Origin of the sequence: Arthrobacter alpinus (assembly GCF_001445575.1) — a bacterium.
Classification (GTDB): Bacteria; Actinomycetota; Actinomycetes; order Actinomycetales; family Micrococcaceae; genus Specibacter; species Specibacter alpinus_C.
This window is the reverse complement of the sequence record NZ_CP013200.1, coordinates 1,268,118-1,498,803: the sequence shown is the minus strand read 5'-3', so window position 1 is coordinate 1,498,803 and position 230,686 is coordinate 1,268,118. Positions and strand designations below refer to the sequence as shown.

Annotated in this window: 214 protein-coding genes, 1 tRNA gene, 3 pseudogenes and 2 riboswitches (2 of these 220 only partly in view); of the genes and pseudogenes, 86 read left to right on the top strand and 132 right to left on the bottom strand. The window is 60.6% G+C overall.

What is annotated here, in order from left to right; all coding sequences use genetic code 11:
- The 3 genes in view from AS189_RS06675 to AS189_RS06665 are tightly spaced (each overlapping or abutting the next) and all read right to left on the bottom strand, a layout consistent with a single transcriptional unit that may run on beyond the window.
- On the bottom strand, window positions 1–2,926 hold the 5' portion of the coding sequence (locus AS189_RS06675; RefSeq protein WP_062286857.1) for an ATP-dependent helicase. The gene continues 560 nt to the left of window position 1, outside the view; 2,926 of the gene's 3,486 nt are visible here — the first part of the coding sequence; the start codon lies at window positions 2,924–2,926; its stop codon lies off the left edge, out of view.
- The gene (locus AS189_RS06670) at window positions 2,923–6,414 is read right to left on the bottom strand and encodes an ATP-dependent helicase (protein ID WP_082634121.1); all 3,492 of its coding nucleotides are present in this window, start codon (window positions 6,412–6,414) and stop codon (window positions 2,923–2,925) included. Before AS189_RS06670 ends, AS189_RS06675 begins: the two co-directional genes overlap by 4 nt.
- Window positions 6,411–6,899: an MGMT family protein gene (locus tag AS189_RS06665; RefSeq protein ID WP_082634120.1), complete on the bottom strand. Its 489-nt coding sequence runs from the start codon at window positions 6,897–6,899 to the stop codon at window positions 6,411–6,413. Before AS189_RS06665 ends, AS189_RS06670 begins: the two co-directional genes overlap by 4 nt.
- An 87-nt stretch (window positions 6,900–6,986) precedes the next feature.
- Between AS189_RS06665 and AS189_RS06660 the strand changes: the two genes are divergently transcribed.
- From AS189_RS06660 to AS189_RS06645, 4 genes are all read left to right on the top strand, one after another.
- Window positions 6,987–7,673 carry a 3'-5' exonuclease gene (locus AS189_RS06660; protein ID WP_062286856.1) on the top strand — a complete coding sequence of 229 codons (687 nt, stop codon included), beginning with the start codon at window positions 6,987–6,989 and terminating at the stop codon, window positions 7,671–7,673.
- 336 nt (window positions 7,674–8,009) lie between these two features.
- Window positions 8,010–8,945 carry a substrate-binding periplasmic protein gene (locus AS189_RS20465; protein WP_062286855.1) on the top strand — a complete coding sequence of 312 codons (936 nt, stop codon included), beginning with the start codon at window positions 8,010–8,012 and terminating at the stop codon, window positions 8,943–8,945.
- A 3-nt stretch (window positions 8,946–8,948) separates the two neighbouring features.
- Window positions 8,949–9,707, top strand: coding sequence for an amino acid ABC transporter permease (locus tag AS189_RS20460; RefSeq protein ID WP_062286854.1), 759 nt, complete (start codon window positions 8,949–8,951; stop codon window positions 9,705–9,707).
- A 2-nt stretch (window positions 9,708–9,709) separates the two neighbouring features.
- The gene (locus tag AS189_RS06645; RefSeq protein WP_062286853.1) at window positions 9,710–10,447 is read left to right on the top strand and encodes an amino acid ABC transporter ATP-binding protein; all 738 of its coding nucleotides are present in this window, start codon (window positions 9,710–9,712) and stop codon (window positions 10,445–10,447) included.
- Window positions 10,448–10,530: 83 nt separating this feature from the next.
- On the opposite strand, the gene AS189_RS06640 is transcribed toward AS189_RS06645, so the two are convergent.
- The 9 genes from AS189_RS06640 to hemE form a co-directional block, all read right to left on the bottom strand.
- On the bottom strand, window positions 10,531–11,079 hold the full coding sequence (locus tag AS189_RS06640; RefSeq protein ID WP_062286852.1) for an MOSC domain-containing protein: 549 nt from the start codon (window positions 11,077–11,079) through the stop codon (window positions 10,531–10,533).
- A 109-nt stretch (window positions 11,080–11,188) separates the two neighbouring features.
- On the bottom strand, window positions 11,189–12,508 hold the full coding sequence (gene hemL, locus AS189_RS06635) for a glutamate-1-semialdehyde 2,1-aminomutase (protein ID WP_062286851.1): 1,320 nt from the start codon (window positions 12,506–12,508) through the stop codon (window positions 11,189–11,191).
- Between the two features lie 41 nt (window positions 12,509–12,549).
- On the bottom strand, window positions 12,550–13,530 hold the full coding sequence (gene hemB, locus AS189_RS06630; protein ID WP_062286850.1) for a porphobilinogen synthase: 981 nt from the start codon (window positions 13,528–13,530) through the stop codon (window positions 12,550–12,552).
- Between the two features lie 14 nt (window positions 13,531–13,544).
- Window positions 13,545–14,648: a uroporphyrinogen-III synthase gene (locus tag AS189_RS06625; protein WP_062286849.1), complete on the bottom strand. Its 1,104-nt coding sequence runs from the start codon at window positions 14,646–14,648 to the stop codon at window positions 13,545–13,547.
- Entirely contained in the window at window positions 14,645–15,628 is a 984-nt protein-coding gene (gene hemC, locus AS189_RS06620; protein ID WP_062293123.1) for a hydroxymethylbilane synthase, read from the bottom strand. Before hemC ends, AS189_RS06625 begins: the two co-directional genes overlap by 4 nt.
- Window positions 15,629–15,645: 17 nt before the next feature.
- Window positions 15,646–16,809 (bottom strand): ferrochelatase, encoded by a 1,164-nt coding sequence (locus AS189_RS06615; RefSeq protein ID WP_062286848.1) that lies wholly within the window; start codon window positions 16,807–16,809, stop codon window positions 15,646–15,648.
- Complete coding sequence (hemQ, locus tag AS189_RS06610; RefSeq protein WP_062286847.1) at window positions 16,806–17,501, bottom strand: hydrogen peroxide-dependent heme synthase; 696 nt, start codon at window positions 17,499–17,501, stop codon at window positions 16,806–16,808. Before hemQ ends, AS189_RS06615 begins: the two co-directional genes overlap by 4 nt.
- Before the next feature lie 73 nt (window positions 17,502–17,574).
- Window positions 17,575–19,107, bottom strand: coding sequence for a protoporphyrinogen oxidase (hemG, locus tag AS189_RS06605; protein WP_062286846.1), 1,533 nt, complete (start codon window positions 19,105–19,107; stop codon window positions 17,575–17,577).
- Window positions 19,108–19,163: 56 nt separating this feature from the next.
- Window positions 19,164–20,219, bottom strand: a complete 1,056-nt coding sequence (hemE, locus tag AS189_RS06600) for a uroporphyrinogen decarboxylase (protein WP_062286845.1) — start codon at window positions 20,217–20,219, stop codon at window positions 19,164–19,166.
- Between the two features lie 163 nt (window positions 20,220–20,382).
- On the opposite strand from hemE, the gene AS189_RS06595 reads away from it, so the two are divergent.
- The gene (locus AS189_RS06595; protein WP_062286844.1) at window positions 20,383–21,861 is read left to right on the top strand and encodes a glutamyl-tRNA reductase; all 1,479 of its coding nucleotides are present in this window, start codon (window positions 20,383–20,385) and stop codon (window positions 21,859–21,861) included.
- Window positions 21,862–21,908: 47 nt separating this feature from the next.
- On the opposite strand, the gene AS189_RS06590 is transcribed toward AS189_RS06595, so the two are convergent.
- On the bottom strand, window positions 21,909–22,895 hold the full coding sequence (locus AS189_RS06590; protein WP_062286843.1) for an SDR family NAD(P)-dependent oxidoreductase: 987 nt from the start codon (window positions 22,893–22,895) through the stop codon (window positions 21,909–21,911).
- A 76-nt stretch (window positions 22,896–22,971) separates the two neighbouring features.
- A complete protein-coding gene (gene moeB / locus AS189_RS06585) occupies window positions 22,972–24,165 on the bottom strand; it encodes a molybdopterin-synthase adenylyltransferase MoeB (RefSeq protein ID WP_062286842.1) in 1,194 nt (397 codons plus the stop codon).
- 107 nt (window positions 24,166–24,272) lie between these two features.
- On the opposite strand from moeB, the gene AS189_RS06580 reads away from it, so the two are divergent.
- The 3 genes from AS189_RS06580 (at window position 24,273) to AS189_RS06570 (ending at window position 25,555) form a co-directional block, all read left to right on the top strand.
- Window positions 24,273–24,911 (top strand): TetR/AcrR family transcriptional regulator, encoded by a 639-nt coding sequence (locus AS189_RS06580; protein WP_062286841.1) that lies wholly within the window; start codon window positions 24,273–24,275, stop codon window positions 24,909–24,911.
- Between the two features lie 64 nt (window positions 24,912–24,975).
- On the top strand, window positions 24,976–25,200 hold the full coding sequence (locus tag AS189_RS06575) for a DUF3107 domain-containing protein (RefSeq protein ID WP_062286840.1): 225 nt from the start codon (window positions 24,976–24,978) through the stop codon (window positions 25,198–25,200).
- Between the two features lie 49 nt (window positions 25,201–25,249).
- Window positions 25,250–25,555, top strand: coding sequence for a hypothetical protein (locus AS189_RS06570; RefSeq protein WP_062286839.1), 306 nt, complete (start codon window positions 25,250–25,252; stop codon window positions 25,553–25,555).
- A 77-nt stretch (window positions 25,556–25,632) separates the two neighbouring features.
- Here the strand turns inward: AS189_RS06570 and AS189_RS06565 are convergent, their stop codons facing one another.
- From AS189_RS06565 to thiO, 4 genes are read right to left on the bottom strand one after another with little or no spacing between them, the layout of a single operon-like run.
- Window positions 25,633–25,968 (bottom strand): 4a-hydroxytetrahydrobiopterin dehydratase, encoded by a 336-nt coding sequence (locus AS189_RS06565; protein WP_062286838.1) that lies wholly within the window; start codon window positions 25,966–25,968, stop codon window positions 25,633–25,635.
- A 50-nt stretch (window positions 25,969–26,018) separates the two neighbouring features.
- Window positions 26,019–26,825: a thiazole synthase gene (locus AS189_RS06560; protein WP_062286837.1), complete on the bottom strand. Its 807-nt coding sequence runs from the start codon at window positions 26,823–26,825 to the stop codon at window positions 26,019–26,021.
- A gap of 49 nt (window positions 26,826–26,874) precedes the next feature.
- A complete protein-coding gene (gene thiS, locus AS189_RS06555) occupies window positions 26,875–27,114 on the bottom strand; it encodes a sulfur carrier protein ThiS (protein ID WP_062286836.1) in 240 nt (79 codons plus the stop codon).
- Window positions 27,115–27,123: 9 nt separating this feature from the next.
- The gene (gene thiO / locus AS189_RS06550; RefSeq protein WP_129587175.1) at window positions 27,124–28,368 is read right to left on the bottom strand and encodes a glycine oxidase ThiO; all 1,245 of its coding nucleotides are present in this window, start codon (window positions 28,366–28,368) and stop codon (window positions 27,124–27,126) included.
- Window positions 28,369–28,502: 134 nt separating this feature from the next.
- On the opposite strand from thiO, the gene thiE reads away from it, so the two are divergent.
- On the top strand, window positions 28,503–29,183 hold the full coding sequence (thiE, locus tag AS189_RS06545; protein WP_193393514.1) for a thiamine phosphate synthase: 681 nt from the start codon (window positions 28,503–28,505) through the stop codon (window positions 29,181–29,183).
- A 69-nt stretch (window positions 29,184–29,252) separates the two neighbouring features.
- Here the strand turns inward: thiE and AS189_RS06540 are convergent, their stop codons facing one another.
- Window positions 29,253–29,753 carry a MarR family winged helix-turn-helix transcriptional regulator gene (locus tag AS189_RS06540; RefSeq protein WP_062286835.1) on the bottom strand — a complete coding sequence of 167 codons (501 nt, stop codon included), beginning with the start codon at window positions 29,751–29,753 and terminating at the stop codon, window positions 29,253–29,255.
- Between the two features lie 73 nt (window positions 29,754–29,826).
- On the opposite strand from AS189_RS06540, the gene AS189_RS06535 reads away from it, so the two are divergent.
- On the top strand, window positions 29,827–31,299 hold the full coding sequence (locus AS189_RS06535) for an FUSC family protein (protein WP_062286834.1): 1,473 nt from the start codon (window positions 29,827–29,829) through the stop codon (window positions 31,297–31,299).
- 61 nt (window positions 31,300–31,360) lie between these two features.
- Here the strand turns inward: AS189_RS06535 and AS189_RS06530 are convergent, their stop codons facing one another.
- The 11 genes from AS189_RS06530 to AS189_RS06485 form a co-directional block, all read right to left on the bottom strand.
- Window positions 31,361–31,723: a VOC family protein gene (locus AS189_RS06530; RefSeq protein WP_062286833.1), complete on the bottom strand. Its 363-nt coding sequence runs from the start codon at window positions 31,721–31,723 to the stop codon at window positions 31,361–31,363.
- Window positions 31,724–31,732: 9 nt separating this feature from the next.
- A complete protein-coding gene (locus AS189_RS06525; protein ID WP_062286832.1) occupies window positions 31,733–32,722 on the bottom strand; it encodes an LLM class flavin-dependent oxidoreductase in 990 nt (329 codons plus the stop codon).
- 129 nt (window positions 32,723–32,851) lie between these two features.
- Complete coding sequence (locus AS189_RS06520; RefSeq protein WP_062286831.1) at window positions 32,852–33,961, bottom strand: FAD-dependent oxidoreductase; 1,110 nt, start codon at window positions 33,959–33,961, stop codon at window positions 32,852–32,854.
- Window positions 33,962–34,000: 39 nt separating this feature from the next.
- On the bottom strand, window positions 34,001–34,441 hold the full coding sequence (locus tag AS189_RS06515) for a DUF2809 domain-containing protein (protein ID WP_062286830.1): 441 nt from the start codon (window positions 34,439–34,441) through the stop codon (window positions 34,001–34,003).
- Window positions 34,442–34,496: 55 nt separating this feature from the next.
- A complete protein-coding gene (locus AS189_RS06510) occupies window positions 34,497–35,774 on the bottom strand; it encodes a Y-family DNA polymerase (protein WP_062286829.1) in 1,278 nt (425 codons plus the stop codon).
- Window positions 35,771–36,241: an NUDIX hydrolase gene (locus AS189_RS06505; protein ID WP_062286828.1), complete on the bottom strand. Its 471-nt coding sequence runs from the start codon at window positions 36,239–36,241 to the stop codon at window positions 35,771–35,773. Before AS189_RS06505 ends, AS189_RS06510 begins: the two co-directional genes overlap by 4 nt.
- A 61-nt stretch (window positions 36,242–36,302) precedes the next feature.
- Window positions 36,303–36,893, bottom strand: a complete 591-nt coding sequence (locus tag AS189_RS20975; protein ID WP_272946737.1) for an aldo/keto reductase — start codon at window positions 36,891–36,893, stop codon at window positions 36,303–36,305.
- A gap of 303 nt (window positions 36,894–37,196) precedes the next feature.
- A complete protein-coding gene (locus AS189_RS06500) occupies window positions 37,197–38,483 on the bottom strand; it encodes a hypothetical protein (protein WP_062286827.1) in 1,287 nt (428 codons plus the stop codon).
- 77 nt (window positions 38,484–38,560) lie between these two features.
- Window positions 38,561–38,920 (bottom strand): PadR family transcriptional regulator, encoded by a 360-nt coding sequence (locus tag AS189_RS06495; protein ID WP_062286826.1) that lies wholly within the window; start codon window positions 38,918–38,920, stop codon window positions 38,561–38,563.
- A gap of 165 nt (window positions 38,921–39,085) precedes the next feature.
- Window positions 39,086–39,784: a DUF4166 domain-containing protein gene (locus AS189_RS06490; protein ID WP_062286825.1), complete on the bottom strand. Its 699-nt coding sequence runs from the start codon at window positions 39,782–39,784 to the stop codon at window positions 39,086–39,088.
- 207 nt (window positions 39,785–39,991) lie between these two features.
- The gene (locus AS189_RS06485; protein ID WP_062286824.1) at window positions 39,992–40,585 is read right to left on the bottom strand and encodes a hypothetical protein; all 594 of its coding nucleotides are present in this window, start codon (window positions 40,583–40,585) and stop codon (window positions 39,992–39,994) included.
- A 192-nt stretch (window positions 40,586–40,777) separates the two neighbouring features.
- Between AS189_RS06485 and AS189_RS06480 the strand changes: the two genes are divergently transcribed.
- A complete protein-coding gene (locus tag AS189_RS06480; RefSeq protein WP_062286823.1) occupies window positions 40,778–41,563 on the top strand; it encodes a sulfite exporter TauE/SafE family protein in 786 nt (261 codons plus the stop codon).
- 87 nt (window positions 41,564–41,650) lie between these two features.
- Complete coding sequence (locus AS189_RS06475; RefSeq protein WP_062286822.1) at window positions 41,651–42,004, top strand: SdpI family protein; 354 nt, start codon at window positions 41,651–41,653, stop codon at window positions 42,002–42,004.
- 90 nt (window positions 42,005–42,094) lie between these two features.
- Here the strand turns inward: AS189_RS06475 and AS189_RS06470 are convergent, their stop codons facing one another.
- On the bottom strand, window positions 42,095–42,544 hold the full coding sequence (locus AS189_RS06470; RefSeq protein ID WP_082634117.1) for a LexA family protein: 450 nt from the start codon (window positions 42,542–42,544) through the stop codon (window positions 42,095–42,097).
- A gap of 13 nt (window positions 42,545–42,557) precedes the next feature.
- On the bottom strand, window positions 42,558–42,842 hold the full coding sequence (locus AS189_RS21205) for a hypothetical protein (protein ID WP_424581541.1): 285 nt from the start codon (window positions 42,840–42,842) through the stop codon (window positions 42,558–42,560).
- Window positions 42,843–42,941: 99 nt separating this feature from the next.
- Here AS189_RS21205 and AS189_RS06465 point away from each other — a divergent pair, with 99 nt between their 5' ends.
- Together AS189_RS06465 and AS189_RS06460 are read left to right on the top strand one after the other, a co-directional pair.
- Window positions 42,942–43,664, top strand: coding sequence for a FadR/GntR family transcriptional regulator (locus AS189_RS06465; protein WP_062293110.1), 723 nt, complete (start codon window positions 42,942–42,944; stop codon window positions 43,662–43,664).
- A gap of 264 nt (window positions 43,665–43,928) precedes the next feature.
- Complete coding sequence (locus AS189_RS06460) at window positions 43,929–45,674, top strand: L-lactate permease (RefSeq protein ID WP_062286821.1); 1,746 nt, start codon at window positions 43,929–43,931, stop codon at window positions 45,672–45,674.
- A 132-nt stretch (window positions 45,675–45,806) separates the two neighbouring features.
- Here AS189_RS06460 and lipA read toward each other — a convergent pair whose 3' ends face one another.
- The 6 genes from lipA to gcvP form a co-directional block, all read right to left on the bottom strand.
- Entirely contained in the window at window positions 45,807–46,823 is a 1,017-nt protein-coding gene (gene lipA / locus AS189_RS06455; protein ID WP_062286820.1) for a lipoyl synthase, read from the bottom strand.
- Between the two features lie 55 nt (window positions 46,824–46,878).
- Window positions 46,879–48,276 carry an L-serine ammonia-lyase gene (locus AS189_RS06450; RefSeq protein WP_062286819.1) on the bottom strand — a complete coding sequence of 466 codons (1,398 nt, stop codon included), beginning with the start codon at window positions 48,274–48,276 and terminating at the stop codon, window positions 46,879–46,881.
- Between the two features lie 139 nt (window positions 48,277–48,415).
- Entirely contained in the window at window positions 48,416–49,738 is a 1,323-nt protein-coding gene (gene glyA / locus AS189_RS06445) for a serine hydroxymethyltransferase (RefSeq protein ID WP_062286818.1), read from the bottom strand.
- Window positions 49,735–50,118, bottom strand: coding sequence for a glycine cleavage system protein GcvH (gene gcvH, locus AS189_RS06440; protein WP_062286817.1), 384 nt, complete (start codon window positions 50,116–50,118; stop codon window positions 49,735–49,737). The genes glyA and gcvH overlap by 4 nt, the downstream gene beginning before the upstream one ends.
- A gap of 318 nt (window positions 50,119–50,436) precedes the next feature.
- Window positions 50,437–51,558 carry a glycine cleavage system aminomethyltransferase GcvT gene (gene gcvT / locus AS189_RS06435; protein ID WP_062286816.1) on the bottom strand — a complete coding sequence of 374 codons (1,122 nt, stop codon included), beginning with the start codon at window positions 51,556–51,558 and terminating at the stop codon, window positions 50,437–50,439.
- 32 nt (window positions 51,559–51,590) lie between these two features.
- Window positions 51,591–54,386, bottom strand: a complete 2,796-nt coding sequence (gene gcvP, locus AS189_RS06430) for an aminomethyl-transferring glycine dehydrogenase (protein WP_424581539.1) — start codon at window positions 54,384–54,386, stop codon at window positions 51,591–51,593.
- Window positions 54,387–54,609: 223 nt separating this feature from the next.
- Window positions 54,610–54,706: riboswitch (glycine riboswitch) on the bottom strand.
- Window positions 54,707–54,937: 231 nt separating this feature from the next.
- Window positions 54,938–55,035: riboswitch (glycine riboswitch) on the top strand.
- A 149-nt stretch (window positions 55,036–55,184) separates the two neighbouring features.
- Here gcvP and cycA point away from each other — a divergent pair.
- A complete protein-coding gene (gene cycA / locus AS189_RS06425) occupies window positions 55,185–56,684 on the top strand; it encodes a D-serine/D-alanine/glycine transporter (RefSeq protein ID WP_062286815.1) in 1,500 nt (499 codons plus the stop codon).
- Window positions 56,681–57,586, top strand: coding sequence for a formyltetrahydrofolate deformylase (gene purU / locus AS189_RS06420; RefSeq protein ID WP_062286814.1), 906 nt, complete (start codon window positions 56,681–56,683; stop codon window positions 57,584–57,586). Before cycA ends, purU begins: the two co-directional genes overlap by 4 nt.
- 78 nt (window positions 57,587–57,664) lie before the next feature.
- Here purU and AS189_RS06415 read toward each other — a convergent pair whose 3' ends face one another.
- Entirely contained in the window at window positions 57,665–58,606 is a 942-nt protein-coding gene (locus AS189_RS06415; protein ID WP_062286813.1) for a LysR family transcriptional regulator, read from the bottom strand.
- Window positions 58,607–58,711: 105 nt separating this feature from the next.
- Between AS189_RS06415 and AS189_RS06410 the strand changes: the two genes are divergently transcribed.
- Window positions 58,712–60,112 carry an MFS transporter gene (locus tag AS189_RS06410; protein WP_237759987.1) on the top strand — a complete coding sequence of 467 codons (1,401 nt, stop codon included), beginning with the start codon at window positions 58,712–58,714 and terminating at the stop codon, window positions 60,110–60,112.
- Here AS189_RS06410 and AS189_RS06405 read toward each other — a convergent pair.
- A complete protein-coding gene (locus AS189_RS06405) occupies window positions 60,105–61,511 on the bottom strand; it encodes an MFS transporter (protein ID WP_062286812.1) in 1,407 nt (468 codons plus the stop codon). The two genes, AS189_RS06410 and AS189_RS06405, sit on opposite strands and share 8 nt — an antisense overlap.
- A 141-nt stretch (window positions 61,512–61,652) precedes the next feature.
- Window positions 61,653–62,357, bottom strand: coding sequence for a ferritin-like fold-containing protein (locus AS189_RS06400; RefSeq protein ID WP_062286811.1), 705 nt, complete (start codon window positions 62,355–62,357; stop codon window positions 61,653–61,655).
- A gap of 65 nt (window positions 62,358–62,422) precedes the next feature.
- Here AS189_RS06400 and AS189_RS06395 point away from each other — a divergent pair, with 65 nt between their 5' ends.
- Both AS189_RS06395 and AS189_RS06390 read left to right on the top strand, forming a co-directional pair.
- The gene (locus AS189_RS06395) at window positions 62,423–63,886 is read left to right on the top strand and encodes an RNB domain-containing ribonuclease (RefSeq protein WP_062286810.1); all 1,464 of its coding nucleotides are present in this window, start codon (window positions 62,423–62,425) and stop codon (window positions 63,884–63,886) included.
- A 445-nt stretch (window positions 63,887–64,331) separates the two neighbouring features.
- Window positions 64,332–65,969 (top strand): DEAD/DEAH box helicase, encoded by a 1,638-nt coding sequence (locus AS189_RS06390; protein WP_424581537.1) that lies wholly within the window; start codon window positions 64,332–64,334, stop codon window positions 65,967–65,969.
- 72 nt (window positions 65,970–66,041) lie between these two features.
- Here the strand turns inward: AS189_RS06390 and AS189_RS20615 are convergent, their stop codons facing one another.
- The 3 genes from AS189_RS20615 to AS189_RS06380 form a co-directional block, all read right to left on the bottom strand.
- Window positions 66,042–66,173 (bottom strand): putative transporter small subunit, encoded by a 132-nt coding sequence (locus AS189_RS20615; RefSeq protein ID WP_237759986.1) that lies wholly within the window; start codon window positions 66,171–66,173, stop codon window positions 66,042–66,044.
- Window positions 66,174–66,182: 9 nt separating this feature from the next.
- Window positions 66,183–67,874, bottom strand: coding sequence for a sodium:solute symporter family protein (locus tag AS189_RS06385; RefSeq protein ID WP_062286808.1), 1,692 nt, complete (start codon window positions 67,872–67,874; stop codon window positions 66,183–66,185).
- 421 nt (window positions 67,875–68,295) lie between these two features.
- Window positions 68,296–69,144 carry a PHP domain-containing protein gene (locus AS189_RS06380; RefSeq protein WP_062286807.1) on the bottom strand — a complete coding sequence of 283 codons (849 nt, stop codon included), beginning with the start codon at window positions 69,142–69,144 and terminating at the stop codon, window positions 68,296–68,298.
- An 83-nt stretch (window positions 69,145–69,227) separates the two neighbouring features.
- Here AS189_RS06380 and AS189_RS06375 point away from each other — a divergent pair, with 83 nt between their 5' ends.
- Window positions 69,228–70,802 (top strand): aminopeptidase P family protein, encoded by a 1,575-nt coding sequence (locus AS189_RS06375; protein WP_237759985.1) that lies wholly within the window; start codon window positions 69,228–69,230, stop codon window positions 70,800–70,802.
- 90 nt (window positions 70,803–70,892) lie between these two features.
- On the opposite strand, the gene AS189_RS06370 is transcribed toward AS189_RS06375, so the two are convergent.
- The 3 genes from AS189_RS06370 to AS189_RS06360 form a co-directional block, all read right to left on the bottom strand.
- Entirely contained in the window at window positions 70,893–71,192 is a 300-nt protein-coding gene (locus tag AS189_RS06370; protein WP_062286806.1) for a transcriptional regulator, read from the bottom strand.
- Entirely contained in the window at window positions 71,189–71,653 is a 465-nt protein-coding gene (locus tag AS189_RS06365; RefSeq protein WP_062286805.1) for a hypothetical protein, read from the bottom strand. The genes AS189_RS06370 and AS189_RS06365 overlap by 4 nt, the downstream gene beginning before the upstream one ends.
- A gap of 144 nt (window positions 71,654–71,797) precedes the next feature.
- Window positions 71,798–72,661 (bottom strand): general stress protein, encoded by an 864-nt coding sequence (locus AS189_RS06360; RefSeq protein ID WP_062286804.1) that lies wholly within the window; start codon window positions 72,659–72,661, stop codon window positions 71,798–71,800.
- A 190-nt stretch (window positions 72,662–72,851) separates the two neighbouring features.
- Here AS189_RS06360 and AS189_RS06355 point away from each other — a divergent pair, with 190 nt between their 5' ends.
- The 6 genes from AS189_RS06355 to AS189_RS06330 all read left to right on the top strand — a co-directional run bounded on the left by AS189_RS06355 (window position 72,852) and on the right by AS189_RS06330 (window position 78,531).
- The gene (locus tag AS189_RS06355; RefSeq protein WP_062286803.1) at window positions 72,852–74,135 is read left to right on the top strand and encodes a magnesium transporter MgtE N-terminal domain-containing protein; all 1,284 of its coding nucleotides are present in this window, start codon (window positions 72,852–72,854) and stop codon (window positions 74,133–74,135) included.
- 37 nt (window positions 74,136–74,172) lie between these two features.
- Entirely contained in the window at window positions 74,173–74,772 is a 600-nt protein-coding gene (locus AS189_RS06350) for a DUF1003 domain-containing protein (protein ID WP_082634496.1), read from the top strand.
- Window positions 74,773–74,785: 13 nt separating this feature from the next.
- Window positions 74,786–75,913 (top strand): Mrp/NBP35 family ATP-binding protein, encoded by a 1,128-nt coding sequence (locus AS189_RS06345; RefSeq protein ID WP_062286802.1) that lies wholly within the window; start codon window positions 74,786–74,788, stop codon window positions 75,911–75,913.
- A gap of 801 nt (window positions 75,914–76,714) precedes the next feature.
- Window positions 76,715–76,987: a DUF559 domain-containing protein gene (locus tag AS189_RS21090; RefSeq protein WP_337589215.1), complete on the top strand. Its 273-nt coding sequence runs from the start codon at window positions 76,715–76,717 to the stop codon at window positions 76,985–76,987.
- 111 nt (window positions 76,988–77,098) lie between these two features.
- Window positions 77,099–77,503 carry a hypothetical protein gene (locus tag AS189_RS06335; protein WP_062285378.1) on the top strand — a complete coding sequence of 135 codons (405 nt, stop codon included), beginning with the start codon at window positions 77,099–77,101 and terminating at the stop codon, window positions 77,501–77,503.
- Between the two features lie 119 nt (window positions 77,504–77,622).
- On the top strand, window positions 77,623–78,531 hold the full coding sequence (locus AS189_RS06330) for a DDE-type integrase/transposase/recombinase (protein WP_129587104.1): 909 nt from the start codon (window positions 77,623–77,625) through the stop codon (window positions 78,529–78,531).
- A 110-nt stretch (window positions 78,532–78,641) separates the two neighbouring features.
- Here AS189_RS06330 and AS189_RS06325 read toward each other — a convergent pair whose 3' ends face one another.
- On the bottom strand, window positions 78,642–78,989 hold the full coding sequence (locus tag AS189_RS06325) for a Sec-independent protein translocase TatB (RefSeq protein WP_337589214.1): 348 nt from the start codon (window positions 78,987–78,989) through the stop codon (window positions 78,642–78,644).
- Between the two features lie 196 nt (window positions 78,990–79,185).
- Window positions 79,186–79,833 (bottom strand): RNA polymerase sigma factor SigE, encoded by a 648-nt coding sequence (sigE, locus tag AS189_RS06320; RefSeq protein WP_062286800.1) that lies wholly within the window; start codon window positions 79,831–79,833, stop codon window positions 79,186–79,188.
- A 190-nt stretch (window positions 79,834–80,023) separates the two neighbouring features.
- Between sigE and AS189_RS06315 the strand changes: the two genes are divergently transcribed.
- Window positions 80,024–80,656: an O-methyltransferase gene (locus AS189_RS06315; RefSeq protein WP_062286799.1), complete on the top strand. Its 633-nt coding sequence runs from the start codon at window positions 80,024–80,026 to the stop codon at window positions 80,654–80,656.
- Window positions 80,657–80,797: 141 nt separating this feature from the next.
- Here AS189_RS06315 and AS189_RS19315 read toward each other — a convergent pair whose 3' ends face one another.
- The 5 genes from AS189_RS19315 to AS189_RS06295 all read right to left on the bottom strand — a co-directional run bounded on the left by AS189_RS19315 (window position 80,798) and on the right by AS189_RS06295 (window position 84,325).
- Complete coding sequence (locus tag AS189_RS19315) at window positions 80,798–80,965, bottom strand: DUF3117 domain-containing protein (protein WP_082634113.1); 168 nt, start codon at window positions 80,963–80,965, stop codon at window positions 80,798–80,800.
- Between the two features lie 151 nt (window positions 80,966–81,116).
- Entirely contained in the window at window positions 81,117–82,340 is a 1,224-nt protein-coding gene (locus AS189_RS06310; protein ID WP_237759984.1) for a hypothetical protein, read from the bottom strand.
- Between the two features lie 13 nt (window positions 82,341–82,353).
- Window positions 82,354–83,007, bottom strand: a complete 654-nt coding sequence (locus AS189_RS06305; protein WP_062286798.1) for a DNA-3-methyladenine glycosylase I — start codon at window positions 83,005–83,007, stop codon at window positions 82,354–82,356.
- A gap of 31 nt (window positions 83,008–83,038) precedes the next feature.
- On the bottom strand, window positions 83,039–83,494 hold the full coding sequence (locus AS189_RS19310; protein WP_337589213.1) for a DivIVA domain-containing protein: 456 nt from the start codon (window positions 83,492–83,494) through the stop codon (window positions 83,039–83,041).
- A 57-nt stretch (window positions 83,495–83,551) separates the two neighbouring features.
- A complete protein-coding gene (locus AS189_RS06295) occupies window positions 83,552–84,325 on the bottom strand; it encodes a TIGR00730 family Rossman fold protein (RefSeq protein WP_062286797.1) in 774 nt (257 codons plus the stop codon).
- A gap of 121 nt (window positions 84,326–84,446) precedes the next feature.
- Here AS189_RS06295 and AS189_RS06290 point away from each other — a divergent pair, with 121 nt between their 5' ends.
- From AS189_RS06290 to AS189_RS06275, 4 genes are all read left to right on the top strand, one after another.
- Window positions 84,447–85,205: an amino acid ABC transporter ATP-binding protein gene (locus tag AS189_RS06290; RefSeq protein ID WP_062286796.1), complete on the top strand. Its 759-nt coding sequence runs from the start codon at window positions 84,447–84,449 to the stop codon at window positions 85,203–85,205.
- Window positions 85,206–85,348: 143 nt separating this feature from the next.
- Window positions 85,349–86,200, top strand: coding sequence for a glutamate ABC transporter substrate-binding protein (locus AS189_RS06285; protein ID WP_082634494.1), 852 nt, complete (start codon window positions 85,349–85,351; stop codon window positions 86,198–86,200).
- A gap of 86 nt (window positions 86,201–86,286) precedes the next feature.
- Window positions 86,287–86,937, top strand: coding sequence for an amino acid ABC transporter permease (locus tag AS189_RS06280; protein WP_062286794.1), 651 nt, complete (start codon window positions 86,287–86,289; stop codon window positions 86,935–86,937).
- On the top strand, window positions 86,934–87,776 hold the full coding sequence (locus AS189_RS06275; protein WP_062286793.1) for an amino acid ABC transporter permease: 843 nt from the start codon (window positions 86,934–86,936) through the stop codon (window positions 87,774–87,776). The genes AS189_RS06280 and AS189_RS06275 overlap by 4 nt, the downstream gene beginning before the upstream one ends.
- A gap of 307 nt (window positions 87,777–88,083) precedes the next feature.
- Here the strand turns inward: AS189_RS06275 and dapE are convergent, their stop codons facing one another.
- Window positions 88,084–89,244, bottom strand: a complete 1,161-nt coding sequence (gene dapE, locus AS189_RS06270; protein ID WP_082634112.1) for a succinyl-diaminopimelate desuccinylase — start codon at window positions 89,242–89,244, stop codon at window positions 88,084–88,086.
- A gap of 190 nt (window positions 89,245–89,434) precedes the next feature.
- On the opposite strand from dapE, the gene AS189_RS06265 reads away from it, so the two are divergent.
- The 6 genes from AS189_RS06265 to AS189_RS06240 all read left to right on the top strand — a co-directional run bounded on the left by AS189_RS06265 (window position 89,435) and on the right by AS189_RS06240 (window position 95,234).
- Window positions 89,435–90,121 carry a fasciclin domain-containing protein gene (locus AS189_RS06265; protein WP_082634111.1) on the top strand — a complete coding sequence of 229 codons (687 nt, stop codon included), beginning with the start codon at window positions 89,435–89,437 and terminating at the stop codon, window positions 90,119–90,121.
- Window positions 90,122–90,200: 79 nt separating this feature from the next.
- On the top strand, window positions 90,201–90,782 hold the full coding sequence (gene sigK, locus AS189_RS06260) for an ECF RNA polymerase sigma factor SigK (protein WP_062293087.1): 582 nt from the start codon (window positions 90,201–90,203) through the stop codon (window positions 90,780–90,782).
- Window positions 90,782–91,564: an anti-sigma factor gene (locus tag AS189_RS06255; RefSeq protein ID WP_062286792.1), complete on the top strand. Its 783-nt coding sequence runs from the start codon at window positions 90,782–90,784 to the stop codon at window positions 91,562–91,564. The genes sigK and AS189_RS06255 overlap by 1 nt, the downstream gene beginning before the upstream one ends.
- Before the next feature lie 107 nt (window positions 91,565–91,671).
- On the top strand, window positions 91,672–93,249 hold the full coding sequence (locus tag AS189_RS06250; protein ID WP_062286791.1) for a molybdopterin-dependent oxidoreductase: 1,578 nt from the start codon (window positions 91,672–91,674) through the stop codon (window positions 93,247–93,249).
- A gap of 74 nt (window positions 93,250–93,323) precedes the next feature.
- Entirely contained in the window at window positions 93,324–94,313 is a 990-nt protein-coding gene (gene dapD, locus AS189_RS06245) for a 2,3,4,5-tetrahydropyridine-2,6-dicarboxylate N-succinyltransferase (RefSeq protein ID WP_062286790.1), read from the top strand.
- 39 nt (window positions 94,314–94,352) lie between these two features.
- Window positions 94,353–95,234: a hypothetical protein gene (locus AS189_RS06240; protein ID WP_062286789.1), complete on the top strand. Its 882-nt coding sequence runs from the start codon at window positions 94,353–94,355 to the stop codon at window positions 95,232–95,234.
- 34 nt (window positions 95,235–95,268) lie between these two features.
- Here the strand turns inward: AS189_RS06240 and AS189_RS06235 are convergent, their stop codons facing one another.
- The 6 genes from AS189_RS06235 to fdxA form a co-directional block, all read right to left on the bottom strand.
- Window positions 95,269–95,880: a hypothetical protein gene (locus AS189_RS06235; RefSeq protein ID WP_062286788.1), complete on the bottom strand. Its 612-nt coding sequence runs from the start codon at window positions 95,878–95,880 to the stop codon at window positions 95,269–95,271.
- A gap of 156 nt (window positions 95,881–96,036) precedes the next feature.
- Window positions 96,037–96,660 carry a TetR/AcrR family transcriptional regulator gene (locus AS189_RS06230; RefSeq protein WP_062286787.1) on the bottom strand — a complete coding sequence of 208 codons (624 nt, stop codon included), beginning with the start codon at window positions 96,658–96,660 and terminating at the stop codon, window positions 96,037–96,039.
- A gap of 129 nt (window positions 96,661–96,789) precedes the next feature.
- A complete protein-coding gene (locus tag AS189_RS06225; RefSeq protein WP_062286786.1) occupies window positions 96,790–96,975 on the bottom strand; it encodes a hypothetical protein in 186 nt (61 codons plus the stop codon).
- 104 nt (window positions 96,976–97,079) lie between these two features.
- Window positions 97,080–98,363, bottom strand: a complete 1,284-nt coding sequence (locus tag AS189_RS06220) for a citrate synthase (RefSeq protein ID WP_062286785.1) — start codon at window positions 98,361–98,363, stop codon at window positions 97,080–97,082.
- A 213-nt stretch (window positions 98,364–98,576) separates the two neighbouring features.
- Window positions 98,577–99,725, bottom strand: a complete 1,149-nt coding sequence (gene dapC, locus AS189_RS06215) for a succinyldiaminopimelate transaminase (protein WP_062286784.1) — start codon at window positions 99,723–99,725, stop codon at window positions 98,577–98,579.
- A 10-nt stretch (window positions 99,726–99,735) separates the two neighbouring features.
- The gene (fdxA, locus tag AS189_RS06210) at window positions 99,736–100,059 is read right to left on the bottom strand and encodes a ferredoxin (RefSeq protein ID WP_062286783.1); all 324 of its coding nucleotides are present in this window, start codon (window positions 100,057–100,059) and stop codon (window positions 99,736–99,738) included.
- A gap of 109 nt (window positions 100,060–100,168) precedes the next feature.
- Between fdxA and AS189_RS06205 the strand changes: the two genes are divergently transcribed.
- The gene (locus AS189_RS06205) at window positions 100,169–100,402 is read left to right on the top strand and encodes a hypothetical protein (RefSeq protein WP_062286782.1); all 234 of its coding nucleotides are present in this window, start codon (window positions 100,169–100,171) and stop codon (window positions 100,400–100,402) included.
- A gap of 204 nt (window positions 100,403–100,606) precedes the next feature.
- Here the strand turns inward: AS189_RS06205 and AS189_RS06200 are convergent, their stop codons facing one another.
- The 9 genes from AS189_RS06200 to AS189_RS06160 form a co-directional block, all read right to left on the bottom strand.
- Entirely contained in the window at window positions 100,607–101,083 is a 477-nt protein-coding gene (locus tag AS189_RS06200) for a hypothetical protein (protein WP_062286781.1), read from the bottom strand.
- Entirely contained in the window at window positions 101,083–102,012 is a 930-nt protein-coding gene (locus AS189_RS06195) for a PIG-L family deacetylase (RefSeq protein ID WP_082634110.1), read from the bottom strand. Before AS189_RS06195 ends, AS189_RS06200 begins: the two co-directional genes overlap by 1 nt.
- Before the next feature lie 141 nt (window positions 102,013–102,153).
- Window positions 102,154–103,959 (bottom strand): dipeptide ABC transporter ATP-binding protein, encoded by a 1,806-nt coding sequence (locus AS189_RS06190; protein ID WP_062286779.1) that lies wholly within the window; start codon window positions 103,957–103,959, stop codon window positions 102,154–102,156.
- A gap of 6 nt (window positions 103,960–103,965) precedes the next feature.
- Complete coding sequence (locus AS189_RS06185; RefSeq protein WP_082634109.1) at window positions 103,966–104,973, bottom strand: ABC transporter permease; 1,008 nt, start codon at window positions 104,971–104,973, stop codon at window positions 103,966–103,968.
- Entirely contained in the window at window positions 104,966–105,892 is a 927-nt protein-coding gene (locus tag AS189_RS06180) for an ABC transporter permease (protein ID WP_062286778.1), read from the bottom strand. The genes AS189_RS06185 and AS189_RS06180 overlap by 8 nt, the downstream gene beginning before the upstream one ends.
- Before the next feature lie 220 nt (window positions 105,893–106,112).
- Window positions 106,113–107,747, bottom strand: coding sequence for a peptide ABC transporter substrate-binding protein (locus tag AS189_RS06175; RefSeq protein WP_062286777.1), 1,635 nt, complete (start codon window positions 107,745–107,747; stop codon window positions 106,113–106,115).
- Between the two features lie 241 nt (window positions 107,748–107,988).
- Window positions 107,989–109,905, bottom strand: a complete 1,917-nt coding sequence (gene typA, locus AS189_RS06170) for a translational GTPase TypA (protein ID WP_062286776.1) — start codon at window positions 109,903–109,905, stop codon at window positions 107,989–107,991.
- Window positions 109,906–110,298: 393 nt separating this feature from the next.
- The gene (locus AS189_RS06165) at window positions 110,299–112,104 is read right to left on the bottom strand and encodes an ABC transporter family substrate-binding protein (RefSeq protein ID WP_062286775.1); all 1,806 of its coding nucleotides are present in this window, start codon (window positions 112,102–112,104) and stop codon (window positions 110,299–110,301) included.
- Window positions 112,105–112,288: 184 nt separating this feature from the next.
- The gene (locus tag AS189_RS06160; protein WP_237759983.1) at window positions 112,289–112,834 is read right to left on the bottom strand and encodes a DinB family protein; all 546 of its coding nucleotides are present in this window, start codon (window positions 112,832–112,834) and stop codon (window positions 112,289–112,291) included.
- Between the two features lie 53 nt (window positions 112,835–112,887).
- Between AS189_RS06160 and AS189_RS06155 the strand changes: the two genes are divergently transcribed.
- The 5 genes from AS189_RS06155 (at window position 112,888) to AS189_RS06135 (ending at window position 118,111) form a co-directional block, all read left to right on the top strand.
- Window positions 112,888–113,277 (top strand): VOC family protein, encoded by a 390-nt coding sequence (locus AS189_RS06155; RefSeq protein WP_062286774.1) that lies wholly within the window; start codon window positions 112,888–112,890, stop codon window positions 113,275–113,277.
- A gap of 120 nt (window positions 113,278–113,397) precedes the next feature.
- Window positions 113,398–114,009 (top strand): NAD(P)-dependent oxidoreductase, encoded by a 612-nt coding sequence (locus AS189_RS06150; protein WP_062286773.1) that lies wholly within the window; start codon window positions 113,398–113,400, stop codon window positions 114,007–114,009.
- A 112-nt stretch (window positions 114,010–114,121) separates the two neighbouring features.
- Window positions 114,122–116,233 carry an FAD-dependent oxidoreductase gene (locus AS189_RS06145; RefSeq protein WP_062286772.1) on the top strand — a complete coding sequence of 704 codons (2,112 nt, stop codon included), beginning with the start codon at window positions 114,122–114,124 and terminating at the stop codon, window positions 116,231–116,233.
- Window positions 116,234–116,357: 124 nt separating this feature from the next.
- Entirely contained in the window at window positions 116,358–116,942 is a 585-nt protein-coding gene (locus AS189_RS06140; RefSeq protein WP_062286771.1) for a DapH/DapD/GlmU-related protein, read from the top strand.
- 131 nt (window positions 116,943–117,073) lie between these two features.
- Entirely contained in the window at window positions 117,074–118,111 is a 1,038-nt protein-coding gene (locus tag AS189_RS06135; protein ID WP_062286770.1) for an LLM class flavin-dependent oxidoreductase, read from the top strand.
- A 22-nt stretch (window positions 118,112–118,133) separates the two neighbouring features.
- On the opposite strand, the gene AS189_RS06130 is transcribed toward AS189_RS06135, so the two are convergent.
- Window positions 118,134–119,069 carry an alpha/beta hydrolase fold domain-containing protein gene (locus AS189_RS06130; RefSeq protein WP_082634107.1) on the bottom strand — a complete coding sequence of 312 codons (936 nt, stop codon included), beginning with the start codon at window positions 119,067–119,069 and terminating at the stop codon, window positions 118,134–118,136.
- A 627-nt stretch (window positions 119,070–119,696) separates the two neighbouring features.
- On the opposite strand from AS189_RS06130, the gene AS189_RS06125 reads away from it, so the two are divergent.
- The 4 genes from AS189_RS06125 (at window position 119,697) to AS189_RS06110 (ending at window position 122,412) form a co-directional block, all read left to right on the top strand.
- Window positions 119,697–120,086 (top strand): barstar family protein, encoded by a 390-nt coding sequence (locus AS189_RS06125; RefSeq protein WP_062286769.1) that lies wholly within the window; start codon window positions 119,697–119,699, stop codon window positions 120,084–120,086.
- Window positions 120,087–120,361: 275 nt separating this feature from the next.
- The gene (locus tag AS189_RS06120) at window positions 120,362–121,054 is read left to right on the top strand and encodes a histidine phosphatase family protein (protein WP_062286768.1); all 693 of its coding nucleotides are present in this window, start codon (window positions 120,362–120,364) and stop codon (window positions 121,052–121,054) included.
- A gap of 24 nt (window positions 121,055–121,078) precedes the next feature.
- Complete coding sequence (locus AS189_RS06115; protein ID WP_062286767.1) at window positions 121,079–121,645, top strand: DUF3090 domain-containing protein; 567 nt, start codon at window positions 121,079–121,081, stop codon at window positions 121,643–121,645.
- Window positions 121,645–122,412, top strand: a complete 768-nt coding sequence (locus AS189_RS06110) for an SCO1664 family protein (RefSeq protein ID WP_062286766.1) — start codon at window positions 121,645–121,647, stop codon at window positions 122,410–122,412. The genes AS189_RS06115 and AS189_RS06110 overlap by 1 nt, the downstream gene beginning before the upstream one ends.
- 176 nt (window positions 122,413–122,588) lie before the next feature.
- Here AS189_RS06110 and AS189_RS06105 read toward each other — a convergent pair whose 3' ends face one another.
- The 5 genes from AS189_RS06105 to ychF form a co-directional block, all read right to left on the bottom strand.
- On the bottom strand, window positions 122,589–123,092 hold the full coding sequence (locus tag AS189_RS06105) for a GNAT family N-acetyltransferase (RefSeq protein ID WP_062286765.1): 504 nt from the start codon (window positions 123,090–123,092) through the stop codon (window positions 122,589–122,591).
- Window positions 123,089–123,409 (bottom strand): HigA family addiction module antitoxin, encoded by a 321-nt coding sequence (locus tag AS189_RS06100; RefSeq protein ID WP_062293074.1) that lies wholly within the window; start codon window positions 123,407–123,409, stop codon window positions 123,089–123,091. The genes AS189_RS06105 and AS189_RS06100 overlap by 4 nt, the downstream gene beginning before the upstream one ends.
- On the bottom strand, window positions 123,384–123,665 hold the full coding sequence (locus tag AS189_RS19305; RefSeq protein WP_082634106.1) for a type II toxin-antitoxin system RelE/ParE family toxin: 282 nt from the start codon (window positions 123,663–123,665) through the stop codon (window positions 123,384–123,386). The genes AS189_RS06100 and AS189_RS19305 overlap by 26 nt, the downstream gene beginning before the upstream one ends.
- A gap of 85 nt (window positions 123,666–123,750) precedes the next feature.
- Entirely contained in the window at window positions 123,751–124,179 is a 429-nt protein-coding gene (locus AS189_RS06090) for a hypothetical protein (RefSeq protein ID WP_062286763.1), read from the bottom strand.
- 176 nt (window positions 124,180–124,355) lie between these two features.
- Window positions 124,356–125,441: a redox-regulated ATPase YchF gene (gene ychF, locus AS189_RS06085; RefSeq protein WP_062286762.1), complete on the bottom strand. Its 1,086-nt coding sequence runs from the start codon at window positions 125,439–125,441 to the stop codon at window positions 124,356–124,358.
- 150 nt (window positions 125,442–125,591) lie between these two features.
- Between ychF and AS189_RS06080 the strand changes: the two genes are divergently transcribed.
- Window positions 125,592–126,800 (top strand): DNA recombination protein RmuC, encoded by a 1,209-nt coding sequence (locus AS189_RS06080; protein ID WP_062293072.1) that lies wholly within the window; start codon window positions 125,592–125,594, stop codon window positions 126,798–126,800.
- An 84-nt stretch (window positions 126,801–126,884) separates the two neighbouring features.
- On the opposite strand, the gene AS189_RS06075 is transcribed toward AS189_RS06080, so the two are convergent.
- The gene (locus AS189_RS06075) at window positions 126,885–127,964 is read right to left on the bottom strand and encodes a 4-hydroxy-3-methylbut-2-enyl diphosphate reductase (RefSeq protein WP_062293069.1); all 1,080 of its coding nucleotides are present in this window, start codon (window positions 127,962–127,964) and stop codon (window positions 126,885–126,887) included.
- Between the two features lie 10 nt (window positions 127,965–127,974).
- Complete coding sequence (locus AS189_RS06070) at window positions 127,975–128,808, bottom strand: hypothetical protein (protein WP_062286761.1); 834 nt, start codon at window positions 128,806–128,808, stop codon at window positions 127,975–127,977.
- A 186-nt stretch (window positions 128,809–128,994) separates the two neighbouring features.
- Here AS189_RS06070 and xseA point away from each other — a divergent pair, with 186 nt between their 5' ends.
- Entirely contained in the window at window positions 128,995–130,305 is a 1,311-nt protein-coding gene (xseA, locus tag AS189_RS06065) for an exodeoxyribonuclease VII large subunit (RefSeq protein ID WP_062286760.1), read from the top strand.
- Entirely contained in the window at window positions 130,302–130,541 is a 240-nt protein-coding gene (locus AS189_RS06060; protein ID WP_062286759.1) for an exodeoxyribonuclease VII small subunit, read from the top strand. Before xseA ends, AS189_RS06060 begins: the two co-directional genes overlap by 4 nt.
- A 61-nt stretch (window positions 130,542–130,602) precedes the next feature.
- Here AS189_RS06060 and AS189_RS06055 read toward each other — a convergent pair whose 3' ends face one another.
- The 4 genes from AS189_RS06055 to AS189_RS06040 all read right to left on the bottom strand — a co-directional run bounded on the left by AS189_RS06055 (window position 130,603) and on the right by AS189_RS06040 (window position 135,747).
- On the bottom strand, window positions 130,603–131,457 hold the full coding sequence (locus tag AS189_RS06055) for a polyphosphate kinase 2 family protein (RefSeq protein WP_062286758.1): 855 nt from the start codon (window positions 131,455–131,457) through the stop codon (window positions 130,603–130,605).
- Window positions 131,458–131,469: 12 nt separating this feature from the next.
- A complete protein-coding gene (locus tag AS189_RS06050; RefSeq protein WP_062286757.1) occupies window positions 131,470–132,687 on the bottom strand; it encodes a pyridoxal phosphate-dependent aminotransferase in 1,218 nt (405 codons plus the stop codon).
- Between the two features lie 87 nt (window positions 132,688–132,774).
- Window positions 132,775–133,734 carry a glycine betaine ABC transporter substrate-binding protein gene (locus tag AS189_RS06045; protein ID WP_062286756.1) on the bottom strand — a complete coding sequence of 320 codons (960 nt, stop codon included), beginning with the start codon at window positions 133,732–133,734 and terminating at the stop codon, window positions 132,775–132,777.
- A 66-nt stretch (window positions 133,735–133,800) separates the two neighbouring features.
- The gene (locus AS189_RS06040) at window positions 133,801–135,747 is read right to left on the bottom strand and encodes a glycoside hydrolase family 35 protein (RefSeq protein WP_237759982.1); all 1,947 of its coding nucleotides are present in this window, start codon (window positions 135,745–135,747) and stop codon (window positions 133,801–133,803) included.
- 203 nt (window positions 135,748–135,950) lie between these two features.
- Here AS189_RS06040 and AS189_RS06035 point away from each other — a divergent pair, with 203 nt between their 5' ends.
- Window positions 135,951–136,970, top strand: coding sequence for a LacI family DNA-binding transcriptional regulator (locus tag AS189_RS06035; RefSeq protein WP_062286755.1), 1,020 nt, complete (start codon window positions 135,951–135,953; stop codon window positions 136,968–136,970).
- Between the two features lie 26 nt (window positions 136,971–136,996).
- On the opposite strand, the gene AS189_RS06030 is transcribed toward AS189_RS06035, so the two are convergent.
- Complete coding sequence (locus tag AS189_RS06030; RefSeq protein WP_062286754.1) at window positions 136,997–137,911, bottom strand: N-acetylglucosamine kinase; 915 nt, start codon at window positions 137,909–137,911, stop codon at window positions 136,997–136,999.
- A gap of 17 nt (window positions 137,912–137,928) precedes the next feature.
- Between AS189_RS06030 and AS189_RS06025 the strand changes: the two genes are divergently transcribed.
- The 3 genes and pseudogenes from AS189_RS06025 (at window position 137,929) to corA (ending at window position 140,669) form a co-directional block, all read left to right on the top strand.
- Window positions 137,929–138,963 (top strand): nitronate monooxygenase, encoded by a 1,035-nt coding sequence (locus AS189_RS06025; protein WP_062286753.1) that lies wholly within the window; start codon window positions 137,929–137,931, stop codon window positions 138,961–138,963.
- 153 nt (window positions 138,964–139,116) lie between these two features.
- On the top strand, window positions 139,117–139,632 hold the full coding sequence (locus AS189_RS06020; RefSeq protein ID WP_062286752.1) for an Lrp/AsnC family transcriptional regulator: 516 nt from the start codon (window positions 139,117–139,119) through the stop codon (window positions 139,630–139,632).
- A 42-nt stretch (window positions 139,633–139,674) separates the two neighbouring features.
- Window positions 139,675–140,669 (top strand): annotated as a pseudogene (gene corA / locus AS189_RS06015) (magnesium/cobalt transporter CorA).
- 12 nt (window positions 140,670–140,681) lie between these two features.
- On the opposite strand, the gene AS189_RS06010 reads toward corA, so the two are convergent.
- Window positions 140,682–142,001 (bottom strand): ATP-binding protein, encoded by a 1,320-nt coding sequence (locus AS189_RS06010; protein WP_062286751.1) that lies wholly within the window; start codon window positions 141,999–142,001, stop codon window positions 140,682–140,684.
- Window positions 142,002–142,142: 141 nt separating this feature from the next.
- On the opposite strand from AS189_RS06010, the gene AS189_RS06005 reads away from it, so the two are divergent.
- Both AS189_RS06005 and AS189_RS19805 read left to right on the top strand, forming a co-directional pair.
- Window positions 142,143–142,775: a malonic semialdehyde reductase gene (locus AS189_RS06005; protein ID WP_062286750.1), complete on the top strand. Its 633-nt coding sequence runs from the start codon at window positions 142,143–142,145 to the stop codon at window positions 142,773–142,775.
- A 329-nt stretch (window positions 142,776–143,104) separates the two neighbouring features.
- Window positions 143,105–147,586, top strand: a complete 4,482-nt coding sequence (locus AS189_RS19805) for a family 20 glycosylhydrolase (protein WP_129587172.1) — start codon at window positions 143,105–143,107, stop codon at window positions 147,584–147,586.
- A 147-nt stretch (window positions 147,587–147,733) separates the two neighbouring features.
- On the opposite strand, the gene AS189_RS19800 is transcribed toward AS189_RS19805, so the two are convergent.
- The gene (locus AS189_RS19800; RefSeq protein WP_129587171.1) at window positions 147,734–148,183 is read right to left on the bottom strand and encodes a hypothetical protein; all 450 of its coding nucleotides are present in this window, start codon (window positions 148,181–148,183) and stop codon (window positions 147,734–147,736) included.
- 70 nt (window positions 148,184–148,253) lie between these two features.
- Between AS189_RS19800 and AS189_RS05990 the strand changes: the two genes are divergently transcribed.
- A complete protein-coding gene (locus AS189_RS05990; protein WP_062286748.1) occupies window positions 148,254–149,249 on the top strand; it encodes a malate dehydrogenase in 996 nt (331 codons plus the stop codon).
- A 17-nt stretch (window positions 149,250–149,266) separates the two neighbouring features.
- Here AS189_RS05990 and AS189_RS05985 read toward each other — a convergent pair whose 3' ends face one another.
- Entirely contained in the window at window positions 149,267–149,479 is a 213-nt protein-coding gene (locus tag AS189_RS05985; RefSeq protein WP_062286747.1) for a PLDc N-terminal domain-containing protein, read from the bottom strand.
- A 76-nt stretch (window positions 149,480–149,555) separates the two neighbouring features.
- The gene (locus tag AS189_RS05980; RefSeq protein WP_062286746.1) at window positions 149,556–150,266 is read right to left on the bottom strand and encodes an NUDIX domain-containing protein; all 711 of its coding nucleotides are present in this window, start codon (window positions 150,264–150,266) and stop codon (window positions 149,556–149,558) included.
- Between the two features lie 70 nt (window positions 150,267–150,336).
- Here AS189_RS05980 and AS189_RS05975 point away from each other — a divergent pair, with 70 nt between their 5' ends.
- From AS189_RS05975 to AS189_RS05965, 3 genes are read left to right on the top strand one after another with little or no spacing between them, the layout of a single operon-like run.
- Window positions 150,337–151,011, top strand: coding sequence for a TetR/AcrR family transcriptional regulator (locus tag AS189_RS05975; protein WP_082634104.1), 675 nt, complete (start codon window positions 150,337–150,339; stop codon window positions 151,009–151,011).
- Window positions 151,012–151,022: 11 nt separating this feature from the next.
- Window positions 151,023–151,985: an ABC transporter ATP-binding protein gene (locus AS189_RS05970; protein WP_062286744.1), complete on the top strand. Its 963-nt coding sequence runs from the start codon at window positions 151,023–151,025 to the stop codon at window positions 151,983–151,985.
- A complete protein-coding gene (locus AS189_RS05965; RefSeq protein WP_062286743.1) occupies window positions 151,982–153,619 on the top strand; it encodes an ABC transporter permease in 1,638 nt (545 codons plus the stop codon). Before AS189_RS05970 ends, AS189_RS05965 begins: the two co-directional genes overlap by 4 nt.
- Before the next feature lie 33 nt (window positions 153,620–153,652).
- On the opposite strand, the gene AS189_RS05960 is transcribed toward AS189_RS05965, so the two are convergent.
- From AS189_RS05960 to AS189_RS05945, 4 genes are all read right to left on the bottom strand, one after another.
- The gene (locus AS189_RS05960; RefSeq protein ID WP_062286742.1) at window positions 153,653–153,934 is read right to left on the bottom strand and encodes a DivIVA domain-containing protein; all 282 of its coding nucleotides are present in this window, start codon (window positions 153,932–153,934) and stop codon (window positions 153,653–153,655) included.
- 51 nt (window positions 153,935–153,985) lie between these two features.
- On the bottom strand, window positions 153,986–155,794 hold the full coding sequence (locus AS189_RS05955; protein ID WP_160320795.1) for a penicillin-binding transpeptidase domain-containing protein: 1,809 nt from the start codon (window positions 155,792–155,794) through the stop codon (window positions 153,986–153,988).
- 384 nt (window positions 155,795–156,178) lie between these two features.
- Window positions 156,179–158,680 carry an HNH endonuclease signature motif containing protein gene (locus tag AS189_RS05950; RefSeq protein ID WP_129587170.1) on the bottom strand — a complete coding sequence of 834 codons (2,502 nt, stop codon included), beginning with the start codon at window positions 158,678–158,680 and terminating at the stop codon, window positions 156,179–156,181.
- Between the two features lie 263 nt (window positions 158,681–158,943).
- Window positions 158,944–160,533 carry an ABC-F family ATP-binding cassette domain-containing protein gene (locus AS189_RS05945; RefSeq protein WP_062286739.1) on the bottom strand — a complete coding sequence of 530 codons (1,590 nt, stop codon included), beginning with the start codon at window positions 160,531–160,533 and terminating at the stop codon, window positions 158,944–158,946.
- A gap of 213 nt (window positions 160,534–160,746) precedes the next feature.
- On the opposite strand from AS189_RS05945, the gene AS189_RS05940 reads away from it, so the two are divergent.
- On the top strand, window positions 160,747–161,493 hold the full coding sequence (locus tag AS189_RS05940; RefSeq protein ID WP_082634103.1) for a dienelactone hydrolase family protein: 747 nt from the start codon (window positions 160,747–160,749) through the stop codon (window positions 161,491–161,493).
- Between the two features lie 106 nt (window positions 161,494–161,599).
- On the top strand, window positions 161,600–162,586 hold the full coding sequence (locus tag AS189_RS05935; protein WP_062286737.1) for a diaminopimelate dehydrogenase: 987 nt from the start codon (window positions 161,600–161,602) through the stop codon (window positions 162,584–162,586).
- Window positions 162,587–162,703: 117 nt separating this feature from the next.
- Here the strand turns inward: AS189_RS05935 and AS189_RS05930 are convergent, their stop codons facing one another.
- Window positions 162,704–163,078, bottom strand: coding sequence for a hypothetical protein (locus AS189_RS05930; RefSeq protein ID WP_062286736.1), 375 nt, complete (start codon window positions 163,076–163,078; stop codon window positions 162,704–162,706).
- 249 nt (window positions 163,079–163,327) lie between these two features.
- Between AS189_RS05930 and AS189_RS05925 the strand changes: the two genes are divergently transcribed.
- Entirely contained in the window at window positions 163,328–163,996 is a 669-nt protein-coding gene (locus AS189_RS05925; protein WP_062286735.1) for a GAP family protein, read from the top strand.
- 114 nt (window positions 163,997–164,110) lie between these two features.
- On the opposite strand, the pseudogene AS189_RS05920 reads toward AS189_RS05925, so the two are convergent.
- Both AS189_RS05920 and AS189_RS05915 read right to left on the bottom strand, forming a co-directional pair.
- Window positions 164,111–166,020 (bottom strand): annotated as a pseudogene (locus tag AS189_RS05920) (glycoside hydrolase family 2 protein).
- A 177-nt stretch (window positions 166,021–166,197) separates the two neighbouring features.
- Window positions 166,198–167,295: a LacI family DNA-binding transcriptional regulator gene (locus AS189_RS05915; protein ID WP_062286734.1), complete on the bottom strand. Its 1,098-nt coding sequence runs from the start codon at window positions 167,293–167,295 to the stop codon at window positions 166,198–166,200.
- 167 nt (window positions 167,296–167,462) lie between these two features.
- Here AS189_RS05915 and AS189_RS20610 point away from each other — a divergent pair, with 167 nt between their 5' ends.
- From AS189_RS20610 to AS189_RS05895, 4 genes are read left to right on the top strand one after another with little or no spacing between them, the layout of a single operon-like run.
- The gene (locus AS189_RS20610) at window positions 167,463–168,854 is read left to right on the top strand and encodes an extracellular solute-binding protein (RefSeq protein ID WP_237759981.1); all 1,392 of its coding nucleotides are present in this window, start codon (window positions 167,463–167,465) and stop codon (window positions 168,852–168,854) included.
- Between the two features lie 8 nt (window positions 168,855–168,862).
- Complete coding sequence (locus AS189_RS05905; RefSeq protein WP_237759980.1) at window positions 168,863–169,789, top strand: carbohydrate ABC transporter permease; 927 nt, start codon at window positions 168,863–168,865, stop codon at window positions 169,787–169,789.
- A 2-nt stretch (window positions 169,790–169,791) separates the two neighbouring features.
- The gene (locus tag AS189_RS05900; protein WP_062286733.1) at window positions 169,792–170,700 is read left to right on the top strand and encodes a carbohydrate ABC transporter permease; all 909 of its coding nucleotides are present in this window, start codon (window positions 169,792–169,794) and stop codon (window positions 170,698–170,700) included.
- Between the two features lie 4 nt (window positions 170,701–170,704).
- Entirely contained in the window at window positions 170,705–171,628 is a 924-nt protein-coding gene (locus tag AS189_RS05895; RefSeq protein WP_062286732.1) for an aldose 1-epimerase family protein, read from the top strand.
- 197 nt (window positions 171,629–171,825) lie between these two features.
- Here AS189_RS05895 and AS189_RS05890 read toward each other — a convergent pair whose 3' ends face one another.
- The 6 genes and pseudogenes from AS189_RS05890 to dgoD all read right to left on the bottom strand — a co-directional run bounded on the left by AS189_RS05890 (window position 171,826) and on the right by dgoD (window position 178,861).
- Entirely contained in the window at window positions 171,826–173,421 is a 1,596-nt protein-coding gene (locus AS189_RS05890; RefSeq protein WP_062286731.1) for a glycoside hydrolase family 16 protein, read from the bottom strand.
- A 584-nt stretch (window positions 173,422–174,005) separates the two neighbouring features.
- Window positions 174,006–175,202 (bottom strand): ROK family transcriptional regulator, encoded by a 1,197-nt coding sequence (locus tag AS189_RS05885; protein WP_062286730.1) that lies wholly within the window; start codon window positions 175,200–175,202, stop codon window positions 174,006–174,008.
- Window positions 175,192–175,818 carry a bifunctional 4-hydroxy-2-oxoglutarate aldolase/2-dehydro-3-deoxy-phosphogluconate aldolase gene (locus tag AS189_RS05880; protein ID WP_237759979.1) on the bottom strand — a complete coding sequence of 209 codons (627 nt, stop codon included), beginning with the start codon at window positions 175,816–175,818 and terminating at the stop codon, window positions 175,192–175,194. Before AS189_RS05880 ends, AS189_RS05885 begins: the two co-directional genes overlap by 11 nt.
- Before the next feature lie 13 nt (window positions 175,819–175,831).
- On the bottom strand, window positions 175,832–176,797 hold the full coding sequence (locus tag AS189_RS05875; RefSeq protein WP_237759978.1) for a sugar kinase: 966 nt from the start codon (window positions 176,795–176,797) through the stop codon (window positions 175,832–175,834).
- A pseudogene (locus AS189_RS19285) lies at window positions 176,794–177,722 on the bottom strand (SMP-30/gluconolactonase/LRE family protein). Before AS189_RS19285 ends, AS189_RS05875 begins: the two are co-directional and overlap by 4 nt.
- Window positions 177,716–178,861 carry a galactonate dehydratase gene (gene dgoD, locus AS189_RS05865; RefSeq protein WP_062286728.1) on the bottom strand — a complete coding sequence of 382 codons (1,146 nt, stop codon included), beginning with the start codon at window positions 178,859–178,861 and terminating at the stop codon, window positions 177,716–177,718. Before dgoD ends, AS189_RS19285 begins: the two are co-directional and overlap by 7 nt.
- 309 nt (window positions 178,862–179,170) lie before the next feature.
- Between dgoD and AS189_RS05860 the strand changes: the two genes are divergently transcribed.
- Genes AS189_RS05860 through AS189_RS05845 form a run of 4 tightly spaced genes read left to right on the top strand, consistent with a single transcriptional unit; the run spans window position 179,171 to window position 183,179 of the window.
- Complete coding sequence (locus AS189_RS05860; protein ID WP_062286727.1) at window positions 179,171–180,481, top strand: ABC transporter substrate-binding protein; 1,311 nt, start codon at window positions 179,171–179,173, stop codon at window positions 180,479–180,481.
- A 2-nt stretch (window positions 180,482–180,483) separates the two neighbouring features.
- Complete coding sequence (locus AS189_RS05855) at window positions 180,484–181,431, top strand: carbohydrate ABC transporter permease (RefSeq protein ID WP_062286726.1); 948 nt, start codon at window positions 180,484–180,486, stop codon at window positions 181,429–181,431.
- An 18-nt stretch (window positions 181,432–181,449) separates the two neighbouring features.
- Complete coding sequence (locus AS189_RS05850; RefSeq protein WP_129587169.1) at window positions 181,450–182,397, top strand: carbohydrate ABC transporter permease; 948 nt, start codon at window positions 181,450–181,452, stop codon at window positions 182,395–182,397.
- A 20-nt stretch (window positions 182,398–182,417) separates the two neighbouring features.
- Window positions 182,418–183,179, top strand: a complete 762-nt coding sequence (locus AS189_RS05845) for an NAD-dependent epimerase/dehydratase family protein (RefSeq protein WP_062286724.1) — start codon at window positions 182,418–182,420, stop codon at window positions 183,177–183,179.
- A 79-nt stretch (window positions 183,180–183,258) separates the two neighbouring features.
- Here AS189_RS05845 and araA read toward each other — a convergent pair whose 3' ends face one another.
- The 3 genes from araA to araB are packed head-to-tail and all read right to left on the bottom strand — an operon-like array spanning window position 183,259 to window position 187,260.
- The gene (gene araA, locus AS189_RS05840; RefSeq protein ID WP_062286723.1) at window positions 183,259–184,779 is read right to left on the bottom strand and encodes an L-arabinose isomerase; all 1,521 of its coding nucleotides are present in this window, start codon (window positions 184,777–184,779) and stop codon (window positions 183,259–183,261) included.
- Window positions 184,780–184,813: 34 nt separating this feature from the next.
- Window positions 184,814–185,581 carry an L-ribulose-5-phosphate 4-epimerase gene (locus AS189_RS05835; protein ID WP_237759977.1) on the bottom strand — a complete coding sequence of 256 codons (768 nt, stop codon included), beginning with the start codon at window positions 185,579–185,581 and terminating at the stop codon, window positions 184,814–184,816.
- Complete coding sequence (araB, locus tag AS189_RS05830) at window positions 185,578–187,260, bottom strand: ribulokinase (RefSeq protein ID WP_062286722.1); 1,683 nt, start codon at window positions 187,258–187,260, stop codon at window positions 185,578–185,580. The genes AS189_RS05835 and araB overlap by 4 nt, the downstream gene beginning before the upstream one ends.
- A 363-nt stretch (window positions 187,261–187,623) precedes the next feature.
- Between araB and AS189_RS05825 the strand changes: the two genes are divergently transcribed.
- The 4 genes from AS189_RS05825 to yjfF all read left to right on the top strand — a co-directional run bounded on the left by AS189_RS05825 (window position 187,624) and on the right by yjfF (window position 192,277).
- Complete coding sequence (locus tag AS189_RS05825; protein WP_062286721.1) at window positions 187,624–188,595, top strand: ABC transporter substrate-binding protein; 972 nt, start codon at window positions 187,624–187,626, stop codon at window positions 188,593–188,595.
- Between the two features lie 123 nt (window positions 188,596–188,718).
- Window positions 188,719–190,245, top strand: coding sequence for a sugar ABC transporter ATP-binding protein (locus AS189_RS05820; RefSeq protein WP_129587168.1), 1,527 nt, complete (start codon window positions 188,719–188,721; stop codon window positions 190,243–190,245).
- Window positions 190,242–191,273 carry an ABC transporter permease gene (locus tag AS189_RS05815; RefSeq protein ID WP_062286720.1) on the top strand — a complete coding sequence of 344 codons (1,032 nt, stop codon included), beginning with the start codon at window positions 190,242–190,244 and terminating at the stop codon, window positions 191,271–191,273. Before AS189_RS05820 ends, AS189_RS05815 begins: the two co-directional genes overlap by 4 nt.
- The gene (gene yjfF, locus AS189_RS05810) at window positions 191,273–192,277 is read left to right on the top strand and encodes a galactofuranose ABC transporter, permease protein YjfF (RefSeq protein WP_062286719.1); all 1,005 of its coding nucleotides are present in this window, start codon (window positions 191,273–191,275) and stop codon (window positions 192,275–192,277) included. Before AS189_RS05815 ends, yjfF begins: the two co-directional genes overlap by 1 nt.
- 71 nt (window positions 192,278–192,348) lie before the next feature.
- Here the strand turns inward: yjfF and AS189_RS21080 are convergent, their stop codons facing one another.
- Entirely contained in the window at window positions 192,349–192,765 is a 417-nt protein-coding gene (locus AS189_RS21080; RefSeq protein ID WP_337589210.1) for a substrate-binding domain-containing protein, read from the bottom strand.
- Window positions 192,669–193,385, bottom strand: a complete 717-nt coding sequence (locus AS189_RS05805) for a LacI family DNA-binding transcriptional regulator (protein WP_337589209.1) — start codon at window positions 193,383–193,385, stop codon at window positions 192,669–192,671. The genes AS189_RS21080 and AS189_RS05805 overlap by 97 nt, the downstream gene beginning before the upstream one ends.
- A gap of 138 nt (window positions 193,386–193,523) precedes the next feature.
- On the opposite strand from AS189_RS05805, the gene AS189_RS05800 reads away from it, so the two are divergent.
- On the top strand, window positions 193,524–194,471 hold the full coding sequence (locus tag AS189_RS05800; RefSeq protein ID WP_062286718.1) for an aldose 1-epimerase family protein: 948 nt from the start codon (window positions 193,524–193,526) through the stop codon (window positions 194,469–194,471).
- Window positions 194,472–194,500: 29 nt separating this feature from the next.
- On the opposite strand, the gene AS189_RS05795 is transcribed toward AS189_RS05800, so the two are convergent.
- The 3 genes from AS189_RS05795 to AS189_RS05785 form a co-directional block, all read right to left on the bottom strand.
- Window positions 194,501–194,893, bottom strand: a complete 393-nt coding sequence (locus AS189_RS05795; RefSeq protein WP_062293047.1) for a VOC family protein — start codon at window positions 194,891–194,893, stop codon at window positions 194,501–194,503.
- Window positions 194,894–195,019: 126 nt separating this feature from the next.
- On the bottom strand, window positions 195,020–195,292 hold the full coding sequence (locus tag AS189_RS05790; RefSeq protein ID WP_062286717.1) for a hypothetical protein: 273 nt from the start codon (window positions 195,290–195,292) through the stop codon (window positions 195,020–195,022).
- Window positions 195,293–195,412: 120 nt separating this feature from the next.
- Entirely contained in the window at window positions 195,413–195,868 is a 456-nt protein-coding gene (locus AS189_RS05785; protein ID WP_062286716.1) for a Fur family transcriptional regulator, read from the bottom strand.
- A 103-nt stretch (window positions 195,869–195,971) separates the two neighbouring features.
- On the opposite strand from AS189_RS05785, the gene AS189_RS05780 reads away from it, so the two are divergent.
- The 3 genes from AS189_RS05780 to AS189_RS05770 all read left to right on the top strand — a co-directional run bounded on the left by AS189_RS05780 (window position 195,972) and on the right by AS189_RS05770 (window position 198,223).
- A complete protein-coding gene (locus AS189_RS05780; RefSeq protein ID WP_062286715.1) occupies window positions 195,972–196,730 on the top strand; it encodes a hypothetical protein in 759 nt (252 codons plus the stop codon).
- A 340-nt stretch (window positions 196,731–197,070) separates the two neighbouring features.
- A complete protein-coding gene (locus AS189_RS05775; protein WP_062286714.1) occupies window positions 197,071–197,325 on the top strand; it encodes a hypothetical protein in 255 nt (84 codons plus the stop codon).
- A 10-nt stretch (window positions 197,326–197,335) separates the two neighbouring features.
- Window positions 197,336–198,223: a hypothetical protein gene (locus AS189_RS05770; protein WP_082634098.1), complete on the top strand. Its 888-nt coding sequence runs from the start codon at window positions 197,336–197,338 to the stop codon at window positions 198,221–198,223.
- 204 nt (window positions 198,224–198,427) lie between these two features.
- Here the strand turns inward: AS189_RS05770 and AS189_RS05765 are convergent, their stop codons facing one another.
- From AS189_RS05765 to galU, 8 genes are all read right to left on the bottom strand, one after another.
- Window positions 198,428–200,056, bottom strand: coding sequence for an MFS transporter (locus AS189_RS05765; protein WP_062286713.1), 1,629 nt, complete (start codon window positions 200,054–200,056; stop codon window positions 198,428–198,430).
- A 105-nt stretch (window positions 200,057–200,161) separates the two neighbouring features.
- On the bottom strand, window positions 200,162–201,868 hold the full coding sequence (locus AS189_RS05760) for an ABC1 kinase family protein (protein WP_062286712.1): 1,707 nt from the start codon (window positions 201,866–201,868) through the stop codon (window positions 200,162–200,164).
- 4 nt (window positions 201,869–201,872) lie between these two features.
- A complete protein-coding gene (locus AS189_RS05755; RefSeq protein WP_062286711.1) occupies window positions 201,873–202,415 on the bottom strand; it encodes a PadR family transcriptional regulator in 543 nt (180 codons plus the stop codon).
- Window positions 202,416–202,561: 146 nt separating this feature from the next.
- Window positions 202,562–202,637, bottom strand: a tRNA-Ala gene (locus tag AS189_RS05750).
- 104 nt (window positions 202,638–202,741) lie between these two features.
- Window positions 202,742–203,563 carry an SDR family oxidoreductase gene (locus tag AS189_RS05745; protein WP_062286710.1) on the bottom strand — a complete coding sequence of 274 codons (822 nt, stop codon included), beginning with the start codon at window positions 203,561–203,563 and terminating at the stop codon, window positions 202,742–202,744.
- Window positions 203,564–203,639: 76 nt separating this feature from the next.
- Complete coding sequence (locus tag AS189_RS05740) at window positions 203,640–204,446, bottom strand: hypothetical protein (protein WP_062286709.1); 807 nt, start codon at window positions 204,444–204,446, stop codon at window positions 203,640–203,642.
- A gap of 219 nt (window positions 204,447–204,665) precedes the next feature.
- Window positions 204,666–205,277, bottom strand: coding sequence for a GNAT family N-acetyltransferase (locus tag AS189_RS05735; RefSeq protein ID WP_062286708.1), 612 nt, complete (start codon window positions 205,275–205,277; stop codon window positions 204,666–204,668).
- A gap of 4 nt (window positions 205,278–205,281) precedes the next feature.
- Window positions 205,282–206,184, bottom strand: a complete 903-nt coding sequence (galU, locus tag AS189_RS05730) for a UTP--glucose-1-phosphate uridylyltransferase GalU (protein ID WP_062286707.1) — start codon at window positions 206,182–206,184, stop codon at window positions 205,282–205,284.
- Window positions 206,185–206,267: 83 nt separating this feature from the next.
- On the opposite strand from galU, the gene AS189_RS05725 reads away from it, so the two are divergent.
- The 3 genes from AS189_RS05725 (at window position 206,268) to AS189_RS05715 (ending at window position 208,522) form a co-directional block, all read left to right on the top strand.
- On the top strand, window positions 206,268–206,966 hold the full coding sequence (locus AS189_RS05725) for a 5-formyltetrahydrofolate cyclo-ligase (protein WP_062286706.1): 699 nt from the start codon (window positions 206,268–206,270) through the stop codon (window positions 206,964–206,966).
- Window positions 206,967–207,179: 213 nt separating this feature from the next.
- Window positions 207,180–207,509: an FmdB family zinc ribbon protein gene (locus tag AS189_RS05720; RefSeq protein WP_062286705.1), complete on the top strand. Its 330-nt coding sequence runs from the start codon at window positions 207,180–207,182 to the stop codon at window positions 207,507–207,509.
- Between the two features lie 110 nt (window positions 207,510–207,619).
- Window positions 207,620–208,522 (top strand): RcpC/CpaB family pilus assembly protein, encoded by a 903-nt coding sequence (locus tag AS189_RS05715; RefSeq protein WP_129587166.1) that lies wholly within the window; start codon window positions 207,620–207,622, stop codon window positions 208,520–208,522.
- Between the two features lie 18 nt (window positions 208,523–208,540).
- On the opposite strand, the gene AS189_RS05710 is transcribed toward AS189_RS05715, so the two are convergent.
- The 10 genes from AS189_RS05710 to AS189_RS05675 all read right to left on the bottom strand — a co-directional run bounded on the left by AS189_RS05710 (window position 208,541) and on the right by AS189_RS05675 (window position 219,742).
- Window positions 208,541–209,053, bottom strand: a complete 513-nt coding sequence (locus AS189_RS05710) for a hypothetical protein (RefSeq protein WP_129587165.1) — start codon at window positions 209,051–209,053, stop codon at window positions 208,541–208,543.
- 17 nt (window positions 209,054–209,070) lie between these two features.
- Entirely contained in the window at window positions 209,071–210,888 is a 1,818-nt protein-coding gene (locus tag AS189_RS21075; RefSeq protein WP_337589208.1) for a hypothetical protein, read from the bottom strand.
- Entirely contained in the window at window positions 210,840–211,586 is a 747-nt protein-coding gene (locus tag AS189_RS21070) for a hypothetical protein (RefSeq protein ID WP_337589207.1), read from the bottom strand. The genes AS189_RS21075 and AS189_RS21070 overlap by 49 nt, the downstream gene beginning before the upstream one ends.
- Entirely contained in the window at window positions 211,583–213,250 is a 1,668-nt protein-coding gene (locus AS189_RS21065) for a DUF4011 domain-containing protein (RefSeq protein ID WP_337589206.1), read from the bottom strand. Before AS189_RS21065 ends, AS189_RS21070 begins: the two co-directional genes overlap by 4 nt.
- Before the next feature lie 112 nt (window positions 213,251–213,362).
- Entirely contained in the window at window positions 213,363–214,952 is a 1,590-nt protein-coding gene (guaA, locus tag AS189_RS05700; protein ID WP_062286702.1) for a glutamine-hydrolyzing GMP synthase, read from the bottom strand.
- A gap of 168 nt (window positions 214,953–215,120) precedes the next feature.
- Window positions 215,121–215,636, bottom strand: a complete 516-nt coding sequence (locus AS189_RS05695; protein ID WP_062293042.1) for a DUF3817 domain-containing protein — start codon at window positions 215,634–215,636, stop codon at window positions 215,121–215,123.
- Between the two features lie 100 nt (window positions 215,637–215,736).
- Window positions 215,737–216,600, bottom strand: coding sequence for an SURF1 family protein (locus AS189_RS05690; protein WP_062286701.1), 864 nt, complete (start codon window positions 216,598–216,600; stop codon window positions 215,737–215,739).
- Window positions 216,601–216,788: 188 nt separating this feature from the next.
- On the bottom strand, window positions 216,789–217,280 hold the full coding sequence (locus AS189_RS05685; RefSeq protein WP_062286700.1) for a PTS sugar transporter subunit IIA: 492 nt from the start codon (window positions 217,278–217,280) through the stop codon (window positions 216,789–216,791).
- A 200-nt stretch (window positions 217,281–217,480) separates the two neighbouring features.
- Entirely contained in the window at window positions 217,481–218,608 is a 1,128-nt protein-coding gene (locus tag AS189_RS05680; RefSeq protein ID WP_062286699.1) for a GuaB3 family IMP dehydrogenase-related protein, read from the bottom strand.
- A 33-nt stretch (window positions 218,609–218,641) separates the two neighbouring features.
- Window positions 218,642–219,742, bottom strand: coding sequence for a DUF4872 domain-containing protein (locus AS189_RS05675; protein WP_062286698.1), 1,101 nt, complete (start codon window positions 219,740–219,742; stop codon window positions 218,642–218,644).
- Between the two features lie 113 nt (window positions 219,743–219,855).
- Between AS189_RS05675 and AS189_RS05670 the strand changes: the two genes are divergently transcribed.
- Both AS189_RS05670 and AS189_RS05665 read left to right on the top strand, forming a co-directional pair.
- A complete protein-coding gene (locus AS189_RS05670) occupies window positions 219,856–220,506 on the top strand; it encodes a hypothetical protein (protein WP_062286697.1) in 651 nt (216 codons plus the stop codon).
- Between the two features lie 46 nt (window positions 220,507–220,552).
- A complete protein-coding gene (locus tag AS189_RS05665) occupies window positions 220,553–221,170 on the top strand; it encodes a hypothetical protein (RefSeq protein WP_062286696.1) in 618 nt (205 codons plus the stop codon).
- 407 nt (window positions 221,171–221,577) lie between these two features.
- Here the strand turns inward: AS189_RS05665 and guaB are convergent, their stop codons facing one another.
- The 4 genes from guaB to groES all read right to left on the bottom strand — a co-directional run bounded on the left by guaB (window position 221,578) and on the right by groES (window position 227,356).
- Entirely contained in the window at window positions 221,578–223,089 is a 1,512-nt protein-coding gene (gene guaB, locus AS189_RS05660) for an IMP dehydrogenase (RefSeq protein ID WP_062286695.1), read from the bottom strand.
- 147 nt (window positions 223,090–223,236) lie between these two features.
- Window positions 223,237–225,162 carry a heavy metal translocating P-type ATPase gene (locus AS189_RS05655; RefSeq protein WP_237759976.1) on the bottom strand — a complete coding sequence of 642 codons (1,926 nt, stop codon included), beginning with the start codon at window positions 225,160–225,162 and terminating at the stop codon, window positions 223,237–223,239.
- A 206-nt stretch (window positions 225,163–225,368) separates the two neighbouring features.
- Complete coding sequence (groL, locus tag AS189_RS05650; RefSeq protein ID WP_062286694.1) at window positions 225,369–226,973, bottom strand: chaperonin GroEL; 1,605 nt, start codon at window positions 226,971–226,973, stop codon at window positions 225,369–225,371.
- Between the two features lie 86 nt (window positions 226,974–227,059).
- Complete coding sequence (groES, locus tag AS189_RS05645; protein WP_038464523.1) at window positions 227,060–227,356, bottom strand: co-chaperone GroES; 297 nt, start codon at window positions 227,354–227,356, stop codon at window positions 227,060–227,062.
- Window positions 227,357–227,684: 328 nt separating this feature from the next.
- Here groES and AS189_RS05640 point away from each other — a divergent pair, with 328 nt between their 5' ends.
- Both AS189_RS05640 and AS189_RS05635 read left to right on the top strand, forming a co-directional pair.
- Window positions 227,685–228,554 (top strand): ABC transporter ATP-binding protein, encoded by an 870-nt coding sequence (locus AS189_RS05640; RefSeq protein ID WP_062286693.1) that lies wholly within the window; start codon window positions 227,685–227,687, stop codon window positions 228,552–228,554.
- Window positions 228,551–229,363 (top strand): ABC transporter permease, encoded by an 813-nt coding sequence (locus AS189_RS05635; RefSeq protein ID WP_062286692.1) that lies wholly within the window; start codon window positions 228,551–228,553, stop codon window positions 229,361–229,363. Before AS189_RS05640 ends, AS189_RS05635 begins: the two co-directional genes overlap by 4 nt.
- Here the strand turns inward: AS189_RS05635 and AS189_RS05630 are convergent.
- Entirely contained in the window at window positions 229,360–230,115 is a 756-nt protein-coding gene (locus AS189_RS05630) for an ABC transporter ATP-binding protein (RefSeq protein ID WP_062286691.1), read from the bottom strand. The two genes, AS189_RS05635 and AS189_RS05630, sit on opposite strands and share 4 nt — an antisense overlap.
- Window positions 230,112–230,686 carry the 3' portion of an iron chelate uptake ABC transporter family permease subunit gene (locus AS189_RS05625; protein WP_062286690.1) on the bottom strand. 484 nt of this gene lie beyond the right edge of the window, so the window shows 575 of its 1,059 coding nt (coding positions 485–1,059); the start codon falls outside the window, past its right edge; the stop codon is at window positions 230,112–230,114. The genes AS189_RS05630 and AS189_RS05625 overlap by 4 nt, the downstream gene beginning before the upstream one ends.

Below are 230,686 nucleotides of genomic sequence, written 5' to 3'. Positions count from 1 at the left end.
CTACCAGCCGGGAGGCTGAAATGTGCGGTGGCAGTTCCACCCTGAGTTGGTCCGACTCCACTTGTTCTTGTGCCAACAGCACACTGGTTTCAAGCCCCCAGCGCGGATGCCTGGCCAAGAAATCGCTGCCACCGACAAGGGCGGAAAGCTGTTCCGGGGAGTACCCACTGGCGTCAATGGCCGCCTGCGCAACCTCGACGGCAGCAGCCGAGCGATTCACGTGCTCACGCCGGCCCGTGCGCTTCACGGCCCCAAGACGGCCTTGAATTTCAGGTCCGTTGAGTGGGTCATAGGGCCACTGCGCGCTTTCGGCACCTGCGCTGGTGGGGTTCTGGGCATCCTCTTCCGGGTCCGGGGACCATAGCGAGATCCGGGCACTCTGCCGCGCCCCTTCGGCCAGAATCAGCAGCTCAGAGATGAAAGGGGACGGTTGCAACGGTTTCTTACCGCTGCCCCACACCGTGCTGGAGCACATGAGGTAATCGCGGGCACGGGTGAAGGCGACATAGGCCAGCCGCCGCTCTTCCTCCTCGCCATGCAGGCTGACATCGGCGGCAAACAGCTTCTCATTGTCCATCAGGGTCTTCAGGTCCGGAACGTTCAAGTCCCATTCCGGCAGATCCTCGCGGTCACCACGCAGGGGCCAGGGCAGGGATTTCGCTCCCGTGCTCCAACGATCGGCCCGTGTGCTGGGAAATGCCCCCATATTCATTCCGGGAACAAACACCACGTCCCATTCCAGACCCTTGGAGGCATGGACGGTTAGCAGCGCCACCGCATCCGGATTACTCTCCAACGGCGTCATTTCCAGACCGCCTTCTTCGGATTCTGCCGTTTCGAGCCACCCGAGAAAAGCATCCAAATCAACCCGCTGTGCCGCCTGCATGAAGGTTGCGGCAGCATCGGCAAAGGCATCGAGGTTGCGCCGGGCATGGTGGATGCTGGCGCCGGGTTTGGCTGCCAGTTCAATGTCCAGCAGCATGGTCCGTTCCACCACACCGAGCAGATTACTCAGGTCTTCGCCCACAAAGGTGCGCAGCATGCGCAGCTCATCCCGCAGCGTCAGCAACCTGACCCGCGCCGTCTCTGACAGTGGGCGTAGCTGCTCCGGCCAATAGTCTGCACTGAGATAGTCCAGGGCTTCGATCAGGGATGAGGCATCAACGAGATCTGCCGTCACCACAATTTCCTGCGCACTGTCTCCGTCGTGCCCACTGTCATCAGGGGCGGCGTGGCTGGCAGCTAACTCCAGCTCACCGCGCAAGGCTGCTGCGTTGAAGCCCACCCTGTTTTTAGCAGCCCACTCTCGACGGCGGGCCAGATGCCGTGCCCAATCCGAAAATGCCATGAGGTCCAGTGGCCCAATCCGCCACCGTGCACCTGTCAGCAGCCGCATCAAAGCATCAGAACGCCCGGGATCGGCAACCACCCGCAAGGTGGCGACGAGGTCCACAATCTCCGGGGTACTCAACAACCCACTCAGTCCCACGGTTTCGTAAGGGATGCCGCGAGCCTCAAAGACGCTCTGTAGCCCCGAAAATTGCGCACGACGGCGGCACAGCACTGCCACTGTCATGGCACCTTGGGTGCCACTACGGTGCGTGAAATCCCCCTTCCGGGCCAGGATCTCATCGGCGATGGCTTCAGCCTCCGCAATTTCCGTCTCAAAACGGGCCAACACCACTTCCCCATCGGGAGCCTGAGGTTTCTCGCGCAGGGGTGAGACCACTACCCGGGGGCCGGCGGCGGCCCGTTCCGCCTCGGTCAGACCGGCCGCAAGTTTGGCGTTGGCCTTACGCGTTTGCGCTTGGGCAAGCTCTGCTGACATGACATTGGCGGTGTCAAGAATGTGAGCTGAGTTCCGCCACGCGATGGTGAGTTCGGCAGTTGGTGCGTACCCGCCGTCGGACTTGAGGAAAATCTCAGGGAAGCGGAACAGCTGCCCGGCGGACGCCCCGCGGAAACCATAAATGGACTGGTGGGGATCGCCCACAGCCGTGACGGGGTGGCCGGATCCGAAAAGTTCAGCGAAGAGCTGCAGCTGAGCGTGCGAGGTGTCTTGGAATTCGTCCAGCAATACCACCTTGTACCGCTGGCGCTCGACCTCGCCAGCGTGCGGGACTTCTTGGGCGATCTTGGCCGCCAATGCCACCAAATCGCCGTAGTCCAAGACGTTGCGCCGCCGCTTGGCCTCGGCATATTTTTGTACCAGCTCCACTACAGAGCCGCGGGTCCGCAAGACGTCCAGCTGCTTGTTGACCACGGCGGTGCGCGGCTTGGCGGTCTCGGCGATGTACGGCAGGGTGTCGAAACGGGCCAGATACGACGCAATGGTCTCTTGAACCTGCTCGGGCTCTTGCAGGTGCTCAGCGCATTCCCCGGCCAGATCCATGACGGACTGGATCAAGGTCGATTTGGCCGCCGTGAAATGCTCATGAGCGCCATTGTGGGCTTCCACCACCTCACTGGCCAATTGCCAGGCCTCAGCCGCTCCCAGAACCACGGCATCACGCTCGATCCCCAGGCGCAGTCCATAGTCGGTGACAATGCCGCTGGCGTAGGAATGGTAGGTGGAAACCTTGGCTTCCAGCGCATCCTTAGCTGCTGCGGCCGGCGCCAACTCCACCTCCCCGGAGCGGGCCAACGTCCCCAACTTGGCCAGCTGTCCGCGGATACGGGAGGCCAGCTCTCCTGCTGCCTTGCGCGTGAACGTGACGCCGAGAATCTCTTCCGGCAGCACCAAGCCGTTGGCCACTAGCCACACCACGCGGTCCGCCATGGTGGTAGTCTTTCCCGAGCCTGCTCCGGCAATGACGAGCAGCGGTTCCAAGGGTGAACAAATGATGGCTGCTTGTTCCGGCGTAGGCGGGAACTGGCCCAGCAGTTCGGCCAATTCATAAGGGCTCACGGGCTGTAAAAGTGTCATTCGGTGATTTGTTTCCCTTCCGGGCACAGCGGACAAATAGTTGGCAGGGGGCATCCGCTACGTTCGGACCAGTCGGTGCCGTGGCGGGCAGGAAATGCTGCTTGGGCCATCAGGAGCGCAGCTTCCATGACCTTGGATGTGGGATCGTTCTCGCTGCCGGGCACCATGGCCGGCTGATCTTGAGTCTTGACACCTTTGGTGCCATCACCGAGCGGCAACAGAGCTGCTCCCCCGGAGACGGATCCGGAGAAGCCAGCAGCTTCTGCCAGCTCGGCAAAGCCACCGGCTGTCACGGCCACTTGATAAGCACCCAACTGCGGATGGACCAGAACTTGATCCTTGGTGGGTTTGGTGCGGCCCGTTTTTATATCGACCACCACCAGGTTGCCGTTGGCGTCGGCCTCGAGCCGGTCTACCTGTCCGCGCAACCGCACCACGTGCCCGGGCGTGCCTGCGTGCTCATCCCCGAGAACTGTTGCAGCTTCGCTGTCTGCGGGTGCGGCTACCGTGGCAGGGATCTCTCCTAGTTCAACACTGAAGTCCTCTTCCACACCGATCAGCGTGCGGCCCTGCTGGCGCGCCTCCACCACGTACTGCGCCAACTTCCCCAGCATCTCTTGGGCGCGCTTGTAGTCCACCTGGGTTTCCCAAGAATCGGGCAGCCCCAGGGTGGGCCAGCGCTTGTCCAGTTCAGCAACGTACTCATGCCCTGCCCCATTCGGGATGTCTTGGGCGATGGCGTGAATGAGTGTTCCCAAGCTCCTGGCGAAATCGGTGGTCGCTTCCCCACCGGCGGCCCGGATGAACCAGTTCAACGGTGATTTGAGCACTTCTTCCACCTTGGACGGCGAGACGTTGACGGGTTCACCGGCAGGCACAATGGGCGCATCGCTACTGAGCGGCAACAAACCCCACCATTGCCCGGGATGGGCCCCGGGAACGTTTTCGTGGGCAAGCACGGCCAGCATTCTGGCGGCTTCCGGATCGGCATACATCTCCGATTCCTGACGCAGCTCAGAGACCAGTGAGCGCAATGTCATGGGCCGTGGGACCTGCTCCACCGGACGCACCGGATACTGCGACTCGCCACCTGAATCAGTGACAGGTTTGTACGGGGCGGCGAGGTCAATGAACTGCGAAGGCTGCAGATCGTGACCGGCTGCAGCCGTCAGGATTAGCTTTTGCCCGGCCCGTGAAATGGCTGCAGAAAAACTGCGCAACTCGTCATATCGAATATCTCGAATGCGCGCGGCCGGCTCTATCTGCCGGGCCGTCTCGGCTCCATTTTCCAGTACATCCACCAGCAACTGGCTGCCCAGCAGCTCCCCGCGCAGCCTGGTATTGGGCCATACCCCTTCCTGCAAGCCCGAGACAATAACCACCTGCCATTGCCGCCCGGCAGCACTAGCCGGGGTGAGGATCTCCACGGCGTCGGTCCGCTGAGCACGCGCCGCCAAGGTGTCCATGGGTAGTTCCTGGCTCAGCAAATAATCAAGGAACTGCTGCGGGCTCGATCCGGGCAGCTGATCCACATACCGTTCGGCCGTCTGGAACAACGCCATGACGGCGTCCAAGTCCCTGTCGGCGCGGATACCCGTGGGCCCGCCCCGCAACGCTTGGGTTTCCCACGTTCCGGAGCTGTCGCAGGCCTCCCACAACGCCCACAGGACCGTCTCCGCATTGGCGCCGGGCTGGGCTACCGCGTCATTCCCGGCAGCCAACATTGCAGCAATACGCGTGGCATTGCCTGCCTCCCAGCCCAACGGTGCCAACTTTTCCGGGTTCAATAACGCCTCAACGAGCAGTTCGTCGCTGGCCCGGCCTCCCCCGCCCTGCAGTTCCTGTTGCCGCAGCGCCTGACGCAGGCGGCGCAATTGCAGTGCCGTTGACCGGCCCAAACGGGACGTTAACAGCGCCACGCAAGCCTCGGCGTCGAGCTTCCCAGGATCAAGAGCCACCCCGAAGGCCTCCAACAAGGGACGGACGGCGGGCTCGTCGCGGACAGGGTTCTCCGCCACAGGCACCTTCACGGCGATGCCTAGCCCGCTCAAATACCTTTGCAGTGCAGCCAGTGCCGAACCCGTCCGGACAATCACGGCGATCTGATCCAGGCTGTGCTTCTCAATGTGCTGCAGGTGCAGGATCCGCTCCGCCACCAAGCGCAATTCATGGACCTCTGAGGCCACCACATGGGCCCTGACGTACGACGCCGGGTCCCCGGCTGCTGCTTCCACCCCACCTTGGCTAGCCGGTTCCGGCCACACAAGTTCGCGAGCCTTCTGCCCGCCACGGATCTGGAAAATCCTCTCGGCCACCCCCGACCACGCCCCCGCAACGGCGGGACTCATCCGGTGCGAGGTGGAGAGCACAAACTGTTGCAAGGGAAATTCCTCAGTACCCAGCGACTGAGCCAAGGACGCCACCATGTCTGGGCGGGCGCCACGGAAACCTTGAACTACGACGTCCGGGGCGGCAGCCACCAGAATGTCCTTACCCCGGCCCACCAACTGCAGCAGTTCATGGACAGATCTGTTGGCTTCTTGAATATCGTCAACCACAATCAGTTCCAGCCGGCTGCGTTCGGCGGCCAGGAATTCCGCGTCGAGTTGCAGGAGCGTGGTGGCTGCAGTGATGATCCCTGCCGGGTCAAAGGAGCCTGACTTGCCCCAATCCACCACATCCCGGTATTCGGAGTACAGCGATGCTGCGGCCACCCAATCGGGGCGGCGGTTGGCAATACCCAGCTGGGCCAATTCCTCGGGGAGGAGTCCGTATTCAATGACGCGGTCAAAGAGTTGACGGATTTCCTGACGGAAGCCGCGGGTTTCCAAGGCCTCGGACAACTCGTCGGGCCACTGCGGGTCCGTGCCCAAGCCCATCTTGTGACCGGCCAGCAGGTCCTTGATAATCAAGTCCTGTTCGGGACCGCTCATGAGCCGTGGTGGGCCGTCTAGGTGCGGCATCCGGCCCGCCACGGTGGCCCGTCGCAACAGGTCAAAGGCATAGGAGGACCAGGTCCTGGCCGGGGAGGTGCTGATGCTTCTCGTGAGCCGAGCGCTGAAGCCGTCACGAAGCTTGGCGGCAGCCAGCCGGGAAGGGGCCAGCAGGAGGGCGCCGCCTGGATCAACGCCGTGGTGCTCCATCCGTTCGACAGCCGCCTCGATCAGCACGGTGGATTTGCCGGTGCCCGGGGCACCCCACAGCAGAACGGGCCCGGTGCCGGGCGTCAGATCCACCACGGCCTGCTGATCGGCACTGAGCACCAGCTCAGTCTTGACGCTTTGCGAGGGCTGGACCAACACCAGCCGGGGCAGGGGCTGGAAGGACTTGTTCGCTGGCGTACTCTGCGCCTTCTTTGCGTTGTCTGGCTGTGTGTTGTCAGGCTGTGCGTCAGCTGGCAGCTGACGCACTGCCTGCTCGGGCTGCTTTGCCTGCTCTGCTTGCTCGGCTTGCTCTGCTTTCTGTGCCTGCTCTGCTTGCGTGCTCATAGTCTCAGTTCATCACGAGGCTCTGACATTCTGACACCCGAGTCAACAGTGTCTTCGGAGTCACCAGAGCCTACGGAGCCAACAGTGTCGTCCGGGTCTGAATCAGAGGCGGCATGTAAGGTGCCCGCAACGGCGTCAATGAGCTTAAACTCGGCCTCCTGCGGATTCCAGCGGGCACTTTTCATGTCCACGCGCCACGGCGGGTTCTTGCCCGGCACTGGCGCGGCCGCGGTATCGCCACGCAACGCCGTCGACTCTTGTCGATAATGCTCCAGCGCCTGCCACTCGTGGCCTTGTGGAGCATCCCCACTGGCACGGATCACCCGCCACCACGCCACGGCGTTTCCATGGGCGGACATGACGGCACCCACCTGACGCGGCCCGCCACTGTCCAACAGGGCAGCAATGTCCCCATACGACAAAACCTTGGACTCGGGGATCAACTCGGCCACCGCCAGAACTGCCTCGACATACTCTTCTTGCATGGCTCCAGCGTAGTTTGTGCCACAGCGCAGCAGTGGCACAGGCCTCGGCGGCCTCAAATGTGGATCCCAACAGGTACCGTAAGTGACATGACTAGCTGGAATATGCACCCCCGTGCCGCCTTTGACTTGGAAACCACTGGCAAGGATCCCCGCACGGCCCGGATCGTCACGGCCTCGATCGTTGTGGTGGATGAGGGAGGCACCGTGGTGGATACGCACGAATGGTTGGCGGATCCCGGCATAGAAATTCCGGAGGAGGCCGCTGCCATTCACGGCATCAGCACCGAGCATGCCCGCGAGAATGGCCGCCCCTCAGATATGGTCACGGCCGAGGTGGGCGCAGTTCTTGCTACTCTCTTTGCCAACAACATTCCCGTGATCGCCTTCAATGCCAGTTACGACTTCACCGTCCTGGCCCATGAAGCCCGCCGCCACAGCCTGAACCAAATTATCGCGGCCCCGGTCATTGACCCCTTCATCTGCAATAAGAACGTGGACCGGTTCCGCAAGGGCAGCCGCACATTGGTGGCCCTGTGTGAGGAATACGGGATCAATCTCAAGGACGCCCACACCTCGGCTGCTGACGCCGAAGCCACGCTGCGGCTGGCCGATGCGCTGGCGGCCAAGTACAGCGCGCTGCGTATTGATGTGATGGATCTGCACAACGCCCAGGTGGGGTGGGCTCGGGACCAGGCCGCCGATTTCCAGGCATATTTGCGCCGTGTCAAGGACCCTGCTGCGGTCATAGAGGGCGATTGGCCCGTCCTGCCCTGACTTTAGACACCAAAAGTCACCATTTATGAGCTAAATCACAAAGAAAATCTTCGGGCTGGGGAACTTCCTGCACGTCAGTCGTGCGCCTGCGCTAGCTAGAGCGTGATCGCTGCCGTGGTGAAAGCCCCGATACTCGCCGATTCTTTCTTTGAACGCACTTTTTGCTTCGCATAAGTTCGCATCTGCCATAATTTCAGGTGGGGTGACATAATTTAGTTTCGTTGGTTGAGTTCTGCTAAGAAGCTCCTGTGAGTATCTGCCCCGACTCCCACGCCACGCTTATCCCTGCCCGATCAGTCCTTCGAGCTGGGCACCTGCAATGAAAGTGAATGTTTGATGAAGAAATCTGCCCTGAAGTGGATCACGACCGTTCCGGTCGCCCTTGCTCTGGCCTTCTCCCTCGCAGCATGCGGCGGCGGCACGGATGCAAGCAGCAGCGCTGGCCCCACAGACGCCCTCGCCGGTAGCGACCAGGTCTCACTGGACAAGTACACCACCGCGGATGTCACTCCGTTGGATAAGATTGATGCTGCTGCCCTGGGTCTCATCACCCCCGGCACCATCACGGTTGGCACCCTCTCCGATGCCCCGCCGAACATTTTCATCAAGGACGGCAAGTTCACCGGTTACGATAATGAGCTGCTGCGCGCAATGGGTGAAAAATTGGGCTTGAAGGTCGAGTTCAAGTCAACATCCTTCGCTTCACTGTTGGGCCAGGTTGAGAACAAGCAGTTCGACGTCGGATCCTCCTCGATCTCCACCACGGACGCCCGCCGAAAGAACGTTGGCTTCACCAACGGTTACGACTTTGGCTACATGGCCGTTGTTGCCATGGACAAGACTCCCATCAAGGGCTTCAAGGACCTGACCGCTAAGACCCGCATTGGCGTGGTTCAAGGCACCGTCCAGGATGACTACGTCACCAACACCCTGAAGCTGGAGCCGGTCCGCTTCAAGGACTACAACATTGCCTACGCAAACCTGAAGAACGGCCAGATTGACGCTTGGGTTGCTCCTTCACAGCAGGCCGAAGGCCAGGTCAAGCCCGGAGACGGCGCCACGATCGTTGAGAGCGTTGTCAACACCCAGAACTTCACGGCCTACGCCGTAAACTCCTCAAACAAGCCCTTGACCGATGCGCTGAACTCAGCTCTGGATTCAGTTATTGCCGATGGCACCTGGTCCAAGCTGACCAAAGAGTGGTACCCCACCCGCGAAATGCCCACAGACTGGACCCCCGGGTCCAAGGCTGTAACGGTTCCGAAAGGATAGTTGATGGAAGTTCTCGATCAGCTGGCCAAGACGTTTCTCGACTGGGAGGCAATGGGGCAAGTAATCCCCGAGATGTTTGCGGTCGGATTGGCGAATACTCTAATTCTTGCCATTTGCTCCGGAGTTCTCGGCTGTATCCTCGGCATGATCTTGGCCGTCATGGGCATCTCCAGGAACCCGATTCCCCGCTGGATCGCCCGCGTCTACACGGATGTTTTCCGTGGCCTGCCCGCCATCCTGGTCATCCTGCTCATCGGCCTCGGTTTTGGCCCCATCGTGCGAATCCTGACCGGCAGCACCAATCCCTACCCGTTGGGCATCGCAGCACTGACTCTGATGGCTGCGGCTTACATTGGCGAGATCTTCCGGTCAGGCATTCAAAGCGTAGAAAAAGGTCAGCTCGAGGCTTCCAGGGCATTGGGATTCAGCTACAACTCATCCATGATCCTCGTCGTCATCCCGCAAGGCATCCGGCGCGTACTGCCGGCCCTGGTGAACCAGCTGATCGGCCTGATCAAGGAATCGTCCCTGATCTTTACACTTGGTCTACTGGCCAGCCAGCGGGAAATCTTTCAGATCGGCCAGGACCAGGCTGCCAATACCGGTAACCTGTCGCCTCTGGTGGCTGCGGGACTGTTTTACCTGTGCTTGACCATCCCGCTCACTCATCTGGTGAACTTTATGGACAAGCGCATGCGTGATGGCAAGCCGGTCAAAATTGAACCCGACGAGGCTGCTGCTGTTGTTGGAAAGGGCGCCTAAATATGAGCGACTTTAATTCAGGTTCTCTGGAAGCTACAAATATCCACCTTGCCTTCGGCACCAACAAGGTACTGCGTGGCATTGACCTGCACGTACCGCAGGGCACTACGGCCTCGGTCATTGGTCCCTCAGGTTCAGGCAAGTCAACGCTGTTGCGCGTCATGAACCGGTTGATTGAACCCGATCAGGGTGACATTCTCCTCGACGGCAAATCCGTCCTGCAGGACAACCCGGACGAGCTCCGCCGTCGTATTGGCATGGTGTTCCAGCAGTTCAACTTGTTCCCGCACAAGACTGTGGTGGCGAACGTTTCTCTGGCGCTGAGCAAGATTCGCAAGATGCCCAAGGATCAGGCACATGCCAAGGCCATGGAACAACTTGATCTGGTGGGCCTGAAGCACAAGGCTGATGCCCGCCCCGGGAACCTCTCCGGAGGCCAGCAGCAGCGTGTGGCGATTGCCCGCGCGTTGGCCATGGAGCCCGAGGTCATGTTCTTCGATGAGGCTACCTCCGCACTGGACCCGGAGCTGGTCAAGGGCGTTCTGGCGCTCATGACCGATCTGTCCAAGGGCGGCATGACCATGGTTGTGGTGACCCACGAGATGGGCTTCTCGCGCAACGTCTCCGACACCGTCACCTTCATGGATGGCGGCGTGGTGGTTGAGACCGGTTCGCCGGATCAGCTGTTCACCGAGCCGAAGACGGACCGTTTGAAGGGCTTCCTCTCGGACGTCTTGTAACACCCAAGGGCGAAAATGCCGCCGCTCCTGCGTATTGCCGCCGTTCTAATGGCGGCAATACGCAGGAGCGGCGGCATTTAAGGCTAAACGCGCTCCAACGCCTCGTGCGGTCCCTCCGGAAGTACGACGACGATCGGCTCATCTGGGCGGATGGCGCCGCCGGTGCGGACCACTCCCATGACGCCGGCCCGGCGAACCACAGTGCCGCCATCGTCGTGGCCAACGAGTTCTTTGAGCAAGCCAGGGCGGAAGTCTTCGATCTGAGAGCAGGGATTACGTAAGCCTGTCAGCTCGACCACCGCGTGCTCACCAAGGTGCAGCAGGGTACCGCGCGGAAGTTTCAACAGGTCAACGCCTCGGGTGGTGATGTTCTCCCCTAGTTCCCCGGGAGCAACACTGAACCCTCTGGGTTCCAACCATTCGAAGAGTTCCTGCTGGATCAAGTGCACTTGGCGCAGATTCGGAGCGGTGGGATCTGCCCTGACGCGTGAGAGGTGCTGGACAGTGACGCCGCGGTGGGCATCGCCGGCCACACCCAGCCCCGCCTCGAGCTCAATCTCCTCCACGGATTCTTTGCTGAAGCGATGAGAGGTGTCGAGATGGACGGCTGAAACCTGCGCATTGGTGTTCATCCGGTCAGTCTAGACGCCCCACAGAAATGAAAAATGCCGCCGCTCCCGCATATTGCCGCAGGGTCTACTGGCGGCAATAGGCGGGAGCGGCGGCATTTCTGCACAAAAACTAGGCGGTAGCGGCTGCAGCTGCCTTCGCCGCGGCCGGCAGCGCCGCGAAGATGCGATTCATGGCAGCGTCATCGTGTGCGGCGGACAGGAACCAAGCCTCGAAGACGCTCGGCGGCAGGTACACACCTGAGTCGAGCATGGAGTGGAAGAACGGCGCGTAGCGGAACACATCCTGAGCCTGCGCGTCGTCGTAGTTGTGAACGCCGGATGCCGAGGTGCCGAACGCTACCGAGAACAGGCTGCCGGCACGCTGGATCGAGTGGTCAACACCTTCGGCGGACAATGCCGAGGACAGTGCTGCTGAGAGTTCCAGGGAGCGGGCATCCACGGTGGCGTAGACGGCAGAAGTGGCAGCGGTCAGCGTGGCCACACCGGCAGCCATGGCCACAGGGTTTCCGGACAACGTGCCTGCCTGGTAAACCGGGCCCAGCGGAGCCAGATAGTCCATGATCTCAGCGCGGCCACCCAGTGCTGCAGTGGGCAACCCGCCGCCAATGACCTTGCCGAAGGTGAACAGATCCGGGGTCCAGCGCTCGGCGGAATCAGCAGAGCCGCCGGTTAAGCCCCAATAGCCTGCCGCACCAACACGGAATCCGGTGAGAACCTCATCCAGGATCAACAGCGCACCATGAGCAGTGGTGATGCGCGAAAGGCCGGCGTTGAAGCCCTCCCCCGGTGTCACAACCCCCATGTTGGCCGGAGCAGCTTCCGTGATGACGGCAGCAATCCGGTCACCATGCGCGGCAAAAGCAGCCTCGACGGCGTCCAGATCGTTGTACGGCAGCACCAATGTTTCGGCAGCTGTAGCAGCAGTGACACCGGCTGAACCGGGCAGCGCCAAGGTGGCCAGCCCCGACCCTGCTGCAGCCAGCAACGAGTCAAGGTGGCCGTGGTAGCAACCGGCAAACTTGATGATCAGGTCCCGGCCGGTGAAGCCGCGGGCCAGGCGCACGGCCGTCATGGTTGCCTCAGTGCCAGTGGACACCATGCGCAGACGCTCGACGCCGGAGACTCGCCCCTGGACCAAGGCGGCCAGTTCGCTTTCGGCCGGGGTGGAGGCGCCGAAGCTCAGTCCGTGGTCCACAGCGGCATGAACTGCTGCCAGCACATCCGGGTGCGAGTGGCCCAACAGTGCCGGACCCCAAGAGCACACCAGATCCACGTATTCGCGGCCGTCTGCGTCGGTGAGGTAGGCGCCCTTGGCATTGACCATGAAGCGCGGCGTACCGCCCACGGAGCCAAATGCACGCACGGGCGAGTTCACCCCACCGGGCATGAGGGTCTTGGCGCGGTCAAAAAGTTCCTGCGAGGAGGTCATGAAAAATCCTTGGCTCAGGGGGTCTGGAAAGGAGGGAAGAGTTAGTTTTCGCGCAGCCAGCCGGCCAGTTCGGCCGCCCAGTAGGTGAGGATCATGGTGGCACCGGCCCGCTTGATACTCAGCACCGATTCCTCGATGGCGCCCCGGCGGTTGATCCAGCCGTTTGCTGCCGCTGCCTCGATCATGGCGTACTCGCCGGAGATTTGGTAAGCAGCCACGGGCACGGGGCTCATCGCTGCCACGTCGGCCAGAATGTCCAGGTAACTCATGGCCGGCTTGACCATGATGATATCGGCACCCTCGGCCAGATCCAGCTCTACTTCGTGGAGGGCTTCGGTGCGGTTACCTGGATCCATTTGGTAGGTGCGGCGGTCACCGTCAAGCTGGGAATCAACGGCTTCGCGGAACGGGCCGTAGAACGCTGAGGCGTACTTGGCGGCGTAGGCCAGCACTGACACGTTGGTGAAAGCCGCTGCATCCAGCGCTTCGCGAATAACAGCAACCTGACCGTCCATCATGCCCGACGGCGCCACCACGTGTGCTCCAGCCGCGGCCTGAGCAACAGCCATCTGGGCGTAAATCTCCAAGGTGGCATCGTTGTCCACCTGTCCGGCAGCGTCCAGCACGCCGCAGTGTCCGTGATCTGTAAATTCGTCTAGGCAGAGATCGCTCATGATCACGAGGTCATCGCCCACGGCGGCGCGTACATCCCTGATGGCCTTGTTCAGCACACCGAAGGGATCGGTGCCGGCCGTTCCCGTGGCATCGCGTTCGGCCGGAATGCCGAACAGCATGATGCCGCCAAGCCCCAGCGTCACGGCCTCACGCGCGGCCGCAACGAGCGACGCCGTCGTATGCTGCACTACCCCCGGCATTGAGCTGATGGGTTTAGGTTCGGTGAGGTCCTCGCGGATGAACACCGGCAGGATCAGATCCGCCGGCGCCACGGAGTATTCGCTGACCAGCCGTCGCATGGCGGGGGTGGTGCGCATGCGGCGGGGGCGTTGCTGGGGGAAACTCATGATGACTCCGTAACTTACTGGGTTAGAAAATTAGTGTGGGCTAGGGCCAGTGCGGCCAGGATGCCCTCAGGCGTGGGGTGCTCTGCGGTCGCGGCAACCACCATGCCCAAGCGCTGGGCCTCGGCCCGAGTGGGCTGGCCGATCGCGATGACCAGGCAGTTCGCCGGCAGTGGCGCCATGGTGGCGGCCACTCTGCGCGCAGCACTTCCTGAGGCAAGTACGACGGCGTTGATCGCCCCTGCGGCAATCTCCCCCGCCGCTTCTGCCGGAGTGAGCAACGGGTAGGCGCGGGAGCCAATGGCTCCTCGCGGGCAGTAAGATTTCTTCGGTCGCTGGGCGACCTCTGAAATCCATCCCCGCTCCGAAGCCATTGGCTCCCGCGACGGAAGGGAATCGAGTCTGCCCCGCTCCGGGGAGCGGCCCGCCAGCGTCGCCGTCAGCCGACTAGCCGGATCGGCTGGGTAGTCGACGGTCCGGTATGCCGTGACGACTTCCGGCGTCCATCCCCGAGCAGCAATGCCTTCCACCAGGGTGGGTTCGGCGAGGTTGGATTGCGGCAAGAGGACTCGAGGGGATCCGCCGTCGGACGAATCAAAGTCGGGCCACAGCGCAACAAGGCCCGCGGCCGATTGCTGATCAACAGGTGCCAGCTCCGCATGAATGCCCTCTGCCGCCAAAACGGCAACGGAGGTAGGTCCGATGGTTGCGACGGAGGTTGCCGCCGGAATCAAAGCCTCCAGTGACGTTCCAGCCGCCTCGCACCATTGCTTCAGCGCCCGCACCGTGGTGATGGAGCTGATGACCAGCCAGCGGTACTCCCCTGCGGCCAGCCGCTGGAGCGATTTGCCGAGTACCTTTTGCTCGCCCACCTCAAAATCGATGACGGGAACTAAAACCGGCTCAGCGCCAGCCGCGGCAAGCGCATCGGCCATGGCCCCGGCGCGGTCAGCACTGCGGGTCACGGCCACGCGCAGGCCTGAAAGCAACCCGACAGCCGGCGTAGCCGGTGTTTTCGTAGGCGACGTAAAGGAGGCGCTAAGGCCGTCCGCGGCCGTGGGCCGGATAGTCGCCGAGAAAATTCCGGCCTCGCTGCTCCTGCCGCCGCCGCTTTCGGTCATTTCGCGGAGCCGGCCAAATCCGCTAAGTCGCCAGCGCCGCCGGCGAGCAGTTCTTCGGCCAGTTCAATGCCGAGAATGGTGGCACCGACGGTGGTGAGACCGTCGGTGGCCTTCTTCAAGCGCATTGAGCGGGTGCCGTCGAGGGAGCAAACCACAGTTTCGAGGTAGAGCATGGAGCCCTTGCGGTGAGCAAGGGCTCCAACGGGTGCGCTGCAGCCAGCTTCAAGGCGGGCCAGGAGAGCGCGTTCGGCGGTAACGGCCAGACGCGTGTCATGATCGTCCACCGCGTTGAGCGACTGTCCCAAGACACCCGTCAGATCGGCGTCGGCGGTGCGGCATTCCAGCGCGAGCGCGCCTTGTCCGGGAGCCGGCAACATGACGTCGGATTCGAGGAATTCGGTGACGGTGTCGAGCCGGCCGATCCGCCCCAGACCCGAAGCTGCAAGCACCACAGCGTCCAAGTCACCCACCTTGCCATCTACCCATTCGACGTCGGGGTTGCCGGGCAAGCCGGGGACCCGGGCCAGGCGGGTATCCACGTTGCCGCGGATGTCCACGATGACCAGATCCGGACGGGCCGCCAGAAGCTGAGCGGCTCGGCGCGGGGAACCCGTGCCAACCGTTGCACCAACAGGCAGCTCGGCAAGCTTGAGTCCATCGCGAGAGCAAAGGGCGTCCCGGGCGTCGGCACGCACAGGAATGGCACCGAGCGTCAGTCCCGGCACTGCCGCCGTGGGCAAATCCTTAAGCGAGTGCACGGCCACGTCGACCCCACCGTTAAGGAGCGTGTCTCGCAGAGCGGCGGCGAAGACACCGGTGCCACCCATTTGCGACAACGGGCCGGTAAGGACGTCTCCGTCGGTCTTAACAGGGATGATCTCGGCAACAAACCCGCCGATGGCACTGAGCTGACCGGTGACTTGCTGAGTCTGACTCAGAGCCAATTTGCTTCCGCGGGTTCCAATTTTCACACTGGCCATTGTTTCAGCCATGGCTATCAGGAGCCAGCTGGCGCGGATACCAGCCCTATGGTGCTGCCCACTTCTGAGATAGCAGGCTTCGCACCACGGAAGTTGGCGCAGCAGCCCGGGTTGCAGACGTCGAACCACGGCCCCAACTTTGTCATGGCCGGGCGTTCTTCAATGTGGTTCTCAATAGTGCGTTCACAGATCAGGTCCACGAGGCCACTGACAAACTTCTGGTGCGTGCCGGGGGTGGGTGAGCGGTCAAAGGTCAGGCCCAACTCGGCGCACGTTTCTGCGGCTTCGGTATCGAGATCCCAGCGGACCTCCATGTGGTCGCTGACAAAGCCCAAGGGGACAACAACAACGCCCTTGGTGCCAGCCGCGGCCTTCTCGGTCAGAGCATCGTTGATGTCCGGTTCCAACCACGGCACATGCGGAGCACCCGAACGGGACTGGTAAACCAGTGACCATTCCTGAGCGGGGTCAACCGCAGCCATGATGGCTTCAGCTGCCGCGAGGTGCTGCGCCACGTAGGCAGAGTTCTCGGCGAATTCGCGGAGTTCCAGCTCGGAGTTACCCGAGGCTTCCGCATCCCTGGTGGGAATCGAGTGCGTGGCAAACATGACGTGCACCGGCGCCTCCGGAGTGCCGGCTGCGGCCAACTCGGCGCGCACCTTCGTCAAGGACGCTGCGGTTCCTTCAATGAAGGGCTCAACAAAACCGGGGTGGTCAAAGTACTGGCGTACCTTGTCCACGGCCAACTTGCCATCCAGACCGGTCTCGGTCAGGGCCATGCCGATATCTTCACGGTACTGGCGGCAGCCGGAGTATGAGGAGTAGGCGCTGGTGGTGACCATCAAGAGTCGGCGGTGACCGGCGTCGTACGCATCCTGCAAAACGGCGGGGATGTAGGGATCCCAGTTGCGGTTGCCCCACAGCACGGGCAAGGCGATGTTGCGGGCTGCCAGCTCGGCTTCCAGAGCCGCCTTCAGCGCACGGTTCTGTGCGTTGATGGGGCTGATGCCGCCGTTTTTGCGGTAGTGGTGGCTGACCTCTTCGAGGCGCTCGTCGGGGATGCCTCGGCCGCGCGTGACGTTGCGCAGGAACGGGATGACATCATCTTGGCCCTCGGGACCGCCAAAGGAGGCCAGCAAAATGGCGTCGTATTCGGCGGGGGCTACCTTGCGGTTGCTCATCGGAGAACCTCGGCAATTTCGGCGCTGTTCACGCGGCGGCCGGTGTAGAACGGCACTTCTTCGCGCACATGCAGGCGGGCATCGGAGTAGCGCAGGCTGCGCATCATGTCGACCAGGTCAACCAGGTTGTCGGCTTCCAGACCCAGCAGCCATTCCCAGTCTCCCAAGGCGAAGGCGGAGACGGTGTTGGCCTGAACCTGCGGGTACTCGCGGCCCAACATGCCGTGTTCGCGCAGCATGCGTGAGCGTTCTTCGGTGGGCAGGATGTACCAGTCGTAGGAGCGCACAAATGGGTAAACGCAGACCCAGCCCTTGGGCTCGTGGGCGCCCATGTACGCAGGAGCATGGGACTTGGTGAACTCTGCTTCGCGGTGCACGCCCATGGCCGACCAGGCGATGTCAGTGGCCGCGAACAGCTCGGTGCGCCGGATGCTGCGGATAGCCCGCTGCAGGCCCTCGGCTTCGGCACCGACGAGCCACACCATGATGTCGGCGTCGTTGCGCATCGCGGAGACATCGTAGGCCCCGCGCAGAGTGATACTCTCGGCGGCCAGCGAGGCAACGAGCGCAACAAATTCGCTCACCGCAGCTTCCCCGCCCGTGAAGGACCCGGTTCGCTTGAACACGGTCCATAAAGTGAACGGCGTCTCAGCCGGAGTTTTAGTGACAGTTTGTGCAGAAGTGTGGCTCATGGTTTCAAGTCTGCACCCATTGGCCCGAAAGCTTAAATCAGAGTTCTCTACATTGCGTAGAAAGTGGTTAAGCTCACATGCGTCCGGCGGCGTCCACCACGGCGCGAACCTGGCGCCGAGTCCCACCGACCACCGCGGCAAGGCCGTTGCCGCTCATCCAAGCACCCGTCAAGACCAGCCCAGGGACGTCATTGGCGAGGGCGTGAACCTTGGCAATTTTTCCCTGATGGCCGACGGCGGCAAACGGTAGTGCGCCCTGCCAGCGGACAATGTCCGACCCTAGGAGATCGGATTCCGTGACGGGAATCCCCAAGAGTGTTGAGGCGTCACGCAGCGCCGTGTTCACCAGGTCCTCATCGCTGGGCGTGCGGGCGGTGAGCCGGACGGCGTCGGCCGGTTTTGTGCCGGCACGGCCGTAGGACAGGCGCAGGATGTGCGTTCCGGGGCCGGTGGCATCAGCCAGCCATTCCCATTTCGCAGTGGCGTGCGTGAGGGCCTTAGCCGTGACACCGTCCACGCCGGGCGCAACCAAGATGCCCGTGCCCCGCGGAGCCGAATCGAGTTCGGGCACATCCACCGCAAGGGTGACGAGCCGAATGTCAGGACCCGGCGCCGGGGCAAAAGCGCTCAGATTGGGGACTTCCTGACTGAGGAGCTTGACCGCCGTGGGACCATCGGTGGCCACGACCAACAGGTTGGCGGCCTCGAATCCGCGTTCTGTACCGTGTTCCCAGTCAACGGTCCAGCGCAACGGCCCAGCGCCGTCGTACGCGGCTTCCTGCTGCGCCGGCTCCTCGGTGTCGCCACGGTAAATCGCCTTGATGCGGTGCCCGGAATGCATGGCGACGCCAGCCTTTTCCAGCGCCGCAACGAGTGCGCTGATCAGCGTGTGCATGCCACCTTCCAGCCCGCCCACGGCAGAACCGGGCTTAGTTCCGCCGGCACGCTGGGCGGCGACGGCAGCGGCGAGGGATCCGTGTTCGCGGATGCCTGCACGCAGGCCCGGAGCCACCATGTCCACGTCCAGCAGTTCCGGATCGGCCGAATGCACGCCAGCAACAACCGGTGCCACGAGGCGTTCGAGCACCCGCTTGCCCATCCTGTGCCTCACCAGATCGGCCACACTGCTCACGGCCTCGGTGGTGCCGATGTTGACAGGCATTTTGGCGTCCAGGGCGGCCCGCAGCACGCCCGCGGCACCCAATGCGGCCTTGACCTCGGGGGCGGTCAGGTCCGAGGGGATGCCAAGGATTCCCGTGCGTGGCAACGGCACCGGTCCCTCTGGCAGCCACACCCAGGCGCCAGCGGGATCCGGGGTCACAATCTTTGAGCCCAGACCCAGCTCGGCCGCCAGGTCCGCCACGGCCGTGTTCCGCGTGGCGAACGATTCCGCACCGCTATCGAGCTTGACTCCGGCCAGTTCATGAACGCCAACGCAGCCACCCCACGCGGAACCAGCCTCGTAAATGCTGACTTGAAAACCGGCTAACTGCAGGTCCAGTGCCGCCACCAGCCCGGAAATTCCGCCACCCACCACCACTGCCTGGTTGGGAGCCGGATGGCTCTGTGGCTTCTGGGCCTTAGCTGCGAGTCTGCGGTTTTCCATGGTCTCCCCTATTTGCGACTGGAACGGGTTACTGGTGTGGGCCGATGGCCCGGGTGCTAGATGGAGTGGATCAATTCAACGAGGCGAGTCAGGACGGCCGGATCCGTTTCCGGCGGCACTCCATGCCCCAAGTTCACCACATGCGAGGGAGCGTCGGAGCCAGCCGCCAGTACTTCGCGAACATGTTTTTCCAGGACCTCCCACGGAGCGGTGAGCAGCGCCGGATCGATGTTGCCCTGCAGCGGCACGGTACCACCCAGACGCCTGTTCGCCTCGTCCAACGGCAGCCGGTAATCCACACCCATGACGTCGCCGCCAGCCGTGTGCATGGCACCTAGAAGTTCACTGGTGCCGGTGCCAAAGTGGACCAGCGGAACGCCAAGATCGCGAACGTGGTCAAAGGTGCGGGACGATGCCGGGGCCACATGTGCTGTGTAATCGGCCAGTCCCAGCGAACCCGCCCAGGAGTCGAAGAGCTGGCCCGCGCTGGCGCCAGCTTCGATTTGGGCGCGCAGGAACTTCCCGGAGGCGTCGGCTGCCCAGTTCATCAGTTCCGCCCAGAGTTCGGGCTGCGCGTGCATCATGGTGCGCGGGCCCAGGTGGTCGCGGGACGGCTTGCCTTCCACCATGTAGGCGGCCACCGTGAAGGGTGCCCCGGCGAAGCCGATCAGCGGAGTGTTTCCCAATTCGGCAACCGTCAGCGCAACGGCCTCACGGATCGGGTCAAGGGATTCATCCGTCAGCTCGGGCAATGCAGCAATGTCCGCTGCAGAGCGGATGGGCTTATCCAGCACCGGGCCCACGCCGGGGACAATGTCTACGCCCACGCCAGCCAGCTTGAGCGGAATGACAATGTCGGAAAAGAAGATTGCGGCATCGACGCCGTGGCGGCGCACGGGCTGGAGCGTGATTTCAGCGGCCATGGCCGGCTTGAGGCACGATTCCAGCATGGTGGTGCCAACCCGCAGTTCGCGGTATTCAGGAAGTGAGCGTCCTGCCTGGCGCATGAACCAAACAGGGTTGCGGCTGGGCTTTTCGCCCCTGTAGGCGGTGATCAATGGGGAATGTGCGGTGCGGCCATCCATCAGGGGGTGGCTGGGGCTCAGAGTCATGGCACCACCCTACAGAGCCAATCTGGGCATTGTTTGTGCACAAACTGTCACCGTAATAGAGTGTGGCACCGCACTCACAGGTAAGTAGCATCACAATCTTTAGTGACGATCTGAGAGTTCCTGTGCATAAACGCCCAGCTTGGGGGACTACCATTGTGAAATTGTGGTCCTCTTTTCGCTCGTAGCCTCTCACTCCTCCATTGATCTGGAAACCGTTGCCCGCCTCAGCGCCGGGGCCGCGGCAGCCAGTGCTGAACTCTGCGCCGACAGCAACGCTGTGGCAGGGCTGGTCACCTTGACCACCTGCAACCGCTACGAGCTCTATGTCCAGGCAAGTAGCGGCGAGGATCTCGAATCCGCCCGCAGCACGGCCATTGAAGCCCTGAGCCGGCACTCCGGACTGGCCGAATCCCAAGTTTCACAGGCTCTGGCCACGCTGCAGGGCGACGCCGTAGTCCGCCACCTTTTTGCGGTGAGCACCGGCTTGGAATCCGCCGTGGTGGGCGAACGAGAAATTGCCGGCCAGGTGCGCCGCGCCTTGGCATCTGCTCAGGATCAAGGTGCCACCACACCATCATTGGTCAGACTCTTCCAATCCGCCGCCAAGACCGCCAAAGACGTCGGCGCGCAGACAGCATTGGGCCGCCGCGGCATGTCGATCGTCTCTGTCGCCCTTGACCTCGCCGCCGAGTTGCAAAACGCCCCTTCACTTCCTGTCGGAGTGTCCCCCAACGCTCCCCGGCCGCTCCCCCTGCTCGCAAGCTCGCCGCGGGACCCTCGCGGCCGTGGGCCCACCTCACCATTTGCAGCAGCCAGCCCACTCGCTGGCAAGTCTGCGGTTTTGTTCGGCACGGGCGCCTATGCCGGGGCAGCCATGGCCCAGCTGATGCAGCGCGGCTGCACCGACATTTCGGTCTATTCCTCCTCCGGCCGAGCCGAAACGTTCACGGCCTCGCGCGGCGGCACGGCCCTCAATGAGCAATCACTGCCTGCTGCTCTGGCAAGCGCCTCGCTGCTGGTAGGTTGCAGCGGCTCAGGTCACCAGATCACACGCACTGATTTGGCACAGTTGCGCCACACTGATTCCCCGCTGTTGACGGTGATCGATCTTGCCCTGACTCACGATTTCGCTCCCGATGTGGCAGAGCTTCCAGGCGTGGATTTGTTGACGCTGGAAACCGTACGGCAGGCGGCCCCCGCGGAGCAGGAATCAACATTGGCCCAAGCCGCAGCCATGGTCGATGAAGCCACCACCAACTTTGAACAAGCCAGAAACGCCAGGTCGCTGGATCACGCCATCGTGGCACTGCGCCGGCACACCATGGGTGTTCTGGATGATGAACTTGCCAAGGTTCGCAAGCAGCATGGTTGCAACGCCGCTACGGCCGAGGTGGAGTTTGCCATGCGCCGGATGGTCAAGCAGCTGCTGCATGTGCCCACGGTCAGGGCCAAGGAATTGGCCGCCGCTGGTGACTCCGAAAGCTACCTTGCCGCCCTTGATGTCCTGTACGGCCTCAAGCTCACCCCCGAGGTGATTGGCTCTGCCGTGAACTCCCAAGTAACGGACTCCGGTGTAGAGCACGACGGCGTCCCCCTCACCTCGCTCACCCAGACCGACCCGGCGAGAAAAGCAACCGCCTGAGCAAGCGGCCCTGAGCCACTAACCACAGCCACAGCCACAGCCACAACTCAGCCGAAGGCGTTGACGCCCGTCAGTTCTGCCGATAACTCCCAAAGTCGCCGGGCACTCTCGGGGTCAATGGCGTGGGCGTCCACACCGGCAAACCGGGCCAGCTCCGAGGCAGGATCGGTGGGTGCGGCAATGTCGCAGTCTTCGCAGTAGACCCCGCCGTGGCCATCCAGGAGTGGCGAGGTCGCGGCCCAGACAGAGGTGGCGGCACCCTGCTGCGTGTTTTTGAACCCTTCGCGCAACGTACCCGCGGAATCCATCCAGCCGGCGGCCACCATTTCCTCCTGTGTCAGGTGACGTTGCAGCCCCGTCATGATGCCGCCGGGGTTGACGGCAAAGGCTCGCACGCCGCTCTGCGCCCCGAGCGCGTCCAGTTCCACGGCAAAAAGACTGTTGGCAGTTTTTGCCTGCCCATACGCCTCCCATTTGTCGTACCCGTTCGTGAACTGAGGGTCATCAAAATGAATGCCCGAGCGTTTATGTCCCGTTGATGACAGTGCCACCACCCGCGCACCATCCGTGGAAAGGACCGGCCACAGCTCGTTGACCAGAGTGAAATGACCTAGGTGGTTGATGGCAAATTGGGCTTCCCAGCCTGGCCCCACGCGCGTCTCCGGACACGCCATGATCGCGGCGTTATTGATCAGGATGTCCAGCCGCCTGCCCGAGTCAAGATACTGTGCGGCGAACCTTTTCACACTGTCCTGCGAGCCCAGATCCATCTCAAATACCGCCACATTGCCCAGTTCCGCATCCGCGAGTACCCCGCGGGCGTGATCGGCTCGGCGGGCCGGAACGCTGACCTCCACCCCTGCACTCACCAGCGCTCGCACAGTTTCCAAGCCCAGCCCCGAGTAGCCGCCTGTCACAATAGCCGAGCACCCCGATAAGTCCATGTCCTCCAGCACCGAAGCCGCCGTGCTGTCGTGACCAAACCCAGAATTCAAGGGCATTTGCGGGGTTTCTTGCAGGTCACTGCGGTTCATGATGTGCCTCTTCGTTGAGTACTTAGCTCCTCCATGCGTGAGGAAGCTCTTAGCCCGCAATGTACTCCGTTGCGTCCTATTTGTCGTTAGCAGCCCAGGCGTCAATCCCGCCGTCAAGATGTACGACGTCGGCAAAACCGGCCGCGCGCAGGCTCGCCAATGCTTGGGCTGAGCGGGTGCCCGCCTTGCAATGCAGGATGAGTGGAACGCCTTGCGGCAGCGCTCCCAGCGCGGAGCCATCACGGATGCCGGCCAGGGGAATGAGGACGGATCCGGGGATCCGGGCAATCTCAAATTCCACTGGCTCGCGCACGTCAACGAGCACAAAATTTTCCTCACCGCGCTCTCGTCGGGCCAAGCGTGAGGCGAGCTCGGTCGCGGAGATGAGGTCGCCGTCGTTCTTCTCGGCAGGGAAAAGCCCACAGAAAATCTCGTAGTCGATGAGCTCGGTGATGGGTGGCGCGGCGGGGTCCTTGGAGATCCGGATTTCACGCCAGCGGGCGCTGAGGGCGTCGAAAATGAGGAGCCGCCCCAGGAGGGTTTGGCCGATCCCGGTGATGAGTTTGACGGCTTCGGTGACCATCATGGCCCCGATCGAGGCGCACAGCATGCCAAAAACGCCGCCCTCTGCGCAGGACGGGACGGTGCCGGGTGCCGGCGGTTCAGGGTACAGATCTCGGTAGTTGGGGCCGAACTTATCCCAAAAGACGCTGACTTGCCCGTCGAAGCGCAGGATTGAACCCCACACATAGGGCTTGCCGAGGAGCGCTGCGGCGTCATTGACCAGGTAGCGGGTGGCGAAGTTGTCGGCGCCGTCCAAAATGACGTCATAATCGGTGAAAAGGTCCAGGGCGTTGGAGGAATCGAGCCGGAGCTGATGCAGCACCACGTTGATGCCGGGATTCAGTTCCAGAATGGAATCGCGAGCGGATTCGAGCTTGGTGCGGCCAATGTCCGACACGCCGTGGATGACTTGACGCTGCAAATTGCTCAACTCAACACTGTCATCGTCCACGATGCCCAGTGTGCCCACTCCGGCCGCCGCCAAGTACAGCAGCGCCGGGGATCCCAACCCACCTGCACCTATCACCAACACACGCGCATTACGCAGGCGGCGCTGGCCCTCTAGGCCAATTTCGGGGATCAGCGCGTGGCGCGAATACCGCTCCAATTCCGCTGCTGCCAGCGGCGGACCGGGCTCCACGAGGGGAGGCAAAGCCAGCTGCGATGAGAGCTTGGTTGAGGTGTGGGGCGGGATCAAGGAAACCATACCTATTAATCTAGCCCCGCTTGTACCGTGTGGCTCATTACCGGCCGGTAGAATGACACAAACCGCCCCATGCACCAGCCCGGGCGCCGTAGGGAAAGGCAGCCGTCATGACTGTAGATCCAGCAGCGAAGGAACGTCCCGCCCCGCGGACGCAACCGAGCCGCATGCCGCGTGACGAACGCCGCGCCCAGCTGCTCGCCTCCGCCCTTGAAGTGTTCGTCACTCACGGCTATCACGGTGCGGCCATGGATGAGATTGCTGAGACTGCAAAGGTCAGCAAGCCCGTGCTCTACCAACACTTCCCCAGCAAGCGGGAATTGTATTTGGCCCTGCTGGACAGCCATCTGGAGGGGTTGACCACCATGCTGTTGGCGGCTCTGAGCTCCACAACGGATAACAATCTGCGGGTTCAGGCCACCATGAAGGCCTACTTCCAGTTCATGGCTAAAGACGATCAAGCCCACCGGCTGGTGTTTGAATCCGATCTTGTCAACGACGTCGAGGTGGCTGCCCGCCTGGAGAAGTTCAACGCCAACTACGCCGATGCCATTGGCGCTGTCATTGCCGAGGACACCAAGCTGCCACCCATTGAGGCAACGTTGCTGGGCCGGGCTCTGGCCGGGATGGCCCAGGTGAGCGCCCGCTACTGGTTGGAAGAAAGCGGCGATTTGGACCTCGATGTGGCCAGCGATCTGATCTACCGTTTAGCTTGGCGCGGAATTAGCCGCTTCCCCAAGGAATCCTGAGGCGACTGCCCCTAGAGTGGTTGCTATATCCATCTATTAGTACGTGTGCGCCAAGGAGATAACTGTGGAAATTAAGATCGGCATCCAGAACGTCAACCGCGAGATCGTCCTTGAATCCGATGAGAGCTCAGAAGAGGTCGCCAACCAGGTCTCCGAGGCGCTGGCCAAGGGCACCGAACTGCGTCTCAAAGACGAAAAGGGCCGCATGATCATTGTTCCCGGTAATGCTCTGGGGTACGTTGAACTCGGTGGCGAGAAGGCCCGCAGCGTAGGATTCGGCGCGCTCTAACACCACTTTCGCAGTCCCTTCGATCCAGACTCATAGAGACGGAATTTCCATGGTTGCCCTGGTCATTATTGCCCTCATCGCCGGCGCTTTCGGCGCGATCGCTTGGGCCGTGGACAAACACCGTGCCACGTTTGGGGCTGTTCTGCCCGCAGGTGCTGCCGTGGCCGCCTCGCTGCTGGTGTGGATTCTAACCATGGCTGTGGGCTTGGATGCGGACAGCGCCACCGCGTGGATCCCGTGGATTCTCCCCATTGTTGTGGGCGGCGCTGCTGCCTGGGCCACCGCAGGGCTGGTGGGCCGTTCCCGCCACGCCCGGCAGGTGGAACGGAGCAACGCGATCCTGCAGATGCACTAACGGTTTTCGCTACACTTTGACGGTTTCGCTGTTGTTTGAACCCTAGCGAAAACGTCAAAGTGTAGCGAAAACTGCCATCAGGCTCTGCGGATCAGTTCCGGTCTGGCCACGGCCCCTGCACCCTGCGCCGCGTTCGAGATGGCGCGGGCCAAGGCGATGTCGCGGGCGGTGATCTGCCCGCCTGCGTCATGCGAGCTGGTGGCAATGAACAAGGTGTCGTACCGCCAGTCCACATCCGGGTGGTGGTTGGCCTTTTGGGCGAGTTCCCCAATGGCGGCGAAAAGTGCCAAGGCTCCGGCCGACGTCGGACATTTCAGTACCGTACGCAGGTCACCAATGTCACGCCACTGGGGCAGCGATTGAAGTTCCATATCGATGCGGGTCCGGGTCAGCACATCATCGGGGGCAGCCATGAGAGTTTCCTTTCAGCGATTCCACACGCCTTGGTCCCCACGCCCAGGTCCTATAAGTCGGGGCGGCCAGCCATTGCCGACGAGGCCAATGCATGCGCCCGCTTGGGAATGCGGCCACCCTGTGAGGCCAGTCTGCCACCGATGACCGCGTGTTTAAAGGCTTCAGCCATGAGTAATGGATTCTGCGCCCGGGTGACGGCGGTGGCCAGCAGCACTGCGTCGCACCCCAGCTCCATCGCCAAGGCAGCGTCCGAGGCGGTGCCGATCCCAGCGTCGAGCACCACGGGTACGGAGGCACGGGAAACAATGAGCTCAATGTTGTGCGGATTCAGGATGCCCAGGCCGGTGCCGATGGGGGCTCCCAACGGCATGACGGCCACCGCACCGAGCTGTTCCAGGCGTAGCGCCAGCACGGGATCGTCGTTGGTGTAAGCGAAAACCTTGAAGCCTCGGTTGACCAACTGCTCGGTGGCCTCGGCCAATTCCAGTGCATCGGGCAGCAGGGTGCGCTCATCGGCAACCACCTCCAGCTTCACCCAGTCCGTCTCCAGTGCTTCCCGGGCCAGCTCGGCCGTCATGAGCGCTTCACGCGCCGTGAAGCAGCCGGCGGTGTTGGGCAGGACACGGATGTTGTTTTCCAGCAGCAGCTTGAACAAGTTGGTGCCCCCGCCGGCTGCCTCATCCACGGAGTACCGGCGCATGGCCACGGTGGTCAGCTCGGTGCCGGAGGCGATGAGCGCAGCGCCCAGACCGCTCAGGCTGGGCGCGCCGCCGGTGCCCATGATGAGGCGGGAGTTCAGCGCAACCCCATCGATCACCAAGGCGTCATTGCGGGTCGGTGTTTTTGTTTCTGTCATGACGTTCACTTTCAGTCGTTGGTGCGGGAGGGGAATCCAGAAAGGCGGCTTATCCACCTTGTACCGCGGCGACAATTTCCAAGGCGTCCTGATGTTCCACGGCGGTGGCGGCCCACTGGCTGCGTGGCACAATCTCCTGGTTGCGGGCAACAGCAACACCGAGCCGCCCGCCGTCGGCCGCTTGACCGGTGGGCAACAGCTCCCTCCCTGTCACGGCAGCAACGAGGTGGGCCACGGTGGTTCCATCTGGATGAGACTCGGTGGCACCGTTGAGGTTGATCGTTTTCATGGCTTGCTCCTAAGCGGTGGGGCCGGCGCTGGGGTCGGCGGTGTGCGCCGGGCGAAGTGTGGGTGAAAAGCGGTCCGGTCGGAACGCTTCCCACGCCAGGTCCGTGATGTTGCCTAGCAATTGGCGCACAATGGTCGCGGCGATGGGGGTCAGTAGAACGCCGTGCCGGAAGAAACCCGTGGCAATGATGAGTCCGGGAATGTCCCGCCCGTCGGCACCGGAAACCCTGCCCAGCAGTGGAGCGTTGTCGGGAGTGCCGGGTCGGGCCCGGGCCGTGCATTCAAGGAGCTCCAGTTCAGCCACGGCGGGCAACAGCACCTGGGCGTCACGCAGTAGTTGGTACACTCCCCCGGCACTGACGCCAGCATTGTGATCCTCACGGCTGGTAGCGCCGATCACCACGGTGCCGTCCTCGCGCGGCACAATATAAACCGGCAGTCCACGCACCAGCCCGCGAATGGTGGCCGTGGTGAGCGGGCGCAGATTCTCCGGAACACGGAGGCGAAGGATGTCGCCGTACACAGGGCGGATGGGCAGGTTCAGCCCGTCCGGCAGCCCCGCCAAGGTGGGCGAACCCAGCGCGTTGGCCACAATCACTTCCCGTGCGTGGACCTCCCGGCCATCGGCCAGCAGCACGCCGGTCACCGGTGAATGAGTGCTGTTGGGGTCCCGATGCACCAGGGACGTGGCGGCTTGCTCAATGAAACTCGGCACCGATGAACCGCTGACACGTGCGCTCGCCAGCAACGCCGCCCGCAGTGACTCCGCAATGGCGCGAGGATCAACTTGGTGGTCCTGTTCCACTTTGTAGGCACAGGAGATCTGGGGGCCAATCATCGGTTCCAGCGCACGGGCTTCACGGATGCTCAGTTGCGAAACGTTCAGACCGTGGCGCAGTTGGACGTCGCGCAGATCAGACAAAGCCTGTCGGTCGCCCGGATCCCCGCCCAGCACCAGGGTTGGGGATGTGTTGAACCCTGTTGGCAGACCGGCCGGAAGCGAGGCCACGAACGCTGGCCAGCGCCCCGCGGAGGCCAGCGTCAGCTCCAGCAGAGCATCTTCCTGGTAGTGCAGCTCACTTACCGGGGCCAGCATTCCGGCCGCCGCAAAGGTGGCACCCGTGGCGGGAGCAGGGTCAATGACGGTAACAGCATGGCCGGCTCGTTGGGCTTCCCACGCGATACCGAGGCCAATGATTCCGCCACCAATGACGATTACCTCGGTGGTCAAAATTTGGGGCACAACAAGGCTCAAATGTTTCTCCTTCCCTACGCCGGCATGATCCGGATCAGGTTACACGCCCACCTGGGGCGTCATTCGGTCGGCGCAGTCGGCGCCCTCTCAGCCAGCTTCACTGGCTCCCGCGGTACTGCATTAGTCTATGAGACATGAGCCAAACTTCTGCCATCCCTGCAACCACCGCCACCTTGTCCACGCCAACGTTACAAAGTGCCCGGCTGTATTTGTGCACGGATGCGCGCAGCAAACAAGGCGATTTTGCCGATTTCCTGCGGGCCGCCTATGCAGGTGGCGTGGACATCATCCAGCTTCGTGACAAGTCCATTGAGGCGGCACAGGAACTGGAATTGCTGGCGGTTTTGAAGTCCGTGGCACAGGAATTCGGCAAACTCTGGGCCGTCAATGACCGTGCTGATATTGCCTCGCTGAGTGGCGCGCCCGTGTTCCATATTGGCCAGAAGGATCTGCCGCTGCCCGCAGCGCGTTCCCTGGTGGGCCCTTCGGTCTCCATGGGTCTCTCCAGCCACGATCTCGCTCAAGTCTCTGCCGCTGCCGCCGATCCCAACGCCGACTACTTCTGCGTTGGTCCGCTCTGGGCCACCCCCACCAAGCCGGGCCGGGCCGCCGTGGGCCTTTCCCTGCTGGAGCATGCCGCCGCACTGGAAACCACCAAGCCGTGGTTCGCCATTGGCGGGGTGGATTTGTCCAACGTCGATCAAGTGGTGGCTGCCGGCGCCTCCCGGATTGTGGTGGTGCGGGCCATTACCCACGCTGAAGATCCGACGTCGGCCGCTGCGGCGTTGCTCTCCCGCTTGCCTGCGCTGGGGTAACTCTCGTGACGGTCGGCGCGGGCGCACGATGGCTGCCGCAGCAACGATCCAATGGTGGCGAACCCGGAGCTAGGCGATTGATTCCACAGCCAGGGCCACCTTGCGCAGCAGCGTGGCCAATTGTGTCTGCTCCTTGACGGTCAGCCCGGCCAGCATCGCCGCATCGGTCTCCAGGAAGCGCGGGAACTCACGGTCAATGAGCGCCTCACCTTTAGTCGTCAATTGCATCAGAACTACGCGCCCATCACGTTCCCACGGCAGCCGCTCAATGAGTCCGCGCTGGACCAGACGTTCGGCATTTTTAGTGGTGGAGGCACTGCTGAGCATGGTGGCTGCGGTAACTTCACTGGCGCGCAGGGGGCCATCACCGCGGGCCAGGGTGCACATGACATCGAATTCTGCCCGGGTTATCTCCGCAGACTGCAAGGCGCGGCCAGCGTGGTGGGCTGCCAGCGCCCCAATTCTCCCGATGCGGCCCATGACTTCGATACTGGAAACGTCAAGGTCCGGATGCGAGGATTCCCACCCTTGCCGTGCCCGATCAACAAAATCCATCGCATCTACTTTCATGGAACCAGTCTAGAGACAACACTCACACATTTCAGATCTATTTTACTAGTAAAATAGATTGTAGACTTGAAGAATGATTTCTAACCCCCGATTCCGCCACACGGGCACCGCATTGGCCCACCCACTCTCGCGCTCCGCCTGGCGAGATGCTTTTGCCATGCGCCCGGCCGATGCCATCTTCACCACGGCCATCAAAGTCGGAATCGCGGCCACCCTTGTGCTCATCGCAGGCGGTTTACTGGGTCAGCCACAACTTGCCGGAATGGCCGCTCTCGGGGCCCTGACCAGCGCTTTTGGCCGTTATCAGCCGTATCGCCGGCTAGGACGAATGATGGCAATTGTGGGCGCTGGCATGGTCATCGCCATGGTCATTGGTACCCTCCTCGGTGCTGCGAACGTGCCCATGATGAGCCAAATCCTGGTCCTGTCCGTACTCGCAGGCCTTGCCGCTCACATCTTCTTGGCCTTCCGCATCTCCGGCCCCGGTGCCGTCATTCTGGTGTTCGCGGCCGGCGCCGGTTCGGGGTACACGCACAGCTATGCTGCCATGCTCGGACCCATCGTCGCCATCATCATCGGCGTGGTGGTTGGTTGGCTCGCGGCCATGGCGCCAGTGCTCTGGGTCCCCTTGGCCCCCTCACGGCTGGCTGTTGCGCGAGCCATCGCCAACGTTGTTGGCCTAGAAGCGGACGACGCCGGTCCCCTCCGTGCCGCTGCCAAGGCCAGCTTGCGCTCGGCTCGGGAGTCGGTGACGGTGACCGCCGGGACCTTCCGCGCGACTCACTCGCGTTCGGTGAGCCTGCGCCAAAACGCGGACCAACTGCACCTCTTGCTGGATGAAGCCGAGGCTGCGCTAACACTGTTTGAATCCTCTAGCGATGGCGCCTACTCGGAAGCCTTTATCCACTTGGTCCAGCACGAATCGCAGCTGCGCAAGATCCACGGCATCCCCACAGTTTCGGCGCCAATAACTCCCGACGTTCCCGCCATAGCTTCCACTCGAAACCTCGTGCACAAGGGCTTCTGGGAAGGCGCCAAGGCCGAGCTGACGGCCAGAACCAGCATTCATCAAGCCCTCCGCATGGCCGCAGCCGCCGCACTCTCCGGTTGGGCCGCCGTCGGACTTGGTCTGGAGCATCCCCTCTGGGCCACCATGGGTGCCATCGCGGCTCTTCAGGGTTTGAGCTATGCCACCACTGTGCAGCGCAGTATCCAGCGTTTGGTAGGTAATGTGATTGGCGCCATCGTGGCCGTCGGGATTCTGTCATTGGCCTTGGGCTTCTGGCCCTCGGTGGTTCTTGTCATCATTTTCCAGGTGATGGCGGAACTGCTAGTCCTCAAGAACTACACGTTAACCACCATCGCGGTAACACCCATGGCGCTCATCATGACCGGGCTGGGGACAAATCTGGGCACGGAGGCCGCCTTGAGCCGGGTAGTCGACACTCTGGTGGGCGTGGTGATTGGCACCATCGTCGCAGCCGTCAGCATCTCGCTGTCAGACCGCCAGCACATCCCCACCAGCACGGACGGTTCCAAGCGCTAAGGTTCCACGCTGTCTCGAGACCCTCCATATTAGGAGGATCCAGGCTCCGGAGCAGCCAGATTTAGGCGGAACAGAGGCAGAATGGGTGGCCGGCCGGGTCCAAGAAAACCCTAAAGGTGCTCCCAGGCTGCAGCTGCGCTTTGGTGGCACCCAAGCGCAAAACTTCGACCTCACCGGCGTCCAAGTCGGCAACCACAAAATCCAAATGCATCTGTTGTGGGTGCTCTTGACCCGGCCAGACAGGTGGCTGATAGCCCTCATTAATCTGTTGAAAACAAATGGTGCTGCTGCCATCTGCCGGCCGAATCTCGATCCAACCATCTTGGCCTTTGGTGTCCCAACCGAGCAGTTCAGCATAGAACTTCGCCAAGCTGGACGCGTCGGGACAGTCAATGACCACGCTGGGGTGCTGTGCAATTGCCATGGTTGGAGGCTACACCGAAGGCGTCAGCCCCATAACCCCTGCGAGCAATTCATAGCTGCGGATCCAGGCCGCACGGTCGGTGACCTGCGTGGCCACGATGAGCTCGTCGGCGTCAGCCACGGTTGCGAACTCCGCCAAGTATTCACGGGCAACGGACGGCGTACCAATGGCCGCGTACCGGAACATGGTGGTGACCTGCTGGCCCGCTGGTGAGTCCAGCAAGAGATCCATTTCGGGTTCCGTGAACTTCTGGCCGCGGCCTACCAAGGAAACCACGCGGCGGCGCCGTGCATCTAGGGCCAGCTTGTCTGCTTCCTCTTGGGTGTCGGCCACAATGGCGTTGACGCCGGCAATGACATACGGCTCTGCCAATACCTCGGATGGCTTGAATTCGCGGCGGTAAATCCGCACAGCGTCTTCGAGTGCCTGTGGGGCAAAGTGCGATGCGAACGAGTACGGCAGCCCCAAAGCTGCGGCCAGTCGGGCCCCAAACAGAGACGAGCCCAGGATGTACAACGGCACATTGGTGTCCTTGCCCGGGTAGGCGTTGACGCCGGAAATACGAGTCTGGCCGGCAAAGTAGGCCTGTAGCTCCTGCACATCGGAGGGGAAGGTGTCCGCAGCCATGGGGTCACGGCGCAGGGCGCGCATGGTGTTTTGGTCGCTGCCGGGAGCGCGCCCCAACCCCAAGTCAATGCGTCCCGGATGCAAGGTCTCCAGCGTGCCGAACTGTTCAGCGATCTGCAACGGCGAGTGGTTAGGGAGCATGATGCCACCTGCCCCGAGCCGGATGGACTTTGTGTGGGCAGCCACATGGGCGATCAAAACGCTGGTTGCCGAGGACGCGATGGAGGGCATGTTGTGGTGCTCGGCGAACCAGATCCGCTTGTAGCCCCACTCCTCCGCCTTCTGCGCCAGTTCAACGGATGCCCGGAAGCTTTCGGCAATGCCGTCATCGCCTACGTGGGCCAGATCAAGGATGGAAAGGGGAAGTGTCATGGGTATTGCCTTTCAAAGGGGTCTTACTTGCGCCAACTGCCAAGTGCGTCGGGATATTTCCACCAGCCGCTTGAGCCGCATTACATGCATGGATATGGCGGCGGGAGAGCATGCTCGCCGGCCGCCACGCTAAACGGGAACGCTCAATCGATCGAGGGCGGCCAAGGCCGCGGCCCTCCCGGCTCGGTTGGCCCCGAGCGTGGATGCCGAAGCTCCGTAGCCCACCATGAGCAGGCGTGGCTCCCGCGCCACTTTCACGCCGTCCATGATGATCCCACCGCCGGATTCACGCAGTTTCAACGGTGCCAGATGATCGAGGGCGGCCCGGAATCCGGTGGCCCATAGAACAACATCCGCCGCAAAAGTGGTGCCGTCCTCAAAAACGGCACCTGACAGCGTGAGGCTACGCAGCGGCCCACGGGACACCAGGATGCCGGCGGCAATCCCGTCGTGATACTGCTGTGTTAGCGGAAGACCTGTCGCTCCCACAACACTCAACGGTGGCAGCCCCGCAGCAGTGCGCTCATTAACTTTGCGCTCAACGTCACGGCCCCAATCAGGGTCAAATTCCCTGCTGGTGAACTCCGGCGCGTGCCTGGTAGTCCAGGCTGTTTCTACACCCGCTTCAGCGAGTTGCAAGAGGAACTGGACAGCCGAGGTTCCTCCCCCAACCACCAATACACGTTGCCCGGAGAACTCGGCCACTGAACGGAAATCGTGGGTATGCAGCTGCCGACCAGCAAAGACATCTTTGCCCGGATAGTGCGGCCAATAAGGCTTATCCCAGGTCCCGGTGGCGTTGATGACCAGGCGGGTTTCGTAGGATCCGCGGTCCGTTTCCACCACCAGAGGCGGGCCGGCAATGTCGGCGGGCAAGCCGCCGTCGTCCTCGGGAAAGAGCATGGCGGAGTCTGCAACCAAGGAGCGCACCCCCAGCACCTTCACGGGCCGGTGAACAGGAACGTCAAAGGTCTGCTCGTAGCTGCCGTAATAGCGCGAGACCACGGCGGAAGCAGGTTCGTGAGGGTCTGAGGGAGGGCGCTTCATGCCGGGCAGGTCGTGGATGCCATGGGCGCCGCCAAGAGTGAGCGAGGGCCAACGGTGCAGCCACGCGCCACCGGCGGCCGGATTAGCATCGAGGACCACAAAGTCCGTTTCGGGAACAAGCCCTTGCCGAGCCAGGTAATACGCAGCCGAAAGACCGGCCTGACCCGCACCAATAACCACCACATCGAGCATTTTTGCCTCCTACGATCTCCAACTGGTGGTGATGGAGGGCTATTCCGGCTGTGTTGGACGCCACTGGGTGCCGCGCGCGGACAGGCGCGCGGACAGGCGCGCGGACAGAATGGTGTCCGCATAGAACACCGCCAGAGCACCCGCGGCGTAAGCCACCAGGTCCAGCGCGGAGAAGGTGGTGCCAAAGATCAAGCGCGACGGCGGGAAGCTCACCGCGAGTTGTGCGGGCACCCCCGTCAACTGGGACAGCTCAATGACGGCGCTGAGGCTGAAGGCTGCGAGCGCCAGCCAAACTCGCTTGGCGCGGGGCAGGATCACGGCCAGCACCAGGTAGACCATCACGGTGTAGAGGGCGTCGGCGATCAGACTGGCAAAGTCACCCGGAACAAAGAAGTGAATCACCAGGCCCAGAATGATGACATCGGTGGCGGCGAAGGACAGCGCCAAGCGCCGGGACTTGGTGGTTTTCACGAGTGTCATGGGCTCGAGTCTAATGGGGGCCTGCGCAAGGGCCCGCGTAGGCGTCCTGGCCGGCCTAGGCCCGCACCACCGGCAGGTCCTTCCACTCGGTGGTGTAGCGGGGTGAGGCAAGCTCACGCTTCATGGTCCATTGCGGCGCAACAGCCAGTCCGCCGATTCCGATCCCGATGGCTGCGTTGCCGAACTTGCTGCGCACCTCTCCCATGACGCCGCCCACCTCCGGCTGCGCCTGCCCTGCACCAAAGATATCCAGCATCCCGGCGCCGGACGCTGGTTCCAGTCCACTGAACATGACCCCGGCACGCAAGTACGAAGCCCCGGCAACGGCGCTCTGCCTGATGGCGGCCACGGCAGCACGGACCAGCACAATGGGGTCCTGGGTGGGCGTGGCAAACCGGATGGTGGAGGCGGGGAAGCTGCCCTCCGCCGCGGCGAAGCGGCTGGTTCCGGCCGTGACGGTCATGATAGCGGCGCGCAACCCTTCCTCATTGAGCCGGGCGGCGCCGCGCTGGGCGTAGACCCCCATGACCTCTTCCATGCCTGCCACGGTGGTGACTGGCTCGGAGAAGCTGCGTGAGAACATGATCTGCTGCTTGTCCACGCGCTCCTCCACGTGCGGAATGCACTCGGTCCCATTGAGCTCCATGACGGTGCGCTGCAGGACCACGGAAAATTTCTTGCGGATCAGGGCCGGATCCGCGGCCTTCAGATCGGCGATGGTTTCAATGCCCATCATCTTCAACCGGTCCGAGATTTTCCCGCCAACGCCCCAGAGCCCCGAGGCCGGAACCCTCTGCTGGATCACCTCCACGTGCCCCTCCGGCATCGCCTCAAGCGCACACACCCCGCCCAGTCCCGGATTCTGCTTGGCGATCCGATTCGCAAACTTGGCCAACGTCTTTGTCGACGCGACACCAACGCATACCGGCACACCCACATGGCGCATGACGGCGGCCCGAATATCGCGTCCGGCAGCTTGTAGTTGTGCCGGGTCCCCCACCAGCCCCACGAACGATTCATCGATCGAGTAAACCTCCTGCCAGGTGCCAAAGCGGCCTACGACTTCCATGACCCGTGCGCTCAGATCCCCGTACAGTTCATAGTTACTCGAACGCGCCACCAACCCCCAAGCCTTGGCCTGTCCTTGAATCTGGAACCACGGCGCACCCGTTTTGATCCCTAGTTCCTTCGCTTCTGCAGAACGTGCCACCACACAGCCGTCGTTGTTGGACAGCACCACGACGGGCCTGCCTTCCAGCTTCGGGTCAAAGACCCGCTCGCAGGAGACATAAAAGTTGTTCACGTCCACCAGGGCGATCCGGTTGTTGCTCACGGGGCTACCCGTTGTTCAAACCCGAAGCTGACGATCGGAGGAAGTCCTGCCGTCAGACGCTCAAGAACGACGCGCTCATGCGGAACCACCTGGGCTGGCAGCTCATCGAGTGCGAACCATCGGAGGTCTGCCGCTTTGTCCGGTTCCATAATGCGCGGCTCGCCAACCCACTTTTCACAGCTAAAGAAGAAATCCACCCGTTGCGCCAAGGCGGGACCGTTCACTTGGGCACGGTGCATCGCCGTCAGAGGAACCAGGTTTTCGGCCGCGATCCGCACCCCAAGCTCTTCATGAGCCTCGCGCACTGCAGCAGCCTCCGCTGATTCGCCGGCGTCCACGTGGCCCGCGGCAGCGGCGGCCCAATGGCCGTCCATGTATCCAGTTCCTTGACGCAGCTGGAGCAGCACCTGGGTACCGCTGCGGAAAATGACATAACTGGCGGGAATCAAGGCGAATCGTTCACTCATGCGCGGTTCCTCGCTGGATACGGTGGCTGTTCATTATCTTTCGAATCTATGTTCCCAAACTTTAGGGGTTGGCGGCAAGCGCAGTCAGGGCTCGTCGAGAGGACGTTGAGTCGGAAGTCGCGCTAATCGTCGTGACAACTCCTCCGCCAACTCCTTCGGATGATGAGTTGGCGGAAGCCCCAAGGGCGCAGGAAGTCCCTACAGGGGCGCACACCAGCCGTTCCACCTTCAACGCCTTGTGAGGCTCTTGCGAGCCCTGATTAATGTGATCTATTGGGGCGCATGGGACCGCCGGGCGTTGGCGGTCCCATGCGCCTGGGTCACTTGCCGCTGAAGACGGGGAAGGCGCTGTGCTTTCCGTAAGTCCCGGGCGCGCAGCTGGCGAAGCGTGGTCCTGCCGTTGGAAGTCGGAGACTCCGATGGCACGGAGTTTGCCCGTGTTATAGGCGTCCTCTAGGGCACGCCAGGCTTCCCTATTACCCTCGGCGTAATCACCGCCGCGAAAGTCACCCCAAGGTTGCGGGCCGTGAATGAGCATCAGGTCGATGTAGTCCAGACCCATCGTGGCCAGAGATCCGTCAATCGCGGCGAGCCACGCTTGTGTGGCGCGACCACGCCGAACGGGCCCAGTCGCCAGCGACAACGTACACACCGGCGAGCCGATCGCGCATGGTCAAGGAATTGAGGCAGGTCAGATTCGCACTGCCGAGCTGTTGACTTCATTCACGGTATCCCTCTGATGGCGTTGGCGGGAGTCCCTCCGAGTACCACCATGGGCCTGGGACTCCCGCAATCGCGAAGTACGCCGTGACATGGGTACGGGGCCCGGCTCTCGCCCCTTAGAGGAAAACTCCGGCTGCAATGAGGCGCCACTCGGACAGGCCATGAAATACCATTCGGTCCCACGAAAGGGCGATCACCCACTCATGCAAAACAGCCGTCAACGACGCCGTCATTAGAAACTGGCCAAACGCGGTTCTGCATCCCGCCGCCCAGCGGCTGCTCGTCTCCATGACCACGCGACCAGCGCGCCGGCAGCAAGCGGCGCAATGAACGCAGCCGCAGTCACAACCATGATCCCAGGCATGGCCCCCGCCAAACCGAGGGCCGTGGCCACAGCAATGCGCGCCGGGGCCCTGGAGGATACAAAGCGAGCGATCGGAACCGCAATGGAAAAACCGGCCAGCACCGCAGCAACAAGTGTCAACGGCCACTGCAGCGAATGGCCGGCTCCGGCGATCTGGGCAGCAAATTCCATGGCCAGGCCCGCACAAAGCAGCAGGGCCGAGCAGCGCATGATCGTGCCAAAACGTGGCGTGAGTACCATCCCCAACGCGATGACAACGGGCATGGCTGCGATCGCGCCAGCGGCCAAGCCAAGATTCATGGCATGGGTGGAGTCACCGACTCCGGGTGCCCAGAGGCTCCCCATGAGCGCGAATGCGGCGCACCCTATGCCCACCACAAACGACACCAGTGCCGCTCTGCAAATCTTGGCGTAACTGCTACGGGTCAGCGCCGCAGGGCTGTCCGGGCGGACGGCTTGCTTGATTGCCTGCTCAGCACTTGGCCGCACCGACGGCAATGCAGGCCGACCGGCCAAGAGCGCCATCAAGAGCACCGCGGCAGCTCCCAGACCGCCCAGCATTTGCCCCGTCACCGTCAAAATTCCGGTGACAATGGCCAGCAATGCCGCCAGCACCCCGATCAGCGGCAGTCGAATCAACCACGGGATTTTCCTTTTCACCACCGAAGCAACAGGCGCGAGGAGGGAAACGCTGCCGAAGAACCACCCCATCAGGGCAAACAAGAGTGTTGCCGAGCCAAACCAGGTGCGGGTCCCTCCCGCATCAGCCTCGTCGAAGCCAATCGACCAACTCGCTGCTGCCAGCGCTGTCATGACCAAGGCAGGCCCCGCACCCGCCACCACACACAGCGAAGCCGGTGCGGACAGCTGGCCTCTCCGGTGAAGAAGGATCACCGCAGCAACAGCAAGGGCCAGCGGTCCTACAAAGACCGCCAACGCGGTTCGCAATGTGCCAGCACCGGGGAACATCATCACGTCGCTCAACAGGATTGCGGTCGCAACAGTGAACGCCACCAGCGACAAGGCCGCGGCAATCACTGCCCAACGGTTCGTGGCCCGTTCACCCAGTCCGTGAGACCTAATGGACCAAGCCTCGGCAACGGACGGCCTCGCTAGGCCACGATCGACTGCGTGCTCCTCGAGAGTGTCCAGCATCAGACGGCCATGCTCGTTCCGCCAGACTTTCGGATACCACTGTAAAAGCCGCGCATACTTTCTTCGAGTTGCACCGTTCATCCGACAAACCCCCACGCCATGGTTGCCGGCGCCGGGCGAATGGGTGCCGGACGAGCTGCTGCCAGCCGCTTTTGCGCAGCCCCCAGCCTGACCGAAAGTCGCTCAGTCTCCAGGGTCAGGGCCTGGGTGCCATCGTCCGTCAGCTCGTAATAGCGGCGGGCGCGGCCATCAACTATTTCCTCGCCGGCCCTGCGAACCAGTCCGTCCCGTTCCAGACGCTCGAGCGAGGCGTAGAGCGTCGTTACCCGCAATGACACCTTGGAGGCAGTCAGCGATTCGACATCTCGCAGGACGGCATAGCCGTGCTGCCGGCCACCTGCGAGCGCCGTGAGAATCCAAAACGTATTTTCATTCATGACCACAAATATACCCACAGTGGGAATATAGGGCCATAGGGAGTGTCACCTGCTAATCCCACGAAATCACGGCTTCACACACAGCACCACGGCGGGCGGCGCGGCCTTCCACGCGAAAGGCACCTTCCGCCGTCGTACGCCCAGGCGAGCACCGCAAACGGCCCGTTATTCGCGGATCTCTTCGTGCACCGGCTTGAGATGGACCGGAACAGCATCTCCAACAATGGCGGGAAACTCACACGTGAACTCGCCCTTGTAGCCGAAGAGGAAGCCAAAGTAGGGATTCCGCACCTGCATCTGGATGGTGTAGACACCGCGGGCGTCGTCGTAGCGTTCATAGAGGTCAGCAGTGCCCGTGCCAATAGCTGGAAAGTTGAAGGCAACCGCCCCCTCATAGAACCGCTGGCCGGTGGTTTGTAAGTGAAGGGAACCGTCGTCGAGGACGTCCAGGACCAGATCTGTGGCCAAGTGCTGGTGGGTTCCAAGGTAGTCAACAATGGCGCCACGGTCCTTGCTGTGCACCATGGTGGCGTCAAATCGTCGCTTCTTCGCGCGTCCACCCTTGACACTTGGCACGTCCAGAGTCCGCACAAAGGTGACGGTGGGCCGAGCAAAGCCGTCTACATAGGGGTAATTCTCCACCGTGAAGGGAATGGTGTCTCCCTGATCTGGGAACAGGATGTTGCGGAACGCGCCGAAGCGCAAGAACAGCACCGTCCACCAGGCACCGCGGCGAACTTCGGAGAAAACACCTGTCCCAACACAGGCATAGCCGGCCTCAACATCCACGCCAAAGCGCTTCTGCATCATGGGATGCAGCCGCTGGAAGTCTTCACCGAGGGCTATTTCAAAGATTGAGGCCACGTCTATTCCTCTCTATTGGTGGGTGGTTGTTGCCCGGCCGGTCAGGTTCCCGCAACCGGCTGAGTGCAGCAGGGGCCCGGGCTGCACGCTCATCTGGCGCACGACGCAGGCACCTTCCCGCGCGCGGCACCGACCAGTGGGCCGGTGTTGCCACGGTTGCCAGTGCAGCAACCGCACCCAGGGCTACAGCGCCCAGACTGCGTTGCGCTACCGCCCGGCGGAGCAGTCCCCAGCAAGCAGCAGACCGCCTGCTCGGGCGCCGGCGTCCAGGAACCAACGGCTGCGTGAGTCCCGCGGGTCCTGCTCCGATTCCGCCCACAGGCGCAAGCTGTCAAAGCTGATGGCCGTTGCCCAGCCCAGCGCCGGCCGGATGATCTGCGCGTCCAGGGCCTTGCCTAGAATTCCCATCCCCGGCTGATAGTTGTACCCGGTGATGAAGCGCAGGCCGTCATCGGTGGGGATATAGCGCCAGTACCCGGAGCCAGGGCCAATCGGTGAAAGCCAGTCGGCGGTGTCGAACTTCAGCACCGACGTCGCTTGGCCATCCGCCCGGTGCCGGTGGCCCAGCGAGGTCCCAGTCCCCCTGATGATGTGCAACGGCAGCAGAAACTCGTAGCGGAACCGCAGCTGCCCGTGCTCGTCCTGATCAACGGGGATGATGCGTGAGAAGCGTAGGTCCCAGCGGGGGTGCAACTGCGGATTCTGACTCAGCTCCCATACCCGCTCCATGGCAGCCCTCATGCGAATCTCAACGTAGATCGGCTTGCGGACGGCTTCCTTTCGCCCCACATTTTTCCCCATTCCCCAATCCTAAAGCCGCCCCATAGCGTTTCCCTCCAGCCCACCAGTTCTAAAGTACGACGGCGACGCCTCCTCCCGTGCCACACGCGCCACCGTTGAGGAGCGGCCCGGCAGGCCCTTCGGTTTATGGGAATATGGGGGCTGTGCGGTCAAGCGCTGACGGGCGGCGGCACTTCATTACAGGAGGAAAGCATGTTGGAAATGGGCGGCATTCTGCTCGCTGGCATGTGGGCTGGAATGATCAACGTGGTGGTCGGTTCCGGAACCCTAGTGACTTTTCCGGTGCTCCTGCTCTTTGGCTATCCCCCACTGACGGCAAATATTTCCAACAACATTGGGCTGGTGGCCGGTGGACTGTCTGGCACATGGGGCTATCGCGAGGAATTGGCGCCGAACCGAGCCCTGATTCTACGGCTGCTCCCGGCGTCGGCCATTGGCGGCTTGACCGGTGCGTTACTGCTCCTGGTGCTGCCGGCGTCGGCTTTCCAGACGATAGTCCCCCTTCTCATTGTTGTTGGGCTGCTGATGGTGGCGCTGGGCCCGGCTTTGCAACGCTTAGCCGCACGACGCCGGGCCCTCGCCTCGGTGGCGACTCTCACCACTCCCGGCCCGTCGGCGGGCACGGTTGGCCTGTTGGCTGGCATCTTTGTGCTGGGCATCTATGGCGGCTACTTTGGCGCGGCCCAAGGCATTTTGCTGGTTGGCTTTATGAGCATCGTGACCACGATTGCGCTGCAGCAAATCAATGCCGTCAAGAATGTCCTCACAACAGCAGTCAACGCCATTGCCGCTGTCACATTCATCGCCGTGGCCGGGGAACATATTGATTGGAAAGTGACCGCGTTGATCGCCTGCGGTTCACTTGTGGGCGGCTTCTTCGGAGCCAGGTTTGGCCGCAAGCTGCCTCCTACCGCTCTGCGGGCCACCATTATTGTGGTGGGCACGGCGGCACTCGTGAAGATGGTTTTCTTCCCCTAGCCACCGGCGCCTATTGGCTTCGCCAGTACTAACAGCAACGGCTGCCAGGCACTCCTACTCAAGCCGCCGTGTCCCTAGACTGGGAGCATGATCTTCAGCGCACTATTGCTCGTTGCTTGCTATGCCCTCCTTATTTTCGTCGTCGTGCGTTGCGCCGATGGGCGCATTGGCATCAACGGGATGGCGGGGATCAGGACGCGACTCATCATGACCAACCAACAAACCTGGCTTGCCGGACACAAAGCAGCCAAAAACGCGAGTCTGGCAGGCACTTACGGAGCCGTGGCCCTGACGGTAATCGCCTTATTCTTACCGGGTGAGCCGTTACAGGCCACAACGCTGCTTCTCGGCTGCGGCGCGCTACTGGGAGGCGTCCTTTATGGAGCCGCTCAAGGCAATAAAGCTGCGCAACAGGTCTTGGCCGTGCAGCACCCAAACTAGTACCTCATGCGCTCTGGCGCCGCTAACTGGCGCATCGAAGCAAGCAATGCGCCGTATTGCCCGGAGCGCAAACTTTGGTGGGTCACGGCTTTAGACATGGTGCAGGCACCGGGTAACAACGCCCCACACCGAAACTTCACCGCTCAACGCAACCACCTCGGCGGTCGCCGGGGACGTGCCTTGGGCGGGCTGGGTAGTTAGGGAGGTGACGCCGTCGTGCTTCATGAGGCGGCGGATCAAGAGCTCTCCCTCGACGACGGCAACCACCACGGAACCGTCGCGCGGGGTCAGCGCGCGGTCCACGATGATCTCGTCACCGCCGGCAATCCCGGCGCCGGCCATGGAATCGCCGGAGACACGCATGACGAAGGTGCTGGTGCGGTCGCGGATCAGGTGGCGGTTGAGGTCAATTCCGCCATCAAAATAGTCGCGGGCGGGGGAGGCAAAACCGGTGGGATCCGCACTGGGCGGCTTGCGGGCCGCCGGATCTACTCCAAACACGCCACCACCGCCTAGTACAAAGATTCGAAACTTCAGCATAGCACTGTGGCCCCTAGCACCGCCCGGCACTGCAGAGCCAAGCGCTCCCAGTCAAGCGCTGCCGGCGCAGGACAATGGGGTGCCGAACAGGGGTCGTGTCCGCTGATCCAGGTTTGCGGGCGGGTTGCTTCGAGCCGTGCGATGGCTTCGGGCAGCACCTCCACAACGTCGGAAGCTCGTAGGGCGCATCCGTGTCAAAAGCCTGAACATGATTAGCCACCACCGCATGAGCTTCCTTGAAATACCCCGAATTCACATGCAGTTGCCCACAACACGCCCGCCCGGAAGGAAACGCCACCTCATGCCCCAACCGCCCACTCACAACCCACACCTTCGGGACTGGAGCCACCTTGGGCGTGATGCCGGGAAGGACGTGGGCCCGTGGCAGGATGGAACGGTGACTGATAAAAAGGAAAAGGCGGCAGGAACGCGCGCCTACGAGGCGGTCTTGGCGAGCATCGAGGCCGAACTGCGTTCCGGGCGGCTGAATATCGGCGACCGCCTCCCAGGAGAGCGCGTCCTCTCCGAGCAGCACGGGATCTCACGAGCCTCGGTGCGAGACGCGATCCGTATCCTGGACGTCATGGGACTCGTGCGCACAGCCACCGGATCGGGGCCGAACTCCGGGGCAGTTCTAATCTCCAACCCGGCGGCAGGACTGTCCTCGACCTTGCGCCTGCACGTGGCGAGCCGGCACCTGCCGGTCGCCGACATTGTGGAGGCCCGCATCCTCATGGAGACCTGGGCCGCGTCGAAGGCCGCGAGCGAGCTGCCGATCAACGAACCGTCCCTGGCCCGGGCCAGGGAGCTGCTGTCCTTGATGGATGATCCTGCCCTTGACCGCGAGGCCTTCCACGACCTTGACTCGCAGTTTCATGTCCTACTAAGCACCATGGCCGGCAACGCCGTAGTGTCCGCGATGATGGAATCCCTGCGCCTCTCCATCATGGACTACGTCCGCAATTCCGTCACCACGGATGAGCAGTGGTATCCCGTCGCTAAAACGCTGCGGGCCCAGCACCACGCCATTCTTGACGCCATCACTGCCCGCGACGGCAAGCTGGCGGGACGGCTATTGCGAGAGCACATCGAATGGTTCTTCATCGAGAATGGCAGCTAACCACACCACCAAGCGCGAATCCCCTGCCTGCCCGGCCGCCGGACCCACCGTTATCCGCGCAGCCAGGAAAGCGATACGCACGGCAGCCCTCAGATGCGCTGTATTGCGGTCGAGCCCAGTAAGTGGGGCTCCCGCACCACAAGAAGTCATCACCACAAGGTGAAAAGAGTCACATTTCCCGGAAGATCTACGTTAGACTATGGTGGTCCGACCATAGAGGTCTGACCACAAACTTTAGTCACCCCCTCGACGCGGAGGAACCCCTTGGACCTATTCACCCCCACCACAGACCCTGTGCTCAACAGCGTTGCCTGGTCGGCCATCGTCGCCCTCCTGCCACTGCTGACCTTTTTCATACTGCTCGCCGTTGTCAAAACCCGGGCACACGTTGCTGGCTGGTTTGCGCTCCTCGTGGCACTTATCGTCGGCATCGTTGCCTTCAAAATGCCCACCGGCTTGGCACTCCTGTCCGCAAGCCAAGGGGCGGTCTTTGGCGCCTTCCCGGTGCTGTGGATCGTCATCATGGCAGTCTGGCTCTACCAGGTCACAGTGCTCAGCGGGCGGTTCGAGGACCTCCGTCGTGTCTTTGACGTGATCGGCAAGGGCGACGTGCGCCTGCAGGCAGTCCTCGTCGCGTTCTGTTTCGGCGGATTGTTGGAAGCCCTTGCAGGGTTCGGGGCACCAGTGGCGATCACCGCCACCATGCTCCTCGCGCTCGGTCTGCCCCCGTTGCGGGCAGCGGCAGCCGTGCTGGTCGCCAATACTGCCCCTGTTGCCTTCGGTGCCATGGCGATCCCGATCACCACCGCTGCTAACCTTACCGGGCTGCATGCAACGGACATTGCCTCAATCGTTGGGCGCCAAGCTCCGCTGCTGGCAACCTTCGTGCCGCTGATTCTGCTATTCATTCTCGACGGCCGCAAGGGCCTCAAGGACTGCTGGCCGGCCGCGCTCGTTGTCGGTTTCTCTTTCGCGATAACGCAGTTCCTCTGCTCTAACTACTTCTCCTACGAACTCACCGACATCGTGGCCTCACTCGTGGGACTCGGCGCAGCCGTAATCTTCTTCCGGTTCTGGACGCCCAAGGGCAGTGAAGCCGCACGCGAACGTCTCAGCGTGGCCTCCGCCGAGGCAGACGCAGAGGCGTCCGCTTCAAGCACCTCAGGCGGCGGTTCAAAGACAAAGACCGCTGTAGTCAGCGCCGATACTGCTGCGGACCGTTTGACCCCGGCGCGCACTTGGTTCGCTCTGTTCCCCTATTTCCTTGTGATCGTCGTTTTCGGTATCGCGAAGCTGTGGAAAGTGGTCGTGGATGTGCCCGCGTTCCTGGCCACCACTGATATTAAGATTCCCTGGCCCATCCTGCACGATGCCCTGGTGGATTCAGCAGGAGAACCGCTATCGGCTACCGTCTACTCCTTCCAGTGGCTCTCCACTCCCGGCACCTTGCTGTTGATCACCGGTTTGATTGTCGCCTTCGTGTACTCGAAGAACGATGAGGGTGGCCGCTACCGAATCACCGTTGGCAACGCAGTGGCGGAAATCGGGCGCACCGTCTACCGGATGCGTTGGGCTGGCACCACCATCATTACCGTCCTCGCACTGGCGTATGTCATGAACTTTTCCGGGCAGACAATCTCTATCGGCACATGGTTGGCGGGCACGGGGACGTTCTTTGCGTTCCTTTCACCTGTCCTCGGGTGGATCGGCACTGCCGTCACCGGTTCCGATACCTCCGCCAATGCACTGTTCGGCAAGCTGCAGCAGACCGCCGGCATCCAGGCCGGGATCGACCCGAACCTTCTCGTGGCAGCGAACACTTCCGGTGGCGTCGTTGGGAAGCTCATTAGCCCGCAGAACCTGGCCATCGCCGCCACGGCCGTTGGTTTGGAAGGCCAGGAATCGGTTATCCTGCGTAAGGTCGTTGGTTGGAGCGTAGGCCTGCTGCTGGTCCTCTGCACGCTTACCTACCTGCAGTCCACCCCCATCTTGGGCTGGATGCTGCCGTAGTTTCAGGTTTTCCTACTGGGGATTAACCTAATGGGGAGTGTGCGGGCCCACCGGCCCGCACACTCCCCATATTATTTGTCCCATTCTGGGGACGACTCCCAGACGTGCCCCTGCGCGTATGAGCGCCCCGCCTTAGTGTGCGGCGAGTAGGGATGCGGCTTCTTGGCGGGTGTGGCCGGAATCTTCGATGCCTTCAGCGATGTGGGCGAGGTGTTCGGGGATGTCCAAACCCTTCTTACGCATGGCCGTGGCCCAGAGGCGTCCGGCACGGTAGGAAGAACGCACCAAGGGTCCGCTCATGACACCCAGGAAACCGATCTCTTCTGCTTCGGTGGAGAGTTCCAGGAACTCCTGGGGTTTGACCCACCGATCCACGGGAAGGTGGCGTTCGGAGGGACGCAGGTACTGGGTGATGGTGATCAAGTCCGTCCCAGCATCGTGAAGATCCTGCAGTGCCTGGGAGATTTCTTCACGAGTCTCACCCATACCCAGAATCAGGTTGGACTTGGTGACCATGCCCTGATCCCGGCCCTGCGTCAACACATCCAAGGACCGCTCGTAACGGAACGCCGGGCGGATGCGCTTGAAGATCCTCGGCACGGTCTCTACATTGTGCGCGAAGACCTCGGGCTTGGATTCACAGATCGCAGTGATGTGTTCGGGCTTGCCAGAGAAGTCAGGGATCAACAATTCCACACCCGTGTTCGGGTTCAATTCATGGATCTTACGGACCGTTTCGGCGTACAACCACACACCCTCATCGGCCAGATCATCACGGGCCACACCCGTGACCGTGGCGTAGCGCAAATTCATCTTCACTACCGAGCGGGCCACCTTCGTGGGCTCAAACCTGTCGATCGGGGACGGCTTGCCCGTATCGATCTGACAGAAATCACACCGGCGCGTGCATTCGGAACCACCAATGAGGAACGTGGCTTCACGGTCTTCCCAGCACTCAAAAATGTTCGGGCAACCAGCCTCTTCACACACCGTGTGCAGGCCCTGACCCTTGACCAGATTCTTCATCGCGATGAACTCCGGGCCCATCTCGACCTTCGTCTTCATCCACTCAGGCTTACGCTCAACCGGAACAGCAGAATTACGCTGCTCAATCCGCAACAACTTACGTCCCTCAGGTACCAACGTCATGAAAGTCCTCCTTCTAGCCGCGCATGCTTTTTAGCCACACAAACTGCTGCTTGATCTAGCATTCCACCACGTTTACGGCGAGTCCGCCCATGGCTGTTTCCTTGTACTTGGAGGACATATCGCGTCCAGTTTCACGCATGGTGACGATGACCTCGTCGAGGGAGACACGGTGTTGACCATCGCCCCACAGCGCCATTTTTGCCGCATTGATGGCCTTGGCCGCGGCAATGGCGTTGCGTTCGATGCACGGAATCTGCACGAGCCCGCCAATGGGATCGCAGGTCAGTCCGAGGTTGTGTTCCATAGCAATTTCGGCGGCGTTCTCCACCTGTTCCGGGGTGCCGCCCATGACCTCAGCCAGTCCCGCAGCCGCCATCGACGACGCCGAGCCCACCTCGCCCTGGCAGCCCACCTCTGCCCCGGATATGGAGGCCTGTTCCTTGTATAGGACACCTACAGCCCCGGCTGCCAGCAAGAATTTAACGACGACGGCGTCAATCGCCTCTTGCGATGCGTTGTGCATCCCGTCAATGTAGTGAGTTGCATAGAACATGACAGCCGGAATGATGCCGGCAGCACCATTGGTTGGCGCCGTCACCACACGGCCGCCGGAAGCGTTTTCCTCATTGACGGCCAAGGCCACCAAGTTGACCCACTCCTGCCAGAACTTCGGATCCCGGTCGGGATCCTCCGCACGGAGGCGTTCATGCCAGGCTGGAGCTCGTCGTCGAACATTCAAGCCACCGGGCAGCAGACCTTCGCGGGCAAGCGATGCATCCTTGCACTGGTCCATGACATCGCGAATGTGCAACAGCCCGCCACGGACCTGCTCCTCGCTGCGTTCCATGAGCTCGTTGGCCAGCATAACGTCACTGAAGTTGCCGCCAGCGGTGGCACAATGCTTGAGCAGTTCTGCCGCCGTGCGGAAAGGGTAGGGCAAAAGAGCCTTAGATGATTCCAGCTCGGCGACGGCTTCATCCACCGCGCCTTCGCGAATGATGAACCCACCTCCGACGGAGAAGTAAGTGGCCTCATGGAGCACGGCACCGGAGGCGTCAGTGACATTGAGCTTCATGCCGTTGGTGTGGCGGGGCAAAATGGTCAGTGGGTGCAAGATAATGTCATCTGCACCGTAGACCAGCTGCACGGTTCCGCCAAGCAGCAATGGCTCACCTGCGGCAAAAGCGGCCAGACGAGCATCGACTTCCTCGGGGAGAATCAGCTCCGGTTCGCGGCCTTCTAGTCCCAGCAACACGGCCGTCATGGTGCCGTGGCCTCGGCCAGTGGCGGCCAAGGATCCGTAAAGGTCCACGCGGACGGCGGCTATGCGCTCCAGCAGGTGCTGATCGCTCAGCTCCTGGGCAAAGGCCGCAGCGGCCCGCATGGGACCTACTGTGTGGGAACTGGACGGACCGATCCCCACTGAAAACAAGTCAAAAACGCCAACAGACATGTGAGTACCTCACTCAAGTGCTCATACTACTCCGAAGGCAATCCCGCCGGAGGTCTGGGCGCACCATGACGGTGAAAGCCCAGCCAGTCCCTGGGGTGGCCGTCGTCCAAGACGGCCACCCCAGGGAGCGAGTGTCCCGCTAGGACAGATTTGCCACTGATGGGTACAACGGATGCGCTGCGGCCAGAACCTCAACGCGGGCACGCAAAGCTGACAGGTCAGCTGATGCGTCGGCAATGAGCGCCTCAGCAATGATGTCGGCGACCTCTACAAAGGCCGCCTCGCCGAATCCGCGAGTAGCCAGTGCCGGGGTACCAATACGCAGACCCGAGGTGACCATGGGCGGACGCGGATCGAACGGCACGGCGTTGCGGTTGACAGTGATGTCGATCGCGGCCAAACGGTCCTCGCCTTCCTGGCCGTTGAGCTCGGCGTTGCGCAAATCAACCAGCACCAGGTGAACATCGGTACCACCGGAAATCACGGAGATTCCCTTGGCGGCAACGTCGGCTTCCATGAGGCGCTTAGCCAGAATGGCCGATCCGGCCAGGACACGTTCCTGACGTTCCTTGAACTCAGGTGTTGCGGCAATCTTGAACGCCACTGCCTTACCGGCGATGACGTGCTCCAAAGGGCCGCCCTGCTGTCCGGGGAACACTGCCGAGTTAATCTTCTTGGCGATGTCGGCGTCGTTGCTCAAGATGATGCCGCCGCGCGGGCCAGCCAACGTCTTGTGGGTGGTGGAAGTGACCACGTGTGCGTGCGGCACCGGTGAGGGATGCAGACCTGCAGCCACCAGACCAGCAAAGTGCGCCATATCCACCATGAGGTAGGCCCCCACCAGATCCGCGATGCGGCGGAATTCGGCGAAGTCCAGCTGGCGGGCGTATGCGGACCAGCCAGCAACAATGAGGGCCGGCTTGTGCTCGAGGGCCAGGCGCTCAACCTCGGCCATGTCCACCTGATGGGTGTCTTCACGAACCTGGTACGGCACCACGTTGTAGAGGCGGCCGGAGAAGTTGATCTTCATGCCGTGTGTGAGGTGGCCACCGTGGGCCAAGTTCAGGCCCATAATGGTGTCGCCGGGCTTGATCAGTGCATGCATGACCGAGGCGTTGGCTTGGGCACCTGAGTGCGGCTGAACGTTTGCATATTCTGCACCGAACAAAGCCTTGACGCGGTCAATTGCCAATTGCTCAATGACATCCACGTGCTCGCAACCGCCGTAGTACCGGCGTCCCGGGTAGCCTTCTGCGTACTTGTTGGTCAGGACTGAGCCCTGAGCCGCCATTACGGCCGCCGCGGTGTGGTTTTCCGAGGCGATCATTTCCAGCCCGCTGCGCTGGCGTGCCAGCTCGGCATCAATCTGTACCGCAACTTCCGGATCAAGCTCTGCCAGCGTCGCGTCCAAACTCGGTGACACTACCTGGACGAAGTCCACTGCGGACCCTACGCCGCTCACAGTTCGCCGCCATTGGCTGCTGCGTACTCTTCTGCACTGAGCAGCGGGCCATCGGACTCAACGTCCACCTTGAACAACCAGCCGGCTCCGTAAGGATCGGAGTTGATGATGGCCGGATCCTCAATGGCACCGGAGTTAGTCTCGGTCACCACACCGGTCACGGGTGAGTACAAATCGGAGACGGACTTCGTTGACTCAATTTCGCCACACACTTCACCGGCGGTGACAGTGGCGCCTACCTCAGGCAGGTCAACGTAGACAATGTCGCCGAGGGCGTCAGCGGCCACGGCTGAGACACCAATAGTGGAGGGACCCGCACCGTCGCGGGCAATCCACTCGTGCTCAACGGAGTACTTAAGTTCTGCTGCTACCTTGCTCATGGTGAAAACCTTTCAGGGGAAGTGAGGGTGACGCTCGGGATAAGGCGACAGAGCCGGTGTTTTCGTAGGCGACGTAAAGGAGGCCCCAAAGGCCGCCCGCGGCCGACGGGCCGGATAGGCCCCAAAGGCCGCCCGCGGCCGACGGGCCGGATAGGCCCCAAAGGCCGCCCGCGGCCGACGGGCCGGATAGGCCCCAGACGCTCCCACGGCTCGCAAGCTCGCCGCGGGACCCTCGCGTCTGTGGGCCCAGCCGAGGAAATACCGGCTCTGTCGCCGGGGTCTCGACAAGCGTGACCCCGGCGACAGTACGTGCAGAAACTACTTTTGGCGCTTGTAGAACGGCAGTGCTACAACTTCAAAGGGCTCAGCCTTGCCGCGCAGATCCACATCGAGCGCGGTGCCAATTTCGGCATGTGCCACATCGACGTAGGCCAGGGCTACCGGGTAGCCAAGGGTGGGGCTGGGCTGACCGGAAGTGACTTCACCAATGACGGCGCCGTCCTTCAAGACAGGGTAGTGGCCACGGGCAGCACGCCGCCCAAGGCCCTTCAGGCCCACGAGCTTACGGCCAGTGGTGACGCCGTCGCCCGATTCCTTGATGGCGGCCAAGGCGGCCTTGCCCACGAAATCGCTTTCCTTGGCCAGCGAGACCACGGGGCCCAGACCAGCCGAGTAAGCGTGACCTGTCACGGAAAGCTCGTTGCCGTAGAGGGGCATGCCGGCTTCCAGACGCAGGGAGTCCCGGCATGCGAGTCCGGCAGGTACAAGACCCTGATCGCTTCCGTTCTCCAGCAACACCTGCCACAGCGTGGCTGCATCGGCGTTGGGCACGTAGATTTCGAAGCCATCTTCACCCGTGTAGCCGGTGCGTGCCAGCAGCAGCTCCTGGCCGTTGATGGTGACGTAAACCGCGGCGTAGTACTTCAGCTCGGTCACGAGGGAGTGCTGCTCTGCCGGGACCAGCGTCAGCAAGATGGCTGCCGCGTTTGGTCCCTGCACGGCAACCAGAGACGTTTCACTGGTGACGTCTTCGACGACTACATCGAAGCCAGCGGCACGCTCGGCCAACAGACCTGCAACGGTTGCTGCGTTGCCTGCGTTGGGTACCACTAGGTATTTCTCATCGCCCAGGCGGTAAGAAATCAGGTCGTCCACAATGCCGCCGTCGACATTGCAGATCAGCGAATACTTGGCCTTGCCAACGGCCACGGCAGAAAGCTTGCCAGCCAAGGCGTAGTCCAAGAACGCAGCCGCATCGGGACCGGTCACCCAGACTTCACCCATGTGGGAGAGGTCAAAGAGGCCCGCAGTCTTGCGTACGGCGTGGTGTTCTGCGAGTTCGGAGGAGTACTTCAACGGCATCTGCCAGCCACCAAAGTCGGTAAAGGATGCGCCGGCTTTCTGGTGCTCGCCGTAAAGGGCTGTGTGGTTCTCAGTCATGGGAATTCCTTTGCGGTGGTGGTTAGAACGCTTTAGTCTTCGAAGTCTTCAATGGGAGGGCACGAGCAGACCAAGTTGCGGTCACCGGCTGCACCATCAATGCGACCCACGGGCGGGAAGTACTTGTCCTGGCGCAGTGCGTCCACCGGGAATACAGCCTTTTCGCGGGAGTAGCCGCGGTCCCAGTCGGAATTCACCACGGCGGCAGCCGTGTGAGGCGCGTTGCGCAGCGGGCTGTCTTCCAAGGTGAAGGTACCCTCGGCAACCTGATCAATTTCGGCACGGATGCTGATCATGGCAGTGATGAAGCGGTTGATCTCGCCCAAGTCCTCAGACTCGGTGGGCTCAACCATCAAGGTGCCGGATACCGGGAAGGACAGCGTGGGAGCGTGGAATCCGTAGTCGATGAGGCGCTTGGCCACATCTTCTGCGGTCACACCGGTCTTAGCAGTCAGATCGCGCAGATCCAGGATGCACTCGTGAGCAACCAGGTCACCGGCGCCGGTGTACAGAACCGGGTAGTGCTCGTTGAGCTGCGAGGCAATGTAGTTCGCTGCAAGCAGCGCAGACTTGGTAGCTTCGGTCAGTCCCTTGCCACCCATGAGCTTGACGTAAGCGTAGGAGATGGGCAGCACGCCGGCAGAACCGAATCGAGTGGCCGAGATCGGCACGCCGGTGCCCTCGATGGTGCCGGAGGCGTTGGCATCGCCGGGCATGAACGGAGCCAGGTGAGCCTTGGCTGCAACCGGGCCAACGCCGGGGCCGCCACCGCCGTGCGGGATGCAGAAGGTCTTGTGCAGGTTCAGGTGGCTGACATCGCCGCCGAACTTACCGGGCTGAGCCAGGCCAACCAGAGCGTTGAGGTTAGCACCGTCAACGTACACCTGACCGCCAGCTGCGTGGACGGCGTCGCACACATCCGTCACGTCAGCGTCGTACACGCCGTGCGTGGACGGGTAGGTGATCATGATGGCCGAGAGCTGATCCTTGTGGGTCTCAATCTTGGCGGTCAGATCAGCGTGGTCAATGGTGCCATCGGGAGCGGTTGCGACAACAACAACCTTCATGCCGGCCAGCACAGCCGAGGCTGCGTTGGTGCCGTGAGCCGACTGCGGGATGAGGCAGATGGTGCGCTGCGCATCGCCACGGGAGAGGTGGTAGCCGCGGATCGCCAGCAGGCCAGCGAGCTCGCCCTGCGAACCGGCGTTGGGCTGGATGGAGACCTGATCGTAGCCGGTGATTTCGGCCAGATCGGCCTCCAGTCCACCGATCAGTTCACGCCAGCCAACAGTCTGTGAGTCTGGAGCGAACGGGTGGATGGAGGCGAATCCGGGCCAGGACATGGCTTCCATTTCAGCCGTTGCGTTGAGCTTCATGGTGCAAGAGCCCAAGGGGATCATGGTGCGGTCAAGCGCCAGATCGCGGTCGCTGAGGCGGCGGATGTAGCGCAGCATCTGAGTTTCGGAGCGGTGGGTGTTGAAGACGGGGTGGGTCAGGAAGTCCGAGACGCGCACTGTGCCAGCGGGCAGCGCGAAGTCTGAGCTGCTCCCCTGGTCAGTGCCGTCGCCTGCCGGTGCGGCACCAAACACGGCGGCAACGCGGGCCACAATGTCCGCCGTCGTGGTTTCATCGACGGAGATACCAACGTGATCGGCATCGATGGGACGCAAGTTGATACCGTCGCGCTCGGCGATGGCGACCAGTGCGTTGGCGCGGCCCGGAGCACGCACCGTGAGGGTGTCGAAGAAGGAGTCATTGACAAGCTCGACGCCGGATCCCTGCAGTGCTGCTGCCAAGGTGCGGGCGTGTCCGTGAACGGTTTCGGCAATGGCCTTCAGGCCGGAGGGGCCGTGGTAGACGGCATACATGGAGGCGACGATGGCCAGCAATGCCTGCGCGGTACAAATGTTGGAGGTGGCCTTCTCGCGGCGAATGTGCTGCTCGCGCGTCTGGAGGGCCAAGCGGTAGGCCGGCAGTCCGGTGTTGTCCTTGGAGACACCAACGATGCGTCCAGGCAACGAGCGCTCCATGCCATTGCGAACAGCCATGTAAGCGGCGTGCGGTCCACCGAAGAACAGCGGAACGCCGAAGCGCTGGGCGGTTCCAACGGCGATGTCGGCACCCTGCTCACCGGGAGGGGTGATCAGCGTCAGCGCCAGCAGATCGGCGGCAACGGTGACGAGGGCACCCTGCTCCTTGGCTGCGGCGATGACCGGTGCGTGGTTGAAGACGCGGCCGGAGACACCGGGCTGCTGCAGAACGATGCCGTTGATGGCACCTTCGGGCAGACCCAGGGAAAGATCGGCCACCTCGACCTCAAAGCCCAAGGCTTCGGCGCGGCCCTTGACGATGGCGATAGTCTGCGGCAGTAGATCCGAGTCCAAGACGGTCTTGGCGTCGCCGGCACCCTTGGTCTTGTTGGAGCGGCGCATGAGCAAGACGGCTTCTGCCACGGCGGTTGCTTCGTCGAGCAAGGATGCGTTGGCAACGGGCAACCCGGTCAAATCGCTGACCATGGTCTGGAAGTTCAGGAGTGCCTCGAGGCGGCCCTGGGAGATTTCCGGCTGGTACGGCGTGTAGGCCGTGTACCAAGCGGGAGCTTCAAGGATGTTGCGCATGATCACCGGCGGCGTCACGGTGTCGTAGTAGCCCTGACCGATCATTTGCACGGCCATCTTGTTCTTGGCTGCGAGCGCTCGCAGTTCGCTCAGAACTTCAACTTCGCTGCGTGCCGACGTGAGTGCCAGCGGCGTGCTCTGGCGAATCGAATCGGGAACGGCCGTATCAACGAGGGAATCGACGCTGTCATAGCCGATGGCCTTGAGCATGGTTTCGATGTGGGACTGTTCACGGGCACCAATGTGGCGGTCGGCAAACACGCTAGGAAGAGATTGAATCGTCAAGGGGAACTCCAAGGTACGGCCGGGCGGAAGCTTCGGCATGAGTGGGGTTCCTCCCCGCTCTGTCTTGGACCTGAGAGATTCCGCGGATTTGTGATCCGCTTTGCACCGTCGGTGAGTCAGAATTAATCTGACTGCTTTCCAGAGTTGCCTCGCCATGACGGTACGGGGGCCTGAGAGATTCCTGGGGAGGATTTGCTCCTACGGCGCCTCACACATTGCTGGGAGGACTCTCCCGCCACGGTTCAAAAGGCATATTAAGATGTAGGTGATTCGTACCACACAATACACGAGGTTTCCCATTTGGCACAACTCCTCGCATATTCACCGCTCACGGGAGAACCTCAGTGGTGACTCCATGGCCCGTTCTGATGCTTTTTCATGACTTCGTCTTGCGCACAGCTCCATGTCACGCTAATCTGTGATTCGCGTCACCAATGTTTTTATCTTTGTTGTATCTGTATTTTTTGCAGCGCCAATGACCCGCGGCGGGAGAGTCCTCCCAGCGAAATCGGTAGGCGCCGAAGGAGCAAACCCTCCCCGGGAATCTCTCAGGCCCCTGTACCGCCGCAGCGAGGCAACTCTGGAAAGTAGTCCGGTAACCGGGCTCACCGACGGTGCAAGCGTTTACTTGATTTTGAGTAGCGCGGAAACTCTCAGGTCCCAGACAGAGTGGGGAGGAAAAATCTTCCTGGTGCTCCATGCCACCTGAACGAAGGACTTCCTTTGACTACTCGCCACACTGCACCAACCCCGGAGCCCGCAGCGGACGCTCCACCCCAACTCGAACGCCAGCTCAGCAACCGCCACATTCAGCTCATCGCCATTGGCGGAGCCATCGGAACCGGTTTGTTTATGGGCTCGGGCAAGACCATCTCCGCGGCCGGACCGTCCGTGATCTTCGTGTACATGATCATCGGATTCATGCTCTTCTTCGTCATGCGCGCCATGGGAGAGCTCCTCCTGAGCAACCTCCATTACAAGTCATTCAGTGACTTCGCCGCGGACCTGTTGGGCCCCTGGGCCGGCTTCTTCACTGGCTGGACATACTGGTTCTGTTGGGTCATCACCGGCATCGCTGACGTCATCGCGATCGCCGCCTACTCCGAAATACTCTTGCCCGGGATTGACCTATGGGTTCCCGGGGTTGTCACCATCGGAATCCTGCTAGTGCTGAACTTGACCACTGTGCGAGCCTTTGGCGAAACGGAGTTCTGGTTCTCCCTCATCAAGATCATCGCCATTGTCGCCTTGATCGTGGTTGGCCTGTACATGATCTTTAGCCGTTTCGAATCTGACACCGGAACAGCAAGCTTCACCAACCTGTGGACGCACGGCGGAATGTTCCCCAATGAATTCATGGGATTTGTAGCCGGTTTCCAGATCGCTGTCTTTGCTTTCGTAGGTATTGAGCTGGTCGGCACCACTGCGGCTGAAGCCAAGGATCCCGAAAAGAACCTGCCCAAGGCCATCAACTCGATCCCGATCCGCATCCTGCTGTTCTATGTAGGTGCCTTGGTGATCTTGATGTCGGTTATCCCGTGGACTCAGTTCGCTGCCGGGCAAAGCCCGTTTATTGCCATGTTCTCCATGGCCGGGCTCGGAGCAGCCGCCACCATCATCAACCTCGTGGTGCTGACGTCCGCGATGTCCTCAGCCAACTCGGGCATCTACTCAACCTCCCGCATGGTTTATGGCCTCGCCCAGGAGGGCGATGCGCCTGCAAGGTTTGGCAAGTTGTCCAAGCGCAAGGTCCCCAACAACGCGCTGTTCCTCTCCTGCATTCTCCTGCTGTCAAGCATCGTCTTGCTGTACGTAGGCGATGACATCAGCAAGGCTTTTGAAATGGTCACCACAGTGGCCGCTGTCTGCTTCGTCTTTGTCTGGTCCATCATTCTGGCCAGCTACCTTGCGTTCCGTCGGCGCCGCCCGGAATTGCATGATTCCTCCAAGTTCAAGATGCCCGGTGGCATCCCCATGGTTTACGTTGTCTTCGCCTTCTTCGCCTTTGTCCTCTGGGCCCTGACGACTCAGCCGGATACGTTGATTGCCCTCCTGGTGACTCCCATCTGGTTTATTGCGCTTGCCGTGGTCTGGTACTTGGTTGGTAAGACTCCCAGCCATCTTGCCCGTTACCGGAAATTCAAGGAGGACCTCGCAACGGAGGCAGAGGTGGAGGCCGCCGCTGCCCGTCACCTGGCGAACGAAGTAGAGTCCGGACGATGACCGCCGCGCCGTTGACGCCGTCGGGCATTCCCAGTGAGACTGCTGCGGTAGGCGAGGGGTTCATCCTCACGTTGGACTGTGCCGAGAACCCCGGGATTGTGCACGCGGTTGCGCAATACCTGCTGGACCACGGCTGCTACATCGTGGATATCAAGCAGTTCGGTGACCAGCTGGTGCGGCACTTCTTCATGCGGGTGCATTTTCTGGCCTCCGTTGACGGGCCAACTGCCGAGGAGCTTCGGAGCGAGTTCGAGCCCGTGGCGCAACAGTGGGGCATGAGGTGGCGGTTGGAGCCGCAGGCCCGCAAGGAACGCATTCTGGTGATGGTTTCCAAGTTTGGCCACTGCCTCAACGATCTGCTTTTTCGCGCCCGGACAGGTGAACTGCCAGTGGAAATTGTGGCCGTGGTATCCAACCATGAGACCCATAGGGATCTGGTGGACTGGCATGGAATCCCGTTCCATCACATCCCCGTGACCGCTGAAACTAAGCCGGCCGCCGAGGCGCAATTACTAAAGGTGGTAGATCAATACAGTGCTGAATTGGTGGTTCTGGCCCGGTATATGCAGGTCCTCAGTGACGATCTGACCTCGGTCCTCTCCGGACGTGCGATCAATATTCATCACTCATTCCTGCCCAGCTTCAAGGGTGCCAAGCCTTACCACCAGGCTTATGATCGCGGCGTCAAAACGGTCGGAGCCACGGCCCATTACGTCAACGCCGAGCTGGATGAAGGGCCCATCATTGCCCAACAAGTCATTGACGTGGACCACACGTACAGCCCTGCGGATCTTGTGGCCGTTGGCAAAGACGCCGAATGCAAGGCTCTCACTAATGCCGTGAGATGGCATGCCGAAGGCCGCATCATCCTCTCCGGAAACCGGACAGTAGTTCTGCGATAACTGCTTTGTCCCAACCCAACACTATTGGGTGGGGTTGGGACAAAGCCCTTACGTCTTCGCATCTACTCGCTTATTCGTCTACCTCGCGCCAAGGAGATCCCGCCCCTGCGCTAGCACCATGTCCCGAAAACGCGTGGCCTGCGCCGTGGCGTCCGGCCGGTTACGCCAAACCAGGCCAATGTCACGCCGCGCGGCGGGCCACGCGATATTTACTTCGCACCGACTCAACCCGCCGCGCTGGGCCTGCTGGGCATTGCCCCGTTCCGGAGGCGCCACCGCTAAGCCAAGTCCGGCTGAGACGAGTCCTCGCACGGTATGCAGGTCCTGACCTTGAAAAGCGACGTGCGGGCGGAACCCCGCTTGGTGACAGAGTGACTCAACAATGGATCGCATCCCATAGCCAGGCTCGAGCATGACGAAGGGTTCATCACGAACCTCGTCGAGCCTGACTCCGCTGCTTCCGGCCAGACGATGATCGGCAGGAACCACCAATTTCAGGGGTTCCGAATACAACACCTCGGCACCCAGAGTGCGGCTCGATGGAGGCGTCGGAGCCACGAGCGCCAAATCTGCCGATCCCGCGGCCAGCAGATCCAGGCAAAAGGCCCGGCTCCCCTGCTGCAGATCAAAGCTGACGCCGGGATTTTCCCGGGTAAAGGCCCTGATGAACAAGGGCAGCACCTCCTCTCCAAAGGTGTGCTGAAACGCCACTTGAATCCTGCCAAACTGCTGTCCGGACTCTTCCCGCGCGAGTGCCAATCCGGTACGAACCAACTCAAGCGCTTCACCGGCTTTGGGTATCAGCGCCAGGGCTGCAGGCGTCAGCTCCACCCCACGCCCCTTGCGCAGCACGAGCGGGGTGCCCACCACCTCGGCGGCTCTAGCCAAGGCCCTGCTCACGGTTGATTGTGGAATACCGAGTGTTTCAGCAGTTGCCGTTATGTGGCGGTTGGCGCCCAATTCCACGAGGATGGGAAGCACCGGCAGCAACGTGGCCAGCTCACGGTTGTCGTTATCCATGGTTTATAGAACCACGGAACACCCAATGAAATCATCCATTAATGGATAAATTCGGTTTTATTCATGCATTAGACGGATGGATGCGGCGGTTCTACGGTTGAACATGTGATGGAGCAGAATAGCCAAGCAGAGCAGCAAAACCAACAGCAGAGCCCACAACAGAAGCAACAACAAGGATCCGGACGCACGGTTGCTGCCACTAGCCACCCGAAGAATCCTGCTGTGGACACGGCACCTTCGTGGGACGGTCACCGCCGGGGCAGCTCCGGGTATCGCCGGATTCTGGCAGCTCTGGCCTGTGCCGGAGTGGCGACCTTTGCTCAGTTGTATTCCTTGCAAGGTCTGCTTCCTTTGGTCTCCCGCGATCTCAACGTCACTGCCGCGCAGGCTTCTTTGACCATCTCCGCTGCAACCGTGGGGCTTGCTGTCGCCGTCTTGCCATGGTCATTCGTCGCTGACCGTTGGGGACGAGTCCGCACCATGGGACTGGCTGTTATCCTGGCGACAATCTTTGGCCTGCTGGTACCGTTGGCGCCCAACTTTGAAGTCCTGCTGACCCTTCGAGTTCTGGAAGGCGCTGCGCTGGGCGGAATTCCCGCACTAGCCATCTCCTACCTAACGGAGGAAGTCAGCCCCTCCACAGCTGCATCAGCCGCCGGCGCCTACGTTGCCGGAACTACGCTGGGTGGGCTATTCGGCCGCCTTCTGGCCGGTCCCGTGGCCGACATTGCCGGCTGGCGGATGGGCACCTTGGCCGTGTCGTTGTGTGCCGCTGCTGCGGCCGCAGGTTTCCTATTGCTGGCCCCGCGCCCGCGCGGCTTCATCCCGGTGCGCTCGCTAGTTTCCGTCGCACAAGAATCCGTTACCCCAAATTCCAGTGCCCAAGGATTTGCTGCCGTACTGGGCAAGCTGACACCCCAGTTGCGTAACGGCTCATTGCTGGCTCTTTACGCACAGGCCTTCTTGTTAATGGGCGCGTTCGTGAGCGTGTACAACTACTTGGGGTTCCGTTTGGAAGCGCCGCCCTATCTGTTCCCGGCGTCGGCGGTGGCCCTACTTTTTCTGGCCTACCTGGCCGGGACCGTGTCCTCACGCCTCGTTGCCGGTTTGGCCGCCCGCTGGGGCCGGCGCACCGTGTTACTGGCGTCCACGGGCATCATGGTCGCCGGCCTCGCCCTGACCCTGGCTAGTCCGGTTCTCATGATTCTGGCAGGACTAGTGGTGTTCACAGGAGGCTTCTTCGGCGCCCACAGCATCGCCTCAGGGTGGACCGGGGCGCTGGCGACCACTGGCCGGGCGCAAGCGTCATCGCTCTACAACCTCAGCTATTACGCCGGTTCTAGCCTCATCGGCTGGAGCGCAGGCTTAGTGTTTCAACAGCTTGGGTGGGGCGCCATGGCAGCCGGTTTGGCCGCTCTCGCAGCCGGTGCCGCCGTGATTGCAGCCATGCTTCTTCCTGGCCGCTACGCCTCGGATCCCAGCAGGGCTGGCTCCGCCCTTATCTGACCAGGTCTCCCGCAGTCCGGTGCATGCGCAAGGCCTCAATTACCGGGTACAGCATCAGGACCCCGAGCACGGCGAACGTCCACTGGTAGCTGGCCACGGGGGCTGCGTCAGGTGTTCCCTCCAGCAAGGCTTGGGCTGCACGCAAGATCAAGGCGCCCACGGCAATACCCAGACCGGTGGCGATCTGGGCAATGGTGGAGGACAACGTGTTGGCCCCAGCCATCCGCGCCTTAGGAACGTCCACAAACTGCAGCGTGTTGTAAGCGCTGAATCCAATGGAGCGCAGCACACCGCTAACAAAAAGCACGGCTGCGATGATGATCAAGGGCGTGTCTGGGTTCAGGAACGCGCAGGCCACCAGTACCAGCGCCCCGCCGGCATTGCTCAACAGCAGAACCCGACGGAAACCAAAACGCCTGATCAGGGGCGAGGTGGCCGGCTTGATGAGCACGTTGCCAGCAAACACGGCCATGGTCATCAGGCCTGCCTCGAACGCGCTCCACCCAAAGCCAATCATGAACATCAGAGGCAGTAAGAACGGCACGGCATTGATAATCAGCCGGTACAGCGCACCCCCGGCGTTGCCGACCAGAAAAGTGTGAATCCGGAGTGCGCGCAAGTCCAACAGTGGGTGGCGGGAGCGCTTGAACCACACCAGGGCTGCCACTGTCCCGAGGGCTGCCAACACCAGCCACAGCACCACTGCAAGCCACGGCGTGGGTGCCGAACCTATCAGTTCCATGCCAATCACCAGAGCGGCCAAGGCAACACCGCAGAGCACGAAGCCAAACCAGTCTGGCGGTGGCACCTTCCGGGCGCGAATGTCCGGGACCACCCTTGTTGCCACGATGAACGCGATGATGCCCAGCGGGACGTTGATCAAGAAGATCCAGTGCCAACTCGCGTACGTGACCAGGAGTCCACCCAGTACCGGGGCCAGCACCGGGGCTATGAGCGCCGGCCAGGTCAGGTAGGCGATGGCCTCAAGGAATTCTTTCCTGTCGGCATCGCGCAGCACCACCAGCCGTCCCACGGGGACCATCATGGCACCACCCAGGCCTTGGAGCATGCGGGCTATGCACAAGAAAGTCAGATTGGGGCTGAGTGCACACAATAATGACGCAATGGTGAAAATGGCAATGGCCGCGGTGAACACCCGGCGAGCGCCAAAGCGTTCAGCAAGCCAGCCACTGATTGGAATGCCCACAGCCAGCGTGATCAGGTATGAGGTCATTGCCAAATTGATGTCGACGGGCCGGACCTGCAGATCGGCAGCAATGCCTGGCGCCGCCGTGGCAATGATGGTCCCGTCCAGGATCTCCATAAAATAGGTTCCGGCGACCAACAGCGCCAAGGAGCGGCTAAATGAACTGGTGCCAGCCGACGTCGTGCTTCTCATAATCACCGCCTAAGCCTAACGGCCGAGGGGCCCCGTGCGGGGGCCCACGCCCGCGAGGGCCCCAAAGCGAGCCTGCGAGCAATGGGAGCGGGTGGGGAGAAGCGAGTTGTGCCGGAGGTCCGGCCTACGCAGGAAGAAACCTTAGGCTGTCAGTCCCAGCTGGCTCATGCGCTTGGAATGGTTGCGGGTCAGGGTGCTGAGTATTTTCGAAACCTCAGCTGCGGCGGCCTCTTGGGTACCGTCGGGGCGCAATCCCACCAGGAAGCTGTGCTTGGCGCCGATGCGCTGCACTTGGGTCAGGGCCTCCCCTACGAGTCGACGGCCCCACAACGCCAAGCGGGATGAGAGCCGCGGGTCCTGCGCCAGCATGTTCTTCAAGAGCTTGGTCAGTAGATCGTTCTGCTCATCGCTGGTGCGAACGGCGGCGATGACGGCGCGGGTGGGCTCATCCAGATGCTCGGCAATAGCGGCGTAAAACTCTTCCGTAATGGCTTCCACCACATAGGCCTTCATCAACGATTCGTGCCAATCGGCGGGCCGGGTGCGCTCGTGGAAGGCATCAACCATGCGCTTGTACGGGGACATGGCCAGTTCCGGGTCCATGCCCATCTCCTGCAGCCGGGCACACATGGCCTCATAGTGACCAAACTCGGAGACGGCCATTTTGCCTAGCACGGCCCTATCGGACAACGACGGTGAATGACTGGCATCAGTGGCCAGCCGCTCAAAAGCGGAGAGCTCGCCGTACGCAATACTGCCCAGCAGGTCCACCACGAAGTTGTCGTATCGGGCGGTCAGTTCGCCTGCAGAAACGGACTCGTCGGGCTCGGATGCTGAAATACTCATAAGCACCAGCGTAGTGTGTGCCGCGCCGCCCTTGCTCCCGCAAAAGATTCGTTTACGCTGAACCCGTGCCCTACTCTCACATTGGCGTCGGAAGCAGCGCCGCAGAAAAGTCCCTTGTCCAGGCCCTCGCGGCCCTCAGCGAAGAGTTCAAGCTCCCTGGAGAATTCTCCCCGGAAGTCCTGGCGGAAGTTGATCAGGTTATCGCGGCCCACCAGCTGCCCTCCCCGGATCTGACCGCGCTGCCGTTCATCACGATCGATCCGCCCACCTCTCAGGATCTGGATCAGGCCATGCATCTGGAGCGCAGCGCTGACGGCTATGTTGTCCACTACGCCATCGCCGACGTCCCCTCCTTTGTGCCCGCCGGCGGCCCGCTCGATGCCGAAACCCGCCGCCGGGGCCAGACCATCTACACCCCCGGTCAGCGCATTCCCCTGCATCCGGCGCCCATGAGCGAGGGTGCCGCAAGCCTCTTCGCCAACGATCCGCGCTCCGCCTATGTGTGGGAGATCCAACTGGCCGCGGACGGTACCCAGACCACGGCCACCGTCCGCCGGGCTACCGTGCAAAGCGTCGCCAAGCTTGGCTATGAGGAAGCCCAAAAGATGTACGACGCCGGGACCGCACCTGCGGCCATCGCCGGCACCTTGGCGCTGTTGGCTGAGATTGGGATCAAGCGCATCGGGCTGGAGCGCGCCAGAGGTGGCGCCAGCTTGAACGTTCCCTCCCAAGAGGTGGAATTTGTTGACGGCCGCTACGTACTGAGCTTCCGTCCCAACCTGCCCATTGAGGACTGGAACGCGCAGATCTCACTCCTGACCGGCATGGCCGCTGCCACGATCATGATTGAGGGGAAGGTGGGCATCCTGCGCACCATGCCCGCCCCCGATGAACAATCGATTGCCACCTACCGGCTGCAGACCGTGGCTCTGGGAACCCCTTGGACCAAGGACATCGCCTATGGGGAATATCTACTCAGCCTGAACACCGACGATCCCAAACACCTCGCGCTGATGCACGCCGCCACCACCTTATTCAGGGGCGCCGGTTACACCCCGTTCAACGGTGAGGTGCCCGAGGAGGTCATTCAGGCCGCCGTCGCTGCTCCCTACGCCCACACCACGGCCCCACTGCGCAGACTTGTGGACCGGTTTGTGCTGGCCATTTGCGCCGCACTGAGCGCCAAGGAAGAGGTCCCGGCATGGGCTGTCGAGGCCCTCGTGGAACTCCCAGACATCATGGCCGCCTCAAATCAACTGGCCAACAAGGTGGACCGGGCTGCCATTGACACTGTGGAAGCGGCGCTGTTGAGCCACCGGGTTGGAAACGAATTTGACGCTGTGGTGCTTGCCGGGCCGAAGAAAAACGGGCACGGTTCCAAAATCGCCGCAGCCCGCAGCTCTATCCAGATCCAGGATCCTGCCGTCACCGCGTACTGCGACGGTGACCTGGAACCTGGCACTTTGGTGCGGGTAACGCTGGCCTCCGTGGACATTGCCAAGAGGAGCGTAAAGTTCGTCCCCGCCTAGACCTCACGGCCCCGGACCCACCCGCTTCGCTCCTGTCCCGCCGTCGAACATAGCTCAGTTGACTAGCTCCGCAGCCAGTGTTTGTAAGCAACATTGTCATCTGCGCTATGTTCGCCGCGGTATTTGGAGCTGTGCCGCTAGACTAAACATGTAGACATGGATGCCCGGTCGTTGATTATTAGTTTTTGATTCAACAAGCCCGCCCCTACGCGCGTCTTATCAGCTCTTCCCGCACCTGCCGTTTGTGGCGTCGGAATGGCACGAAATTGCAAGCCCGCGATCGGCTTCCCTAAGATAGTGCCGCTATTCGCCTGTTCCGTGAGGCCTCTTGTGCCAGCGTTGAGCCCGGTTAGCAGCACCTTGTATAGACGAATTGAATGGTAAGCATTTGAGCATTGAAACTGATTCCCTTCTGCAGGCAGAAGACAGCAACGAAAACGTTGAGATTGACGGCACACTGAGCAGCAATGAACCGCCGCGTCAGGAAGAGAAGGAAACGTTCGCCAGCTTTGGCGTGCACCACGAGATTGTTTCCTCGCTGACTGAAGCCGGGATCAACCACCCCTTCCCCATCCAGGCCATGACGCTGCCCATCGCACTGACCGGCCACGACATCATTGGCCAGGCTAAGACCGGAACCGGCAAGACCCTGGGCTTCGGCATCCCCGCGTTGAACCGCATCGTTGCCCCGAAGGATGAGGGCTTTGCGAAGCTCGCTGCCCCGGGCGCACCCCAGGCCATGATCATCGTGCCCACCCGCGAGCTCGCAGTCCAGGTCGCCGGCGACCTCACCACTGCTTCCAAGCACCGTGGCATCCGCATCGCCACCATCTATGGTGGCCGCGCTTACGAGCCGCAGGTTGAGGCTCTGCAAAAGGGTGTTGAGCTGATTGTGGGCACCCCAGGCCGTCTGATCGACTTGCTCAAGCAACGCCACCTGAACGTCAAGCACGTCCGCATGGTCATCCTCGACGAGGCCGACGAAATGCTGGATCTGGGCTTCCTGCCCGATGTTGAGACCTTGATTGCAGGCACCCCGCCGGTGCGCCAGACCATGCTGTTCTCGGCCACCATGCCCGGCCCGGTGGTTGCCATGGCGCGCCGCTACATGACGCAGCCCACGCACATCCGTGCGGCCGATCCCGACGACGAAGGCCTGACCAAGCGCGATATCCGCCAGTTGATCTACCGGGCCCACAACCTGGACAAGATCGAGGTTCTGGCCCGCATCCTGCAGGCCAACGGCCGCGGCCGTTCCATCATCTTCACCAAGACCAAGCGCACTGCTGCCAAGGTGGCCGAGGAATTAGTTGACCGCGGTTTCGCCGCAGCCGCCATCCACGGCGACCTCGGTCAGGGTGCCCGCGAGCAGGCACTGCGCGCCTTCCGCAACAACAAGGTTGATGTCTTGGTGGCCACCGACGTTGCCGCCCGCGGCATTGACGTTGATGACGTGACGCACGTGGTCAATTACCAGTGTGTTGAAGACGAGAAGATTTATCTGCACCGTGTGGGCCGTACGGGCCGCGCCGGCAACAAGGGCACGGCCGTCACGTTCGTGGACTGGGACGACATGCCGCGCTGGGCACTGGTCAACAAGGCCCTGGGCCTGAGCGTTCCCGAGCCCATCGAGACGTACTCCTCCTCCCCGCACCTCTACTCTGATCTGGACATCCCGGTTGGCACCAAGGGCCGCCTGCCGCGCGATAAGCGCACGCACGCAGGCATCAACGCCGAGGTCCTGGAAGACCTGGGTGAGACTGGCAAGCGCAACTCACCCAAGCAGGATTCGGGCCGCGGCCCCCGTGACGGTGGAGCCCGCGAAGGTGAGCGTGGCGGTAACCGTGGAGGGAGCCGCTCAGGTGCCCGCCAGGGTGAGCGCCGCCGTGATGATGCCCCTGCAGGCGAGAAGAACGACGCCGGCCGCAACCGCCGTCGAACGTCTTCTGCAGGTGCCGCAACGGCTGAGTCCACTCCCACTGCTGCAGCTTCCGCTCCCGCCGAGACTGGCGCACCGCGTGCACGCCGCACCCGCACCCGCCGCCGCAACGGCGAAGTCATGGACAAGCCTGCTGATTCCTAAACAGTCTTAAGCAAAACCGACCTCCCATCAGAGCCATCAAGGTCTGAAGGGAGGTCGGTTTTGTTTATAGGGCTAAATCAGCGGGCGGCCTTCGCGTTTGGCTTCGCGGATCTCTTGCCAGAGTGCTTTTCCGAGCACATAGATCACACCAACAACGATCACGGGCCACACAAGGACATACAGGGTCAGAAAGAATACGCTCATGGCCGGTTCCTACGCTTTCTCTTCAAGAAGTGAGCCGGTACCCTCAGGGTTGGCTTCCTCCCGGTTGTCGAAGTCGCCAATGCGCTCCTTAATGCTGTCAAAATCAAAGGTTTCCTTGTTCCGGAAGCACATGAAATAGCACACCAAGGTGCTGACGGCGTAGGCCACTAGCGAGCCTGAGAGCACGGCGTAATCATGCAAGAATCCGATGGCGAAGGGGGCGGCTGCCAGAATGGCAACGGCTGCCACTATCTTGGCGATCTTCAGTCCGAAGAAGCCAAACGCCATCAGGCCCAGGACCACACCGATCCCGATCACGGCGAGCACGTCGACGACGATGCCAGCGGCTCCACCCAGGGCGATCCAGCCAAAGCGGACGGGCAGGAAGCAGGCAAGTGCTACCAAGACGGAAACCGTGAAGGCCTTGTTCGTAACTTTTTCCCAGTAGAAGCTGGCAATAACAGGGAAAACCAAGGCGCCCCAGAGCGCTCCAACAAAGACCAAGAGGTCAAGGATGTTCAACTTCCCGCTAGCAAAGTACAGCCCCGCTCCAGTGGCAACAATCATGGTGATGCGGCCAATGAACAGCATGGTCTTGGGTTTCGCTTCACCCTTCTTGGCAATGTTCTGGCCATAGACGTCGGCCATCACGATCGATGACATGGCGGAGAGGTCCGAGTCCGCGGTGGAGGACAGGGCGCTGACAATCATGATCAGGAATACGCCCAGCAGAACCGGGCCCAAATAAGTTGCAGCCATCTGCGGGATCAGGTTGTTCGAGTCCCCATCCAGCGGCGCGATCCCGGCATACAGGGCAATGACGCCGAGCATGCCAACACCAATGATGGTTGCGCCGTAGCCCACTGTTGCCGTGACGAACGTCTTCTTGATCAGATCTTCACGCACAGCAAACAGGCGCTGGGCAATGGTCTGATTACCAATGGCATAGGCCAGAACTGCGGCAATGTACGGGGCACCCTGGTTCAGGAATGCCTCAGAAGAGAAGAAGTTGGACTGCTGCGGGGTCAGCTTGCTAGCACCCGTGACAAACATGTCGGGGCCGCCAGCGGCAAAGAACACCACAGGAATGATGATGGCCACGGCACCGAGGAGTGCGAACACCTGCACGGCGTCTGTCAGCACCGATGCCCTAAAGCCAGACCACAGCGAGTACAGCAAAATACCGCCACCCATGAACAAGATGCCCTGGGTGAAGCTGAACGGGGACAACAAGGAAATGAGAGCGCCGCCGGCAATGAAGTTGGAGGTGATGCTGATGAGGGAGCCAACAATGTTGGAGCCGGCCAGCATCAGCTGGCTGGACTTGCCGTGGCGGGCGTGCATGACTTCTGCCAGCGTGTGAGCCTTGGGAGCAACAGCCCTGATTCGTTTGCCGAACGGGTAGATGAACAAGATCATCAACGCGCCCCACAAACCGTAGTGGATAGGCCCGGAAATGCCGTAGGTGTAGCCCGAGGTGGCTGAAGCGTACATCGACGACGCCCAGATCCACGTCGCCGTCATACTGCCTGCTGAAATACCGAAGCCAACTTTGTTGCCAGCGGTCATGTATCCGTCGGCGTTTTCATTCTTACGACCAATAAAGAAGGTCATCAACAGCGTGCCGCCGTAAAACAGCACTAAAAGGCCAATTACTGTCCAACTCCCCAATTGGTGGAGTCCTGCGCCATCCGGCACCATACTTGTCCTCTCGCTAGGACGGAATTCACCGGCATTCCGCCAAAATCAGCGTGCGCCGCCCAAACGAGATGCTCAAAGTAATCCGGTGAAGGACTTCGCGGGCGCACTTTCCCGCCCGGGACCAGCCGCCAAGGCAAGCAGATAATTCTGCGCAGGCGGCCCAAAGTGAATCGCATCCAAAGCGAAAGTTCACTACCGGAAATTCAACGGCTGACGTTCAGCCGGCAACGGGACTACAACAGGTTCACGGGCAGGGTTTAGTTGCCCAATCGAACCAATCAACTCTGTCCACTGTAGCAGTGCCCTACTGAGCGAACATGGTGGTTAGGTGCAGCAACGAATAACAATGACGCAACCATCGGCGTTAGTGCAGCCCTTGGCCAGGCGTTGGCTAGGTGCTAGTGCAGCCGTTGGCCAGGCGTTACGGCAGGAACGGTGCGGTTCCCGTCCCGTGCGCCAACAGCCGTTCCAGGTTCTCCGGTGAGGTGAGGTTTTCGCCCAGCAGGTTCGGTTTTCCGGCTCCGTGATAATCGGAGGAGCCGGTGGTGATCAGTCCCCGCTCCTGGGCAAGCTGCCGCAACCACGCGCGTCCTTCGGGAGAATTGTCCCGGTGGTCAACCTCCAAACCCAGGAGTCCGGCGTCGATCATGTCATGGAAGGTTTCCGGGGCCACCACCCTCCCCCGGCTCGATGCCACGGGGTGGGCAAAGACGGGCACTCCCCCGGCGGCGCGAACCAGCTCAACAGCCAGCGTCGGCTCCACCGCGTAGTGGCTGACAAAGTAGCGCGAATGGGAGGTCAGGATGCTGGCGAATGCCTCGTTGCGGTCGGCAACAATTCCGGCGGCAACCAAGGCGTCGGCAATGTGGGGGCGGCCCACGGTGGCTCCGGGCGCCACATGGGCGCTGACGTCATCCCAGTTCAGCGGATAATCCTCGGCCAGCCGCTCCACCATGTGCTCGGCCCGGGTCAGGCGCGCCACCTTGGCCTTGGTGATCTCATCCAGCAGAGCCGCGTTGGTGGGGTCGTGCAGATAGCAGAGCAGGTGAACGCTGATGCCCTGCGCCGTCTTGCAGGAAATTTCCATGCCGGGCACCAGGCCCACACCGTGCTGGCGCGCGGCGGCGAACGCGGCAGGCCAGCCATCGGTGGAATCATGGTCGGTCAGTGCCATGACATCAAGGCGCGCGGCGGCAGCGGCGGCCACCAGCACGTCAGGGGTCTGGGTGCCGTCAGAAACATTTGAGTGTGCGTGCAAATCGATCCTCACGCTCCTAGACTACGTCTCTTCCCTCCCGGCGGCTCGCCGCACGTGCCTTTGTCCCAAGGCGCAAGCGGTGGGAGACTTAAGGGGTGAACCAGACTGAGCAATCCTCCGTGCACCCCGACCCTTCGAGCGAGCAGCCCCTTGAGGAGCGCGTGAACAACCGTTCGCACCGCCCCGACTCGGATGCTTTCCGTACTTTTATGGCTTCCAACTGGGCGCCCTCATCAGCGCAGCTGCCGGCCCGTGACGAGGTGGCAGACCATGCCGCGCGCCGCCGTCGTGCCATTTCTGTGCAGTTCCCGGGCGAGCGCCTGGTGATTCCTGCCGGCCCCCTGAAGGTTCGCTCCAATGACTGCGACTACCGTTTCCGCCCGCACTCCGCCTTCGCGCACCTGACAGGTTTGGGCGTGGACCACGAGCCCGACGCCGTGTTGGTGCTGGACCCGGTTGCCGATGGGGAAGGGGACGACGGCGGCAATCACCTCGCCACCCTGTTCTTCCGTCCCATGGCGGGCCGGGACACGAAGGCGTTCTACGCCGATTCCCGCAGCGGCGAGTTCTGGATTGGCCGCCGCCCAACCCTGCCCGAGTTCCAGGCTCAGTTGGGTCTGCCCACCGCCGATGTCACCGATCTTGAAGTTGCCATCACTAAAAATGTTGGCGAGACCTCCGTTGGCGGGACATCCATCCGTCTGGTCCGCAAGGTTGACGAGAACATTGACGCTCTCGTGGACACCGCCCGGTACAACACGGCAGCGAACCCCGACGCTTTGGACTTTGGCGCTCTGGATGAATTGGACGCCAAGCTGGCCGAGGCCCTCTCCGAGCTGCGCCTGATCAAGGACGCTTGGGAAATCGAGCAGATGAAGATTGCTGTCGCAGCAACTATCAACGGCTTCGAGGACATTGTCCGTGCCTTGCCTCGCGCAGTTGCCCACCAGCGTGGCGAGCGCGTTGTCGAAGGCGCCTTCTTTGCCCGTGCCCGCGAGGAAGGCAACGAGCTGGGCTACGACACCATCGCCGCCGCCGGCAACAACGCCACCGTGCTGCACTGGAACCGCAACACCGGAACCGTCAATGAGGGCCAGCTGCTGCTCGTGGACGCCGGCGTCGAGGCCGATTCCCTCTACACCGCGGACATCACCCGCACGCTGCCCATCAACGGCACGTACTCCGAGGTTCAGCGCAAGATCTACCAGGCAGTCCTGGATGCAGCCGACGCCGCGTTCGCCGTGGCTGTTCCGGGTCGCAAGTTCCGCGATGTCCACACGGCTGCCATGGAAGTTCTGGCAGACCGCCTCGCAGCATGGGGCCTGCTGCCTGTAACGCCGGAGGTTGCCCTGTCCGTTGATGGCCAGCAGCACCGCCGCTGGATGCCGCACGGCACCAGCCACCACTTGGGCATGGACGTGCACGATTGCGCTCAGGCCCGCGCCGAGCTGTACCTCGATGGCATCATCACCGAGGGCATGGTCTTCACCATCGAGCCCGGCCTGTACTTCAAGGACGAGGATCTGGCCATTCCGGCCGAGTTCCGCGGCAACGGCGTGCGCATCGAGGACGACATCCTCATCACCGCCAACGGCCCCGTCAACTTGAGCGCTGCCCTCCCCCGCGAGCCCGACGCCGTTGAGGCCTGGATGGCGGGCCTGTCCGGCTGATCCGTCCGTAGCCGGCTTTCGGCTATGAAGCACGACGGCGGGAGGTCACCTTTTGTGTAGAGGTGACCTCCCGTCGTCGTCGTCTTAACCTCAAGCTCCGGCGCCAGCCCCAGCGATCAACTCTTTCAGCGCCGCCACGTGCTCTGCGTAGGCCCGTTTTCCTTCCGGCGTCAAGGCGGCCCACGTCTTGACCCGGCCCTTGCCGGTTGGTTTGCTCAGCACCACGTATCCGGCTGCTTCAAGAACTTTTAGCTGCTTGCTCGTCACGGAGTCGGCCACGCCCAGCATGTCCCTGATGGAGCCAAACTCTGCCTGTGTGACACCGCTCAGAAACGCGCAGATCTGCAGCCGGTTGCTGGCATGAATGATCTCGTTGAGCCCTGTGCTCATGGCTTTTGCCGCAGCTGACTGCGCAGCGCCACGTCAAAAAGTCGGCCAAAAATGTTCACGGCCACAAAAACGATGATCCCAGCCACCCATGCTGGCCAATCGAGCCCACGTTCTGCGTGCAAATAATAAGCACCGCCCATGCTGGCGATCATGATCACGACCAGGGGAAGTGTCCACCAGCTGGCCTTGCCTGCCTGGAGTCCGTTGATCCACATGCCCGTCTTCTTCCTGTACGTCCCCATGAGGATGCCCAGGCCCGCGAAGTACACAACAGAGACAGTGAGCATCACCCAGACCCCGCCAATTGTGTAACTAACCACGAACACGGCCGCCAGCAAGCCCAGGATCGGGTGGTACCACCACGGGCTGGTGAGCCGGTCGGCCGCACTGGCTTTGGCCCCTGCAATAGCGTTCAATGCAGCTTGGGCCTCGTGTGCGTTCCGCACTGAATCACTTTCCATAACAGAAAGCTAATCACTTTCCATAGAAGAAAGTCAATGGGGAGCGCGGGATAATCCCAAAAATGCCGCCGCTCCTGCTTATTGCCACCGGTAGATCGGCGGCAATAAGCAGGAGCGGCGGCATGGTGCGTCACCTTCGGAGTATTACTGCTCCGGGGTCTCCTGCGCGTTAGTATCTTTGGGCACCGGAGGGGAATCCACACGAATGCCGTACTGAGGCCGACCGTCCGGCAGGTCAGGGAACTGGCCACGACGCGGGCCATCCAACGGGGCCTGGCCTGGGCGGTCGGTTTCGGAATGGTCAGTACTGGCAGGGTCGGCGTTAGGCTGATCCCCGGTAAGCGCATTGCCTGCGGAACCCGCCGGAGCAGCAGGATCGGCCGGCGCGTAAGGATCGTGCCAGCCTTCAGGGCGAGTCGGAGCAGGTCCGGAGACGGGCGGCTGAACCGGCGGACGGTATCCCTGCGAACCCTGGACCTGGTTGTTTTGGGGGCGCGCGGCGTTCGAGTTCATGGGCAGCTGCGCCAAGATGCGGCGTGCATCCATGGCAACATCGGGGGTGACAATGACGTCGTAGCTGGAAGCCAACACCTGGTTCGTGGAGGTGAAGTCACGCTTGCCACGCTGCGCGGCATAGCCAATGATCGCAAACAGCATCCAGAGGGCAGCGCCCAAGAAGACTGCGGTGATGACGTTGATGTACGGTGCGCCGGCATTGGAGGCGGAGTCAAAGAAGCTGAGCATCACGCCAATGAACAGGCCGAACCAGGCACCCGTCATGGCACCGGTCAGGGCAACTCGAGGGTAGCTAAGCTTGCCGGTGACACGCTCCACCATCTTCAGGTCGTTGCCCACAATGGAGACGTGCCGGACAGGGAACTTCTCATCTGCCAGGTAATCAACAGCCTTCTGCGCGTCCAAGTAGGAAGTATAAGAGCCGATTGTTTCCCCAGTGGGGACAATGCGGGCCTCATCCAAGGGTCGGGAGCGTCCAAAGAGGTTTGCCATACCCCCATTCTGTCCCATGTTCCTGCACGTTGGCTGGAGTATCGCTGGTAGTGAAACGAACAGTGCCCCGAAGCCGCCGCTCAACTCACCTGCGCCCACAGCTGCAGGCGAACCACAGCTGCCCTAGGACACCCGCACCACCAGTGCAATACGTTGGGTCAATGCCGGGCAAGGCAAGTAGCCTAGGTATGTGAACACTCAACCTACGCGCATCTTTGTCGCCCGTCTCCTGGGCCTGGACGTCTTTGACCCCCTCGGCGACAGGCTCGGCAAACTTCGCGATGTGGTGGTACTGGGCCGTGGCTCCCAAACAGCACCGCACGCAGTGGGCATTGTTGTGGAAGTCCCGGGCAAGAAGCGCGTCTTCGTGCCCATGACCCGGCTGACGTCCATGGACCAGTCGCAGATCATCTGTACCGGGCTGGTGAATCTACGCCGCTTTGAACAGCGCGGCGCCGAGCAGCTGGTCCTTGGTGGGATTTTTGACCGCAAGGTCACCCTGGTTGATGGCAGCGGCTTTGCCGTCATTGAAGACATCGCCATGGACAAGCAACGCAATGGTGATTGGCTCGTGACAAAACTGTTCGTGCGCCGCGGCTCCTCCACGTCCCGCCTGCGCGGGCTGCGCCGTGGCCACACCATACTCATCGACTGGTCCGAGGCCCGCGCTGACGATGCGGAAGCACCGCAAAGCGCCACCTTCTTTGTGGCCACCCACGAGGACCTCAAGCCCGCTGACTTTGCCGACGCCCTCCAAGAGATGAGCGATAAGCGCCGCGTCGAGGTGGCTAGCGAACTGCAAGATGAGCGCCTCGCCGACATCATGTCCGAGCTCCCAGAAGATGATCAGGTCACCCTGTTGTCTGCCTTGGATAATGAGCGTGCGGCCGATGTGCTCGAAGAGATGGACCCCGACGACGCCGCCGACCTCCTGGCCGATCTCCCCCAAGCCAAGGCCGAGGAGCTGTTGCTGCTCATGGAGCCGGATGAGGCCAAGGACGTCCGGCGTCTGCTCCAGTATGACGAGGGAACTGCCGGCGCCTTAATGACCCCGGTTCCTGTCATCCTCCCTCCGGAGGCAACGGTTGCCGAAGCCCTGGCTCATGTACGCAGCGAAGACCTCTCCCCCGCATTAGCCTCCTCCATTTTTATCTGCCGCCCTCCGTTGGAGACGCCCACAGGCCGTTTCCTTGGCGTGGTGCACATTCAACAATTGCTACGCAGCGCCCCGCCCGAACAGCTGGGCACCATTGTGGATAAGAACATGGTGCCCGTCTCCGACCACGATGACATTTCAGTTGTCAGTCACATCATGGCCTCCTATAACCTGAATTCACTTCCCGTGGTCAACAAGGAAGGGCGTCTGGTGGGCGCTGTGACAGTTGATGACTTGCTGGACCATCTTTTGCCCGAGGATTGGCGCACCCATGAGGATGGCGCCCCCATCAAGAAAATAGGAGGACGCATTGGCTGAGCGGCACCACGCTAGGGACGGCGGTCTCGACACTCCCATGGAGCTGAGGTCGCGGCTCCTGCCCAACTTGGCCGGGGATCCTGACCTATTCGGCCGCTTCGCCGAACGGTTCGCCCGCTACATGGGTACCGCCAACTTCCTCCTCTACATGACAGTGTTCGTGATCGTCTGGATCGCTATCAACGTCATTGGTCTGTTTGGGCTCAAGTGGGATCCCTACCCGTTCATCCTGTTGAACCTGTTTTTCTCTACCCAGGCGTCCTACGCTGCCCCGCTGATCCTTCTGGCCCAGAACCGGCAGGATGACAGGGACAGGGTCCAGATTGAGCAGGACCGTTCCCGCAATGAACGCAACCTGGCCGATACCGAGTACCTGACCCGCGAAGTGGCGGCCCTGCGCATTTCGCTGCGTGAAGTGGCCACCCGCGATTTTGTGCGTTCGGAATTGCGCAGTCTGCTCGAGGAACTCATCGCCATTCAGGACGAAGAGCTTTCCGACGGCGATCGCCCAGACGGTGCCGATGGCCTGAAGGAGCCGAGCGCCGCAAAACGGCGGCCCGCCACCAGCGCTATGAAAACCGTCTCCGCTAAAAAATCTTCCAAGGGCGCCTCCTCGAAGCGCTCCACTGACTCTTAAGGCCTTGCATTCCATGACCGCCCCGTCGCATTCCGCCCTCCTCGCCGCGCTGGCTACCGTGATAGATCCTGAGCTGCGCCGCCCCATTACCGATTTGGGGATGGTGGCCTCCGTTGAGGCGTTGGACGGGGGACGGGTCCAGGCCGTCATCCGGCTCACCATTGCAGGCTGCCCCCTGCGCGAAACTATCACCCGGGACGTCACCGCGGCCCTTTCCAAGCTCGACGGCGTCGCTGACGTCGATGTCGAGCTCATCGTCATGACTGCCGAGCAGCGGGCCGAGCTGAAGGAAAAGCTCAAAGGCAGTGCCGCCGAGCGTGGCATCCCCTTCAATGCCGAAGACTCGCTGACCCGCGTCTACGCCGTGGCCAGCGGCAAGGGCGGAGTGGGAAAATCCACCGTCACCGTGAACCTGGCCTGCGCACTGGCGGCGAAGGGTCTCCGGGTTGGCATCGTGGATGCCGATATCTACGGCTTTTCCGTGCCGGGACTGATGGGTATCACGCAGTCTCCCACACGGGTGGACGAGATGATCCTGCCTCCCGTCGCCCATAACGTGAAGGTCATTTCCATTGGCATGTTTGTGGCCGGTAACCAGCCCGTTGCCTGGCGCGGCCCCATGCTGCACCGGGCCCTTGAACAGTTTCTGGGCGATGTGTACTTCGGTGATTTGGACATTCTGCTCCTTGACCTTCCTCCGGGCACCGGGGATGTGGCCATTTCGGTAGCGCAATTGCTGCCCAAGGCAGAGATTCTTGTTGTGACAACCCCTCAGGCCGCAGCCGCCGATGTGGCCGAACGTGCTGGCGCCATTGCGGTACAGACGGGCCAGAAGGTTGCCGGCGTCATTGAGAACATGTCATTTTTGACGCTTCCCGACGGCAGCACCATGGAACTGTTCGGTTCCGGCGGCGGGGACATTCTCGCCAAGCGCCTGAGCCAGACCGTGAACTCACCCGTAGAGCTGCTGGGCCAAATTCCGCTCGATGTGGCACTACGTGAAGGCGGAGACGCCGGGTTGCCTATTGTGCTCTCAGATCCGCAGTCACCGGCCGCGCAGACCCTGCTGAGCATCGCGGCGAAGCTGGCGGTGCGCCCGCGCGGCTTATCGGGCCTGAAGCTAGGCGTCACCCCCCGCTAAAACTGGAGACGCTCCCTCACCGATTGGGGTGTTTCCCCGGACCCTCCCTCACCGATTGGGGCGTCGCCTCCGACCCTGTGGATAACTACAAAACAAGATTTCGTTTCTCAGTCACAATTAGTAAATGGAGCCCAACGACGATCTCCCCAACACCTTCGCACCCTTCTCTGCGGCTGAAGCAAGGCAACTTGGCCTGTCTCAGGAGCAGTTGCGCGGCAAAGCCTTTGCCAAAGTCAGCCAAGGGATCCACCGGCCCGTTGACTGGGATTTCGATTTGCGGGATGCTGCCAGGGCGCTCAGCGCGCAGAGTCCCGGCGCCTGGATTTCGCATGTTACGGCTGCACGAATCCATGGGCTGATATTGCCGCCGTGGCTGTCGGACTCGAACGAACTTCACCTCAGCAAACCCAAGGCACTCCCCGAGGTGCGACGGACGGGCATCACGGGACACACAGTCTTGGCTTGTCCGGACGAGGTGGAGCTAAACGGGGACCTGTGGGTCAGCACCCGTTCACGCACCTGGCTGGACCTGGCCCGCATCTTGCCGCTGAACGACCTCATCTGTCTAGGCGACCAGCTCATTCGAATCCCCCGCCCTGAATTCGAAGACCGCAATTCGCCCTTCGCTACATTGGATTCGCTCTGGAAAATGGTGCGACGGCACTCCAACTTGCAGGGAATTGTCCGGGCCCGCGAGGCCCTCGATCTCATGCGCGTGGGCTCGGATTCTGCACCCGAAACTTTCATGCGGCTGGCCATGCTCGACGCCGGCCTGCCGGAGCCCGAGCTGCAGATCAGCCTTTGGAACCGCCCAGGATCCCCTCGGCCGATGCCGGATACCGGTCGCGGCGCATCGCCCTGCAATACGACGGAGCCCTCCACCTCGACGAGTTGCAGCGGCACAGCGACCGGCGCCGAAACAAGGCCTTTGAAGCCGCCGGCTGGACCGTGCTGGTATTCACCCGGGAAGACTACGCCGCAGGCTTTGGCCAAGCAGTCATCAAAATCAAAGCCGCCCTTCGGCAGCCCATCTTGGACCACACCATTGCCTCGGGCTTCGCCTCCGATGGCTGAACAAGAACGCAGCAGCACTTAACACAGAACACTCCCCCAAAAGATGAGGGAGCCCCTCTGCGTCAGGCTGGTTGTGAGTCACTCATTAACCGTTGATTGAAGGAGCCGGCCGTGGCCGTTGATAACAAGGGATTTACCCGTGAAGAGATCCGTGAGTTCGTGCATGAGTACTATTTGCAGCCGCGGGGGTCGCGGAAGGAGTGGCTTGCCTCGAAGTCCATCTCCGATTGGATCTTCCGCAGGTGGCGCACGATGGTGGTCGAAGGCGATATCGACCGGGGCCTGATTCCGCGAGAACATGGAGGTATGGTCCCGACAAATAGTGAGCTCTCCGCGTTTGAAAAAGCACGCGCGAAAGAGATAGCCGCCCATCGTGTTGAAGTCGAAAAATTCCAGAAGCGCATTGCTGAGCTTGAAGGAGTAAATTCGGCTCTGGGAAAAGCTATAGGGCTCTTGCACGAGTTGAACGTGCCAGAGTCCGATACAACCCCGACGAGCGATCAGAAGCGTTCATAGCAGCTGAGACCACCCTCGTCCTGGAGCTGAAAGAGCTCACCAGATCCCAGCGGACGGCTCTGAAGCTGACCGGGGTTTCGCGTGGGACCTGGCACTACAGGTTCAATCCCCGCCCAGGCGTGGAGAACCCCACCCATCAAGCCGACCGGGCCTATGAAAGCCGGATCAGTACCATCCATCAGGAGTGGATTCTTGAGTTCATTCTGGCCGGCTGGGAGAAGAACAACTCCGTGGATCATTCTTTCGCCACGGCCTGGGACAACGGCGTGATGATCGCCTCCCGCCGCACGTGGTGGCGGGTCGCGGCAGAGTACGAGGACCAGAATGCGCGCCCCACAGTCCCGACCAAACGCGGCGGTAAACGCGGCACCGCGCAGAAGCCGGTTCTCAAGGCCACCGGTCCCTGCCAGGTCTGGTCTTGGGACATCAGTGACGTCTATTCCAAGTGGCAGGGAAGGGTTTACAAGGTGTATTCCATCATGGATATCTACTCCCGGGAGATCGTCGGCTGGCGGATCGAGGAACGCGAGGCTGACTACCTCGCCGTCGAGATGTTCGAGGCCGCCATCGCCCGCTACGGCGCCCCGCGCGTGGTTCACGCGGACTCGGGCCCATCCATGAGGTCACACCTGCTCCGTGACTCTCTCAATTCCCACGGCGTGGAACTCACTTTTAACCGTCCCTACGTCTCCAACGACAATCCCTTCAGTGAGTCAGGTTTTCGCACGATGAAATATCGGCCCGGTTACCCTCGAATCTTCGAAAGCCTCGAGGCCGCCAGGGACTACCTCACCGACTACGTGCGCTGGTACAGCAACGATCACAAACACTCCGGCATCGCCTTGTTCTCACCAGCACAAGTCCACGACGGGTCCTGGAAAGAGCTCTGGGATAAACGCGAAAAAACCCACCAGGAATACTACGAACAAAACCCAGGAAGGTTCCGCCAACGACCCACCACACCAGCCCCAGCCCAACACGTAGGGATCAACCTCCCCAAACCCGAAGAACACCAAAAAATAGCCTAGTGACTCCACACAGCTTGACAATTTTCGAGCGTTCGGGAAAACAACCCAAAAGATGAGGGAGCGTTCGGGAAAACAACCCAAAAGATGAGGGAGCGTTTAGGAGTGGGGTTCTAAGTTGCTTCTACGTCGAACGGGGCCTGCTGGCCCGCTTCGAGCCGTTCGATGGCAGGGGCAGCCGGAACAGCGGCGACTGACTCGGCGGTGGTTCCGTCTTTGGAATCCTTGCCCATCATGCTGGCAATGGCAGCGCCGGGCGCCATCTTGAGGGACTTGAGACTGTCGAGTTCGTCGTCGTCAATCAGCGCTTCGCGGATGATGCGGCGGGGATCGTACTGGCGGGGATCGAGCTTCTTCCAGTCGATATCGTCAATATCAACCCCGGCTTCTTCCTTAATGGTTTCACGCGCACCAGAGGCCATCTTGCGTACCTCACGGATGAGGTTCTTCAGCTTTTCCACGTACCCGGGAAGCCGGGTAGGTCCTATCACTAATACTGCCAACACAAGTATTAGGAGGAGCTCGGGGTATTGATACCAAACACGTTAGGAAGATTACCCTCTCAGTACTCAAAGCAACGATTCCTAGCGTTAACGCTTGAAAGTTTACGTACTTCTTGTGTGCATTAGCGATAGCACTTCGCCATCGGAGACGATTCTAGCGTGCGCCGGCAATCCTTGGCAGCGAAAGAAGTGGCTTACGCGCTGGGCGGAGGTCGCTGGGGCGCCGCGGCGCTCTATCGGCGAGCGATTCGCGCAACATGGCCCGGCCTCGATGGATGCGCGAGCGCACTGTTCCCAGTTTGATGTTCAACGCGTGGGCCACCTCGTCATAAGAGAGGCCCTCCATGTCACACAGGACGACGGCGGCGCGGAAGTCCGGCGGCAGGGCCTCCAACGCTGCTGCAATGTCCAGGTCCAGGTTGTTGAATTCAAAGGTGCGCTCAGGTCCCGGATCAGTCCCGGCCAGGCGTGCGGTGGCATCCTCAGAGAGGGCGTCGAAGCGGATGCGCTGCTTCCTGCGGGCCTGGTCCAGAAACAAATTGGTGGTGATGCGGTGCAGCCACCCATCGAGGGTGCCCGGCTTGAAGTTGGCAAGAGATTTGAACACGCGGACAAAGACCTCTTGGGTGAGGTCCTCGGCGTCGAACTTGTTGCCTGTCAGACGGTAGGCGAGCCGGAAAACCTTGGCAGAGTGATTATTGACCACTTCATCCCACGACGGCGTGACCCAGTTGGCGGTGGCGGCAAGCTGGTCTGTGGCTACTTCTGCAGGACGGGCTGCCGGGGTGGTGGCTGAACTCATCGCTGCACCTCGCTTCAATGGCTGTTACGCCGCCCGTTCGTCGGGAACGGCGCAAAGGAAGGTTTCCTTCTTAGTCACAACAGTCTTCCAAACAAAGCTGACATTTTGCTGGATGATGCCGTTGATTACCCCGTGTGTGCAGGCAGTAGGCTATATACCAGTCAACGCAACAGTTTAGGAAACACCACCCATGAGTGCCGATAAATCCACCAGCTGGTCCTACGCAGAGGGCCTCCCCGTGGAAGATGTTGTCCTGCGACGTGCCCGCGAACGCTCGCATGAGCTTGGCCTGTTCCCCGTGAGCCCCGGCGTAGCTGCTGCACTGACCGTCTTGGCGGCAACGTCCAAGGCCCAGACGGCCGTGGAAATTGGCACAGGCGCTGGAGTTTCCGGGGTGTCACTGCTGCGAGGCCTGGGACCCAAAGCCGTGCTGACCACCATCGATCCCGATGTGGATCACCTCAAGGCGGCACGTGAAGCGTTCACGGAATCGGGCTCTCCTGCCAACCGCACCCGCACCATTTCTGGCCGCGGCCAAGATGTCCTGCCCCGTCTGACCGATGCTGCTTATGATTTGGTCTTCATTGACGCGGACAAGCCCAGCTTCCCCGAATATGTCCAACAGGCCATCAGGCTCCTCAAGTCCGGTGGGCTGCTCATCATCAACGATGCCCTGGATAAGGACCGTGTTTCTGACCCGGCCATCCGCGAAACTAGCACGGTGGTGCTGCGTCAGGTGGGCAAGCTGATCCGCGAGCACGATTCGTTGATCTCCGCCATGCTGCCCACTGGCGATGGCCTGCTGCTGGCCGTCAAGCGCTAAGATCCTGGTTTTCGCTACCGTTTGACGTTTTCGCTAGGGTTCAAACTATGGCGGAAACGTCAAAGTGGCGCGGATTAATAAGAAAAGGCGGGGCAGCTTTCGCCGCCCCGCCTGATAATTCTTAGTGATACTGCGGTGGACCTATTCGGTCACGCCCGCCAAGCATTCCTTGAGGCTAACTGCCTCGTCAGCGTTCATCTCCACTACGAGACGTCCGCCGCCTTCCAATGGCAGGCGCAGAATTAAGCTCCGACCTTCTTTAGTCACTTCCATTGGACCGTCTCCGGTACGAGGTTTCATGGCCGCCATTTGGAGTTCCCCTTTTCGTAGTACAAACCTGCATCTGCAGGGATTCCCCTGCCATGCGCTGATGTTGTATCGCTCACAAGCTATTATTCCGTATGCGAGCGCCCGGGTGCTAATCGCCACACGCACCCATTGACAAATGCGGCGGAGTTCTTTAGGGCGGCCAAGCCTGTCCGGTGCTGATCGCCGCGAACTGCCATAACCACACAACCCAGACAATCTGTAGAACGCTGAACATCACCAGCACAGTAATTCGGTACGCCCGCGATGTGGAAATGAATGCCGCAGCGAGTGCCAACGGGAACAGCGGCAGCAGCATCCGGAACGTGCTCGATTGCGGGTGCAGCACGGCCAGCAGGTACAGCAGGTACATGCCGCACCACAGTTGCAGGTCACTTCCGATCCGGCGCACGGCCTGTGAATTCAAGGACAAGAAGGCCAGAACGACCAACAGCAGGGGCAGCAGCGGCCCCCACAATGGCCCAATCAGGTCCACACCGGCGTCGAACCAAGGCTTGAACAGCACCAGATCCGACCCCCGCCAAGCAGTCTCGGTATCCGTGTAGGCACTGCGCTCCCCCGTCACCCACCAGGCGATGAACATCCAGCCAAACGCCATAACGCCACTGACCACCAGCAGCACTGTGCCCAGAACCATCTCCCGCAACGGAAACGGCTCTTCCTTGCGCTTGTTCCAGCGCAGCAACAGATGCAGACCAACGACGGCGGCAAACGGCGCCCCTGCCGGCCGCGAGAGGCACAGCAGCATCACCAGAGGGACGGCCGCGGCATAGTTGCGCTTGATGAGCAGGTGCAGAGCTGCGGCGAGAAAGAACATGCCCACAGATTCTGCGTACGGCACCTGTAGTACGGCAGAAATTGGGAAGGTGGCGAAGAAGGCAACGCCCCACAGGGCGGTGCCGGGTGCGGAAAAGTTCCTGAACAAGACGTAGATCATGAGTGCGGCGGCCAGCCCGGCGACCGTGGCAATAGTGGCCCCTGCGGCAGCCCACTCCAACCCGGTGACAGCGCTCAGACCGCGAGCCAGCAAGGGAAATATGGGGTAGAAAGCCCATTGATTCGGCTGCGCCGTGCCGTCCGTGTTGCGCGGAATGGTGGCGGGGTATCCGCCGTCGAAAATCCGTTCATACCAGCCGGCATCCCAGCGGTTGATGAACGTCAGGTAGTCCGGCTGGCGCCCACCCCACGGCGATTCCTCGGCGTGCCAGGCAGCACCGAGGAAGATGGCATAGGAAAGAAACCGGGCCGCACCATAGATCAGGGCGACCTTCAGCCACCACGGCGCCCGCCAGAGCGGTGCCAGAACGCGTCGCAGCAGTGCAAAGAGTTCGTCGTTGATGGTGGTCTTGCGGCTCACACTGGACGAACCACTATGCATCGGCGGCATCTGCTCCCGCGACATCTGTCGCCGCACCAGCGGCTGGATCGGCGGCAAGCCAGCAGCCTGGCTGGTGATCGTTGACCACGCCCACGGCCTGCATCATGGCGTAAGCCGTGGTTGGGCCAACAAAGGAAAAACCGAGCTTCTTCAACGCCTTGGCCAAACGCGCAGATTCTGGCGTTTGAGCCGCAATCGGTTCATCTGGCATCCGGCTGGTCTGCGGTGCATGACTGGCTAGCAGTGACGCCAGTGTGGTGTCCTCGGGCAGCGCCAGGAGGGCCTTCGCATTACCCATGGTGGCCCTGATCTTGAGCCGGTTGCGCACAATGCCGACATTGTTCATGAGGCGCTCGAAATCGTCCTCGCCAAAATTCGCCACAGCAACCGGGTCAAAGTTCTTGAACGCGGCCCGGAAGGCGTCGCGTTTGCGCAGGATGGTGAGCCAGCTCAGGCCTGATTGGAATGCTTCCAGGCTCAGCCGTTCGAAGAGTTCACGCTCCATGGTGGCTGGCTCACCGGATATGGGCCGGCCCCATTCAGTGTCATGATAGCGCTGGTACTGTTCATCACCGTCCATGCCGCCCCACGCGCAGCGGGCCTTGCCATCACTGCCAACCATCAGGTTCAGCTGTGGGGAGTCCATCTCAGGCGAATCTATCTCAAGTGACTCCATCTCAGGCGACGGCTAAGGGATTTGCCGCGGCGGTGCCGTTTCCCGGCTCGGCGTCAGCGGGCGCCGCCGGAACAGCGCCAGGTGCGCCACCGGCGTCGTCCGCTTCTGGTTCATCAGAGGTCCTGCCCACATCAGTCTTGTCGGCAGAGGGCAAGCCAGCGGCGGACTCCAGCTCGGCGATACGCAGGTCCTTCGCGGCCAGTGCGTCGCGCAGACGGTCCAGAACCTCATCCACCTGATCCATGCGGTACCCACGTAACCCCAAGGAGAAACGCAATTTGTCCACGTCTGCGGGCGCGGGCTCGCCCGGCAACAGCACCGGGGGCAGATTGGCCACCGGGGCGGCCAGGAGGTCGTTATAGACGTCGGCGCCAGTCTGGGGCTTGTTCAAACCCACCAGATACAGCGCGGCCAGCGCAGCGACCATCACGGCAAGAAAGATCAGGAAGTAAGTCACAAGACCATGGTGCCAGATGCGCGGCTGGAAAGGGGTTTCATGTCCTAGAGCCAGCTCCTAGCTTCGGGCAGCCACTCGGGAGCCTGCTTTGCCCTCCATGACAAGTTTCACTGCTTCTTCGGCGGTGTCCACCAGCTGAACGATGTCCAGGTCCCCGGCTGAGACCAGTCCTTGCTCAACCATGACATCGCGGATCCAGTCCATGAGCGGGGCCCAAAATGTCCTGTCCACGAGGACTATGGGGAATTGGCTGACCTTGCTGGTCTGGACCAGGACCATGGCTTCGAAGAGTTCATCGAGTGTGCCGAGTCCGCCAGGGAGCACCACAAAGCCCTGCGCGTACTTCACGAACATGGTCTTGCGGGCAAAGAAGTAGCGGAAGTCAACGCCCAGACCCACCCACTCGTTCATGCCCTGCTCGAAGGGGAGCTCGATCCCCAAGCCGATGGACAGTCCGCCAGCCTCGGCGGCGCCACGGTTCGCGGCCTCCATGGAACCTGGTCCGCCACCGGTAATAACAGCCACGCCGGCTTCCACCAGACGCCTGCCCACCTCCATGCCTGTGGCGTAATAGGGCGATTCCGGTTTGGTCCGGGCCGAACCAAAGACGCTGATGGCCGGGCCAATCTCAGCCAGGGCATCAAAACCTTGGACAAACTCGCTCTGGATGCGCATGACACGCCACGGGTCGGTGTGCGTGAAAGCAGTGCCGGGCGGTGTTTCCAACAGCCGTGCGTCGGCAGTATCCATTCCGGAGCCATTTTTTCGCCAATTTCCGAACCGTCGGAGTTCGGGGCGGTTAGGGCGGCTGGATCCTGTGGGTGCACTCATGCCACCTAGGCTACGTGAAAACGGGCAGTGGCCGGCCTCACAATATCTCGTTACAGTTACGATCGGGACCGATGTGCGTCAATTCCTGCCCGAGTGCCCCGAAAGTGGATAGGTTAAATGCATGACAAATCCCGCACATGCTCCTGCGCTCGTGGAACTCAAGGCCGTTAACAAGCATTACGGCTCTCTCCATGTGCTTCAGGAAATTAACTTAGAGGTTGCCAAGGGCGAAGTCTTGGTTGTCATTGGTCCTTCCGGGTCCGGTAAATCAACACTGTGCCGCACCATCAACCGCTTGGAAACCATCGACACCGGTTCCATCACCATTGATGGCAAGGAACTCCCCAAGGAAGGCAAGCAGCTTGCAAATCTGCGTGCTGACGTTGGCATGGTTTTCCAGTCCTTCAACTTGTTTGCCCACAAAACCATCTTGGAAAACGTCACGCTGGGCCCCATCAAGGTCAAGGGCATGTCCAAGCCCGACGCCGACAAGCTCGCCTTGAGTTTGTTGGAACGCGTTGGCGTTGGACACCAGGCAACAAAGTTGCCCGCCCAGCTTTCCGGCGGACAGCAGCAGCGCGTCGCTATTGCGCGAGCTTTGGCAATGAAGCCAAAGGTCATGCTTTTCGATGAGCCCACCAGCGCATTGGACCCCGAAATGATCAATGAGGTCTTGGACGTCATGGTCGAGCTGGCCAAGGAAGGCATGACCATGGTGGTGGTCACCCACGAGATGGGCTTTGCTCGCAAGGCTGCCGACCGCGTCATCTTCATGGCCGACGGCCAGATTGTGGAAGAAGCAACACCGGAAGAATTCTTCACGAACCCACAGACTGACCGGGCCAAAGACTTCCTCTCCAAAATCCTGACCAACGGATAGATAAAACCCATAGATTTCCGGCTGTTTCAGCCAATCATTACACCGGCCGCATGCGGCCGATTATGAAAGGAACCCCCTTGAAAAAGTTCTTTAGCAAAAAAACCCTCGGATTCACAGCCGTCCTTACAGCAGCAGCCCTCGCCATGACAGGTTGTGGCGGCGGTGGCACTACCGGCGGGGATACTGCAGGCGCTGGCGGCGGCGACGCTGCCGGGCTGACCTTTGAGGTCGCCAAAGACGTAGCCCTGACCGGCAGCCCCACCTTTGACAAGATCAAGTCCGCCGGCAAAATCCGCATCGGTGTCAAGGAAGACCAGCCCGGTCTGGGGTTCCTCGACGCAGCCACGGGTGAGCGCAGCGGCTTCGACATTGAAATTGCCCGCTGGATGGCAGCCTCCTTGGGCGTCGCCGCGGACAAGATTGATTTCAAGGCCATCCCTTCAGCCAACCGCGAGTCCGCATTGGCCAATGGCGACGTTGACCTCTACGTCGGTACTTACTCCATCAACGACAAGCGCAAGAAGCTCGTAGACTTCGCCGGACCGTACTTCGTCACGGGCCAGGGCCTGCTGGTGGCTAAGGACAACACCACCATCAAGAGTGAGAAGGACTTGGACGGCAAGAAGGTGTGCTCTGCCACGGGTTCAACACCGTTCCAGAACATCAAGGACAACTTCCCGAAGGCAGATCCGGTCGCCTTCGACATTTACTCCAAGTGTGTTGAAGCACTGACCAGCGGATCCGTTGATGCGGTGACCACCGACCAGGCCATCCTGCTGGGCTTTGCTTCACAGGACCCGGACAAGCTCAAGGTGGTTGGTGAGCCGTTTACTGTGGAGAACTACGGTATCGGTCTGCCGCTGGGCGATACCGCCCTGCGCACCTTCCTGAACACCACGCTGACCGACGGCAACGCCACATGGACCAAGATCTTCGACGCCACACTGGGCAAGTCGGGTACCAAGGTTGAACAGCCCAAGGTTGACCAGTACTAATCGTCCATGGGGTGGTGTTGCAGCGGCCAAGCCTCTGCAACACCACCCCTTCGTCCTCTCGAATTCACTGAAAGCGACACTGCCTTGTGAATGTACTTTTTGACAACAGTCAACTGTTCATCGACGGATTCAAGACCACTGGAATCCTGTTTGTCTTTTCCGCCTTTTTTGCCCTGATCCTTGGCACCATTGTTGCCGGCATGCGCGTCTCCCCCGCGCCGGCGATGCGGGCCGCAGGAACCCTGTACGTCAACGCCGTGCGGAATACACCGTTGACGCTGGTGCTGGCGTTCTTTGCCTTGGGCTACCCGAAGCTTGACCTGCCCGCGATCAACTACACGGTCGCTGCAATCATCGGCCTGTCCCTCTACACGGCTACATATGTTTCCGAGGCCATCCGCTCCGGCATCAACACGGTGTCCGTGGGTCAGTCCGAAGCGGCCCGTGCCATTGGGCTGCCCTTTATACAGACCTTGTCCTTGATCGTGCTGCCGCAGGCGTTCCGTTCGGTGGTTCCGCCACTTTTCAGCGTGTTTATCGCACTGCTGAAGAACACCACTGTCGCCGCCGGGTTCGGTGTTCTGGAAGCAGGCTCCATCCGCTCAACCCTCAGTGACCTCGGCGAACCGCTGCTTCCGGGTTTGCTGTGGGTTGCCCTGATCTTCGTTGTGCTGGTCTTGGGCATCCTGACACCGTTGCAGCGCTACCTTGAGAAGAAATGGAAGGTGGCGCGATGAGCTCGGTACTTTTCGATGTGCCCGGCCCTAAGGCACGTACACGCAATGTTTACCTGAACATCGCCACAGCTGTTGTGGTGGTCGGCATCATTGCCTTCATCCTGTTCAGGTTCTACGAATCAGGCCAGTTCACGGCAAAGAAATGGGAAATATTCACCTTCCCGCGGGTTCAGCAAACGTTCCTGACGGCGATCGGTGCCACGCTGAAGGCCTTCGCCGTGGGCGCCGTCGGCAGTCTGGTACTCGGCATCATTCTGGCCTTCGGCCGCCTCGCCAACGCCAAGTGGGTTCGGATCCCGTGCTACTGGTTCACCGAAGTATTCCGGGCAGTCCCGCTGCTGATCCTCATGATGATCATGTATTACGGCCTCCCCTCGGCTGGCGTCAAGGGCATCACGCCCTTCATCGCCGTCGTGGTCGGTTTGATTCTCTACAACGGATCGGTCCTCGCCGAGGTGTTCCGTGCTGGCATTGAGTCGCTGCCCAAGGGACAGCGCGAGGCCGGGCTTGCCATTGGCCTGTCCAACGGCCAGGTCCTGCGTACCATTTTGCTGCCGCAGGCCGTCCGGGCCATGCTGCCGGTCATCATTGCTCAGCTGGTGGTCATCATGAAGGACACCGCACTTGGCTTCCTGATCACATACAACGAGATCATGCAGTACGCCGGCTTCCTCGGCTCTCAGGGCCAGTATGGTTCACCCATGGTGCCGGCCCTCATGGTCGCGGCAGTCATCTATGTGGGCCTGTGCCTGATCCTCTCCGGCATTGCCAAGTTCACCGAGTTCAAGATGTCCTCACGGGTGAAGGTGGTCAAGGCCAAGGCCGGCATCGCTGGCTAACCCTACCCAACGCTCCATCACCAAACGGGGCATTACGGCCAACGCTCCATCACTTCGCATCAATCGCCGCCTCCAGACGGCAAACGGGCGGGTGGTCACCTGAATCAAGGTGACCACCCGCCCGTTGTTGTCTGAGGCGGCGCTGTCCCGGTAGCCCGCCCCTTAGGCCACCTTTTAGCCCGCCTTTTATCCCAGCACAGGCCTCGAGTGTCCACTTAACGTACGTTTGAGACCCAATACCAGCTGGAAACGTACATTAAGTGGACACTCGAAGAACGTAGCTGGCGCTTAGCCCGGCCGAGCCGTTTTAGCCCAGCCAGCGGGTCAACGCTGCCAGGCACTCCCGGATTGCGTCGGCGTGGACGTGCTCGTTATCGCTATGGGCCAGCAGGGCATCGCCTGGGCCAAAGTTGACGGCCGGGATTCCCATTTCGCTGAGGCGGGCAACGTCTGTCCAGCCGTACTTGGGCAGTGGCTCGCGGCCCACGGCTGCCACAAAGGAGGCAGCGGCCGGCGCGTTGAGTCCTGGACGGGCGCCTGCGGAGAAGTCCGTCCGCACCAAATCGAAGCCCTCCAACAACCCGCGCACGTGCTCTTCGGCCTGCGCCGGGGTCTTATCGGGGGCGAATCGGTAATTGATTTCCACCACGCACTGATCTGGAATGACATTGCCGGCCGTGCCGCCGTGAACCTTTACAGCGTTGAGGGATTCGCGGTAATCCAAACCGTTCACGGACACAGTGGCTGGCTCATAGGCCGCGAGCCGGGCAAGAATCGGAGCCGCTGCGTGAATGGCGTTCTCCCCCATCCAAGCCCTCGCCGAATGCGCCGCCTTGCCACGCGTGGTTGCCTCGAAGCGGATGGTGCCGTTGCAACCACCCTCCACTGTTCCGTTGGTGGGTTCCAGCAAGATGCCGAAATCGGCGTCGAGCAGTTCTCGATTTTCCCGCACGAGGCGTCCCAGACCGCTTTTGACCGCGGCTACTTCCTCGTGGTCGTAGAAGATGAAGGTGATGTCTTTGGTGGGCTCGGGCATCGTGGCAGCCAGAGCCAGCTGCACTGCAACTCCACCCTTCATGTCCGTGGCGCCGCGGCCGTACAGCACATCGCCGTCCCAGCTGCTCGGGACCGTGCCGCGCGAACCGGGCATAGTGGGCAGCGGCACGGTGTCCAGATGCCCGGCCAGGATGACGCGCTCGGCACGCCCCAGCTCGGTACGGGCCACAATTGAATCCCCATTGCGCGTCACGCTCAGGTGCGGCAGCGCCCGCAGAGCCACCTCGAGCGCATCTGCAATGGCCAGCTCATTGGCGGAGACACTTTCAATATCCATCAGTGCCGCCGTCAGCTGCGCCACGTCCTGATGCAGATCAAGCGCGACGGCGCTCGGCCCGCCTTGTGCGGCGCCACCTGAAGCGGGCGATAGCTGAGAATCGGGCTGAGCTGCGGAACTGCTGGGAGCGGTCATTTCTCCACTTTACCGGCGCAGCGGAGGCGGCAAAAACTTTCTTAACATCTTTCCAATCCGCTTTGTCTTGGGCTCCGAAGTACTATCTGACAGCCCACCACCGCAGCTCAGCAGATCAGCAGATCATATGAGAAGCGGTTCGGGAGAAGCACCACGGAATCCTTCCGCTTTCACACTACGGAGAATCATCATGAACACCACCTTGAAGTTTGGAACCCGTAAGACCCTCACCATGGGCCTTGGCCTCTTGGCTGTAGCAGCTTTGGGCTTGACCTCCTGCAGTTCAGGCGACACCGCGTCCAGCCCCACCTCCGACGCTCCGATGGCTTCCGCCGAAGCAACCATGGCTCCGAGCTCCGCAGCCGCCATGGACCCGGCCTCAGACTTGGTTGGTGCTGGCTGCGCCGACTACGCTGCAGCCGTTCCCAGTGGTGCAGGCTCAGTAGCCGGCATGGCCGCTGACCCGGTGACCACCGCGGCATCCAACAACCCGCTGCTGAAGACCCTCACCGCCGCGGTTTCAGGCCAGCTGAACAAGGACGTCAACCTGGTTGACACACTGAACTCCGGTGAATTCACCGTCTTCGCTCCCGTCGACGACGCCTTCGCCAAGATCCCGGCAGCCACCATCGACGGTCTCAAGACTGACTCCGCCACGTTGACGTCAATCCTGACGTACCACGTCGTCCCCGGCCAGCTCGCCCCGAGCAAGATCGATGGCAAGCACGCAACGGCCGAGGGAAGCACCTTGGAGGTCACCGGCAGTGGAGACAACCTGATGGTCAACGGCGCTAAGGTCATCTGCGGTGGCGTCAAGACCGCCAATGCAACTGTGTACCTGATCGACACCGTGCTGATGCCGCCGGCAAAGAAGTAGCACCTGCTTCACAGAACAAATTGCAACACCTTACGAAGGAAATGTGCTCGTGGGTACAGATCATGACAAAGTAGACACTATGCGTTTACCTTGGATGCGGTCCGTTGAACCGTTGGTTCCCCCGACCCATGAGGACTTGATCCGCCTCGTCGCCCTCGGCGACGAGGCGGCCTTCGAAGAACTGTACGATGCCGTAGCCCCGAGAGTTTATGGGCTGGTAAGGCGTGTAGTCCGAGATCAAGCACAGAGCGAGGAAGTCACCCAAGAAGTTTTTGTTGACGTCTGGGCTCAAGCCTCTCGATTCGATGCCGACAGAGGCAAAGCAATGTCCTGGATTCTGGTGATCGCCCACCGCAGAGCCGTAGACAGAGTTCGCGCAAGCCAGGCGAGTTCGGATAGGGATCTTCGTCAGGGAATCAAAGAATACCAAGAGAGTTATGACGACGTCGCAGACACTGTGGAAACGCAGATGGAAGCTGTCAGGGTCCGCAAGGCCCTCGAGACACTCACAGAATCACAACGGGAAGCAATCAGCTTGGCCTACTACGGTGGATACACACACCAAGAAGTGGCCGAGTTACTTAAAATCCCTGTAGGTACTGTAAAAACAAGAATTCGTGATGGCATGATCAGGCTAAGAGATAAGTTAGGGGTGGCGTGATGGAAAAGCAACTGCATTTACTGACCGGCTCCTACGCGTTGAACTCACTGACAGACGGCGAGCGTACTGCCTTTGAACGGCATGCGCTCCACGATGCCGAAACATTAGAAGAGGTCCGCAGTCTCAGCGAGACAGCCGCACTTTTGGCATTCGGTCTCGCCGAAGAGACACCTCCGCCGGCCCTGAAGAACAATGTCATGGCCGCTATCCGCAACACACGCCAACTTCCATCCAGTGCAGTAGTCCGCGATATTTCCTCGGCTCGAAGTTCATCCGCACGTAATCGCGGAAACACTACCGAACGAAACCGCTGGGTGCCAGCGTTGAGCGCGGCAGCAGCCCTGGCCATCTTCGCTGGAGTAGGCGTGGGCGGCTGGGCTATTGGTCAGAATTCCTCTGATCAGGAGTCTAGGCAACAATTGGCAGCTTCCCAGGCACAACAAGAGGCCATGCTGACCATCATGAACTCTCCTGATGCCAAGATTGCTACTTCGCAAATCTCTGATGGAGCTACAGTGACTGTCGCATCCTCCAGCAAGGCAAATAAAGCCGCCGTCATGGTCAATGGAATGCCACCAGCTCCTGAAGGGAAGATCTATGAGCTGTGGTTCATCTCTGCAGCAGGTGCGGTCTCCGCAGGCATGATGGACAGCAACCGAGAGCCTGCCATGCAGATACTTACCGGTGAAATGGGCGGCGCTACGCATGTTGGCATCACCGTAGAACCGCTGGGTGGCTCTGAGAAACCAACCACAACACCAATTTTGGTACAGGAAATCTAGATTCCATGGCCCTCCGGAGCAATCCGGGGGCTTTTGGCTCCGAAGTACCAACAAGTACTTCTACCAGCTACCTCAGGTAGTCAATTTAGAGTCAAAAGGAGCCTCCCATGGGAAAGCGCAACAAAGCTACTAGGCGTCAAGACTTGCACGGCCTGGGCTTCGGCGCCCTGGCCGGTGTCATCTCGGCAGGAGTTCTTTTTGCCATCGCCGAATTCATGTCGGCATTCTTTGGCTCCGCATCCTCGCCGCTGACCTCGGTGGGATCCACCTTCATCGACTTCACCCCGGCATGGATGAAGAACTTCGCCATTGCAACCTTCGGCACTAACGACAAGTTCGTCTTGCTCCTCTCAATGGGCATTGTGGCCGCGGCATTGTCCGCCGTCGCCGGGATCGTGGCCCGCAAGAAGTTTGCCGCCGGCGCCACCATGGTGGTGGCCTTCGCCGTTGTCATGGCCGCGTGCATCATCACCCGCTCCGGCGCCTCAATTGCTGACGTCTTCCCCTTGCTGCTGGGCACCGTTGGCGGCATCTTGGCACTGCGCTTCCTGCGCCAGGACACCAGCCGGAGCGCCAGTACGACGACGAACACTCCTACCTCAACCGAGCAGACTCCCAGCCGGCGCACCTTCCTGGTGAGGTCAGCGCTAGTGGCCGGGGCCGCCGTCGTGGTTGGCTTTGGTGGCACTGTCATCAACGGTGCTCGCAACACAGCCCTTGCCGTCCGCGCAACGCTGAAGCTTCCCGCTCCCAAAACCACTGCACCCGCACTGCCCACCGGTGTGCAGGCTCCCGTGGAAGGTGTCACCCCTTTCGTGACACCCAATGATGACTTCTACCGCATCGACACCGCCCTCGCTGTGCCGGACATTGATCCGGCGAAATGGCAGCTGCGCGTGCACGGCATGGTGGAAGAAGAATTCACCATCGGCTTTGATGAGCTGTTGGCACAAGATCTCATCGAGTCCTACGTCACGCTCACCTGTGTATCCAATGTGGTGGGTGGAAATCTGGCCGGCAATGCCAAGTGGCTGGGTTATCCCCTGCGCGAGGTGCTGGCCCGGGCCAAGCCCACGGCAGGTGCCGACATGGTTCTGTCCACCAGCATTGACGGCTTTAGCGCCTCCACTCCCCTGCCAGTGCTGCAGGATGACCGAGATGCCATTTTGGCCGTTGGCATGAACGGCGAGCCACTGCCGCTGGAGCACGGTTTCCCGGTGCGCATGGTGGTTCCGGGTCTGTACGGATTCGTCTCGGCCACCAAGTGGGTGGTTGATCTGGAAGTGACAACCTTTGCCCAGAGTGCCGGGTACTGGACCTCCCGAGGGTGGAACTCCCACGGACCCATTAAGACCGCGTCACGGGTGGAGGTTCCGCGGGCACTAGGCCGGGTTCCTGCCGGCGCAGTCCCCATTGGCGGCAGTGCTTGGGCCCAGACCAAGGGAATTTCCAAGGTTGAGATCCAAATTGACGACGGCGCCTGGCAGGAAGCCACGCTGGCTGCGGAAGCCTCGGTGGACACCTGGCGTCAGTGGTCGTACATCTGGGACAACGCTCCTGCCGGAACTCACAAGGTAAGGGTGCGTGCCTACGATGCGGACGGCACCATCCAAATTCAGGATCAGGCTCCTCCGGAACCAGATGGTTCCACCGGCTGGCACTCCATTACGTTCAACGTGACCTGAGCCGTGTCCCCAGACGGTGTCCACGGAGTATGTCAAATGTTGGGGACACCTACCCTCGTCGATAGACTTGAACCATGACTGAAACTGAGCTGCTGACAGACCGTTCCGCCCATGGCTTTGGGCTTGCCACAATTGCCGATTCCGGCGCTGTGCTCGATGTCTGGTTCCCGGCGCCTGCACTCGGCACGGGAACGGATGTCTTGGGCCTGACCCCTGAAGCCAGCGAAGAGCTCACAGCCTTGGCGCAAAATGGCACCGACACCGATCGTGGCGTCACCCAAAGCGTGGTGTTCGCCCAGATCAACCTCGACGCCGAACCCGCCGACGCAGCCGACGCTTACCTCCGCCTGCACCTGCTCTCACACCGGCTGGTAACGCCCAACAGCATCAACTTGGATGGCATCTTCGGCAAGCTGAGCAACGTGGTCTGGACCAACTTCGGACCGGCCGCCGTTGAAGGATTTGAAATGACCCGGGCCAAGCTGCGCCGCCGCGGAACCGTCACGGTATTCTCCGTGGATAAGTTCCCGCGCATGGTGGACTACGTGGTTCCGGCCGGTGTCCGCATTGGCGACGCAGACCGTGTCCGTCTGGGCGCTCACCTCGCCGAAGGCACCACTGTCATGCATGAAGGATTCGTGAACTTCAATGCAGGTACCTTGGGCACTTCCATGGTGGAAGGCCGCATCTCCGCTGGAGTAGTTGTGGGCGATGGCACCGACGTTGGCGGCGGCGCCTCCATCATGGGCACCTTATCCGGTGGCGGCCGCGAGCGAGTGGCACTGGGCGAGCGTGTTTTGCTCGGCGCTAACTCTGGCGTTGGCATCAGCATTGGCCACGACTCCGTGGTAGAAGCGGGTCTGTATGTTACGGCCGGCACCCGCGTGCGGGTTTTGGGGCCCAAGAACGACGACGGCGAGGAGACCACGGTGATAGTGAAGGCCAGCGAGCTCTCCGGCGTCCCGAACCTCTTGTTCCGCCGTAATTCAACGTCAGGCGGCGTGGAGGTTCTGCCGCGTCACGGCACCACCGTTGCCCTGAATGAAAGCCTGCATGCCAACTAAAGTCTCTGTCGCAGTGCGGTGTCCCGAGGGTGGCCTGCTATGAAAAGCCGTGCCGCCCTCGGTTGGCTCACGGTCCTTGTCTTGGCTGCCGGCGCACTCATCGCCGGCGGTGTGTGGCTTTCCAACACCTTCAAAGACGCCTTCGCGCCAGGACTTGCTCTGGGCTGCACCGCCTCGGTAGGTAGTGGCGACTATTGGCTGGCATTGGATCAAACCGAGAATGCTGCGCTCATATCCACCATCGCTACACAGCGTGGCATGCCAGCCCGCGCGGCAAGTATTGCTCTAGCCACGGCCATACAGGAATCTCGGCTACGCAACATCGATTACGGTGACCTGGATTCTGTGGGGCTATTCCAGCAGCGTCCCTCGCAGGACTGGGGCACGGTGGCACAAATTATGGATCCGGTATATTCCACCAACGCGTTTTACGATGTTCTAGCTGATGTCCCGAACTACGTGAATCTGCCCATTAACGACGCCGCTCAGATTGTTCAGCGCTCAGGGTTTCCTCAGGCCTATGCACAACATGAGCCCCTGTCCCGTGCGTTTGCCTCCGTATTGACAGGACAATCGCCACACGCGCTGAACTGCACCCTTGCTCCTGTCACCGCAGTGAGCTCCCCTGAGCAAGTCATCACGGCTGCGCAGGGCGCCGTAGGCCAAGTAGCTGCAAGTACGTCCAGCACCGCCGCTGGTGCCACGGTGCTGCTCGAGGTGGATGAGCCCAATGGTTGGCGGCTGGCCCACTGGGCGTTGGCCAACGCCAACCCATTGGGGATTAGCCAGATCAACTACGCCGGGTACAGCTGGAACAGAGACTCCATTGCCGATGGCCACAATGTTGGTTGGCAAGCATCCGAGAGCGTGAGTGCCGGAGCCGTATCGGTCCTCTTGCCTGCGCCTGTGCCGGCTGAATAATCCCGGCCGGTTATTCACTAGACCAGCGGGCCTATTAGACCAGTAAATCCACCACGGGCTGGACATAGCTGCGGAAGTTTTCCGGGTCATCGAGCAGGTGCGAACTCATGATTAGCCTATTGGGTTCAAGGAACCAGGCCCTTGGCTCAGCCAACGGGACCTCCACAATGGTCAGCGTGAAGTCTCTGGAACTGCGGCCCAGCTCCATTTCCCGATTCTGAACCAGATCGGCAAGAATCTTGTGCCCACCCAGCGTCTCGCGTTGCGCGGCCATGCTTGAATACACTTGCTCCTGCTCACGGGACCAGCTGACGGCCGCTCCAAAGTGGGCCTGCGCCACCCGCTGAAGTGCGGGTAAGCCAGCTAGTTCAGGGAAATCCGGAGGGCTAATATTTGGCTCATTGCTGGGGTGTGCCTGCAGTAACCGGCTCCACCAAAACTCCCATTGGTCCCGCAGTGCCGCTACGCCGCCCACACCGGAAATAAGCATGGAATGATCGGCCGCCCGCACGGCCGGAGAGACATGGGAGAGGGCAGGAGTTCCGGCACCCGCTAATCCTGCAACATCGCGAAAATACAACGCCATGAGCATGGGTGTGCAGGTATCCATTGTGATCCGCCACCCTGGGCCACCGGTGTGATGCATGGTATCTCCCTCCAGCCGCCGCATGGATGATGCAGCAATCCCACCTCCCAGATTACTCTCAAGCGGGCAACAAGGCACCGTCCCCACCGGACGCTCCCTCAGCAATTGGGGTATTTCGGCCAACGCTCCCTCAGCGATTGGGCAAAGGTCAGGAAATCAGGCGCCGAGCAGGGAAGCCAGGTGGCGGCGCAGTGTGGCCTGCCCCTGCTCAGGGGCTGCCCAGGCGGGCTGCAAGACCATGCGCAGGCTCAGTCCGTCCAGCAAACCAATGAGACGTTCCGCTTCATCTACGGGGACCAACCCGGGCACGGCCAGCGAGCTTTCCATCAGCTGCATGACCACCCGGCCCACCACGGCGCCAGTGGCACGGTAATCGTCCTGTGCAGCGTCTACGAGCGTTGTGTTGGTGCGGGCATCGAGCATGAACTCCATATGCACCACGGCGTCGGCGCTACGTGCCGCGTCAAGGGGAAGCAGTTCTTCCAGGACCTCTGCGCACTTCTCCAACAAGGCTTCGCCGTCGGCGGGTAACGCTTCGTCTTCGAGTACTTCCAACTTATCCAGAGCCCGCAGGTGAATCCGCTCCGAGTTGAGCCGGAAAGCGAATTCCATGAGCTCCGCTTGGTTGTCGAAGTAGTGCCGCACAGAGCCCAGCGCCAGCCGCGCCTCGGCAGCCACATTACGTAGCGACGCTTGTGCCAGACCACTCTCCCGCACAACTCGGAATACGGCATCGGCAACAAGCTCACGGCGGTCATCCGCATTTACAATTTTCGGCACACATCTTTTTTAGCACAGATGTCTCACGAATGCCCATCGCCGGGTTCTCAAAAACACCCCAAACGCTGAGGGAGGGTTCCTGGAAATACCCCAAACGCTGAGGGCGCGTCAGGGAAAAGGAAGGCGGGACTACTTCTTGGCTGCGGCGTCCTTCTTCTTGCCGCGGTACAACAGCACCAGTAGAACCAGCATGATGACGAGCGAGACAATGAAGAACGGCAGGAACACGCTCTTGCCAATCAGCACCATGATCCCCAGCACCACGACGACGATCGGGAATGCCATGGAAAAGGTGTGCAGCAACAAAGTCGACATTTTCATTTTTTACTTACTTTCGTCCCAGGTTTTGCAAAAGAAAAGCGGCGGGCGACTCTCCCAAGGGAAAGTCTCCCGCCGCCGTCGTACTTAAGAAAAGCAGGTTACCGCGAGGGGTACATGCGCTCCGGCTCGCCAATGTACAACTGGCGCGGACGGCCAATCTTGGTGGCCGGGTCCTTCATCATTTCGCGCCACTGGGCAATCCAGCCCGGCAGGCGGCCAATGGCAAACAGGACCGTGAACATCTTCTCAGGGAAGCCCATGGCCTTGTAGATCAGGCCGGTGTAGAAGTCCACGTTGGGGTAGAGCTTGCGGGAGATGAAGTATTCATCCGTCAGGGCTACTTCTTCCAGGCGCATGGCGATGGCGAGGAGTTCGTCGTTGCCGCCGAGCTTCTCCAAGATTTCGTGGGCCGTGGCCTTGACGATCTTGGCGCGGGGATCGTAGTTCTTGTAGACGCGGTGGCCGAAGCCCATGAGCTTGACCCCGTCTTCCTTGTTCTTCACGCGCTCGACGAACTTCTCAACCGGCTCGCCGCTGGCTTGAATCTGACGGAGCATGTTCAGCACAGCCTCGTTGGCGCCACCGTGCAGTGGGCCGAAGAGGGCGTTGATGCCGGCAGAAACCGAGGCGAACATGTTGGCATTGGCGCTACCCACCAGGCGCACAGTGGAGGTGGAGCAGTTCTGCTCGTGGTCAGCGTGCAGGATCAGCAACAGGTCAAGGGCCTTGACTACTACCGGGTCCATCTCGTACGGCTCGGCCGGCAGGCCAAAGCTCAGACGCAGGAAGTTCTCCACGAGGCCCATGGAGTTGTCTGGGTACAGCATGGGCTGCCCAATGGACTTCTTGTGGGCGTAGGCAGCCAGAACCGGCAGCTTGGCCATCATGCGGATCGTGGCCATTTCGACCTGCTCGTCGTCAAACGGGTCCAGGGAGTCCTGGTAGAACGTGGACAGGGCCGAGACGGCCGAAGAGAGCACCGGCATGGGGTGCGCGTCGCGGGGGAAACCGCCAAAGAAGCCCTTGAGGTCTTCGTGCAGCATGGTGTGGCGGCGGATGCGCTGGTCAAACTTATCCAGCTCGGCTGCTGTGGGCAGGTTCCCGTAAATGAGCAGGTAGGACACTTCCAGGAAGCTGGAGTGCTCGGCCAGCTCTTCGATGGGATAGCCGCGGTAGCGCAGGATGCCTTCGTCACCGTCAATGTAGGTGATCGCGGAGGTCGTGGCTGCCGTGTTGACGAAGCCGGGGTCGTAGGTGACAGCACCGGTGGTCTTCAACAACTTGGACACATCGTAGCCGGCATTGCCTTCTACGGCTTCGATGAGCGGAAGTTCAAGTTCTCCGCCGTCATAGCGCAGCGATGCGCTCGTGGAATCAGACATGGGGTCCCCTTCATGAGGTCGCCTTGAAAAAGGCTTTGGTTAGTTCAATGCAAGTTTTGCGTCCGCGAGTCACCGCGCACATTGAGGGATTGCCCCATAAAACTCAGCACATAAAGCGTCCGGTGGCCAAGACGGCTACCCTACGAAACTACCGCTTTAAGGGCCTTCGAGACTAATCCTGAGGGCCAAATCGGCACAATATTAGCGAAAAAGCTAGGTTTTTGCGCCGAGTCGACTCACTGCAGCAGCAATACGCTCATCAGTTCCGGTCAGTGCAACCCTGATAAAACCGTGGCCGGCATCCCCGTAAAACGTCCCTGGCCCGGCTAAGATGCCCAATTCGGCAAGCCGGCCAATCGTGGTCCAGGTGTCCTCTCCTGCGGTGCACCACAGGTACAAACCTGCTTCGGAGTGGTGGATGGTGAGCCCAAAAGCTTCCAAGGCACCCACCAGCTGCTCGCGACGGGCACGGTAGAGCGCCTTCTGAGCACTGACATGTGCATCGTCGCCCAAAGCCACACGCATGGCTTCCTGTACCGGGTACGGCACGATCATGCCCGCGTGCTTCCGGCTGTTGACCAGGTTCGCTACGATGGCGCTGTCCCCTGCGACAAATGCCGCCCGGTAGCCAGCCACGTTGGACTGCTTGCTCAGGGAGTAAATGGCGAGCAGATTTTCATGCGAGCCACCGTTAACGCGCGGATCCAACACGCTCGGAACTGCTTCGCCGCCGTTTTCCGGATCCCAGGCACCCCAGCCCAGCTCGCCATAGCATTCATCGGATGCAACCACGGCACCAATCTCCCGCGCCGCCGCCACCAAGGCAGCCAGCTCGTCAACGCCGCGCACAATTCCGGTGGGGTTACCCGGCGAGTTGACCCAGATCAGGCGCACCTTGGCGAGGGTCTCGGCGTCGAGCTCGTCCAAGGAGTCCGCAGCAACGGCGGTGGAGCCGGCAAACACGGCACCCATGTCATAGGTGGGGTAAGCCACGGTGGGCCGGACCATGACGTCGCCTGCACCAAGACCCAGCAGCAGTGGCAGCCACGCCACCAATTCCTTCGAGCCAACGGTGGGCAGCACATCCTTCGGATCCAGACCAGACACGTTGCGGCGTCGAGCAAACCAGTCCACAACGGCCTGACGCAAGGCCAGGGTGCCATGGGTGGTGGGATAGCCGGGGGCATCGGCCGCAGCTCTCAGCGCTTCCTGAATCAACGCAGGGGTGGGATCCACGGGCGTGCCGATGGAAAGGTTCACCAAACCGTCCGGATGCGCGGCGGCAATACGCTGATAAGGCGCCAGCGCATCCCATGGGTATTCAGGAAGCTGCAAGCCGAAAGTGTGCGGTGCCTGGGTCATAATGGCGCGATCAGTCCTGGTTCTGCGGCGGGAGCACGGCAATGATGGGGTGGTCTGTGTGGGTGTTGCCAATCTTCGCAGCACCACCCGGGGACCCCAGCACGTCAAAGAATTCAACGTTGGCCTTGTAGTACTCGGCCCACTCATCCGGGGTGTCGTCTTCGTAGTAGATGGCCTCTACGGGGCACACAGGTTCACAGGCACCACAGTCAACGCATTCGTCGGGGTGGATGTAGAGCGAGCGTTCACCCTCGTAGATACAGTCAACAGGGCACTCCTCAACACATGCCTTGTCCTTGACATCCACGCACGGCTGCGCAATTACGTACGTCACGAACCCCAACCTTCCTCAAAGTCTAAAATCCGGCACAATTCGCCACCGGCGCTCCCATTATCCCCTACCGGCGGCGGCCACGCACCTTAGCGCGACCTAGTATGAAGTGATGAACACTGCACTGACGCGGCTCGCGCAGCTTCCACTGGGCACTCGCATGGTGGTCCGCTACAGGATCGACGGCGGATTAACCGATGCTTTGGGCGATCTCACGGCCCGCGATTCCCTTGGCTGTACCATCACCACCCGCGCTGGTGCCGTCAGCATAAAGTACGACGACGTCCAGCTCGCCAAGGCTGTTCCCCCGCCACCGGCGCCCCGGGCGCGGCGCATGCCGCTGTAGCTGGGGCTGGAGCTGCGGTAACGGGCTACGCGGCTGGAGCTGCGGTAACGGGCTACGCGGCTGGAGCTGCGGTAACGGGCTACGCGGCTGGAGCTGCGTACGGTTAACCTGTAACGGTGCGCAGCTCCAAGAGCGGCGCACCGTTACGGGCCAACCGTGCGCACGAGCAAAGTCAGGCAGTGCGCTACAGTGCTCTAGCTGACACTACTTGCGTGATTTCAGCAGTATGTTCACTAGCCAGGCCGTGAGTGGGGTGGCAATGGCAATTCCGTAAAGCCACACATTGCCCTGCAGGTTACCGGTAATGATTCCCACAGATCCCAACTGCAGGGACAGCACCCCAGCGGTGACGTACGCGGCCGCGCCGCACAGCACCACAATCCACGAGCTTTTACTCCACAGGCCCACAAACAGGCCCACAGACACCAGCAACAGCAGCGCTAGGGCCGCACCGAAGGGCAGAATTGTTTGCCCATCGTTGAGGAACCAGGCGTGGCCGTGCAGCGATGTGCCCAGCAGTCCGCTGCCGATCCCGGCCCCGGCAGCAGCGGCCATGATGGCCCAGCGCCGTGGTGGGGGAAGGCTGAAACGAAGCTTGTTCTCCGTTTGACGCTGTGTTTTCTTCTCTGGCTGGTGCTGTGGTTCTTGTTCTGGTTGCTGCTCAGGCGGCTGCGCGCCCATCACTGCGTTGGATAAATATCGGCAGCAGGAACGGCCACAAATTCCTCTACGGCGGAAATGTCTTTCCAGACGTCGTCGGAGAGGGCATAGCGGTTCCCTTCCACGGTGATCTGGGTCCGGTGAGCTGTCATGGCGGCGCTCTTAGCTGCCAGATCCCCCACAACGCGCAGCCGCGGGGTGTCAGCATCCAGTGCCCGTTCCGGCCTGTCACTGACAATCGTGTAGACAGTGGGAACCTTCCAGCCGGTCACCACAACCGAGGCGTGCGCAGGCCCGGCGTTAGCCGGCCCTGCGGTTGCTGCCAGACGCAGCGCTGCCATGGTGAGTTCATGAGTGCGCACATGATCCGGGTGCCCGTAGCCGCCGTCGGCCGCGTAGGTGATCACCATGTCCGGGCGCAGCTCACGGATGGCGTGCGCCAACAATTCGGCGGTCTCGGCCAAGGGCGCCCTGGAGAATGATCCGGGCAGCACGGTATCTGCTGCTGTTGCTCGGCCGTCAGGGCCCCACTGCATTCCCGAATCTCGGAAGGTCACGGGTCCGCTGTCCTTCGCCGTAGCTCCTTGGCCCAGCCAGATGTGCTCACGCACACCCAATGCCTCCAACGCCGCTGCCAACTCGTGTTCACGTTCCAGGGCCAACCCGGCTCCCGGTGCCGATTCCCCCTCAGCGAGGGGTCCGGCGTCGTCAGGGTCTGTGGCAAGCGGGATATTCACGTCCCCAGTTTTGACTTCCAGATGCGCCAACTCGGGCGGGATGACCTCGCCAAGCTCTCCGCGCGTGCAGGTCACCAGGACAACGCGTGCACCAGCGGCAGCCGCAGCAGCCATGGTAGCGCCGGTGACAATCGTTTCGTCATCTGGGTGGGCATGCACAAAGAGCATGGTGGCCTTGGGTCCAGTACCGGGCAACAAAGTAGTTGATTCCATGTGTCCAATCTACCTGTTCGCGGCCAGCGCCCCGTAGAGCCCACAGCTGTCCCCGCCAACGGCAGGAAAACCCGTAAAAAAACCGGCACACATGAACGAAAAGTCCATGTGTGCCGGCCGTGAAGCACAAAATGCGCGAAACTACACCAGGAGCGAGGCTCCCGGAATGGCACTGAGCAGATCCTGTGTGTAACGCTGCTGCGGGTTATTGAAGACCTCATCCGTGGTGGCTTGCTCCACGAGACGGCCCTTCTGCATGACAGAGACGTCATCGGCGATCTGGCGAACAACAGCCAGATCGTGGGTGATGAACAGGTACGTCAGGCCCAATTCTTCCTGCAGTTCGTTGAGCAGGTTCAACACCTGTGCCTGCACCAAAACATCCAACGCCGAGACGGCCTCATCACAGATGATGACATCCGGGTTAAGTGCCAGGGCACGCGCGATGGCGATACGCTGACGCTGACCGCCGGAGAGCTCGTTCGGGAAGCGCTGCATGGTGGAGGCAGGCATGGAAACCTGATCCAACAGTTCGCGGACCTTCTTTTCCCGCGACTTGGCATCACCAATCTTGTGGATCTTCAGCGGCTCTTCGATGGTGCGGTAAATGTTGAACATCGGATCCAGAGAACCGTACGGATCCTGGAAGATGGGCTGCACACGCCGGCGGAAGTTGAACAGCGCCTTACCCTTGAGCGACGTCACATCCACACCGTCAAAGCGAATACTGCCCTCAGTGGGCGCCAGCAAGCTCAGCGCCATCTGAGCCACGGTGGATTTGCCGGAACCCGACTCCCCCACAATAGCCATCGTGGTACCGCGCTTGACGTCGATGGAGACATCATCCACGGCCTTGAAATCAGTGGACTTGCCCAGTGCGCCGCGAAGCTTGAACACCTTGGTCAGGTTCTTGATTTCCAGAATCGTGTCGCCACGACCCGCTGGGGTGTGGCCCTTGATGCCGCCCGTGTAAGCAGCCTTTTCAGCGTGTGTGGCCTGTTCGACCTTCTCAACCTTGATCACATCTGCCTGATCCGTGACCTCAACGGTCCCGGCAGCGGCAGCGGCAGCCAAAGCCTCCTTGGCCTTGCCGGACTGCAAACGCTTGGACGCGAGCGACGGCGCCGAGTTCACCAAACGCTGTGTGTACGGGTGGCGCGGGTTGCGCAGGATCTCCAGGGCGGGACCCGATTCAACCACCTGCCCCTTGTACATCACCACGAGCTTTTCAGCCCGCTCGGCAGCCAAGCCGAGGTCGTGGGTGATCAGCAAAACGGCCGTGTTTAGTTCCGTTGTCATCCGGTCAAGGTGATCAAGGATCTGCCCCTGGACCGTCACATCCAGAGCCGAGGTGGGCTCATCCGCGATCAGCAGGCGCGGGCGGCAGGCCAAACCAATGGCGATCAGCGCACGCTGACGCATGCCACCAGAGAATTCGTGCGGGAATTGCTTGGCCCGCACTGCAGCATCCGGCAGCCCAGCCTCGGAAAGCACCTCGGCGACGCGTTCGTTGGCATTGGAACCCGCCAAACCGTTCGCCTTCAGTGTTTCCTTGACCTGGAAGCCAATCTTCCACACGGGGTTCAGGTTGGACATGGGGTCCTGCGGAACCATACCAATGGAATTTCCACGCAACTCAATGATGCGCTTTTCGCTGGCGTGAGTGATGTCCTCGCCGTCAAAAATGATCTGGCCACCGCTGACCCGGCCGTTAGACGGCAACAGACCAATCGCGGCCAGAGCCGTGGTGGATTTACCCGAACCGGACTCGCCAACAATGGCGACAGTCTCGCCCGGCATGATGGTCAGATGCGCATTGCGCACAGCCTCGACCGGACCACCCTTCGTGTCAAAGGTGATGGCCAGGTTCTTGATTTCCAGCAGCGGAGCATCATTGATGCCGGGAACGGCCGGCTTTGCGGACTTGTTCATGTCAGGAAATGACATGTGAAGTCACCTCTTCCTTGCTTTGGGGTCCAGGGCGTCGCGCAGTGCGTCGCCGAGCATGATGAAGCTAAGGACGGTAATTGACAGAGCAACAGCCGGCCAAAGCAATACACCAGGGTTATTACGAACCTGCGGCTGAGCGTCCGAGATGTCATTACCCCAGGACATGACGGACTGAGGCAGGCCCAGGCCCAAGAAGGACAGGGTCGCTTCAGCAACGATAAAGGTACCGAGTGAAATACTGGCGACCACAATGATCGGCGCCAGCGAGTTGGGAATCACGTGCTTGACGAGAGCGCCAAAACGAGACAGACCCAGCGCCTTGGACGCCGTTACATAGTCCGAATTACGGTTTTCAATCACAGCACCACGGGTAATGCGGGCAATCTGTGGCCAGCCGAAGGCCACGAGGGCCACCACAACCGTCCACACACTCTTGTTGTCGCGGAATGCAGGCAACTGGTTGATGATGATGGCACCGAGGATCAGTGGCAAGGCAAAGAAAACATCGCCAAGACGGGCCAAAATGGCATCCAGCCAACCCCCGTAGTAACCAGCGAGTGCACCCATGATGCCACCGATGATCAAAACGCCGATGGTGGTGAAGATACCCACTGTCAGTGAGGCACGCGTGCCATGGATCATGCGCGAGTACACATCACAGCCCTGCAGAGTGAACCCCAGCGGATGCCCCGCGCGGGCTCCTTCTGCGGAGTCATTCAAGGTACAACTGGTGGGGTCAACGCTGGCGAACCACTGGGGGAAGAGCGCAACCAAAATAACAAGCAGGATCAACAGCGAGGAGATGATAAACAGCGGCTGCCGGCGCAAGTTGCGCCACGCCTCTGCCCAGAGGCTCAGCGGAGCTCCACCCTCGGTCACGGAGTCAACAGCCGCAAGCGGTGTCTCCTCCAACGGCGCAACATAATGTTCTATGACGCGAGATGATTTCTTACCAAGACGCAGGGCTACCGGCGTCCTCGGTTCATTTTCAGGTGTCAGGTTCTCAGACATAGCGAATCCTCGGATCAAGCACGGCGTACAGAAGGTCAACAAGGAGGTTGGCGATCACGAATACGATGACCAGGATGCCGACCACAGCAACGACCGTGGCGCTCTCCCCCTTCAAGATGGCCTGGTAGAGCAAGTTACCAACACCTGGGACATTGAAGATTCCCTCGGTAACAATGGCACCGCCCATGAGCGAACCTAGGTCAGCACCAAGGAAGGTGATCACCGGAATCAGTGAGTTGCGCAGGATATGTACAACCACCACGCGGCGCCGACTCAGGCCCTTAGCCGTGGCCGTGCGGACGTAGTCGGCGTTCATGTTCTCGCTGATGGAGGCACGGGTCAACCTGATGACATAGGCCAGGGAAACAAGTCCCAACACCATGGCAGGCAGAATCAATTCATTCCAATGCGCTGCACCGCTGACGGTGGGCTTGGCCCAGCCGAGTTGAACTCCCACAACCAACTGGAGTACGAAGCCCAGCACGAAGGTGGGAACAGCGATAACTACCAAGGAAGCAATCAGAACGGTGCTGTCGAACAGCTTGCCCTTTCGCAGACCAGCAATGACACCAAAAAGCACACCAAAGAAGGCTTCAAAGAACAAAGCCATCAAGGCAAGACGTGCTGTCACGGGGTAAGCCCGGGCAATAACTGTGGCAACTTCCTGGCCGGAGAATGTCTGGCCAAGGTTTAGCGTGACAAGATTTTTCAAATACAAACCGTATTGAACCCAGAACGGCTGGTCCAGGTTGTACTGGGCGCGCAGAGCTGCCTCAACTGCGGGCGCCATGGGCTTGCCGCCGGAAAGTGCGGCGATAGGATCACCTGGTGTAGCAAACACCAGAAAGTAGACCAGAAGAGTTGCCCCGAAGAACACGGGGATCAACTGTAAAAAACGACGGAGCGTAAACATGACCATTACGGTGTCACCACGCCCTGCCGCCGAAGGTACATCTCATTCATGTAATTACCTGTTCACTAGCTGTGTGTGCGGGAACAAAAGCAGAACTGTAGTTCTGCAACTTTGACATCGCCCAAACGCATTGTATGTGTGACAAAGAAAACGGCTTGTGAAACGCCAAAATAGGGGAACCCGGTTTAAGGCCGGGTCCCCCTATTTCATGCCGGAACTTATGTTCCTACTTGGCGGTTACTTCGTAGTACAGCGGAACGCCGTTCCAGCCAAACTCGACTGCATTGACGTTGTTGCTCCATACGCCTTGAACTGCCTGGTACCACAGGGGTACAACCGGCAGGTCCTTGAGCAGGATTTGCTGGGCTTCGTTGAACTTCTTGATGCCGTCTTCAACGGTCGTTGCAGCGAGGCCTTCTTTCAGCTTCGCATCAAATTCAGCACTGGAGTAGTCACCATCGTTGGAACCTGCACCGGTGCCGTACAGCGGACCGAGGAAGTTGTACAGCGACGGGTAGTCAGCCTGCCAGCCTGCCCGCGAGGCACCGGTGAGCTTCTTCCCGTTGACCAGGGCACGCATTTCCTTGAAGGTTGCGATCGGGTTCAGCTCAGCCTTGATTCCCAGGTTGGTGGAAATCTGGTTGGCCATGGCCGTGATGTATTCCTTGTTGCCGGCACCATCAATGTTGGAGGTGATGGTCAGGACCTTGCCTGCGGGCCAGGGCTTGATGGCCTCGGCCTTGTCCCAGAGTGCCTTCGCCTTAGCGGCGTCGAACTTGAGAACCTCGGAGCCGGGCAGTGCAGCAACGTAGCCGTCAATGACAGGTGAGGTGAACTCCGTGGCTGCCTTCTTGTTACCGTAGAAGATCTTGTCAATGATCTGCTGGCGATCAATGGCCATGGAGATAGCCTGGCGGCGCATGGTGCCGGCTTCGCCCTGGAATTCAGGCATGTACGACGGGAGCGTCATGGTTGCATTACCAGCGTAAGGCTGGTTGACGTTGCGTCCCTCGAAGTCAGCGGTGAAGTTCTGCAGGCCGCTCGGCGGTACCTGGTCCAAAATGTCCAAGTTATCCGATTTGACGTCCGTGTAGGCAGCGTCAAAGTTGTTGAAGATCTTGAAGGTCACGCCGCCATTTTTGGCCTTGCGCGGTCCGCTGTACTTGTCATTGGGGATCAGCTCGATGGAAACGTCATGCTTCCAGCCCCCCTCAGCCAGCTTGTACGGGCCGTTACCAACAGGGTTCTCGCCAAATGCCTTGGGATCCTTGAAGGCAGATTCCGGCAGCGGGTAGAACGCCGTGTAACCGAGGCGCAGTTGGAAGTCAGATTCAGGCTGAGCCAGTTCAACGGTGAAGGTGTTGTCATCAACAACCTTCAGGCCTTCCATCGTGTCAACGGTGGCACCTTCAGCTGAGACCTTGTCGTAGCCCTTGATGGACTCGAAGAAGTAGCTGTTCAGCTGTGCGTTCTTGGCTGCAGCGCCAAAGTTCCAGGCATCAACGAACGACTTCGCCGTAACGGGAGTGCCGTCGCTAAACGTCTGGCCGCTCTTGATCTTGATGGTGTAGTTCTGGGAATCCTTGGTTTCAATGGAATCCGCGATCTCGTTGACGATGGCGCCCTTGGCGTCATAGCTCACCAGACCCGTGAAGATGAGGTCCATGACCTTACCGCCACCAACTTCATTGGTGTTTGCGGGCAGCAAGCCATTCTGCGGCTCGGTGTTATTGGCCGTAATGACCTTGGTGGTATCTCCGGTTGCGTTGGTGTTGTCACCAGCGCCACCGCCACATGCGGTCAGGGACATGGCAACCACTACTGCCAGGCCAAGTGCTTGGGAAGTACGCGACAAACGCATTCCGCCTCCTATTTTGTGATATGGATTCGAGCAAAGAGCCCGCCAACCCGGTTCCTTGTTTGGCCGGGGGCAGTGGCTCAACTCATACTCAAAGAGCCTAGCCGTAATATATTACCGGCAAGTAAACTCGCCCACATTCCGGAAGCATCGTAATAAAACTGAGACCTAGAACACAAAACAACCTGTCTGCTAGACACAAAAAACGCCCCAGCTGATGCTGGGGCGTTTCTTGTAGGAGCTATTAGTCCTTGGCGCGTGAGCGGTACTGCTTGGCGCGGTCTCCGGCGTTGAGGATCAACTTACGGATACGAACCGCTTCCGGGGTAACCTCAACACACTCATCTTCGCGAGCGAATTCGAGGGATTCTTCCAAGGTGAGGTTACGCGGCGGGGTCATGTTCTCGAAGGTGTCCGAGGAAGCCGCACGCATGTTGGTGAGCTGCTTTTCCTTCGTGATGTTCACGTCCATATCATCGGCGCGTGAGTTCTCGCCAACGATCATGCCCTCGTAGACCTCAGAGGTGGGCTGCACGAAGAAGTTCATGCGTTCCTGGAGCTTGATCATCGCGAACGGGGTAACGACGCCGGAGCGGTCAGCAACGATGGAACCGTTGTTGCGGTATTCGATCGGACCGTGCCAGGGCTCGTAACCCTCGGCCAGCGAGGCAGCGATACCGGCACCGCGGGTGTCGGTCATGAAGCGCGTACGGAAGCCGATCAGGCCACGTGCCGGAACGATGAATTCCATGCGGCACCAGCCGGTACCGTGGTTGGCCATGTTGACCATACGGCCCTTGCGAGCTGCCAAGAGCTGAGTTACGGAGCCCAAGTATTCTTCGGGTACGTCGATGGTCATGTGTTCCATCGGCTCGTGCTTCTTGCCGTCAACCATCTTGGTAACAACCTGCGGCTTGCCCACGGTCAGCTCGAAGCCTTCGCGGCGCATCTGCTCTACGAGGATGGACAGCGCCAATTCGCCACGGCCCTGTACTTCCCAAGCGTCGGGACGCTCGGTGGGAAGAACGTTCAAGGACACGTTACCGACGAGTTCCTTGTCAAGGCGATCCTTGACCTGGCGGGCGGTGACCTTGTGGCCCTTGACGCGGCCGGCGATCGGCGAGGTGTTGATACCGATGGTCATGGAGATGGCCGGCGGGTCAACCGTGATCAGCGGCAACGGCTGCGGGTTTTCCAAGTCGGTCAGAGTTTCACCAATGGTGATCTCTTCAATACCGGCAACAGCAACAATTTCACCGGGACCAGCGGACTCGGCCGGAACACGGGTCAATGCCTTGGTCGCGAGCAGCTCGGTGATCTTGACAGACTTAACCGTGCCGTCCTGGCGGCACCAGGCAACGGTCTGACCCTTGGTCAGGGTGCCGTTGAAGATACGCAGCAGAGCCAAGCGGCCCAGGAACGGCGACGCGTCAAGGTTGGTGACGTGTGCCTGCAGGACACCCTCGGGGTTGTACTTCGGGGCCGGGATGTGATCGATGATGGTCTTGAACAGCGGCTCAAGGTCTTCGCTGTCCGGAGCGGTGCCGTTTTCGGGCTGCGTAATGGAGGCGCGGCCCAATTTGCCGGATGCGTAGACAACCGGAACGTTCAGAACGGCGTCGAGGTCCAGGTCCGGAACTTCGTCAGCCATGTCAGAGGCCAGGCCCAAGAGCAGGTCCATGGACTCGGCAACAACTTCGTCGATGCGAGCATCGGGGCGGTCAGTCTTGTTGACCAACAGGATTACGGGGAGCTTTGCAGCCAGTGCCTTACGCAGCACGAAGCGGGTCTGAGGCAGCGGGCCTTCAGAAGCGTCAACGAGCAGAACAACGCCGTCAACCATGGACAGACCGCGCTCAACCTCGCCACCGAAGTCAGCGTGGCCGGGGGTGTCAATGACGTTGATGGTCATGGCCAGGCCGTTAGCCGAAGGACCGTTGTAAGCAACGGTGGTGTTCTTGGCCAAAATGGTAATGCCCTTTTCGCGCTCCAGGTCTCCGGAGTCCATGACGCGCTCAGCAACGTCACCGTGGGCGGCGAATGCGTGCGTCTGCTGCAGCATGGCATCGACCAGGGTGGTCTTTCCATGGTCAACGTGCGCCACAATGGCGACGTTGCGCAGGTCATTGCGCGAAGCAGTATTGAGGGAAAGATCGCTCATGCGTGAAGACTCGTTTCAGTTGGGCCCGGCTGCAGGCCCGGAAGGGCTAAAGCAGAAAGTCACATTGATGGTTGGCCGCGATATTCGGCAGATAACACCATTCTAGACGAAGTGCCAAATGCGGCCTACCCACTTTATCCCATTTGTGCCATGTTTTCTAACACTCCCAACGGGCCTTTCCCCGCAATCCGGCCCGTTCTCCCGGGAAAAGGACGACGCCGACAGGCAGCTTCCGTGACTAACGTCACCTAACGCCTTGCGTTCTTTGGGCGCGGTGGGCTCGCGTGGGGCCACCTCACCGGAAATGATCCCGATTCCGCTTTCTGAGCCCGGGATCCCGGTATCGAAAAGCGAAATCGGGATCATTTCACGCAGAAGGTGCTTGCCGGACCGCTACTTGACGTAGGCCCACTGGGCGATGCTTTGCCACGGCCCGATCTCCAGCGGTGAGTGAGCTACCCCTGACACATGTTCTCCGGACGCGCTCAGGGTTGCCCGTTGGAACAGCGGCAACCCGTAGCCTGCCTCAATGACCAGCTTGTCAATCTGCATCTTCAGGGCATTCTGCTTGGCCGGATCCGGCTCAAGCGCCAACTGATCGGTGAGCTGATCCACCACGGTGTTGGAGAAGTTGTTGAAGTTCGATGCCGCACCGGTCCGGAAGATCTGGGGAACCTGGGCGGATCCTGCAGCGTTGCGGCTCCATCCGTACAGGGCAACATCGAAAGTGCCTGACTTCAAGGCAGCGACCCACTCCTTGGCATTTTTTCCGGCGTCGGTCACGGAGAACCCGGCCTCAGCGGCGGATTCGGCGATCAGTTGGTATTGGGCAACTCGCTCGGCGTCGTCCTTGTTATAGAGGACACGCACCGTTGGCTTGGCACCCTTGAGCTGTTCCTTAGCTTGCGCGATTCCGTCGGAATCCAGAGCACCCGCGGCGAATTCCTTGCTCCCATTGCTCGCCGAGGACTCCTTGTACGGCACCTGCACTGGAGCGAACACAAAGGAATTGAGCACCTCTGCGTTGGCGTCCAACGGTTTGGCCACCTCATCAATGATTTGCTGGCGCGGCACCGTATGCAGGAATGCCTGCCGCAGATCCGGCGCGGCCAAAGCACCCTTGAAGTTCAGCACCACCTGATCGAAACCCAGTCCGCTACCTTGCTGGAGTTGGACGCCAGCGGGTTTCAGCGCATCGAGTGCACTGACCCGCTCGGCGTTCGTGGCTGGCGAGATGACATCAGCAGTACCTGCTTCAAGAGCGGCGATCTGCTTATCAGGGTCCGCCTGGTACTTGACCGTGAGGGTGTCCAACTTGGGCACAGTACCCCACGCGTAATCAACATTGCGGGTCAGTACCAATTCCTTATCTGCGGTGATGCCCTTGACCAGGTAGGGGCCGTTGGACAGTGCCAGCGTGGGGTCCGGCATGCTGCGGGAGTCAAAGCCCGTGTTCCAAAAGTCGGCCACCTTGCGCAGCGTCGGATCGGGCCGCGTTTGCTTGGCAGGGTCGCCCTTGGGCACGCTTGCCAAGACGCGGGAGAGCGCCGGCGCATCGGCCAACCCTGCCCGTACTGCCACAATGTGCGCGGGAATGGACACGGTTGAGCCCATCGCCGTCTCCCAATCGGAGAACGGCTTGGTGTAAATGAGAGTCAGCGATTTCCCATCGTCACTGATGACGGGACGCTCGGTCTGAGCCAGCCCGGAGTGGTCTCCTGCTGAGTGAAAATAGGCGGTGCCGGAGGTCACTGCGAAATTTTTATCCAGGACGGAATCGTTGTACCAGCCGGACATGGCAGCCCACTGAAGCATCAAATCATCGGCGGTGACGGGCTCGCCGTCGGACCATTGCACGCCCTCATTGATGGTGTATTTGATGGTCAGCGGATTGTCTTTGACCTTTTCATACTTGCCGAACTGCTCATTTTTAACAATCTTCAGATCGCTGTCCACCGTATTGAAGCCCGAGTGTGTGGCTGCATCAACTCTGGTGTTGGTGGCTGTTTTGCCGGTGACGCTGGCAGCGTTGAATGAGGTGAATGGGGCAGCTTCGAGCACAGTGACGTTGCCGCCCACCGTGGCTGTCGGTGACGCACTGGCTGGATTCGGGGCAGGCGGCGTCCCCGTGCAGGCACTCAGGACAACGGCTAGGGCTGCTGCGGCAGCCAATACTTTGGAAATGCGTCCGGGCCGCATTCCACCTCCAGGTTCTTCGCTTCAATATGGCCTCCGGGACTCCAATGGCGTGGGGCCGGTCCCGGGAATAATCCTGTTTGCTAGGGTACCGCAGGCGCGTGGGCGTAAGCCGGACCCTAGCGCGCGGTACCGCAGGCCGCGCGCAAAAGGCGAGCTCCGGCGTCGACCATTAAGAGACACGGCACTAGTACCCGGTAGTGCCGTCCACACACTCACGCAGCAGGTCCACATGACCGGCGTGCCGGGCGTATTCCTCAATCATGTGCGTGTAAACCCATCGCAAATTCAGTTGCTGCCCGTGCCGCAGCGCCGGCAGCGCGGCGTCGAGATCGGTGACGTTCGCCGCCACCTTTCGGACGTGGATCAGCTCCTGGCTGTAGGCGGCCACGTCGGCAAGGGCCGTGGCTTCGGTGGCCCCCTTGAAGTCCGCATCGGGACCCTCCGCCTTGTAGCGAGCGGGCTGATCGGTTCCTGCCACGATATTTGAGAACCAGTAGCGCTCCACGTCGCACAGATGACGCACAATCCCGGCGATGCTCATGCCCGAGGGCGGAACGGCAGCCCGGCACAGTTGCTCCGGGGTGAGACCGCCAATTTTTATGGGCAAAGTGAGGCGGTAAAACTCCAACCACGCCTGGAGCGATTCCCGCTCACCCGCCATGAAGGGTGGGCCGGTGCGGACATCCGGCATGACGGGGGTACGCTCATTTGGATCATTGAGTAGGTCCATGGGATTACTGTTCCACACTAGTCAGCGACCACGCCGCACGGCAGAATAGCGCCATGGCCTCACGCATAGAAAACTTTTCCATTGATTCCGCCTCGCCGTCCGAAACTGCCCAATTCTGGGCGGAGGCGTTGGGCTGGAATATTGTCCACGACGACGGCGAGGAAGTGGCGCTTCAGCCACCCGCCGGCAGTCCGGAAGCTGGGATCTTGCCGGATCTTCTGTTCCTGAAAGTACCCGAAGGTAAAGCGGTAAAGAACAGGCTGCACCTGGATCTGCGCCCCGATGATCAGCCCGCCGAGATCGCTCGTCTGGAAGCGCTGGGCGCTACCCGGGTGGACATCGGGCAGGGCACCTCCCACACCTGGGTAGTCATGGGCGATCCCGAGGGGAACGAGTTTTGTGTGCTGCGCACCCTGACGGAAGCAGAGCGTGCGGCGCAGTAGTTCTTCGCTTTTCTTGGCATTTGCTGGGGCCCTTCTCAGCCATGTTTCTGCCCCTGGCCGCCAATGTAAGATGCACTGGGCCGTTAGTCGCGCTCGATTACGATGACGAAAAGGAAATCCGTGAAGATCACTATCATTGGCGGCTCACAAGGTACCGGAGCTCACTTGGCAACGCTGGCACATCAAGCCGGTCATGAGGTGACCACTGTTTCACGCAGTGGTGTGACGCCGGCCGGCACCCGTGTGGTGGTGGGTAACGCGTGCGATGCTTCCATAGTTACAGAAGCCATTGCCGGAGCCGACGCCGTTGTTGTCACCGTTGGCGGGGCAAAAGGCGTCCGCAATCACCGGGCAGCGGTCACTCAGGCAGTGGTTGCAGCTATGGCGAAAACAGCCACCCGCAGAATCGTGGTTCAATCCTCACTGGGTGCCGGCGATTCCGCCAAGCAGTTGCCCGCTTTCCTGCGGCCGGTCATGAAGGTCCTGCTCGCAAAGCCGCTGGCCGATCACAACGCGCAAGAAACCACTGTCACCAGCTCGGGACTGGACTGGACATTTGTCCGCCCCACCGGCCTAACCAACAAGCCAGCCACCGGATCATGGAAAGCCTTGGAAGTGACCAGCAAGGAAAGACTGGGCGGCTCCATTCCGCGCGCAGATCTTGCCGCGTGCCTGCTGGAGATCCTTGAGGATGACTCCACCATCGGTAAGGCTATGGGCGTCAGCGCTTGATCTCAGTTTGATCCTCGCTTGATCCGGGCTTGATAGGTGCCGACACCCCTTCGCAGCGTTGCCGCTTCCGCACCGTCAAATTATAGTGTCCACAGGACACTATAATGGGGTTATGACCACCAAGACATTTCCCCACCTCATGGCCCCAGGACGCATTGGTCCCATGAGCACACCGAACCGCATTGTCCTGCCGGCAATGGACATGAATGTGTCCGAACACGGCGAAATTGAACAGACCGAGATTGATCACTATGTGGCTCGCGCCGCTGGCGGAGCCGGTCTGATCATTACCGGCGCCTGCGCTATCGCTTTCCCCTATGGCGCAGCGTCCATGAAAGAGCCCGGGCTCTCCGAGGACAAGTTCATCCCGGGGCTGAAGGCATTGGCCGATGCCGTCCACAAGACCGGCAGCAAACTGTGCGTCCAGTCCACGCACCACGGCAAGGTAGCCCGGGTTGATACGGCCAATGGCCGCGCCCTGCTGGCCCCAAACCAGCCGGACTACAGCTACAACATGTCTGCACTGGCCGACAGCACCCCGGCCGAACTCGGCAAGATGGGTGCGGCCACTGGCGGCAAACAGTCCAGCTATAAGGAGATGAGCTCTGATGACATCTCCTGGCTCGTCACCACATGGGCTGATGCTGCCGAACGAGTTGCGAAGGCTGGGGCGGATGCCATCGAGATCCACGTGGCACACGGCTACATTCTGGGTGTTTTCCTCAACCAGTGCGATAACAAGCGCACGGATGAATACGGCGGATCACTGACTAACCGGGCCCGGCTGGCCTGCGATGTCATTAGTGCCGTGAAGGCTCGGGTTGGAGATCGCCTCGCTATCTTGGTCCGAGTTGCAGGCGAAGAGTATGGGCAGGAAGGTGGCTTAACGCTGGCAGAAGCGATCGAAGCATCCACCCTGTTCGAGCAGGCCGGCGCCGACGCAATCCATGTCACTGGGTGGGGACGCAACCCGTTCGATAACTTCACGGATGGCCCGCTGCCGAGCAAGGTTGGCGCCTACCTCGAGAACGCTGCCGAGATTAAAAAGCATGTTTCAATTCCGGTGATCGCTGTGGGCCGCATGCTCCCGGACATCTCGGAGAAGGCTATTGCCGAGGGTCGGATCGATTTTGCCGCCATGGGCCGCCAGCTACTCGCTGATCCGGAGTTGCCAAACAAACTCCGTGACGGCAAGCCCGAGCAAGTGCGCCCCTGCATCAACTGCTACTTGTGCGTTGCCGAGAACTTCTTCGACGACACTCCCTTCTGCGCCGTCAACCCGGCCCTGGGTAACGAGGCCCTGCTGCCACTGAAGCCGGCCTCCGCTTCTAAGCACATTGTGGTGGTTGGCGCCGGTCCCGCCGGCTTGGAGAGCGCTCGGGTCCTGACGGAACGTGGCCATCGCGTCACCGTGATCGACAAGTCTGACCGCCTAGGTGGCACCATGTGGTTCTCCACCATGACCACCCCTGATAACGAGCGGCTCTTGCGCTGGTTCAAGTCCGAGGTCAAGCGCCTGCGGATTGCTGTCAAGCTCAATACCGTGGCCACAGTGGAGTCCATCCGCGCGCTGAATCCGGACCACGTCATCGTGGCCACCGGAGCCGTGCGCCCCAAGCCTGATTTCCCGGGCGGAGACCTGCCCAATGTGCAGACCGGCGACACTCTGCGAGCCATGATGCTCGGCACCGCGACGGCTCAGGAAGCCGGAGCAGTATTGAGCACGCTCGGCAAACTTGGCCGACTATCCGGGGTAACGAAGAGCCCGGAATTCGTCCGGCAGTTCACCAAGTACTGGCTGCCCATGGGCAAGGACGTTGTGGTCATTGGCGGCTCATTGGTCGGCTTGGAGCTTGCGGAGTTCCTGGCCGAACGTGGACGGCGGGTCACCCTGCTGCACGAAAGCCAGCAGCTCGGGTTGCCGTTAGCCATGCCGCGGCGTTGGACCGCAGTGAAGGATGCCCAATCGCACGGCGTCAAGATGCACCGCAATGTCTCTATCGATCGCATCACGCCCAAGAGCGTCGAATGGACTGAAGGAGAAGCGGTCCTTTCTGCCCCGGCCGACATGGTGGTGTACGCAGACGGCACCACGGCTGCGGCACCCTTGGCCAGCGAATTGCGTGAGGCTGGTTTCACCGCTGACATCATCGGTGACGCCGGAGAAGTCAACTACATCCACGGTGCTATCCACTCATCGTGGAACATCAGCACCACGCTCTAAACGGCTTCCTAGCTGAAACATCCGCGCCGCCTGAATCGACTCGATACGGGCGGCGTGGTTGTCATTATTCGCCCGGCAATCTTGTTTCCTGCTGGACACAGAGCTGTCCACGCTAGGGTGAGCTATGGCCACTATTGACGGACTTGATGCACTGCTGACCGCCCTCAACGCCGGGGAGAGCATTCCCGGCGGTTCGCCGCATCACGCGGCGATGCATGCAGCGAGCCAGGAGTCACTGCGCATTACCGCCGAGATTAACGGGCAGTACCACTCCCCCGATGAGGTGCGGTCCTTGATGAGTGAGCTGACAGGAAGTCTTGTCCCCGAGTCCTTCACGCTCTTCCCGCCGTTCTCCGCTGACTTCGGCAAGAACATTCGCTTCGGCGAAAACGTGTTCCTCAATAGCGGCTGCCGGTTCCAGGACCAGGGCGGAATCGACATCGGCGCCGGTTCACTGATAGGCCACAACGCCGTCATCACCACGTTGAACCATGACATGCTCCCGAGCCGACGGGCCGATATGCACCCGGCCCGCGTGGTGATCGGCGAAGGGGTGTGGTTCGGGGCCAACGTGACTGTGCTGCCAGGGGTGAGTATTGGCGATGGGGCTGTGGTCGGTGCGGGAGCCGTGGTCACCAAGGACGTGCCTGCGGGAGCCGTCGTCGTAGGTGTTCCGGCGAAACAAGTGGGCACGGTGCCGGAGGGCTAATCTCAGCAGCGCAGGCCAAGAACGTTTGGCGGCGATGACTCAGAGCGTAACGTCTCGCCGTTCGCAGTGGCAGCGCCGACTACCCCGGCCTAGTCTAAGTAGAGGTTGCACCCCCTCACCAAAGGAAGCACATGCCTGACTCCTCGCGTCCCTTACGCAAACTGGGATTCCTCACCATTGGCCTGTTTGATCCGGCGGATCCGGCTGCCGGGCACGAATCCACGTTGCAGGTCATTGAATTGGGCGAACGTCTTGGATTCGACAGTGCTTGGCTGCGCCACCGCCACCTTCAGTTCGGCATCTCCTCCCCCATTGCGATCATGGCAGCCGCCAGCCAGCGCACCTCGCGCATCCACCTTGGCACGGCTGTCACCCCCGTGGGCTGGGAAAACCCGTTGCGTCTGGCAGAGGACCTGGCCACGGTGGATCTACTCTCCGGAGGACGTATCAACCCGGGCCTGAGTGTGGGTGAGCCCATGCACTACGACACCGTGAAACACGAGTTGTACCCGGACACCGCCGAGCAGGAGGACTTCAGCTACTCCCGCGTAGAGCGGCTTGCCCGCTTGATTGACGGGGAACCGGTCCGGGAATTTTCTGGCAAGCACGGCGTCGTCGAAGAGTTCTCCAACAGGGTCGAGCCACACTCGGCGGGTCTGCGCGATCGGCTTTGGTATGGGGCAGCCAGCCTCAAGTCGGCGGACTGGGCCGGGGCCAACGGGTTTAATCTGCTGACCAGTAGCGTGATGTTCGCCGAAGCGGGCCAGGAACCCTCCTTTGCCCACATCCAGCAAGCCCAGATCCGGGCGTTCCGAGAAGCCGCCGCGGCATCCGGCGCGCGAGGATCCGCCCGGGTTTCCCAAGGACTGGTGGTGATTCCCACCGATTCGGCTACGGCGCAGCAGCGCGAAAAATATCAGAGATACGTCGATGAACGTACTCCCCGAACCCTTACGCCGCAAGGACCAAAAGGGATGCTATTTGCCCCGGATCTCATTGGCACCAGCGAACAGATTGCCGAGCAACTGCACGCACACGCAGGGTTCCAGGAGGTCGACGAAGTGGCGTTTGCGCTGCCCTTCAGCTTCGACCAAGAGGACTACGTCCAGATTCTTACCGACATTGCCACCACGTTGGGCCCCGCCCTGGGTTGGACCCCGGAGCCCTAGGCGTCGCCCTTACGGTAATCGCTCACTTGGAGGCGCCAAACATCCCCTTCGAAGGGTGCAGGCTTTCCACAATGATTCTGGTTCCCTGCTCGCCTGTCTCAGTGGGCAGAAGTGCGTATACGTGTAGTTGCCCATCGGCCTCGTGCCACGCTACCTGAACGCCTGCGGCTCCCGCTTTGTCCCGCAGGATCTGTGCGTCGGGGTTCAAGACGTCGCGCGTTCCGGTGAGGACTGTCAGTGGCCCGAGCCCGGACATGTCCCCGAATAGCGGGCTGACCACGGGGTCCTCGATGGGGTCGGCACCCCGCCAAGCCTCCGCCAGCACACGCCCTCCGGGCCGTCCCAGCCACGGATCGCTAGGCTGCACGGCGTCGATCCGGGGGTTCTTCCAGCTGAGGTCCAAGGCCGGAGAAAGCAGCGTGACGGCAGGAAGAACAACCCCTTGGTCGCGAAGCTCCAGGGCCACCGAGAGTGCAATCTGGCCACCGGCCGAATCTCCTGCCAGCCGCACCTCGTTACCGGCATCGAGCTCTTCCCTGACAAGTTCGACGACGCCGTCCCTCACCTCGCGCGCCGTCCCAAAGGGCACGAGTGGATAGATAGGAACCACGACGCGTTGCCGTGATTCCCGCGCCACGCGAGCGGTCAGTTGCCAGTGCTGGAGCCGGATCTCATTGACCCAGCCTCCGCCGTGGACATAGACGACCACGGATGCCCGCCCCTCGCCATTCTGGGCCATGTTCGTCGGTTCCACGTCATACACGGGCCATCCGAGTGGATTCGGCAACCGGCGGTCAACACGGACACCTTCAAGACGCGTCGGCGGGCCGTAGGGTTCTGGGCGCAAAGTGCGCTCGCGAATACGCTGGTGTGCGCCTGCCTCGCTCACAAACGCCCGGTTGGCGCGGGCCACCTTAAGGAAAACTGGAATCAGGGATTCGGGAACACGTAGGGGCAAGGGATTCCTCTCGGCAGCTCGGCAGTGCATTGTGGCCAGAATACAGTGCTCTGCAAAGCGGTGGCTGTCAATGACAGTGGCGGGCCCGGCAACCCGATGGATCCGAGGATCACTGGACGGTCTACTCGGTTCAGCCACGCTTTGACGCCAGAATCATGCGCTCATGGGCTACTGTCGCCCCCAAGCGCCACTCCCCGAGAATCCACGAACACGACATCAACATCGCCGAGCCCAGAGAATGGCTCAAGAGCAGGATCCGCGGCAAATAGTCCGGCAAGTTCGTCAATCGCGCGGATGATCTCGTTCGTCAATCGCGCGGATGATCTCGTTCGTCAATCGCGCGGATGATCTCGCGGTCATACGCGTACCGGTGTAACGAGGAGTTGGGGCGCGGACGGGCGTATCCGTATCCCGGTGCGGGCTGCAGTATTTCCATCAAGGCCGATGACCTGTGCCGTCGGCGCCATGCCGACGTTCGGACTTCACAACCCGAGTAAGGGACCGATCGAAGGCTTCAAACGGCATCCCTGACCGGGGAGGTTTGGCGCATGAGCGCCGAAGACGTGAACCGCCAGCACAAATCGTGGTCTATTGTCATGAACACATAAAGGAGAAGGGCTCCGAGCAATGAAACAGTACCGAATCGACGGCGCCGAGGTGCACGGTATCTCTGACCTCTACGTGCAGTTCAACCGCGCGCTGATGACTGACCAAGACTGGCGCCTTGGTCAGAGTTTGGATGGGCTCAATGACGTCCTCTACCGGGTAGACGGCGAGATCCGTGCTGATCATCCTGCAACATTCGTCTGGATTGACCACGCCCACAGCCGTGAAGCACTCGGGTTCGATGAGACGCAACGGTGGCTACAGAACAAGTTGTCACAACCGAATTCCTTCAACCAGCAACGTATCCAGGCTGATCTCGATGAGCTGCGGAGCGGAGTCGGAAAGACCTATTTCGAGCTCATTCTTGAAATCTTCGCAGACCACCCACTCATCGAGCTCCAACTACGTTGATACGGCAACTTTCGCTGACGGGGCTGCCTTCATGAGCCAAGTGTCGCTGCAGACCAATCGCATCATGCTCGTTCCCTATCGGACGAGCATCTTGAGCATGCGATGGCGCTCGACTCAGATCCCGAGGACACGAGATACCTGAGTGCAGGACGCGCGCGAACGCGCGACGAGATCAAAGGGCCACACCCGGACCGCTTAGCTCTAAATAGTCATCAGGTTGACGACACTCGGCCTCTGGGCTGGGTTCGTCGACGGCGGGTGGTTAGGCTGGGTGAATGGCAACAGTTATTCTCGTGCGGCACGGCCGCACCACAGCCAATGCTTCCGGACTGCTGGCAGGCCGAGCCGCCGGCGTCAGCCTGGACCAGATTGGGCGGGACCAGGCGGCCTTGACCGGAGACCGGCTCGCGCCCGTGCCTCTAATCGGGGTGGTATCAAGCCCTCTTGAGCGCTGTCAGCAGACTGCCCAGCTCATCCTCGATCGCCAGACTGGCGCACCGTATGCGCCCGTTGACCTCGATCTCACCGAATGCGATTATGGCCAGTGGCAGGGCCGCATGCTCAGTGATCTCGCGACCGAGGATTTGTGGCCGGTTGTCCAATCGCAACCGTCCGCCGTCGTCTTTCCTGGCGGTGAATCCATGGCCGCGATGCAGGCTCGGTCGGTGGCAGCGATTCGACGCCACGATGCAGCATTCGAAGCCGAGCACGGGCCGGAGGCCGTGTGGGCGGCAGTGAGTCACGGTGACATCATCAAGTCAATCCTCGCTGACGCGCTGGGCATGCACCTTGACCTGTTCCAGCGCATCAACGTGGGCCCCGCCTCCATATCGATCGTGCGTTACGGCGCTAGTCGGCCGAGCGTCTACGCCACCAACACCGATGGGGGCGATCTGTCGTGGTTGTCCAAGGGCATCCACTCTGGCGATGCGCCGGTGGGCGGCGGCGCAGGACAAAAGACGCCATGAACCTCTTTCGCCTAGAATACTGACATGCATACACGTGTTCACGAGTTTTCCTGGCCCGATCGGGTCGTCGTTGGCACCATTGGCCTTCCCGGGGAGCGCACGTTTTACCTGCAGGTGCGGGCCGGGAAGCAGCTCGTGAGTATTGCCATGGAGAAGCAACAGTCGGCTCAGCTCGCGGAGAAGATCGACGAAATCCTCGACCAACTCATCACAGTCCAAGGCAACCCCTTCAGCGTTCCCACGGGCACTCCCCCTGAACTTGTCGACAATGACCCGCTGGAGGCCGTCCAGGAGCAGTTTCGCACTGGGACCATGAGCTTAGGCTGGGACCCAACCACGGCCCAAGTCGTCATAGAGGCCTACCCCATCACCGATGACGAATTTGATTCTGATGACGACGACAACGACGAATCGTTTGATGAGGACGGCACTAAAGGGTCCGAAATGTTGCTGGTGCGTATGCCAGTCGGCACCGCCCGCGCGTTCGCCATGCGCACCCGCGAGATCGTGGGTGCTGGGCGTCCGACGTGCCCGCTCTGCGGTTATCCCGTGGACGCTGACGGACACATCTGCACCCTTCCCGAGGTCTGATGCCAACACCGGACCTAGTGACCGCCGAGCTGACGCTCACCGGCCGCATCACGACGGCGTCAAACGCGACATTTCTTGGCAGCATCGGAGACGTGGTGGTCGTCTATAAACCGATAGCCGGCGAAAGTCCCCTGTGGGATTTTCCTCAGGGTACGCTGGCCCAACGGGAGGTGGCCGCCTATCTGGTCTCGCAGGCCCTCGGCTGGGGCGTCGTGCCCCACACCTGGCTGCGCGATGGTCCTTTGGGCGAAGGAATGGTGCAGCTCTGGCAGGAGCAGGATCCCGCCCAAGACGCCGTAAACCTGGTCGCGGCGGAGCAAATGCCGGAGACAGGTTGGAAGCAGGTTCTACAGGGACGAGATGAGAACGGACAGATCGTGGCACTCGTTCACGAAGATACGCCAGCGCTGCGACGCATGGCGGTGTTCGACGTCGTCGTCAATAACGCCGACCGCAAAGGCGACCACATCCTTGCCATGGCAGACGGGCACCGGCACGGCGTGGACCACGGACTCACCTTTCACCGTGACCACAAGCTGCGTACGGTGCTGTGGGGCTGGTTGGGAGAGGATCTAACCGCCGAGGAACTGGACGGCATAGATCGTGTCAGCGAGGGACTGGATGGAGAGCTGGGAAGAATTCTGGCGGATCTGCTTAGCGCCGAAGAAATTGCAGCGCTCGCCGCGCGTTGCGATCGGTTGCGCTTGGCAGGGCAGTTTCCCGCTCCGAGCGGTGAGATGTCGGCGGTGCCCTGGCCGTTGTTCTAAGGGAGTTACGGCTACTGGCTTCGCAGTCCGTGACACGTTGAGCCTCTACCGGCTCGAGCAAAATAAGCATGTCCGCCAAGAACACGTGCTCATGGCGGCCATCGCAAAGGGTTTCAAGTAGGCCAGGAACTAGACGTTGGAGCGGAACTCCACCACGTCGCCGCACGAAACAACCTCTACATGACAACGAGCGGTCGCGTCCAGATTCGCGCGATCGAGGACACCGTACCGAATGCGTACGGCACTACATCGCCAGTGGCGATGTAACCAATCTTCTTCCAGAAGGGTTCCGCCACCGACGCGTTCGTATCCACGATTGAAAGCCGCATCACCGTGACGGTTCGCAGGTCGATGAGCCCCTCCACCAGCGCCGTGTGCAGTGTGCGTCCGAGACCTTGACCTTCTCGCGCCCCATCTGTCATCAACAGACCGATGTGCGCAGTCGCAGGGTCAGGCCAGCCAACGATCACGTCAGCAAACGCCACTAGGAGGTCACCTTCCCAGACTCCGAGGCCCCACTTCTGGTTGGCGCCAGCACCAGGCGGTAGCGTGGAGAGCACCTCTCGTGCAGCGTCCGCACCGAGCGCTCCGCCTTCGACGCGACGCGTATAGCCCGCGTTCGACAGCATCAGTCGCTGCAGTGCCGGATCATCGGTCAGCACCACCTCACGGACGTTCACGCGACCTGCAGCGGAACGATCGCTTCGATCTTTTCCCGCAGGGCCCGCCGCTCAAGCCGTAGCTCATAGTTCGACTGCAGGTTCATCCAGAGCTCCTCTGAGGTCCCGAAGTACCGCGCCAGACGGATCGCGGTGTCTGCGGTAATGCCCCGCTTGCCGTGCACGATCTCATTGATCCGACGCGGAGGCACACCGATGGACACAGCCAGCTTGTTCTGCGTGATCCCGAAGCCCTCGATGAAGTCCTCCATGAGAATCTCCCCAGGATGGATCGGGTCAATCAGGTCACCCTCAGTGGTAGTCAACAAGTTCGACATCCTCCGCACCTCCCTCTCTCCAGACGAAACAGAGACGCCATTGAGAATTCACGCGGATGCTATGCTGCCCACGACGATCACCGACCAACCGCTCCAAGCGGTTCCCCGGAGGTATCCGAAGATCCTCCACATCCTTCGCCGCATGGATCAACTCGAGCTTCCTCAGGGTTGCTCGTTGCACGGTCCGGTCGACACCCTTGACGTACTGCTCATGCCAGATGCGCTCGGTGTCTTTACTCCCGAACGATCTGATCACATACTCAGCATATAACGCAGCCCGTCAATAACGCTAGACGTTAAACCTAAACTCCACCGAGTTCCGGCACGTACCAACCTCATGATTAACGAGACAGACGATCCTCATCCTCATCCTCCGGCGTAATGATCATTCCCTCGTGTGTCACGGTCGCTCCGAGCATCTTTCCCCATTTGTCGAGGAACACCACATCAACATCGCCCAGCTCTGTCCATTGTTCCGAGCTCGCAGAATCAGGGAAGAAACACCCAAGAAAGTCAATGGCTCGAATGATATCTCGATCATAGGCAAACCTTCGCTTCACCACCGTCGGACGTGGCCGAAAATAGTAGCCGTTCCCAGGCTCGACGCCCACCGTTCTGATTGATCCCAGGTGAGCCAACGCCGCGAGCAACCGGTGGCCGTCGTCCCCGTTGTTGAAGGCAAATTCTATGTGAGCGGTGTTCGGTCGAAGTGAGTGCATCCACTCCGACTGCGCAGCGCGCGAAATGTATTCCCCATACCCAGAAGCCATGGTCTTCCTTCTCGAATACTAGTGAGTCATTGCGCCACGCAGTATCGCTGAATCCCGTCAGCTCGGCACGAATGCTCGCTGACCTCTCAGCCTAACGAAAAGAGGGCTGGAACCGCACCGACGTGCAGACCCAGCCCCCTCGCTGCAAAACCAATAGAGGTGAGAGCGAAACGCGATTAGACGTTAAACCTAAACTCCACCACGTCGCCGTCGTGCATGACGTATTCCTTACCTTCAATGCGAACCTTGCCCTTGGCCTTGGCCTCATGCATGGAACCGGCCTCGATCAGGTCATCGAAGTGAACAACTTCGGCCTTGATAAAGCCGCGCTGGAAGTCGGTGTGGATGACACCGGCAGCCATGGGCGCGGTATCACCCTGGTGAATGGTCCAGGCGCGCGTTTCCTTGGGGCCAGCCGTGAGGTACGTCTGCAGGCCGAGGGTGTGGAAGCCGACGCGAGCCAGCTGATCCAGACCGGACTCTTCCTGACCGCTCATCTCCAGCATTTCACGGGCTTCTTCTTCATCGAGCTCGACGAGATCGGATTCCAGCTTGGCATCCAGGAAGATCGCGTCGGCCGGAGCCACGAGGGCTCGCAGCTCAGCCTGGCGCTCCGGGTTGCCCAGAACTGCGTCATCGACGTTGAACACGTAGATGAACGGCTTAGCGGTGAGGAGAGACAGTTCCTTCAGGTGTTCCATCTCGAGCTTGTCGCTCTTGATGGAAGAGAAAATGGTGTCGCCGCGCTCAAGGACAACTTGAGCGGCCTTGATGGCGTTCAGCTCAGCGGCCTCGCGCTGCTTGAGCTTAACAGCCTTCTCAATGCGCGGGAGGGCCTTTTCGACCGTCTGCATGTCGGCCAGGATCAGCTCGGTGTTAATGGTCTCCATATCCGAGCTCGGATCAACTTTGCCGTCAACATGGATAACATCGGGGTCATCGAAGACGCGGATGACCTGGGCGATGGCCTCGGCTTCACGGATGGTGGCCAGGAACTTATTGCCCAGGCCTTCTCCTTCCGAGGCGCCCTTGACGATGCCGGCAATGTCCACGAAGGTCACTACTGCCGGGAGCAGGCGTGCGGATCCGAAGACCTCTGCGAGCTTTGCCAAGCGGGGATCGGGCAAGCTGACAATGCCAACATTGGGCTCGATCGTAGCGAACGGGTAGTTCGCTGCGAGCACGTTGTTGCGTGTCAGTGCGTTGAAAAGGGTTGATTTGCCGACGTTGGGCAGTCCGACGATGCCAATAGTTAGAGCCACGGGACAAGCTTACCGGCAGGGTCCCGTTTTTGCCGCTTGCGGCGAAATCAGGGTGGCCGGGAAGCGTTCTACCGGTTGCCAGAGGTTTAAGCTTCTTTGCCCACCAGCGGCAAAACCCAGAATGTCAGTGCCCCGTGGGAAGCTGGTTTTATGAATGGAATCGGCTGGCTTGTAGCAGTTTTAATGTTGGTTGTTGGAGCAGTAGTGGGCGCCGCTGCGGTGGCGTGGGTGCTGCTGGCGAGGTTGCGAGCTGCAAATGAGGAGGCGGATGCCGCCCATGACCGCGCCTCGGCACTCACGGCGAATTTCGCGGCGGCCGACGCCGAACGCAGACTGCTTGCCTCTCAGAACCATGCCCTGGCCGCGCAGCAGGGATCGGACTCCCATGTCCTGCAGGCTTTGGGCCCGGTGTCCGAGAAGCTCAACGCCGTCCAGCGCCAGGTGTCCTTGCTAGAGCGCGACCGCGTGGAGCAGTACGGCCAGCTCGCCGAGCAACTCCGCGATGCCCGGGATGCAGACGCCAAATTGCTGGCCACCACGTCCTCGCTGGAGGCTGCGCTGCGCTCCAACAGTGCCCGCGGCAAGTGGGGCGAGGTCCAGCTGCGCCGCGTGGTGGAGTCTGCCGGCATGCTGGCCCACGTCGATTTCTCTGAGCAGGTCCACACCTCAACGGACGACGGCGTGCACCGCCCCGACATGGTGGTCCGCTTGCCCGGCGGCAAGGAGCTGGTGCTGGATGCCAAGGTTCCGTTGACCGCATTCCTTAACGCGCACGACGCCGGCGCAACAGACAGCGCCGCTTCTGCCCAACACTTGGCTCGCCATGCGAAGGCAGTCAAGGCTCACATCGACGCTCTGGCCAGCAAGCAGTACTGGACCTCTGCGTTGAACTCACCCGAGTTAGTGATTTGCTTTGTCCCCGTGGAATCCATTCTCTCTGCAGCCCTTAACGCAGATCCTGATCTCCTTGACTACGCCATGAGCAAGAACGTTGTTTTGGCTTCTCCCATCTCTCTCATGGCCATCCTGAAAGCCGTGGCCTTCAGTTGGCGCCAAGACGTCCTGACGGAAAGCGCCAAGGAGCTCTTTGAACTTTCAGCCCAGCTCTACACGCGTTTGGGCACCATGGGTGAGGCCGTTTCCGCTGTGGGTGTCTCTTTGAAAACCAGCGTTGACCGTTACAACAAGCTCGTGGGCACTCTGGAAGCACGAGTCCTGCCCACAGCCCGCAAGCTCAATGCGCTGGATCCCAAAACCCTGGAATCCCCAGCCCAGGTGAAGAACACTCCCCGCATGCTGACTGCCCCGGAGTTCCACACCACAGATATCCGTTCAGCTGACATCGACATGGCCAGCTGAGTCCACTAAGCAAAACGGAAGTGACCCGAACCATCTGGTCCGGGCCACTTCCGATATTGCCTTACCGAGAAGCTCGGCGCTCCATCACAGCAAGTTGGAGCTGCGCACGCCCTTGTAATCAGGATCGCCTGCGGCCTTCATGGTGGCCCGGAGTTCCTTGGGTAAGGAGAACAAGATGTCTTCCTTGGCAGTGACCACTTCCTCCACGGTTCCATAGCCATACTCGGCCAGCAGACTCAGCACATCCTGAACCAGGATTTCAGGCACGGACGCTCCGCTGGTGACGCCTACAGTTGCAGCACCAACAAACCATGCCTCGTCAATTTCGTTGGCAAAGTCAACACGGTGTGAGGCTTTGGCGCCGTACTCGAGCGCTACTTCCATGAGACGGACGGAGTTTGATGAGTTGGCGGAACCCACCACAATGACCAAGTCTGCCTGCGGTGCGATCTCTTTGATGGCGCCCTGGCGGTTGGTGGTGGCATAGCAAATATCATCGCTGGGCGGATCCTGCAGCTTGGGGAAGCGTTCGCGCAGAATATCCACAATCTCCATGGCCTCATCGACAGACAGAGTGGTCTGGGACAGCCAGATCAAATTGTCCGGATCCGCAACTTGGAGGGTCCGGGCCTCTTCCGGGTTGTTCACAATGGTGGTGCTTTCAGGGGCTTCCCCGTAGGTGCCTTCCACTTCCTCGTGACCGGCATGCCCAATGAGCAGGATGTGGTTGTTCTCCTTGGAAAAACGCACGGCCTCCTTGTGCACTTTTGTCACGAGCGGGCAGGTTGCGTCAATAGTGCGCAGGCCACGATCGGCCGCTGACGCAACTACGGCCGGTGAGACGCCGTGGGCGGAAAAGACCACCAGTGCACCTTCGGGAACCTCGTCATTTTCCTCGACGAAAATGACTCCCTTGGCCTCCAGTGAGGTGACCACATGGACGTTGTGGACAATTTGTTTGCGCACGTAGACGGGTGCACCGTAATGTTCCAGCGCCTTCTCGACGGCGATCACGGCCCGGTCAACGCCGGCGCAGTATCCGCGCGGCGCTGCCAAGAGTACGCGCTTTTCCCCCGTGACCGGGGCGGCGGCAGCAATCTCTTCAGGCGAGCTGCGGCGGCGCGGAACGACGGGCATTGACAAGGAAACGGCAGTGGTGCTCATAGCCACCATCTTACGTGGTGCGCCGGCCCCTCACGATGAGAGCTACAACACCGGCGGCAGCCATCACACCGGCAATGACAAACGTTGCGGTAATTCCACCCTGCCAGCTGGCCCGAGCCAGAGCCCCCAGCTGAACGCCGAATTGCTGAGCTACCTCCGGCCCCACGGCCAGTCCGGCTAGGGCACTTTCCGCAAACCCCGAACCCAGTTGCCACAGCAGCGCCACTGCGGCAAGCCCTGCACCGCCCAAGATCAGCGAGAGTGCACGCCGTTTGGCCACAATGACACCCAACGCCAAAAGGTCGACGGCGATGAACGCCATCCAGCCCGATGCTCCGCCCAGCGCACTCGCCAGAGGCAGCACCTTGGCAACCTGGGGCTGTTCCAAACTGACCACCACTTCTTTGGGGGTGGGAAGCGGAACACCCAGGTCCGCAGTGACTTTGGCTGCCACCAATTCAACCAGAGGGGCAATATCGAGTTTCAAATCTCCTTGCACATCCTGATTTCCGGCGGCATCAAAGGTCAATTTGTGGCTGCGCTGCAGGGTCTGAGTCCAAGCCACTTCATAGCCGGGATTGGTATAGATGGACCGGGCTGCCGAGTTGATGAGTGCCCCGGCCAGCTCGTTCAGCTGGGGCGGCAGGTTCATGGACGCGGTGGCTTGATCGGCGGCCAGTGCGGACAGGCCTTCTTGGAACTCGCTATTGGTGCCCAGCGGCCCGGCCAGCTGCGCAAAGCCAGCTCCATCCACAACGTTTCGTTCCAGCCAGAGCGCGGGACCGGCCACTGCGGCAAGCAGCAGTCCCAGAATGACAAGAAGTGCCGAACCCACAGTGCGCATGAGATTTCCCTAAAAACACAATAAATAGCCGACAGTGATTTCCCATAGTAGTTCAACTAGTAGTTCAAGCCTGTGGACAGCCGCGCTTGGGTGTCAGTGCGTGAAGATAGAGTTGTTCCCAAGCAGCAAAACAAGCACCACACCAGGGCCCATCGGCCATCGGAACAGAAGGACGGCGATACTTTCATGACGGATACCCCGGAGCGAAAGGTCCTAGCCGCCACGGCGGCGGAGACAACCGCCGAGAACCCGTGGCCGCTGCAAATGCTCAGCCAGAAACTCAAGACCCACATTGAAAAGGCCCCGCCCGCATGGGTTGAGGCCCAGGTAATCGAGCTGAACAAGCGCGCCAACGTCAGCTACCTGACCTTGCGCGACATTGACGCTGAAGTGTCACTGAGCGTCACCGTATGGGGTTCGGTTTTGAACAGGCTGGAGGCACCCCTGGAGCGCGGATCCCGCGTGGTTGCTCAGCTCAAGCCTGATTTTTGGCTCAAGACAGGCCGCCTGTCCATGCAAGGGCAGGACATCCGGCCCGTTGGCCTAGGCGATCTGCTGGCCAGAATCGAGAAGTTGCGCCAGGCTCTGGCTGCCGAAGGGCTCTTTGACCCTCGTCGCAAGAAACCGCTCCCCTTACTCCCGCACAGGATCGGCCTCATCACCGGGCGCAATTCAGACGCCATGAAGGATGTACTGCGCAATGCCTCGTTGCGCTGGCCCGCCGTGGAGTTTGAGGTGCGCGAGGTGGCCGTCCAGGGCGTCAACGCCGTCAGCGGTGTCATCGGCGCTTTGGAAGAGCTTGACGCCGATTCCCGCGTTGATGTCATTGTCATCGCCCGTGGCGGCGGATCCTTGGAGGATCTCCTGCCGTTTAGCCATGAATCACTGGTTCGCGCCGTAGCCGCAGCACACACCCCAGTGGTTAGCGCCATTGGCCACGAAGCCGACCGTCCCCTGCTAGACGAGGTTGCCGATCTCCGCGCCTCCACCCCCACCGATGCCGCCAAACGCATTGTGCCCGACGTTGGCGAGGAGCTACGCCGGGTGGATCAGGCCCGGACCCAGCTCAACCGCCGCATCAAGGAGATGCTGGAGCGAGAAGGGGAACGGCTGGCTTACCTACGCACCCGCCCGGTTCTAGCAAACCCGCAGTCTATGCTCACTGCCAGGCACGACGACGTCGCCGCCTTGAGCACCCGGGCTCTGACCGCGGTGCGCACCCAAGTTGGCAGGCATGCTGATCAACTGGTGCATCTTCGCGCTCAGGTCCGGGCCCTCTCACCTCAGAAAACACTGGACCGCGGGTACGCCGTGGTCCAGCTCGGCGACCGGTCCATTGTCCGGTCACCTGAACAGGTACACACGGGCACCCCGTTGAGGATCCGTGTAGCTGGCGGCGACTTCACAGCCGAAGCCACGGACTCCAGCACCACAGACACCTCAGAAAATACCGACAACACAGCACCCACCCGCACAGCAACAAAGGATCCCGCATGAGCCCCGCAACAGCAACCACCCCGAACTCAGACATCGCAGCGCTTAGCTACGAGCAGGCCCGTGAGCAGCTGATGGGCGTGGTCAACCAGCTTGAAGCCGGTAGTTCCAGCCTTGAAGACTCCCTCGCTTTGTGGGAGCGCGGCGAAGCTCTGGCAAAGCGCTGTGAAGAATGGCTCGAGGGCGCCAAGGCCCGCCTCGACGCAGCCCGGGCGGGCACCGAACCGGGCACCGAATAGGGCACCGAATGGCTCGGCAGGCAGGGCCCAGATCCTGGCTGAAACCACCTGAACTGCCTGGCTAGGCCTCTTTCAGCCTGGCGCGTTCTTTGTCCAAATCGAAATCACCAGCGGGCCACTGCAGGTTCAGTCCGCCCAGGGCCTTGATGAGAATCTCTTGGACGGCCATGCGGGCGTACCACTTCTTGTCAGCCGGGACCACGTACCAGGGCGCAGTTTTAGTGCTCGTCTTCTCAAACACCTTCTGGTAGGCGTCCATGTACGCAGGCCAGTGGGCGCGCTCGTCCAAGTCTGTGGGGCTGTACTTCCAGTACTTCGTGGGATCGTGCAGCCGTGCAGAAAGCCGTTCCAACTGCTCCTGTGAGCTCAGGTTCAGCATGATCTTTACAACGGTGGTCCCGGATGCCGCCAGTTCTGCTTCAAAATCATTGATGGCAATGTAGCGCCGTTCCAACTCAGCCTCATCAGCCCAGCCGTGGACCCGGTGGATCAGCACATCCTCATAGTGAGACCGGTCAAAGACACCCAGCATTCCCGGGCCGGGGGCGGCTGGCCGCACCCGCCACAGGAAATCATGGGCCTTTTCTTCATCCGTTGGCGCCTTGAACGTGGTGAGCTTGACGCCTTGAGGATCCACAGCACCCACCACACGGCCAACAATGCCGCCCTTGCCGGCAGTGTCCATGGCCTGCAGAACTAGCAATGCCGATTTCTTGCCGCCGAAGCGGCTTTCAGCAAACAGCTGTTCCTGCAGTTGAGCCAGCACCGGCGCCCGCTCAGCCAAGGTTGCTGCGCCGTCGGACTTCTTTCCGGTGTAGCCCGGGGACGCGTTGGTGGGCTGTTTCGCTAAGGAAAAGCCCGGCTCCACACGCAGGAGCTCGGACGGTTGATCTGTAAAACCAAGCGGCAGGGACACGATGGGCCTTTCCTAGGGTTTGTACGTACTGAGGAACTCGCCAATTCGTCCAATGGCTTCTTCAAGGTCCACGACATTAGGCAAGGTGACAAGCCGGAAATGGTCTGGCTGATGCCAGTTGAATGCCCGGCCATGAGAAATCAGAATCTTCTGCGATTCCAAAAGCTCCAGGGCGAACTTCTCATCATTCTTGATGGGGTACATCTCCGGGTCAAGCTTTGGGAACAAATACAGCGCACCCTTGGCCTGGTTGACCGAGACCCCCGGAATGTCGTTGAGCATGCGGTAGGCCAGATCTCTCTGCTCCAGCAGCCGCCCGCCGGGCAGGATCAAATCATTAATGCTCTGGTGTCCGCCCAGCGCGGTCTGGATGGCATGCTGTCCTGGCACGTTGGCACACAGGCGCATGTTGGCCAGCAGGTTGATGCCTTCCAGGTAGTCCGCGGCAGCAGCCTTGGGACCTGAAATGGCCAGCCACCCGGACCTGAAGCCACAGATGCGGTAGGCCTTGGACAGCCCGCTGAAGGTCATGCACAACACGTCCTCGCCCGTGAGGCTGGCCGTGTTGATGTGAATGGCGTCCTCGTAGAGGATCTTCTCGTAAATTTCGTCCGAGAACACCACCAGATTATGTTTGCGGGCCAGATTGATCATGCCCGTCAGGATGTGCTCCGGGTACACAGCACCTGTGGGGTTGTTGGGGTTGATGATGACAAGGCCCTTGGTCTTGGGCGTAATTTTTGCTTCCAGATCCTCCAGATCCGGCCACCACTCATTGTCTTCATCGCACAGATAATGCACCGGCCGGCCACCGGCAAGACTCACAGAGGCCGTCCACAAGGGGTAGTCCGGTGCCGGGATCAGCACTTCGTCGCCGTTGTTCAGCAGCGCCATGAGGGACAGCGTGATGAGTTCGCTGACCCCGTTTCCCAAGTAGACATCATCGACATGGATGTTCTGGATACCGCGCGTTTGGTAGTACTGCACCACTGCGGTGCGGGCGGAGAAAATACCCCGGGAATCCGAGTAACCCTGGGCGTGCGGGAGATGGCGGATCATGTCCACCAAAATCGCGTCAGGCGCTTCAAAGCCAAACGGGGCTGGATTGCCAATGTTCAACTTCATAATCCGATGACCCTCGGCCTCCATCTGCTGCGCTTTTCGCAACAGAGGACCGCGGATGTCGTAGAGAACGTTATGAAGCTTGGTGGACTGGGTGAATTCTGCCATTTATCCAATATGGCACACCCCGGCCCTGTTTTTCGGTTTGAACCGGCCCGGTGTCCGTGCCAATGCCAATCAAGTGGCTTGGTGGGGCTAGGAACCGGCTTTGACCAGCCCTACCTGGCTAAGCCAGGCCGTTGCTACCTCGGAGACGTCACCGAAGTGCCGGTCCTGGGCCAGTCTGCTCAGATTGGCCAATTCCTCAGTGGTCAGTGCTGCGCTGACCTTGTTGAGAATTGCTTGGACCTCCGGTGGCACTGTTTTGCTGTCCACCAGCGGGACCACATTCTGAGCCGGGAACAGCTGCTTGGTGTCTGTCAGCGGCACCAGCGCATTATCGACGATCGCGGGAGCTGAACTGTGGATGTCGGCAACTTGAATCTCATCACGCAAGAGCGCCCACAAGACATCCTCTTTGCTGCCGTCAAACAGCGGTTCCAGGGCCACATACTTCTTCGGCACACAGTTGTAGTCACTGCCCAACCCAGCAAGCCCTCTGCCGCTGGGCTGGAAAGTGGCCGGACCACCCAGCACCAACGTGTTGCACACCTTGGCGAGATCCTCGATGGATTTCAGCTGGTATTTTTCCGCCGTTGCGGCCGTCACTACCAGATTGTCGCTGTCCTGTGCTTTCGCGGCGTCGAGCATGCTGATGCCTTCGGGCAGAGCTTTCTTCAACGCATTTACGACGTCGGCCGCAGACTCCGCCGCAGCGCTTGGCGCCAAAGAAGCCAACAACTCCCGTGAGTACGCAGGAGCAATGTCACTGCCGCCTGTTTCCAAACTGGAGATTTGCTCCTTGGCCGTTGCCGCGGCGGGTTCCACCACGGCCTGGATTCCGGCTGCCTTGATTGCCGCCGCATAGACCTGTGAGACTAAGAGGCCTTCTTGGACGCTGGCACCTGAGGGAGACACCGGCGCGGATATCTTCAGCACCGGCGCCTCTTCCGACAGTGAGCTGTTGGGGATGCTCACGATGGGTTCGGGAGTGCAGGCGGCGAGTGTACCCAGCACCAGGCACGCACTGAGTGCGGCAACTAGCCTCTTGCGCACCTGCAACTCCCTGACGTTGACTGCTATATTGACTGAATTCTTGACTGCTTGGTTAGCTAGCTGCGGCTACCCCAAATCCTCAATATACGTTACCCCGACCAGACCCAAATTGGCTTCTTCGAGGAGTTCGCCGTGCGTCCCGCCGTGTTCCAACTCAAGCACCGTGATCGTGTTTGCACCGGCCGTCAGCAACGGAGCAGGAACATAAAGCGTCACCTGCGGTCCCACCTCCCAGAAACGGCCCAGCAAGAATCCGTTCACCCAGACCACACCTTTGCCAAAGCCTGGAAGGGCTAGGTAAGTATCGGCCGGTTCACCAATGTGCAGTTCACCGTGGAAGTACCCCGCGCCAGCCGGGTCTGACTCGGTTTCAGCTGACCTGGTAGAACCAGACGCAATAGAACCAGACGCCGTGGTAGCCACGGAGTCGGCAGCTACGTGGAGCAGCTCCGCCAAGGGCATTTCCAAGTTGACGGGGCGCTGATCCCACTGGAAGACGTAGCGCTGGTTGATCAAGACGCCATCCAAAATTCCCTTGCCCTGACCAAAGAACGGCCCGTAATTGATGCGCCCTTGGTTCTCCACGAGGATTTCCAGTGCGGCCAGTCCCCCACCGGTAGTGACGTTCACGCCGGTCTCGCCGTTGGCGTCCGTCAACACACCCACGTAGTTACCGTCCACCCAAAGATAGGCGCGGTCATGCAGCCCGCGAATCTTGATAGTGGCCTCACCTGCGGGTAGAACCGCCTTGGCACTGTAATGGACCAGGCCACGGTCAAGTCCAAGCTTTTCAAAGGACAGCGGCTTGACGCTGTGCACCGGCTTAATGGCGCGGACAAAGTCCAACAGGGCCGTGCCACGGCTCAGCTCAAAGGTGCAGGCCGGGATGACAGGTGCTGGCCGTTCCAAATGCTCGGGGATGGGGGTGAGCTCGCGTCCTGAGGCTGCAAAGAATGCTTCCCGCATGGCATGGAATTTTTCGGTCAGGCGGCCGTCCTCGGCAATGGGCGCATCGGAGTCGTAACTGGTGATGGTGGGTTGGATGGCGCCGTCGTGATTGGCCCCGGACCCCAGACCAAAGTTAGTGCCACCGTGGGCCATGTAGAGGCAGATGGATCCGTCAACGTCAAGGATTTTCCTGGCTTCGGACGCCGCGTCTACACCGGCGCGGGTGTGGTGGTCTTCGCCCCAGTGGTCAAACCAACCGTTCCAGAACTCAACGGTGAAGAACGGTTCACCCGGACGACGGCGTTCCCAGATGGCGTCTGCCTCCTCGCCTCTGGATCCAAGCGTTGCCGCGGCCCAGGTATCCGGCAAGGCGCCGCCATCGAGGAAGTAGTCGGTGCCGCCGTCGGCCGTGAAGAGCATCTCGGTAATACCGCGATCCAGCAGGGCTTTACGGTTCCAGCGCAAGTATTCCTGGTCGTCGCCGTAGCTGCCATACTCATTTTCAATTTGGACAGCAATCACGGGGCCGCCATTGCAGGCCTGCAGCGGCGCAATGACAGGCACCAGCTGGTCGAACCATCGTTCCACCGCGTTGGTGAATAACGGATCAGATGATCGCAGCACCATCTCGGGATCGGAAATGGCCCAGGAGGGGAAGCCCCCGTTGTCCCATTCGGCGCAAATGTAGGGCCCGGGGCGCACAATGACATCCAACCCAGAGTCCCCCGCCAGAGTGATGAACTTGGCCAGATCCTTCCAGCCGGTAAAGTCGGGGGCCACATCGGCATACGGCTGATGGAAGTTCCAGGCCACGTACGTGTCCAGCGTATTGACGCCCAGGGTCACCAGACGGTCGATCCGGTCCTGCCACTGCTCAGGGTGAATCCTGAAGTAGTGGATGGCGCCGGCAATGATGCGGTGCGGATGTCCGTTCTTGAAGAGCAAACGATCCGAGTAGCTCAGTGCCTGTGCAGGCGCCGACGCCTGGGCCGGAGCAGCCGAGTCTTCCGCCCCGAGGGCACTACTAACGCGGGCAGTACCTGACGAGGTCACAAACGTTGACAACTAAACTCCTGGCACAAGGTAGACGTAAAAAAGCAGCAAATCTGTTATGGATAACAATCCTAGCGCCAGCATACCAATAATGAGAATATGACCCGCCAATTTTAGGCGAATTCACTGTATGTTACATGCTAACAACTAGACTTGGCCCCACAGTCAACCTCCAGTTTTATCCCGGCCAAGGCCCGCCCACCCCAAGGAAGAATATGAGTACGCAGCAATATGACCGCGGTCCAGCAATGCGGGACGTCGCGGCTGCGGCGGGTGTCTCCGCGCAAACGGTATCGCGAGTACTCAACGAGCACCCCAATGTTCAGGACAGTACGCGCCGGCGGGTGCAGGCCGTCATTGACGAGCTGGGCTACCGCCGCAACAACACGGCCCGGGCCTTGGTGACCGGACGGTCCAAGACCATTGGCGTGCTGACGTTGGCCACCAATAATTACTCACGTTCATCGTTGGCTCTGGGTGTTGAGTTGGGCGCCCGCGAGGCTGGCTACACAGTGAATTCCGTGACGTCCAGCCTGAGCACGCAGAGCGTGATCGACGCCGTGAGTCGTCTGGTCTTCCAGGGCGTGGACGGCATCATCATTGCTGCCCCGCTGCAAGAAGCCGTGGAGCAGGTTGCCAAGATCACCGCGCGTATACCCACTGTCAACACTGACGGTTCTTCAGGCATGGGTGATCGCATGGTGGGTGTAGACCAAGACCTGGCAGCCGTTATGGCCACCAAACACCTTCTGGACCTGGGCCATAAGACCGTGTGGCATCTTGCCGGCCCCCTTGAATGGTCGGACGCTTCGAGCCGTTTGAATAGCTGGAGGCGCACCTTGCAAGAGGCCGGCTGCGAGGTTCCGCCGGAACTACACGGTGACTGGAGCCCGGAGTCCGGTTACCACAACGGCCTGATCTTGGGACGCATGCCCGAGGTAACAGCCATCTTCGTGGCCAGTGATGAAATGGCCTTTGGTGTCATCCGCGCCCTCACCGAGCTGGGCCGGCGCATCCCCGAAGACGTTTCCGTGGTGGGGATCGATGACATTGATCTGGCAGCATATTCCAACCCGCCACTGACAACTGTCCGCCAGTCCTTCGAGGACACCGGCCGCCGTGCAGTGCAGCGTCTGGTCGCCCAAATCACCAACCCGGAAATCAGCACACCCCCGGACTTGGTAGCCCCGAGCCTCATGGTGCGGGCGAGCACCGCTCCCCCGCCAGCCCCCTAAAGCTGCTCTGGTTAAATCTGCTCTGGTTAAGCCAGAGCCGGTGCCATCAGGAGCGGGATGCCAAAAATGGGGTCCTGACGCAGGATCTGCACGTCGTGGAGCCCGCGCTGAGCCAGATGGGAGCTGAACGCGTCCTGGAGCGCCGGGACATTGCTGCCCATGCCACTTCCCAGCACCACGGGACCGGCGATCCTCAGCTGGCCGGCAACTTCTGCGGCCATCTGGGCCAAATCTGCTCCCGCGCGGTCCACGAGCATCAGCGCATGCTCGTGGCCGTTTTCGGCCGCCGCGAAAATCACCGGTGAAGCCGCAGCCCAGTAGCGCCGTGACGTGCCTTGATGGAAATGGGCAATCAGGGACTGCGGTTCATTCAGCCCGCAGTAGTCAAGCAGTGCGGACGTCAGGGCGTCAATGGGCGCCCCGGCATCCATCCGCCGCAGGCTGTACCGCACGGTTTCGCGCGCCAACCAATACCCGCTGCCCTCATCGCCGAGCAAATAGCCCCAGCCACCAGCTCGAGCCTGCTCTCCTGTTTCGTTGATGCCCCAAGCGGCGGAGCCCGTTCCGGCGATCACGGCCACCCCCGAGGTTGCACCCGCAGCGGCCAGTAACAAGCGCGTGTCATGCACCACCTCAAGCTGCGCACCCGGCACAAAAGGTGCGATCAGGCTCCTCAGCGCGGAGGCGTCGTCGTCCGTGTCCACCCCGCCGGCACCAGCCAGAACGTGAGTGACACCGTCAACATTGAGCTTCGCGAAGAGTGCTGCCATGTTCTCCACGGCCGTTTCGGGGCGTTCGTTCTGCACATTAGTGCTGCCCACGCTGGCGTCGCTGGTGACCGCGCCGTCCGTCCAGACGATCCCGCGCGTCTTCGAGCCGCCAATATCCAGGCCCACAAAGCGCGACGGAGCGGAGGGAGTTTTTAAGGTGTTTTTGTTCACACCTCTAGACTAATGGCATGTTCATGACACCCTTGATTGCCGCACCCATGGCTGGCGGAACTACGACGACGGCACTCGCCTTGGCGGCCCAGGTCGCCGGTGCCTTTGCCTTCGCCGCCGGTGGGTATAAGACCGCTGAGCAACTCGCCGCCCACATGGCACCGTTGCGTGCCACCGGGGTTGATTTTGGCGTGAATTTGTTCGTTCCGCGGTCAACGCCGCTGGCTGCCAGCGCCGCGCTCGAGCTCGCCGCCTACCGGTCAGAGTTGCTTGCCACCGCTTCCCGGTATGGCGCCGAGGTGCCCCTGACGGCGCCACCCCAACAGGATCCACGGGTGCAGGATTTCTGGGACGAAAAGATTGCGTTACTGCTGGCCGAACCTGTTCCTGTGGTCAGTTTTACCTTCGGCCTTGCGCCGGCCGAAGTGGTTGCTCAGCTGCATAGGGTCGGTACACGGGTGGTGGCATCCGTGACGTCGGCGCCAGAGGCTGCGGCAGCAGCGGCCACGGGAGTTGATGCGCTGGTGGTGCAGCACGCCAGCGCAGGTGGGCACACAGCAGCGTTCCTCCCCGGTGGGGGCTCAACCAGCGCACACGCAACGCTGCCACAGCTGCTGGCCGAAGTTCGTTCTGCCGTGCGCCTGCCCTTGGTGGGTGCAGGCGGCGTCAGTTCTCCGGCGCAGGCCAAAGCCGCTCTGGCCGCCGGAGCCATTGCGGTGGCCCTCGGGACTGCCCTGATCCGTACCGATGAGAGCGGGGCCCGGCCGCTTCACAAGAACGCCCTGGCGGACCCCGCTTACACGCACACAGCCATGACCCGGGCCTTTACCGGTAAGCCGGCCCGTGCTCTGGTCAACGATTTTCTCCGCGATCACACGGCAACCGCCCCTGACGCCTATCCCGAGGTTCATTTCCTGACAGCTCCGCTGCGGGCGGCCGCGGCAGCAGCGAATGATCCGCGGGCTGTGAACCTGTGGGCCGGGACAGGTTGGAAAGACGCCCAAGCCGGTCCGGCAGCGACCATCATTGCGGAATTCCTGCACGAACTCTAGGGCATCCGCCACGCCGGTGACAGGCTGCGGAACTCACGATCCAGTCATCCCCATGGCGTTCGGGCAATTGTTCGGAAATTTGCTAGGATGGCGAACTAACGGACGTTACAATCACGTTCATCTCGGCACATTACGCCTACCTTGGAGGATCCCATGGCATCACCAGCGAAGAACGTTCGGCGCGATAACTCCCAGCCTAGCCTCCACGCCGAGCCGTTGGACGCCGTCGACCGCCAGATCATTGACACTCTGGTGGCTGATGCCCGGATCACCAACCGCGATCTTGCCGACGCCGTGGGCATTGCCCCGTCCACCGCCCTGATGCGCACCCGCGCCCTCATGGAACGCGGCGCCATTGAGGGGTTTGAAGCCAAACTGAACCTCGCCTCGATCGGCCGCGCCGTGCAGGCTCTGATCGCGGTGCGGCTACGGGCTCATGACCGGGACGAGATCGACACCTTCACCGGACGTGTTCCGCTGCTGCCCGAGGTGCTTTCCACTTTCCATACCTCCGGCTCCGTGGACTACCTGCTGCACATTGCCGTCCGCGATACCGACGCCCTGCGCGACTGGGTTCTTGATAATCTGACCACCGATCCCGCGGTGGGACACACTGAGACAACCTTGGTCTTCAAGCACATTCCGGGGCACACGGGCCCGTTGGATTAGTACCGGCACACAAATCTCACGCACCTGACCCATAATGGGCAAGTGACCATCATTGACAATGCCGTATACGTGAACGGCTTGCGCTTCGCCGATCCCATCAACCTCGAGCAGACCTACGAGGTCATGGACGCCTGCGGGGGATGGCCTGGATTGGCATGTTCCGCCCCGATGAGGCGGAAATGACCTCTCTTGCCGCCGAGTTTTCGCTGCATGAACTTGCTGTGGAAGACACCATCATGGCCCACCAGCGCCCCAAGCTGGAGAGGTACGACGACGTTCTCTTCACAGTACTTCGTCCCGCCAGATACATCGATGAGAATGAATCAGTGGAGTTTGGCGAGTTACATGTCTTTACCGGCAAGGACTTTGTGGTCACCATCCGCCACGCGGAAACCCCCGGCTTAGCCTCCACTCGCACCCGACTCGAGGCCGATCCCGAGCTTCTGGCCATGGGTCCGGAGGCTGTTCTGTACGCAATCATGGATCAGGTAGTGGACGATTACCAGCCCGTGGTCAATGGTCTGGAAAATGACATCGACGAGATTGAAGACCAGCTATTCGCCGGAGATCCCACAGTTTCTCGACGGATCTACCAGCTCTCCCGTGAGGTCATTCAGTTCCAGCGTGCCATCCACCCGCTGCGCGACATGCTTGTTCGACTCAAGGGCGGCTTTGACAAGTACCACGTGAATGTTGAACTTCAGCGCTACCTACGCGATGTTGAAGACCATGTTGAGTCCGTTACGGCACGGGCGGATTCGTTCCGACAGCTGCTGGCGAACGCCCTAACGGTGGATGGCACGCTGACAGCCAACCGTCAGAATGAGGCCAACGCGGCGGAGAGCGAGCAGATGAAAAAGATCTCTTCCTGGGCCGCGATTTTGTTTGCCCCCTCCTTTGTCGGCTCCATTTATGGCATGAACTTTGAGAACATGCCGGAACTGCACTGGGCCTTTGGCTACCCCTTTGCGCTGATCTTGATGTTCCTGGTGGGCTTCGGCATGTACATCATCTTCAAAAAGAAGACCTGGTTGTAGGAACAGCTGCGCCTACGTCCTGGCGAGTGCTGCGATGTCTTCCAGGAAGTCGGCGGCGACAGCATCGCTGACGGTGGCCTTCGTTTCGGCAATGGTTTCGAGGTAGTCGGCCGTCACCGGGCCACGGGCCTGTGAGTTCTCACCTACGGAGGCACCCGGCCCACCTGAGGCGGAACCGCCGTCGAACATGGCCTTTTCCAGAGCACGCTGGGAGGCGCTGCGAGCGGCGAACTCAATGTCGGCTGGCGAGAATCCGACGCTGGCCGCCACGAGCGCCTCGACGTCAATGTTGGCAACAACATGGGCGGGGATAAAACGGTTCCACATGGCGGTGCGGGCCTGAGCGTCGGGCAGCCCGATCGGGATCACGTAGTCGAATCGCCCGTGGCGCAGGAACGCCGAATCCAGCGAGCGGATGAAGTTCGTGGCACATACCAGCAGTCGGCCGGGCTGGTCCCGGAAGGCCGGGATGATCTTCAACAGCTCGTTGGTCACGCCCTGCATGGGCGACGGCGGCTCCCCCGATCGCTGTGAGGCTATCTCCTCAACCTCGTCGATAAACACCACTGCATGCTCCAGCTCGGCGACGTCCAGGAAGGTCTGGCGCAGCGCCCCGGCCAAACCGCCCGGCTCCCCCGCCAGCCGCGACGGGAATACTTCCACAAAGGGCCACTCCAACCGCGAGGCAATGGCCTTGGCAAAGGTGGTCTTCCCCGTCCCGGGTGGACCGAAAAGTACAACGGCGCGGGGCGGCACCACCCCGAATTCTTCCGCAAGTTCTGACTCCGCCAAGGGCAGCACCAGCCGGCGCTCAAGCAGTTCCTTCTCGGCCGTCATGCCGGCCACGCGATCCCAGAGATCCCGCGGCAAGACCCGGCCGCCGAGTTCCTCCAGGACACCAAGTTCAGCACGTTGGACGGGGATATGCCGTTCAAAGTAACGCAGGTTCTTCTTGACCACAAAACCCCTGTTGGTGAAGGCCTCCACTCGGGTTTCGGTCTCCGGCATCAAGGCCGATAGCTTGTTCAGGCCATGAGCGGCCATGCGATTCTCGACGGCGGCCAGCAGCAGCGTGCCAATGCCTCGCCCACGAAAACTGGGCAAGGTAGCCAGGAAAACGATCCAACCCTGATCATGAGCGGCGCGGCCCACAGCTGCGCCAACTATGTTCTCACCCTGAACGGCAACAACGGCATGGTCCTTCTCACAAGAGGCCAGCACCTCGGACAGGTCGTACACCGGCTGCACTCCGTTGTCGCGCAATGTCTGCCAGAGGGCCAGAATGCCCTCAACATCTTGTGAATGGAAATCCCGGATAGTCCATGGGCTCATGAATCTGCCGCTCCTTTGCGTTGGCCAGTCCCGCCATCTTGACACTGTGAGTCATGTCATAGCAAAACGAGAAACAAAACCATCCCCAATGAACGCTGAACAAGACGAATACTGACACCTAATTTATTGAAAGCTGGGCTCATGAGCATCGACATTGCCACCGAAACTTTCCTCCACAAGGAACTCATTCTGGACGGCGATGCCGCGGCGGCGTTGTTCCTGGAAGCCCGCACCGCCAACAGCTGGTCCGATGAGGAGATTTCAGACGAGACGCTGCAGGCCATCTACGCCCTGACCAAGATGGGACCCACCGCATTCAACGGCCAGCCGCTGCGGATTATGTGGGTGCGATCGGCCGAGGCACGCGAGCGTCTTGTTGAGCACATGATGGACGGCAACAAGGCCAAGACCCTGACAGCTCCCATGGTGGCCGTGTTGAGCTTCAACACCGAATGGCACTCCCTCATGCCCACCACGGCTCCGCACATGGCCGACATGCTGATGCCCATGTTTGAGGCAAACGCTGAATCCCGCACTGCTTCCGGTAACAACAACGCACATGTGCAGGCCGGCTACTTCATCCTGGCAGCCCGCGCCGCAGGTTTGGCAGTTGGCCCCATGACAGGCTTCGACTCCGCCGGTGTTGACGCCGAGTTCAACGCCGGTTCCACCCACAAGTCCTTCATGGTGGTCAACCTGGGCAAGCCCAACGGGGGCCTTGACCGCGAGCGCCTCCAGCGCCTCGAATTCGATCTGGCCACCGTAACCTTGTAAGAAGTTATCTCAGCCCCCTTAGTTGCTGTGGGCTAAATTTCACCCAGCGCGCCGTCCCCGTAATTTCACTGGGGATGGCGCGCTTTTTGCCGCCCGCTTACTACTGGGGCTACAGCCGGAATGACGACGACAAGTTTTGGATAACGTTTTTTCGTGAATCACCTGCTGCAGGCTCCCTACCGGGCCGTCTGATTCCATGCTTAAAGACCTTCAAAGGGAATGCTTAGCCGGTCCGGCGCTACGTTGCCCCTCTTCCATTTCACTGTTTGATATGGATAACATCTAGTGACTTGTGATGTGCATCTCAAAATTCAGCAAAGGATGACTACGTGCGTTCCATCTGGAAGAAGACTCTTGCCATGGCGGTGGTGACGCCGGCCATGCTCTTAACCATGGCAGCCCCACCTGTCACAGCCGCCCCGGTCAGCCCCGCCGCTGCAAATGCTGTTTCAACAAATCTTGCCTTGGCATCAGCCGGTGCCACCGTGACCTCCTCCGGGAATGAATCAGAGAGCAGTCACGGCAGCGAATCAGCCACCGATGGAGACGCCACCACCCGCTGGTCCTCCAACTACTCAGATACTGCCGCGTTGACGGTCAAGTTGGCTAAGCCGGTTGCCATCGAGAAGGTAGTCATCAAGTGGGAGGCAGCCTGCGCAGCCAAGTACAAGTTGCAGGTTTCCACTGACGGCACCACCTTTGTTGATGCAACAGATGTCATTTCCCGTCCCAGCTGTTCCCCTGAATCCCCGGACACCCAGACCATCAAGTCTGAACTGGCCAACAATTTGTACCAGTACGTGCGCATGCAGGGCGTGGATCGGACACTCATTGGGGGCACCAAGTGGGGTATTTCGCTTTTTGAGTTGGAAGTCTGGGGCATAGCTGCTCCCTTGGGTAAAAATGTTGCCCTCGCTTCCGCGGGCGGCACCGTGACGGCCTCGGGCCAGGAAGTCCCCAGCCAATGGGGCCCGGCCCAAGTCATAGATGGCAACAGCGATGCCACCAAGCCCAACACCCAGCAGTCACGTTGGTCCTCCAACAAGGCCGACAACGCCAACATCACGGTGAAGCTTGCCGCCCCTACAGTGATTGACCATGTGACGATTGGCTGGGAAGCGGCTTGCGCAGCTAAGTACAAGCTGCAGGTCTCCACGGATGGACTCACGTTCGTGGACGCAAGCGGAGTTATCGCGCCCGCTTGCGGTGCCCGGGACACGCAGAAGCTCAGCGCAGCCGTTGCCGGCAACGCCTACCAGTACGTGCGCATGCAGGGTATTGACCGCACCCCCATTGAGGGAACCAAGTACGGTATGTCTATGTGGGAATTTGAAGTGTGGGACGGACCTGTTGCCACCCCGAGCACACCGGCCGAGAGTATCAATTTGATCCCTCTGCCCGTGAACTTTGAAGCCCCCGCGGAAGCACCCTTCACGCTGGGTGCTGGCTCGAGGATTGTGGCCAACAACGCCGAAACCATGGCGACGGCACAGTACCTCGCCAACATTTTCCGCACCTCAACCGGGCTGGCTCTGCCCGTTGTCCAAGGCACCTCAGGTGACGCGGACGACGTCGTTCTTCTCCAGATCCCGGGTGTCATCCCCAACCTCGGTGACCAGCTGCAGAGCGAGGCATACACCCTCAATGTTGGCGCCGTGACCGGCGCCAAGATCACCTCCCCCACCAGCGACGGCGTGTTCAACGGCATCCAGACGCTGCGCCAGCTGTTCCCCGCGTTCATCGAATCCAAGCAAGCGGTCATCGCCGACTGGACCGCACCCGCCGTAAAAATTTCAGATGCACCCCGCTTTGAGAAGCGCGGCATGATGCTCGACGTGGCCCGCGACTTCAAGACCGTCGATGAGGTCAAGCACGTCCTCGACTCCCTGGCGGCCTTCAAGATCTCCACCATGCACTTCCACCTGGCGGACGACCAGGGCTGGCGCATCCAGATCACCAACGACGGCAAGAAGGCCGGCGACACGATCGACTACAACCAGCTGACTGAAATCTCCGGCAAGACAGCCGTGACGAAGAACCTCAGCTACCAGGACGAGCTGGGCCACACCGGCTACTACACGCAGGACGAGTACAAGGGCATCGTGGCATACGCCGCCGAGCGCCACATTGAGGTCATCCCCGAGATTGACGTGCCTGGGCACACCTCGGCAATCCTGCACGCCATCCCGGAATTGAACTCGGCCAAGACCAAACCCGGCGTCGACGAGTGGGGCGTGGTCCCGGCCGATGGCACCGGAAACGTTGGCCAGTCCACGCTGGATGTGGATCTTCCTGCCACCTGGAACTTCATGGAGCACGTGTTCGGCCAGATTGCCGAAATGAGCTCCAGCGACTACGTGCACGTGGGCGGCGACGAGTCGCACTCGACGCAGCACGATGACTACATCAAGTTCATCACCAAGACGGTGGACACTGTTCACGGCCTTGGCAAGAAGCCGATCGGCTGGAACGAAGCAGCAATCGCCGGCCTCACCCCCGGCGACGGCATCCAGTACTGGACCGGTGGCACCGCGGACACCCTGAACGCCATCAAGAACAAGGGCGCCAAGCTCATGGTCTCCAACGGCTCCACGTCCTACATTGACATGAAGTACAACTCCAAGACCCCGATCGGCCTGACCTGGGCCGGCACGGGCGACTTCCCGAAATACTACGACTGGGATCCGGCCGGCACAGTGAAGGACAACGGCGCCAACCTGCCCGACAACGTGATTCTGGGTGTTGAAGCTGCGCAGTGGTCCGAGACCATCCGCGGCGGCGAGCAGGCTGAATTCCTGGCCTTCCCCCGTGTCATTTCCTTTGCCGAGATTGGCTGGACCCCGCAGGTCCAGCGCAATGTGAACGATTTCAAGGTGCGCATGGCCTCCATGGGCCAGCGCATGCTGACCAACGGCACCAACTTCTATGACGGCAACAATGCCAAGTGGCGCTCGTCCATGGCTGGCACGGTCAATGCCGTGGCACCGGGCAAGTCCCTGAACCTGAACGTGGGGCTGCTCGCAGCACCCGGCACCAAGATTTCCGCCGACGGCTCCACGATAGCGGTTGACACTGCTGACGATGCCGACGGCGTGAGCGCCTCCAGCATCATCGGCGACCTTGGCGTCAGCGTTGACTGGGGCGACGGCTCTGCCGCCACACCGGCTACCTTTGCCACGGACCAGGCACGCAATTCACTCTCGGCTGGCAGCCTCTACCAGCTCAAGGGCACCCACAGCTATGCTGCCGCAGGCAACTACACTGGCACCCTGACAGCTTCCAACGGCACCAAGGCCAGGTTCACCGTGGCAGTTGCCGCCGGCACGGCCGATCCTGCCACGCCTCCGGCGTGGGACTCCTCGCAGAATCCCACCCTGATCACCACCGACGATGTGGTGAAGGCCGGCTACCGCGGTGAAACGACGCTGACAGGTTTTGAGCCCGGCAAGTACGTTGTCCTGACCCTGGGCGGCAACCGTGTGGGCTCGGTCCTGCCCGGCGCCGACGGCAAGATCACGTTCCAGCTGCCGGTCTACCCGAATGTGTACAGCGGCACCCACACTGTCCTGGCAACCCAGGGCGAGCGCATCGCAAGCGACACCATCACGGTCGAATCAAAGCTGGTCCCGCTGGAGAACCTGATTCCGCAGGGCGAGATCTCCATCAAGTCCGTCACCTCTCAGGAGCTGACCGGCGAGACCGCACCCAACGGCCCGGCAGCCGCCCTGCTGGATGGCAAGACCGACACCTTCTGGCACACCCAGTGGCAGGGCACCGCGGGCGTGTTCCCACACTCGGTGGTCTTCGATCTGGGCGAGAGCTACGCTTTCACCGGCTTTGAATACACCCAGCGCCAGTCAAACTCCAACGGCAAGATCAAGGACTACGAACTCTACGTCTCTGGCAGCCCCACAGAGTTTGGTGAGAAGGTGGCGTCAGGTTCCTTCCTGGACCTCACCCGTGCACAGCTTGTGCCGGTGGACGGCGGAAAGGTTGGCCGGTATGTGAAACTAGTGGCCCTGACTTCGATAGCGGGCAACGCCTTTGCTGGCGGTGCCGAGGTCAACATTGGCGGTACCGTGCCCGGCACCACGGAGCCGACGGTTGGGCCGACAAGCGAGCCGACGGTTCGGCCGACAGTTGAGCCCACCGTGGAACCGACAAGCGAGCCGACCACTGGCCCTTCGGCAGAACCGACAACCGCACCCACCGGAGAACCCACTGCGGCACCGACTGTGGAACCGACCACCGCACCCACCGGTGACCTGACGGCGCAGCCGACCATGCAACCCACTGTGGCACCGACGGTTCCCTCGGACGGCGCACCCACTGCATCGGTGAACGATGAATCGGTGGCACCAGGGCAGGCGCTGACCATCACGGGAAGCAACTTCAAACCGGGATCTTCTGCCACATTTACGCTGCACTCGGACCCCATTGTTCTGGGTGTGTCCGTGGTTGCTGACAACGGCGTGGTGTCCCTGACGGTCAAACTCCCAGCCAATGTTCCGGCAGGAGCCCACACCGTGATCATCACAGGTGAAGACGTCAACGGCGAAGCCGTCGAGGCCAGGGTCGACCTGACGGTGACAGCAGTCGAGAGCACCACTAGTTCCAGCACCACTCCCGGTAGCACCGCATCGCAGACACAGGCACCCGCAAGCAGTGCACCAGCTGGCGGTTCCAACGCCGATGACATGGCTTCGACAGGAGCAGGCAGCACTCCGTTCCTGCTGGGCGGATTGCTATTGCTATTGGCTGGAGCAGTCACACTCATCAGCCGTCGCAAGAGGAACTCCTCCCACGCCTAGATGTTAGGCAAAGGGACCGAATAAAAAGGACCGCATAAATGGTGTGGGTGGTCAGCAGAATCTGCTGACCACCCACACCATTTATTCGTTCAAGACTGCTAAAGAAAGGCTGCAAGGGCCGCTGAATACGGTTAGGTCCAAGAACCGCTACGGCAGCTCGCTACAGTTACTTTCTGCAGCAGCCCCGGCGATGCGGACCTTGCTCCAATCGATCAAGTCAACCAGTAGAGGTGACCCCTCAGTGACCACGCCCAAGTGATCCTTGCCCGCATATTTCTTGTACATGAGCTTCTGGCCGGCGGCGCAGCGAGCTGCAACGTACTTGTCCTGGACCGCCGGAATCACCAAAGTGTCAGTCTCGCCCTGTGCCACGAATAGAGGGACAGGGAGGGGCAGCACAGCCATTGCTCCGCCGTAGTATTCGGCTGCATCAGATCCGGCGGAGTCATCCCCTGCGGTGCTTGATCCTGCGGTGCTTGATCCGGCGGTACGTAATCTAGCGGCGTCTGATCCTGCGCTTCTTGTCTCCCATTGCCTCACGGCATCCGGGCCCCGCCAGTAGTGTCTGTCCATCCCGGGCAGATGTAGCCAACTCAATTGGTGCACGCTGCTTCAAAGAGGCGGGCAACCTAGCCAAAAGTGGCGCTTCCGGCGCTAGACTGGCGCCATGAATGCACCTGCTCCCGCTCCCGTCACAGTCACTGTCACCGGCGCCGCTGGCCAGATCGGTTATGCGTTGCTTTTCCGGATTGCATCGGGGGCCATGTTGGGCCCGGATGTGCCGGTCAGGCTGAACTTGTTGGAAGTCCCGCAAGCCACCAAAGCTGCAGAGGGCACGGCCCTGGAACTCATGGACTGCGCGTTTCCGCTGCTGGCGGGGCTAGAGGTCTTTGACGACCCAGCTCAAGCGTTCAACGGCGCCAACATCGCCATGCTGGTGGGCGCACGTCCACGGGGGCCGGGTATGGAGCGAGCCGATCTCCTCAGCGCCAACGGTGGCATCTTCTCCGTTCAAGGTAGAGCACTGAACGCAGGCGCGGCACCCGATCTCAAGGTAGTCGTGGTGGGCAACCCTGCCAACACCAACGCCTTGATTGCCGCTTCCCACGCTCCGGACATCCCCGCCTCGCGCTTCACGGCACTAACCCGCCTGGACCACGACAGAGCAGTGGCCCAGCTCGCCGCCAAGACCCACTCCGAGGTTTCGCGCATCAGGAATTTGGCTATCTGGGGCAACCATTCGGCCACCCAATACCCGGACATCAGCCACGCCACGGTGGGAGGAGTGCGGGCAATTTCCTTGGTAGAGCAGCGGTGGATTGCCGAGGAGTTCATCCCGCGGGTGGCCAAGCGCGGCGCCGAAATCATCTCCGTGCGGGGAGGTTCCTCGGCCGCTTCGGCTGCCAATGCCGCCGTCGAACATATGAGGTTGTGGGTCCACGGCACCCCGGCTGGTGATTGGACCAGCATGGCTGTCCCCTCTGACGGCTCCTATGGCGTGCCCGAGGGACTTGTCAGTTCATTTCCTGTGACCACTGCCGGCGGCGATTACACCATTGTGCAGGGGTTGGAGATCAGCGAGTTCTCCCGTCTCCGCATTGACGCCTCCGTGGCAGAGCTGCAGGCCGAACGTGACGCCGTAGCCGAACTCGGCTTGCTCTAGTCTGGCGGCTTGTTTCGCTACTTCTTCCGGCCCTTGGCGAAGTAGGCCACGGGCCCAAAGAAGTTAATGAACGACGCCGCTACCCAGCCCGCCTTGGGACCATTGACCTGCGCTGGGGTTCTCTTGGCGATGTCCCGCAGGGCTGCTCCCTGCAGCACCAGCTGAGCGATCCCCGCTATCACTATGGCGCAACGCCGCCCCGTACTTATTTCACTCCAGTGCTTCTTCATTGCCGTATCCCGATCCCTTGTAGTTTCTTATCCCTGCCCGTGCTGGTCAAATCCCAGCTGGTCAATCCCAGTACGTTCAAAGTGCAGTCCGTTCAAAGACCCACGGCAGCGCCTTAGTGGTCAGCCTATGCCGAGCGCCGGGAACCGTGCCACCACCGGCTTGGTCCGGGTAAGCTTCATCGCCTGCCCAGAGGACCCCGTCAGGCTGGCTCCCTCTAGCGGGCATCAGTAAATGTGTGTTGTAGGCAAAAACTGTGCGAGCTTTCGCTTCGGTGATCGCCTGCGCCACGGAGGCGGCGCCGTCCAGGTTGTGCAAAGTGACCCAGGTAGGCGGCACCAGCTTCATTTCACCTTTGGCGTGGAGCTCGAGCGCCAGGGACGGGGCCAGCCAGGTGAAGCGTTCGTGTTCGCCCGGATTGAGCACGATCGGCTCCGGGCTGGCAGGCGCCAGCATGAACCACGTCCGGAACCGGCGCGCGATCGCTTGCCTGGGCGTCCACTGCGAAAGCCAGACCAGCCCTTCGGGACGGAGCTGCTGCCCGGTTTCCTCGGCTAATTCACGCAGACCTGCCGCACGCGCCGCTGCTAGATCATCCAAGGCAGTACCGGATGTGTCGATGCGATCCTCGGGATCTACTTTCCCACCCGGAAAAACCCACGCACCACCAAAGGAGCTGCTGGTGGTGGGGCGCTCCAACATCAACGTTTCCAGGCCCAGCTTGCCATCGCGCACAATGACCACGGTGCAGGCATCTTCCAACGGCGCAATCGGTGTAACTGTCTCCATGGAGCCAGCCTAACCCCATGAACTGCAATATCCATTGCCGTGGCCTATACATGCGAGTAGTCTGCTGTGCATGAGTACAACTCATGAGGATTTGACCGGCCGGGCTCGGTTGCGGGATGCCGCCATCGAGTGCTTCGCCGCACGGGGGTTCGGTGAATCCCTGCGTGCCATCGCCACGCGGGCAGGGGTCAGCGCCGGACTGGTCCGCCACCATTTTGGTTCCAAGGAGGAACTGCGCGACGAGTGCGACGCCACCGTCCTGGAGCGTTATCGCGTACTCAAGGTCGACAGTATGAACACCCCGCCCACCGGCCTGTTTGCACAGTTGCCGGCATCCCGCGACGGCGGAGTGCTCATGGTTTACATCCTGCGCAGCGTCCAGGACGGCAGCCCGGCGGGGCGCACGTTTGTGGACAACATGGTGGCGGAGGCCCTGGACTTCACCACTGATGCCGTGGCCCGCGGGCTTGTTGTGCCCAGCCGCAACGAGGAGGCCCGGGCACGGTTCATGGTGCAGCAGTCCATTGGCAGCATGCTCGTGAACCTGGCCATGCGCCCGGAAGTCCGGCTCGATGATTTCGCGAACGTCATGGACCAGTACATGGCCCAGGCCATGCTCCCCACCTTGGAGGTATACACGGAAGGCGTGTTTGCCGACCGCACCTATCTTGACGAGTATCTTGCCTATCTGGCCGCCAAAACCAACCCGCCCGCGGGTCTCGCGGGAGAAGCTGCAATCAGGTAAAAGGAAGCACCATGTCCACCACCGTTCCGGCAGTCGAGGTAGCAGGACTGTACAAGCGTTTTGGGAAATCCAGCGCCCTGGCAGGGCTGAACCTGCGGGTGGATGAAGGCACTGTGGCAGGATTCCTCGGGCCAAACGGCTCCGGGAAGTCCACCACCCTCCGTATCCTGTTGGGCCTTTTAAGGTCCGACGGCGGCACCGCAAGGCTGCTGGGCGGCGATCCCTGGCGTGACGCCGTCGAACTTCACCGCCGCATTGCCTACGTCCCCGGCGATGTCAGCCTGTGGCCCAACCTGACCGGCGGTCAGGCCATCGACATCCTCTCCAAGCTGCGCGGCGGCGTGGACCATGCAAAGCGCAACGCTCTGCTGGAGCGGTTTGAGCTGGACCCCACCAAGAAGGCGCGCAGCTATTCCAAGGGGAACCGGCAAAAGGTTGCCCTCGTTGCCGGGCTGGCCTCCAACGCGGAGCTGCTGATTCTCGATGAGCCCACATCCGGCCTAGATCCGCTCATGGAGCAGGTGTTCACGGAGTGCATCCAGGAGGTGAAGGCGGATGGTCGCAGCGTGCTGCTGTCCAGCCACATCTTTGCCGAGGTCGAGAAGCTCTGCGACACCGTCACTATCATTCGCGAAGGCAGGACAGTGGAGGCCGGGCGGCTCGACGAGCTCCGGCATCTGCACCGCACGGTTGTGACGGTCCTGCTGGACCGTCACGCCTCCGTTCTTTCGGGGGTTCCCGGTGTGAACGAACTCGTAGCCGCTGGAAATCTTGCCACGTTCACTGTGGGCGAGGCGGAACTTGGCAGAGTACTCTCGGCCCTGTCCGCGTTCAACCCGCGCCAACTTGTCTCGAACCCGCCGTCTTTGGAGGACCTGTTCCTGCGCCACTATGGCGGCGTTGCGTCGGCAAGCGGGACGCCGGCTTCGGCCGGGAACGGAACGGCCGCAGCTCAGGCAGCAGGTGCGCGATGAGTATCGCGGCTCCGCATCTGCACGCTGCTGCAGCGGGGTCCTCAGCAGGAACCTTGGCCGGATTCGGCCTGTCCGTGCGGTTCATCTTGCGCCGCAACTGGCTGCGGCTGCTGATCTGGGCCCTGGCCCTGGCCTTCATGATCCCCATCGTCTATTCCTCGCAGCAGGAAGCCTTTCCCACACAGGCGGCCAGGGATGCGTATGCCAACGTGGCCAACACCCCGGCCATTGCCGCAATGACCGGGCTGCCCTACGCGGCCGGCAGCCTAGGCGGCATCCTCGTGATCAAAATTTGGATGACCCTCGCCGTCGCCTTGGGCTTTGCTGCCATCTTCTTGGTGACCCGCAACGGTCGCGCCGATGAGGAGGCCGGCCGCACCGAACTGCTGCGCGGCTCTGCACTAGGGCGGCATGCCTTCAGCCTGGCCAACTACACCGTGGTGGGCGGACTCAGCACTGTCACTGGCCTGCTGATCACTCTGCTGGCATTGTCCGACAATCTGCCAGCCGCCGGTTCATGGGTGCTCGGCGGTTCTATAGCCGGCGTCGGGTTGGCCTTCGTCGGCATCTCGGCACTGTGCGGCCAGCTGAGTTCCACCAGTCGGGGCGCGAACTCCCTCGGCGTGGCAGTGCTGGCAGTCTTCTATCTTATCCGGGCCGTTGCAGACGTGAATGCCCCGGACACCAAGGTCACTGCCCTGAGCTGGTTCTCGCCGATTGGCTGGGGCCAAAACATGCGTCCATTCTCGCAGGATATGTGGTGGCCGTTCCTGGCCCTGGTGGTCTTCGCTGCGGCCTGCTGCGCACTGGCATTGCGCGTTGAATCCCGCCGGGACTTGGGACTGGGCCTGCTGCCTGACCGCCGAGGCCCGGGGAATGCCACCGCTTTGCTGGCCTCGCCCATTGGGCTGGCCCTGCGCCTGCAACGTGCCACTCTCGTTTCCTGGTTGCTGGGCTCGGTCGTCGCAGGGCTCTTCTTCGGCAGTGTGGCGAAGGCCATGACCTCGGTGTTGGACCCGTCAAACCCCTATGCCCAGGCATTTCTGGGCGGCACCCAGAACATGCTCAACGGCATCATGGGCACTTTCGTGTTGTTCAACGCCATGTTGGCCGGGGCGTTTGCGCTGCAAAGTCTTTCGGGGGCCCGCGCCGAGGAATCCGAGGGACGGCTCGAGTCCCAGCTGGCCGGCTCACTTGCCCGCACGCGCTGGCTCGCCGCGCACATAGCCGTGGCCGCGGCAGGTTCCGCCGTGATGCTGCTGATTGGCGGCTGGCTCACCGGGATCTCCTCCAACGGTGCCGCAACCGGCTCCGCCCTAGCCGGAGCAAGCTTTGCCTACTGGCCGGCCGTGTTGCTGATGATGGGTGCGCTGCTGTTCCTGCACGGCTTCCTGCCCCGGCTGAGCGTGAGCCTGAGCTGGGCCGTGTACGGCGTATCCGTGCTGGTGGCCACGTTCGGGCCCTTGTTCTCGCTGTCTGAGGGCGCCATCAAGATGACCCCGTTCGGTGCCGTACCCCGCATGCCCGCGGAGAGCCTGGCCATGCTGCCGCTCGCGGTGCTGACCCTGCTCGCCGTGGTGCTTGGGGCACTGGGAATCTGGCGTTTCCGCAACCGTGACCTCACGGCGGCGTAGCCTGAGCGCAGGCCCGCCCTCAGCGCAGAAGCGTCAGTATCCGGGAGTTTGATTCTTTTCATAGCCCGCCAATGTGATGGTGGCCTCGTCCAGGAAATTATCCACTTGATCCTGATCATAGCCATTGCGGAACTTAGTGACAGCAAATCGCTTCTCCACCACTTCTGCGGACAATATGACTCCTGGGCGTCCGGATTCCCACTGGCTCAGGGTGTCGCGCAAACGCTCGAGGAATGCGTCCACGTCAGCTAGATCGTAGCCTTCTCGAAAACGCGTGAGGGTGAACTTGACCTTGGGTAGTTCGTTGCTGTGCATACTTCTCCTGGGTGCCTAGGGGTAGTCTTGTTTGTTGACTCGACCTGGCCGCTATTTTGCCGCCAACAATGCAGCTTTGGCCAGCGGGCCACCCGTAATGGCACCCAAATCTCCGTCTTCAACAAAGACTGCGACAGCAATGTCACCTTGAGCGGCAATGACCCAAGAGTGAGTGCGCGGCGGTGTGTCGGTGCCGAATTCTGCCGTTCCTGTTTTCCCGATCGCTTCGGAACCGGGCAGGTCCGCCAAGGTGGACAAGTAACCATCGGTTACAACGGCCCGCATCAGGATGCGCAGTTCGCCAGCTTCCTTGGTGGTCAGGGCTGCACCGGCGGCTAGCTTGGCCTTACCGTCATGCCCGTCCACCAACACCGGGGTAACTGCAGTTCCCTTGACCATGGAAGACATCATGGTGGCCATGGCCAGCGGTGAGACCTGTACCTTGCCCTGCCCAATCAGTGATGCCGCGTGCTCAGTTCCCTTGGAGTCACGCGGTACGTTGCCCATATAGGCGTCCAGACCCAGATCGTTCTCCATACCGATCCCCAAAGCGCCCGCGGCATCAGCCAGATTGTCCTGCGAGAGCTTTTCAAATTGTGAAACGAAGGCCGTGTTGCAGGAATGGGCGACGGCGGTGGTCAAGGAAACCTCACCGGTCGCCTCAGGCGCGTAGCCGGGTGCGTTGAGGAACTTCTTGCCGTCGGCCGTGAATTCTGGTGTGCAGCTAACCGTCGACGTCGGCCCCATGCCCGTGCGGAGCAGCGCAAGCGAGGTGGCCATCTTGAACGTTGAACCGGGCGCGTACTGTCCCAGGAAAGCGGTGTTGTAACCAGCGCTATCGGGGCCGTTAGCGGAGGCCAGAATGGCTCCCGTGGATGGACGCATCACCACAATGGAGCTGGGGGTCTTGACGCTATCCAGAGCCGATTCGGCAGCGGATTGGATCCCGGGGACCAAGGTTGTTTTCACATCCTTACCATCCACCGGCTCGACGATGAAGAGGGGACGGGGAGGTGCCGCAGCATCGGCGGGCGAGGTCCCGGCGTCGCCCGTTGCCTCAGCGCTGGCAGTGGCCGTATCCGCGGTGGCGGCAGGAACAGCGCTCACGGTAATGCCCGGAGTACCAGCTAGCTGAGCGTCAAAGGCGGCTTGCAAGCCTCCGGAGCCAATGATCTGACCGGCAATAATCTTGCCCTTAGACTTCTCGATGTCCTCTGCTGTTGCCTCATGGACGGACCCCAGAATGGCTGATGCAAAGGTGCGCGACGGCGCCAACGGCATGGTGCTTCGAGTGACAAGGATGCCTTCAACCGCGTTGAGCTTGTCCTTGTCCAGCGCATTGAAAGCCTCCTCACGCAAGGTGAGGGCGTCAACGAATGCGACGGCTCCGTAGGCTTTGACCTTCGCGGCATAGGCTGCAGAGTCAATGTCCAGCACGGCAGCCAGAGCCTTCGCCGAGGCTGCGGCTTGTGCATCGGTCAGGCCGTCTTTGTTGATGCCGACAATTTGCACCGTCCGGTCTTTCACGATGGCTTGGCCATCCGCGGATAGAATTCCCGCGCGCTTTCCATTGGTGGTGCTGATGGCAAGGCGTTCACCTGGTTTGAGCTCGGGCTGGAGCATTTCGGGAGACCACGTTATGACCCAGTTTTTGCCGTCACGCTTCATGTCGGCTCCGGTGGCATAGGTCCAGACCTTGTCTACATCCGGCAGTTTCCACGTGTAATTCAGTGAAACACGGGCGGTGTCATTGGTGATCGCCACCCCGCTCACAGCCACCGTCGGCCAGACCGGGTCGATGCCCTTGGAAATCTCGGTGAGCTCTTTTTGCACATCCGCGGATGGTTTGTCGAAACTCAAATCACCTACGGTGTGAGACGTAAGTGCCTTGGCGAGGGCATCGGCCGTGGATGTGCCATCATCAGGTGCTGAACACGAAGTCCCCCCGACAACGAGGCTGAGTGCGAGCAGCAAAACTGTGATGCGACGAAACATGAGCTCCCTGACGTAGTTTGTGTTTCAGCCTACAGCTCCCTGCGGCGGCCGCTATAGTCGCCACCCGGAGCGGGCAAATAGCTGGTCCTTGTGGATAGGGCGTCTGTTACCGATAGCGCCTCTGGTACAGCCTGCATGCGGCCAACGGAGGTCCGTGGCCACACCGTAAGTCAGGCAGCACCGTAAGTTGTGGTTGACCATCCGGCTGCGGATTGGGGTGGTTTGGTCTGAATGGGTTAGCTTGCTGGCTTAGCTTGCTGATTTTTTGGTGGTCTTGGTGGTCTTGGTGGTCTTGGTGGTTTTGTTGATGAGGTTTTTGAGCCATTTGGGGTACTCGGGCCGCTCGGGTTCGGTATTCAGTGGTGGCCGGTACCTGCCACCAGGGGTAATCCAACCGATCCGCCCATCCGGGGTAGCTTGCGGTGTCCAGCCACGGAGCTTGATCCCGTGCCGTTCAGGCTCATCGATACACCGCCGGCGCCCACGCCGGTTCTTATCATCCTTGAAGTGCTTCATCAGGTGATGGCGTTTACACGCCGGACGGAGATTCGCCATCACCGAGGCCCCACCAAATTCAAAAGCCCGTAAATGATCCAACTCCGTATCCAACACCGGATGAGGACAATTCGGTACATAACAACACCCAGCAAGTCCCTGCAAGACCGCTCGTTCCGCCGCCCGCAAAATATAGCGTTGCGGCTCCAACGGCAACGCCTCCCCCGTGATCGGATCAGTCAAGACCCGCAAGAACGAAGAACAATTCTTCAACAACTTCCTCGCTACGTCCTCTGGAACAGGACCACTCTGAGGCCCCACCAACTCTGCTGGTTCATCCGTGATCCCCAACAACCCCAAGAACGGGACCTTGACCAACACCAACGCATCCGGCAGCGGCGGATCAGCCAGCACACCATGAGCCGCCAACTCCACTAACTGCTGCTCATAATCCGCCTGCGGATCCTCGACCAACCCATCCACCACATCACCCACCAACCCAGAACCATCCCCCACCAACCCGACCACATCAACAGCATCACCCGGGTCAACAAGGTCAGCCGGGTCACCCGGGTCAATAAGGTCAGCCGGGTCAGCCGGGTCAGCCGGGTCAATAAGGTTTCGACCATCTGAATCAACAGGATCAGCAGGATCATCATCGCTGGCGAAATAGAGGGCGGCAGCAGCATCCGCGGAAACTATTCCTGCGGTGGGATCGGTTGCGGGGGCGGCGGGGCTGGTGGTGGGCAGTGGTGTCCCCTCACCACCGGCCCTGCTAGACGCGACTCCCCCAGCCGCAACACCACCGGGTGAAGCACCACTGGGTGAGGTACCGCTGGTAGGAGTTGGTCTTGTGGCCCAGACAGGAACGTCGTCCAGGTCAAGAGCACTGCCACCCATGCCCCCGGTGGCATCAGACGTGATAACGACACCAGTACTGGTGCCCGTGGTGTCAGAAGCTATGTCGACATCAGGATTTTTGGCGGTATCAGCTATGGGCGCATGCTTACCGAAGCAAGGCGGTACATCAGGCTCAGGATCTTGTCCGTCGTGGCGCACCGTGGCTCGGAAAGCAGACTCCTGCCCACCCCACCCGCCAACACCACCAACACCAGACCCACAATCAACACCAACACCAGACCCACGATCAACACCAGCGCTCTGACTGGTTGAAATCCCGGTGCCAGTGCTCGTGCCAGCCCTGGTTCCGGGGTTGGTTTCTGGGTTGGCCGGGTTGTTGGTGGGCAGGGTAGCTTCGGCGTCGTTGAGTAACTGTGTGGCAGATTCCGGAAGGTTTTGGCCCAGTAGCAGGATCGCGGCAACATCGGCCCGTAACTGCGCCAGTGTCCTATGCTCACGACAATCCTGACCCGTCCCAGCAGCATCAGCCACAGCTTGAGCACGGACCCCATCAGCTTTAATCGCCCGCGCCAATCGAGTACACCGCGTATAAATCCCTGAAGCACTCACCGCCGGCATGTGCAACCCCAACCACGCCATCCCATCAGCACCCAGCGAACACACCAACTTCCGCTTCGCGAACGCTTCCTTAACCCGGACCGGGATACTCTCCGGAAACATCTTCTCCCGCGCCCGACGAGCCTTACCCAGAAACGAAAACGCTGTGGTCCCCGGCGCGAGAAACAACAACCGCGCTTCCAACACCGCCACATCGGCGGCCGTGGCACTACCCATAGACCCTAAAGTCGCGATCTCATCATTAATACTCACCGCATGCCGCCAAGAAAGCTCCCCCGCTTCCAGAGCATCCAACACCGCGGGACGTTCACTCAGCAACACCACACTGTGCTCCAGCAACGACGCCGCGCTCGGCTCAGGAATCCCCAACGCGAACGCGACCTCTGTAGCCAACCCCGCCGAGGCAACCCCACGCTGAAACCCATCTAAAGCCCACACAGATGCCTCAACCGCAGCCGCCCCAACAACCCTGGCCACCAACCGTGCCTTACACCCCGCCACAGCATCCTCAAGACGCTTCAACTCCACCAACGCCGCAACCCCAGCATCACGAACCCCCTCAGCAACAGACAGCACCGACGGTGACTCCACAACCAGCCCCAGTTCCGACCCCGGTTCCGGGAGCGGGTACAACGCCAGTGCCGGCAACCCCACCAGCTCAGCATTGTCAGACCCAAAAGGTTCAATAGAAGGAAGAGTAATCCCAGCAAGCAGTGAAGCTACATCCTGTGTAGCCTCACCATCCCGGTCCCCGGGGAACACCTCCCGAATACTCATACAACAAGCCTAAACCCACCGATATACAACCGCAATACTTACTAGAAAGTAACTTCTAACACGTATGGTATGAAAATGCGTTAGAGAAGGTGTTGCGTGGTGTTTTAGAGAACGTCCAAACCATCGCACCTCGCCCCGTCCCCATCCCACGCAAAAGCACAGCCAGCTGATAAGGGATTAACGCAAGAACCGCCGTCGTCCATCACAGGACAACAGCGGTTCAAGGGAAAAGGAAGGGACAGAAGAAGGGCTCCACTCCCTATTTAGTGCCCGCCGCGGACCACAACTTCACCGGGGACCTCGGGGTTGAAGACGAGGCGGCGATTGGCGATCTTGTCGGTGAAGAAGCGGTCGTGGCTGACCACGAGGACGGCGCCCGGGAAGTGCAGCAGTGCGCGTTCCATGACCTGGGTGCTGGACATATCCAAGTGGTTGGTGGGCTCATCGAGCACCAAAACTGAGGCGCCGGAGAGCAGGCACTGGGCCATGGCGACGCGGGCGCGCTGACCACCGGAGAGGTTGCCGATGCGCTGTTTGAGATCGGCCTCGGAGAACTGGAACATGGCCAGGAAACGGTTGACGGACTTCTTCGTGGCGGTCAGGGCCAGGCTGTCGGGCATGGCGTTGACGGCGTGGGTGACGGTGTCTTCGGGGTCCAGTTCGTCCAAAATCTGGTTGTAGGAGATGAGCCCGCCACCCTTGGCCCAGGTGACGTAGCCGGAATCGGCAGGCTCCTCGCCGGTGAGGGCGCGCAGCAGCGTGGACTTTCCCGAGCCGTTGGAGCCCAGGACCACAATCCGGTTGCCCCGGCGAATCTCAAAGCTGAGGTCGCTAAACAACGTGCGGTCACCGTAAGACTTGGTCAGAGATTCCACCCGGCACAGCACATCTTTGACGTGCAAACCGCTGTAAATCTCGGTGATGATCTTGTCCACGGGACGCGGTGCGCGCGACTTTTTGATCTTGGAAAGCTTGGAATCGAGTCCCTTGGAGGCCGCTTTGGAGGCCTCGCGGCGATCCGAAATTCCCTCGGCTTCAAACGCCAGCAGCTCGGATTCGTGCATGAACTGGCTTTCCAGGGACTTGAGGCGGAACTGCTTGGCCACCACATACTCGCCAAAGTTGCCGGGGTATTCGTGCAGGTGGAAGTTTTCAACCTCGACGATGCGCGTGACCACCGCGTCCAGGAACTTCCTATCGTGGGAGACGATCAGGGCAGCACCCTTGAAGTTCTTGAACCAGCTCTCGAGCCATTCCACGCCGGCCACGTCAAGGTAGTTGGTGGGCTCATCGAGCAGCAGGACATCGGGTGCCTCAAGCAGAATCTTGGCCAGCGCGGCACGGTTGCGCCAGCCGCCGGAGAGCTCGTCGATGGCGCACACGCGGTGGGCCTCGTTGAAGCCGAGCGTGGTCAGGACCTTGTCGATGGAACGCTGGTAGTCCCAGCCGTCAAGACGATCCATGTCGGCAAAGAGCTCGGACTGGCGGTGAATGAGCCGGTCCATCTCGGACTCGGACTGATCGACCGCGAGCGCCGCGTCAATCTCAGCGAGCTCGGCCTCAATCTCCTTCACATGCGCGAAGACTTCTTCGAGCACTTCGAGGATGGTCTGCGCCCCGTTCAGCTCGGAGAACTGTGAGAAGTAGCCAATTTTGGTGCCGAGTTCCACGCTCACCGTGCCAGTATCCGGCTCAACCTGGTCCATGACGAGCTTGAGCAGCGTGGACTTTCCGGAGCCGTTGCGCCCAATCAGGCCCACCCGGTCCCCCGCCTCGAGTTTGAAGAACGCCTCGCGCAGCACCTGGACTTTGTCGAAGCGCACGGAAACGTCATTGAGGCGGATCAAGCTCATGGGTGTGGTCCTTTTGTTGCGGGAGATGGGGCACGGAAAACACCCACGCCCAGTTTACCGGCAGGTGAGGTGGCCGCGGTGGCGGGTGCCGCCGTCGCACCTTCTCTTTAGAAGTACGACGGCGGCACTCGCCCTCCGTACCCAACCCCACCTTGCACTTGGCTGCAGAATTTACCTCTGGCACCTCACCTCAAGGCGTGCAAGTCTTAGGGCATGGGAACAATGATTGATTTTGAGGCCGCGGGTCAAGCGTTTCAGGGGTACCGTTCGGAACCTCAGGGCCAGGCTCGGGGCGCGGTGCTAGTGATTCATGAGATTTGGGGGCTGAATCCGCACACGAGGGACATTGCGGACAGATTTGCCGCTGCTGGCTACCTCGCTGTGGCCCCGGATCTGATGGGCTTGGCGGGCCTAGACGCTGTGCTGCTAGCGGAATTGGGTGAACGCCGCGCGGATCCTGCGGCCCAGGCGGAGGTGCAGCCGCTCATCCGGGCTGCCACCGCACCCATGAATTCCCCGGAAATGGCTGCAAGGACGAAAGCAGGCGTTGCAGTTGTCTTTGACTATTTGAACGCAACATCAGAGGGCACGGACCGGACGGCCGTGGTGGGATTCTGTTTTGGCGGGACCTACGCATTCTCTTTGGCGGCGGCGGAGCCTCGACTCGCAGCGGCAGTCCCGTTCTATGGCCATGCCAATTACTCGCCCGAAGACCTCGCCAGCATAAGTTGCCCAATCCTAGCTTTCTACGGGGCGAACGACACCGCGCTCATGGATGCTCTGCCGGATCTCACCACCAAGATGCAGGATGCCAACATCGACTTCCGCCCCACGGTTTTCCCGGAGGCTGGACATGCCTTCTTCAATGACACCAATCCCACTGTTTACCGAGAAGGACCAGCACTCGCCGCCTGGAGTTTGACCTTAGAGTTCTTGGAACAGCAGCTCATTCGGCCTTAGCGGTCACTTCCTTATTCAGCGTTGCGGTGGCAGACGGTACCGTAGTGGGTTGGAGACAGCAGCCGCGTTGCGGGCTACTGTCGATCGACCATTGGATGGAGAACACATGAGCGCGACAATTCGCCTTGGAATTGCAGGCTACGGAAACTTGGGCCGCGGAGTCGAGGCAGCCATTGCCAAGAACGCGGACATGGAGCTTGTGGGCATTTACACCCGCCGCAACCCCTCTGAGCTGACGCCACTCAATGCCGGAGCGCAAGTGTTCTCCATGGATGATCTGGATAGCCATGCAGATCAGGTTGACGTGCTCATCCTGTGCGGCGGCTCAAAGTCGGACCTGCCAGAGCAGGGCCCTGCATTGGCTGCACTGTTTAATACAGTGGACAGTTTCGACACTCACGCACGCATCCCGGAGTACTTCGCCGCCGTGGATGCGCCCGCGCAAGCCAACAACAAGACCGCGCTGATTTCCGCTGGTTGGGACCCTGGAATGTTCTCCATCAACCGTGTTTACGGCGAGGCGCTCCTGCCCGACGGCGACACCTACACGTTCTGGGGCCGCGGGCTGAGCCAGGGCCACTCGGACGCTATCCGTCGCGTGGATGGGGTTGCTGGCGGCGTGCAGTACACGCTGCCGTCCCAGACCGCCATTGATCAGGTCCGTAGCGGCTCGCGCCCCGAGCTGACCACACGCCAGAAGCACACGCGCGAGTGCTTCGTGGTGCTCGAAGACGGCGCTTCCGAGGATGCCGTGCGCGCCGAGATCGTGGGCATGCCGCACTACTTTGACCAGTACCACACCACCGTCCACGTCATTACAGCCGAGGAATTGACCCGCGATCACGCAGCCATGCCGCACGGCGGTTTTGTCATTCGCAGCGGGAACACCACGGACGGGCACTCTCAGGTCATCGAGTATTCCCTAGCGCTGGAGAGCAACCCGGAATTCACCTCCAGCGTGCTGGTGGCCTACGCCCGCGCCGTGCACCGCATGAACGCTACGGGCCAGTTCGGCGCCAAAACCGTGTTCGACGTGGCCCCCGGACTACTCTCCCCCAAGTCGGCTGCAGAGCTGCGCAAAGAACTGCTCTAACTGAACCACGACGGCGGCTGGCGAGTTGGCGCCAACGCTCCAGCCGCCGTCGTACTTACTATTCAGCTTGGGACACCAGATCGAAATGGGCGTTGTCGGAGCAAATTGAGGTCACCTTCATCGTGTACCCCTGAAAGACAATTCATCCCCAAGTGCCAGGTTCCTGAACGTTTCATCGACGGACGGTTTGGGCTCAACCGCCCACACCATGACGCTGACGGTGGGCACATCGGCATCAGCTTTGGTTCCCACGAGTCCCATCTCAGGAGTGTATCCAGCCCCCAGAGACGACTGGGGAAAACCGGGAAACGGCCCCACGGCGGATGTAATGACCTTATATTGACCGGTTCCGGCGCAGGTTTGGTCAGTACTCATGGTGGAGTCCTTTGTGGTGGTGGGTTCTGGCCCGGGAACAGCGCTGCAGGCTGACACCAAGGGCAGGGCCAGCAGGAGTGTGGCGAGGATTGAATATACGGTGGACCGGGTATTCATTTGGCAACAATGCTGGCGTGCAAAATCTTGTCAGTGGCCACGGACAGATCTGCCGCAAACGCTCGGAGATCGTCAATATCGGCCCTAAGAAATTCCACCATCATCTCCACCCAATGTTGACTTTCATGCGATTACTTTTAACCTTATATCCAGTCACCTCACTGGTCGACGGGGACTACTCCCCATGCCATGGCGCCCCTCCGTCCTGTGAAATACTTTGGGCACCACACTGGACCACGGAAAGCCGCCATGAACGACGTCATAGGAAGTATCCTCCCTCTCAGCTTGGGCGTGGCTCTGAGCCCGTTTCCCGTCATCATGATTGTGCTACTTCTTGGATCGGTCCGCCCGCGCGCCAACGGCTTGGCGTTCCTGGGCGGCTGGGTGGCGGGGCTGGCGGTGATCGTCGCCGTCCTAACCTTCGCCATTGACCTCCTTGACGGCACCGGCTCCGACCCGGGCCCGGTGGCGGGTGTCCTGCGGATCATCCTCGGCGTCTTCCTGCTGGTCATGGCAGCACGGAAGTTCACCAAGCGCTTTGTGAAGAACGACGCCGGGCCCCTCCCCCGCTGGATGGCCTCCGCCAGCAGCTACTCACCAGGGCGGAGCGCGGTCATGGGGCTGACTCTCTCGGCCGCCAACCCCAAGAACTTTGCCATTACTGCCGCAGCGGGTGTCGCCATCGGTGCCGCTGCCCTGGAGCCGGGTGCCGAATTTTGGGCCATGCTCGCGTACATCGTGCTGGCCTCCTTGACGGTGCTGGTGCCCGTTACGGCCTACCTCTTTGCGCCGCGGAAGGTGGCTGTACCGCTGCGCGCCGTCATGGAGTGGCTGCAGGTGAACCATTCGGTCATGACCGGCCTGCTGCTCGTTGTGTTCGGGTTCATCCTGATCGGCAACGGAATCGGCAGCTTCTAGTAAATCTGGAATTCATCCATCAAAGAACGCTTTCGCCCACGACCTCGTTTCTGTGGGCCGTGGGCGAAAGTGTTGTTTCAGTACCCACAAAACTGGGCACGAAACCTTTATGGGTTACTTGACCAGGCTTGCATCCAGTAATTCAATGGCGGCCGGCCGCGCCTGCACCGAACGTAACCGTTCGACGTCGAGCTTGGTGCTTCGATCGAAGTTGAACAGACCGTTCTTCTCCTGGAACACGTCCGTCAGCTGTGTGTAGCAGTAGCCAAACATGTTTGGATCATCGAGCAGGACATCGCAGAGTCCCTTGAACCTGGCGTGGAATTGCTCAACATTGGCGACGCGTTCGCCATAACCCACGATTCTGCCAAGTCTGCGCCAGCCACATGCACTCCTGTTTGCAGGTCGCCTTCCCGATCACCGTAGGAAATTGCTGCCGCTGCATTGGCCGCCGCATTCTGCGCTGCTCGCGCGGCTTCCTCCTCATTCCACCAGATACCACCGAATTCGGAGACAAAGAAGGGTTGACCGGCGTAGGGAATGGAGACAGTTTCCTTCTGGAAACTGAGGTTTAAGTACGGCTTGTCATCGGCAAGACCCGCCTGCTCCAGACGGAACTTTTCTGGATTCTGCTCGTAAGAGTGGGAATCGTAGATGTCCGCTTGGCGAACCCTGTGCGCGTAACCTGAAGCGTCAATGACCGGGCGGGTGGGATCGGCCAGTTTCGTGGCCAAATACATGGCGTGCGTGACGTCATCCAAGACAGTGATGCGGTCATGGAGCACTTGGTGGGTCTCGTTCAACGGGCACCAGCCAATGATGGATGGGTGGTTGAAGTCCCGCTGCAGTGCCTCCAACCATTGCGCCACAAAGCTGGAGCTCGGTGCCTGGTTGTGGCCAACGGTTCCCGCACCGGAGACACCCCAGTCACCAAATTCGCCCCACACCAAGTACCCCATGCGGTCTGCGTGGAAAAGGAATCGTTCCTCGAACACCTTCTCGTGCAGGCGTGCGCCGTTGAATCCTGCGGACATGGACAGCTCAATGTCCCGAACCAATGCTGCGTCATCCGGTGATGTCATCAGCGAATCAGGCCAGTAGCCCTGGTCCAGAATCAGTCTCTGGAAGACGGCTTTGCCGTTGATGCGGACTGTTTTTCCATCCAGTGCGACCGATCGAACGGCGGCGTAGCTTTGGACATGGTCCACTACGACCCCGTCCCGGTCCAGGATGTTCACTTCAAGATCATAGAGATATGGGTCTTCAACTGACCAGGGACGCAGATTGCCTGCAGGAATAGCCAGATGCACCGACGGCGCTAGATCAAGGTCCGCCGCCGAGAGGGCGGTGAGTTCGAAGCCGTCCTCGCCACCGAGCACCACCTGCACCACGTGGCCAGCCCGGTTTTGGCTCAGCGGAACTTCTACGGTGAGGCTCGAAGTGGCCAAGTTAGGGGTCATGCGCAGACGCCGGATGTGAACCTCGGGCACGGCCTCCATCCACACCGTCTGCCAAATGCCCGTGGTGCGGGTGTACTGGCAGTGAGTGTTGTTGTACCAGGTGGCCTGCTTGCCGCGGGCCTGCATCTCGTGCCGAGAATCCCGTGCCCGGACCACAATGGTGGCCTCGGTCCCAGCTTCGGCCACGCCGTGCAGATCGGCGCTGAAAGGTGTGAAGCCGCCACGGTGACGCGCCACTTCGACATCGTTGACCCACACAGTGGTGTCATGGTCGACGGCGCCAAAGTGCAAAATTGCGCGCTTGCCGGCCCACTCGGCCGGGATGATTACTGTGCGCCGGTACCAAACGGCCTCCATGAAGTCCACATGCTCGACGCCGGAAAGCTTCGTTTCCGGGGCAAAGGGCACCAGGATCTCTGAACCGAGCTCACGGGTACGCAGCCCTCGCTCCAGCCCCGAGTCCCCCGCGTCGATCTCAAAACCCCATGCACCATTCAAATTGACCCAGTTCTCGCGGACCAGCTGCGGGCGCGGATGTTCGGGCTTGGGCAGTGCTGTGGCCAATGCATTTTGGTCTGTCACGGTCTAGTCCTTCAAGGTCGAAACTAAATGATTAGTCCAGTGAACCGCATCATGAGTCAATTTGCAACGTTAGAAACGCAGTCCGGGGCTGAGCGGAAGACCAACAGCGATAGTGAGCAACACCGGGTGCAGTCACCGAATCCGCGTCACACCCCACCCCTAAAAGCTAGATTCGCGGACTTTCAGGGAGTAGCCAATTTCCATCTCGACGTTCTCCAGCTCGCGGCCGTCTATGAGAGCCAGCAGCTGCTCAAGTGACGCCTCCGCCAAGGCCGCAATGTCCGGGGAGATGCTCGTGAGTGACGGGGCCCCATACTCAGCCTCGGGGATGTCGTCCCAGCCAACGATTGAGACGTCTTGCGGTACCCGGATGCCACGGCGCCTAAATGCCCGCAACACCCCCACCGAGAGAATATCGCTGCCGCAGACCACGGCATCAAACGGCAGTCCGGAATTGAGCAGACGCAACGCCGCCATCTCGCCTTCGTCACGGGAATACCGTTGAACACCCATAACCAGACGTTCATCGAAGGCGAGCCCATTTTCAAGCAATCCATCCTGGAAACCCGCCAATCGCAGGCCTGCAGCGCTCTCTCCGACGCCTGGACGGTCACCCAGAAACGCCAGCCGCGTCCGGCCGCGCGAAGCTAGATGACTCACTAACTCCCGGGCGGAACGGTTGTTGTTAATGGCAATGTGTGGCAGGCCGGAGTCAAGGACGCGCTCGCCCAAAAGCACCATGGGTGTCGGGTCGGTCCGCGCCTTCACGGCCTCTGGGTCAACGTTTTGCGCGCTGTATATGATGCCGTCGATCAGCCGGTTTTGATAGCCGTCTAACACTCGCCCTTCTCTGGCCGTCTCTTCTCCGTAGGCTTCGATCAACACCGTATAGCCGCGTGATTCGGCACTGGTGATGACGTGTTCAGCAAGTTTCCCAAAGTAGGGCGAGGTAATTTCTGGGATCGCCAACACAATCGTCATCGAAGATCCTTGACGCAGCTGGCGTCCGGCAAGATTGGGCCGGTACCCGAGTTCGGCAATTGCGGCCAATACCTTTTCGCGCATGGCAGGGCGCACATGAGGCCTGTCATTGACAACGTTGGAGACCGTTTTCCAGGACACCCCTGCCAGACTGGCAACTTCCTTGACCCCGACGCGCTTTGGTTTGGCCGCAGCGACTACGCCGTCCATCCGGACGCCACGAACGGCCAATTCCGCCAGAACTAGCGGCTCTTGACCTGCTTTCGCTGGCTCCATGATCTTCCACCCTCTGCTCGTATGGGCTGCTTGTATGGGCTAAATGCACCATTTATAGAATGCCCTTGACAAATACTATCGTCACAGGGGATTCTTTCTAACGTTAGAAGTTCACCAATGGCGTTGTGGGCGTGCGAAGCGATCCTTACGTCGGGCAGGAATGATCGATGAAGCACGACCTCCCCAGGGCTAGCCCTGAGCCGGAGCCCGCAACGAAGCGGCTCTCCGACAATCTTCCCCACAGTCTTTCTGGCGCAACCTTCAGCCGCAGATCCGTCTTTCGGTCCTTTGCCGTCACCGCTGGCTTCCTCGCCCTCGGCGGCGGCCTGAGCGCATGCGGCGGAAGCAGCCAGGCCGCTGAAGGATCCATACAAACCTGGGATCTGTTCTCCGGATCCGACGGCATCAGCATGCGCAGCATGATCGCCAACTTCAGCAATGAAAGCGCTGTCAATGTCCGCCCCGTCACGCTGGCGTGGGGCTCCCCGTATTACACCAAGCTGGCCATGGCAGCATCGAGCGGCAAGGCACCCGACACCGCGATCATGCACCTCTCACGCTTGGCTGGGTTTGCTCCGGGCGGGCTGTTGGAACCCTACGATCTGGAGCTGTTGGCAGAATTTGGCGTGCGCGAGGAAGACTTCGCCCCCGCGGTCTGGAAGAACTGCCACTATGAGGGCCAGCTGTTCGCCGTCCCCCTAGACACCCACCCCTTCGTGGTTTTCTATAACAAGGACATTGCCGAGAAGGCAGGCGTGCTCGATAGCAGCGGCGCTATCAGTTCCATCACCTCTGCTGAAGGCATGCTGGAGGTTGGCCGGAAGCTTGCCAAGGTCACCGGCAAACAGGGAATTTCCTTCGGTCATGTGTTGGACAGCGCACAGCCTTGGCGACTGTTCTGGGGTTTGTATGCCCAAACGGGCGGTGGCTACACGATCGAGGTGGGCTCTCCGGCCGTCCTCGACACCGCCAAGGCCGCAGAAGTCCTGACGTTCCTGACGCAAATGATGGACGGAAAAATAGCGCTCAAGAACCAGACATATGCTGGCGGAATTGCCGACTTCACTTCCGGAACCACCGGTCTGATCCTGTCCGGGGCCTGGGAAATGCCTGCCCTAAAGGGCGCCATCCCCAACTTGGGCGCGATGCCGATGCCCACCATGTTCGGCACGCCGGCGAACTATGCCGATTCCCATTCCTACGTTTTGCCCCGCCAGGTCAGCGAAGATCCGCAACGTCGGCGAACGGCGCACCAGTTCGTTGCCGGCCTCATCAAGCAAGGCCAGAAGTGGGCCGAAGCTGGACACATTCCGGCATTCCTTCCGGTTCAGGAGACCCCGGCATATCAGAACCTGCATCCGCAGGTTGACTATGCTGCCGCCGGCACCACTCCGGTCTTTGACCCCCCAGTATGGTTCAGCGGCGCTGGCACCGATTTCCAGAACCAGCTCTCGCAAACCATCTCGGCTTGCTTCCAAGGCACACTGGATCCCCCAGCAGCTGTTTCCTCCATGCTGGAGATCATCAACAAGATGCTCTCTGCCCCGAACCCGACCTGAACCCAGAGGTGAACACCGTGCTAACCGAATTGGCGCCTTCTGCTGCGCCCCCCATCACACAAAAAACACCTGCCAAGGTTCGCAAAGGATCGGGTTTCTGGTTTGTTGTACCGTTCCTGATCGCTTTCGCCCTGTTCTTGTTGTGGCCGATCGTTTCAGGGCTGTGGATGAGCCTGACCAATCAGAGCCTGACAGGTTCCGGAACTGGTTTCACCGGCCTGTCCAACTATGCCGAGGCACTGGGCGACGCCGCAGTCTGGCAGTCATTGTGGAACACCGCCGTCTTTACCATCGCCACAGCCGCACCACTGGTCGTTTTGTCCTTCGTCATGGCGTACCTGGTTTACGTGGGTCTACCGGGACAGTGGCTGTGGCGCATGAGTTTTTTCACCCCTTACCTGCTGCCCGTATCCGTCGTCGCAGCGTTATGGCAGTGGATGTTCCAGCCCGGATTTGGGCTCATCAACAGCATTCTGACGCAGCTGGGTTTTGCCGAGATCGGCTTCCTTGATCAGCAGGGCGTGGCCATGTTCTCCATTGTCTTGGTGACCATTTGGTGGACCGTCGGCTTCAATTTCCTGCTGTACCTCTCGGCCCTCCAAAACATTCCCGACCATGTCTTTGAAGCGGCCCAGCTGGACGGTGCCGGGCCCTGGCGCCGTCTGGTGTCCATCATTGTCCCCATGGTCAATAAGACCACCGTCATGATCGTCATGTTGCAGATCCTGGCCTCGTTGAAGGTCTTCGAGCAGATCTACTTGCTGACCTCCGGCGGTCCGCGCGGAAGTACCCGATCGGTCCTTGAATACATTTACGACGTCGGATTCAGCGGGTACCGCTTGGGCTACGCCTCGGCGATCTCCTACCTCTTCTTCGCCCTGATCGTTGTTGTTGCCGTGGTTCAGCTGCGCATCATGAACCGGAAAGAACACTAACCATGAGCACACAAACCAAAATTCGTGCAAGCCGCGCCCCAAAGGCGACGCGCGCCCAAAATCAGCGAACCAGCGCCTTGACAATCGGGACGAGCAAGGGGTGGACAGGTGGAGCCATTACCGCCTTGATCCTTTTAGCCCTGATGTGGGTGCTCCCCATATTGTGGGGTGTGACAACCTCATTGAAATCCGAGAAGGATGCTGCCGGTCCGCCCCTATCGGCGCCATCTGAGGGTTGGACCCTGGATGCGTACATCCAGGTGCTGACGAAGGGTGAAATTCCGCGCTGGATGTTCAACAGCTTTTTCGTGGCGGTTGCCGTCACAGTGCTGACGGTGGCAATTTCAGCCTTGGCCGCCTACGGGTTCTCCCGCACGGAGTTCCGTGGCCGCAAGTGGCTGTTTGCATTGACCATCGCCTCCATTATGGTGCCGGGCCAGATTCTCATTGTTCCCTTGTTCCAGCAGATGAACTCCATGCGGTTGACTGACACGTTTGCCGGGATCATCCTTCCTCAAATTGTGGCACCCATGATGGTGTTCATCATGAAGAATTTCTTTGACACCATCCCCAAAGAGCTTGAGGAGGCCGCCCGCATTGACGGAGCCGGGCGCATGCGGATTTTCATGACCATCATCGTGCCGTTGTCCCGGCCCATCCTGATGGCCGTGTCGATCTTTGTGTTCATCGGGGCGTGGAATAACTTCCTGTGGCCGTTCATCGTCACCAACAATCCGGATCTGCTGACTCTGCCGGTGGGCCTGGCCACCGTCAAGAATGCGTACGGCGTCCAGTACGCGCAGTCGATGGCCAGTGCTATTCTGGCGGCGCTGCCACTGATGGTCGTGTTTGCGTTGTTCCAGCGTCAGATCGTCAAGGGCTTTGCCACCTCGGGCATGGGCGGGCAATAAACCCGTGAACGAACACTGGAGCATCTCGGGCCAACAAATCAATCTTCGTCACGGCGGGTACTCGGCAGTCATTGCCAGCGTGGGTGCCTCATTGCGGTCTCTAACTTCTCATGGCCGCAACCTGGTGGTCCCCTTCGACGCAGACCAGTTGCGCCCCCTGTACCGGGGCGCAACGTTGGCCCCCTGGCCCAATCGTGTTGTTGACGGCAGGTATTCCTTCGCGGGCACAGAGTATCAACTGCCCATCAATGAGGTGGCCCGTGGCCATGCCCTGCATGGGCTGGTCGTGTGGCAGGACTGGAACGTTGATTCTCAGAGCGAGTCGACCGCAACGTTGTCCACCTCCGTCGTGCCTCAGGACGGCTATCCGTTCCACGTAGCTCTGGTTCTGGACCTTGTCCTAGACGCTGAAGGATTACACACCACGTTGACGGCTAGCAACCTTGGCGAGCAACCGGCCCCGTACGGTTGCGCACCGCACCCCTACCTCACCGCCGGTGCTGGAACGATTGATGACTGGCAGTTGCTGCTGCCTGCCGCCAACGTCCTTGAAATCACCCCTGACAGGCTGATCCCCACGCACACCACCTCGGTGGAGGCGCACCCGCAGTTCGATTTTCGCCGGTCACGGAAAATCGGTGATGTGGAGATCGATCATGCCTTCACGGATCTGCTTCGAACGGACGACGGCGTAGCCCAAGTCCGCCTTGAAGCCTCCGATGGCGGTGGCACAGTCATGAGCTGGGATGCTAGCTGCCCCTGGGTCCAAATACACACAGCAGATCGTCCCGAGAAGCAAAACCATCGCATCGGGTTGGCTGTGGAACCCATGACCTGCCCTCCGGATGCTTTCAACTCGCAGCTTGACCTCATCGTTTTGCCTGCCGGGGAAAGCCACAGCGCCCAGTGGAGCATCCGGTCCCTGTAACGCGATGTTAGGGGGCGCCGGACGAGTTGACGCTTCGCATCGCGCTTGCCGAGAGGCGCGTGAAAAGCTCCCCGAAAGCCAGGAACTGAATTATCCAGCCCACATTTCGGGGAGCAGTTCGTTTAGAGCTCACGAGGCCACCAGTTTCTAGGCCCCGTGAGCTTTGGCCGACGACGGCGACACTTCGCGTCAGATCATCACCAGGTGATGGCATCCCTCGGGATGGAGAAGTGCACGGGCAGGCGTTTTGCCGACGGAACTCTGACATCCAGTGGGTTCACGAACGTCGCATCGAAACTGATTTCGCGATTCAATTTCTGGGACGGCTTGCTGAAAGTCCAGCCAGTCGGCACTTTGACACTGGCAACAGCGGCGTGTGGGTTACCAGTTAGACCAGCAGCCGGCAGAACTGCAAGAGTTGCCTTTGCGCGTCTGGCGGGAATGGTTGGCGCCAACTTGTAGGCTGCACCCAAATCTGTGCCAACGGGAAGAGCAGTGTAGTAGACCGAGTACACACCGACGGGCAAGTCTGCTGTGGTCTGCGCTGAGCCCTTGCTGCTGGCAACAACGTGAACCTCATTCCGCCCACCCGTGACGCCTCCATTGACGAACATGGGGGTGTCATTGGCTGACCAGACAACCTCGTATCCGGCCCGGTTAACGGACACATGTTCGGCGAGGTTCACCTGCTGCCCCTGACGGATGGCAATATCAGCTACGCCGCTGATAACAGGAAGTGCGGCATAGTAGGCCTGATCGGATGCCTTCTGCGCGTCAGTTTGTGAGTACTGTATCCAGTCAACGACCAATTCTGCCCCGTCCTGGGCCAAGTAGTCACCGGCGTCGCCAGCCCAGTTGCCTCCTGTGGCGAGGTTTATTTGCAGGTACATGGGGCGGAGCATGCCCGCCGCTGCAGCTTTCCGACGCTCGTTTTCCACTGGGTCAGGGTCGGTGAAGACAAGGGTCTTGTATACCTGCCCATCAAGAAGCCACTCGAGCTTCTCCGGCGTCCGGTTAATTCCGAACACATGGAAGCCGTCGTTGAAATCCGAGCCAATCACGGCCGCTCCACCCAATGTTTGGGGGCTGTAACTGCCGTCTCCGTCAGCATCACCCCGACTGTAGGCGAAGTGCGGGGTGCCATAGATTTTGCGATTGCTCACGCCTGAGGAGGCGATTTCGCCTTGGCTGGCCCTGTTGGCAGTTGGGGCTCCAATCAATTCCACAACGTCCAGCTCCCCACAGCTTGGCCAGCCTGTCCCCTGCGAAGTGGCGATGCGTCCGTCAAGATGGAACTCGTGTCCCAGCATCCAAATGGCAGGGAATGCACCTTTGCCTTTGGGGAGGCGGGCCCGGATCTCGAGCTTTCCGTAGAGGAAGTCTTTCTTGGCGTGGGTTCGGATGCTGCCTGAGTTGTACTTGACCAGGCGCGCTTTTGTACCGTGCCTGGCGGTATTGCGATACTGATCTTCCACGGGCCTGTCGGTAACGGCAATAACTAGCTGACCGTCCTTGACCCGGACGTTTTCTTGGCTGCTCGAGTAGTGCTCCTGCTCATTGCCACGGATGTTTCCGAGCTCGTACTCCCAGAGGTCTTGATTGAGTGCCTCGCCGTCAAAATGTTCGCTCCAAACAAGTTTGGCGCCGTCTTGGATGCTCGTTCCGGAGGGACTCGCTACTGCCTTGGAGGCGGTAACGCCAGCAAGGGCGACCATGCCGGCAGCGCCAACAAACGCGCGGCGCCCAACGACCTTCCCTTGGCCAAGTCTCGACTGATCAGATGTTTTTTCCATGGGGATCTCCTTTGAAGTGACGAGGCGCTGGGCCGTAAACTTGCCCAGTCCAGGACAGTGAGTTTGATGTGATCAAAAGCGATGGCGCAAAAAGACAAGGAAAGAGCACCACTAAATATATAGCGCCTCACATTCTTTTAGAATATGAGACATTAAGTTTCTTTCGATCAATAAACCAATCAAAGCACACGCCCGATGTGACTCGCAACACTATTTGGCAACTTTGTGAATGTTAATTTCCAGCCGATTCATATTCCCGTAATTAGAAAATGGCACAACAAGTCGCACCGGAGACAACGCGTCCTGAAAACGATGCCGTAGCCTTCGATACAGTCGCGAATCTATGCGGTTTTTGGCTTTAATAACGCATTACCAGCACCATGTAATAATTCCATTGTCACTGCAAATTTAAGACAGAACTCCCTCACCTAAAAACACGTCTCCGTGCCATTCAGGGCGCGACAATAGCGCATTCAAATAATATTCTTTTTGCTACGATGTCAATCTCGCATCAACTAGGTTAAAAAGAATTACTCCTCACGGAATAAATAATTTTCAAGCAGATTTCCTTTGCCTCAAAGGCCCTATATAGCCCCGAGTTTGTCAATAGCTGAAGTACCCGCCATTTCGCGTAGCGCCAGGGCCGCACCACCACGGGCTCCTGTGCTGGCTCCCGGCGGGAGCACGGCTTGGACCACACGCAAATGCGAGCCGGTCAGGGGCAGGGTATGAAGTTTCAAGGCCGTGGTTAACGGGCCCATGAACGGTTCCCCTGTTTGGGCCAGCTCACCGCCAATGACCATGAGTTCCGGGTCCAGCAGATTCGAGATACCGGCAAGAAAACGGCCAGCCATGGTACCGATCTCGGACAGTACCGACAGGCAGGTGGGGTTGCCCGCACTGGTTTCCTGGAGCACATCATCCCACGTCGCTGTGGCACCAAGAGCTGGCCGCAGCAGCGAAAGAACATGAGCCGTTCCCGTGCGCAGGACGAGGCAACCACGATTTCCGCACGGACAAGCGGGACCATTGATGTCCGTAGACATGTGTCCCACTTCGCCAGCTGCTCCAATGCTGCCGCGGTAGAGGTGCCCAGCATCAAACAAGGCCAGACCAACGCCGCTGGAAAAGTTCAGGTACAGCATGTTTTCGCTGTCTTTGCCGGCGCCCCATTGTTGTTCGGCGAAGCCTTCCAACCGTGAGTTGTTTTCCAAAAAGATAGGAAACGGCAGGTGGTTCGCCAAGGTGGTTCGAACATCTACCAAGGACCACGCCTGGCCGGGGATGGAGCCGCCCACCTTGTACGTTCGCCTGTCGATCTGCCCCGGCACACCAACGCCCATACCGACGATGCTCGCATCGTCTATGCCGGCACGGGAAAGCAGCTGGCGCACGAGGACGGCGGCGGCGGCCACCCTGGACTCGGCAGTGTCGGCAGGGTCAACAGCGAAGGAGGTTTGCGCTACTGTGCTGCTGGCCAAATCGGAGACATTGATTGCCACCTGATCGAGGGTGAAGTCCAGGCCCAGACTGTAGCCTGCGCTCGGGTTGATGGCCACAAGTTCATGCCCATGGCCGCTGGTGTCCTGGTCGGGGGCGCGGTTGAGCACAACTTCACGTTCCAACAGCTCATTGGTGATGTTGGTGATGGTGGTTCGTGAGGTTTTCATGCGCCGGGCCAGCTCGGCCCTGTGCATGGGGCCTTCGTTGAGAAGGAGCTCCAACACCTGTCGCCTGTTGTTGGTGCGCAACCCCTTCAAAGCACCGCCTTTAGTCTGCATTTGTTGAATCTTCCAGTTCCGCTCCGGACATGTCAAACGGCCCGTCACCATACCGGGCCAAGAGCTCGAGCTGGAGGGGGTCTTCTAGAGCTGATCCAACCGCGACAACCTTCGCCCCGGCCTTGAGGAACGCAGTCGCATTGTCGGCGTCGATGCCCCCTGTCGCCACAAAATTCATCGTGGGGAACGGTCCAGCCATCGCCTTGAGCCATGCTGGGCCCAGCACGGATGCGGGGAAGGCTTTGACCCAGCTCGCCCCCATAGAGATAGCTACCTGGATGTCGCTGGCAGTTGCAACGCCCGGCAGCTGGGGCAGCCCCGCCTTGCGGCAGGCTTCCATGATCAGCCGATCGGTGCCGGGACTCACAGCAAACGCGGCTCCGCAGTCAAGCGCTTGCACAACATGCTCGGCAGTGACGATAGTCCCGGCACCTACGGGGAACCCCCGCTCTCGCCCTGCCGCTGCCACGGCTCGCAGAGAGGCCAAATCCGATGGAGTTTGGATGGGAATCTCCACGGATTTGATCCCGGCATCCCACGCGAGATGCGCAACTTTCAGGGTGCGTTCAGTTCCCATCCCCCGCAGAATAGCCATGACGGGGGTTGTGGAAAACATGTCATCAAAGTAATCATTGCCCATTGTTGGCCACCGTTCCATTCATCGCTTGAAAATCACTGATACTTCGCAAGGCCCGGCCAGCAAACTCATGACCCCGGCCCAAACGCTGGGTGGGCTGGCCGCCGTCGAGCATGGAGGAAAGGTATCCGGCGGCGAAGGCATCGCCAGCACCCACGGCTTCCACCACGTCCACGCGAGCTGCCGGCACAAAGGTAGGCTGCAACCCGTCAAATTCGGTGGCCCCCACTGCCCCGTCCTTGACAATGAGGTGCTTGGGTCGGTCAATAAGCGCCCTGACATCACTGGCGAACACCAAATTCGGCCACAACGCCTGCGCCTCATCAAGGCCCACGAAGAGAAAATCGGCTTGCTGGGCGAGTTTCAAAAGCACCGGCGCGGCCACCGAAGCCGGCCACAGTGCTTCCCGAAAATTGATATCAAAGGACACGGGGACGTTTTCCTGTGCCGCACGGGAAAACAAGGCCTGCATCAGGGCGCGGCAGCTGGGTGAGAGCGCCGGTGTGATTCCGGAGAGGTGCAGCAGGCCCAGCTGATGCCAGGGCAGCGTGTCCGCCAGTTCCGGCCCCATTGAGGAGGCCGCCGAATTTGCACGGTAATACTGCACCTTCGTTGCGCCGGTCCCGGGATCCTTGAACATCACGCCCGTGGACGAGTCCGGGTCAATGAGCAGATAAGAGAGGTCAATCCCCCGGACAGCAAGTTCTTTGGCCAGCCGCCGACCGAGCGCGTCATCGCCCACCCGGCTGGCCCAGGCAACCTTGTGTCCGCGTTCGGCGAGGTACTGGGCAACATTGGATTCAGCGCCTGCCGTACCGAGGATGAAATCTGCCGCCATTTCCAGTGGCTCCGGGCGTGCAGGAGCCACAACGGCCATGGTCTCCCCCAACGTCATCACGTCGATTCGCCGCGCGTCGGTCTGTGCTTCGGTCTTTGCTTCGGTCATCTGGCCGCTCATCCGTTTTTCCCTTCACCGGGTAGTGCAATCGCCAACGGTCCACGGTAGGCGCGGGCAGGCGGTCCGCTCGCTCCCACACGGGCGGTGAAAAGCCGCCCGGCGTCGGGCTGGTCTTGCTTCCAATCCTCGGGCAGCCACCCGCTGCAGGTAGTGATGACCAGCAGGTCGCCGGCAAAACACACAGCTGTTGGCCGCGCTACCGGGACACTGACGACGGCGAGCAGCTCGCCACCGGGCGAGTAGCGGCGCACAGCCCAGCCGTCCCACATCGCCACCCAGATGCATCCTTCATCGTCGAGGACCAGTCCGTCGGGGTCACCCTCCCCTGGAAGAAAAGTGACAATGCAGTGCCTGCCGGTGATGGTGCCAGCCGGGCCGATGTCCAACCTTTCCAAGGTGCCGGTAGTGGTATCGACGTAGTAGGCGGTGCGGCCGTCGGCTGTGAAGTCCAGCCCGTTGGAGATCCCGATGCCCTCCAGTGCGACGGTGGCGCTCCCGTTTGTGTCAAACACCAAAGCCGCCCCGCACCCAGGATTCCGTTGCGGCCCATGGATCCGGCCCACAGATTTCCGGCGGGGTCGGCGACGCCGTCGTTGAAGGCAGTGGGGTGGCCGGCTTCGGGGGCAGCCAAGATGGCAACTGTGCCATCCTGGGCAAGGTGGGCAATGCCGCCTTCTTTGGCCATGATCCAGCCTGCGCCGGCCTCAGGCAATGGCGTCACGGGGCCGGACATCGCACCAACGTTCAGGCTCCGTACTAGCTCAATTGCATCGCCGTTTACGTCGCCAAAATGAACCATGCCAGCGGTGATGTCAGTCCAGATGAGTTCCCCGGTCCGCTCATCTAGCCGCGGCGTTTCACCTAGCTCGGCACATAATACCCCTGCCGGAGCGGCCACAAATTGGGCCGTTGCCGCCTTCACCATTCGAGGAAGGAGTTGTCGTCCTGGCGCCAGATGGCATTGCGCCAGTGGTGTGGTGTCTCGGCTTCGAACCGGACCTTGTCCTCGTCAATCTCGATGCCGAGCCCAGGGGCCAGCGGGCGGTCAATGTAGCCGGTGCCCATGTCAAAGACGACCGGGTCCACAAGGTAGTCGAACAGATCGGGACCTTGGGTATATTCTGCGCCGCGGCTCTGTTCCTGGATCAGGAAGTTGGGGCTGGCGATATCCACTTGCAGGCTGGCAGCCAAGGCGATCGGCCCCAAAGGACAGTGAGGTGCCAGCAGTGCACCGTAGGTCTCGGCCATGGCGGCGATCCGTCGAACCTCGGAGATGCCGCCGGCATGACTGAGGTCAGGCTGAACCACGCTCACGCCGTTGCCCAGCACTGTTCTGAAGTCCCAACGGGAGTAGAGCCTTTCACCGGTGGCTACTGGGATGGAGGTCGCCTGCGCGATGAGACCCAAATCGGCGGACAGTTCCGGGACCACCACTTCTTCGGCAAACATGGGCAGAAATTCCTCCATCAACGGCAACACTCGCCGCGACATGGCAGGGGTGAACCTGCCATGGAAGTCCAAGGCAATATCGAGGGCCTCGCCTCCTGCCTCTCGCACAGCTGCCAGATTGTTGACCATGCTCCGGATGGCGGCAGCTGTGTCCAGCGGGGCCACCTTTGTTGCCGGGCAGAACTTCACTGCGTCGAAGCCAGCAGCCATGGCAATCCGTGTCGACTCGGCCAACTCTTCCGGACGGTCACCGTGAATCCACGTGTACATGCGCACCCTGTCCCGGACTGCGCCACCAAGCAACTCATAGACCGGGACGCCCAGCGCCTTGCCCTTGATATCCCACAAAGCCTGGTCGATGCCGGCGATGGCGCTGGAAAAGACTGGGCCCCCACGGTAGAAACCACCCTTGGTCAGAACTTGCCAGTGATCCTCAATCCGCGAGGCATCTTGGCCAATGAGGTAGTCGGACATCTCGGCGACGGCCGCGGCCACGCTATCTGCCCGTCCCTCAACAACTGGCTCACCCCAGCCAACGACTCCCTCATCTGTTTCCATCCGCAGAAACAGCCACCGGGGAGGGACCTGGAAGGTTTCGATCTTGGTAATCTTCATGTTTCTCCGAGTGGTCAGGGCTCATTGGTAGCAACGGCCTACCAATCAAGCGCCAGGCAATGGGCGCTACGGACTTTGCCTTCAATGTGCCATCAGATCAAATTCTTGTCAACTATCTTTACACCAGCGATCCATAGTAGCGGGATTCTGCTGAAAATCAGCGAAATATTCGCCGGGAGTTACGACATGGGATGAATTTTATGTAAATTAAATTGACAAGTATCGAAATCTTGTGATTAGACTCACACAGCGCCAGATCGGCTTCCAACCCGGGCGTCAATCACATCGGACCATTCGTAAGGAACGCTCATGACTCACCCCAATGCGTGGCTCAAGATTGCCACTGGTGCCATTCTGGCTACCTCCGTCGCTTTTGCGGCATCCGGCTGCACCACCACGTCGGCATCGCCGGATAACAGTGCAAAATCCCTAACTTACTGGTCCATGTGGACCGAGACAGAGCCCCAGGCTGCGGTGTTGAAGACTTCGCTTGAGTCTTTTGAAAAAGACACCGGCATCAAAGTCGATGTCCAGTGGCAGGGCCGCAAGGTTCTAGAAAAGGTGACGACCGGGCTGCTCTCCGGAGACGTTCCCGATCTGGTGGATCAGGCGTACGACAAGATTGGTCCGGCTCTGGCGGCAACGAACCAGGCCGCAGACCTCTCCTCGGTGCTGTCGACCAAGATTCCCGGCGAGGAAGAACACACTGTTGCCGATGTGATTCCCTCGAAGTACTTCGACATCCTGCCCAGTTATGGCGGAGAGGTGAAGAACTACATGGTGCCGTACTCGGTATCCAACGTGTCGGTGTTCTACAACAAGGCCAATGCTGTCGCTCCCAAGGCCCCCACAACGTGGGATGAGCTGTTGGCCAACTGCCAAAAGGCCGTAGACGCCAAGATGGGCTGCATCGCAGCCGATGGCGATGCCACGTGGGCCAACAGCTACTGGTTCGATTACCTGATCAATCGCAACATGGGCGACGGCGCGTTCCAGAAGCTGATGGAAGACAAGACCGGTGCAGCGTGGGATGACGCAGCAGTCCTCAAGTCAGCCCAGCAGATCCAGGAATTGGTTACCAAGGGTTACATCATCAAGGGCTACGATGCTTCCAAGTACCCCGAACAGCAGAATGCTTGGGCCGCCAACAAGGCCCTGTACTTCTTGATGGGCAGCTGGGCTCCGGCTGAGACTGCAAAGTATGCAGCAGAAGGCTTTGACTACGGCGCGTTCAACTTTCCCAGCACCGCCACCAACGCCAGCACAGCCAATGACACCTTGCTCTTCGGCTTCACGGTCCCCAAGAAGGCCGCACACCAGGATGAGGCGAAGCAGTTCATCGCGTACTTCAGCAACAAAGACCGCATGTCAGGCATCTCCACCGACGCCAACAACCTGGCGGCCCGTCCCGACGTAGAAGCGCCCAAGCAGCTGGCTGACGTTGCCGCTATCCTTGCCGACAACGAGACGAGGCTGCCCACCGACGGCGTCTCGAGCGACGTCATCGACAAGGGCTTCAACCCCACGTTCGACAAACTCTTCTTGGGCAAGGTCTCCGCTGAGGAATACGTCAAGGAAGCCAAAGCGGCAACCATCGCCTACTGGAACGCCAAGGGCTAACCATGGCAACTCCCGTAATTTCCCCGGCACGCGGACGCAATACTGGCCGCCCGCGTGCCGGCATGTCCGCCATTGAACGCAGCCGACGGCGCTTGTACTGGCCCATGTTGCTGCCAGCACTGCTCTTGATGGTCTTGTTTTACGTTGTCCCGATTCTCTATGCCGGCTGGCTTAGCCTGCACACGTGGGATGGTATCAACGAACTCAAGTGGCGAGGGGCTGATAACTACATCCAGCTGGCCAAGGACCCCATATTTATTGGGTCCATCGTTAATACGCTCAAGATCCTCTTCGTTGTTGGGATCGTTACCTTCGTATTCGCCTTCGCCTTGACCATGATCCTGCGGGAAATGACGGGGCGGAAATTTGTCCGCAGCGTACTATTTTTCCCCACCTTGATTAATGCCATGGTGTTCGGCATCTTTGCCGGTTTCCTGTTCAGCCCGGCCGGTCCGATTAACAAGATTCTGGCCTTCGTTGGAGTCCAGGACCCGCCCAAGTGGCTGGCCCAAGACAACCTCTTCAACTTGATCATGATCGTGATGATCTGGAGCGCCACGGGCTACTTCACCACCATCATCATGTCCGCCGTAGACCAGATTCCGGCTTATTACTATGAGGCCGCCGGTCTTGACGGTGCCGGCCCTTGGGCCAAGTTCCGGCATGTGACACTCCCCCTTGCCTGGGATGTGATCTCGGTTTGCGCCGTGCTGTGGACCATGAGCTCGGTCAAGGTTTTCGAGCTGATCCTGGTGTTTGGCGGCTCCACCGCACAGGCGCCTCCAGCCAGCACCTGGTCCACGGCGCTCTATGTTTACCAAGCTGCCTTCGGCGGCGGATCCCGTGAATTCGGTGTTTCCGCGGCGGCCGCAATCGTCAGCCTTGCTCTGGTGACCGTTCTGACCATCGGCCTGCGACGCATGCTGCGCCGTGAAGCCATTGAAATCTAGTAAGCAAAGGGTGCAGCAGTGAATCACGTTCTAACGCAATCCCCGACCGCCCCCGTGCTGGAGTCGGCGGTGTCCCTTCCGCCGCTGAAAGTTCGACGGCGCAAGTCAAGTATGAAGTCCCGGCCCACCATCGGCGGGATGATCGGGCGGGTCATTGTCTGGCTCTTGGTGGCCTTCAACCTCTTCCTGGTTGTTTGGATGGTGATGACGTCCCTGCGCGATACCCGCGACATCGCCCGCGATCCCTTGGGCCTCCCCACCCAGCCTCACTGGGAGAATTTCGCCACAGCTTGGAACACGGGCGGGTTCGGCATTGCCGCCATTAACTCAGTGGTCGCCACAGTTGTTTCCTCACTCCTGGTGGTGGCGATTGCTGCCCCGGCCGCCTATGTTCTGGCCAAGTCCACCCGGAGACTCTCCTCGACGTTCACGTTGATGTTTGTGCTGGGTCTGGGCGTTCCCGGGCAGGTACTGCTGGTACCGATCTATGTCATGTTGGCTAAGTTTCAGGACTTCTCCCACTTGAAAATGATCAACAGCGTGCAGGGTCTTATTGTGGTCATGGTGGGCTTGGGCATCCCCTTCACAGTGTTCTTGCTGGCGGGGTTCTTCCGCTCTCTGCCGGTGGAAATTGAGGAAGCTGCGGCAATCGATGGCTCCTCCGGTATCCGCACGTTCATTCAGATCGTGCTGCCACTGGCACGCTCGGGTTTGGTGACCGCGTTCATGCTGGCAGTCATCAGCGGCTGGAATGAGACGCTGTTCTCGCTGGTCATGCTGACCACGGCGGAGAACCGGACCCTGCCGATTGCGCTCCTTGCGTTCTTGGATCAGTCCCAGTTCAATGGGGCCGATTGGGGCGGGCTCTTCGCCGGGATCGTACTGGTTGTCACACCCGTTCTGGCGTTGTTCATCTGGCTTGGCCGGCGCATTGTTGAAGGCATGACGGTAGGCATCAGCAAGTAATATGAAAGGACGGCTCGAGCGTGAAACCACTGCTCTTGCTCACGGGCGGCACCGGAACCGTGGGACAGCTACTGCTGGCGGATTTGCGGTTCGATTACCGCCTCCGGATTACGGCCCAGACCGCTCCCCTGCCAGGTGTCATCGAACCCGGTGATGAGCTAATGGTGGGAGATCTCCGCGACGCCGGCTTTGCCCGGCACTGTGTTGAGAAGTCCGACGTCGTCATTCACCTTGCCGCTAACGCCTCCCCTGCCGCTTCGGCAGCGGAGGCAATGGGGAATGTGGACATGGCAGCGACGCTTTTCGATGCCGCAGCAGATGCCGGAGTGGGCCGCACGGTGGTGGCCAGCTCGGTGCATGCCAGCGGTATGGATTATCGAGATGGCGCGCAGGGGATCAGCCCGCTAGCCATCCCCCGCCCGTGCTGTCCCTATGGTGCTAGCAAGGTGACCATCGAGGCGCTGGCCCGGCTGTATCAGGATGCGCAGGGCAACGCGGTATCGTGCTTGCGGCTGGGCCTGACAGGATGGGCACTGGTTGAGCGGCAGTACGCCCTGACATGGTTGTCGACGGAGGATTTGATCCGTCTGGTTCGCGCCGCGCTGGCCCGGCCGGCAGGCTTCGGCATTTACAACGCAGTCTCCGCAGATTCGGCCACCCAGTGGGACACCGGCAACGCGCTGACAGACCTTGGCTGGTCACCGCGCGACAGGTGGCCGGTGGATGTGGAGCAGCTGCCCTTGGCGGTGTCGTGTCCCTGCCAGATGTTCAGCATTCTGTAAACTCACCATAAACAAAGCGGCGCCCGTCCAGGAACTGGACGGGCGCCGCTTTGTTTCCACCTGCTGGGAACCTGAATTTTTAGAACCCCTGCGCCAGGCGGTAGTACGCCTGGTTCCAGCGGATCTCACGGGCAAAGCCGCGCTGCGTGGTGTCCTCGTCAATGACCAAGAGCTCGGCTTCGAACATGTCGGCGAAGTCTTGGAAAGCCTCAATGCCAACAGCGGTGCTCATGACGGTGTGGTGCGCGGCGCCAGCTTCGAGCCACGCCGCAGCGGAGGTGGCGAAGTTCGGCAGGGGCTTCCACACCGCACGCGCAACAGGCAGGTTGGGCAAAGGCTCATCCAGCGGGACCACCTCAACCTTGTTGGCCGTAAGACGGAAGCGCTCGCGCATATCTGAAAGTGCCACCACCACACCGGCACCAGGATCGGCGTCGAACACCAGGCGGACAGGATCCTCACGGCCACCAATACCCAGCGGGTGAACCTCCAACGAAGGCTTGGTGACGGTCAGCGACGGACACACCTCGAGCATGTGGGCACCCAGGATCTTTTCCTCGCCCGGGACCAGATGGTAGGTGTAATCCTCCATCAGGGAGGCGCCACCTGGCAGGCCTTCGCCCATGACCTTCGCGGCCCGGATCAGTACCGCCGTCTTCCAGTCGCCCTCGGCACCGAAGCCGTAACCGTCAGCCATCAGGCGCTGCACGGCAAGGCCCGGCAGCTGGCGCAAACCACCAAGATCCTCGAAGTTGGTAGTGAAAGCCCCGAAGCCTCCCTCCTCTAGGAAGCTTCGCAGACCCAGCTCAATCTTGGCGCCGTAACGCAGCGAATCGTGACGTGCGGCGCCGGGATGCAGTTCCGGGGCAACGTTGTACAGGCGCAGATACTCCTCGATGAGGGCGTCAACGTCCGCTTCTGACGAGGCGTCAACGGCCTCCACGAGCTCGTTGACGGACCAGCTGTTGACCGAGACACCAAAGCGAATTTCAGCTTCAGTCTTATCGCCCTCGGTCACGGCAACGTTGCGCATGTTGTCGCCAAAACGCGCCAGCTTCAGGCACCGAACCTGAGCCACGGCTGCCGCTGCGCGCGTCCACGTGCCAATCTTTTCGCGTACAAGCGGGTTGGAAACGTGCCCCACCACTGTCTTGCGGCTGATGCCCATGCGCGATTGCATGTAGCCAAATTCGCGGTCACCGTGCGCGGCCTGGTTCAGGTTCATGAAATCGAAATCGATCTCGGCCCACGGCAGTGCCTCATTGGCCTGGGTATGCAGGTGTAGCAGCGGCTTGTTCAGTTCGGTGAGGCCGCGGATCCACATTTTGGCGGGTGAGAACGTGTGCATCCAGGCGATGAGACCAACGACCTTGTCGTTAGCGTTGGCGTCAATGGCGGCTCGGCGGATCGACTCCGAATCCTTGAGCACGTCCTTGAACACCACGCGCACGGGAATCTCGGTGGAGTCCTGCAAGGTTTTGACTACCTCCGCCGACTGCTCGGCGACTTGGCGCAGAGTCTCCTCGCCATAGAGATTCTGGCTTCCGGTGAGGAACCAGACTTCGTATCCGGCCAGCGAATTATTCAACTGCAAAGACATTTTCATTCCTTCGAAACAGGAGGTGGATTATGGGTTACTGTCCGTAGACGTTCTGGTAGCGCTGGTGCAGGCTGTCGATGTGTGCGCTGTCAATGGGAATCATGGGGCCAAGCTCGCGTGAGAGATGCACCGTGCGGGCTACTTCCTCACACAGCACGGCGGCCTTCACTGCCGCTTTGGCACTGGCGCCGATCGTGAAGGGGCCATGATTTTGCATCAGCACGGCCGGCGAACGCGAGCCGCTGAGGGTTTCGACAATGCCGCGGCCAATGGAGTCGTCGCCGATCAGGGCAAAGGGCCCCACCGGAATCTCACCACCGAATTCGTCGCCCATCATGGTCAAGACGCAGGGAATGGCTTCGCCCCGCACGGCCCATGCCGTTGCGTAGCTCGAGTGTGTATGCACCACTCCACCCACCTCCGGCATGTGCCGATAGACGTAGGCGTGCGCCGCGGTATCGGACGACGGCGCCAGTCCGGGATTGCCCCATGGTCCGTCCACCGGGGTTCCGTAGAGGTCAGTGACCACCATGGATTCCGGCGTCAGTGCGTCATAGTCAATGCCAGAGGGTTTGATGACCATCAGGTCTGCGCCGGGGACCCGGGCGGAGACATTCCCTGCCGTCCATACGACGAGTTCGTAACGGACCAGCTCCGCATGCAGAGCGCATACTTCCTCACGCAGGACGGCGATGGTTGCCAACAATTCCGGCGTTGCGGCGGCAACGGACGGACTGGGGGTTACTGATGCGCTGGCCGACGCCGCGCTATCAGCCTTTGGGTTATCCGCTGACATAATCATGCTGAGACCTCCACGGCAACTTTGTGAGCGTCACGGGCAATTGCCTTGAGCCTGTGCATCACGTCATTGGCGCCCCGGCCGAAGTAGTCGTGGAGCAGCCGGTATTCTGCGAACAAGGCGTCATAGGCGGCAACGTTTTCGGCAATTGGGGTCACCACGGCACGGTTGACGCTACCCATCGCCGCCGATGCAACTCTGATGTCCGGGTACAAGCCGGCGGCCACCGCAGCATGGATTGCGGAGCCGAGAGCCGGACCCTGGCTGGAACCAATCGTGGACAGCGGCAGGTTCAATACATCAGCGTAGATCTGCATTAGCAGCTGGTTTTTCATGAGACCGCCGGCCACGATGAACTCCGTGACCGGGACACCAGCCGCATTGAACGTTTCCACAATGACCCGTGCGCCAAAGGCTGTGGCCTCGAGCAGAGCACGATAGCCGTCCTCGGGGCGCGTGGCCAGTGTCTGGCCCACCACGACGCCGGAGAGTTCATGGTCTACAAGTACCGAACGGTTGCCGCTGTGCCAATCCAAAGCGATCAGACCATGCTGACCAATGCTCTGGCGCTCAGCTAATGACGTGAGGTATTCATGAATTCCCATGCCCCGCTTGCCCGCCTTGGCATGGTATTTCTCTGGCACGGAATTCTTGATAAACCAGCCAAAGATATCGCCCACGCCAGACTGTCCGGCCTCGTAGCCGTACAGCCCAGGGATGATCCCGCCGTCAACTACACCGCACATACCAGGGACTTCCCGGAGTTCGCCGGAGCTCATGACGTGGCAGGTTGAGGTGCCCATAATGGCAACCATCTGACCCGGCTCGACGGCCTTGGCTGCGGGGGCCGTGACGTGAGCGTCCACATTTCCGACGGCGACGGGGATGCCTTCCGACAGGCCAGTCCAGCGTGCCGCTTCAGCGCTGAGGTAACCAGCAACATCGCCGAGGTTACCGATGGGTTGATCCAACTTGTCCACAACGAACCGGGCGAATCCGGGATTCAAAGTAGCAAGGAAATCTTGGGAGGGATAGCTGCCGTCCTGGCGGATTCCCTTGTATCCGGCGGTGCAGGCGTTGCGTACATAACTCCCGGTCAGCTGCCAAACGATCCAGTCTGCGGCCTCCACCCAGTGATCCATGGCCTCATAAACGGCCGGAGCCTCTTCCAGAAGCTGCAGTCCCTTGGCAAATTCCCATTCCGAGGAGATCAGCCCACCGTAGCGCGGCAGCCAGCTCTCGTTACGCACACGCGCCAACTCATTGATGCGTTCGGCTTGGGGCTGCGCGGCGTGGTGGCGCCACAACTTGATGAAGGCGTGAGGTTCGTTGGCCCACTCCGGCAGTTCACACAGGGGCGTGCCGTCGGTCGTAGTGGGCACCATGGTGCAAGCCGTGAAGTCCGTGCCAATACCCACTACGCTCGAGGGATCGATCCCGGCTTGTGCAACTGCGGCAGGAACTGCCTGCTTAAGAACCTGGCGGTAGTCCTCGGGTACCTGGAGAGCCCAGTCGGGTGGCAGAAGATCAGTAGATCCTGGAAGCGAGCGCTCAACAACTCCGTGCGGGTACTCCACTACTGCAGATGCCAGCTCAGCCCCGTCGCTCACGCGCACCACCACGGCACGCCCGGACAGCGTGCCATAATCAATGCCGATTACGTAGGATTCCTGCGTCCTCATACTTTCCTCTCAGACGATGCTCTGGAGCCGTCATCTGTGACGGCCCAAAAACGAACACTTGTGAACGCTAACAATTGCACACCCTCGGAGTCCCGTCAAGGGGGTCACCTACTGCGAATGGGTAACGTTTTCAGCGGGTCCAGAAGAAGATTGGATGGAGAATTCCGCAGAAAATCAGTGATTTTCGGAGATCTCCCCCCGAAGGACCAAGCGCCCAGGGGACACTTTCCAAAATCGCTTGACATACCATTGTGTGAGCGCTAACAATTGAGACGCAGGTCACTACGGCTTGCTCTTGTGGCGATGACGGTACAGTCCCGGTGACTTCCCTGCGCTTCGAGACTGACATACCAGGAGGCTAAGTTGTTCAAGAAATCTTTGGTGGCCGTGGGACTCGCCGCAGTATTGACGCTAACGGCTTGCGGCGGCAGCACAGGTGCCGGCGGCGGGGGCAGCGATGAAATCACCTTGGGCTTCGCTCAAGTTGGTGCCGAGAGTGGCTGGCGTACAGCCAACACGAAGTCGATTCAGGAATCCGCAAAAACCGCAGGCATCAATCTGAAGTTCTCAGATGCCCAGCAGAAGCAGGAAAACCAGATCAAAGCCATCCGGTCCTACATCCAGCAAAAGGTGGACCTCATTGCGTTCTCCCCTGTTGTTGAGTCCGGCTGGGACACCGTGCTGAAGGAAGCCAAGGACGCCAACATCCCCGTCATCCTGACCGACAGGGCCATCGACTCACCCGACAAGACCCTGTACAAGACGTTCCTGGGCTCAGACTTTGTCCTCGAAGGCCAGGAAGCTGCAAAGTGGCTGATCAAGGACAAGGAAGCCGCCACTGGCGATGTGAACATTGTGGAGCTGCAAGGCACCACGGGAGCTGCACCAGCCAATGACCGCATGTCCGGCTTTGCCGATCTCATCAAAGCCGAGTCCAAGTTCAAGATCATCGCCTCACAGACGGGCGACTTCACCCGTTCAGGAGGCAAGCAAGTCATGGAGGCGTTCCTGAAATCGAACCCCAAGATCGATGTTGTGTACGCGCACAATGACGATATGGCGCTCGGAGCCATTGAAGCCATCGAGGCCGCTGGCAAGGTTCCCGGCAAGGACATCACCATCATTTCCGTTGACGCCACCAAAGACGGCATGACCGCCGCCGCAGACGGCAAGATCAACTTCATCGTCGAGTGCAACCCGTTGCTGGGCGACCAGCTGATGGATCTGACTAAAAAGGTTCTGGCCGGCGAGACCGTTCCGGAGCGCGTGGTCACAGTGGAGACCACCTTTGATTCCGCACAGGCCAAGGCTGCCCTGCCGGATCGCAAGTACTAAACGAGTACTAACCCGGTGTAGGTGAACGCGTAGCAGCAGCCCGCCCCGGCGCACCTCACACAACAGCAGATCGTGGGTGGATGGGGGCTCCCCATCCACCCACCTCAGCAAAGGTAAAGCAGTATGAATGAAGACATCCCGGTGGTGACAATGGAGGGCATCTCCATCGAATTCCCAGGCGTGAAGGCCTTGGACACCGTTGATTTCCGCCTCTTTCAAGGCGAAGTCCATGCTCTCATGGGTGAAAATGGTGCCGGTAAATCAACGCTGATCAAAGCGCTCACGGGTGTGTATGGCATCGATTCGGGCAAGATCGTTGTGCTGGGGCGTGAGGAGAGTTTCAGTAGTCCTGCTCAGGCGCAAGAAGCCCGCATCTCCACGGTGTACCAAGAGGTCAACCTCTGCGCGAATCTCAGCGTCGAAGAGAACATCTTGCTGGGGCGTGAGCCGCGCCGTGGCGGCCTGATTCATTGGAAAGCCGTTCGTGCCAGGGCCACTGAAATTCTGTCCCGGATGCATCTGGATATTGATCCGGGTTCCGAACTGGCCAGTCATTCCATCGCCGTGCAGCAGCTGGTTGCCATCGCCCGATCGGTCGAAGTCGATGCCAAAGTCTTGATCTTGGACGAACCTACGTCATCTCTGGATACTGGCGAAGTCAACCAGCTCTTCCAGGTCATTCGCGAATTGCGTGATTCCGGCGTCGCTATTCTCTTCGTATCGCATTTCTTGGAGCAGGTCTACGAGATTTCCGACCGCCTCACAGTGCTTCGCAACGGGGCTTTAGTGGGCGAATATATGACCCGGACACTGCCTCGTCTGGAATTGATTGCCAAAATGATTGGCAAGGATTTGGCCACTCTCGATGCACTCGAGGATGAACCGTCGGCGGCCAAGGAGGCCACTGCCGCAGACGCCGTGGCCGTGATTGCCGCCGAGGGTCTGGGCCGGAAGGGACGAATCGATCCGTTTGATCTGTCAATTTTCCCCGGCGAGGTCATTGGTCTGGCCGGACTGTTGGGGTCGGGGCGCACCGAGCTGGCTCGCCTGTTATTTGGGGCAGATAAGCACGACGTCGGATCCCTCACCGTCGGTGGTGCTCCGGGAAAGATCCGCACCCCTCGCAACGCTATCAACGCCGGTATTGCTTTTAGTTCCGAGGACAGGAAAGCTGAGGGGCTGATCGGCGATCTCTCTGTGCGCGACAACCTTGTCCTCGCCATGCAGGCTAGCCGGGGTTGGCTGCGCCGGATACCCCGCCGGCAGCAAGACGAGCTGACGGAAAAGTACATCAAGGCCTTGGATATTCGCCCGGCTAACCCGAACTCGCTCATTCGCAACCTCAGCGGTGGAAATCAACAAAAGGTGCTCTTGGCCCGGTGGCTGATCACCTCACCGAAACTGCTGATCCTTGACGAACCTACTCGTGGAATCGATATCGGCGCCAAGACTCAAATCCAAAAGCTGGTCCTCTCACTAGCCAAAGACGGCATGTCCATCCTGTTCATCTCTGCCGAACTCGAGGAAGTGGTGCGCCTTTCCAACAGAATTGCCGTGCTTCGCGACCGGAAGAAAATTGCAGAACTCATCAATGACAACGTGAGCGTCAACGACCTCATGGAAACCATCGCAGGCGGTTCTCTATCATGAAATCATTTCTTCGAGGGCATCTTCTCTGGCCCGTGGTGGCACTTGTTGCCCTGTTGGTGTTTAACCAGATCATGGCCCCGGACTTCTTCTCCCTTCGGGTTCAGGACGGTCACCTCTATGGCAGCTTGGTAGATATCCTGCGCAACGGCGCACCCACCGTCTTGATCGCACTGGGCATGACGCTGGTCATTGCCTCCCGCGGCATTGATTTGTCCGTGGGCGCCATCGTTGCCATAGCCGGCGCGGTCTCATGTACCTATATCTATAACTCGCCAGACCCGGGATCGCTCACCACGGCGATGATCGCCGTGGTGCTTGCGGTGCTTGTTGGCCTGCTGATGGGCGTCTGGAACGGTTTCCTTGTCTCCGTTATCGGCATCCAGCCCATCATCGCCACGTTGGTGCTGATGACGGCGGGTCGCGGGCTGGCGCAGCTGGTCACTGGCGGACAAATCATCTCCGTATCCAATACGCACTTCAAGGCTATTGGTGCGGGCTACTTCCTGATGCTGCCCATCTCAATCCTCATCACTGTGGTGGTTTTTGCTCTCACCGCCATTTTGACCCGCAGGACGGCGCTGGGGACGCTCATTGAATCGGTGGGCATCAACCCGGAAGCAAGCCGGCTCGCGGGTATTAATGCCCGAACACTGACCTGGATTGTGTACATCTTCTGTGCCCTGTGTGCTGCATTGGCCGGGCTGATGATTAGCTCCAACGTCACGGCGGCCGACGCTAATAATGCTGGCCTTTACATTGAAATGGATGCGATTCTGGCCGTCGTCATCGGTGGCACCTCACTGATGGGTGGCCGGTTCAGCCTCACCGGCACGGTAATTGGCGCATTCATCATTCAAACCCTGACAACTACTGTTTACACCGTGGGAATCGCTCCTGAAATCACTTTGGTATTCAAGGCTTTGGTGGTCATTATTGTTTGCCTGCTGCAGTCACCGAAGCTGCGGTCCCTGCTGAAAAAGCCCGTCAAGAAAACTTCACTGGCCCCGAAAGAAATGGTGTCCAACTGATGAGTGTTCTCACACCCACCCCCGTTGCGGCGGGCGCCAAGGCCAAACGGCAGCTCACCACGAACAAGTTTCTACCAGTCCTGGTCACCCTGGCATTGTTTATTCTCATGTTTGCCGTAGGGTCCTTGATTTTTCCCGGTTTCTTCTCGGGTCAGGTCGTCTTGAACTTGTTTGTTGACAATGCTTTTCTGTTGGTATTGGCGGTCGGGATGACCTTTGTCATTCTGACCGGTGGCATCGACCTTTCGGTAGGTGCCGTGGTGGCCCTGTCAATGATGATTGCCGCCAGTTTGTTGCAAGCTGGCTGGTCACCATTGATCACCATCGTCATTGTGCTGGTGGTGGGCTCCGTGTTCGGACTGTTGATGGGACTGGCTATTCAATTCTTTGATATCCAGCCGTTCATTGTCACCCTCGCTGGCATGTTTCTGGCCCGCGGGCTGTGCTATGTGATCAGTTTGAGCTCCATCACCATCACCGACAGCTTCTTCACCACCATGGCACAGACGCGCATCAAGTTCCCCGGCGGGCTGTTCATCTCCCCCAGCGTCATCATTGCCCTGATTGTGGTTGCTGTGGCAGTACTGGTGCTGCATCACACCCGCTTTGGCCGGACTGTGTATTCCATTGGCGGCAGCGAACAATCAGCGGTTCTCATGGGGCTGTCCGTGCCACGTACCAAGGTCCTGGTGTATGCCATCAGCGGCCTGTGCTCAGCCATTGCCGGGATTCTGTTCTCCTTCTACAGTCTCTCCGGCTACAGCCTTGCTGCCCAGGGCATGGAGCTGGACGCAATTGCCGCCGTCGTTATTGGTGGAACGTTGCTGACAGGCGGTGCGGGCTACGTACTCGGCTCTGTGGTGGGCGTCCTGGTGCTGGGCATTGTCCAGACCTTCATCTCCTACGACGGCACGCTGAGCTCATGGTGGACCAAGATCGTCATTGGCTCCCTGCTCCTGGTCTTCATCATTCTTCAGCGCATTTTCACGCGGAGAAAGACCTGAGTAAGCACCCTGCAGGGTCAGCTGGCCGGTTCAGGAACACCTTCAGCTCAGCTACCTACTCAACTATCTCTTCAGCTGCGGGTCAGCGCTACTGGCCTTGGTCCGGTGCTCGCCCGCAACGTCAGGTGGGGCTGAATACGAACCGAAAACAGCGGATCGTTGCCCGAAATACCCTCCAGAATCATGGCGACACATCGGCGCCCCAGTTCGGCAAAGTCTTGGCGGATGGTTGTCAGCGGCGGGAAGTAGTAGCCGGATTCGGGGCTGTCATCGAACCCCACCACGGACAAGTCACGGGGCAGGCCAAGGTTACGTTCATAGGCCGCACGCATCACGCCAAGAGACATCTGATCGTTGGCAGCAAATACGGCAGTGCACTCACCGTCATCGATCAGCTGCTGCCCAGCCGAATAGCCGGATTCAGCGCTCCAGTCCCCACCAAAAGCGTACCCGGTTCCAGGCCAGCATTGGCCAGGGCGGCCTCCCATCCTCGGCGTCGGGCTTGGGCGTCGAGCCAGTTGGTGGGGCCCATGATGTGGGCAATGTTCCGGTGGCCCTGATCAATAAGATGCTGTGTTGCCAGATAGCCGCCACGCTGCTGGTCGACGCCCACGCTTTGCACGCCTGCGGCACCAATATCGCCAATGGCCACCATGGGCACACCGGGGTGCAACTGTTCAATGGCTCGGACAATCTCTTCCTGGGGTGCAATGACTACAAGGGCGTCCACTTGCTGGGCCAGAAGATACTCAACGGTTTCATTGATGGCTTTTTCGCTGACTTCAGGAAGGCCGACAGTGTTGACCGCATACCCCGCCAAATGTGCTGCTTCCTGGATGCCCAGCAGAATGTGAGAGGGGCCGAAATGCTCCATATTATGGGCGACTACACCAAAGGTTTCAGAGCGCCGGGTGACCAATTGACGGGCGGCGGTGTTGCGGCGGTAGCCGAGTTCGGCGATGGCTGCTTCCACTACAGTCCGGGTTTTTGCGCTGACGTTGGGATGATTATTGATCACACGAGAGACCGTCTGGTGCGAGACACCGGCTTTCGCCGCCACGTCCTCCATGACCGGCGGGCGGTGCCTTGCGGAATCTTTCTGCGTCATTGTCAACCTTTTCTCCGGCAGTTCCGGTCTGCTCGCGTCCCGGAACTATCCCGGAACGTGCGCCAAACCGCTAACGTCCCAATAGTTCGCTTAGTCCAACCCTAAAACAATCATTGTCATTCTTGCAGAGGAGACCACATGTCAAACAATCCCCGCCGGCCGCTTTCTGGAGCGCAATTCAACCTTGAATCGGGAGACTACCGGGCCGTTGTGGCATCGGTGGGTGCTACGCTGCGTTCGCTGACCCATGCAGGCCGCAACCTAGTGGTCCCCTTCGACGCAGACCAGGTCCGCCCAGCGTATCGCGGCGCCAATCTTGCGCCTTGGCCGAACCGTCTAGCGGACGGCGCTTACAGCTATAACGGCGAGCAATATCAGGTGCCCATTAACGAGGTCGAGCGCATGACGGCCCTCCATGGCCTAGTCCTGTGGAACGAATGGGAGCCGCGAGCGCAGACCCCGGACAGTGTCACACTTGGTGCCATTATTGAGCCTCAGGCTGGTTACCCGCACCGTTTGGCTATTGAGGTGCGTTTTGAACTCAGCGCGGCGGGCCTGGACTGGCGCATCACCGCAACAAATATTGGTACCGGCATCAGCGCTGCCCCTTACGGCGTTGCCCCGCACCCCTATCTCGTGGCCGGTTCGGGCACCGTGGATACGTGGACGCTGGAGCTTCCCGCCGCCAAGATCCTGCAGGTCACCCCGGACAGGCTTTTGCCCACCGAGCTTGCCGATGTTGCCACGCACGACGACGGCTACTTCGACTTCCAGCACCCCCGCACCTTGGGTGCCACGGAGATCGATCACGCGTACACCGCGTTGTCCCCGGCTGATTCGGGCGGTGCCACTGAGGTGCGAGTGTTGGCGGCCGAAGGAACGGGTGTGCTCATGCGCTGGAATGCGCGGACGCTTCCCTGGGTTCAGATCCACACGGCCGATACTGCTTCCCCGGAAACGAACAGGATCGGGCTGGCTGTAGAACCCATGACATGCCCGCCGGATGCCTTCAACTCCGGTCGGGATCTCATAGCCTTGGGCACAGGGGAACGCCACGAGGCCAGCTGGGTCATCGCAGCACTTTGACGGACGCTGTGACGGGTGCTTAGCTGCGGCTAGCCGTTGGGGCGGTTGGGCAAGTACTGCACTGCCCACTTATTGCCGTCGGGCTTATTGCCGTCGGGATCGGCGAAGTAGACAAAGTGACCCCATTCCAGAACAACCACGTCACTGACGTCCACGCCATTGGCCGCGAGCTGATCATGGGCCACCTGGATATCGGAGACCACCATCTGCAGCATGGGTGCTGTGCCCGGGGCGGCGTCGTTAAGCCCCTCGCCAATAGTGATGGAGCAGGCCGAGCCGGGCGGGGTGAGCTGCACAAAGCGGATGCCGCTTCCGGGCCGCTCGTCGTAGTCGGCGTTGAAGCCCACTTGATTCACATAAAAATCCTTGGCCCGGTCTACGTCGGAGACAGGCACAAATATGAGTTCCAATTTCCAGTCCACGGGCAAACGCTACGCTCAAAGGATCCCCTGCGACAGTGCCAGTCCGGATCCCCGGACAGCAGTCGGTCCTGCGAGGCGGAACTCCGGCAGGGCTGGTGCCGCTGGCCCAGAGCTAGGGAGCGAGTTCTAGCGGCGCGGTTCGCTGTTCACGTAGCTGCCGGGACGGTTAGTGCGGGGCGCCGAGGTGGTCACATAGCTACCAGGGCGGCCGGCTTGGGCCTTTTCGCTGGTGACATAGCTGCCCGGCTGGCTGCTGCGGGATGCCAAGGTGGTGACATAGGAACCACTGAGCGCTGGGGTGGCCGAAAGTGAGCCCCCATCTGCTGTGGCTTCCGTGAAAAAACGGACAATGGTGTGCTTGGATGCTGTGAAATTCGATGCTGTGAAAGCGGTAGTCAAGGTGTCTCCTTGGTTGAATGATGGCGCGTTGGAAGAGGGCGCGGCGAATCGCGCCACGTCGTAGTGGTTGGTTTGTGGTCAGCGCAAACTGACCGGGAGCTTAGCCGCGGTTTTGGCTAGTTATGAAGTCGGCTCAAGTTCAGCCGGGGCCGCTTGGCAGCTGGAGCACACGCCCCAGAAGGTGATTTCTGCGACCTGGACAGCGAAGCCGTTAAGGTTCGACGGCGTCAGGCAGGGACTCTGGCCGATGACGCAGTCCACATCTTCGACGCGTTTGCAGTTCAAGCAGACGAGGTGGTGGTGGTTGTCCCCCACCCGGGCTTCGTAGAGCGCCGGCGAACCTGCTGGTTCAATCCTGCGAACCAAACCGGCAGTAACCAACGCTGAGAGCACACCGTAGACAGCTTGCAGGGATGTCTTCGGTAGCTGCTGGGTGACTGCGGAAAATACTGAGTCCGCATCAAGATGTCCATGGCCGGATAAAACACCAAGGACCGCAATCCGGGGTGCCGTCACTTTCAGCTGGGCGGACCTGAGCCTGCCCGTCAAAACTTCTTGCTGTGTATCCTCTGCCATACTTCAACCCTAACAGTTGTTTTGAATGAATCAAAACAACTATGATGAGGCTCGCTATAGGAGCACCCCTTAACATAAGAAACCGTGTTGTTATGGTTTGAGCATGTCGGCCGACCAACTAACAGGCCCCGAGCAGAACACCATCCGCTCGGCCAAGCCTGCAGTAATTGTCCTCCTCACAGCAGCAGTCCTGTTTCTGGGCTCAGCTGCATTGCAGCATCAGGCCTCACTTCATCGGTGGGCGGTATTCGCCGCTTCTCGGCCCGCCAGTGAAAGTTTCGGCGAGGATCATTCCTATGACTACTACTTCCCTTTTGACCCGTGGGAACAAATTGCTTCCACCACTCAGCTCTTCGGCGCGGGAATCTTGGTCCAGACGGTCGGCGTCTTGGTCATGGCCTCCGGCGTCCTACTCGTGCCCAATGTCACCAACGGGCGGCATGCCATGGTTGCCGTCGGAGAGTTTGCGCTTGCCCTCCTCATCGCCACCACCTTCGCGGTCCTGGGAACGCACGCCCTCATCTCCGGGATCGACGGCGTACCCTCATCGCTGCAGAACACGTGGGCTCTGGGCTATCTCGGGTTTCTCGGGCTGGCGGTCTTGGCCAAGCTCTGGCGGAGGAGGCTCCCGGCCGCTTCTGCCGCATGTCTGCTTCTGATCGGCTCAACATTGTTTGGCTACTTTGTGTCCAGCTACGTGATTGCGCCCATCATTGCCGGCGGGACATCGCACGATACGACACGGTGGACAGAAACAGTTGTCGCGGCATCAACGGCAGCAGCCGCCGTGGCATTGATCCTCGGGGCCCGCACTCTGCTGTGGCCTCAACGGCGCAAGCGTCGCCCGCCCCACAGGCTATAGGGAAGCGGCACTGCCGAGGCGAGCCGGGACCACGTCACCGAAGTTGTCTACGACGCCACGACTCCGAGCGGTTGGACCGAGTGGCGTAAGCCCTGGTGCCCATGCGGCAAGTTGCAACGCCAATTCCACTCGAAGTGAGACCACCAAAGCTTCCAACGTGGCTAGGTGTAAGAAATTTTAACTATTACCTTCGTGTGAAGTATGCCACTCTAGCAATCTGCTCGCGACCTCATTATGGTTACATCAAGCGCACAATCACCAGCTGCAACACCGGAGCTGAGTGCCCAGTCGCTGCTGTCAGTCAACACCTGGCAGCAAGAACCAATGTGAAGGGAACGTCATGACTGACAACGATTCGCTCGCCGAGGATTTCCGATCAGTACCAGTTAGCGATTGGTCCGATTTGGGACAGCAGCTCTGGTCCTATCTCACTGGACGTGGGGCCGTGGTCAACTACAGTTTCATGGACATGACGGTGGAGGTCCCACGGGATATCGGACCTGATGCGCCGAGGGCAACATGGAAATTCAATGGCACAATGCGGGTGACCACCAGTGACAATGAGAGCGCTTCCGCCGCTGAATTACAGCAGTAGGCGGTGAGCCATGCGTTTTGACATTGATCTTGAGTTCTCCACCACCATGCCTGCAGATGAAGACAATGAAGCCACCGTGGTCTCGGGCAGAATCGAGGCCAGCGGGCGGGAAATTCACGTCCACACGGACAGTGCAGCACTGTTCAGGCTTGGCTCAAGGCGCCAATTGCCAGCTTTGCGGGCTGTGGCTGAAGCGTTGGCACAGCGGGGAATTACCGTGAGAATTTCCGTTCCGGAAGGAACCATTGCCAGCATCGGGGCAGTAGAAGTCTCTGCCATCCAGAAAATCATCACCAGGTCACCGCATATCAAGCTGGGCAAGGCGAGCACTTGGGCCACCGTGGTCAAGGCGCAGGGGCCTGGACGTGACAATGCAAGCCTCATGCCACCGTCCACCCCACTTCCGCTATCGCCAACTTTCCAACGGCGGTATCGAATGAAGCCCACAACCACTCATTACGCGCGAGGAGGAGGACGGCCACGCCTCATCTTTGTCCGGGACAGTGAAACGTGGGACGGCCTCCCGCCGCGCGAATATAACCTCACTTTGGAAACCACGGTGATGGGAAGCGGGGACGAAGCACACTTCAAATTACCTGACCTTGCCGCGATTCACGGGAAAATTCTTCATACAGATCAAGACGAGTACGTTTTTGTTCCGCAAGGCGATCACACTAAGGGCTCGGAACCAAGGATTCTGCGTACGGGTGCCAGAATCAACTTGGGACCGTGGCGTTTGGTCTTCTTCCGAGAGGAATACGCAGATCACGGCCGGCCATTCGGAGGACGCACAGCAGGCGAGTTTGCACACCTGCAACGGCCGCAGTTCGATCCCCGGACTGGACAGATTGAATACGACGCCATAGGTGGCCTCGGGGATTCTCGCAGACCAAAATAACAATTTCCGCCGAGGCTCCAATCATGCTCGTCGAATACCGAGACACCTAGATTACAAGCAGCCGTTGAGAGGGCTGATGCTTAACAGCATCAGCCCTCTTTCCTACGTCCGCCACGACGCTGAGACATTCTTCTGGCGGCTCCTGGGACTGCCCGCCTCGAGTCAGTGAGAGTGGCCTATTTACTTGATGAGCCCCTGCGCCCATCAGGCAGGCGTAGCGGTTTCCTCAACGTCGTCGTCCACTCCCCGGGCCGGGTCTCTTCTGGACCCTCCCCCATCCAAGGACGCAGTGGCGATCAGGCCCAGGGTCAGGAATCCGGCGGCGAAGTACGCGGAGTATTTGGTTCCGTTGGAGAAAGCTTCACGCGCAGCCTCCGCAACAGCCTGATTGGCCGGCTCCTTTTGCAGGACGCTGATATAGGCTCCTGAACTTTCCACCACTGCGGTCACAGTCTTTTCCCGCACCGTCTGGGGCAGGTTTTGATCCTTCAAGGAATTATCTAGCTGCACCGTGGCGGTGCTGAACAAAACTGTTCCCAAAATAGCGATACCCAAGGCGGAACCGACCTGCCGGGCCGTGCTTTGAGTCCCTGAGGCCTGTCCACTCTTCAACGGAGAAATATCCTTCAGGACCACTCCGGTGAGCTGTGCTGTAGCGAGCCCAACGCCCAAACCGTAAATGAACAGGAAGGGCACAAAGGTTCCCCACGGAGTGTTGGAACTGATCATCACACCCAATAAAGCCACACCAATGATTTCCAGCCCGATGCCTACCCGGACAATCGTTACCGGTTTGATCTTGTTGCCGAAGGCACCGGCAAAGCCGCTGGCCGCGAAGGATCCGGCAGCCAGCGGAAGCAACAAAAGTCCTGTCTGCAGTGCCGAATAACCCAAGACGTTCTGGAGCCAGATAGGGAGGGACAAGATGATCCCGAACTCGCCCATACTCACGATCATGGCCGCGATATTGCCGTTACGGAAGGAGGGGATGGAAAAGAGGCTGAAGTCCAGCAGCGTAGCGGCTCCCCGGCGCGCACGCGAACGTCCGTTCTTCACGAAAATGACACCAGTCAGCACGCTGATGACAAAGGCTACCGGAACCGGCGAAACCCCAAAGGGCCACGTCCAGCCGCCCACGCTGAAGGGGTTATTGACTAGCAACCAGCCGTAATTTCGGCCTTCGATCAGCCCAAAGACAAGCGTCGCGCAGGTCGCTATGGAGAGCGCCGCGCCACCAAAATCAACGGCTCTCTTGGAACTGCTATCGGAGGACTCATCCACGGACAGGAGCACTCCGATGACAGTGATGATGCCCAGCGGGATGTTGATTCCAAATGCCCAGCGCCACGAGAAGTAGGTGGTCAGCCATCCGCCCAGCAAGGGACCAACGGCTGACATGCCGCCAATTGTGGAACCCCATACGGCAAAGGCCAGCGCTCTTTCCTTGCCTCGGAACGTGGAATTGATGATGGAGAGCGTAGCGGGCAAGACCATGGCGCCGCCAATGCCCTGGAGAATACGCGAACCAATCAGCAAATCACCGCTTTGGCTCAACGCGGCCAGGACTGAGGCTGAAGCAAAGATGACGACACCGAGCAGCAAAAGTCTGCGCCGACCGAATCTGTCGGCCAGAACACCAAAGACCAATAGCAGCGCTGCGAAGACCAGCGTGTAGGACTCTTGAATCCACTGGACCTGGGTCGAGGTGACCCCCAAATCATCCACGATGGCAGGGATGGCGACGTTAACAATGGTTGAATCAACAATGATCAAGGAGACTGCAAGGCTGATAAAAACCAGCCCAATCCATCTCCTCTTCGAGCTCGTCTGCATAGTTTCCACCGATCACCAGTAGCTAGATAACTGTATATTACACTCATCTTATTACTAGCTAGGCTAACTAATCAAGAACTCGGTATTTTCGTCTTGGGGCAGGAGTCACCGACGCGACCGCCCTACCCACAGCCCATGTAGCAGCGGGATTGCAGAAGCAAACATGAGGACGTTGCCCATTACCTGACTGTCAGCTCTGATCACCGCTCCGGAGACGATCAATGCGGCAAATACGACGACGGATGCCCCACGTTGCGTGGTGCGGATCAGCCGCGCCATTTGTCGCTCCAAGCGAGGATTGGTCACCGGCAGAGAGCTTTCCTCCACCCGGGTCAGTAACGCATCCATGCGTTTGGGCAGGCGCAAGGTGAGAGATGCGACGTCGAACGCTTCCTTGGCGACGTCACGCACCAGGTTTCCGCGCTCATCACGGAGCAATTGTGAGGCAAAGGGCTCCACCGAGTCCCACAAATTGAACCGGGGATCCAAGGAGCTACACACCCCAGAGGTCAGGGACATGGCCCGAATGATGAGCAAGAAGTTCTCCGGCAGTTGGAACGGCAGGGAGCGGACTACGTCACCAAATTCCACGGCAAAATCGCGAAATTCATGCGGGTCCACATCTCGCAACTGAGCGAAACCCATCCCGCCAAACCGGGCAAAGAGTTCGGTCATGGCCCGCTCAAGCGCCGCGGTATCGGCAGACGGCACCAGCACGCCCACATCGCTGATCGCCGCAACCAGTCCCTTACCGTCACGGCCCGCAGCCGCGATCAACAGCTTCCGCAGACCGCTACGCGTCTTAGCCGAAACCTCGCCCATCATGCCGAAGTCGATGAACGTCACGGTCCAGGGGTGATCCGGCAACGGCTCGAGATTTGGCGTAATGAAGATGTTCCCGGGATGCGGATCCGCATGGAAAAAGCCATTCGTGAACAACTGCTCAAACATGATTTCGGCGAAGACGGGGGCAACCTTGGCCGGATCTATACCCGCCGCTTGGAGCCCTTGGGAGTCAGTAATCTTGATGGCCGTGACGTCTTCAAGCGTGAGCACCCGGCGCGTGGTCCGCTCCCAGACCACCGCGGGAGTGCTTACACGATCGTCGCTGGAAAAGTCTGCAGCAAAGCGCTCTAAATTGGCCGCTTCATTTAGATAGTCGATCTCCTCGCGACTGGTCTTGGCAAACTCCTCGACCAAGGCAGGCGCGTTTGCCCGGTCCGACACGAGACGCACATGGCTTAGCCAGCGGCCCACTTTGCGTAGCGCGGCTAGATCAACCTCGACGATTTCATCGATACCCGGCCGTTGCACTTTCAGCACCACAGCGCTCAGTCCCGTGTCAGCAACATCGTCGGGACGAAGCCAGGCCCGGTGCGCCTGGCCGAGGGATGCGGCAGCAATGGGTGTTTGATCCACCGATGTGAACAGCGTGTCCAGCGAGGCACCCAGCTCGGCCTCGGCCAAGTCCCGGATGGCGGCAAACGGGACAGGTGGCACCTCATCCTGCAGCCCTTCAAGTTCTGCGGTGATCTCCGGTGGGAGCACATCAAGTCGGGAGGACATGAACTGCCCCACCTTGATCATCAAGCCGCCGAGTTCCACCGCCAGGTCGTGGAATCGCTGTGCAAAGCGCCGCATCCGCTTGGCCCGATTGCGTTCGGCAATCTTGCCAAGGCCGATACGCGGCAGAACGAGTTCAAACCACCACGTCACCGCCAAATGCCATGCTGCAAACCGCAGGATCCTCCGGGAGCGGGCACGGTACTGACCGGCGCCGGGCTTTGGTTCCTTCCGACGGACCGAGGTCACCCAGTCAGTCCTGGGCGAGGATGGAGTAGAGCCGGCGTCGCGCTTCTTTGAGTACTTGAACGGCTTCCTCAACCTGCTCCGGTGAACCGGTGCGCCCCACTTGGGCCGCGGCTTGAGCGAGTTCCACCCCGGCCTTAGGCAACGCCGCGAAGCCACCACCCGATGCCGGGCTGGTGGAGTCCCAAGGTGCTTTCGTCTCAGAACTGGCGACGTCGGACCGGCCGGCTTCCGTCAACGAGTAGATTTTGCGACCGTTGGACTCTTCTGCGCTGACCAAGCCTTCATCAGCCAACAGTTGGAGCGTCGGATAAACGGACCCTGCGCTGGGCTTCCAACTCCCCTTGCTGCGCTCTTCGATTTCACGGATGATCTGATAGCCGTGCATGGGACGTTCGGCAAGCAGAGCCAACACCGCCGAACGTAGCTCGCCACGGCCAGCGCGGGTTCCGGACGGCTTCTCGAATCGCGAGCGAAACTCCTCCACGGCCTGCCACATGCCGTCAAAGTTATTGCCCATGAATCCGCCTGCAGGGAATGAATTGTGCATTTTACTCTCCTCAACCAATCGCGAACGATACTTACCGATACCTAACGATATACCTGGTTTTTTGGAAAGACAATGGATTCTTGGTGACTGGTTGGGCACTAAAAAGATGGACACTGGCGGCTGGCCATCGCGGCAGGGAGGCACTTTGGTGGAGCTAAGGAGATTCGAACTCCTGACCTCTTCGATGCGAACGAAGCGCGCTACCAACTGCGCCATAGCCCCAAACGCGTCCCGCATTGCTGCAGCTCGACGTTGTTTTTCCAGAATAAACCCGCAATGGCTCAACGGACAAAATCACGCGCGGACAAGGCGGAGCTGGCCTACGTTCAGGCCGTGGCCCGGCTGGCCAACCACTCGCCGAACCCCACTGAACCGAGTGCATGCTCTCCCCCGCCGGAACCCACAGACCCAGCAGCCAGATCAGGAAGCAAATTCTTCCCTGCTCTCAGAAATACACCGAGAGAACCCGGTAACGGCAGCGGCGTGACAACGGACTTACTGGCGGTGACCGACTTCCAGACTTGGGCCATCTGTTGCATCGACTGTGCATCCGGCCCGCCAGCAAACACTAGATGCTTTTCGGCTCCGTCACGCAACGCTTGCGTCACAAGAACTTCCGCCAGGTCCGGCGTCGAAAGTGATTGGAAGGAAATCCCTCTGAAGGCAGGGATAATCCCCACTTTGGCTCCAGCCGAGAAGATCCCAGCTACTAGGTTGTGGAATTGGGCGGCCTCCACCACAGTGGTGGGCATGCCTGATTTTTTGTAGCTGAGGGCACGCGCAGCCTGGGCCTGGTAGTACCCAGTGGCGCACTCCCCTGCGTTAATAATGGTCAGCAGCACGCATCGAAAAATTCCCGCCTTGGCCGCGGCATCAAGCACAGCGACGGACATGATCGGCAGCGCCCGCAACGCGGCCCCAGAGCGGGCATCGAGCGTTTCGATAAGAACGTCCACGCCCGCCAAGCCCGGCCTCACGCCTGTGCCTGCGCGGAAGTCGGCCGCAATATACTCGGCTCCGGCCACCCGTTTCTCAAGTGCGGGCAGATACCGGCTCAACGAGCGCACCTGATGCCCGGCGGCAACGGCATGGGCCACCACGGCCCGTCCGGCCAACCCGGTTCCTCCCGCCACTGCGATCAACACCATGGTGCTGACAGTACGCCAGAAAGGACAGCAAAACAGCCGGGCCCAAAGGACCCGGCTGTTGGAGAATCAACAAGTGTTAGGCTCTGCGTCTCTGGAGGACATCATCCAAGTTGTTCAAAGCGTACTGGCTGCGTTCTGCAACTGCCGGCGACACTGGCTTCACAGGAGCTTGGCCCTCTTCCAGCGGAGCATCCGGAACGGCTGCCACCCCTTCATGACCCGAGGCAGTTCCTACTCCGGCCTGATCAGCCTTGATGGAGGTACCGGCGGACTTTGGCGCCTCCGGCAGATTCAGGGGCTTCTCCAAGCTCAGCGCTCGAGCGGCCGTCACATAACCGGGAACGGGAACTTCAACGGGCTCCCAGGTTTCAGTTTCCAGTTCGCCTTCGGCCAGCGTCTGGGTATGTGCCAGTTTGGCATCGGCGCTGCCCTTAGCAGCCACGCGCATGGCTGCCGCGCGCAGTTCTTCAGCCGTGAGCGGTTTCTGTGCAGGGGCGGGTTCGGCACCCTCTGCGCGGTCAAAAAGTGTAGTTTCCCGAGGCTCAGGGGCCTCAACAGTGGACTCTGCAGCCTCAGCCCGAGTCGCAGCCATGGCCGCACTGCGGGCGTTCCGACGTGATGTCTGATCACGCACAGCGAGGAAGCGAAGGGCTACAATGACGCCAGCAAAAACTGCCAAGGAGGTCCAAGCCAGAGCCTGCGAGCCAAGAGAGAAAACGTTCAACGCGCCTGTTATGCCAGCGGTCAAGAGCGCCAGTAAACCCACACAGGCAAAAAGCGTCCTGCCCCATCGGATGCTTAGCGGTTTCACTGCTTCCGAGGGCACAGCGGATGAAGGTCCCGGCTCCACGTGGGTGTGGGCGTCGGAAGTAATGCTTTCCATTGACGTCTCCTGCAACTGCTGGATTGGGTGGACCGACTGCGCGCGTCCGGCCACATTTCAACCCTAAAGGGGAAACATGCCCCTTCCAGCATTACTGCCGGTGTGTCGTCACCCAAGCCGTAAAAACTGTCATTTCTTACGTTGTGGGACGCACGGAGTGTCACCAGCCATACTCTGCGTGCTAGCTACGTAGATATGTGCGAATCCTGACGGACGGACTCATCGAGCCAGCCAGCGGGCCAGAATCCCTTCAGGGACTTCCTCGGCTGTCAGGGCGAAACTACGGTGATCTGCCCACCGACCATTGATGTGCAGGTACCGCGGACGCAATCCTTCGTCACGAAAGCCTAGCTTCTCCACAACGCGGAGGCTTGCAGCGTTTTCCGGGCGAATGTTAATTTCCATCCGATGCAGCCCCAGCGTCTGAAAACAGTGGTCGGTAGCCATGGCAACGGCCGTCGGCACTATGCCCCGGCCGGCCCGATCCTGGTCCACCCAGTAACCCAAGGTTGCCGACATGGCCGATCCCCAGACAATCGAGGAAACGGTCAGCTGCCCAACAATGGCCGGTTTGGACAGCCCCGGGAGCCGCTCGGTGATGATGAACGGCAACGCCGCAGCGGCCTTGGCTTGCTGGTTCAGGACGCGAACCATCCCCGCATAAGTGGGGAGTTGGCTCGGGCCCGCGGGGCTGCTAGCCTCCCAGGGTTCCAGCCACGCCGCATTACGCGTGCGGACTCGTGTCCACTCCCCCTGATCGCGAATCTTGATGGGGCGCAGGATCAAATCGCCGGATTCCAGCGTTACTGGCCAGATGGCCCGTCCCCACACGAAGTTAGGCCTGAAGATCGGCTGTGAACTCGCCCAGCCACTCACGCAGATCCGCACCCAGCTCTTCGTTTTCGCAGCCTAGGGTAACAACGGCCTTGAGGTAGCTGAGCTTGTCGCCGGTGTCGTAGCGGCGTCCGGAGAACACAACACCGTAGACGCCACCGCCTTCGCCTTCCATGGTGGCCAAGGTCTGCAGCGCATCCGTCAGCTGAATCTCATCGCCACGTCCCGGAGCGGTGTTCTCCAGAACCTCGAAGACGGCCGGGTGTAGGACGTATCGGCCAATAACTGCCAAGTTCGACGGCGCATCCTCCACTGCGGGCTTCTCCACCAAGTGGTTGACCCGAACATAGTCTTCGCCTTCGATGACAGTCATGTCGGCGCAACCGTAGGAAGAAATCTTGTCCTTTGGCACCTCGATTAGGGCCACTACCGAACCGCCGGTGCGTTCCTGTACCTCGATCATGGTGGTCAAGAGTTCATCACGCTCATCGATCAGGTCGTCACCGAGCAGAACTGCAAACGGCTCGTTGCCCACGTGAGTCTTGGCACGCAACACTGCGTGACCTAGGCCCTTGGGGTCACCCTGGCGGACGTAGTGAATCTCGCCGAGGTCAGTGGCGTGCTGCACAGCTGCGAGGCGTTCGGTATCGCCCTTTTCCTGCAGCAGGAGCTCGGTGACCGGAACGCGGTCAAAGTGATCTTCCAGAGCGCGTTTGTTACGGCCCGTGATCATCAAAACATCAGTCAGTCCGGCGCTGACGGCTTCCTGAACCACGTACTGAATGGCAGGCTTATCAACAACGGGCAGCATTTCCTTGGGCATAGCCTTGGTGGCAGGCAGGAATCGGGTGCCCAATCCGGCTGCAGGAATTACCGCTTTACGTACATGCTGTGCAGAAGTCATGCCCCAAGGGTAACCGAACTCCCCCAAAATTCCTCGCTACTGTACGTTGAAGGCTGTTACCTCACTCTGAATGGATGGGTCTCATGATCATGGACAAAGCTGCGTTGCGTGCCCACATTCGTGCCCGACGCCGGGCAGGCGCCTCTCTCGCCTCGACGGCCGGCACGGTTGATTTAGATGGCGCCAAGTTGTCTAAGATCACACTGGAATGGCTTGCCATGTTGCACGATGGGCACCCGGGAGGTGTTGTCTGCGCCTACCTTTCAACCGGTCACGAACCGCCCACCCACAGCCTTCTCATCGCTTGCACGGAGGCTGGCTACACGGTCTACGTGCCCGTTTGTGAACCCAACTTCCAGCTCAGCTGGGTGCAATGGCACCAGGATGCCGAACTCGTCAGAAGTTCTTTGGCACCAGTCATGGAGCCTCGCGGTCCCCGCCTCCCGTTTGAGTCACTGACGGCCGCGACCGGCGCAGCATCCAGTGAGTCGGGGTCGGCCGCGTCGGAATCGACCGGGTCGGGGTCGGCCGCGTCGGCTATACGGGCCGTCATAGTTCCGGCTCTTGCTGTAGATACTGCAGGAGTGCGGCTTGGCCAAGGTGGCGGCTATTACGACAGGTTTTTGCCCCGCGCCGCCAAGATGCCTCTGGCCGCCGTGGTCTACGACGAGGAATGCGTTCCGGCTGGTTCGCTACCGCACAACACCTTGGATATGCCCGTGGGTTACGCATTGACACCGTCGGCGTGGATTCGGCTGGGAGCCGGCAAGGAAGCAACGTGAAAAAGCTCTGAGAAGCGCAAACTGGGGAAATCAGCGGCTGCATAATAGCCGGACATGTAGCCCGACAACCCCTTTCTGGAACTTACGGGAATGTTAGCCAGCAGCTAAGCGTTTTATCCTCGGTGATAGAATTCAAAAGTAGGGACCATGAATTGGCAACCGTGCAGTTGTCAATGAGCAGGGTCCTGACGCATGTATCCAGGAGGAACTTCAGTGCCCATGTACGCCTACGCCTGCAAAGATTGCGGCCACGCTTTTGACATTCAGCAGTCCTTTACCGAGGACTCGCTGACGGTCTGCCCCGAATGCCGCGGCACCCTGCGCAAGAAGTTCAATTCCGTAGGCGTGGTGTTCAAGGGATCAGGTTTCTACCGCACCGATTCGCGCAGCACCTCCAGCTCCGTTCCTGCGGCGGCTACAGCCGGCTCAACGTCAGGGTCCAGCGCTACCTCAGCCACTGCAGGATCGTCCAGCACGGGCGATTCGAGCACTGGAACATCCAGCGCTTCCAAGACACCTGCCACTGCCAACGCGGGCAGCTAACACCACGTCTTCTGCGCCCTGTTCCCTCACAGGAACCGCAGTACCCATTGTTCTCCACAATCTGGTGCCTGACCCTTTTTTCGTGCTGTCAGAATCTCTAGCGTGGATTCATGAACAAAGCATCATCCCCCACTCACCCCCGGAATTACCCGGGGCCTTCCTGGCAGTGGAACAGCGGGTCTAGTAGCTCCGCGCGTCCCAACGTTCTCCACAGGTTGAAACGGACAGTCAGGCGTCGGCGACGCCTACTAGCAGCGCTGCTTCTCTGCCTAGCTGCCGCCGTTGCCGTTGCGCAACTCACACCATCACGCCCGGCCACCGAACAGATTCTGGTGGCAGTCCGTGACTTGCCAGCTGGGCACGCCCTGACCAGCAACGACGTGAGAATAGCGGCGGTTGCCCGAGGCATGATTCCGGACGGCGCCTTTACCGCGTACCAAGCCGGCATCCTCGAACTACGCCAAAGTCCGAGCCAGCCTCTGAGTCAGGCGTCAGAGCTGGCTCCAAGCCCGGCACAGGATCTGGGGCCGCCACAGGAGTCACTACCGGAATTTGGTGACCCAGCATCAGCCCAGTCAGCATGGCTGGGGCGCCAACTTTCCGGTCCGGTACGCCGCGGAGAAGTCCTCACCGACGCCTCACTGCTAGGCAATGAACTACTGATCGGTTCGCTCCCGGGAACACAGGCTGTCCCCTTGCGGGTCAGCGATCCAGCTACACTCACGTTGTTGAACCAAGGCCAGCTGGTGACAGTGGTGTTAAGCCGCTCAGAAGCCATAGATGGTCCAGTACAAAACGAGATCCTGGCCAGCGCCGTCCCTGTCCTTTGGACACCGAAACTGGCCGAATCAAACAGCACCCTGCTACCCGCCCAGAACGTGGAAGGGATGGTGGTGGTGGCCGCGTCGGCTAAACAAGCGCTAGAACTTGCAGGGGCCAGCACACAGGGAAAAGTCTTTTTGATCCTGGTACCGCAAGACGGCAGCCAAACAGTTACGGGGAGCCCCGATTAGGGCCCGGTTGCCCCACATTCAGGATCGAGAAGCCTTCACGGCTACGAAGAATTTACTGGGTTCAGGCAAATAGCACAGAGCCACTGCCAGCGCACCAAGAATCACTTGGGCAAGAGTAGTAAACCCCTCCGGATAGCTGACACCCACCAGTTGTATGACTGTCAGCGCCACCAACACACCCGCACCCAACCGTGCCCATGATCGGCCCTTGCGTAGGTAGACGCCGAAGAGCACATAGGCACCAACTGTCACCAGCCCGGCCATAACCACTGTCAGGACACCCATGTTTTGGAGCGAGTTCAGGCTTGGCGCAGTACCGGTCATGGTGGCGATCTGCGCTTCCAAGGCAGCTCTGCGCTCCGCCGAAACCGAATACACCAGAGCAGAAATTGTGGCAATAATCTGCATGAGTGCTGCAACACCCAAGAGACATGCCGCAACGGTAACGAATGGCGGTGTAACAGGTCTGGGAGTCCCGGACTTATCGTCGAGGAAGGCACCCCGCCTCGGGAATTTTGGCAGAGTGGCCATGGTGGTCCTTACGTTCTTTATCCCCAATGCGGGGGTTTGTTCTCGCGCAACCATGCGTCATGGCCACGGTCCGAGGTGCGGTCCCCCCAGGTGTGGTCTGCATCGTTCGGCGCAATTTTGGGCAAAAGTTCTGAGTCCGGACGAGTTTCTACAGGCTTGTTGTCCTGCTCTTTTTCTTGCTCCCCGGACGGTCCCTCGCTAGGAGTACCAACAGAGTCTTCCTTGTTGTGATCATCCGCTTGCTCGCTCACCAGCGGCGCTCCTTTTTCTAATTCTTCTGACGTGTTCTCACTCGGTGCTGCTACCGGGAGGTCTTCGCCCGGCTCGGTGCTGGCATCCGCTTCTACTCCCTGGCGGCGGCGTGACCTCGGCGAATCAATGACAGCAGTCATGGACGTATCCGAAGACTCCCCCATCAAGGAGGTAAACTCCGCTTCAGCCGTAGCTGACCCCATGCCAAGGAACAACGCAATCTGATCGGCGCAGCTTGAGGGGTCGGTGAACACTTCAATGGTCCACAGTGAAACGTAACGCCAGCCCAACCGTTCAAGCATCTGTGGACGTAGCCGGCTACGTTCACGCACGCTCATCTTTTGGTATTTGGCTGTGCCATCGGATTCAACCGCAACAGGTGCTGGAATTTCGTGGTCCTCACGGCCCAGCAGCTGGTGGGGATCCGGTGCCGCAGCCATGTCCAACGCGCCGTCATAGTGGTGCCAAACCCGTGCTCCACGTGCACGGAGCCTATCGGCAAGATCGGCCACAAGAGGATCTTCGCCGGTTTCCTTTTCGCTATCCAACGCACGGCTGGCGGGAGTTCCCAAAAGTGAGTTTCCTGCCATCTCACGGTTAAGGAGCTCAAAGAAATCGACGGCCCCGTAGCTCAGGCGGCTTTCATCCAGGTCTTCGGGTCTAAAGCACGTGACGATGTGAATGTGTGAGCGCGCGCGAGTCATGGCCAAGGCGAACTTAGCCCGTCCGTCGGGCTCGGAGAGCGGCCCAAAGCCGTGCAGTGCGCGGCCGTGCGGCGTTCGTCCGTAGCCAAGGGAGAAGATCACCCGGTCCCTGACCAAGCCAGCGGCCCGGTCAACGGTGACGACACGGAAGGATTCTGATCCGGAGGCAAAGAACTCAGATAGAAGCGGGTGGTTGGCCATCTGCAGACGGATAGCCTGAGCCACCCTGACAGCGTGACGTTCGCTGGCAGTAATGATGGCCAGAGACTCGCGAGGACGTACCCTTGCGTGTTCAAAGACCAAGTCAACAACGCGGTTAACCTCGGCAACTACGGATTCCACGCCACCATTGTCATTACCGGGCAAGCCCTTGCCCTCCGGCAGGTAATCAACGCTCACGGCGCGATCCAGTCCCGTGACAGCACGGCCGTCAGGCAACCGTTCCAGCTGAGAATCATAGAAGCCACTGCTGAGCTGGCGCACCAGTTCTTCGTCGACTGCACGGTAAGAGACAGTCAGCCTATGGCGCGGGAGAACCCGCGACAATGCCCCGAAAACACTTTCAAGCGAATGCTGATCCGCATCGCGCTGGCCAGGGGCGCTGACGGCTACAGTGAAACTCTTCGGGCAGGCAGTCTGCTCATCACCAAAGGCGATCACCTGATCGGCACGCGCCAGCGAAGGCAGCGCCGATTGCAGCGAGGTTGACTCGGCATCAAGAATAACGACTGCATCAAAACGGTACCCAGCAGGAAGCGCCGATGGCACCACCAGCGGGCTCAACACAAACACTGGCGCCAGATTGCGCAGCAGGTCAGGAGCCTGAGTGCTCAAGGCAGCCAGAGAAACACGGCCGTCCTTGAGGACATTGCGGAGCATTTCACCCTGGCGATCACGGCCAGCCAAGATTTGGCCCCACTGCTGGGCAAGGCCCCAGCGGATGCGCCCGGGGTGGAAGCAACATGGGTTTGATCAGCCAAGCGGAACTCCGCTTCCAAGCGGCGGAGGTTCTCGCCGTCGGACATGGCAAGATACTCATCTCCGCTGATCATGGCTTCAAGGGCGGACTGCCACCAAGCTAGTTCAAGCTCGGAACTGGTCTGTGCAGCGGGTACTTCACGCCGGGCAAGATCATCCAGCAGTTCTCCCAAGCCCTGTTCGCGCATGCCTTCAAGCAACAGTGTGCGTTCTGGCAGGGTTTCCAAGGTGTCCTGCGAGCCAACCAGCGCCTCGAGGCGGCCAACCAGTTCACCGGAATTGAAGTTCAGCAGATCGCCGCCGTCAACAGTGCGCTCCAGAACGGCACCAAGCTTGAGCAGTTTCTCGCGCAGTTCAATGAACGTGCGGCTCAACTCGGCAAGCCCGGAAGGAACGGTGGGATGGCGCTTACTCGTGGCAGCTTCGGCCCAGAGAGCACTTTGCTCATTCACTAGCACCAGTGAAGCGTGCAGATCGGCAATGTGCACGCCCGGGCGCACTAGATCCCTGGCGTTGCGACGGAAACGGGCCCGTTGCAAGGCTGGCATGTCCACGCCGTGTTCGCGTCGCCACGCAGTGGTGGCCGTGGCGGCAATCATTTCATCCGTGGACCAGTCAAAATGTCCGCGCTGAACTTATCCAGGCTTTCCCTGATAGCAACAAGCATGTTCAGCTGGCGGCCCCATTCCGCAAAGGAGTGGCCCTGACGAATCTGGCCAAAATCAGCCACTTCACTCATCTTTTTGGCAAAGGCGGGTACCTGATCGTGCAGCTGCTCAGCCAGAGCATAGGCGGTTTCGGTTTCCTTGCGGGTGACCATTCGGGCACCGTGCCACGCGCTCGTGACAGCCACTTGACTGAAGGCACCCAGTTCGGCGGCACGGCGCAGTCTGGAGCTAAGTTCCTTGCGGTCGCGAATGCTATCGAGCACGCTGCGTTTCAGGCGCACCGTGGTGGCAGGCGCCGGATGGATAGAGGTCAACTCAGCCAGCGATTGCATCGCCTGGTAGGGCGAGCACCCCCAACGATCGCGCACATTGTGCAAGCTTGCTACGTGGTCAACCAGCTGGTGACGGTGGTCAACCAAGGTCTCATGCAGACTGCCGAGCTTGGGCTCCACAGCCTTTTCATTGCGTGTGATGGAGCGGATCAGCTGCGACTTGATTTGCTGCGGTCCGGTCTGGGCGCTGAGCTGCAGCAACAGGGAGTCAAGATCGTGTTCGTTCAGGATCTGGGCCAGCTCATTGAGCGTGCCTCGCCTTTCGCCCACAACCAAGACACTTTTGCCATCATGGACTAGCTGCGCAATGGCGTTGATGGCGGTCTGGGTTTGGCCGGTTCCGGGCGGGGTAGACACCAGCACGGATTCTCCAGCACGAATCATGTCCAGCACGTACTGCTGCTGCGGATCGGCGTCGAGCACCAAGATCTCGTCTTCGGGGAGACGTTCATCTAGTGCTGTGAATCGGGAAAAATCTGGTTCCAACTCAACCGGCAGGACGTCGTCACCGCTATGCTGCTGCAACGTTTCGACCAACTCCGGCGCGTCGAGCAGAGCCGGATCATTGAGGTTGTCGGCGAGAAACGCGAAGGAGGACACCACCAGGCTGTGTTCCACGGAGGCGCCGGGAATGCTGGCCAAGAGTGAGCGGACCCGGTCCAACACCGGTGCCGGGGCAAAGCGTGCGGTGCTGTAAGCCAGCCTGCCCAAGGCAGGCGCATCCAAATGGATCGTGGTGTTGTGGGCCAGATGTTTAACCAGGGCAGGGTTAATCTGAGCCTGCTCCATGAGCTGGAGTTCGTAATCATCTTGGCCCGGACGGACTGAAAGTGCGACGGCGGCCAGCAACACGGGCGCGCACACATCAGTGCCGCTGCGGCCATCGGCAGGCCAGCGGGCCATCCCGGCGGCGAGGTATCCGACGTCGATCCCGCGATCGGTGCTCAGTTCAAAGATTTTTGCCCGCAACGCAGCTGCGGCCTTCTTGGCGGCGGCATAATGTTCGGGTTCACGAATCAACGTGGAGAGGCGGGTCTTGCGGCCAGCCAAGAGCTGGGCCAGACCCGATGGGTTGGCGTGCGTGAGCGAGATACTGCCGTACTCGGTCATTGCGAAGGCAAGCGCGGTGTCGGAACCAGAATATGAGTCCAATCCCGCAAGCCAGGCTTGGAGCTCCAAAGAGCTCTCCTTGGGCCCTGCAACTTCGGACACGGGTGCCTTCTTCTCTGCACTTGAGCGGAACGGTCTTGACCATACTGACATGTAATTCAGGCTATCGCTCCTAGCCCTGCATTGCCTGTTCGGCACACTGGAGAGCACCAAATTAGACCCGAAATATGCGGGTTACTGGTGCCCTCCAGCGTTGCCTAGGGAATTACTCCCACTCGATGGTTCCCGGCGGCTTGGACGTAACGTCCAGAACCACGCGGTTAACACCATCCACCTCATTGGTGATTCGGTTGGAGATCTTGGCCAGCAGGTCGTACGGCAAGCGTGACCAGTCGGCCGTCATGGCGTCTTCGGAGGACACAGGGCGCAAGACGATCGGGTGACCGTAGGTGCGGCCATCGCCCATGACACCAACGCTGCGGACATCTGCCAGCAGCACAACAGGCATCTGCCATACTTCGTTGTCCAGGCCGGCTGCGGTGAGCTCGGCGCGGGCAATGGCATCAGCCTTGCGCAGCAGTTCCAGGCGTTCGCCGGTGATTTCACCGACGATGCGGATTCCCAGGCCGGGGCCGGGGAACGGCTGGCGTCCAACGATCTCGGCCGGCAGGCCCAGCTCGGCGCCAACTGCGCGGACCTCGTCCTTGAAGAGTGCACGCAGCGGCTCAACGAGCTCAAAGCGCAGATCTTCAGGCAGGCCGCCCACGTTGTGGTGGCTCTTGATGTTTGCAGCACCTTCGCCGCCGCCGGATTCCACGACGTCGGGGTACAGGGTGCCCTGGACCAGGAACTTGATCTCTTCGCCCTCGGAAGCGGCTTCGGCCATGATGGCACGCTCCGCTTCCTCGAAGGCACGGATGAATTCGCGGCCAATGATTTTGCGCTTGGTCTCAGGGTCAGAAACTCCAGCCAAGGCGTTCAGGAAGCGGTCCTGCTCGTTGGCGACATACAGCTTGGCGCCGGTGGACGCTACAAAGTCCAGCTCCACCTGTTCTGCTTCACCTTGACGCAACAGGCCATGGTTGACGAACACGCAGGTGAGCTGATCGCCCACTGCGCGCTGCACCAGGGCAGCTGCCACAGCCGAGTCAACGCCGCCGGAGAGGCCGCAGAGGACCCGGGCGGTGCCAATCTGGTTGCGGATGAGTTCAACTTGCTCATCCAGAATGCTGGTGGCAGTCCAGTTCTTTTCCAGCTTGGCGCCGTTGAACAGGAAGTTCTCCAACACCTTCTGGCCGAACTCGGAGTGCTTGACCTCGGGGTGCCACTGGACACCAAAGAGGCACTTTTCCTCATTGGCGAAGGCGGCAACGGGTGCGCCGGCGGAGGACGCGAGCACATCGAAGCCCTCGGGGGCTTCTTGCACGCTGTCCCCGTGGCTCATCCACGTGGTCTGGTCAGCATTGGTAGAGCTGAGGATGGAGCGGCTTTCGCCCAGGATCTGAACCTGGGTGGAACCGTATTCACGCAGACCGGTCTGGGCGACGGTTCCGCCGAGGGCGGCAGCCATGGCCTGGAAGCCATAGCAAATGCCCAAAACGGGGATGCCTGCTTCAAACAGGTCTGCACCAACGCTCGGTGCGCCTTCCGCGTAGACGCTTGAAGGTCCACCGGAGAGGATGATGGCAGCTGGGTTTTTAGCCAGCAACTGCGCAGTTGTATAGGTATGCGGCACGATTTCCGAGTACACATTGGCCTCACGCACGCGGCGCGCAATCAGCTGAGCATACTGGGCACCGTAGTCCACAACCAGGACGGGCTTCTGGGAAGTCTGGGCCGTAGCGGGATTAGTCACGCTTCAATCTTAACCCACTGCGCGGCACGCTGCTCCCCGTGCGCTCATTTCCGTGACCAGCACCTCAAACGCCGCACCACTTTCAGGGCTTAAAACCGTTTCGCTCCCGCACACATTGCAGAAGGGTATGCGATTAATGGCCGGAAAGTGATGCGGCGTTTGGTGGGGCTAGTAGCGCTTGCCGGCTTTGGGATTGGCTGCGACTTCGGCCAGCACTTCCTTGTGCACCTTTGCCTCAACGAAGAAGGACAGGAAGGGAATCACACCACCGAGGGCGATCAGCACCAACTTGCCGAACGGCCAGCGCATCAGCGTCCAGAGGCGGAAATCGGCAATCAGGTAGATGACATACATCCACCCGTGCACAATCAGCACCATGGTTGACAGGTTTACGCCACCGGTGACGGGCATGACACCGCCCGTAATGTTGACCAATCCGAAGCCATGCGCGGTACCGGTGGTGTCGGTGCCGCCAGCGACCAAGACGCTGTTGAAGCCGTAGCGAAAGATCAGTTCAATCACGAGAAGCAGCAGCATGGTGCCGGTGGCATAGGCCAGGTACTTATAGAACCTCAAGGACGTCATGATCTGCGCGGGAGTGCCGCCAAAACGGCGTTTGGGTGCCGCCTTCGCTGCAGGCCCGGTGGCAGCCTCCCGCGAGGTGGGGGCTGATTCTGTGTTCATGGGCTCTGTGTTCATGGGCTCGGTCACTGCCGGGGCTCCTCATTCTGTTCTGAAGCTAAAATCGTGGCGATAGGTGATACGGAGGTAATGCCGTGGTGAATTACGACGTCGGGAGCTGCTTTTCGCTGTCCACGTCGCCATCAGGTTCAACGTCGTCGTTATCGTCGTCGTTCCCATGATCGATGTCAAAGAGTTCGTCCTGCTCGCGGCGATAGTCATCGGCCACCAGCCGCCACCAAAGGAACAGCGCGAACCCGGCAAATACCACCCACTCAATGGCGTAGAAAATATTCAGCCAGTTGACCTTGTTGTTCTGGTCGGTTGCTGTGACGGTGATGGGTGTCAGCGTGCCGGCCGAGGCCGAAGCACCAACGTTCGCCCCGTCTAGGACTTCCTCGTGCGAGACGATGAAGGCCGCGTAGGTGCTGACGTTCCAAACGTTGGTCAGTTCTGAGGTGGAGAGTGTGGCGATCTGTCCGTCCGGAAGGTTTTGTGAAACTTCAGGACCTTCGGTGTTCAGCAGACGCCCTTCAATGGTGAGCGTGCCCCCTGGCGCAGCAGCTGCTTCATCAGGGTTGGCAATCCAGCCGCGGGCTACAGGAATAATCACTTCCTTCGTGGCTGCAACGCCTTCCAGCTTCGGCGCACCATCCACTACAAAGGCTGTGACGACCCAGTAGCCAACCTGCCCGTTTTCGATGCGGGACGGCACCAAAACCTGCTTGTTGGCATCGAAATGGCCGCTGGTTGTGACCAACTGGCCCTCAAGATCGCCTGTCATGAGCAGACCAGGACGCATGGTTTCCAACAGCGGTTGCACTTTTTCAGTGACCGAGGGTGGGGCCACGTCCTTCTCCAGCGAACGCGAAAGCTGCCATTGGCTCAGTAGGACAAGAACAGCGGCGACAACCAGCGCAAACAACAGCGCGGCAATCCATTTGGGCCTTAGGGCAGTTTTCAACACCCTTCAACGGTACTTCGTAACCGTGTAGAACAACGAATGCGCCTGATTGCAAGCGGTGGGAGGAACTGGGAGGAGTGGATGGGCCCACGCGCCCGAGGGCCCCGATTGGAGGGCGTGGATGGGCCCACAACTGCGAGGGGCCCCAAGTGCAGGTCGCTCGCGACCTGCACTTGGGGAGCAGTTGGGGACTAGTGGTCGAAGAACACCAAGCTGGAGTTAATGAGCTCGGCAATGACCTCGGCGTCGTGGGCTCGGCGCAGTGATTCACGGAAGTTTTCCTTGAAAAGGGACCTGGCCATGGTGGCCAGGACTTCCAAGTGAGCGGAGAAGGAACTGGCTGGGGTGGCAATGAGCAAGATCACGGTGGCGGGCCCGTCCACGGCACCAAAATCCAGGCTGTGGCCGAACTTGGTGATGCCCACGGCGATGGAGATTTGCTGGACAAATTCACTTCTGGCGTGTGGGATGCCGATCCCGCCGGGGAGGCCCGTGGCCATCTGATGCTCGCGGGCATTGACGTCCTTGAGGAATCCGGCAAGATCCGAAATTCGACCCTGCTCAAAGAGCTTGGCCGCCAATTGGGCTGCGGCGTCTTCTTTGGTCTCCGCCGCCATCTCCAAAATGACCAGCCCGGAGTTGGTCAATTCTGTTTCATAGCGTTCCAGCGAACCCGGTGTCATCAGTACCTTTCAAAGGCTGGTGGTGTGAGTAGAACTTCTGATCAGTCTATGCGCAGACCCTTGTTGAAGGGGAGTGAATAGCCAGTGACGAGAGGCATCCCACTGGGGCCACCATTTCGCGGAAGTGAAACGAAGTGACAAAAATGCCCCGATCCAGTGGATCGGGGCATTTTCAGGGACAACTGCTTAGACGTTGAGCATCATCGGGGGTTGACGATGACGTCGATCCGCTGGAATTCCTTCAAATCGGAGTAGCCGGTGGTGGCCATTGAGCGGCGCAGGGCGCCAATGAGGTTGGAGCTGCCGTCGGCGCGGTGGGCGGGGCCGTACAGCACTTCCTCCAGCGTTCCCACAGTGTCCATCTTCACGCGGTGACCGCGCGGCAGTTCCTGATGGTGTGCCTCGGCACCCCAGTGCCAGCCCTGCCCTGGGGCCTCGGCTGCGCGGGACAGTGCTGCGCCGAGCATAACGGCGTCGGCGCCCATGGCAATGGCCTTGACGATGTCACCGCTGGAGCCCATGCCTCCGTCGGCAATGACATGAACGTAACGTCCGCCGGATTCGTCCATGTAGTCGCGGCGTGCCGCTGCGACGTCGGAGATGGCGCTGGCCATGGGTGAGCGGATGCCCAATGCGCGGCTGGTGGTGGTGGAGGCCCCTCCGCCGAAGCCGACCAGAACGCCTGCTGCGCCGGTCCGCATGAGGTGCAGTGCGGAGGTGTACCCGGCTGCACCGCCCACAATAACGGGGACATCGAGTTCGTAAATGAACTGCTTGAGGTTCAACGGCTCGGTGGACTTGGAGACGTGTTCGGCCGAGACGGTGGTGCCACGGATGACGAAGATGTCAACGCCGGCAGCAATCACTGTCTTGTAGAACTCCTGGGTACGTCCCGGGGTCAAGGATCCGGCGACCGTCACGCCCGCGGCGCGAATCTCGGCCAGGCGGGCCGTGATGAGCTCAGCCTGGATGGGGGCGCTGTAGAGCTCCTGCAGGCGGCTGGTGGTCCCAGGCTCAATGACCGATCCCTCCAACGCGGCAATCTCATCCAGAACCGGCTGCGGATCCTCGTAGCGGGTCCAGAGACCCTCGAGGTCCAGCACACCGAGCCCGCCGAGTTTGCCCAGGGCAATGGCGGTCTCCGGGGACATGACGGAATCCATCGGAGCGCCAATCACGGGCACCTCAAACTGGTAAGCGTCGATCTGCCATTTCACCGACACATCCTGGGGATCACGGGTGCGCCGGGCAGGCACAATCGAAATCTCATCCAACGAATATGCGCGGCGCCCGCGCTTTCCACGGCCAATCTCAATCTCATAAGTCACGCCCCTAGCCTATCGCAGCCGGGGCCACAGGCCTTAAATGACGCCGGCAGCCGATTCCAGCGTCCCGGCGGCAGCGTGCTCCAAGACGGCAATAGCCTCTACCTGCGCGGCCATCGCGGCGAAGTCCGGGTCCCCCGGCGCCGCTAACAGGTCTATGAGCGCGTCCCAATGTGCCCCCAGCGAGGCATATTGTGCGGAGGCTTCTTGTAAACTGCCACGTTCGACGCCGGAGACCCCCTCTGCGATTTCCGCCACCTCCCGCAGGAATTGCGCATACAACGGACGCAAGGCGCCGGGTCCACTGAACCGCCGTCCGGCCAGCAAACCGTGCAACATGCCCATACCCACCGACGCACGTTTCGGGTCACGAAAAATCCGCAGCCAGCCGTGCTTTGAGGTGGCGTCGCTCAGGCGCTGCGCCCACGTGGACATGCCCCGGATGCCAAAGTTTTTGGCATAGCCCGCTGGCACCCCATGCGGGGCCTGTTCCGAGAGCAGTTCTTGCGCCGTCTGCGCCATCGCTTGGCGGATCACCTCGACCGTCAGTGCCTCGCCCACTAGTTCCTCTGGCAAGGCGCGGCTGCCCACCACAACGTGGGCCTGCCAGTGCTTATCCGCCTTGCGAGTGCCGCGCGCCTGCGCCAGCGCGGCGGAACTGATCCGCTCGAGCCTGCCGCCGCCGTCGTCCATCAGGTAGTCCTCGCCGTCACGGCCCACCACGGCCACGTCAACGGATTCCATGTCGGCCAGCGGGTCTTGTGCCACCCAGTGCAGTTTGCCGCGGACAACGCGCACGACGGAGGGAATTCCCGTTTCCAGCGCCGCATCGAGCCGGCTTTGGGCCAGGGAGGCGCTGCCAGTCTGCTGGATGTTGACGGCGGCACCGCTGCGACGCAGCAGATTTTCCGTGTACGGGCCGGGGTGGAAGCGCGTGACTGCCGATGCCGTGGTGATGTCCTTGTACTCAAAGGTGAAAATCATGAAACCAATACCGCCTGCCAACCCGGCCAGCATCGCCTCAGTGAACGCGGCGTCAGTGAGAGGGTTGCGCACCCCGGATGCGGCTAGGACGCGGGCCCAGAGTCCGGAGTCCCAATGCGAATATTCGGTGGTGTGGTCATAGGGGGAAAGCATGCGTTGATTCTATCCGGGGCGGGGCGCGGGGTTAGCCCTAAACTGGCTGTATGAGATTTCAGCCGCACCCGAAGCCCCCAAGATCCCGGGCCGGCCACTCAACACCGCCCAGTGTGCGGCCTGCAGCCACCATCCACGCATCGACATACGTGCAGACTCTCGACTACTGGCTCCATTCCGATGCAGCACGCATGGCACCCGTGGAATCAACGTCCGCGCTCCGGGACATGGCTTGGTCGTACGGACAGTGGCTGGGTTTCCGGGCCGCCGTTGCCGGGCTCGGAATTACCTTGATTGGCGGGAGTGCACTGACACTGATTACGGCACCGGGCTCCGTGTCCGTATGGCTCCTGCTGCTCTTATGCGGCCTTGTATTGGTGGTCACGGCATGGCTTGTGGCGCGGGCAAAACTACCGGGCGTGGTGCACGGCGGAGGGCCGGCAATCTCACGTGCCGCGGGAACAACCGGCTCGGGGCTGGGTCTTGCGCTGTTCATGGCTGCGGTCTCGTGGGTTCTGCTGTTCGTGGTCTTTCAAAGCCAGTTGGCGCAGGGTCTTACCGCTGCACTCACCTTCGCAGCGTATTGCTTGTTGTTCCTGCTGGGCTGTCTGAGTGTTTTTGCCGGCCCCGGCTACTGTGCCCAGCACGGCAGGCGTTTCTTCCGCCGCCGGATCGACCGAGATCCCAATGTCCGGCGGGAGCTGGAATCTCTGGCCCTTACCTGGCGCGACCCCGTGGCAGGGCGGAACTTCGGCCCCTTGTGAGGGGATACATTGCGCCCAGTCTGCGAGTCGCCAGTACGCTGGAGGAATGACTGACACCGAACTTCGCATGACTGACCACGAGCTCCTTGTCCTGCTATCGATGACTCCCACAGAATCTGCTGCCATCACTTTAGGGCTGCTTCGCTTGGATCAGCACGGCGACAATGAGCTGCTGCACAACGCCGGCTTGACCACCCTGATGGTGCGCGGACTTGCCTCGCCGCAGGGTGAAAAGATTGTTCCCGTGGACCGGTGCGCTGTGGTGGGTACAGTGCTTTCGCAGGCCCAGGAGTGGCTTGAAATTAAGCTCACAACACCTACCAGCGAACACGTGCTCTTTGCCGTGGGCTCCAATGTGGGGGCCGTTTTGCTGAGCATCAGCCCCTACGGCGTTCACGAGATTCAGCCCATTGAATCCGGTGCCGCCATGCTTGAGCTGGCCCTGCACTTGAGTAATGAATACCTGACCGGTGCCGCCGAGGGCTTGCCAGCCACAGCTGTGGTGCGCCGCCTACGTGTTGACGGCGAAGCGGTTGTGGCCCAGCTGACAGCCGTGGAATCCGGGGAATGGGTACTCCGCAGCGGCAGCGAATCCGAGTTCACCGAAGAAAACCACAGCGCGGCGGAGGCCATGACCGCGTTCAAGGCCATACTCGCAGCTTAAAATTGCGAACACGACCTAACACCCCGGATACCGTCGCACATTAAGCACGACCGCGCACGTCCCCGCTTCGAGCGTGCGAGAAGTGGGAGCTGGTGGTAGGCCCACACCCGCGAGGGCCCCGCTTCGAGCGTGCGAGAAGTGGGAGCTGGTGGTAGGCCCACACCCGCGAGGGCCCCGCTTCGAGCGTGCGAGAAGTAGGCGCTGGTGGTGGGCCCACACCCGCGAGGGCCCCGCTTCGAGCGTGCGAGAAGTGGGCGCTGGTGGTGGGCCCACACCCGCGAGGGCCCCGCTTCGAGCGTGCGAGAAGTGGGAGCGGGTGGGGAACGACGACGGCCGGTCACTTTCATTAGGAAAGGTGACCGGCCGTCGTCGTCATTAAGAGGCTGCCATGCTGAGGCGCCTGTGGACTACTTGTTGTAGTTCGGGGCTTCCACGGTCATGGTGATGTCGTGAGGGTGCGATTCCTTCAAGCCGGCAGCCGTGATGCGAACAAACTTGCCGCGGGCCTTGAGCTCGGGAATGGTGGGCGAGCCAACGTAGAACATGGTCTGGCGCAGGCCACCAACCAGCTGGTAAGCAACCGAGGCGAGCGGGCCACGGTAAGCAACGCGACCCTCGATGCCCTCCGGGATGAGCTTGTCATCGCCGGAGACGTTGGCCTGGAAGTAACGGTCCTTGGAGTAGGAGGTGTTATTGCCGCGGGTCTGCATAGCGCCGAGGGAACCCATGCCACGGTAAGCCTTGAACTGCTTGCCGTTGACGAACACGGTCTCGCCCGGGGACTCTTCGGTACCGGCCAAAAGTGATCCGATCATCACGGTGTCGGCGCCGGCAACGAGTGCCTTGCCGATGTCGCCCGAGTACTGCAGACCGCCGTCGGCAATCAACGGTACGCCGGCCGGGATGGCAGCCTTGGCGGACTCGTAAATGGCGGTGATCTGCGGAACGCCAACACCGGCAACCACGCGGGTGGTGCAGATGGAACCCGGGCCAACGCCAACCTTGATGCCATCGGCACCTGCGTCAATCAGGGCCTGAGCGCCTTCGCGAGTAGCTGCCTGACCGCCGATGATATCAACGTGGGCCGCAGCCTTTTCGCTCTTGAGGCGTGCGATCATTTCCAGCACGCCTTGGCTGTGGCCGTTGGCGGTGTCCACGAACAAGGCATCCACACCGGCCTCGACCAGCGTCATGGCGCGCTCGTAGCCGTCGCCGAAGAATCCGATGGCTGCACCAACACGCAGGCGGCCTTCGTCATCCTTGGTGGCCAGGGGGTACTGCTCGGCCTTGGCGAAGTCCTTGACGGTAATGAGGCCGCGCAGAATGCCTGCGGCGTCAACCAACGGGAGCTTCTCGATCTTGTTCTTTGCGAGCAAGTTGGAGGCGTCTTCGCGGCTGATGCCGACCTTGCCGGTGATCAGCGGCATGCGCGTCATGACGTCGCGGACCAGGCGCGTGGAGTATTCGTTTTCCGGGATGAAAACGGTGTCGCGGTTGGTGACGATGCCCATCAGGCGCCCGTCCTTGTCCACAACCGGCAGGCCAGAAACGCGGAAGCGGGCGCAGAGCTCGTCCAGCTCGGCAAGCGTGGCCTCGGAGCCGATGGTCACCGGGTTGGTGATCATGCCGGATTCGCTGCGCTTGACCAGGTCAACTTCTTCGGCCTGACGCTCGATGGAGAGGTTGCGGTGCACAACGCCCAAGCCACCCTGGCGGGCCATGGCGATGGCCATGCGTGACTCGGTCACGGTGTCCATAGCGGCTGAAAGCAACGGGGTCTGGACCGTGATGCGCTTGGAAACCCGTGAGCTGGTGTCAGCGTCGGAAGGGATCACGTTGGTGTGTCCGGGCAGGAGCAGGACGTCGTCGTACGTGAGTCCAACAAAGGCGAATGGATCATGAATTTCAGGCTGGGACACGAAGGCTCCTTGGCGGGGTAGAACCGGTGGGGTGTGTGCATCCAATGGCCGGTCCCGTAATTACGAAGCTAGCCTGTGCGTTGGTTACAGTCTAAAACGAAAGCGGCCGTTGCCCTATTCCCGTTCGTTGCGTCACACCGAGGCCAATCAACGCCTGGCTTTGCGCCCCGGCAACAGCGCCCTCAGAGCGTTGAGGATGGTGGCCAGGTCAACCAGTTCCTGCGCCAGAGCTCCGGCAACGGCAGGAACGAACCCAAAAGCGGCCACGATCATCAGTCCCACGCTCAGCACGATGCCAATCCAAATACTTTCAATGGCGATCCTCATGGTCCGCTGGCCAATTTCAACGGACTGGGCCACTTTGGCGATGTCATCGAGCATGATGACCACATCCGCGGATTCACTCGCCGCGGTGGAGCCTTTGGCTCCCATGGCAATTCCGACGTCGGCCGCGGCAAGCACCGGCGCGTCATTGATGCCGTCACCCACCATGAGGACAGGGACGGGGGCCAGGGAGTTGACGATCCTGACCTTGTCTTCGGGGAGAAGTGCCGCCTTGACCTCTGTGATTCCGGCCTGGCGGGCCACGTGGTCCGCCGTGGATTGCGCGTCACCTGTGAGGATGATGGTGTTGTGCACGCCCAAGGAATTCAGCGTCTTGATGGTTGCCGCCGCATTGGGCCGGATGGAATCGCTCATGACAAGCGTTCCAGCGAAAACACCATCGATGCCGACGTAGACCGCCAGCTGGCCGCCGGACAGATCAGCCGGCACCACGCCTGTGGACTTTTCGGCGACAAAGGCGGGCTTGCCGACAACAACTGTGCGGCCGCCGCACGTTGCGAGCACCCCGTTCGTGGCGTGTTCCACGGCATCATTCGACGGGAGCAGGGTGAGCCCGCGCGCCTCAGCTTCGGCAATGACCGCCGCGGCAAGCACGTGGGAGGAGTATTGCTCTGCCGATGCCGCAAAGGCAAGGAGTTCTTCTTCTGATACGGTGCCTGCGGTCCGGACTTCTTCGAGCGTTGGATGACCGCCGGTCAGTGTGCCGGTCTTGTCAAAGGCTGCGGTTTTGACGTTGGCCAGCAGTTCCAGCGTCCCACCGTTCTTGATAATGATGCCGGTCTTGGCGGCCCTGCTCATGCCTCCGAGGAACGCCACGGGCGCTGCAATCAGCAGCGGGCACGGGGTGGCGACCACCAGGACTTCGGCGAATCGGGAGGGGTCCTTGCTCAGGAACCAGGCGACGCCGGCCAAGGCCAGTGCCAGGATGGTGAAAGGAACCGCGTACCTATCAGCCAGTCTGACCACCGGCGCCTTGCTGTCTGCGGCCTCCTGAACAAGGGCAATAATCCGGCTGTACTGTGAGTCAGCCTCACGTGCCGTGACCTGCATCCGAACGGCGGCTGAGCCGTTGACGGTGCCGCTGATGACAGCGTCGCCCGCCACCCGGTCAACGGGTAGGCTCTCACCGGTGAGTGCTGCTTCATCAAAGGAGCCGGTGTCCGACAGGAGCAGTCCGTCTACCGGGACGACCTCCGCAGGTTTGACGATCAACACATCGCCAAGTTCGACGTCGGACGTGGGAATGTTTTCAACCACCCCACCCAGCCGCTCACGGTGCGCGATGCTGGGCGCGCGGCTCAGGAGGGCCCTCAGTTCCCGCTGTGCACGTCCGGCAGCAAAGTCCTCGAGCGCCTCGCCGCCGGAGAGCATCATGACAATGATCAGCGAGGCAAAGTACTCACCAACGGCCACGGTGCTGATGATGGCTGTGACGGCAAGGATGTCGATGCCCCAGTGCCCGCGCATGATGCCTTTGACCATGCCAACGCCCTGATAGAGGGCAATTCCGACGGCGTAGACGCTCGCCACCCATTGGGCCTGTACGCCCAGGCCGGTCAGGGCCAGGACGCCGGTGGCGACCATGACAACAGCGGTCAAGGCCACGATCGGATAGCGGCGGATGAAACCCCTGACCCGGGGTAATTTCCCACCTGCCGCCGTCGAGGGCAGCTCGCCGGGAGCCTCAGGCTTCATTGCCAGCGATGTCTGGTCCACAGAATCATTCATGCTATTAGTGTTGCCCTAGTCAACGTTTTCACCAAGTCCAACAAGTCCAACAAAAAAGGACGGCGTTTGCGGGTTCGGACGGCTGTATACAACCGTCCGAACCCGCAAACGCCGTCCCTTGTGCAGAGGAACACCAAACGTTGGGCCCACTCTCGCCAAGTGCCCGAGAAATCGCGTCAGCGATTTACCGGGCCGGCGAGTGGGGACTAGTGCTGGTGTGCTGCTTCGTCCTCGGCAGGCTTGTCCGTCACGAGAACTTCGGTGGTGAGCACCAAAGCCGCGATGGAGGAAGCATTGCGCAGGGCTGAACGGGTGACCTTGACCGGGTCGATGACGCCAGCCTTGACTAGGTTCTCGTAGACGCCGGTAGCTGCGTTGAAGCCGAAGCCGTCTTCAAGTTCGCCAACCTTGTGCACAACAACGTAGCCGTCGTGGCCAGCGTTCTGTGCGATCCAGCGCAGCGGCTGAGCAACGGCCTTGCGAACCAGAGCAACAGCGGTTGCTGCATCGCCGGTCAGGGCTGCAACGTCGGCGTCGTCATCGAGTGCCTTGGCGGCCTGCACGAGTGCGGAACCACCACCGGCAACAATGCCCTCTTCCAAAGCTGCACGAGTAGCTGAGACAGCGTCCTCAATGCGGTGCTTCTTTTCCTTCAGCTCGACCTCGGTGGCAGCGCCAACCTTGATCACGCCAATGCCGCCGGCAAGCTTGGCCAGACGTTCCTGCAGCTTTTCCTTGTCCCAGTCGGAGTCGGTGCGCTTGAGCTCGGCGTGCAGCTGAGCAACACGATCTGCAACATCTTCAGCGGTGCCAGCACCGTCAACGATGGTGGTGTTGTCCTTGGTGACCGTGATGCGGCGAGCCGTACCCAGTACCTCGAGGCCAACCTGGTCCAGGGACAGGCCAATCTCCGGGGAGACAACCTGTGCGCCGGTCAGGATCGCAATGTCCTGCAGCATGGCCTTGCGGCGGTCGCCGAAGCCAGGAGCCTTGACAGCTACAACGTTCAAGGTGCCGCGCAAGCGGTTGACGATCAGCGTGGACAGTGCCTCGCCATCAACGTCTTCAGCAATGATGAAGAGCGGCTTGTTGGCAGCAAGTGCCTTTTCCAGCAGCGGCAGGAATTCCTGCAGGTTGGAGATCTTGCCCTGGTTGATCAGAACCAGTGCGTCTTCCATGACTGCTTCCTGGCGTTCTGCGTCAGTGACGAAGTACGGGGACAGGTAGCCCTTGTCGAACTGCATGCCCTCGGTGAGGACCAGTTCGGTGGAGGTGGTGGAGGACTCTTCGATGGTGATGACACCATCCTTGCCGACCTTGTCGAACGCCTCGGCGAGCAGGTCGCCGATTTCCTGGCTCTGAGCGGAGATGGCAGCAACTTCTGCAACCTGTCCACCCTCAACCGGGCGGGCGTTCTCCAGCAGGCGCTTGGCAATGGCTTCTACTGAAACCTGAATGCCGCGCTTGAGCTCGCTGGGAGCCGCACCTGCGGCTACGTTGCGCAGGCCTTCCTTGACCAGTGCCTGTGCCAAAACGGTGGCCGTGGTGGTACCGTCGCCGGCAACATCGTTGGTCTTCGTGGCAACTTCCTTGGCCAGCTGTGCGCCAAGGTTCTCGTAGGGGTCTTCCAACTCAACTTCGCGAGCGATCGTCACGCCGTCGTTGGTGATGGTGGGGGCACCCCACTTCTTATCGAGCACAACGTTACGACCGCGCGGGCCCAACGTTACTTTGACGGTGTCCGCCAACTTGTCGATGCCGGCCTCGAGGGCCTTGCGTGCATCGTCATTAAACTGAAGCTGCTTTGCCATGCGTTTGTCCTTTCACGCAAAGACCCCGCACCGGTCCCTAGGGAACAACGGGCACGGGGCTTTACAAAAGTGGTTGACGAAAGTCGTTACTTAACGACGATTGCCAGTACGTCGCGGGCAGAGAGAACCAACAGCTCTTCGCCACCGGTCTTCACTTCAGTTCCACCGTACTTGGAGTAGATAACAACGTCGCCAACGGCAACATCGATCGGGACGCGGTTGCCGTTGTCGTCAACGCGGCCGGGTCCAACTGCCACAACTTCGCCCTCCTGGGGCTTTTCCTTGGCAGTGTCCGGGATAACCAGACCGGAAGCGGTAGTCAGCTCTGCTTCGAGCTGGCGAACAACAATACGATCCTCAAGAGGCTTAATAGAGACCGACACTTAGGACCTCTCCTTCACACGAAAATTTTATGGACGGCTGTCTTGGCGGCCATGTTTGTGTGGAACCCAACCGTCGTCGCGGTGCCGGTGATGTTCCCATGGCCAAAAAATCAGCGCGTTAGCACCCTCGGGGTGAGAGTGCTAACTCTGACTCTATGGAATCGATTAGCACTCGGTCAAGGCGAGTGCCAGTTTCACCCCAAAAAGTACGACGACGGCGGGCCGGGTTTCGCTCACGGCGCACCTTTGTGTCCACCCTGGTGAGCGGCGCTGGTGGGCGGCGCGAAACGTTGTTGTCGCGAACGCGGCCGAGTGCAAAGATGCAGTCATGACCTCAAGCCCAGTACAAGTGCGTGACCTGAAGAAAAGCTACGGCAGCTTCACGGCCGTGGATGGCATCAGCTTCGACATCCACGAAGGCGAAACTTTTGCACTTCTTGGCCCCAATGGGGCGGGCAAGAGCACCACCATTGAGATCCTGGAAGGCTACCGGGACCGGGGCAGCGGTGAGGTCAACGTTCTGGGTGTTGATCCACAGCACGGTGGCTTGGACTGGAAAGCCCAATTAGGCATTGTCTTGCAGTCAACGGGCGAAAGCGGCAACGTCACGGTGCTTGAACAACTGAATCACTTCGCCGCGTACTACCCTCATCCACGCAAGGTGGCCGATGTTATTGAGGCCGTGGGTCTGGGCAGCAAAGCCAAAACGCGGATCAGTAAACTCTCTGGCGGGCAGCGCCGGCGTGTGGATGTGGCTTTGGGGATCATTGGCCGGCCCAAGCTTTTGTTCCTCGATGAACCCACCACGGGGTTTGACCCAGAAGCCCGGCGGCAATTCTGGGACCTCATCAATCAGCTGAAAAGCGAAGGAACCACCATCTTGCTGACCACACACTATCTCGACGAGGCAGCCACGCTGGCTGACCGGGCGGGTGTCATTGCCGGAGGCACCTTGGTGGACATTGGTCCCATTGACGAGATTGGCGGGGCCAGCGCACGGGTCCCTCTGGTGCGGTGGCGCCAAGGCGGAGTCGAACGGTCCGAGCGCACCAGCGAACCGGCAGCACTAGCCGCCCGGCTGTTCGCAGAACATGGCGGGGAGGTGCCGGGTTTGGAAATCACCCGGCCAAGTCTCGAGGACATTTATTTGGACATGGTGGGCGCTCATGCAGCAGGCCTGGAAGATGGTGCGGCATGAAAACTTTGCAACTGGGCCTATTCCGCATTGGCTATGAACTCAAACTGTATTTCCGTCAGGGCGATTCGGTGTTCTTCACGTTCTTGTTCCCGATCGTGATGCTCTCCATCTTTGCCGTCGCCTTCAGCACTACCGAAAACGTTGGTGCAGCCCCTGACGGCAGTGGCGGCATCTCCTGGGCTGCGTTTTATGTCCCGGGCATGGTGGCTGCGGGCATGCTGCTCAGCGGTGTCCAGAACTTGGCCGTGGATATTGCCACAGAAAAGGGGGATGGGACGCTCAAACGCTTGGGCGGCACTCCCCTGCCGGTATTTTCCTACTTCATTGGCAAGATTGGCATGGTTCTTGTCAGTTCGGTGGCGCAGGTACTCCTACTGCTCTTGGTGGCCAGATTTGCCTTTAACGTAGAACTGCCTGCCGAGGCGGATCAATGGCTGACTTTTGTCTGGGTATTCCTTTTCGGCGTAATCACGAGCTGCGTTTTGGGCATTGCCCTCTCGGCGCTGCCACGCACCGGCAAGAGTGCCACGGCCGTGGTCATCCCTCTGGTGTTGGTGCTGCAATTCATCTCTGGCGTGTACTTGAACTTTGCCCAGCTGCCCGTCTGGTTGCAAAACTTCGCCAGCATTTTCCCGCTGAAATGGATGGCTCAGGGCATGCGCAGTGTGTTCTTGCCAGCATCCTTCGAGGCCGCAGAGTCCAGCGGTTCCTGGGATTTGGGGCTGGTGGCTTTGGTGATGGGACTGTGGCTCGTGGCCGGACTGGTTCTGTGCCGCATCACATTCCGTTGGATTCGTAAAGATAGTTAGTAGTAAACGGCTAGCGGCCCACGGGGGCCCTCAATAACCTCAACTGGGGTGTCAAAGACACGGGTCAGAACCTCGTCCGTCATGATCTGCGCCGGGGTGCCAAACTCGATGACCAATCCGTCCTTGACGGCGCAAATGTAGTCGGCATAGTGCCCGGCAAAATTGATGTCGTGCAACACGATCACAATGGTGCGCCCCAGTTCCACGGCGGCCCGGTGCAGATGTTGCATCATCTGGGCGGAGTGCTTCATGTCCAAGTTGTTTAGCGGCTCATCCAGCAGGACGTGCTCGGTATCCTGGGCCAGAACCATGGCAACGTAGGCACGCTGGCGCTGACCACCGGAGAGCTGGTCGAGGTAGCGGTTTTCCAGCTCTTCCAAGCCAAGGAAGTCAATGGAACGGCTGATGATCTCCTCATCCCCGGCGTTAAGTCTGCCCTTGGAGTAGGGGAAGCGGCCAAAACCCACCAGTTGGCGGACTGTGAGTCGGGTGACGAAGTGGTTCTCTTGGCGCAGGATTGAAACAATCTTGGACAGGTCTTTCGATGAGGTGCTGGCCACGTCATAGCCAGCCACCTCGATGGTTCCTGCGTCCAGTCCCAGGAGTCGTCCCACCATGGTCAGCAAGGTGGACTTACCTGCGCCGTTGGGGCCCACCATGGCTGTGATTCCACCGGTGGGGATGACGAGGTCCACGGGCCCGATGGCGACGTCGCTGCTGTATTTCTTATGGACGTCCTTGAGCGTAATCACAAACGGCCCTTTCTGAGAATGAAGATGAGGAAGACGGTTCCGCCAATGGCCTCGATGAGGATTGAGACCACACCCTGGGCGTAGAAGACGTTCTTCATGATGAAGTAGGCGCCGGAGAGGACCACAAATCCGGTCAGGACGGCAACGGGGAAGATGTAGCGGTGATCATAGGTGTCGGCGAGCTGGTAAGACAACGTGGCCACGAGGAATCCTAGGAACGTCATGGGTCCCACCAGCGCCGTCGAAACGGCCATCAGGATGGACACCAGCAGGAGAACTCGCATCACCTCAAAGCGGTGGTTCAAGCCAAGGTTGATGCTGGCGTCTTTGCCCAACGCAATGACGTTGAGGCGCTTGGCGTTCAGTAAGAGCAGTACGCCTGCCACCACAACCAAGGGGATGGCAACGGGCAAGTAGCTGACATCGGCGTTGGAGATGGAGCCGAAGAGCCGGGCCGTGAGAATGTCGAATTCGCTGGGCGTCAGCAGGCGTTGCATGAACGTTGACACGGAGCCGAGCCCGCCGCCAATGACGATGCCCACCAAAAGCATGATCTGCAAATTTCCGTATT

Coding starts and splice junctions, on each gene's coding strand:
- AS189_RS06670 (WP_082634121.1), bottom strand. CDS start 6,414: ATGAGCACGCAAGCAGAGCAGGCACAGAAAGCAGAGCAAGCCGAGCAA.
- AS189_RS06665 (WP_082634120.1), bottom strand. CDS start 6,899: ATGCAAGAAGAGTATGTCGAGGCAGTTCTGGCGGTGGCCGAGTTGATC.
- AS189_RS06660 (WP_062286856.1), top strand. CDS start 6,987: ATGACTAGCTGGAATATGCACCCCCGTGCCGCCTTTGACTTGGAAACC.
- AS189_RS20465 (WP_062286855.1), top strand. CDS start 8,010: ATGAAGAAATCTGCCCTGAAGTGGATCACGACCGTTCCGGTCGCCCTT.
- AS189_RS20460 (WP_062286854.1), top strand. CDS start 8,949: ATGGAAGTTCTCGATCAGCTGGCCAAGACGTTTCTCGACTGGGAGGCA.
- AS189_RS06645 (WP_062286853.1), top strand. CDS start 9,710: ATGAGCGACTTTAATTCAGGTTCTCTGGAAGCTACAAATATCCACCTT.
- AS189_RS06640 (WP_062286852.1), bottom strand. CDS start 11,079: ATGAACACCAATGCGCAGGTTTCAGCCGTCCATCTCGACACCTCTCAT.
- hemL (WP_062286851.1), bottom strand. CDS start 12,508: ATGACCTCCTCGCAGGAACTTTTTGACCGCGCCAAGACCCTCATGCCC.
- hemB (WP_062286850.1), bottom strand. CDS start 13,530: ATGAGTTTCCCCCAGCAACGCCCCCGCCGCATGCGCACCACCCCCGCC.
- AS189_RS06625 (WP_062286849.1), bottom strand. CDS start 14,648: ATGACCGAAAGCGGCGGCGGCAGGAGCAGCGAGGCCGGAATTTTCTCG.
- hemC (WP_062293123.1), bottom strand. CDS start 15,628: ATGGCCAGTGTGAAAATTGGAACCCGCGGAAGCAAATTGGCTCTGAGT.
- AS189_RS06615 (WP_062286848.1), bottom strand. CDS start 16,809: ATGAGCAACCGCAAGGTAGCCCCCGCCGAATACGACGCCATTTTGCTG.
- hemQ (WP_062286847.1), bottom strand. CDS start 17,501: ATGAGCCACACTTCTGCACAAACTGTCACTAAAACTCCGGCTGAGACG.
- hemG (WP_062286846.1), bottom strand. CDS start 19,107: ATGGAAAACCGCAGACTCGCAGCTAAGGCCCAGAAGCCACAGAGCCAT.
- hemE (WP_062286845.1), bottom strand. CDS start 20,219: ATGACTCTGAGCCCCAGCCACCCCCTGATGGATGGCCGCACCGCACAT.
- AS189_RS06590 (WP_062286843.1), bottom strand. CDS start 22,895: ATGAACCGCAGTGACCTGCAAGAAACCCCGCAAATGCCCTTGAATTCT.
- moeB (WP_062286842.1), bottom strand. CDS start 24,165: ATGGTTTCCTTGATCCCGCCCCACACCTCAACCAAGCTCTCATCGCAG.
- AS189_RS06580 (WP_062286841.1), top strand. CDS start 24,273: ATGACTGTAGATCCAGCAGCGAAGGAACGTCCCGCCCCGCGGACGCAA.
- AS189_RS06570 (WP_062286839.1), top strand. CDS start 25,250: ATGGTTGCCCTGGTCATTATTGCCCTCATCGCCGGCGCTTTCGGCGCG.
- AS189_RS06565 (WP_062286838.1), bottom strand. CDS start 25,968: ATGGCTGCCCCCGATGATGTGCTGACCCGGACCCGCATCGATATGGAA.
- AS189_RS06560 (WP_062286837.1), bottom strand. CDS start 26,825: ATGACAGAAACAAAAACACCGACCCGCAATGACGCCTTGGTGATCGAT.
- thiS (WP_062286836.1), bottom strand. CDS start 27,114: ATGAAAACGATCAACCTCAACGGTGCCACCGAGTCTCATCCAGATGGA.
- thiE (WP_193393514.1), top strand. CDS start 28,503: ATGAGCCAAACTTCTGCCATCCCTGCAACCACCGCCACCTTGTCCACG.
- AS189_RS06540 (WP_062286835.1), bottom strand. CDS start 29,753: ATGAAAGTAGATGCGATGGATTTTGTTGATCGGGCACGGCAAGGGTGG.
- AS189_RS06535 (WP_062286834.1), top strand. CDS start 29,827: ATGATTTCTAACCCCCGATTCCGCCACACGGGCACCGCATTGGCCCAC.
- AS189_RS06530 (WP_062286833.1), bottom strand. CDS start 31,723: ATGGCAATTGCACAGCACCCCAGCGTGGTCATTGACTGTCCCGACGCG.
- AS189_RS06525 (WP_062286832.1), bottom strand. CDS start 32,722: ATGACACTTCCCCTTTCCATCCTTGATCTGGCCCACGTAGGCGATGAC.
- AS189_RS06520 (WP_062286831.1), bottom strand. CDS start 33,961: ATGCTCGATGTGGTGGTTATTGGTGCGGGTCAGGCCGGTCTTTCGGCT.
- AS189_RS06515 (WP_062286830.1), bottom strand. CDS start 34,441: ATGACACTCGTGAAAACCACCAAGTCCCGGCGCTTGGCGCTGTCCTTC.
- AS189_RS06505 (WP_062286828.1), bottom strand. CDS start 36,241: ATGAGTGAACGATTCGCCTTGATTCCCGCCAGTTATGTCATTTTCCGC.
- AS189_RS06500 (WP_062286827.1), bottom strand. CDS start 38,483: ATGCTGGACACTCTCGAGGAGCACGCAGTCGATCGTGGCCTAGCGAGG.
- AS189_RS06495 (WP_062286826.1), bottom strand. CDS start 38,920: ATGAATGAAAATACGTTTTGGATTCTCACGGCGCTCGCAGGTGGCCGG.
- AS189_RS06485 (WP_062286824.1), bottom strand. CDS start 40,585: ATGGGGAAAAATGTGGGGCGAAAGGAAGCCGTCCGCAAGCCGATCTAC.
- AS189_RS06480 (WP_062286823.1), top strand. CDS start 40,778: ATGTTGGAAATGGGCGGCATTCTGCTCGCTGGCATGTGGGCTGGAATG.
- AS189_RS06475 (WP_062286822.1), top strand. CDS start 41,651: ATGATCTTCAGCGCACTATTGCTCGTTGCTTGCTATGCCCTCCTTATT.
- AS189_RS06470 (WP_082634117.1), bottom strand. CDS start 42,544: ATGCTGAAGTTTCGAATCTTTGTACTAGGCGGTGGTGGCGTGTTTGGA.
- lipA (WP_062286820.1), bottom strand. CDS start 46,823: ATGACGTTGGTACCTGAGGGACGTAAGTTGTTGCGGATTGAGCAGCGT.
- AS189_RS06450 (WP_062286819.1), bottom strand. CDS start 48,276: ATGTCTGTTGGCGTTTTTGACTTGTTTTCAGTGGGGATCGGTCCGTCC.
- gcvH (WP_062286817.1), bottom strand. CDS start 50,118: ATGAGCAAGGTAGCAGCAGAACTTAAGTACTCCGTTGAGCACGAGTGG.
- gcvT (WP_062286816.1), bottom strand. CDS start 51,558: ATGACTGAGAACCACACAGCCCTTTACGGCGAGCACCAGAAAGCCGGC.
- gcvP (WP_424581539.1), bottom strand. CDS start 54,386: ATGCTCAAGGCCATCGGCTATGACAGCGTCGATTCCCTCGTTGATACG.
- purU (WP_062286814.1), top strand. CDS start 56,681: ATGACCGCCGCGCCGTTGACGCCGTCGGGCATTCCCAGTGAGACTGCT.
- AS189_RS06415 (WP_062286813.1), bottom strand. CDS start 58,606: ATGGATAACGACAACCGTGAGCTGGCCACGTTGCTGCCGGTGCTTCCC.
- AS189_RS06405 (WP_062286812.1), bottom strand. CDS start 61,511: ATGAGAAGCACGACGTCGGCTGGCACCAGTTCATTTAGCCGCTCCTTG.
- AS189_RS06400 (WP_062286811.1), bottom strand. CDS start 62,357: ATGAGTATTTCAGCATCCGAGCCCGACGAGTCCGTTTCTGCAGGCGAA.
- AS189_RS20615 (WP_237759986.1), bottom strand. CDS start 66,173: ATGAGCGTATTCTTTCTGACCCTGTATGTCCTTGTGTGGCCCGTGATC.
- AS189_RS06385 (WP_062286808.1), bottom strand. CDS start 67,874: ATGGTGCCGGATGGCGCAGGACTCCACCAATTGGGGAGTTGGACAGTA.
- AS189_RS06370 (WP_062286806.1), bottom strand. CDS start 71,192: ATGAGCACAGGGCTCAACGAGATCATTCATGCCAGCAACCGGCTGCAG.
- AS189_RS06365 (WP_062286805.1), bottom strand. CDS start 71,653: ATGGAAAGTGATTCAGTGCGGAACGCACACGAGGCCCAAGCTGCATTG.
- AS189_RS06360 (WP_062286804.1), bottom strand. CDS start 72,661: ATGGCAAACCTCTTTGGACGCTCCCGACCCTTGGATGAGGCCCGCATT.
- AS189_RS06350 (WP_082634496.1), top strand. CDS start 74,173: ATGGAGCTGAGGTCGCGGCTCCTGCCCAACTTGGCCGGGGATCCTGAC.
- AS189_RS06345 (WP_062286802.1), top strand. CDS start 74,786: ATGACCGCCCCGTCGCATTCCGCCCTCCTCGCCGCGCTGGCTACCGTG.
- sigE (WP_062286800.1), bottom strand. CDS start 79,833: ATGAGTTCAGCCACCACCCCGGCAGCCCGTCCTGCAGAAGTAGCCACA.
- AS189_RS06315 (WP_062286799.1), top strand. CDS start 80,024: ATGAGTGCCGATAAATCCACCAGCTGGTCCTACGCAGAGGGCCTCCCC.
- AS189_RS19315 (WP_082634113.1), bottom strand. CDS start 80,965: ATGGCGGCCATGAAACCTCGTACCGGAGACGGTCCAATGGAAGTGACT.
- AS189_RS06305 (WP_062286798.1), bottom strand. CDS start 83,007: ATGGACTCCCCACAGCTGAACCTGATGGTTGGCAGTGATGGCAAGGCC.
- AS189_RS06295 (WP_062286797.1), bottom strand. CDS start 84,325: ATGAGTGCACCCACAGGATCCAGCCGCCCTAACCGCCCCGAACTCCGA.
- AS189_RS06290 (WP_062286796.1), top strand. CDS start 84,447: ATGACAAATCCCGCACATGCTCCTGCGCTCGTGGAACTCAAGGCCGTT.
- AS189_RS06285 (WP_082634494.1), top strand. CDS start 85,349: ATGACAGGTTGTGGCGGCGGTGGCACTACCGGCGGGGATACTGCAGGC.
- AS189_RS06275 (WP_062286793.1), top strand. CDS start 86,934: ATGAGCTCGGTACTTTTCGATGTGCCCGGCCCTAAGGCACGTACACGC.
- dapE (WP_082634112.1), bottom strand. CDS start 89,244: ATGACCGCTCCCAGCAGTTCCGCAGCTCAGCCCGATTCTCAGCTATCG.
- AS189_RS06265 (WP_082634111.1), top strand. CDS start 89,435: ATGAACACCACCTTGAAGTTTGGAACCCGTAAGACCCTCACCATGGGC.
- sigK (WP_062293087.1), top strand. CDS start 90,201: ATGCGTTTACCTTGGATGCGGTCCGTTGAACCGTTGGTTCCCCCGACC.
- AS189_RS06255 (WP_062286792.1), top strand. CDS start 90,782: ATGGAAAAGCAACTGCATTTACTGACCGGCTCCTACGCGTTGAACTCA.
- AS189_RS06250 (WP_062286791.1), top strand. CDS start 91,672: ATGGGAAAGCGCAACAAAGCTACTAGGCGTCAAGACTTGCACGGCCTG.
- dapD (WP_062286790.1), top strand. CDS start 93,324: ATGACTGAAACTGAGCTGCTGACAGACCGTTCCGCCCATGGCTTTGGG.
- AS189_RS06240 (WP_062286789.1), top strand. CDS start 94,353: ATGAAAAGCCGTGCCGCCCTCGGTTGGCTCACGGTCCTTGTCTTGGCT.
- AS189_RS06235 (WP_062286788.1), bottom strand. CDS start 95,880: ATGCATCACACCGGTGGCCCAGGGTGGCGGATCACAATGGATACCTGC.
- AS189_RS06225 (WP_062286786.1), bottom strand. CDS start 96,975: ATGTCGACTTTGTTGCTGCACACCTTTTCCATGGCATTCCCGATCGTC.
- AS189_RS06220 (WP_062286785.1), bottom strand. CDS start 98,363: ATGTCTGATTCCACGAGCGCATCGCTGCGCTATGACGGCGGAGAACTT.
- dapC (WP_062286784.1), bottom strand. CDS start 99,725: ATGACCCAGGCACCGCACACTTTCGGCTTGCAGCTTCCTGAATACCCA.
- AS189_RS06205 (WP_062286782.1), top strand. CDS start 100,169: ATGAACACTGCACTGACGCGGCTCGCGCAGCTTCCACTGGGCACTCGC.
- AS189_RS06200 (WP_062286781.1), bottom strand. CDS start 101,083: ATGGGCGCGCAGCCGCCTGAGCAGCAACCAGAACAAGAACCACAGCAC.
- AS189_RS06195 (WP_082634110.1), bottom strand. CDS start 102,012: ATGGAATCAACTACTTTGTTGCCCGGTACTGGACCCAAGGCCACCATG.
- AS189_RS06190 (WP_062286779.1), bottom strand. CDS start 103,959: ATGTCATTTCCTGACATGAACAAGTCCGCAAAGCCGGCCGTTCCCGGC.
- AS189_RS06185 (WP_082634109.1), bottom strand. CDS start 104,973: ATGTCTGAGAACCTGACACCTGAAAATGAACCGAGGACGCCGGTAGCC.
- AS189_RS06180 (WP_062286778.1), bottom strand. CDS start 105,892: ATGGTCATGTTTACGCTCCGTCGTTTTTTACAGTTGATCCCCGTGTTC.
- AS189_RS06175 (WP_062286777.1), bottom strand. CDS start 107,747: ATGCGTTTGTCGCGTACTTCCCAAGCACTTGGCCTGGCAGTAGTGGTT.
- typA (WP_062286776.1), bottom strand. CDS start 109,905: ATGAGCGATCTTTCCCTCAATACTGCTTCGCGCAATGACCTGCGCAAC.
- AS189_RS06165 (WP_062286775.1), bottom strand. CDS start 112,104: ATGCGGCCCGGACGCATTTCCAAAGTATTGGCTGCCGCAGCAGCCCTA.
- AS189_RS06160 (WP_237759983.1), bottom strand. CDS start 112,834: ATGGACCTACTCAATGATCCAAATGAGCGTACCCCCGTCATGCCGGAT.
- AS189_RS06155 (WP_062286774.1), top strand. CDS start 112,888: ATGGCCTCACGCATAGAAAACTTTTCCATTGATTCCGCCTCGCCGTCC.
- AS189_RS06145 (WP_062286772.1), top strand. CDS start 114,122: ATGACCACCAAGACATTTCCCCACCTCATGGCCCCAGGACGCATTGGT.
- AS189_RS06140 (WP_062286771.1), top strand. CDS start 116,358: ATGGCCACTATTGACGGACTTGATGCACTGCTGACCGCCCTCAACGCC.
- AS189_RS06135 (WP_062286770.1), top strand. CDS start 117,074: ATGCCTGACTCCTCGCGTCCCTTACGCAAACTGGGATTCCTCACCATT.
- AS189_RS06125 (WP_062286769.1), top strand. CDS start 119,697: ATGAAACAGTACCGAATCGACGGCGCCGAGGTGCACGGTATCTCTGAC.
- AS189_RS06120 (WP_062286768.1), top strand. CDS start 120,362: ATGGCAACAGTTATTCTCGTGCGGCACGGCCGCACCACAGCCAATGCT.
- AS189_RS06115 (WP_062286767.1), top strand. CDS start 121,079: ATGCATACACGTGTTCACGAGTTTTCCTGGCCCGATCGGGTCGTCGTT.
- AS189_RS06110 (WP_062286766.1), top strand. CDS start 121,645: ATGCCAACACCGGACCTAGTGACCGCCGAGCTGACGCTCACCGGCCGC.
- AS189_RS06100 (WP_062293074.1), bottom strand. CDS start 123,409: ATGTCGAACTTGTTGACTACCACTGAGGGTGACCTGATTGACCCGATC.
- AS189_RS06090 (WP_062286763.1), bottom strand. CDS start 124,179: ATGGCTTCTGGGTATGGGGAATACATTTCGCGCGCTGCGCAGTCGGAG.
- AS189_RS06080 (WP_062293072.1), top strand. CDS start 125,592: ATGAATGGAATCGGCTGGCTTGTAGCAGTTTTAATGTTGGTTGTTGGA.
- AS189_RS06075 (WP_062293069.1), bottom strand. CDS start 127,964: ATGAGCACCACTGCCGTTTCCTTGTCAATGCCCGTCGTTCCGCGCCGC.
- AS189_RS06070 (WP_062286761.1), bottom strand. CDS start 128,808: ATGCGCACTGTGGGTTCGGCACTTCTTGTCATTCTGGGACTGCTGCTT.
- xseA (WP_062286760.1), top strand. CDS start 128,995: ATGACGGATACCCCGGAGCGAAAGGTCCTAGCCGCCACGGCGGCGGAG.
- AS189_RS06060 (WP_062286759.1), top strand. CDS start 130,302: ATGAGCCCCGCAACAGCAACCACCCCGAACTCAGACATCGCAGCGCTT.
- AS189_RS06050 (WP_062286757.1), bottom strand. CDS start 132,687: ATGGCAGAATTCACCCAGTCCACCAAGCTTCATAACGTTCTCTACGAC.
- AS189_RS06035 (WP_062286755.1), top strand. CDS start 135,951: ATGAGTACGCAGCAATATGACCGCGGTCCAGCAATGCGGGACGTCGCG.
- AS189_RS06025 (WP_062286753.1), top strand. CDS start 137,929: ATGTTCATGACACCCTTGATTGCCGCACCCATGGCTGGCGGAACTACG.
- AS189_RS06020 (WP_062286752.1), top strand. CDS start 139,117: ATGGCATCACCAGCGAAGAACGTTCGGCGCGATAACTCCCAGCCTAGC.
- AS189_RS06010 (WP_062286751.1), bottom strand. CDS start 142,001: ATGAGCCCATGGACTATCCGGGATTTCCATTCACAAGATGTTGAGGGC.
- AS189_RS06005 (WP_062286750.1), top strand. CDS start 142,143: ATGAGCATCGACATTGCCACCGAAACTTTCCTCCACAAGGAACTCATT.
- AS189_RS05990 (WP_062286748.1), top strand. CDS start 148,254: ATGAATGCACCTGCTCCCGCTCCCGTCACAGTCACTGTCACCGGCGCC.
- AS189_RS05985 (WP_062286747.1), bottom strand. CDS start 149,479: ATGAAGAAGCACTGGAGTGAAATAAGTACGGGGCGGCGTTGCGCCATA.
- AS189_RS05980 (WP_062286746.1), bottom strand. CDS start 150,266: ATGGAGACAGTTACACCGATTGCGCCGTTGGAAGATGCCTGCACCGTG.
- AS189_RS05975 (WP_082634104.1), top strand. CDS start 150,337: ATGAGTACAACTCATGAGGATTTGACCGGCCGGGCTCGGTTGCGGGAT.
- AS189_RS05970 (WP_062286744.1), top strand. CDS start 151,023: ATGTCCACCACCGTTCCGGCAGTCGAGGTAGCAGGACTGTACAAGCGT.
- AS189_RS05965 (WP_062286743.1), top strand. CDS start 151,982: ATGAGTATCGCGGCTCCGCATCTGCACGCTGCTGCAGCGGGGTCCTCA.
- AS189_RS05960 (WP_062286742.1), bottom strand. CDS start 153,934: ATGCACAGCAACGAACTACCCAAGGTCAAGTTCACCCTCACGCGTTTT.
- AS189_RS05950 (WP_129587170.1), bottom strand. CDS start 158,680: ATGAGTATTCGGGAGGTGTTCCCCGGGGACCGGGATGGTGAGGCTACA.
- AS189_RS05945 (WP_062286739.1), bottom strand. CDS start 160,533: ATGAGCTTGATCCGCCTCAATGACGTTTCCGTGCGCTTCGACAAAGTC.
- AS189_RS05940 (WP_082634103.1), top strand. CDS start 160,747: ATGGGAACAATGATTGATTTTGAGGCCGCGGGTCAAGCGTTTCAGGGG.
- AS189_RS05935 (WP_062286737.1), top strand. CDS start 161,600: ATGAGCGCGACAATTCGCCTTGGAATTGCAGGCTACGGAAACTTGGGC.
- AS189_RS05930 (WP_062286736.1), bottom strand. CDS start 163,078: ATGAATACCCGGTCCACCGTATATTCAATCCTCGCCACACTCCTGCTG.
- AS189_RS05925 (WP_062286735.1), top strand. CDS start 163,328: ATGAACGACGTCATAGGAAGTATCCTCCCTCTCAGCTTGGGCGTGGCT.
- AS189_RS05915 (WP_062286734.1), bottom strand. CDS start 167,295: ATGGAGCCAGCGAAAGCAGGTCAAGAGCCGCTAGTTCTGGCGGAATTG.
- AS189_RS20610 (WP_237759981.1), top strand. CDS start 167,463: ATGAAGCACGACCTCCCCAGGGCTAGCCCTGAGCCGGAGCCCGCAACG.
- AS189_RS05900 (WP_062286733.1), top strand. CDS start 169,792: ATGAGCACACAAACCAAAATTCGTGCAAGCCGCGCCCCAAAGGCGACG.
- AS189_RS05890 (WP_062286731.1), bottom strand. CDS start 173,421: ATGGAAAAAACATCTGATCAGTCGAGACTTGGCCAAGGGAAGGTCGTT.
- AS189_RS05885 (WP_062286730.1), bottom strand. CDS start 175,202: ATGCAGACTAAAGGCGGTGCTTTGAAGGGGTTGCGCACCAACAACAGG.
- AS189_RS05880 (WP_237759979.1), bottom strand. CDS start 175,818: ATGTTTTCCACAACCCCCGTCATGGCTATTCTGCGGGGGATGGGAACT.
- AS189_RS05875 (WP_237759978.1), bottom strand. CDS start 176,797: ATGAGCGGCCAGATGACCGAAGCAAAGACCGAAGCACAGACCGACGCG.
- dgoD (WP_062286728.1), bottom strand. CDS start 178,861: ATGAAGATTACCAAGATCGAAACCTTCCAGGTCCCTCCCCGGTGGCTG.
- AS189_RS05860 (WP_062286727.1), top strand. CDS start 179,171: ATGACTCACCCCAATGCGTGGCTCAAGATTGCCACTGGTGCCATTCTG.
- AS189_RS05855 (WP_062286726.1), top strand. CDS start 180,484: ATGGCAACTCCCGTAATTTCCCCGGCACGCGGACGCAATACTGGCCGC.
- araA (WP_062286723.1), bottom strand. CDS start 184,779: ATGTCTTTGCAGTTGAATAATTCGCTGGCCGGATACGAAGTCTGGTTC.
- AS189_RS05835 (WP_237759977.1), bottom strand. CDS start 185,581: ATGATTATGTCAGCGGATAACCCAAAGGCTGATAGCGCGGCGTCGGCC.
- araB (WP_062286722.1), bottom strand. CDS start 187,260: ATGAGGACGCAGGAATCCTACGTAATCGGCATTGATTATGGCACGCTG.
- AS189_RS05820 (WP_129587168.1), top strand. CDS start 188,719: ATGAATGAAGACATCCCGGTGGTGACAATGGAGGGCATCTCCATCGAA.
- AS189_RS05815 (WP_062286720.1), top strand. CDS start 190,242: ATGAAATCATTTCTTCGAGGGCATCTTCTCTGGCCCGTGGTGGCACTT.
- yjfF (WP_062286719.1), top strand. CDS start 191,273: ATGAGTGTTCTCACACCCACCCCCGTTGCGGCGGGCGCCAAGGCCAAA.
- AS189_RS21080 (WP_337589210.1), bottom strand. CDS start 192,765: ATGGGAGGCCGCCCTGGCCAATGCTGGCCTGGAACCGGGTACGCTTTT.
- AS189_RS05805 (WP_337589209.1), bottom strand. CDS start 193,385: ATGACGCAGAAAGATTCCGCAAGGCACCGCCCGCCGGTCATGGAGGAC.
- AS189_RS05800 (WP_062286718.1), top strand. CDS start 193,524: ATGTCAAACAATCCCCGCCGGCCGCTTTCTGGAGCGCAATTCAACCTT.
- AS189_RS05785 (WP_062286716.1), bottom strand. CDS start 195,868: ATGGCAGAGGATACACAGCAAGAAGTTTTGACGGGCAGGCTCAGGTCC.
- AS189_RS05780 (WP_062286715.1), top strand. CDS start 195,972: ATGTCGGCCGACCAACTAACAGGCCCCGAGCAGAACACCATCCGCTCG.
- AS189_RS05775 (WP_062286714.1), top strand. CDS start 197,071: ATGACTGACAACGATTCGCTCGCCGAGGATTTCCGATCAGTACCAGTT.
- AS189_RS05770 (WP_082634098.1), top strand. CDS start 197,336: ATGCGTTTTGACATTGATCTTGAGTTCTCCACCACCATGCCTGCAGAT.
- AS189_RS05765 (WP_062286713.1), bottom strand. CDS start 200,056: ATGCAGACGAGCTCGAAGAGGAGATGGATTGGGCTGGTTTTTATCAGC.
- AS189_RS05755 (WP_062286711.1), bottom strand. CDS start 202,415: ATGCACAATTCATTCCCTGCAGGCGGATTCATGGGCAATAACTTTGAC.
- AS189_RS05745 (WP_062286710.1), bottom strand. CDS start 203,563: ATGGTGTTGATCGCAGTGGCGGGAGGAACCGGGTTGGCCGGACGGGCC.
- AS189_RS05740 (WP_062286709.1), bottom strand. CDS start 204,446: ATGGAAAGCATTACTTCCGACGCCCACACCCACGTGGAGCCGGGACCT.
- galU (WP_062286707.1), bottom strand. CDS start 206,184: ATGACTTCTGCACAGCATGTACGTAAAGCGGTAATTCCTGCAGCCGGA.
- AS189_RS05725 (WP_062286706.1), top strand. CDS start 206,268: ATGATCATGGACAAAGCTGCGTTGCGTGCCCACATTCGTGCCCGACGC.
- AS189_RS05715 (WP_129587166.1), top strand. CDS start 207,620: ATGAACAAAGCATCATCCCCCACTCACCCCCGGAATTACCCGGGGCCT.
- AS189_RS05710 (WP_129587165.1), bottom strand. CDS start 209,053: ATGGCCACTCTGCCAAAATTCCCGAGGCGGGGTGCCTTCCTCGACGAT.
- AS189_RS21075 (WP_337589208.1), bottom strand. CDS start 210,888: ATGCTCCGCAATGTCCTCAAGGACGGCCGTGTTTCTCTGGCTGCCTTG.
- AS189_RS21070 (WP_337589207.1), bottom strand. CDS start 211,586: ATGATTGCCGCCACGGCCACCACTGCGTGGCGACGCGAACACGGCGTG.
- AS189_RS21065 (WP_337589206.1), bottom strand. CDS start 213,250: ATGTCAGTATGGTCAAGACCGTTCCGCTCAAGTGCAGAGAAGAAGGCA.
- AS189_RS05695 (WP_062293042.1), bottom strand. CDS start 215,636: ATGAACACAGAATCAGCCCCCACCTCGCGGGAGGCTGCCACCGGGCCT.
- AS189_RS05685 (WP_062286700.1), bottom strand. CDS start 217,280: ATGACACCGGGTTCGCTGGAACGCTATGAAACAGAATTGACCAACTCC.
- AS189_RS05675 (WP_062286698.1), bottom strand. CDS start 219,742: ATGCTTTCCCCCTATGACCACACCACCGAATATTCGCATTGGGACTCC.
- AS189_RS05665 (WP_062286696.1), top strand. CDS start 220,553: ATGACTGACACCGAACTTCGCATGACTGACCACGAGCTCCTTGTCCTG.
- AS189_RS05655 (WP_237759976.1), bottom strand. CDS start 225,162: ATGAATGATTCTGTGGACCAGACATCGCTGGCAATGAAGCCTGAGGCT.
- groL (WP_062286694.1), bottom strand. CDS start 226,973: ATGGCAAAGCAGCTTCAGTTTAATGACGATGCACGCAAGGCCCTCGAG.
- AS189_RS05640 (WP_062286693.1), top strand. CDS start 227,685: ATGACCTCAAGCCCAGTACAAGTGCGTGACCTGAAGAAAAGCTACGGC.
- AS189_RS05635 (WP_062286692.1), top strand. CDS start 228,551: ATGAAAACTTTGCAACTGGGCCTATTCCGCATTGGCTATGAACTCAAA.